Below are 230,686 nucleotides of genomic sequence, written 5' to 3'. Positions count from 1 at the left end.
AATAATGTTATTTGGAAAGATTTGTCTGCAGGTATTGAAGTTTGTTACATTATCATTATAGGCTTGACGCGCAAAAGCAATTTTATTCTCTGTGGAAGCTAACTCCTCACTTAGCTGTATCATCGTAGTATTTGACTTTAAGTCAGGGTAGGCTTCCATTGTCATATTGAAATTCATCAAGGCGTTTTGCAAAGATTTTTCAGCATTATTCAGTGCATTGATAGCATCGGGAGCATTGTTTGCAACATTGTCTAGTGCGCTTTTTGCAGTGTTTCTTGCCTCTATGACTTTCATCAAGGTTTCTTGCTCGTGGCTTAGGTATTTTTTAGCGATTTCAATGAGATTTGGGATTAAATCATATCGCCGCTTGAGTTGCACATCAATTTGCGAAAAAGCATTTTGTGCGCGGTTTTTTAAGGTTACTAGAGAATTATAAGCACCAATAAGCCATATCACTCCAAAAGCAATAATACCAACAATGATAAGAATACTCCCAAATACCATTCTTTGCTCCTTTGTCGCAATTTAAAGCACGGATTATATCTTAAATAAGTTAAAATCCTTTTATGCTGTGAGCATTCTCAAATCCCTAAACCCTCAAGCCATTTTGTGAGTTTCGCCTTGCTTGTGCCAAAGTTAAAGCGTTTGCCCTCTTTAAAAATCGCATTAGGAGCGCACTTTGCCATATCACGCGGGGCATTGCTCAAATCACTCCCACCGCTTGTGCAAAAAGGCACGATGACTTTGCCACTAAAATCGTGGGATTCTAACAAGGTAAAAATAATCTGTGGCGCACTATACCACCAAATGGGGAATCCAATAAAGATTGTATCGTAGCTTGAAATATCTATGTCTTTAGCAATTTTTGGGCGCGAGGCTTTGTCCTTGCACTCTAAAGTGCTGCGGCTCTGCTCATCTCTCCAATCCAAATCCGCTTGAGAATAAGGAATCGCGGGGATTATCTCAAAAACTTCCGCATTTGCGGCTTCTGTTAAAGTTTGCGCAACTTCCTTTGTGATTCCACTTGCGCTAAAAAATACAACTAAGTTTTTCATTTTTACTCCTTTTGATAGAATCTTAAAAAAGATTGCATAAATTATAAATCCCAACACTTTGTCAAGGGGATTTAAACTTTCTCTCTTTTTTTCTCACTTCCCGCCAAATACAGGAAAATATGAATGTGCGCCGTAATCTTTAAAGGTGAGTTTTTTAAGTGCCTCTAAATCTGCGCTTGAAAATGTGAAATCCACCTGCGCATTCTCTGCAATGTATTTGGGAGTTTTGCTCTTTGGCAAAGAAACAAGCCCTAGCTCCAAAGTATAGCGGATACAAATTTGCGCGGGGCTGACATTGTATTTTTTAGCTAACTCTATCACGCGAGGGTCTTTCAAAAGCTCTCCGTGCGCAATAGGCGAATACGCTTCTACGAGGATATTTTGACTTTTGCAGTAATCTAGCAAACTAAAAGGCGTGTTGCCAATATGGCATAGAATCTGATTTGCTGCGGGTTTAACTTTGCAATTTTTGAGGATATTTTCTAAATCTTTTTGTAAAAAGTTGCTCACCCCAATGGAGCGCACCTTACCCGCCTTTTGCGCGTCCTCTAGCGCGTTATAGACTTCTACATTTTCTTTAAAATAATCGCCTTGTCTAAAGCTATTCCAAGGCTGTGGGCTGTGAATGAGCATTAAATCAATGGAATCTAGCTTCATTGTCTTTAAAGAAGTGTCTATGGAATCCCTCGCGCTTTTGTAATCCTTGTATCCTGCGCGGATTTTACTTGTGATGAAAATCTCCTCGCGTGGAATCTTGGAGCTACGCACCGCCTCGCCTACACCTCTTTCATTGCCATAAGCTTGTGCGGTATCAATGTGGCGATAGCCCACCTTAAAAGCCTCTTGCACCGCTGCTTCCACCGCATTATCATCAATGCGCCAAGTCCCAAGCCCAAGCTTTGGAATCTCCTTGCCATCGTTTAGCATAAAATAGTCCTTTAAAATGGATTTTGCCTTTGTTCCTTGCGCACCAAACAATAGGTTGGGCGCGAAAAATGCCATTCCTGCTAGGGCTGCACTTTTGCCTAAAAATTCTCGTCTTGTGTTTTGCATTTTCTCTCCTTATGATGATTATTTGCTTAGCCGCTCAATGAGGGCTTTTTGATAGGATTCTAGTTTTGAATGGCTCACTGCTTCAAAAACAAGAGGTTCTAAATATGTCATACCACAATGCAAAGCACTTGCTTTCATTGGCAAAAACACATCTTTAAGCTCCACGCCGATTCTGCCATTTTTGCCATAGGTGCTAGAGCCTCCTGCTGCGGTAGAAACGATTAGCATTTCTTTGCCCTTCCATAAATCAGGTCCCACACTTCCCCAAGTCTCGTTGAGGTAGGCTTTCATCATCGGCGTGATATTAAACCAATGCGTAGGGAACAAAAACACGATTCTGTCATACTGCCTTGTAATCTCCCGCTCTTTTGCTCCATTGATTGCCCTTGTATCATAGCCATAGAGGCTTTCAAGATTCCGCACCTCCACGCCTTTCACACTTCTTGCAGCTTCCTCTAAGCCCTTAATAAAAGTGGATTTTTCTGGATAAGGGTGTGAGGCAATCAAAAGCGTTTTTACCTGCGCTTGTTCTGCAAACAGATGAGATGTTAAGCTAAACATCAGCATAAAAAATAACAATATTTTTGCCATTACTACTCCTTTAGTGTAAAATAGATTCTGTAATTATAAAGCCTGACACTTAGTGTTTGTCAAGGGGGTATGGAGAATATATTTTATATATTTGCTTTTATGAGGTGGGATTAGTCTTTTTCCTCTAATCGACAGATACTGCCAAATCCAGCCACAGGCACACCAAGAGCGCGGATAAGCCTTGACCAATAATTCACTTGCGCAATAGTTGAGGCAATAATTACAATGCCACGTTCAGAAAAATGCTCCTTGAGACTACAAACAATCTCTTTTGAAATAAAAACAGGTGTGTTTGTCGCCATTTCTGTGTATTGCAGGACAATCCTTTCTTTTTCACTAAAGGTATGATGAGTGTAATTTTTATCGGCTATCGCTTGGATTTCATCAAGGCTCAATCCAAATTTTTCATACTCAAAGGCATTCATATCAATGCAAAATGGACAAGCCACCAGCATAGAAACCTGCACACGAATGATTTTTAGAATCCGCTTATTAATCTCTGCATCATCGTGAGCTACGAGGCTTTCTAAAACTGCAGAACTCACCGCTGCCTTAGGATACCAAGTCAAAAGTTTAGCGATGAGCACTTCTTTCTTGACGCTTTTTTGCGCTAAATAAACGGCTATTTTTAGCAAAAATGGCATTTTTTGGGTGGCTCTATATAGGCACTCTCTTTATCTTTGAAAAAGTTGTTTTCATCATTGATTGTAAAACACATACTTCCTCCTTAACATAAAATATATGTGATATTATAGAATCTTACACTTATTTTTTGTCAAGAGGTAGAGTGAAAGCCACTAGAAATGCTTGCTTATCTTTGTTGTGCTATAATTTGATGATTTTAAGGATATGCAAGGAGGATTTATGACCGCAAGAATAGATAGTGCGCAAAACATTAAGGATTCTAATACGCAATTTATTACATCAAAATTTAGCATTTATAACCAAGATTGCACAGAGGGACTTAAAGCACTTTCTAATAATTCTATTGATTGTATTATTACTGACCCACCTTATTTTATTGATGGTATGGGGAGTGAATGGAATGATACAAATCTTAAAACCAAAGCTTCAAAAAGTGGAGTAATTGGGGGCTTACCTGTGGGTATGAAATTTGATAAAGCTCAAGGGGAGAGATTGCAAGAGTTTATGAATCCTCTAGCAAATGAATTTTATAGAATCTTAAAGCCCGGTGGATTTTGTATTGTGTTCTCTCAAGCGAGGCTTTATCATAGAATGGCAATGAGTTTGGATTTGGCAGGATTTGAAATACGAGATATGTTAGCGTGGAAATATGAGGGACAAGCAAAAGCATTCTCTCAAACACACTTTATCAAAAAGGACAAAAATTTAACACAAGCGCAAAAAGAATCTTTAATCAAAGAATTAGAGGGCTATAAAACACCTCAATTAAAACCTCAAATTGAACCTATGGTAATGGCACAAAAACCAAAAGAGGGAACATTCGTGCAAAATTGGCAAAAGCATAAACTAGGGCTTATCAACACAAAAGAGAGTTTAGATGGGAGGTTTCCTAGCAATGTAATGGAGGTGAGCAAACACACAAGAAAGAATGAGAGCAATATAAAAATAGAGCATTTAACGCCTAAACCTGTATGTCTCATCTCTCATCTTGTTAGACTTTTTACGCAAGAGGAGCAAATCGTGCTAGACCCCTTTATGGGAAGTGGTTCTCACGGCATTGCGGCTTTAAACAATCATCGCTTTTTTATAGGTTATGAGATTGAGAAAAAATATTTTGAAATAGCAAAAAAACGAATAGAGCAAGAAGTTTTAGAAAGCAGGATTTTAAAATGAATGAGCAAGAAGTTTTAGAAACCTTCAAAACCATTGCTAAGTATTACGAAGAATACCTTAAAGATTATGGGGTAAAGCTTGTGAAATTAAAAGATTCCAAAGGGTATTACACTAAAGACGCCTTAGTTCTTGTGTATTTAGCAAGAAATTATCCTCATACACAAGCAGTTTCAAAGGGGGAATTAACAGAATTTATAAGAGCATTTTACCCCAATGTAAGTGATGTGCAACAAGCAAGACACTTAAGTAAGCAGGGCGGATTCTATATTGTTTCAGGCACGAGGGGCGATATAGGGCAAAAGATTCCAGCGGGATATTATCAACTTATTACTTTAGAAAAACCTTATCCCTCATTTAAACCCGATAGACGAAGTGGGATAGAATCCGCAGACTTTGAAAGCTTAAAAAAAGAATATGGTTATAAATGTGCGACTTGTGGAAGCGTGGAGGGAGAGCCTCATAATTTTAGAAAAAATGAAAGAACTATATTACAAGAGGGACACATGAATCCAGCTTTACCTTTAGAGTTTGGGAATGTTATCCCTCAATGCCAAGTGTGTAACCGCCCTGATAGAGATAGGTGGATTTATGACAAAACAGGGAGAGTGATAGAAATAGCGGATTCTGATGATGGCAAAAGAGTGGTTGAAAAATACTTTAAAAGAGTAAGCACACATACAAAGGAATATTTTTTAGAGTTTTTGAAAAAGCTTTTGAATATAAAGTAGGTATTTTAATTCTATAATTGCATAGAAATAATTTTTTAAAAAAGGAGAATGTATGAGCAGTTACGCAACACAAGCAGATTTATTTCTAGAACTTGCCAAACCTGATAAAAATGGTGTTTCAAGGTGGGTATATGTAAGTGAGTTTGTTGGAAAATATGAGCCATTAAGCTCTAATAACGGATACGCATGGGCTAGAGATGGCTCAAGAGGTGGCACTACCAAAACAAAACTGAATGAAACATATATCATAGAGAAAAACCCACCGACTGGAGAAGTAGTTGCAATCAGATTAAATGGCTTCAAACCTAAGACTTAATGAACTACATTGGCTCTAAATTTAAACTTTCTCACTTTTTGCAAACAAGCATAGAATCCACGCTGCAAAAAGCCCACACAAAGCCCCTTAAAGATTCTATCTTTTGCGATATGTTTGCTGGAACTGCAGTAGTTGGAAGGCTTTTTAAAGCGCAAGTCAAGCAGATTATCAGCAACGATAAGGAATATTATAGCTTTGTCTTGGCACAAAATTATATTGGCAATCATCAAAAATTAGCCCGAGCTAATGAGTTACTCCACATTCTTAATGATACGATTCAAACACCACCACAAAAGGGTAAAATCTATACTCACTATGCGCTTGGTTCTGGGAGTGGGAGGCAATATTTTAGTGATGAAAATGCACAAAGGATTGACGCTGTGCGCTCTCAAATTGCGCAATGGAAAGAGGAAAAATTCATCAACAAACAAGAATATTATTTTCTCCTTGCCTCTCTTTTAGAATCTGCTGATAAGGTTGCAAACACCGCTTCTGTGTATGGAGCGTTTCTAAAGCACCTTAAAAAAAGTGCGCACAAAGGTTTTATTCTAAATCCTGCGGAATTTGAATGCAATGAAAACGAACATTTGGTATTTAATGAGGACGCAAATACACTTATTACCAAAATAAAGGGCGATATTCTCTACCTTGACCCGCCTTATAATGCGCGAGAGTATGGCGCAAACTATCATCTTTTAAACACGATTGCCTTGTATGATGACTTTATCCCAAAGGGCAAAACAGGCTTAAGGGAGTATGAAAAGTCGGCTTGGTGCAGACAAGCAAAAGTCGCAGACGCGCTAGAAAACCTCATCAAAAATGCAAATTTTGAGTGGATTTTTCTAAGCTATAATGATGAGGGATTGCTTAGTTTGGAGCAGATTCAAGAGATTTTTGAAAAATATGGCAAATACTCTTTTGTTACCCAAAAGCACCAGCGGTTTAAGGCAGATTCTAAGCGAATCCAAAAGCAAGATTCCACTTTGGAATATCTGCATATTTTAAGAAAGTGATTGTTTTTGTATAATACGCTTATAAAACACCAAAAGGGGCTTTATGAGCAAAGATTCCAAGAATATAAATTCTACAAACACTCCACAAACAAATCCCTTAAACACAAATCCTCTTGCAAAGCATTTTAACATCAAAGACTTGCTTACTTTTGCCTTGCCCTCTGTGCTGGTAATTGTGAGTATGTCTATTTTTGGCATTATTGATGGATTTTTTGTCGCAAACTATGTGGGAACTGCTGCTTTTGCAGCGGTAAATCTAATGATTCCTGTGCTGATTGGCTTTGGTGCGGTGGGTTTTATGCTTGGAGCGGGAGGCAGTGCGATTGTCGCAAAAACTTTGGGAGAGGGCAAGGCGGGATTAGCTAACACTTATTTTTCGCTTATCATCGTGTATTTTACGCTTTTTGGTGTCATTATTTCCGCTCTTGGCTTTCTTTTCACGCCCGAGATTGCTATTGCCTTAGGAAGCGAGGGTGAGCTTTTAGAATCTTGCGTGGTGTATGGGAGGATTCTCTTTGCTATCACTCCGTCTTTTATTTTGCAACAAGCCTTTTTAAGCTTCTTTTCTGTGGTGAATAAACCCAACCTTAGCTTTCAAATTAGCCTTATTGCGGGGCTTTGCAATGTCGTTTTAGATTTTGTCTTGATTGTTGTATGTGAGCTTGGAATCTTAGGTGCAGCAGTGGCTACGGCAGTAGCTTGGTTAATAGCGGGTATGTTTCCACTTGTCTATTTTATGCGTAAAAGTGAGGTAGCCCTTAGATTAGATATTTTGCAAGGATTAAAGGCTATCAAAGCGCATAGCGTGATATTGTTTCGCACTTGTATGAATGGCTCAAGCGAAATGGTCTCCCAACTCTCCCTCTCTCTTGTCAATATTCTTTACAATTACCAACTTATGCGCCTTGTGGGGCAAGATGGGATTGCTGCCTTTGGTGTGGTGATGTATTTAAACATTATCTTTTGTGCATTGTTTCGCGGGTATAGCATTGCAAGTTCTCAAACCATTAGCTTTCAATATGGGGCAGGGGACAAAAGGGAACTTGCAAGTTTGTTGCAAAAAAGTCTTGCGATTATGGCGGTATGTGGCGTGGGCGTTTTTGTCTTTTGTCAAGCTTTTGCAAAGCCTTTAAGCTACATTTTTGTAAGCTATGATGAATCTTTATTGGAGCTTACCGCGTCCGCTTGTAAAATTTATGGAATCGCCTATATTTTTATGGGGCTTAACATTTGGACAAGTGCGTTTTTTACCGCGCTGAACAATGGCGTAGTCTCTGCTATCATCGCCTTTTTGCGCACCTTTGTTTTTCAAGTGCTTTGTGTGCTTATTTTGCCTCTATTTTTAGGCATTAATGGAATCTTTGGCGCGGTGATTGTGGCTGAATTTTTAAGCTTTTTAGTGATTCTTTACTATTTAGCGACACAGCGCACTAAGTATGGCTATGTGTGACATATAAAATTTAATTCAAATCTTGCCAATGTTTAAACTCATATTTTTATCTCCACCTTACATTAGCAACTCTATAAGTCTTAGATTCTATTTTTTAGGTGGATTGTCTGGGTTATCAGGGTCATAGATTTTATGTGTTTTGCTTGGAACAATCACATTTATTTCTCTAGGATCTACATCTTTACCATTGTTGCATAATCTTAAAAGTAACTTTTTAAATTCATAAGTGCTACTTGGCTCATAGAAATTTCCACCTGTGGCAAGAGTTAGTTCTTTTAAGGCATTTAAATTTTTACTCAAAGCTAGGGTGTGGATTGTAACCCAATTTTTCTTAGAGCCGCCGCTATTTTGCACAATATTGCGATTAAGATTCTTTGTAAGATAGAGCATTTTTTCTACACTTCCCATATCATCTGGATTGCCATCGGTGATAAGAAAAATTTCTTTTTTCAATCCATTATCTTTTGTAAAATGGCTCATTGCTTGAATAAGGGCATAATTTACAAATCTTGAGTAAGACTTGAGGGCTTTTAATTTTTTAGTATTCTCGACAAACTCTTTTGTGCTAAACACATCATCATAATCTTTCACATCATAATCGCTAAAACTTACAAGTGTGATTTTGGCATAGCTCTCCTTATCTTCTTCAAGTATATGCTTAGCAATAAGGGGCGCGATGTCTTTAAACTCAAAAATATAATCTTTCATTGAATTTGCGACATTTATCACAATGGCAACCTCTTTAGCCGGTTTTGCACGAAGCTTGAGATTATAGGGTTCTTTTTCTTTATCATAATTGCTTAAAACAAGATGTTGTTTATCACAAATGCTTGTAACCTCTAAATCTGTCCCATTGAGCGTATAGGAAAAATCTCTGCTTGGGCTTGTGTAAGTGCTATTTCCACTTGCAATACCCCCTGATAGAATCCTCCCTGCAAAGCGGAGATAGCGAATTTTGTCTTGTATTTTTTGGATATTGATTTTATCTTTATCTTTTACCCAAAGCACACTAGGGTCAAAATGTGAAATCATCGCCATTTCATCGCATTTCACCCCATAAATAAGGCGAGAAAGCATTATATCAATGAGTTTTTCATCAACTTCTGGAATCTTTGCCGAAGGGTTTGCACCCAATATACTAGAGACAAAAATAGAGCAAAGTAAAGTCTTAACTAAGAGTATTTTTACTACATATTGCATTTGAAGTCCTTATTATTTTTATCCTTATTTTTTAAGGATTCTATCAATCTTTTGCTTAAAGGGATAACTATTTTTGAATGTGCATCACTCAAACTTATTTTCCTCATAATGCTTTGCTAAAATACCTCCGCAGATTCCCCATATAAAAGAAAGCAAAGCCCCGATTAATAATACACACATAATTCCTACACTCGCTAATAAGCCCTCAACTTGTGCAGAGAGTGCGTCTCCTCCACGATATACCACGGTATCTAAAAAGTTTTTTACCTTATATTTAGAATCTGCATCTAGTGGCACAAAGAGCATTTCGCGTCCGGGCTTTACCAAAGAATACTCACCTATGCGTCTTATGCTCATCACTATGGCGAGAGGCAAAAATGCCGGGTGAGTAAAACTTAAGATGATAAAACCTACACACATAAGAAACCCAAGTGTTGAGAGGAGCATTTTTATGCCAAAAAATTGTGTAATTTTAGCTGTGAAAAAGATTTGAATGATTAAAGAAAAGCTTTGCACAATTACATCAATCAATGCAAAAGCAGCAGTTCGTGCTTCACGCGTGGGGAAAACCTCCTTAACAATCCGCATTTGCTCCATATATAAGAATGTTGAGACACTTGTAAGCAACACAATAAAAGCACAAAGCATTAAAAGATATTTTGATTGGACTATGAGTTTAAAGCCGATGAAAGGATTTTTTGCCCCTATGGGTTGATTAAATTTTGTAAGAAAATGCTCCTGGATATGCAAATGCAACCCTGCTTCTTTTATCATCATATTTTTAAGCACTATCGCGCCTATGAATAAAAGAATCGAGCCAAAAATAAGAGAGCTTACCTCTAAATATGAAGCGAGAATCCCTACACTTGCTGCGCCTACTATACTTCCTAAACTCGCTCCTGCGCTAATAATCCCAAAAAGTCTTTTACTCATATCTTTATTCAAAATATCAGCAAGCAAACTCCACGCTGTGCTAAATACGCAGAGATTAAAAATACTTACCCATACATAAAAAATCTTGCAAAGCCACAAAAAAGCAGTTGTATTTGGCTTAAAATGAGTCATTGCGGCATAAAAAAGCAAGAGATTGAATGCAAAAAATATCAAAACCACATCAATATAAAATTTCTTTTTAATCTTTGAAGCAACAAACATTAGAGCTAAGGAGCAAAAAAGTGCGAGGATAAAAGTCGCTAAAAAAAGCCATTTTAGCTCTTCTTGTCCGCCTTCTAAGCCTAAAGCATCTCGCAAGGGGCGTAAAATCGCATAAGAGCTAAAAAGCATAAAGATAAACAAAAATGAATAAAGCAAAAGCTTTAATTCCTCTTGCTTGAGGCTAAAGATTCTATAAAACAAACACATTTTGCACTTTTTATACTATTTCACTAAGCATTTTGTAGGATTGACGCAATCAAGCTGTTCGTAAAATTTATGCTTTTGCTCTAAGATTCTTAGAATCTCTTGGGTTTTCTTTAAGTCCTCTTTGACAAATTCTATTTGATTTTTTACCATTTCCTTGCGCTCTGCAATCGTGCTTTCACCTTGCACATACAAATCCATATAAAGCTTGATAGTCTTTATCTCCATTTTGGTTTGCCTCAAATACTCTACCCAGCGCAAAGCATCTATATCGCTTTCACTAAAATAGCGCACATTGTTCTCATCACTTTGCAAAAAGGGAAATAATCCCTTTTTAATCCAAAATCGTATCTTTGTAGAGGGAATCCCTGTTTTGCGCTCTACCTCGATAATTGTGTAAGCCATCATTTCACCTTGATATTTTTGGTGATATTATAAAGCCTGATACCTAGTATCTGTCAAGAGGTAAATTAAAATTTCTTTGTGCCAATATCAAGCAAAATGCCTTCTGATATATCTTTAATAGAGCGTGAAATATCTGCTGTATTTTTTGGTATAAAATCAGAATTTCTATAATCCTCAAACATAGCATCAAGTTTATTTAAATCTCGAGGAATTTTATTCTCTAAAAGCCCCAAAAGTTTGTTCAAACTTGCTTTTTTCGATAAAATGCAGGGTTTGAAAATTAAAAAATAAAAGAGAAACACAATGCTTTCTAATCCTGCAAAAGGGCATTTGCTCGCTATTTTTACAATCCTCGTTTGGGGTGTTACCTTTAGTTCCACGAAGATTTTATTGCCTGATTTTGCTCCTACGGAGATTCTCTTTATTCGCTTTTTTATCGCCTATGTATTCTTAAGCCTCTTGTGCGTCAAATTACACACACAACGCATTACCTTTGTCAGCTTTTCTAATGAGATTCTCTTTATCCTTGCAGGGCTTAGCGGGGGTTGCTTGTATTTTCTTGCCGAAAATGTTGCTTTGCTCTATACAACTGCCTCAAATGCCTCGCTGCTTGTGGCTATCAATCCCTTTTTCACAGGGCTGCTCTTTGCCTTTGTCTATGGCAAAAAACTAAGTAGATTCTTTATTTTAGGCTTTTTTGTGTCATTTGTAGGGATTTTTTTAGTGATATTTCAGGGTGAATTGAGTTTGCAAATCTATCCTATCGGCGATTTGCTGTGTATCTTAGCAGGTATCATTTGGTCTGTTTATACGCTTGTTTTGGAGATGATTTTTGCGCGTTTTAAGGGGATTTCACACCTTGTGATTCTCAAAAGAATCTTTTTTTATGGGCTGCTTTTCACTCTGCCTTTTACCTTGTATCAATCAGGTATTTTGCAGGGGGATTTTCACACATTGCAGGATTTCACACGCTACACCAAAGTGAGTAATCTTGCTAACTTATTTTTTCTTGGGCTTATCGCCTCTGGATTATGCTATTTATCGTGGAATGCCTCTTTAAAACTGCTTGGCTCTCTTAAGGCAAGTGCGTATATTTATAGTGTGCCTGTCATTGGCGTGATAGCCGCGTGTGTGAGTTTGGGCGAGGTGCTAAGCGTGTATATTATTATCGGTGGAATCCTTACGCTTCTTGGACTATTTTTAAGCCAAAGGGGATAAGAAATAAAAAAGGAGAAAATATGCCTAAAGCGATACAATCCACAATGCGCGCACAAAAAGAAATTTTCGCTTGTATTTTAGATTTTGCTAAACGCACAGATTCTATTCGCGCGGTTACTTTGGAAGGCTCAAGGGCAAATCCCAATATCAAGCAAGATAAATTTTGCGATTATGATATTTCGTTTTTCTTAAGTCTTCAAAATTTAGAATCTTTAAAAAACAATGATGAGTGGCTTAAAAATTTTGGCAATATTTTAATGCTCCAAAAGCCTGAAGCTATGGAACTTTACCCACCTGATTTAAGGGAGGGTTGGTTTAGTTATTTGATGCTTTTTGATGATGGGGTGCGCATAGATTTGAGCCTTATCCCCCTAACAGACATAAAATGGTATAAGGACGATGAAAGACTAATGCGTGTTTTGCTCGATAAGGATAATCTTTTTATGCCCGTAAGTGAGCCAAGCGATAGTGCGTTTTTTGTGAAGCCTCTTACCAAACAAAGCTTTTTAGATTGTTGCAATGAATTATATTGGTTGTATGTTTGCACACACAAGGACATTTTGCGTGGCGAGATTCTGCTTGCAAATGCACATTTAGCGATGATGAGGGAGGGGCTTTTAATCTTACTTTCTTGGCGTGTGGCACTACGCCAAAATAACTTTGCTTTTTCTCTAGGCAAGGAATATAAATTTTTACCCCATTTTTTAAAGCCTAAAGAATGCAAAAAGCTCTATGAATGCTACGCACTTGGGGATTTAAAACAAGCTTCAAAAACGCTTAAAACAATGGAGAAATTCTTTGCCAAAAACGCTAAAGAGCTTATGGATTCATATTTTAAGGGTGAATTTCTTGCCTTGCCTTATCAAAAAGAGGCTTTAAAATACACAAAGATTTTAAATTCTTAAGGTATAATAACGGTGCTTTTTGTAAATTCAAGCTTTAAGGATTCTCTATTATGCCTCGCCCTACAAACAAAGCCGCTCTTTTAGAAACTGCAAAAGAGAATTTTGCTAAGCTTTTTGCGCTCATTGAAAAAATGCCTTTGCACTTGCAGGAAGCGGAACTGCCTTATAATGAGCGTGATAAAACTTTGCGTGATGTGCTGACACATTTGTATGAATGGCAGGAATTGCTGCTTACATTTGTGCAGACAAATCTTAACAAAACAAGTGATTTTGTGCCTTTTCTCCCCGCACCTTATAATTTCAAAACTTATCCCAAATATAATAGAGAGATTTTACAAAAACACCAAAGCACCCCATTACAAAAGGCAAAAGAGATGTTGCAAGAAAGCTTTACAAATTGCATTGCGTTGATAGAATCTCTGCCCCCAAAGACACTTTTTGTAAAAAAGCATTATGCTTGGTGTGGCAATACAAGTCTTGGAAGCTATTGTGTGAGCGCAACTTCAAGTCATTATGATTGGGCGATAAAGTGTGTGAAGAAAGCAATAAAAAACAAATGAGATTCTACAATCTCAAAAAATACATCAACTTAAGGAGAATGAAAATGCGATTTTTTAAAAAATATTCCTGCATCGGAGCGTTGTTTCTTTTATTTTCAAGTGGAGCTTATGCAATGGAACCTGTAAAAAGCCAATATGATTTTTCTACGACATTGACTAAAGTTAAAGATTCTATTCTTAAGCGAAATATTCCTATATTTGCCGAGTTTGATTTTACCTCTGCTGCAAAAAATGCGAAATTAGAACTTGCACCAACTAAAACCATTGTCTTTGGCAATCCTAAAGTGGGAACATTTTTAATGCAAGAGAATCCAAATATAGCTTTGGAATTGCCCCTTAAGATTTTAGTTTATCAGGACGCCTCTTACAATGTTTTTATCAAAACCACAGATATAAAGCAACTTGCAAAAGAGTATCGCATTAAGAATACTAAAGTCGTTGAGACTATTTCAAACCTCCTTGCAGAGATAGTAAAAGAATCTTCGGGTAAAGCCAAATAAACTTTTTGTTGTTTATATCCTTTTCTTTATCTCCCTTTTTACCCTTTGCAAGTCGTTGCAAGTAAGAAGCGGGATAAGGGTTTGAATCTCATCTATGCTTTTCTCCCACCATTGAAACGCAAGTAAAAGCGCAATCAGCTCCCCGTCAAATCGCTTCTTAATTTCTCTTGCGGGATTCCCCACCACAATGCTATAAGGCGCAACATCTCTTCCAACAACAGCATTTGCGCCGATAATTGCACCATCGCCAATATGCACACCGGGTAAAATCGTGGCATTTTGCCCAATCCACACATCATTGCCAATCATCGTATCACCCTTAAGAGGCAGATTTTCAGGCGTTGGAGGCGGTGCATTCCAACCCTCAAAAATATTAAAGGGGAAGGTGCTGACTGCATTCATTTGATGATTTGCGCCATTCATCACAAATTCCACACCCGCAGCGATTTGACAAAATTTACCAATGATAAGTTTATCTCCATTAAATGCGTAATGGTGGCTGATATGCCGCTCAAAATCGCTATCACTAATGTATGTAAAGTCGCCCACGATGACATTTGGATTCTGTATGATGGGCTTGACATAGCAGACATAATCCACGCCCTTGATTGGAAAAGGATTGTTTGGATTGGGAAAGATTCTATGTTTCATATTTGTCTCCTTGTGTCAAATCTTATAAGGCAGATTTATTAGTAAAAGTCTGCTATATAAGGTGTTATTTCAATCTGTGATTTATGGATATAGCCAATTTTTGTATCTTTAATCTTTTGTGCATTGGGTGGGAAATACAATACTTTTATCCATTCTTGTTCAAGCTTTGGTTCATCTTCAAAATCTAGTTTTTGCTTATAGCCAATTTGTCTTTGCCACTCGCTTATTTTATTTATACTCCAAAGCATATTTGAGAGATTGATAAGTTTAATGTTTTCTTTATCTTTTGTAAAAATTTGCGCTAGAATCTTCCCATTTGGCTTATCGCGCAGATTCACATAGTTATCCGAAGTATTAAGGGTTACTTTATAATACTTGTTATCTTCATAATCTTTCTTTTGGCTTGGATTTTCTGAAATCTTTTTAAGAATCTTAATATTCTTAATCTGTATCGAATTTCCGTCATTACAAGAAAATTTCCACGGCATTACGCTTTTAAGTTCTAGCTCTACTTCAAAGTTCACACTCCCACCAAGCCCCTCTTTATACCACTTTGGCAAAAGCGGCGCAAAAAGATTATAATAAGTTTGGTTATGTGTTAAATCAACTTCTCCAAACGCAAAAACAAGATTCTTATTATGTGGTTCAAAGGCAATATAAGGAGAAGAGCCATCATCACAAGACCCTAGTCTTGCAGGTTGCAAGTGGAAATCTTGTATAACTTTTAGCACTCCTCGCAAGACAAGAGGCTTTTTAGGGGCAAACTCACACCCTCCGCTTTCTGCAGTAACATACTGACAACTTTCTTCTCTCTCACCATTATCATCTATTCTTGTTGCTATTTTAAAATGCTTTTTCATAAAAAGGAAGTTCGCATACTCCTCTTTTTGTGAAGGGCTATTTTTGTTTATTGGAAACCAAAATACAATCTCATCGTAAAGAGAATATTCTTTTTTATATTCAAAATTTTCATATCCCATATTCGAGCCCATTCCATATTCTGCAAATAAATGTCCAAACTCTTTTGCCATAAATTTAGTGAAGAAATAAGCTGCATTAGTAACAAATCCCGGTGTTACGCAATCCTCAAAAGGTGACATTTCACACGGTATTAATGCTTCTAATTTTTGATAATCCTCAAAACTCAAATCGCGTTGCTTTGCACGAGATTCCAAGCCTTTTAATAAAGCTTTTGCTTGCGTATAATCCTTATTGTTTAATAATTCTACATTTAACCCTAGTTTGTCAAAATCAAGACCAAAAGTAAAAGTTACCAAACAAATAAAACAAAGAATTTTTTTCATTTTTTCTCCGTTTGTGCGTATGTCTAAAGCGGGATTATATCAAAAAAATCAAGGGATTATTTGGTTTTGTCTGAAGGTTCTTTTCTCTCCTCTCTTTAAAAAGTTTGATAGCCTCTTTTGCCCAATCTTTATTCTTATTTTTGTTGATTTTATCTCTTCATATTGACATACAGAATGTATGTATGTTATAGTATTATAAAATTTAGGGGGCAAAATGAAACACAAAGAGCATTATGATGATGCCTATATCGTGGAGTTATCCCAAAAGATTCTAAGTGTAATGCCAGAATTTGAAGCGCAAAAGTTTTGTGCAATGTTGCAGGGCAATTTAGAGGATAAGGAACTCTTTGCAAGATTGGATTGTATCGTAGATGCAATGGTTAAGACAATGGGAGATTATGACAAAAACATTCAAAGCTTTTTTCATCTACTTGGTGAGGAGCTAGAAAAAGCGGAGGGAATGTTTAGCTTTGGCTATTGGTTATTTCCTATTTCACGCTATGTGGAATGCTATGGCAATACAAATTGGCAGCTTTCTTTAAGCTTCATCAAAGAGCTTACCAAGCGTTTTACAGGTGAATACGCTATCCGCCCGATTCTAAGAGAACACCCAAAGGAAGTAATGGACGAACTCATTTTGTGGAGCAAGGATAGTAATGTGCATATCCGCAGACTTGCAAGCGAGGGTGTGAGAATCCACCTGCCTTGGTCGCCAAAGCTCCTTGTCGCGCTTGATGAGTTTGAAAAGTATGCGATGATTTTGACAAACTTAAAAGATGATTCGCAAAAGTTTGTGCAAAAAAGCGTGGGGAATAATCTCAATGATTTGTATAAAGAAGCACCGCTAAAAGCGCAAGCTCTCATCGCACAATGGCAACAAGGCGGGACAAGCAAGGCGTGTGAGTGGATAATCAAACACGGAGAGAGAAATCAAAATAAAAATCAACAAAAGAGAGGAAAATAAATGGCACAGAGCTTTAAGCAATTATTCTAGCGGTGTATTATGACAAACAAAGAAGCTACACGCAAAACTACCTCCGCCTTATTAAGCGTTGCGCGAGCACATTTTGCAAAATATGGATATTTTGAGGTCGCACTAGAAAAAATCGTAGAAGAAGCAAATGTAACGCGCGGGGCGGTATATCATCATTTCAAAAACAAGCAAGGGCTTTTTGTCGCTGTGCTAGAGAGTGTGCAAGAAGAAGTTGCCACGCAGATACAAAAACAAGCTTTGAAAAGTAATGAGGCGTGGGAACAACTGATATTAGGCTGTGTGGGGTTTATCAAAGCAGCAAATGCAAAGGGAAATAGGCAGATATTATTAGTTGATGCACCCGCTGTGCTTGGTTGGGAAGTGTGGAGAAGCGTTGATGCGAAGCATTCAATGAATGTATTGCAGACACATATTGAGGAACTAAAGGCACAAGGTTATCTGCGCGATAAAGTAGATACGCAGTTGATGACATTTGCGCTCTCTGGTGCGCTTAATGAACTTGCATTGCAATTTTGTGCAAACTCCAAAAAGAAGCAAGAAAAGAAACTTCTAGCTACTCTTACACAATTTGTGAGCGGGTTTAGGAAAGATTGATTTGGGAGATTTATTTTGTAGCTCTTTTGGGGGTTTTGCGTTGTTTGGGTTTTTTAGGCTTTGGAGTGGGCAGAGTGGGAGCAAGGATAAGCACGACTTCTCTTAAAGTCTCCAAAGAATCCACATCAAGGATATAAGATTCCTTTGCGCCTGCATAGGGAAAGCCAAGCGGGGTGGATTCTAAAAGGGGTTTGAGAATCTCAAATTGCTTGACAAAAAGCACCTCATCACAAAGCAAGAAAATAGGCTTAGGCACACTCTCTCCTCTATCAAGCACATAAATGCAGTATTCGCCAAACATCTTTTTAGCACTAAAGCAATAAGCCGTATCCTCTAATGCGCTGTTAAGATTCTCTAACACAAAATCCTTGAAACTCTCACTTGTAGGCATACAAACTCCTAGTTTAGAATGAATTATTGGGTAGTTTAGCATAATTTTTCTTGCGAAAAAATAGTTAATATCTTTTTACTTGGAATATTAGATAAAGAAACGAGCTTATTAACCATAGCAATAGGAATAAAAGATTTTTCATATAAATCACATTTAAGCCGAAACAATACTTCTAAAATATTGTTTAATGAGAGAAAATCTTCAATTTTTGGTTGTTTGATATAATCCTTGTATGTGATGCTTTCATCAAATGGAATCGCTACATCTAAAACAAAGGACAATTCTTTTTCTTTTCTTACGAACATCTTAATCCCAAAATAAGTATTTTCTCCAAAAACCGAAGTATTGTTTCCCGTGATGTATTTTCTCATATAATCTAAATTTGGTAAAAGAATACTTCCCAAAGGAATTTTAGATTCTATACTTTTAAGATGTTCCACAAACATGCCACTTTTGTCCAAGCCTACAAGATTAATATAGCTTATATTTTCATTCAAAGATTTTGCATAAAGAAATTGTATAAACGGACGCACAACCTTAAAAGCAAAATCATCAAGACGACTAAACAAAGCCAATGGACCATCTTTAATAAAAAGAATCTTTGGTAGCCATTGTATAGTGTTTTCTTCAAAAAGGAATCGAAACATTGAGAACATTAAAACAACTTCAAAAGCACTCATAATATAAGATTCTATCAGTGTTGCTCCATTGATTTCATCAATCAAAGTATGCAAGTCAAAACAATCTGTAATGTAGATGATATTTTCACATTTTTTATTTTTGCAACGCATAAAATTATTTTTCTCATCTAAATAATCAGGTGTTTGTTTTTGGAATATTTGTATTTCTCCGCAACAAGGACAAGCAAATTTTATAGAGCCTTTGCCCCTAGAATCTGAATCTAAATATTCTTTAAAAATAAGCCATTTAATTGTATGAATAAATGAACTTTTTTCATTTCCCTCACTCAAATAATTTTTGAGAAAAATTTCTTCATAGAGTGTTTTTCTAAATGTAGTAATAAAATCCTCATTTTTTAAACGAATATTTTGTGTGGGTATCACAAAGTTAAATCGCTCAAGATTCTCTAATTTACCTATATCGCTTGGATTGATTGTTTGTTGCCTTTCAACTGCTTTTAAATCCTCAACGCTAAACATAAGAATGCCTATATTGTAATAGCAAAGTTTTTGTGAGGGGAAATTCTCGCTGATATTTACTTCTTGGTAGCCACCGTCTATAGTTATGACACGCTCAATGCAAGAGGAAAATTTATCCTGCATATTGAGTATCGGAAAAGTAAGAGATTGTGAATCCACTTCCAAAGGTAGATTTTGTCCTATCTTTTCGCATTTTGCAAGATAATCTTTAACCTTTGGATTCTCAATAATATATTGATGATTAATTTTAGAGGCTTTTTCGTTAAAATATGCCATTTTAATCCCTTACTTCAAATTTTTGAATCTGAACAGGTACAATAAAATTATTGGAATAAGTTTTTACTCTAGCAAATCCCACATCACTATTGCGAATAATGTTTTGAGAAAAATCAGCAAAATCATAATACTTTTCTAACGCCTTAATTTCATCTTTATTGTTAAGATGAGAAATGAACCAATTCTGCGTATTTTTTAAAATACTTGGAGCGATAGAACTGACTTCTTGAGTAGAGTAACTAATGCCAATTTTAAGCTTTGCTCCCTCTTTTGCCAAACGATTATAAATATTTTTTAAATCTTTATCATCTTTTGGAAAAATATTATGTGCTTCTTCAAAATACATTTGGATAAATTCGGGTTCTTCATCATTAGTGAATTTTTCCATAGATTTGGCAAATATATGGGAGCAAAGCCTATCAATATATTTTTGCTGTGTTTCGGTTGAAGCAGTAGATAAATCTACTAAAATAATTTTTCCCTCACGCAATGCAGAATCTATATCTTTTTTATAGTCATTACCTCCTTTTAAAGAATGTAGTTTGTTAAAATTAAGTAAAGAATTAAACCCTGCCCCCTGTCTTTTAAAAAGCATATTATATAAAGATTCATAATCGCTATCCCAATATTTTTCTCCACTTGAAGATTGTCCTTTTTTTAAAGATTCTTCAGCTTTTTCAAACCATTCCATAGCTTCTCTAATTGTGAATCCATTTTTTGGTATAGGAAATCCATCAATACCAGAAAAAAATAATTTATAATTTTCAGCAATAGAAAATTTTGCATTAAATAATATACATTTATATAAAGCAATTTTTCTCAATCTGTTTCTTTCTTTAGAACTATATTTGTCTCCAATATCAAACAAAGAAACATTTCTAAAGGCATCAATATATTTTGTCCCTCCCATATTATTTTCCAACTCATCACACAGCAAGTTAAAGGATTCTTCCAAAGTTTCATCATTATAAAAATTATACTGCACCGCTCTAACATCTGGGTGCTGTTGGGATTTTTTAAGCGAAGTACTAAAGCGAATGACTCTTTGTTTGAATCTATCATAGATTGAGCCTTCATCTTGTCTATTGCTAAAAGTATATTCACCATTAACATCAAAAATAATTTGCCCTATTTTTCTCTCTTGTTTTACATTGAGATTCTCAATAGCACTGATAATAATCTTGATTGTATTAGACTTACCTGTTCTTGTCATTCCAAAAAAGGCTGTGCGTCTTGCAACTATATCATTTGTCCTTAAGAAAACATCTGGAGCATAGTTTTTATCTTCATCATAAGATTGGCTAGAAGCATATCTTAGGATTCCTATCTTTTCTTGTGTTTCGTTATTGCTAGATTCTGTATTCTCATTTACAATGATTTGTAGTTGCTGTTTTTGAGGCTTATACACTCTATAATTATGCGCTCCTAAGAAATTTTCTATATCTGTTCCAAAGATTAATTTTTTATCTTTATTTAAAAAGAATGTCCCTAGAACCCTACAAGATAAGCCCGAGAATTGATAAAAATATTTTGTATAAATATCAGGGTCTGTGTTTGCTCTATTTTCTTTTTTTGAAATATAAGAATCTGTCATACTTTGGATAATCTCTTTCTTTTGTGGAATTTCGCAAACTCCAATCACTCTAAGCAAAATAGCCTCTGTTTGGTTTTGTCTTAATTCATTATTATAGATTGCAACCAATAAGCAACCGTGAGGCAAACCTTTAACGGAATTCTTATCAAAATCATTGACTAAGATTTTGGCTTCTTCGTAATCCAAATCATACAAACTCCCAACAAAATTTTCCTCTTTTTTAATCTCCTCAAAAAAATTTATTTTTGCTTCTCTTAACTCTCTTTGAGATTGTTCCGAAAATAAATCTGTAATTCCCATTGCCTACTCCTTTTGCAAAACTAAGATTCTATCAATTTTTGTTGCCTTGCCTTTTTTTGCACCCCAAATTCTTGTTACTTTTTTTTCTTTATCATTGGCAATGACATCTTCGGCAATGTGTTTAAGTCGTAATTTGCACCCACCATTATTTTGTATGTAATCCCAAGTGTCTTTTGCAAGGTTGCGCTTGTCAATATCTCCAATAACAACAAAAGCATAGGATTTTGGCTTCAAAATTTTTTCCCAACTTTTGAAGAGTTCTTGCATATATTTAGCATAATTTTCAAATGCTAAATTATCTTTTAAACCTTTAATTTTTTGCATATTATGATAAATACTTACATTCTTATCTACTTCTTTTACTTCCTTATTGAGCAACCAAAGCCTAATCCAATTATATTTACCATAATTAATGTTTTTTAAGTATGGAGGGGAAGTAATAATGAGTTGGACACTATTTTCTCCATATTTTTTAATGATTTTTTTTGTGCTTTTGATTGCATCTTTATTAAAGCAATCACCTTTTTGATAAGAATCTAAACTTTGAAATTCTTTTGTTTGATTTTGAAATAAATGCTCAATGCGTTGTTGTAAAAGTTCAAAAACATTTTGTTTTATTTTTTTAAGATGATGTTTGGCAATGAAATTACGGATATAATTAGGCGACATACTAAAAGTATTAGGCATATCAATGCTACAATAAATTGAAGTCCCATCTTTTCTATGTTTGCCGTGCATAATTCCTGTTAAAACTGCAAGAATAAAATTATCAATCTTTCTATTTTTATTTAAATTATTTTTTAGATATACAAGTTGTGGCAAGGTTTCGCTTTCTTCATAAAGCATTTTAATATCATTTGGAATATCATTAATTTGCTTATCTGTAATAGGTGCTTCTACAAAGTTTTGCTCTAACGCTTGAAGTCTCTTTAATATATTACACTTCTTTGGAATATCAACTTTACTTTTTGTTAAACATACTGCAAGAGGATTTAAGTCGTTTCCTATACCCTTTCTTCCCATTCTGCAAGCTTCAAATGGTGTCGTCCCTCTCCCAGAAAATGGGTCAAAAATCAAATCTCCTTCTTGAGAATATTTTTTAATAAAATAATAGGGAAGATTAGGTGGAAACATCGCTAAATAGGCTGTTATTTTATGGAATCTTGAGAAATTATTATGGGAGTATTGTTTATACTCATCTGTATTTATTTTGTCTTTTACTAGTGCATAATTCTTACTCACAGATTTTGAACTCCTTGATTTAAGACTACCATACAATAATTATGGCTTATTCTTAAAGATTCTATGATTTCTCCCTCATCTTTTGCGTGGAATGAACCTTGTAAATGCGCACTTAAAAAGGCTTGGGTTGAGCGAATATCAAAAATAGAGAAATAGGACAATCCTTTTTCTTGCAACAAAGAAAGTGATAAACTTTTTAGATGATATTTCTCATTTTTTTGCGCCTCCAAAAAGTGCATTATAGCATTAATTGCCTAAATTACGCATATTCTAGTGGCATTTCACTGCTTGATAGCTTTTGTAGATTCTTTCTAACTTTAGTAACTAAGTTTTGTATTCAAATCTTTCTATATAGCTACATTAGAACATCTTAAGGTTGTGTTTGTTGGGTGCGCAAAAGCTCCTTTTCATATTCACTCGGTGGATAGAGTTTATCCCACTGCTGCATTAATGCTCTCTCTTTAGATTCAAGCACAATGCCATATTTTTCGCTCATATAAAGATACACTCGTGCGATAAAACCTTTTGAATAAACTGCAGGATAGAATCTTTTTGCTTTAAAATCGGTATAGACCTCACACGCACCATATTGCGAAAAGACAATCTCTTCAGGAGCGTCTGCATACTCATAATTGCTCCTATCAGCATTAATCTCACCAATAGCAGGAACGAGATTGCGTAAATCTGATTCCATTTGGGTAAATTTTTTATCTTTTGCACAGGCTTTGCGTCCACCATTTTGCCAACACGGCAAATCTTTTCCAAAACGATGAGCGGGCATAATATGCTCAAATTCAATTCTTTGTGCGCGAATATTGGGTTTGCCTTGCTTTGTAAGTGCATTGCGTGGGGTGTATTTAGGAGAGGGAATAATTTTAAGGGTGGTTGTGTCAAACTCTACGCGACAATAAAATTCTTGCGTGAAATGATATTTTTGATACGCCTTTTTAAGAGCGGATTTACTTTGAATGAAAGTTTTTGGAGCAGGAGTAGATTCTACAAAAGCAGGACTAGGAGTTGAACAGCCATATATAAAGAAAATTAAGCCTATAAAAGCAAGAATCTGCAAAATTTTGCTCATAATAAATCCTTTTTTACTCCTTGCAACCTTTTAAACCACACAAACAAGGCTTGAAGCGAACGTAAGATTTGCTTTGTCCATTAGATAGATTCTATGATTTCAATATTTGAAAGTCTATGTATGTCATTATGGCACAATATATACAATTTTCTAAAGATTCTTAAGGCTTCTTAATCAAATACCTTATCGTGGCTCCTAGCTGCTCTACTCCTAACACTTCATAGCCGTGATTTTTCGCATCAATGGGGATATTATTAATGCTTTGGGGGCAATCGCTTAGCACCTCCAAAATCTCGCCACTTTTAAGCTCGGGCAAAACCTCCAGAGTTCTTACCGCAGGGTAAGGGCAAGGCTCACCCTGCAAGTCCAATCTAAAATTTGGGATAATTTCTTGTTGTTTCATTCTTTCACTCCTTTAAGCGCGTTCAAATCGTTTATTTTTCGCAAAATATTGCCGCTCAATCCATAGCACAAAGGCAAGGAATGTAAAAAGCAGCACATAGCTTACCACCAAGCCACCATAATTGCCAAAGGATTCTAAAAGATTGATTTTAGGGAAGCTTGTCGCAAGTGGCTCTGCATAATAATCCCAAGTCGCCGCTAGAAGCGTAGAACCAATGACATTACCAACACCTACAATCCAATAATGCACCTGCCCCTCAACTGCACGATACATCCAACCACATTCACAACCCCCCGCAATCACGATTCCAAAGCCAAAGAGTAATCCACCAATCACCGCATTGGGTGCAGCCCACATAATTTTAGGCGGAAGTCCTAGCATAATATAGCTAAACACACCAATAGTGGAGACCATCATTCCCACAATCACCGCTCTTGCCATATATCCGCGTCCTGTGATGAATAAATCCCTAAAGGCAGAGGTAAAGCAAATCTGTGCGCGTGAAATAATAAAGCCAAAGCCCACACCAAATAGCATAGCAATCGCCAAAACAGGAATCTTCTTACCCTCTGGAATCTTACCTTGCGTCATTAGATAAGCCACCCAAATGCCCACTCCAAGTAGCACCAAAACACCAAGCGCAAAAAGCATTTTTTCCCGACTTTGATTTTCTTTGCTAGTTCCAATGTCTTTTTGTGAGCTGACTTTCTCTAGCTTTGTATGGGAGCGAAAGAACGGGAGCAAAACGACCTTTGTGCCTAGCCAAACGCCCACAAGCGTCATAATCGTAAAAAACCACGCGTGTAAGCTAAATTGTGGAATCCCTGTAAAGAAACTCGCCAAATTACAACCCATACCAATCCTCGCACCAAATCCTGCGATAATCCCACCGATAAGGGCTTGAGCGATTCTAATATTGCTTTGAGGCAAACGAAACTTGATATTATTTGCCATTGCCGCAGCGGCAAACGCCCCTGCAAACATTCCAATAATCATCACGCCATCTACCCTATCTAGCGGAGTTCCTTGCAAACCTAGAATCTTAAAATAACCCCAAGTGCTTGTATCCACACCCAAAAGATTCATAATGTGTCCGCCCCAACGCGTAAATTCACCTGTAACAGCCCAATAAGTCCCAGTCAAACCAAAATAATAAGCCGCCATTACGCCAAGTGCGATAATCGCAGGCATAGGCGACCAAAATTTGACTAGGAATCTTTGCTTGAAATCCTCAAACATAACATTCCCCAAAATAACAAAATAAAATTAGAGTGCGTAAGAAAAAGAAGTATGATGCGTCTCTAATGTAATGCTTTACACGAAAGCCTTGTTTGAAAAGGAGATTATTGTAAAACAAAGCAACTAAATCAAAGCTTAAATAAACCAATGCCTAACATAAAACCTATAATTATCTTTTTATTTAACTTTTTAGCATTTTAATGTAAAATTACAATGCGTCCTTAGTGTTTAAAAGCTTAAACTCACACACCTTAAGCAGAAAATGGAGAGAAGAAACTATGTCAATACTACAGCAATACTTCCGCACTTTTCATCAATTACCCCCGCCAAGTCAGCAAACCTCTATGATAATCACTCATCAATCTTTAGAATCTCTAAGCATTCTTTTATGCGCTAAAGAACGCAATTTGCCTATTTTTGCCCGTTGTCCTAGTTTTATGAATCTCCTCCCAGAATCTCTACGCGCTCCTATGCTCCAAGAATCCCAACTCCTTGATTCTGTCCTTGATATACAAGCACATATCGTGAGAGAAAATCCATATATTTTTGATGAGCTTCTCCCTTATTTTGCAAAACTCAATCTTGCCTCCGTAATAGATGATGATGAATTTGCACTCCTTAGCTCACTCAAAGCCTATGCACTTAAGCACGATATCTCCCTTACACATTCACAGCCCAAACCTCATATTACAAATTTACAAACTTTGCGTGAGGAACTTTATAAAATTCACTCAAATCTTACGCCTCTTCTTTTAGAATCTACCCAAAACGCACTTATTCGCATAAGACAAAAACTTGAAGATGGTCGCTTATGTATTGGCGTTACCGGTGTGCTAAGCGCAGGGAAATCTACCTTTTTAAATGCACTTTTAGGGCAAGAAATTTTAGGAAGCTCAAATGTGCCTGAAACAGCAAATCTCACTATCTTGCGCTATGGGGAGCAGACAGGAGCAAGAGTGCATTTTTGGAGCAAAGAGCAATGGACAGACTTATGCACTCAAGGCGAATATGATGAGAATCTCAAAATTTTTGTGCAAGAGTGTGAGGCACATTTTGGCAAGGAGCTAGAATCTTTTATCACAGAGCCTCACTCCACAAAAGACATACAAGCAAACGAACTTAGTGCTTATACTTCTGCAAATCATACAAGCAAACTCTGTAACCTTATCCAAAAAGTCGAGCTTTTCACACCTTTAGCATTTCTACAAAATGGTGTAGAAATAGTCGATACTCCCGGACTTGATGACCCTATCACAAAACGCGAGGACATTACGCGTAGCTTTTTAGAGCATTGTGATATGCTAATCCACGTGATGAATGCAAGTTGTGCGGCGACACAAAAAGATATTGATTTTATTTTAGAATCTTTGCTTGAACAAAACATCTCACGATTGCTTGTTGTGCTTACACGCATTGATTTGCTTAGTCAAGAAGAACTAAATTCTTCACTAGAATACACCAAATCAAGCCTTGCTAAGCAACTTAAAGGTGCAGATTATAAAGGTGATATTGCTTCGCTTATTTCACGCATTGATTTTCTCCCTCTTGCAGGATATGCCGCGCTTTTACACCGCACCAAGGGTGATATAAGCCAAACACACCTAAGTCTAGAGCAAAGTGGGATTATCAGTATAGAATCTTATCTACATAAAATGCTTTTAGGAGATGATAGCCTCAAGGCTAAAGATATGCTTTACCTTGCCTATAAGGCGACTTACAAAATCGCTCAAGAGCAAGAGGAAATTTTGCGTTTGCAGACAAGTCTGCTTCACGCGAGCAATGAAGAACTAGAAGCAATTATCACTCAAGAGAGAGCACATAATGACACCCTTTTACGTGAATTAAAATCTTTAGAATCGACACTTTCTGCCCTTCATAATGAACTCAAAGATTTTCTCCACACACTACAAACCCTAAGTGCAAATACCCTCTCAAAAGCTGCTACACTTATTAAAGACAAGATTTTTGATGATATTATATATGACTATAAACGTGGAGCAAAAACAGAATCCCAAAATGTGCATAAAATGATAGAACTTGCTTTAAAAGATTGTTTTGCGGATATTGGGAGGGAATATCGCTATAAGCTTAGCAAAAAAATCACACAACTTAAAGGTGCAATTGCCTCGACAGAGGAGGAAGCAAAGATTCCTGCTATTCATTTTCAACTTAAAAATAGCGATATAGCACCAATTATGCAACCCTTGCTTACCACGCTTCCTTCACTTATTAAATCTGCAAGCAAGGAAGATAACCTAAGAACTTCTCTTGAAGATGCTTTCAGTATGCTTTTTAGCGCATTTGCCACATTGATAGATTCTAAAAATCAAGAGATTAGTGCAATTTTCCTTACACATTTTGATAGTATCACGCAATCTTATAAAGCACATATAGAATCTAAAATTGCACAAAAAGAACAAAGCTTACAAGAAGCTATGCAAAGACGCACACAAAACAGCCAAAGCATACAAAAAGAAGAACTTGATACGCAATATAATGATATTTTAAGCATTATTGATACTTTAAAAGCACATTTACAAAGTCTAGAATAGTAAAGGAAAAGGAATGCAAACAACTTTAAATCATCAACTCACATCGCAAAAAAAAACCCTCTCATCACAAGATACAAAGTCTCAACAATCTTCCACAGATGAAGCAAACATTCTTGAATCTTTCATCACAGAATTTATCCACGCAAAAAATGAGCTTTTACAGGGAAGTAACCCGCTTTATGCATTGATTGATAAAGTCAAATACAGCCTAAGTCAGCTTGCACCCCTAGATTCTAAAACACTTCATACACTAAATGCCCTCACACAAAGCATACAAGAACCAATGAGAGTAGCCATTATCGGGCAATTTAGCAGTGGAAAATCTACCTTTTTAAATGCACTTTTGGGAAAAGAAATCCTCCCTAGCGGCATTACACCAATTACGGCTAAAGTCTGCCATATCACCTATGGCACAGATTATACACTTGAAATTGTCTATAAAAATGGCAATATCGCCACAAAGCCTCTTGCCTACATCAACGAAGTGGGCGAAGCAGAAAATACAAAAATTGCTTTTTACAAGCTTTATGCACCTTTAGCATTGCTTAAAAGCATTAATTTTCTTGATACACCCGGATTCAATTCACTTAATCAAAGTGATACCGATACGACAAATGAAGTGCTTGAAAGTGTTGATGGTATTATTTGGCTCACTCTTATTGATAATGTCGGCAAACAAAGTGAAAAAGATATAATCCTCTCACATATCAAACGTTATGCAAGTAAAAGCCTCTGTGTGCTTAATCAAAAAGATAGGTTGAAAAATCAAGCAGAAATTGACACAAGCCTCTCTTATGCCAAAAAAGCATTTAATGGACTTTTTGAGGAGATTATCGCCATATCAGCAAGAAATGCCCTCCTTGCCCACAATGTGCCAGAGGAGGAAGGACACAGACTTAGAGAAGATTCTCATATAGAATCTGTCATTGCCTTTTTGCAAAATCACATCGCCCCTCAAGCACAAAATGCCAAGCATCACAGCATTTGCACGCAATTACGCACCCTCACACTAAATTATGCACGAGTAAGTCTATATGCTCTGCTCCGCTTTAAGAATCTTGAAAATATCCTCACACACGCACCTTTGCATTTTGTTGAGCAATATCCACAAAGTGCATTTTACACAACTTTTCCTACACTTTTTTATAATGTAGAATCTAAGCTTGATGAGCTCACACAATATATTTATGCTGCGCTTGAGCAAACTCCTAGAGAATTTGTGCGACTTGATAAAAAATTTGGTATCACAACGCAAAGCAAACAAACTAAAAATATTACCACGCTCCCTAGAGAGCGTTTAGGCTTAAGCTTATGTGGGGCAGATTCTACTTTTGCACGTGATTTTATTAAACTTGGATTTGATATAACTGCTATAGGTGAGCGTTTTGATACACTTTTAGAATCCCATATAGCCTATTTACGCGACCTTATCACGCAATGGTATGAATCCTTTCTCCCCTCTTTACAGAACGCACTCTTGCAAAAAAATCTTGATGAAATTATCAATGCTTACGAACATCTCGCACATACGCATAGCGAAAACTTCAAAGCACAACTTATGCTTTTTGCAAAGATTCTTACATTAAATTATCCTCTTTCAATACATTTATGCCTCAATACCATAGCCCTAAAGATTCAAGAAGCACTAGAAAAATACACCAAAGCTCCCGATACTTTGCCACTTTTTAACCCTAGCTTAGAAAATATCCGCGATGAACTCAATCTCGGCTTTCACTTTGGTTTTTTACAAGAACATCTTTTAACGCAACCGCTCCACAAAAAAAGCCTATGGCATTTTGAACACGAAGAAAAAAAATTAGGTGATAAACAAATTGAGAATCTTAGTGCTTACAAAGAGCGATATGAGCAACATTATAAACAACTTAAATCCTTGCTCCACACGCTCAAACATCATAACTTGCAAGATTGATATGTCTTTCATAAAGCCTTTATACTGGAGGTAAAATATAAAGTGGTTGGGCAGGAAGACTAAATGCACTTTTATCAAGAATATGAGGTAAAAAAAATGCCCCTTCTTTCGAATCTTGCGTATTTATTAAATCTTTAACATTTTGTAAGAGTATAATATTATTTTCTGCATCACGATGAAAATAGCTCGTGCCAAAAGCTTTAATATACGCACTATGAGTAAAATAAAAGCTTGAAGTAGCAAAAAGTTTTATGTCATATAAATATTGAAGTGTATGGAGAAAAATATGCGTAAGCTTTAGCGCACTAAAACTCCCTGGACCACTTGCATAATAAATAGCCCTAATTCTTGTATCTTTATAATGAGAATCTTGCTTTTGAGTGGGGAGCAGAGATTCAAAAATATGAGGCAATCCTACTAAAAGTAGTTCATCACTTTGCATAGATTCTACAAGAATATTATCCTCATATATCCCGCAAAGCAGCGGAGAATGCACGCTGACAAGGGCAATGTCAATGTGTTTCATACGCGTATTCTAGACTTTCTTCTTCTACCCTATCTTCAAGACTTACAATTTCGTAGGCTTTTTCATCACTTAAAAGTTGTTTGGTAAGAAGATGGTTAAGCTTATGACTTCCAGCAAAAGACACATAGGTGCCAAGTAATGGCATACCAAGCAATGCCATATCACCAATAGCATCTAAAATTTTATGTCGCACAAATTCTTCTTTATAGCGCAAACCTTCCTTATTAAGAATCCCACTTTCATCAAGCACGATACAATTACTCAAATCGCCACCCTTTGCCAAACCTTTAGAACGCAAATAATTCACTTCGTGCAAGAATCCAAAAGTTCTAGCTCGTGCGATCTCTTCTTTATATGCTTTAGTAGAAAAGATAAATTTATATTGTTGATTGCGGATAGCTGGGTGAGCAAAATCAATGCTAAAATCAAAAATCGTTTTTTCGCTCGGCTCTACGCGCACAAATTTTTTATCCTCTACAATTTCAATAGGTTTTTTAATTGCGATTGCCTTTTTATATGCACTTTGTGCGTGAATTCCTGCCTCTTCAAGAAGCATACAATGCCCTATTGCACTTCCGTCCATTATAGGCACTTCTTCATTATCAAGCAAGATTCTAAGATTATCAATGCCATAGGCGTGGATTGCAGAAAGTAAATGTTCGATTGTAGAAACGCGTGCTTCACCATTAGCAATCACAGTTGCCATAGTCGTATCAATCACATTTTCAGGTTTCAAAGGAATACTCACACCCAAATCACTGCGATAAAACACAATACCACTATGAGGGGCTAATGGCTCAAGCTCCATCTTCACTGGCACACCTTTATGTAGCCCAATGCCTACAATTTCAACTTTATTTTTAATCGTTTTTTGTCTCATGCCAAATCCTTTGTTTCTATATTATCGCCATTTTTAAAAATCATTTTGAATAATGCGTTACTTTGGTTAATCGTGTGTAAAATATCTTGACTAATGATTGTATCTTGAAGCAAAATAGCAGGAGTAAATATTTTATGGCAAATAATAAAATCACCTTGTGCCTCTATGCTCCCGCTACACTCGCCAAAAAGATACAAATTACCCTCTGCCACGATACGCGCACCACTATTCACACGAGATTCTATAACAATATCACCATTATGATGTATCTCCTCCCCACTACGCACAATACGATGTATCCACAATGTGCGCTCAAAGGCATTTTGCTCATATTTAGCCTCATCGCGTGGTGTGTCATTATCTTTTTTAGAATCCTTTACAAGAGCGACAGATTCTTTTTGGAGATAAGATTTCATATCACGCGTAGGCAACTCACCGCTTAAGAGTGCAAAACTTAAATGGTGAGAGTGCAAAAAAGATTCTAATTCCTGTGCTATCTGCCCCCTAAAACCTAGTGTATGGTATTTCAGAAGAGGTAGGTGCTTTGTGATAAAAGCAATACATTCTTGTGTGTCTCTATTTTCTTCAAATTCAAATAAAACAATTTTGCGCTGTCGTGTTTTTATCATACTCCGCCCTATGGTGTAGGTGTGTATTGTGAAAATTCCCGTGCTTTTTGAAGCACATTAATAACATTATTATCAATCCATTTTTGGTCAAGCCATTCACTTAATCTTACAAAATGTCCTTGCACTAAGATTCCAAAATGTAAGTGGTCTCCAAATGCCCAACCTGTTTGCCCTGTATTGCCAAGCTGCTGACCTACGCTTACCTCATCGCCCACATTCAAATTGCTCTCCTGCATATGAGAATAAATCGATGAAACGCCAAAGCCGTGATGAAGGAGCAAGGTATTGCCATAAAGTCCAAGATAACCTCTAAGTAGCACCACTCCTTTATTACTTGCAATAATTGGTGCATTTTTCACACTCGCTACATCAATACCCAAATGTGTTGCCTCGCTTATTTTTTCTTTATTTAAAAAATAAGTGCGATAATCCCCAAATCTCCCTACCAACTTTGAGCCTTTAAGTGGCACAAATGCACGAAAATTCTCATCAATATAGCTTATATTTGAATCTGTGTTACTTGCCTTTAAGATTCTGCTCTCATCTTCATTGCGTATAGTTTCATTAAAAAACACAAAGCGTTCAATATCGCTATCAAACTCTTGTCTATGCTTTTTGTCAATTTGAGCGAGAAGTTCATTTAGCTTACCGCTTAAAAAATCCTCCTTGATTGTAATATTTGACTGATAGTAGGGAATATTAATATTACGTGTAATAGAAATATTATGTTTGGTGGTATTTCCTGCTTTATCTTGAGCAACTACTTGTGCGGTAAAAAATTTATTTTTTAATGGCCAAGCGACTATGCCTACATAAATGTCATCATTGAGATACTTAAAGAGTTTAAAATCATCAGTGCCATTATTAATTGATACTTTATCAAGTGCCATATCCTTAATTTGCACTGCTACGACTGCACTTCCTCCTCGATTAACTTGAAATGATTGTGCGATATTTTTTATCACAGGTGGAACTGTATCTACAATTAAATTTAGCTCGATTTCAGCCGTGTTGCCACTAAAAAAATGTGCGCTACTCCAATCAGTTACTGCAATTTTGTATTGAATCTGTGTGCCATTTTTGAGTGATGTGAAAGCTTGAGGTAAAGGGATTTTTATTGACTTTGGCTTATTTAAAATCACTTCTTTTACATCATTGAGAATCTCGCCATCAAAAATCATTTGCACGCGGTAATCGCGTATGCCACTCTCATCGCTAAATTCTACAAAAATTTCATCTTCAAGATTCCAATGTGTAGGGACACTGCTCATAAGTGTAGGAGCTTTTGTTTCAAAAATAATTGAGCTAAATGTTACAACACATACAACAACAAATATAACTACACCTAGACCCATTGCTACAAGATGCTTATTATTCATACCCCCCCCCCCCGGCAATCTTTTCAAATTTGTTTATTATCATACACTTTTTCCTTCTCAAATAAACCGCGCATTATAGCACAAAGTGTTGATTTTATATGCTTCACCATTTTATCTTTTTCCTGCGGATTCTTGAGCTTTCCTAATTGTATCACTTAATGTCATCTTGCCTTCAAGTGCATCAAGTTCTGCGATTTCTTGAAGCACCTGCACCACCGCACCAAAGAACTCTGGTGGCACACTTTGATTCAAATCAAGCTGTTGATAGAGTGCGCGAGCAAGTGGAGGATTTTCAACAATGCGAATCCCATATTCCCGTGCTATGGCTTTAATACGAATAGCAAGTTCATCAATACCTTTTGCTACAAGGACAGGTGGGATTCTACGCTCCGTCTCTTTCTCGCTATATCGCAATGCTACCGCATAATGTGTAGGATTTGTAATCACAACAGATGCAGAAGGAATTTCTTGCATCATACGACTTTGAGCAAGTTTTTGCTGCATTCTGCGAATTTTCGCTTTAATTTCAGGACTTTGCTCATATTGTTTGTATTCATCTTTGACTTCTTTAATGCTCATTTTGAGGCTTTTTGTGTATTGGTATTTTTTGATGAGATAATCACTCACTGCCATAATGAAAAATACAATAAGAAGCACCCCGATGAGAATGAGTGCCTTTTCCCTAAACCATAGAATCTGCACATAAAGCCCTGACATCGACACGCTTGATAATTCATCAAAAAAACTGACAAATACTGCAAATCCCACAATAAAAGCTATAAACACCTTAAGTGTAATCATAAAACCATCAAGAATTTTCTTAAGCGAAATCACATTTTTGACACCGCTAATGGGATTAATCTTAGAAAGTTTAGGCTTAATCGCCTTTGGAGAGAGCAAAAGCCCAAATTGTGCGATATTAGCAAGAATTCCTGTAAGCACCAACGCGATAAAAAGCGGGGCAAGCATAACAAAGACCTCAAACACAATGCTTAGCATAAGATTCCCTAGCATTTTGCTATCGACTTCAATATTCATTAAATCATTAACATACAAAAAGATTTTTTCACTTCCCTGCACCCAAAAAGGTATAAGGAAAAACATAAGTCCTAGCCCCACAAGTAAAACAAAAAAACCCACAAACTCTGGACTTTTGCTTACATTGCCTTCTTCTCTCGCTTTTTGAATCTTATGCGCACTCGGGGCTTGGGTCTTCTCCTCATCGTCTGCCATTTATTTCGCTCCTAATCTTAAAAGCTCTAGAGCACGCGCATAATCCTCTTGTGTATTGATATTAAAACATTCCTCATTAGAAGCAGACACGCTTGTGTGCTGATGAGATTGTATAATTTGATAAATGGTATAAATTTTAGATTTACGCGCCCAAACAAGCGTATCAAGTAAAGAAATATGCCATTTTGAAATAAGATAATGTGCTTTGTCCTCACTTTGTGCATAAGTAATAGGCGCATCTGAATCTACAAGCTGACGCAAAGTCTCTCCACGCACAAAAGGTGTATCTACGCTAATAAAGAGTATTTCTTGAGTTTTAAGCTTCTCAAAGGCATTTATCATTCCTATAATAGGTGCATAAATGCGACTTCTTTCAACTAAAAATGGGGCATCAAAGGTAAATTTCTTTCTGTCTTTAGTGCTAATATATACCTTTTCACATATTTTGCTTAAGCGCGTAAATACCCACTGACTTAGATTCTCTTCTCCAAAAGCAACCTGCGTTTTATCCTCTCCCAAACGCGAACTTCTACCTCCGGCTAAAATCACGCACGGAATCATTATTTTTTGCATTAAGGCTCACTCCTAATTTCAATGGCAAAATTCTACAACAGATTCTAACAACAATTTGTCTTTTTTGTTTAATTGCTCTTGTATCATTTTCTTCGATATTACCCCCTCAAATCATCTTAACACAACACATTTTCCTCGCGCTCCATTTACCAATACATAAATCCATTACACTCTTTCATTCATATTTAAGAATCCTACTTGCATTACATTTTGGATTTAAAATAATATGTTTTTTAATATATAACAATCTCTATTTTTATCACATATTGTAACTTATTTTTGTATAATCCTGATTTCTTTAAAATTAAATTTACATCTTCAAGATTTTGGAAGGGCAATGCTTATAGATTCTTTTTCTCGCACCATTGATTATATGCGCGTCTCTGTAACTAAATCGTGCAATTTTCGCTGCCAATATTGTATGCCTGATACGCCGGAATCTTTCGTAGATGAGAATGCACTTCCTCTCCCTAAAATGCTTGAGTTTATTAAACTTGCCATTGATAATGGTATCAAAAAAATCCGCATTACAGGTGGTGAGCCACTCTTGAGGGCAGATTTAAGTGAATTTATTGCTCAAATTTATCAATATGCTCCTCATATTGAGCTCACACTTACAAGCAATGCTTTCTTACTTGAAAAGTATGCCAAAGAACTTAAAGATGCGGGACTTTCGCGTATTAATATTTCTTTAGATTCACTCAGAAATGAGCGCATAAAGCTTATTTCTAAACGCGATGCCTTGCCACAAATCCTAAGAGGCATTCACAAGGCAGCGACTCTTGGACTTGGTATTAAACTCAATATGGTGCCAATTCAGGGTATAAATGATGATGAAATTTTAGATATGCTGCATTTTGCTTACAAAAATAGCTTTGGCATTCGATTCATTGAGTTTATGGAAAATATCCACGCAAAAAATGGTTTAAAGGGTTTGAGGAGGGCAGAGATTCTTAGTATTATCAATGCTCAATATCCTACGCGAGAAGAAAAAAAAGAATGCTTTGGTCCTGCCAAACTTTATAGCATTACCCACGCGGACTTTGCCACAGATTTAAACACACAAAAGGCTACTCTTAATGGAAATTCTATAAACCCTAAACCTTTTATATTTGGCATTATCTCTCCACACGAAGATGATTTTTGTGAAAGTTGTAATCGTATCCGCCTAACAAGCGATGGTGTGATTTGTCCTTGCTTGTATTATCAAGAAAGTGTAAATCTTAAAGATGCCATTATGCAAAATGATAAAGAAAATATGCAAAAGCTTTTGGAACTCTCTGTGCGTAATAAGCCTGAAAAAAATCAATGGGAACAGGAAATGACGCAACAAAACCACTCTACACGCGCTTTTTACTACACCGGCGGATAAACTTTATCAACCTATGATTTCTTGACAAGCTAAAAGCAAATCTGATTCTAGCTGCACTCAGGACATACGAGAATAGTATTGCTTAACTCCACCAATAATTTATCTTTTCTTACACAATATGCTTAAAAATATTTTTACTCTTGATTTGATTATAATTTTTCATTATAATAATTTTTAATTACTATACTTAAAAAATATTATAAGGAGAAATGATGAAAGAGAATCGTTCAAAAAAAGATTTTTCAACCACTTCAAAACAAAATGATAAAGATGAAACTTACGACATTTATGAAAATATTGGCTTTCTCGCTACAAAGCTTAGGGAGAGATTATCACAAGAATTTGATAAACGTGTAGTTCCACTAGGGCTCATACACAAAGAAGCAGGAATTTTATGGATATGCTCACAACAAGATTGCTCTCAAGTCGAGCTATGCGAGTTTGCTTTGAGCGATAAAAACTATGTGCGTATGTATATTGATGATTTAGAATCTAAAGGCTTAGTGCAACGCAAACAAAATCCAGCAAATAGGCGTGAGAATCTCATTTCTCTCACTCCTAAAGGCAAAGAATGGGCTAAACAAACATACCAAATAATGAAGGAGGTGCATAATGACTTACTTTTAGAATACATAAGCAAAGAAGAGATGAAAAAGCTTCATAAGATACTTTACAAGGCGGTCATAGGACTTAGAGAGAAAGAACAAATGTTGAAAGGATAGTTTATGTTTAGACAAAATACGCGGCACAAAGGATATATGCAAGGTGGCTTTGAAAAATTGCTTTATAGCCTCATTTTTGGGATATTGCTTATAAGCATATCTACAACACAAGCTTATAGTGCGCCATCTCAAAGCAATGGTGCTTTTACAATCAAGCAAGATTCACATATTGGCTTTAAGGCAACAAAGTTTGGATTCATATCTGTTGATGGAGTTTTTAAAGACTTTAGTGGAGACTTAAAACTTGATAATGATAATATCTTGAGTCTTAGGGGTGAAGTAAAAGCAGCTTCTGTTTTTACTGATAATAAAAAACGAGACACTCATTTATTGGAATCTGATTTCTTAGATGTTAATCTTTATCCAACGAGCCATTTTGTAATGACCCGCTACGAGATGGTTGATAACACCAATAAAGACAGCATTAAAGGCAAAATATATGGGGAACTTAGCTTACACGGAACAACATTGCCAATCGTGCTTAACTCTCTGCTTAATCTCAATACACTTGAACTGACATTAGAAGGAGAAATCAATATTAAAAATTTTGGTATTATAGGCTCAAAGATGAATAGCGACACAATAGAGCTACATATCAAAACCTTGTGGAAATAGGATTCTTGCTCAAAATCTCAAAAATTATAGAATCTTGCCTTTAATAAGGCTTATATATTGGCAAGATTCTATAATGTCTTGCTTTGGTGTTATTTATAAATACTTACGCAAAGCAACCTATTATGTTCAAACTTATAAGTAATTTAAGCCAATTTTTAAGCGCATTAAGTTATAATCCGCATTTCTTTTTGTGGCTCGATAGCTCAGTCGGTAGAGCAGGAGACTGAAAATCTCCGTGTCGGTGGTTCGATTCCGCCTCGAGCCACCACTTTTTATTCTATTTATTCCCACTTTTGATTTACTAAACCCATACAAAGATTACCTATTATTGCACCACAAATCAAACATATAAAAATCAAAGGACATATATGACTTATAAATATCAAGGCTTTACATATGGTATGATTATTCTTAGTGTAATAAGCGCGTTAGCAATGTTTATCTCCGCCACACTCACACCTTTTCTCTCTCCACTCATTGTCGGAATCTTACTTGGTGCAGCATTATCTCCATTTTATCCTCGCCTTGAATCTGCTTATAATATACAAAGTGGTGTTACCTTTGGAGCAAAAAAGCTCTTAAGAGCGGGAATTATCCTCTATGGCTCATATATCACATTTGGTGAGATTGCAAAGCTTGGACTTAATGGTTTTCTCATTTCCCTTATCGTAGTTGTTGTAGTATTTTTGTGTGCTATTGTTATTGGCAAAATGCTCAAACTTGATAATGAGATTAGCCTTCTTGTAGGTATTGGAAGTGCAGTATGTGGTGCAGCAGCAATTCTCGCTTTAGAATCTACTCTTAAAACTCACCCGAGCAAAAGCTCTGTTGCACTCGGCTTCATTGTTATTTTTGGACTTATTGGTATGATACTCTTGCCTGTGGTGTATTATAGTGGTGCATTGCCCTTAAACGACTATCAATGGGGGATATTTATTGGGGCAAGTCTGCACGAAGTGGCAAATGTCGTTGGTGCGGCAGCTGTCTCTCCAGAATCTCAAAATGTCGCAATCATCGTTAAAATGACACGTGTGGTGCTACTTGTGCCACTTTTACTTGTCATATCTTATGTAATGTTTAAAAGCGCACAAAAACAATTAGAACATACAAGCAACCCAGATTCTAAGCAAAATGCGCTGTATATTCCTTATTTTGCCTTTGGTTTTCTTGCTGTGATTGGGCTTAATTCGTGGATTGACTTTCCACCTATTATCATAGAATCTGCACAATTTGCCTCAAAATTACTTCTTGTTTTTGCAATGGTAGCCTTGGGATTGCAAATTGATTGGCAAAAATTTATCTCTTTTGGAGCAAAGACATTTGTCCTTGCGTTAATTTTATTCATTATCCTTATGGTCGGCACTTACGCCTTAGTATATTTTATGTTTTAAGGAGAAACAATGATAGAAAATTTAACAACCACAGAATTTGATGAAAAAATTAAAAATGGCTATGTAGTGGTAGATTTTAGCGCACCTTGGTGTCCTGATTGTAGGCATATTGACCCTATGCTTGAAAATTTGATTGCAGAATTTAAACAAGTGCATTTTTACAAGGTAAGTTTTGACACAGAGATTGGATTAAAAGACAAACTCAATATCCGAAAGATTCCTACATTAATTTTCTATAAAGATGGTAAAGAAATGGGCGAAAGACTAATTGAACCTCGCTCAATAGATGCTATTAGAAATGCAATCAATGCACTCTTATAGTTTTTAATTCCGCATTTTGCAATATCTTAATCTTCATTCTTTTACAAGCACACTTTTTAGGCTTAAAAGGAGTGCTTGTAGCCTAATCACATAGCTTTAAAACAGGTTAAATAACTCAATATATAATAAACACTTTTAACAATCTTTAAGGGACATTGAATGATTACCAAAAATACACGAATCTATTTAAAATTTCTCTTATTTTTATGGCTTACAGCAATTGCTATGCGTATTGGCTTTTTGTTATGGCAATGGGAGAGTTTGGTAGCTTTTTCTTGGGCTGACATAGCAAAAGCTTTCTACATTGGTATTCGTTTTGATGGTCGCATTGCAACATTAATATCTCTCCCCCTACTTATATGCCTTTTCATACCATTTTTTGGAAGATTCTTTGATAGAGTGTGTCCATTTTTAATTGCTTTTTATGCTATTGTGTTTATTGCGTTTATGCTTATTTATATTGCTGATTTTGCCCATTATGCGTATTTACACTCACGACTTAATTTTTCAGCTATTGCATTATTGGAAGATACGAAAGAAGCTTTAGGAATGGTTTGGCAAACATATCCTGTCATAAAGCTTTCAGCTTTACTTATTATCATTGTCGCTCTTTTAATCTTTGGAAGCAAGAAGATTCTCAAAAAATGGCAGCCTACTTCAAGCACAATACCACAAAAGATTGTATCAGGTGCGACTACCTTATGCATAATTGCTCTTTTATTATGGGGGCAATATAGCATTGTTTATTTCCCATTACGCTGGAGTGAAGCATATTTTTCCGGCAAAAATGAAATCACGGCATTAGGACTTAATCCTATACAGAATCTTGCCGATACGCGTCCTAAAGACTCTTTTGTTGATAACACACAACAAGCGCGTGAAGCCTATGCAAATGCTACAAAATATCTTGGCATCAAAAATCCTAACGCACAATCCTTGCGCTATGATCGCTTTTTAGAATCTAGCAACAAAACAAATAAGCCAAATATCGTTATTATCGTTATTGAATCAATGAGCACTCACAAAACTTCATTTTATTTTGATGAGCTAGATTCTACACGCTTTCTCTATAATCTCGCGCAAGAGTCGCTTTACTTTCCAAATTATTATGCCTCAGCGCGCACCACTGCAAGAGGAATGTTTTCTATTATAACAGGAATACCTGATGTAAATGAATATTTTAAAACAAGCTCTCGCGACCCTTATGCAGCAGACCAACATCTTATATGGGATAATTTTGATGATTATACAAAGATTTATATGCTTGGTGGCAACGCAAATTGGGCAAATATCCGCGGCGTGATAAGCAATAATGTCTCTAATGTAAAAATATACGAAGAGGGATATTGGAAATCGCCTAGACTTGATGTGTGGGGGGTTTCAGATAAAGATCTTTTGCAAGAAGCGAACATGCTCCTTGAAGAGCAAAAAGAGCCATTTATAAGCCTTATTCAACTTGCAAGTTTTCACTCTCCTTTCACCGTTCCGGATGATTTACCTGATTTTGATTACACAATCCCTGATGATAAATTTCTAAAAAAATATGGCTTTAGTGAGTTTGATGCTAAAGAATATCTTTCTATGAAGTTTTGCGATTACGCACTAAAAAAATATTTTGAAGTTGCCAAAAAATCGCGCTATTATGAAAATACGATATTTTTTATCACAGGTGATCACGGAATGTCGCAAATATCACCATCTGTTGGGAAAAATTATTCAAGTATGAGCTTACACGAATTTCAAGTGCCACTCATTATTCACTCTCCTAAATACTTTCCTCAAGGCAAAATAATGCCCCAAGCGGGAGGACATACAGATATTTTTCCAACAGCAGCAGCGTTAGCAGGTGTGAGAATCCAAAATACAACAATGGGAAGAGATTTGCTTGACCCATCTTTTGGTGATGACCGCTTTATCTTTATCCGCCGATTGAATAGACCACCATTGCTTGTAAGTAATGAATTTTGCTACTCTAATGAATATGACGAGGCAGGTGGTGGAATGCTTTATAAGCGAGAAATGCGACCTATGGGGGAGAAACTAGGAGATAGCCTCAAGGCGAATAATGTCTTTCTTCAGGCGGAATATTTTACAGATTGGCAACCTGTAAAAGATGAAGATTCAGCATTTTCGTCAAAACTTAAACAACTCAATGAAGATTTATGGCAAACAGCCCTCTATATGCTTCATCACAACACAAAAGCTGCCGCCAAAAAAGCCCTAGATGATTTTGAAAACAAAACAGGGGAGCATTAATCACAGCTTCCCCATAATGTTTATTACCTTTACAAGCACATCTTTTAGGACTAAGGGCAAAATATTATAGAATCTTGCACCTAATGCTAACCACCAAGGAAAGGCATAAAATCTCTTTTGCTTTTTAATTGCTTTGTATATTTTTTCACTTGCTTTTTGCACGCTCATCTGTGGAATAAGCTGATTAAGATGTTGTGTAAGTGGTGTTTTTATAAAACCTGGACAAATTGTAGTGATACGCACATCTTTTTGATTAATACTTAGACTTTCGGCTAAACTCTTTACAAACTGCTTTGAAGCACTATAACTTGGTGCATTTGGCAATGCGAGCAAGGCGGCGATGGAACTTATAAAGACCAAATGTCCTTTTAGTCCCAAAACTTTCTCTTGTTTTTGAAACGATTCTAAAGCATAGAATGTATTATAAGCCACACCCATTGCATTTGTATGGCATATCTCAAAATGCTTTTTTATATTTTCATCTTCACCCACTGCAACACCAGCATTCAAAATCAATACATCAAGATGATGAACAAATATCATCTCGCACCACCGCTTAGATTCTAGCCTATCAGCCACATCAAAGCTGTGAATCTCTACTTTTACATTCGGGTTTAATGCTAAAATTGCTTCTTTTGTTTCTTCTAAACGTATCACATTGCGCCCAGCAATATATATGTGCGTGGATTCTCTAGCAAAACATAAAGCCAACTCCCTGCCTATACCACTACTTGCCCCTGTAATTGCCACACAAAATGTATCCATTTTTATCCCCCTTTAAGAAGCAACATATAACTATTATAGCAAATATGCTACAATCGCATTTACGCTTATACATTTTATTTCAAGGGAAAATATGATAAATATTGCCATTAATGGCTTTGGACGCATTGGAAGAAGCATTATGCGTGTGGCTTTAATGCGTGAGGACATACGAAAACATATGCGTATTGTTGCTATTAATGATATTTGTGATTGGGAGATTTTATGCTATTTGTTAGAGCACGATAGCACACACGGCATTTTGCCATTTGCACCCACTTTTGACAAGAATACTTTAAAGTTTAGTCATCAAGATATACCGCCCATTGCTACCCTCAATCATAAGGATTCGCAGAATCTTGACTTTGCCGCGCTTGGTGTGGATATTGTTTTAGAATCTAGCGGCGTATTTTTAGATTCACAATCACTCACACATCATTGCCAAAAGGGCGTGAAAAAGGTAATTTTATGTGCTTCGCCCACAGATTCTATGCCTATTTTTGCTCAAGGCGTAAATGAAAGTAAATATAATGGCGAGATTATCTTTTCAAATGCCTCTTGCACCGCAAATGCCCTTGCACCACTTTGCAAGATTATTGATAATGAATTTGGTATAGAATCTATGAGCTTTTGCATTACTCATAGCTATACAAATGAGCAATCTCTCCTTGATAGCGTATATCCAAATGACAAAAGACGCTCTCGTGCTGCGGCACAAAATATTATCCCTACAAGCACAGGCGCGACAAATACGCTTATTCGCCTCCTCCCAAAGCTACAAGGCAAAGTTGGCGGACATAGTGTGCGTGTGCCAGTATCAAATGTGCTTTTACTTGATATTACTTTCATACTTTCCTCACAGACAAGTCAAGATACACTCAATAAATGCCTTATTCAAGTAAGCAAAAATGAAATGAAAGGTATCATAGGCATAGATTCTAAACAAGGCGTAAGTAGTGATTTCATAGGCAACCCTCATAGTGTTGTATTTGTGCCAGATTTAAGCTATATCGTTAATGGCAATATGGCTCGCATTATGGCTTGGTGCGATAATGAGTGGGGTTATGCAAATCGTGTGCTTGATATGGCAAAAATGTGTTGCGATGTGTGATGAAAGTATAAACAATCTTAGCAAAACCAACAAGGAGCGTTTAAAAAAACTTAAAATCACATCTTTGCTTCAATTCGTAATTACCCATACGCCTAAATCCTATACAAACACGACACTTTCCACAACTTTAAACCTTCACCAAAATGGTGTCTTTAAAGTTTATATCCACGATACACAAATGCTAGGTTTTGGCAAAAACACGCGTTTTAGGATTGATGCCACAATGAGTGATTTTAATGAGCCACTCCAAATGATTATTTTTCACCCTCAAGTCTTTCATAAAAAGATTTTCACACCACATACACAAATGTATATAATGGGTAAGCTTGAAATGTATAACCACCAATACAGCATAATTCAGCCTAAAATTATTAAACATATCAATACCATAAGCCTAAGCTTTAAAACTACTGCGCTTACAGCCAAATCTATGCAAGAGCTATGCACAGAGTTTGTAAGTATTGAGAATCTAATGCAAGAGGGATTACCGCAGAAAATCGCGCAAAAAATCTATGAGATATTTTCACCAAATCCCACATTTTTCGCTGCTTTTAGTGTGCAAAATGCTCTCCCACAAGAATATCTTAATGCACTTAAATTTGCAGAGATATATAATTATTTGAATCTTCTCTCACGCAAAAAGCGATATTTTCCTGCATTATATCAATGCAATAACGATATAAGCACATTTATTCATTCTCTTCCCTTTACGCTCACGCAAGGACAAAAACAAGCCATAGCTGATATACAAATGGATTTAAGTAAGAATATTGCGGCAAGGCGACTTATTATGGGAGATGTAGGTTGTGGCAAAACACTTGTAATTCTCTGTGCTGTGATGATAGCCTATCCATATAAAAGTATTCTTATGACACCCACCACTATACTTGCTACACAAATTTATGAAGAGGCAAAACGACTCTTGCCAGATTTTGTGCATTGCCACCTTATCACTGCAAAAACTAAAAAATTAAGCGATGAAACAAAGAATGCACATTTTATCATTGGCACACAAGCCTTGCTTTATCGTGAATTTGAGCTAGAAGACCTTGCTCTTGTGATGAGCGATGAGCAACATCGCTTTGGAACAAACCAGCGATATAGCCTAGAAAAAATTGCCTCAAACAAAGAAAATTTGCCAAATCTTTTAGAATCCGCTACAGATTCTAAACATACAAAATCACGCCCACACTCACTACAATTCTCCGCTACACCCATTCCACGCACGCTTGCAATGATAAATACACAATTTATCGATTTGAGTGTCATTAAAGACCTCCCCTTTAAAAAAGATATTAGCACTTCTATTATTGATAAAAGCCACTTTAAGATGATGTTTGCTCATCTAAAAGATGAGGTAGCAAAGGGACATCAGGCAATTATCGTTTATCCCTTAGTAGAGGAGAGTGAGCATTTAGACTATCTCTCTTTGAGTGAAGGCATAGGCTTTTGGCAAAAGCATTTTAACAATGTATATTCTACCTTTGGCAAGGATAAAAATAAAACGCAAGTAATGAGTGATTTTGCAGATAATGGCTCGTTGCTCCTTGCTACCACGCTAATTGAAGTAGGTATTTCTTTGCCAAAGGTTTCTACCATTGTCATTGTCGCACCCGAGCGGTTAGGACTAGCAACTTTGCATCAATTAAGAGGGCGCGTAAGCCGCAATGGGCTAAAAGGTTATTGTTATCTTTACACACATCAACCACAAAATGAGCGATTAAAGGCTTTTTGTGAAACTTTAAGTGGGTTTGATATTGCCGAACTTGACTTAAAGTATCGCAATAGTGGGGATTTACTAAGTGGAGAGCGACAAAGCGGAGATGAGTTTATTTATATTGATATGAGTACAGATTCAAAAATAATAGAAGAAGCCAAAATGCTTTTAAATTCACCTCATCACGTATTTTAATAAGAATCTACACAATAAAAAACATAAAATCTTGCCCTGTATCTTTATTATTTCTCTCTTTATTTGAAAAAATCAAATCCATAAATCCCCAAACTTTTTATCCCATTCTTTTGGATTGAATGTTTCAGTTCCTCCTCCGTGTGTGAAAGTAAGCTCACCCACAACAATGCGTCCATAAATATTATACAAATCAACTCGCATATAGAATCGCCCTGCCAAAGCTTTGGCGATTGCAAACATCATTTCAGCATTGTAAGGTTTATTCGGTATAGATTGAGAAATTGGATATAAAAAACTAAAGGGCATAGGATTCCAATCTTCATCAAATATAACCCTTGTGTGATTTGTGAATCTATCAATATCTATTTGCATATACGCGCAATCTTTGAAACAATGTATTTTATAATCTGTCGGTGCTTTCCATTCTTCGCCCTCTATCTCCCCCAATATCTCCTCCACAAATACTCTAGGTTCTATATCTTTATAATGCCATTCTCTATGAAGTAAATAATAATTTGTATGAAGATGTTGTGTGAGTTTATCCATAGATTCTTGAAAAGTTTTAGAATTTGTTAAGAATATATCCTTATTAGGCACTAAGATTACTCCTCCGCAATCGTGATTTGTTTTTAAAACAAAACTTTTTGGAAGCTTTGAGAAATCTATTTCTTGTGTATTTTTATAGATACCATAAAGTTTTGGTAGATAAGGACAAGCATTTGTATCAAAGAGTGCTTGAGTAAGTGTGTCTATAGGTTGAAATAAAGGAGAATGAGAGTTAAGGATTAAAGATAAATCTAAAGATGTTTTGCTTTTGTCTTTTTGGCTATGAAGCTGCCCCCCCCCCCCAGCGCATATTTACATTATCTAAAGATTGTGTGGCATTATATTTTTCAAGAATAGAGGCTATATAGATTCTAGCTTTTAGCTTATCTGCTAGACTTGTATAAATTGGATTTCTATCAAATAAGATTCTATGAATAATTTTTTCATTAAAGGTTTTTGGATTTCTAAAATCTGGTGTATAACCAAAGATTGTTTTATGTCGTTTAGTGAAGTAGGATTGGTCATCAAGCTTAGCCAAAGCTTTTTCTTTCCATTTTACACGTATTGGACGAATAAAGTTTTGATAGAAAACATTGTTTTTTATAAATTGCTTTAAAGTGGTTTGTGTTGGCATTAAGACTCCTCATAAAGTTTTGTTTTTGACAAACTATTAAGTGTAACACAACACAACTTAAAAACAAATAGCCTTTAATGTAAAAACTAAGGTATAGAATCCCCATACATATAAAGCGATTCTTTCACTCTGCCTTATCATATATAAATACATTGTTTATTGGGAGTATGTATTTTCCATTTGCCTTCGTTTATTATCTTTACAATGTCCTTGATGAATAGAAACGAAATCAGGATTTAAGCATTACATAACCGATTCTAAAATCACATCACCCATTTGCTCACAGCCTACAAGCTGTATTCCCGCACTCATCATATCTCCTGTGCGATAACCTTTATCAAGTGCATTTTGCACCGCTAATTGTATCGCTTCACTCTCTTTTGTCAATCCAAATGAAAGCTCTAACATCATTGCCGCAGATAGAATCGTCCCTATGGGGTTGGCTTTGTCTTGCCCTGCAATATCGGGCGCACTGCCGTGTATCGGCTCATACATACCCAAAGTGCCATTTGAGAGAGAAGCGGAAGGAATAACGCCAATAGTGCCAGTAATGATACTTGCCTCATCACTTAGAATATCACCAAACATATTTTCAGTGAGAATCACATCAAATTGGCTCGGTGCTCGACAAATTTGCATTGCCGCATTATCTACATACATATAACTAAGATTCACATCTTTGTAGTTTTGAGCCACCTTATCTACCACTTCTCGCCACAATCTTGAAGAACTTAATACATTTGCTTTATCCACGCAAACAATTTCTTTTTTGCGATTTCTAGCAATATTAAAAGCAACTTTCGCAATGGATTCTATCTGTGAAGCACTATAAGTCATCGCATCACTTGCCACTTTTTCACCATTGATTTCTTCTAGTTTATGTTCGCCAAAATATACTCCGCCAATGAGTTCGCGCACAATGATAAAATCAATGCCCAAATTTAAAATCTCATCTTTTAAAGGACTTGCTTTGCGAAGCTGTGGTAAAAGTGTTGCGGGACGGATATTAGCAAATAATCCCAACTCTTTTCTTAATGTAAGAAGTGCTTTTTCTGGGCGATTATGGCTAGGTTCATTATCCCATTTGGGACCACCTACTGCGCCCAAAAGCACACTATCGCTTTCTTTACATATTTTAAGGCTTTCTGCAGGGAGACATTCCCCGCACGCATCAATAGCAGCTCCACCTGCTAAAACCTCTTCAAACACAAATGTATGCCCGTATTTTTTTGCTACTACTTTTAGAATCTTCAATGCCTGTGTAATGACTTCTCTGCCGATACCATCACCATAAATGACCGCAATGCGTTTTTGCATATCTCCTCCTTGTGTGTTAAGCATTTGCCTTGTTTTTGCTAATCCAATTTAAATACCCATTTGCGTTAATGATTTCTTGAATAAAAGGCGGAAAAGGCGTAGTGTTGAACTGCTGATTTTTTGTGCAATTTGTAATGACGCCCTTATCAAAATCAATAGCCACCTCATCACCTGCTTCAATCTGTGAAGCGATCTCTTCAGATTCTATAATCGCAAGCCCAATATTAATAGCATTACGATAGAAAATACGGGCAAAGCTCTTAGCGATAATACAAGAAATCCCACTTGCTTTAATGGCAATAGGTGCGTGTTCTCTGCTACTCCCACAGCCAAAATTCCAACCTCCCACCATAATATCGCCCTCTTTAACTTTCTTCACAAAATCCTTATCAATGTCTTCCATACAATGACTTGCAAGCTCTTTATGGTCAGCGGTATTGAGGTAACGCGCTGGGATAATCACATCAGTATCTACATTATCATTATATTTATGGACAAACCCTTGTGCTTTCATTTTTGCTCCTTAAAAGTGTTGTTTTGCGTTTTATGCTGTTTCAATCATTTTATGCTATATCTTGTGGCGCACTTAGAATCCCTCTCACAGCACTTGCCGCTGCTACTTCAGGCGAGGAAAGATAAACTTCACTTGTGATATGCCCCATTCTGCCTACAAAGTTACGATTAGTCGTAGAAACGCACTTTTCATTTGCTGCTAAAATACCCATATGTCCGCCAAGACAAGGACCACAAGTAGGCGTAGAAACAACTGCTCCAGCTTTGATAAAGGTTTCCAAATAGCCACGATTTATACATTCCAAATAAATATTTTGAGTAGCAGGAATAATAATACAGCGCGTATTTTTTGCAATTTTCTTATCTTTTAGAATCTCCGCAGCTACTGCCATATCACTTAGTCTCCCATTTGTGCAAGAACCAATAACAACTTGGTCAATTTTTACCTCACCCCAATCATCTTTTTCTTTTGTGTTTTCAGGCAAATGTGGAAATGCCACTGTGTGATTGATAGAATCTAAGTCAATATCAAAAACTTGCTCATACTCCGCATCTTCATCTGCTTTGTAGATTCTAAATTCCCTGCTCGTGCGCCCTTTAGCATAACTCATCGTAATATCATCAACTTCAAAAATACCATTTTTTGCGCCTGCTTCAATCGCCATATTTGCGATACAAAGCCTATCATCAATAGTAAGATTTTTTAGTCCTTCTCCACCAAATTCCATACTCTTATACAGCGCGCCATCAACGCCGATTTTACCAATGATATGCAAAATCACATCTTTACCACTGACATAAGGGCGCAGTTTGCCTTTGAGGTTAAACCTCATTGCACAAGGCACTTTAAACCACGCTTGTCCTGTTGCCATACCCACAGCCATATCTGTGCTTCCTACACCTGTGCTAAACGCACCTAATGCCCCATAAGTGCAAGTATGAGAATCTGCACCAATAATCAAATCGCCAATAGTTACAATGCCTTGCTCTGGCAAAAGTGCGTGTTCCACACCCATATTACCCACATCATAATAATGCTTTATGTCAAAATCATTTGCAAAGCAGCGGCATTGCGCACTCTGAGTAGCGGCTTTAATGTCTTTGTTTGGTGCGAAGTGGTCCATTACAAGTGAAATTTTATCTTTATCAAAAACTTGCGTAAATTTAGCTTGTTTAAAAGCGTTAATCGCTACTGGTGTGGTGATATCATTGCCAAGCACCATATCAAGCTTTGCCATAATTAAATCATTTGGCTTCACAGATTCTAATCCTGCCCTATCAGCAAGGATTTTTTGAGACATTGTCATACCCATAGTTTTCTCCTTAAAATTTATATAATACGATTAAGCGCACTTACCAACCCAAAAACAGAAGCAGCAATAATATCGCTATCAATACCCACACCAAAACATTTTTTGCCATTACTTTCTATCTGCACAAAAGATACAGCTTTGGAATCTGAACCTTTTTTTAGTCCGTGCTCACTATAATCAAGTATCTCAAAATCCATATTTAAATGCATTCTTAGTGCGTTTGCTATACTATCAAGCCGCCCATTTCCACTACCTTTAATATGCGTTGTTGTGCCATTTTGTTCAACATCAAGCCCTACTTCTATATGAGAATCTGCATTTTGAGGTTGTGTGAAATGAAAATTTTTAATAGCAAAATGTTTCTTAAGATTCACAAAATCATTTTGAAAAATATCACAAATTTCATCAGGACTTAACTCTTTATGTGCTTTATCAGAAATATTTTTCACATAATAAGAAAATTCTTCTCTCAAAAGTGGCGGGAGATTAATCCCATAATGATGGTGTAAAATATAAGCAATGCCACCCTTGCCACTTTGGGAATTTATGCGGATTACATCGCTTTCATACACACGCCCCACATCTTTTGGGTCAATTGGTAAATAAGGGACACTCCAAGTGTTGAGATTATTCTCTTGGTGATATGCCATTCCCTTAGCAATTGCATCTTGATGTGAGCCAGAAAATGCTGCAAAGACAAGTTTGCCAGAGTATGGCTGTCGCTCATATACTTGCATTTTAGTTACTTTCTCATATACATCACAAATACTTGGGATATTGCTAAAATCAAGTTTAGAATCTATCCCGTGTGTGTGCATATTCATAGCAAGCGTGATAATATCTACATTCCCTGTGCGCTCACCATTGCCAAAAAGTGTGCCCTCAATTCTATCACCTCCAGCCAGGAGTCCAAGTTCCGCATCGGCTATGGCACAGCCTCTATCATTATGTGGGTGAAGAGAGATAAGCACATTTTGACGATTGTTGAGATGTTTTGACATATATTCTACTTGAGAAGCATAAATATGCGGAAGGCTCATCTCCACCGTGGCGGGGAGATTCACAATAAACTTATTCTGTGCAGTGGGCTTAAAAATATCAATCACTTCATTACACACTTCAAGTGCATAATCTACTTCCGTGCCACTAAAGCTTTCTGGCGAATATTCAAACTTAAAATTTCCCTTCGTGTTTGCAGCGCATTCTTTTAAATACAGCGCACCCTCACGCGCAATCTTTTTTATCTCATCTTTTGACTTTCTAAAGACTTGTTGTCTTTGTGCATAAGAAGTAGAATTGTAAAAATGCACGATAGCATTCTTGCAACCCTCAAGGCTCTCAAAAGTCTTTTTAATAATATGTTCTCGCGCTTGAGTAAGCACCTGCACACTCACATCATCAGGAATAAGATCTTCTTCAATCAATGTGCGTAAAAAGCGATATTCTGTCTCGCTTGCTGCAGGAAATCCTACCTCAATTTCTTTAAATCCAACTTTTAGCAGCAGTTTAAAAAATGTAATTTTTTCTTCTAGGCTCATAGGCGTAATAAGTGCTTGATTTCCATCACGTAAATCCACACTACACCAAATTGGTGCTTGAGTAATATATTCTTTCTTGCTCCAGTCTAAAGATTCACTAGGAGGCATAAAGTAACCTCTTTGATATTTTGTATGACTCATAAAAACTCCTAAATATAAGAAAAAATTGCTACTAAAAGCTCTATAATTTTAACAATAAAAACTATACAAATAATAAAAATTATCGATAAAATCTTGTAAAACTCTTTTCTTTGGCATATTTTAGCAAATTTATAGAATCTTAGGCTTCATTTTGACTCTTTATACAGCTTTCAAAAATAAATTTATGCTCTTGCGGTAAAGATTCAAAAATTGCCAATGCCAACGCGCGAATCTCCCAAAGCGCAGATTTAGAAGAACGCAAGGAGAGAAAATTCTGCAAGCTCCGCGCATTAATGCTAAAACTTAGCTCTGTGCGATAAGATTCGGGCATAGCAAACTTAGCAATATCATTGCTTACATTACTACACAGAATCTCGCGCAAACGCTCAAGTGCATAAAGCGAAGCGTGATTAACTTGCTCATTGCTTGTAAAAACGACAAATTCCTCTGCACGAGCAAGATTCTCGTCATTCAAAGGAAGAAAACTTGGTAAATTTTTTAGCTCTTTAAGCGTATAGCGCGAAGACTTCACACTATAACTTGCTATACGATGACGCGCCAATTCTTGCAAACACGCACGCGAAATACCTTGAATATAAAAATTATAATACAAATGCTCCAAAGTGCTAGAATGTTTATATTTATTCCCCACCCTATCAATAAGTTCAATATCTTTTTCTCCACCATTATCACTTTTGTCAAAGCTTTGCCAACAAGTGCGTATGGCATTGCTACAAATGTTTAAGGGTGTATAATGCAAAAGTGTAACATTAATTTTTAGTTTTTTGTGTTCTTCCATTGTTTTCCCTTTAGCAAATCTTTACATAAAACTGCTTAGAATCTTACCAAAATTAATATGTCCTAACATTAACGCATCAAGGAAAGTGATGATTTGGCTTGATATTATTGACCCTAAATATGTAATGTTTTTTAAATCCCTTATTCCGCAATTAAAAATGTATGATGAGGTCATTATCACCACGCGTAAAAGTAGTGGCTATGATGAATGTGCGCGACTTTTGGAGCTTTTTAATATACAAGCTTATGAAATCGGTGGCTATGGTGGGGAAAGCAAACTTGGCAAATTTGAATCTCGCCTGCAAAGGCAGCAAGGATTCTTGAATCTTTTTAAAAAACTTGATACTTTGCCTCGCCTTTTTATCACAGGAGCAAGTGTCGATGGAGTGCAGTGTGCTTTTGGTTTAGGCATACCAGTGGTGCATTTTGCAGACACACCTGTGGCAGATTCTGTATTTAGCACACAAAATCTCACTATTCTCTCGCGCCTTACTTTGCCACTCTCACAACTTGTATTCCGCCCATTTATTGTGCCTGAAATATGCTACACAGTCTTAGGATTATCTCCTTCTCAAGTGTTACCCTATGATTTTATCGATGTAGCATTATGGCTTCAAGATGTATCGCAAGCAGAGCACGCGCAAAAAGTCGCATTTATGCGTGAATATGGCTTAGATGAGAATCTTCCCATAATTCTCGTGCGTGAAGAGGAGTATAAGGCACATTATGTAAAAGAAAAACTCCCCATTATTTATGAAAGCACTCATTTATTAAGCCCCATTGCAAATATTTTACTTATGCCTCGCTATGGAAGTGAGGAGTTAGAATCTGCCTTTAAAAACACAAAGCATATTCACATACTCAAGCAAAAATTACCACCAAAGGCATTTTATCCTTTTATAGACTTGCTCATAGGCGGTGGCGGGACTATGAATTTAGAAGCTTGCTATTTGGGCATACCCGTGATTTCTACGCGCTCACTTCTCCTTTTTCACGATGAATTTTTGATTCAATCTCATCTTATGTATCACACACAAAGTGCTGCACAAGTATATGATTTAGCCAAACACTTGCTCTCCACGCCCACAAAGCACATAAGAAGAGATGATATTTTTGCGCCTAATGGAGCGAATTTTGACAAAATCTTGCCCCATATACAAACACTTCTAACACACTAAATGCTTGAAAAAGCTTAGGTTAAAGATTCTAATACATTCCACCCATTGCTGCTGTGCTCATATCCCACATTGGCACAAATATACCCAATGCCAAAAAAAGCAAAAGCACACCCATAATTAAACTAAGCAAAGGCTCAACAAGCGAAATAAGAAAATCGATTTTCTCTTGTGTGCTCTCCTCAAATCGCTCTGCACATATCTCAAGCATTTTTGGGAGCTTGCCACTTTGCTCTCCAGCGGCAATAAGAGCTAAAGAAATCTCATCTATTGCATTAGCCTGTGTCAAGGCAAGAGAAAGACTTTTACCATTTTTGACAGATTCTAAAACTTGAACAAAACGCGCCTTAAGTGTGAGATGAGAAATGGTATTGTTACTCAAAGAAAGAGCCATATCAAGAGGTATGGATGATTTTAGCTGCAAAAAAAGACTAAAGGTGTATTGATAAAACATATTAAGCCTAATAATTTCCCCGATAAAAGGTAAGTGTAAAATCAATGCGTGGCATTTATACCTAAATGCAAAAGAATGTTTATAGAATCTTTGCAAAAGAAAAATACATATCACCAAAAATACACAAAAAATTACTCCAAGCTCCACAAAAAAACTTTGTATATACATTAAAATATGCGTAAAAATAGGCAAATTTGCGTTAATCTCCTCAAACATTACCAAAAATTCGGGCAGCACAAACAATACAAGCCCCACAAATGCACCTATAATACTTATAAAAACAAGAAGAGGATAAAAAAGGGCGCGCTTGAGCTTATTTTTATTTTTATATTCCCTTATCGAATGCTTACTTAGCATTTTAAAAATCTCGCTAAGATCGCCACTTTTTTCTCCTAAGGCTATCATATTCCAAACCATATCACCAAAAATATCTCTATGTTCTTTAAAGCCAATAGAAAGTTTTTGCCCAAGATTAAGCCTATAAGCGATTTCAAGCAAAATGTGTTTAAGTTTAGGTTTTTTGGTATTTTTAGCACAAATTTCAATAATCTCCAATATAGGCAAAGATGCACTTAACATAATCGAGATTTGTAAAAACAACGCACTTATATCTTGTGAAGTGATTCTATCAAGACGCAATATTTGCAAATGCAAAAACTCAAAACCACTCAAAGCCTTAATCTCAATGGGATAAATATTGTATTTGTGCAAACTTTGCTCTTTAGCATTTTCATAAGAAGTTGAAAGTAATGTTATTTGCACATTTTGATTGTCTTTAATACCCTTGATGAGGTATTTTTGTGGGAGTTTTTTCATATATTGCAAATCCTATAAATTTCTTCAAAGCTACTCTGTCCGTTTTTAACTAAACTCATACCTTCTTCAAGTAAGCTTTTAAAGCCTAACTCCTTGAGAGCGGCAAGGGTGGTATTTTTATTATGTGATTTAATATACTCACAAAGCACAGATGAGTTTTGCAAGACCTCAACACACAATAAGCGTCCGCTAAAACCTTGCATATTACAATGCACACAGCCACGAGGAGCAAAAAAGCTTCCACCTTGCAAATCTTCCCACAAATGCACGAGATTAGCCTGTGAAAGTTTATCATACATTGCTTGATGTGAAAGCGGTATTTTGCAAGATTCACATAATTTTCTTACAAGCCTTTGAGAGAGTATAAGGCGCATACTTGAAGCAAGAAGATAGCTCTGTGCGCCCATATCAAGCAAACGCTCAACCACACTAAGAGAATCATTAGCGTGTAAAGTGCTAAACACTAAATGCCCTGTTAAAGAAGCCCTTAATGCAATATCAAGGCTCTCTTTATCGCGTATTTCCCCAATCATCAGCACATCAGGGTCGTGTCGCAAAATCGACCTAAGGGCATTACTAAAGCCAAAATCACACTTGTTATTGATGAGAACCTGCGTTGTTAGCTGTATATGATACTCGATAGGATCTTCAAGAGTAATAATTTTCTTATCCGAAGATTTTATAGATTCTAATATTGCGCAAAGTGTCGTTGATTTACCACTTCCTGTGGGACCTGTAAGAAAAATAATACCTTGAGGAGAACATATATGAGATGAAATAATCGCCAAATGCGAAGTATCTAAACCTAATGACTGGAGAGTTAAGTTTTGTGCGCTTTTGCAAAGAATTCTAACCACGAGCGATTCTCCACCAAAAACTGGAAGAATAGAGAGACGAAAATCATAGGCATTACCATCAAATTCCCTACTAAAACGCCCATCTTGACCTTGTCTCATTTGGGTAATATCAAGCTCACATTCAAGTTTTAGACGCGAACTTAATGCATCAAGCACACAAGATTCTAAACTAAAAATTTCTCTTAACATACCATCTACACGCACCCTTATACGAGCCGCACTCCGCCCATTCTCCACAAAAGATTCAAAATGTATATCACTTGCTTTTTCCTCAATACAAGTGTGCAAAATAAAATCAAGCAATGCTACTGCACTCATAGTGGAATCTGCTTCATTACTTTGGTTTGGACCTGTATGCCTTTGAAGAAGAGTATTTTTTAGCACATTAAAATGTTGAAAAAGATAAATGTGATGAGACTGAATCTTAAAATCCTGCTCAGTAGTAATGAAAAACTGCAATTGTGCCTGTGGATAAAGTTGTAAAATATGAGCTCGGATAAGCCCTAGTGGAGCTTTGTCTGAAGTGAGTGCGATGTGAATCTCCTCTGCGCTCTCACTTATATAAAATACTAAGCATTGGTGTTTGTAGATAAATTTATGCTCTAATACATTGAGGCAAGATTCGCTTAGTGCAATGCTATGCAAACTCGCTGCAGGAAAACTCATTGTGCAGACTCATTTGTAGGCTGATAAGATTGCATAGAATCTTGAATGTTTTGTGGGTTTTTATCATCAATCAAAATATGCGTATGAGAATCCGTGCCTTTGTTTATAATTTCTCTCATCGAATCGCTCATTGAAGCATTTATAGAAGAAACGGATTCTAAATCGATAATATGAGGAGCTATGACGATAACCATTTCTTGTGTTTCTTTAATATTTTTCTTATAACTAAAAAGATATTTTACAAGTGGAATATCTCCTAAAATAGGAATTTTTCTAATAGTCTGTCCCTCTATTTTATCAATCAAGCCCCCGAGTATAATTTGCTCTCCATTTTTTACTTGCACGAGTGATGAAAGCTGCTTTGTAGAAAGATTGGGCGGACTTTCAAGTGCAGTAGTTTGATTTTCAACTGCAATATCTTTAGTTTTGGTAATGGAAGGATTGATTTTTAAAATGATTTTATTCTCTTTAATACTTGGTGTTACATCAAGTAAAATCCCAGCAAACACAGAAGGAAAGGCTTGAGCATTGTTTTGTATTGAAGTGCCTTGTGTGGTCGTCTGATAGGTAGTGTTTTGAGAATATCGTAGCACACTCCCCACACTAATCATTGCAGGTTGATTATTCAGTGTGAGCACTTTTGGATTAGAGATAGATTGCACATCACCATAAGTTCTAAGAAACTCTACGACTCGTTGAATGCTCACACCTTGTGAGAAAACATTAATCGCAAAGCTACTCCCACTAGAATCAAGACGAGCGTTGCTGCTTTGAGAATCTGCGCTTGGCGGAAGAGTGAGGAGATTTCCTAATTTATAAAACTCATTCCAATCCACACCATAGGTTTGGTTATTTGTATGCTGAAGGTTGAAAATATGCACATCAATAAGCACCTGCCTCTGAATCTTCTCGTTAAGATTCTGTATATAAGCCTCAACACGCCGTATTTGCAAAGGCGTAGCAGTAATAGTAAGCAACCCTGCAGCTTTGTTGATAACAATATCTTTGTTTTTATTTCTTAGCTCATTGAATTGAGGTTGATACATATCGCCCGGCGCATAAGCAATACCTGAAATTTCATTATACAATTCACCCCAAAAATCAATTTCATCAATGCTATAAATTTTTGTCCCACTTTTACCGATGTTTGGATTGTTAGCAGTTGCTTTGCCTATCGCCATTTTATGCGCTTGTGAATCAATTTCAAAATTTGAAATGCTAAGGGGTGAGTGTGTTATGCCAGAATACGACATACCATAGAGGTTTTGTGTGTGATTATCCTGTGAAAACACAATATCAGTATTGCTTGAGCCTACACGCGTGGTAGCAATGTAGTGAATCTCAAAAGTTTTTGTTAAAAGCGAGCCGATTTTAAGCACATCGCGCTCAAGAACATAATAAAAATCATTACCGAGTATGAGGCTATTAAGAGTGTGGGTCAAAGGTTTATTTATGATATGAATGGCTGTCTTTTTGCCATCAAGCATAGATTTAGTATTTGCTTGTAAATAAACAACATTAAGGCGACATTGTGCAGCAATTTCTTCAATAATCTTACTTAAAGGAACATTGCTATGAGAGCGAATATTAATAGGTGTATCGCAAGCAAAAAGCCCTAATGGCAAAGAAAAACAAAGCCAAAATGATAAATACCGCCCTTTCACTCCCCCTCCTTATGCTGCGCAAATATCACATACTCAATGTGAATCTTGCTCTTTCTTTAAGTATAACTTATAAAAGTAATAAGCTATTCCCCCACTTTCTCGTTTTTATCCTCATCGATATAGGATTGTGTATCCTTCTCTGTCTCTATGCCCTCTCCTATGATGACACTTTTTTGTATTTTGCCTTTTTGTGCGATGATATATTGGTCTTGTATATCAAGAATTATATAACCCTGTATGCTTTCACCTTTGCTCAACCATTCTCCATTAACAAGGGCTTTTTTATTGATAATTGCATAGAGTTTGAGCGAATCCTGCGTGTGGATTGGGCTATTTTCAAAAGGATTAGGCAAATTCTCTAATGTATCAAGGCTTTGAGTTTTGGAGAAATTTTGCAAAGATGAGAGTAAGTGCTCAACTTGTGCTATATCCATAGCACAAAGAGAAAAGAAACAAAAAGGAAAAAGAAAAAAATGTCTCATTTTGCCTCCCTTATCTGTTCTTGTGTTGGCGGCTCTTGCCTCAATGAACGATGATCCACAATAAGCATATCAAAGGCAATATCTGCATTACCTCGTGGCGCAAGATGAAAAAAATCAATGCTTAAAAATGGGTAAGATTCTATAAATGAGAGCAGGGAAATCATATCATCAAAATGCCCTGTTCCCTCTATATTAAGTGCATTAAGTGCTTGATATGGCGCAAATGAAGTAAGTGTAAGGTTAGAGTTTTTGACAAAATCAATCACCACAGGCATAAAGGCAAAGGGATTAAAAGGTGGCTCTTGTGTGCTGATGTATCTTTGTATAGGTGCAAGGCTAGATTCTAAGTGAGATAGCTCTGTTTGCAAGGATTGCATTTGTTCTAAATGAGCATTTTTGGCACTTAGCATAGAATCTGCAGAAAGTATAAATTCTCTTTGTGTATGCGTATGCAATGTGCTAAGGGCACGATAACGTTCAAATAGTGGCATATAAACAAAATCAAGTATAACAAATACAATACAAAGGCTTATAGCCGTGCAAATGAGATATTTCTCTCGTGTAGTTTTTGTGGAAAGAAAGTTGTATGCAAACTTTTGCGCTTTCATAAACAAAACATAAAACTTAAATTGCATAATGCACCACGATAATAGACGCATAAAAGCGTAAGGATTCTTTGTGTGGCTTTTCTTGCATAGGCTTTAACATAAAAGCCCGTTGGTTGTGAGTGTTAAAAAGAGCAAGAAATTGGGATATGTGAATCTTGCTTTCTGCACTCACCTCAAGTGAAGCAACAAAAATGCGAGGTGTAAAATAAAAGCTTATTTCTTCATAATTTATATGGGCTGTATGCTCCTTAAAAATACTCTGCATAAAGATATATCGCTCATTGTAGCTTTGTTGCCATAAAGAAAAATCTTGCAAATGTGAAATAAAATATTCTTTTTCACGCATAAGTCCTTGAATCGTGCTATATGAACTAGAGGAGGGATTTTGAGATTCCAAGTCGGTAGAAGTAAAAAGATTATCACTTTGAGCATTAATCTCAACAATAGCGCGCTGCAAAGAGTAGTTATACAAAACAAAACTTAAAGGAATGATACATATAAACATCACAAATAAAACAACAAGTGTATAGAATAACTTTTTGTGTAGTAGGGGTTTTGAGGCAAAATTTGGCAATACCTTGCTTTCTACAAGAGTAGCATAATGCAAAGCTAAAGTCGCCTTTAGAGATTGAAAATCTAAGTGATATGTAGATTCGCACAAGTGGCTAAGCGGGGCTATATGAAGCGTTTGATTATGGATAGTATGAGATAAATGTATCTGTAAAGATTCTGTTATCATAGAATCTGCCACAAAATTGGCATTTTTGCTCTCTAATGCAGTGAGATTTTTCTCACTTAGTTCTGTTTGAAGCGCAAGGATAAAGGCATTGACACATTTCTTTTCTCCAAAATAATAAAGCTGCGTAAAATGTTGATTATAGGCTTCTTGTAAATAAGCGATATGTGTGTTTATGAGCGTAAGAAGCGGATTACTAGAAGATTCTGTTTTGTTCTGTGCCTCTTGCTCTTGCAAAGCACAAGGCAATGCTTCTTTTAAAATGCCATTGTCAAAATAACACAAAAAAGATTCTATCCATACCACAAAGGGTGAATGCACACCAAACACACTCAATGCACAAGGCAAAAATATATCACTCGTAACAATATGTGCTTTTGGCAAAGGTGCAAAATCTTGCATACATTGAATTTTATGATAAAAAAAGCATTCACATATACTTTTTTGTTCATCAAAAAGATGGGGACGCTGGGTGAAATAAAGCTCGTAGCTGTAAGGTGGCTCATTTAAGGCAGATTTTTGATAAGCAAGAGCAAAAAGCAGTGATGAAAGATTGGGGTTATGTAGAGATTCTTGCGCAACCTCAAGTAAAAGATGTGTGAAATATGCTAATGGTGGGCAGAGAATATCCACAGACTTTGGCTTTTTTGTATGAAGAGAGAGGTTATTGTCTCTAAGTGTATAGGCAGTATGCGTTTGCAAATCAAAAAAACCTAGTGCAGAGGAAGATGCCATACTAAAAGCTTTATATTCTTGTTATTTTATGTATTAATAGATATTTTAGAATCTAAGCCATTAAGGGCAACTCTTTGGGAATGCGTAATAGCAATAGCAATAGCATCGGTAATATCAAGAGGTTTAATCTCGCCTTTAATCCCTAAAATACGCTTTACCATAAACGCAACTTGTGTTTTGTCTGCCTTACCATTGCCGGTGAGTGCTTTTTTCACTTGCAGGGGAGTATATTCAGCAAAATACCCGATTTCTTGGAGAATCTTCAGGCTTAATGCCCCACGAAATTGCGCAAGCTTTATCACACTTTGAGGATTGTAGGCAAAAAATATATCTTCAATTGCCACCTCATCAATTTGATGTCCTTTCAGCACCAAATCAATACCCTCGACAAATTCTAGAATCTGTGTTTGCAACTCACGCTCTCTAATCTTAATAATACCAGCTTCAACGAGCTTAGGAGAGTGTGTGGGAATAGAATCAATAACAGCATAACCACAATTTCTACTACCGGGATCAATGCCTAAGATATACACATTTAATCCAAATTAAAAGTTTTTTGCATTATGATTACCTTTTTAATTCGAGGCTTTAAGCTGAACAATCTTTTGAATGATGTGCTAGCCACGAAAGCAACTTTTCACATTTTATTCACATTATAAAATTTACAATAATTTTTTATATGAGGTTTAAAAATTGCGTATAAATAATATATTAAAAAAACTTAAAAACAAGCTATCACCCCAAGAATATGATTCTTATATTTCGCTTATGGAATATGATGAAAATGCTTCTAGGACGGACTTAGAGGTTTTTTATGTGCCAAATATTTTTGTGGCAAATTGGATAAAAAGTAATTATCTTGATTCTATTGCCACTGCATTTGAGGAAGAAAATAGCAATGCTATTCGCCCAGAAATTCACATCAAAATAAAAGAAAAAAATAGCAATGTGAAAAGTTTAAAAATCAATAAAAGCGTAACATATCTTCAAACAAATTCTCTTTCTCTCATTCCCCACTATCTTTTTGGAAATTTCATTGTTGGCAAGTCAAACGAGTATGCCTTCACTGTGGCTAAAGTAATAGCCGACAAACAAGCAAGTGCTTATAATCCCGTCCTTTTTTATGGTAATTCTGGGCTTGGCAAAACCCACCTTTTAAATGCCATAGGTAACTATGTCAAAGAACAAAATAAAAATGTAATATATGCTACGGCAGAGGCTTTTTTGAATGAATACACAGAAAAAATTAAACGTGGCACAATGGACGGATTCCGAGACAAATATCGCAAATGCGATTATTTATTGATTGATGATGTGCAATTTTTAGGTGGAAAAGATGGTGTGCAAGAAGAGTTATTAAACACCTTCAATGCGCTTTTTAACGCACAAAAGCAAATCGTGATGACAAGTGATAAGCCACCTAAAGATATTAAAGGACTAGCAGACAGGTTACGTTCGCGTTTTGAGGGAGGTATGATGACAGAAATCACTAATCCCGAACTTGAAACAAAAATTTCTATTATTGAATCTAAATGTGAGCTAAACCGCATAAATCTTGATAAAGAAACAATTAACTACATCGCCTCTAATATCCACGGCAATATTCGCCAAATTGAAGGGATTCTCTCTGCAATCAACCTCAACCTTAATCTCTCACCTGAAAGCAATACTCTTAAGGTCGTAGAAAATGTGCTCAAAAGCTATCAAAATGAACGATTAGAAAGCATTACATTAAATAATATTATTAAGGCAGTAAGCAAGGAGCTTAACATTAAACCTAGCGAAATTGTCTCCAAAGAGCGCAGTCGTAAAGTCGCATTTGCTAGACGTGCGGTCATTTACCTTGCGCGCAACTTGACCATTAACTCTATGCCAATGATTGCCAAAGAGTTGGGTATGAAAGATCATAGCTCGGTAAGCAAAGCACTCAAAGCCATTGAGGCAGAAATCGCGCAAAATAGCTCAACAAAAAGTATCATAGAAAACATTAAAAGCAAGATTCAACAAAGTCTAGATAATGCGTAAGAATAGGTAATATATGCACAATTCACAATCACGAGAATCCACAAAGTCTCCGCAAGAGTTAAGCAAACGCACAGATTCTGCATTGTTTCAAATCGCACTTTTTTCAGCCGCTTCAATGACTGTGCTAGGCGGAACAATCATTGCACCATCAATTCCTCATTTTGAAGAGCATTTTGCCTCTGTGCCTCATATTGATATGCTTTCACGTCTTATTCTTACGCTTCCTGCTTTATTTATTATGATTTTTGCACCTATAAGCGGATTTTTGCTTGAGCGATATGGACGCACGAGATTTTTATATCCTGCGATTTTTTTATGGAGTGTGAGTGGGATAAGTGGCTTTTTCTTAGAAAATAATATCTATTGGATTTTGTTTTCAAGGGCAATTTTTGGCGTGACTACGGCTTTTGTAATGACTGCTGTAAGTGTGCTTATAGGGGATTATTATCAAGGAGCAAAACGTGAGAGAGCATTAGGACTGCAAGGATTCTTTATGGCGGGAGGAGGTGCGGTTTTTCTCGTGCTAGGAGGCATATTAAGTGATGTGGATTGGCGTTATCCTTTTTTGGTGTATGCCTCTGGTTTTGCTATTTTTCTTTTAGCACTTTTTGTGTTATTTGAACCTCAAAGAAATATCCCAAAAACCAACACTACGCAAGAAAAAATACATTTTAATTTTTTTAAATTTTTACCTATTTACGTATTTTCATTTTATGCGATGAGTATGTTTTATGTTGTGCCTACACAGATTCCACACTTTATCACGCACACTCTTAATAAAAGTGGGAATCTTATAGGCATTAGCCTAGCGGTAAGCTCTGTTTGCACCGCGATTCTTTCACTTTTTTACGCAAAGCTTCGTGCAAGATTCAGTATTTTTTTGCTTTATGTTATATCTTTAAGTGCTATTGGTGTGGGATTTTTGCTCATAGGCTTCATACAAAAATATGAAATTTTGCTCTGTGCATTATTGCTCGTGGGTGCTGGACTTGGCATTATTCTTGTAAATAATACATCGTGGCTTTTATCTATGGCAGGAGAAAGTGAGCGTGCAAAGGCAGCAGGATTCTTATCGGCAAGTGTGTTTATGGGGCAATTTTGCTCACCTTTTATCACACAACCACTTGTGCGTATAGGTGGCATACCATTTATGCTTGATATTAATGGTGTGATTTTACTTATAAGTGCAGGGATCTTCTTGTGGTGGCATTTCACAAAGATTCACAAAGCATAAAAATAGTAAAAAATGTTGTTTTTTTATGTATTTTACAAAAGTAAATAAGATTCTAAAACAAAGGAAAATATCGTAATACTAAGCTTTTTAAAGGCTTTTTGATAAAAAGAAAAATTTTAAATGAGAAAAAAAGAAACAAAATTTAAAATGTCCTTCATAGGGTGAGTTTTTAAGGGTTTATTTTTGTGAATCTCAAAAACAAATCTTGCTAAAATGCAAATTCTAATACAGATTCTCGATAAAGCTTAGGGGAAGCATTACTGATGGACGCTCTTTATAGAATCTATGAGGTATATGTAAATGCGGGAGATGTAAGCGCATATTATTAAAACATATCAAATCTATATCAAGTGTGCGTGGAGCGTTTTTAAAGGCTCTCTTGCGCCCTCGCCCAAAATAACGTTCTGTATAAAATATGAATTTATATATTTCTCCTAGCCCCATATCACTCCCACACACCATAACAGCATTATAAAAATCATCTTGTGCAATAAATCCAAAAGGAGGATTACGCCAGATAGGAGAGGTGTTTAGAATCTCAATGCGCTTATGAGCAAAAAGTCGCATAAACATAGATTCTAAAATATCTACACTTGTTTGCCTACCCTTTGACATATTAGAACCAAGTGAAAGTATAAACTCATTGCGCCATAGCTTCAAAGAATGTCGATAATAAGGATAATGCTTAGAATCAATAATGTATGCTTTTCTTTCTCTCATCAACTTCCTTTAGCTACCTCTATGTTTATCAATTCATTATACAATCCCTCGCACAATAGTCTATGTATTAAGCTCATATCAAAAGCTTTATACATTGCTAAACTTTCAAAGAATATAAGGATATATTATGAAAAAATTACTGCTTTTTCTTATGATAACTGCTTTCTCCTGCTTTGGGGCAAGTTTTGAAGACACGCTTAAAGCAACAATCAAAACAAATACCAAACAAAATGTAAAAATCATCAAAGTGCAGAATCTACAATCAACACCTGATGTAAAACTTGTGCTTATATCAGTGGGTGATATGCAAGTGCCTATTTTTGCAAGCAAAGATGGCAAGGTTATCATAGGTGTATCAAATGTATTTTTTGCAGAAAAAAGCGAGGATATGGGAACACTTGGCTCACTCCTTAAACAAGTAGAAAATAATGCTAAGCCCGATAATGCTACGCTTGAAAAATTCTTTAAAAAGATTCCAAAAGATGAATACATTGTCTTCCAATCCCCAAAAAATGTAAAAAAAATCACCTATATTGTCTCTGACCCCAACTGCCCTTCTTGTCAAAAAGAGCTTCAAAACATAGAAAAACATCTTGAAACTTCTAATGTGTATATGCTTGTTGTGGGTTTTATAGGGCAAGATTCACCAGCTAAAGCAAGTATGCTTAGAGAAAGATTGTTTGATGTAAAAGACAACAAACAAAAGTTAAGTTTGCTTAGGGAAGTTTATACATCAAACTACAAAATACCTGCGAAATACCAAAATATTGATATAAAAGATACAATGAAAATTAATCAAAAAGTAATGGAAGTTGGCATTAATAGCGTGCCTTTTATATATGAAAGCAAATAAGTAGCTTCTATTCTAGACTTCACTTATCTTTATAAGTGCTAGATTCTTGTTTGGGAATCTAGCAATGCCTTATTTTCTCTAACTAAAATAAAACTATAAAGTTTTTAAAAGTTCTTCAAAACTTTGTTTAAAGCTTTCTAATCCCTCATCAAGCAGCCTTTTAGCGACATTATCATATACAACACCACATTCTTTGAGATTGTGCCAAAAATCAAGGCGCGTTTTAGAATCTATAAGTGATGTTTGAGCTTTATTTAAGCTTTTTTCATAAGCTCTAATCGCATCAAGCGGGGCTGTATTCACACTATGAGGTAAAATCAAATTTTCAACATAATAGCTCTGTGAATAATTCTTATCTTTCATACCTGTGGAAGCAAATAAAGTGCGGATATTCTTCTCATCATAATTTTCAATCACCTCATAGCAATCCATAGCATTTATAATGCCTGTTTGCAAATGTAGATTCGTAGGCAAAGTAGAATCTAGCATTCTATCAAAACGCGAAACAAACACGCTGATAACGCCTTGTGGATTTTCTTTTGAATCTTTAAAACCACTTTGCAAAGCACTAGCGCATTCTTTAGCCTGATAGGGTGTAAAAATAAGTGTCGCATTCACACTTACACCCTTTTGTGCAAGAACACTCATCACTTCATATCCCGCGTGCGTAGCTGGAACTTTTATCATCACATTTGGCATATTTATATGTCTAAAAAGACGAAGTCCTTCATCTATACTTTTGCTTGCATTATCAGACAAAAATGGGTCAATCTCAATACTCACAAAACCATTAGCATTATTTTTTTCCCACAGAGGCTTTAGAATCTGCGCTGCTCTTTGAATATCTGCAATAGCAAGGCTTTCATAAATATCTTTTTGTTTTGCACCTTTTAAAGCGCGTATAGAATCTGCATAAGCAGGGGTTTTAAGACTTTGAGCAAAAATACTAGGATTGCTTGTTGCTCCCTGTATCAATCCTGAATCTACAAGATCTTTAAATTCATTTTCTAAAAAATCCTTTTGAATAAAATCACACCATAGACTAAATGACATTTTTGCTCCTTTATTATCTTTTTGTGAAAATCAAATGGCAATATTACAATAAAAAGATGAGGAGAATCTTATGAGATACAAATTAATGATGTGCGGGTTTAGTGCAATGTGTGAAAATATGCAAGAAGTGCGTGATAGATTAAAAGTAATCCCCGTGCAAAGAGCAGAGCTTGAAAGTTCATCGTGCTATGTTTTTGACTTACACACAGCACAAACTTATTATATTATTCCCCAAGCACAAGGTTGGGTGATACAAGATGAAAATGGCAGAGCAGTTGATGAAAATTTACCCTAAATTTTTAGATTCTATAATTTCTTTAAAAGTTGCGTAAATACCTCATCACTCGCCTTTACAAAACCTAAAGCAAGTGAAGAATCTGTTAGAGATTCTAAAGAAATGCTTGATTCAAGAGTGCCGCTTTTACTTTGATGATTTTTAAGAGAAAATATTTCATAGAAAATTTGTATTTGTGCTTTATATGTGCCATTAGTCTGCACAATTTGTAAAACAAGAAGTGAGATTTTAAGTGTTTTATCAAGCTTTTGTGTGCCAAATGGTGGAATTGATACTTCAAAACATTGCTCTTGTGCCTTAAGAATCAAAGTGTTTTTAAGCATATTTTTTGGCGAACTTATCCATTTTTTTGTCTCTAGTGTGCTTATTTGGAGATTTTTTGAATCTAAAAGATAAATATTCGTGTTATCATAAGGTGCAATGGCGTGTATATCAAGCAATGCAAGTTTTTTATAAGTCTTACAGGTGGCTTTTGTTTGTATCGTATTTTGTAAATTAAAATACGATACTTTATCCACATCTTGAGCAATTTTAATATCAATACAAGCAGTCAAAATCCACGCGCATACGCATATAATAACCCATTGTATGATTTTCATTTTTTATCCTTTGTGTTTTTAGATTCTTTACCAAAAAAGCTATCATAGGGGTTTTTATCGACTTTATCCAAAAACGCTGAAGCTTTTGTAAAAAAATCACTCATATCTTGCAAACTCCCTTGTAGTTGAAAAAGTGTAGGTGTGAGAATCTCACGCATATTATATTCACCATCTTTCATTTGTGTATGAAGCTGCTCACTTACTTTTTGCAAATATACTATTGTTGTGTGTAAATCTCTTAAAAGTAAATGTATCTCGCCGTTATTTTCATCAAACATACGATTAGTGTTCTTTAAAAGTAAATCTACATTACTTCCTAGCTCACTTGCTTGTTCTATAATTTTGTCAAACCCAGCTTTATCTAAGGCAATTACCCTTTTGCCCTCATCATTCTCTTTTAATATTTCACCACTACCTTGAGTGAGTGAAAGATAATTTGCCCCCGCTAATCCTTGTGAGCTTACCACTACTTTTGCACTTTCACGCACAGGTAGATTAGAATCTAAAAGCATTTGAATCTCAATTATGCCTTCTTTGATATTTTTAAATTTCACATCACGCACACGCCCCACGCTAATACCTTTATAACGAATAGGAGTATTTACGCCAATGCCACTTACCTCATCAGAACTATAAGCATAATAACGCGTATATTTTGTAGAATCTACTTCAAAACGATTAAGCCATAATACAAAAGCAATCATTAAGACTAAAACAACAAAAAAGAGTATGCCAATCCATACATATCGGACATTGCGTTCCATATTTTCTCCTTATAATATATGCTCTTTAAAACTCTGCCAAAATCGCTCTCCACGCCTACCACTAAAAATTTTCGCACTTGTTTGTCCTTGATACATATTTGTATAAAGCTCGGGTAATGTGCCTTCAAATACAATATTTTTGTCTTCGAGTAAAATCAATCTATCAACACTATCTTTAATAGAATCTAAATCGTGTGTAACCATTACAATCGTAATTTTTAGTATTTCTTTGAGTTTAATAATTAATGCATCAAATCTCTCTGAGCTCTGTAAATCAAGCCCACTTGTAGGTTCATCTAAAAATAAAATATCTGGGCTAAGTGCTAAAGCTCTAGCAAGTGCTACTCGTTTTTTCATACCACCAGAGAGTTCATAAGGATACTTAGAAGCCACATCTACACTTAAACCTACCATTTCAAGCCACATTTTTGAAATTCGCTCAATACTTGCACTATCATAATGACTTTTTTGTGTGAGTAAAAAGCCAACATTATCAAGCACATTCATTGATGAAAATAATGCTCCAAATTGAAACATCACGCCACAACGATCAAGAATCCTTCCTCTCTTATCCTCAGACAATGCCCAAATATTCTCTCCAAAAAATTCTATTTTTCCAGAAGTTGGCTTTTCTAAAAAAAGCATATTTTTAAGCAATGTGCTTTTACCACTTCCGCTTCCACCTAAAATACCAAATATTTCACCTTTTTTCACATCAAAACTAATCCCATTGTGAATAACTATATCACCATAATGGGTATAAAGATTCTCTACCTTAATAATACTCATATATCAAGCCTTGTTGTGATAACTGAAAATATTGCATTAATTAAAATTACCCAAAAAATGGCATTTACTACACTTTTTGTTGTCTCTAACCCCACAGATTCTGTATCACCTTTTACATATAAACCACGAAAACAACCTACAAGAGCAACAGCTGCTCCAAAAAATGGTGCTTTTATGATACCTACCCAAAAATGTTGAATCCCCACATACTCATAAAATCTTTCCAAATACTGCACAAAATTAATACCTGTTTGCATTTTTACTGCAAGCATTGCTGCGAATAAACTCACTACATCAGCCATAAAAACAAGCAAAGGCATAACAATTACAAGAGCTAACACGCGAGGCAATACGAGATAATCATACAGGCTAAGATTCATCGTTTTGAGTGCATCATTTTCTTCTGTAAGATTCATTACACCAATTTGCGCACTAAAACTTGATGCGCTTCTTCCTGCAACAACAATAGCAAGGATAAAAGGACCCATTTCACGCAAAGATAGCTTTGCGACAATTTCCACACTCATTAAGGGCACACCCATTTTTTCTAACTGCAACACACCTTGCAAAGCAATCGCATAACTCACGATAAAAGCTGTAAGTAAAGCAACAGGTAAAGCTTTGAATCCAGATTCATTCATATGATAAAATATAGAGCTATATTTAAAACGACTTGGCGAAAGAACAGAGAGGAAGAAATACCATAAGCACATACCACAAAAATGTAAAAAATCAATTAAAGTATGATAAAAATACACAACTTTCTTCCCCAAAAAACCAAAAAAAAGATGCAAGAAAAAAGAAAAATTATATGAAAAACTATGAGTTTTAGAATCTTTATCTTGTGTATATTTTAAAAGCGAATGAAACATTTCATCAATATGCGTATTTGTGCCTACTAGCGTAAAATTTTTGCCCTGCAATACTTCACAAATAAATGCACAAAACACATAGTCAATCGATGAAATATGTGTAAAATCACAAACAATACATTGTTGAGAATCTAAAGAAGAGAAAATTTTCACCAACTTCTTTTGTATTGATTTATCTAACTTCCAATCACACTCCCCATAAAACACAATACACACTTCATCTAAAGTAGAACTTACCTTAAAATGCATCATTCCCTTGCCTCTATCTGCTTAATCTTAAAAACAAAAATTATAACAAAAGCTTGTAATATTATATTTCACCCCAAAGATTCTCAACATTCACCCATTAAAAATACCAAAATCTAAAAATTTTTAGATATAATTAAGTGAATTTATGTGATTTAACCTTAAAAATTATTCACAGATTATTAATAAAGCTGAAAGCAGTTTGAGAGTGTTTTTCACTTTTTCACATTCTCTACTACTTCTACTAAAATTATTTTATAAAGGACATTGCAGATGAAAATCTCACTTCCAAAAAGCTTACTTGAAACCATTCTCACAAATTGCCAAAATTTTCTTGATAAAAGAGATCACTCACAAATCACTTCACATATTTACTTTGAAGCAAAGGAAGATACTTTCATTCTTAAAGCCACTGACTATGAAATCTCTCTTGAATCTCGCATAAATACACCTTCAAGTGCTCAAGGAAATGCGACCGCAAATGGTAAAAAGATTCTTGATATCATTAAAAATCTTAAAGATGATGAAGTAACCATTGAAACTAAACAAGATTCTATTCACATTTCACAAGGTAAAGCACGAACAAAACTTCCTATGTTTAATGCTGATGAATTTCCACAATTCCCAGAATATGACACAGATAAAAGGATTCAAATAGAACCCATAAAATTCTTACAATCTATCAAAAAAATTAATCCCGCAGTTGATACAAATAATCCAAAATATGAACTTAACGGTTCCTTGCTCGATATTAAAGAATATAGTTTTAATTTTGTCGCCACAGATACAAGACGTCTTGCATTGATTGAACACAAAAGTCAATCCATAGATACATTGCCACTTGTAATACCCAAAAAAGCTATCAATGAAATAACAAAGCTTTTCATTGATAATTTTGAAATTTATCATAATACTACGCATTTAATTATCAAAAATGATAAATATACTTTCTATACAAAGCTCATCAATGGAAAATATCCAGATTATGAGAAAATCATTCCTAAAGATTTTAAACATAAAGTTCTTTTACCTAAAGACAAAATTATTCACGCTTTACAATTTGTAAAATCACTTGCAAATAATATCAAAGTTACATTCACACCGAACGAAGTGCTTTTTGAAACTTTAAACGAAGAAAGTGGTGAAGCTTCTATACCAATTGAACTTCAAACAGGTATTGAATATTTAAGTCTTGGCATCAATTCTCGGTATATCCTTGATTTTCTTTCACAAATTGATAGTAATGAATTTACACTCTGTATCAATGAACCAAATACGCCATTTGTTGCTATGAGTGAAAACTTTTCAACTGTCATTATGCCTGTGATTCTTTAAATTAAAAATTTTTTATAATTTTGGAGCATTTTTTAATGGAAAAAAAAGAATATCAAGCAAGTAATATTAAAGTTTTAAAAGGTTTAGAAGCCGTCAGAAAACGACCAGGTATGTATATAGGTGATACAAATATTGGTGGCTTACATCATATGATTTATGAAGTAGTTGATAATTCAATAGATGAAGCTATGGCAGGATATTGCAATAAAATCAATATTACTCTTACTATGGAAGGAAGTGCTATTATTGAAGATAATGGACGAGGGATTCCTGTAGATATTCACCCAACTGAAAATCTTCCTGCTGCCACTTTAGTGCTTACTACACTTCACGCAGGTGGAAAATTTGACCAAGATACTTATAAAGTATCAGGTGGGTTACACGGTGTAGGTGTATCAGTAGTAAATGCTCTATCTGTCCGTCTTATTATGACAATTCATAAAAATGGCAATATCTATCGTCAAGAATTTGCTAAAGGTATTCCTCAAAGTGAGTTAGAAATCATAGGAGAGAGCAAAAAACACGGCACAACAATAGAATTTTTCCCTGATGGAGAAGTGATGGAAGTGCTTGAATTTGATAAAGAGATTCTCATTCGTAGATTCAAAGAAATGGCATATCTTAATCATAATATCACTATTCATTTTAAAGATGAACGCATACAATTTGAAGAAATTTATCACTTTGAAGGTGGATTAAAACAATTTATTCAAGATATAAATAAAAAACCTCTTATCTCCTCAATAATAAGTTTTGAAGCAGCAGAGCAAGAAAGTGAAGTTGAAATTGCTTTAGCCTATAATGAAGGCTATGATGAGAAAGTTTTAAGTTTTGTAAATAATATTCGTACACCCGATGGTGGCACTCACGAAGCAGGATTTAGAGCAGGATTAAGTCGTGCAATTATGAATTATATTGAAGCAAATGCAAATGCACGTGAGAAAGATGCAAAAGTAACAGGTGATGATGTGCGTGAGGGACTTGTAGCAATTATTTCTACAAAGATTATTGATCCTCAATTTGAAGGGCAAACAAAAGGCAAACTTGGAAGTTCCTTTGTCAAACCAATCGTGCAAAAACTTACTTATGAGAAACTTTCTAAATTTTTTGAGGAGAATCCAAATGAAGCAAAAGCCATTATGCAGAAGGCGATTATGGCAGCACGGGGAAGAGAAGCAGCTAAGAAAGCACGAGATTTAACACGTAAAAAAGAAAATTTTTCAGTTGGCACATTACCAGGTAAGTTAGCTGATTGCCAAAGTAAAGATCCGAGTATATCAGAAATTTATCTTGTAGAGGGTGATAGTGCCGGTGGTAGTGCAAAACAAGGGCGTGATAGAGCTTTTCAAGCAATTTTACCATTGCGTGGGAAGATTCTTAATGTTGAAAAATCTCGTCTTGATAAGATTCTTAAATCTGATGAAATTAAAAATATGATTACTGCTTTTGGTTGTGGTATTGGTGAAGAATTTAATTTAGAAAAACTCCGTTATCATAAAATCATCATTATGACAGATGCAGATGTTGATGGAAGCCATATCCAAACGCTTTTAATGACATTTTTCTATCGTTATTTAAAGCCATTGGTGGAAAATGGACATATCTATATTGCTCAACCGCCACTTTATCGTTATAAAAAGGGTAAAAAAGAAATATATCTTAAAGATGAACGTGCTTTAAGCGAATACTTAATTGAAAATGGCATTGAAAATTTTAAGTTTGAAGGTGTTGGTAACCGTGAATTACTTGAGATTCTTAAATTTATTTCACATTATCGCTCAATCCTCAAGGAGCTAGAAAAACGTTATCCGATGATTGAAGTTGTGCGTTATTTGGTTGAAAATGAACAATTTGATAATCTTAGCCTTGAAGCACTTAGTCAAAATATAGAATCTTATCTCATAAGTAAGGAATGTAATATTCTTAATAAAACTGCCACACAAGAACAAATTACGCTTTATGTGCAAACAAAAGTTGGACTTGTAGAGCTTGGTATCAATGATTCACTTTTAATGGATAACTTTTTTCAAGAAGCACGATTTATTTATAAAAAAATTGCTGATAGAGATTTGAATTTTCTTAATGATGAGGATATTCTTAACTTTTTAGAAAGAATTGAAGAAAGTGCTAAAAAAGATGCGTATATTCAGCGATATAAAGGTTTAGGAGAGATGAATCCAGACCAATTATGGGAAACGACAATGATTCCAACTAATCGCACACTCTTGCGTGTAAAAATTGATAATGACATAAATACTGATGAAATTTTTACACTCTTTATGGGTGATGAGGTAGAGCCACGAAGAGCTTATATACAAGAGCATGCTAAAGATGTTAAACATTTAGATGTGTAAGATCTAAAAAACAAGTAGTTCGCGTTTAAGCTTATTGAGTGCGTCAATTTGTGCTTTAAGATTATTGATTTCTACATCAATTTGCGAAAGCAAGTCAAAGCTAAGGTGTTCAGGCATATCTTGTGAGCCACGTTTAATCATAATATAGTCAATAAGCGAGATTTTAGCAATGTTGAGTAAGATATTAATATCATCACGGATATCTTCAATGTTTTTAAAAATTTCATCTATTTTTTCAAACATATGCTCTCCTTAAGTGGTTTTTATTATCTAAGCCCAGCAGCAATTAATGTATGTAAGTGTATAACACCTTGTATATGATTTTGCTTATCTGTAATAATAAGAAGTTGAATCTTATTTTCTTCCATTAATTTTAATGCATCAAATGCCAAAATATTAGGATTATCACAAATTTTAGGTTTGAGTGTAGCATAGTTACTCACAGGGTCATTCAAATTAAAATGCTTTTTCATCATTGCACGGCGTAAATCACCATCACTTAAAATACCCAATACTTTGTTATTTTGGACAATAATAGCACTTCCTAATCGTTTCTCACTCATTATAATGATTGCTTGAGAGAGAGACATATCAGGTGTGATAAGGGGAAGATTCTCTATTTGCATTAAATCTTTAATTTTTACAAAAAGTTGTTTGCCTAATGCACCACCAGGGTGAAATGAAGCAAAGTTATCTGCTTGAAAATCACGTTTTCTCATTAAACACACAGCTAGAGCATCTCCAAGTGCTAGAGTAAGTGTAGTAGAGCTTGTAGGTGCAATATTAAGTGGACAAGCTTCTTTTTGAATACTAATGTCTAAAAAATAATCACCCATACGCGAGAGAGGAGAATCCTTATCTTTACTCATCGTGATGATAGGATTCCCTAATCTCTTGATATGCGGAATGATATTAAGTAACTCTTCACTTTTGCCACTATAGCTAATAGCAAGAATAATGTCATTTTTTTGCAATAAGCCTAAATCGCCGTGCATTGCTTCAGTAGGGTGCATAAATACACTAGGTGTGCCTGTGCTAGAAAGTGTAGCAGAAATTTTTGCACCAATAAGTCCGCTTTTACCTACACCACAGACAACAAGTTTGCTTTGAGAATCTACAATCAAATTAACAATTTTTTCAAGCTCTATGCCATTGAGTTTTTTTGTCGCTTCAAGGAGAGTGGCAGATTCTATTTCAAGAACTTCTTTTGCAATGAGTGCATAATCTAACTTTGCCATCTTTTTCCTTATTTTATAATGTTATACGACATAAATCATTGGCACAATTGTTGGATATTTTTTGACTTTTTTAAAAATATGTCGTTTGAACACATTATACACCTCATTTTCAATATTTTTAGCATTAAATCCTTCAGGTTTAAAGTTTTTTATTACAAATTCAAGTGTTTCATTCATTTCTTTTTCAAAACCTTTATCTTCTTTATCTGCTACAAGTCCATAGCTTGATATTTTGGTTTCCAATATTTTACGCTCTTTGTTTATGCGTGCAGAAATAATTACGATTCCATCTTGAGCTAAAGCTTGGCGGTCAAGCACTACATCATTTTCGATTTGGCGATTGATTTGGTTGTCTATGAAAGTTTTACCATTTTTAACACTTCGCACTTTTTTCATATAATTAGGATTTACTTCAATTTGGTCACCATCTTCCATAAGAAAAATATTTTTTTCCAATACTCCACAAGCAATTGCTGTTTGTTTATGCTTAGCAATATGATTATATTCTCCATGCACAGGAAGAAAGAACTTTGGTTTAATAAGCCGCAGCATAAGTTTTTGCTCTTCTTGAGCAGCGTGTCCGCTCACGTGAATTTCACTAAAATCTTGATAAGCTACTTTTGCACCTGCTTTAAGAAGAAAATTAAGCACAACAGATACAGAGCCTTCATTACCCGGAATTGCCTTGGCAGAAATAATCACCATATCACTTGGTTTAATTTTAATATGTCTATGCTCATCTGTTGCCATACGATAGAGTGCACTCATAGTTTCACCCTGACTTCCTGTAGTAACAATAAGCACTTCTTCATCCGGGTATTTTGCCACTTCGTGGGCTTCAATAAAAATATTTTGGGGCAAGTCAATATAGCCAAGCTCGCGCGCAATTTCAAGATTCTTTTCCATAGAGCGTCCAATTACTGCAACTTTTCTATTAAATTTCATTCCGTAGCTGATTGCTTGATACACACGATGAATATTTGAAGAAAAAGTGCTCATTATTACGCGTCCCTCTGCTTGCTTGAAGAGAGATTCAAAAGTCGGTCCTACACTTGCTTCACTTGGTGTTGTTCCACTACGATGAGAGTTTGTGGAATCGCTAAGTAAAAGCATAACACCTTCTTCTCCATAATGTGCCAAGCGATGTAAATCTGTGGGGAGATTATCAATGGGTGTATGGTCAATTTTAAAATCACCTGTGTGGATAATGACACCGGCTTCAGTGCGTATAGCAAGGGCAGAAGCATCAATAACAGAGTGTGTAATGTTAATCCATTCAACTTCAAATGCTCCAATTTTGATTGGTTTGCGCTTTTCGACAATTTTAAAAAATGAACGAAATTTCTTTAATCCGTGTTCATCAAATTTACTTCCTATCATACCAAGTGGTAGAGGTGTGCCATAAATAGGAAATTGTAAAAGTTTAAAAAGATATGGCACAGCACCAATGTGATCTTCGTGTGCGTGAGTGATGATTACCCCAGCGATTTTGTCTTTGATAGCAAAAAGATAACTAAAATCGGGCACAAGAATATCTACGCCGTGCATATCTTCATTAGGAAAACTCATACCCACATCAATGACTATTGCAGAATCTGGCGTTTCAATCACCGTGATATTTCCACCAATTTCACCTAAACCACCAAGAGGTGTAATGCGCACACTTGCTTTTGTATTGAGATTGAGTTTGTTATGTGGATTAAGGCTTTGTCTTTGGATTCTTGTATTAGCCTCTACTCCTCGTTTAAGGTCTTTGTGTAGCCCTAGATTATCTTTTTCATTGACATCTCTAACTTCTCGAATACCATTTTTGCTTTCATCATCATTTTTAGTTTGATTGTGATGAGGAGATTGTGGATTCTTATTTTGCCATCGTTGTTTGTCAAACGATTTTTGCTCTTGTTCTGTATTATATAAATTTTTATTTTGATTGTTTTGGTTGTGTGATTTTGATTGTTTTGGTTTGTGGTGATTTTCTTTGTATTTATTATTTTTGTCTTTAGCATTTTGTGGGCGAGAGAGAGAAATCATATCATTGGCTTGTTCTTCTGGAGATTTTTTTTTGAAACTATCGCTAAAAGATTGAAAATTGCTATTTTGTTCTGATGTATTCTTGTCTTCCATTGGTGTGTCCTTTTTTGAGAATTTGTAAAATATGGTGAAAACTTTTTGTCTCTACTTCGTGCGGTCGTGCATTCAATGGCACAGATACAGATTCTAAAGCTTCTTGCACTTTTTCTTTATCAAAAGATGTGCTAAGATTTTTTAGAAGTGTTTTGCGTGGCGCACAAAAAGCACATTTTAAAAAAGATTCTAATTCATAAAGAGAAAAACCTTCAAACGAGTGGGAATTATGTTTATTAATCGTAAAGACAGATGAAGTTACTTTTGGCATAGGAGAAAAGGCAGTGTTAGGCACATCAAAAAGTATTTGTGCTTCACCTAAGCTTTGAGTCAAAACGCTTAAAGCACAAAAAGCACTTTTCCCATTTGTAGCACAAAATTTTTGTGCTACTTCCTTTTGTGTCATTACAATCAAGGCACGACAAAAATCATCACGCAAAAGTCGTAAAACAATATGTGTCGCAATGTAATAAGGAAGGTTAGAAACAACCTTATATTCATTTTCATAAAGCCACCGCTGTTCTTGTGAAAGATTTAAAATATCTTCATAGATAATTTTTAACCGCCCACTTTGAATATGACTAGAAAATTTTTTATCAAGTAAAGAACATAAGTCTAAATCGACTTCATAGGCTATCAAGGATTCTATTTTTAATAGCTCTTGTGTCAAATCACCCAAGCCAACCCCAATTTCTATACATTGAACAGGAAATATGGGAATGGATTGGACAATCTTGGTAAGATAGTAAGAATCTTGCAAGAAATTTTGTCCAAAATATTTTTTTGCCCGATATGTTTCCACTACACTACCTTTATTTGAGCGGTATTATAACCTAAAGTATGCAAATATTTTGTTTCTGTAAAGAGTATTTGGTTATGATACGCACCAAATATACATATTTACACAATATTTTAAAGGATAAATTTAAAAATCTTGCATAAAATGTAAAAGTGTAAAAATGTGAGGAGAAACAATGAGTCTTGCAAAGAGAATTATTCCTTGTCTTGATGTGCGTGGCGGACGTGTGGTAAAAGGTGTAAATTTTGTGGGATTGCAAGATGCAGGTGACCCGGTAGAAATCGCCCGAAGATATAACGATGAAGGTGCTGATGAAATCGTGTTACTTGATATTACAGCAAGCCACGAAAAACGTGGCACAATGATAGAGATTGTTAAAAATATAGCAAAAAATGTTTTTATTCCTTTTAGTGTGGGTGGAGGTATAAGTTCTGTAGAAGATATGTCTGCTTTACTTAATGCTGGGTGTGATAAGATTAGCATTAATAGTTCAGCGATAAGGAATCCAAATCTTATTGATGAAGGTGCAAAAAGATTTGGCTCACAATGTATTATTGTAGCGGTTGATGCAAAAATGATAGCACCTCATTCGTGGCATATTTATATTAATGGCGGACGTGTGGATACGGGAAAAAATATGATTGACTGGGTGAGAGAAGCTTGTGATAGAGGAGCAGGAGAGATACTCCTTACGAGTATGGACGCTGATGGCACAAAAAATGGCTATGATAAAGCAATGATAGAATCTTTGGCTTCTTTTGTGCGTGTGCCAATTATAGCAAGTGGTGGTGCGGGTAATATGGACGATTTTGTCAATGTGTTTAAATATGGAGCTGATGCAGCATTAGCAGCAAGTGTATTTCATTATAGAGAAATTGAAATTTGTGCCTTGAAAGCATATTTACAAAAGATGGGTATTTCAGTAAGAATCTAAAATTAAGGTTTATATAAATGGTAGTATGTGCTGGTAATGGTGAAGATTTTACTTTTGCAAAATCTATAGGTGTTGGGTTATGTGAAAGTGCAATGGGATTGACACAAATATGTTTAAGAGAATGTGTAGATTCTATTATATTTGTTGGAAGTGCTGGAGCTTATAGTAAAGATATTTGTATAGGTGATATATATATTTCCAATAGTGCAACACAAATAGAACTTGGATTTTTAGATGGCAAAGCTTATACTCCACTTGATAATCATATCCAAAGCACAGCATTAGTAGATAAGCATTTTGTTTCATGTGAAACATTACAAACATTAAGTCTTGACACCTATAAAAAAACTATTGTAAATAGCTCAAATTATATTACTACTGATGAATCTATGGCTGAACAATTTGCACGTGTGGGAATTACTCTAGAAAATATGGAATTTTTTGCTGTAATGAGAGTGGCGCAATACTTTCACATACCGTGTCTAGGCATTTTTTGTGTGAGTAATCATTGTCATTATAATGCACATAATGAATTTTTATCTCATCGTCAAAGTGTAAAAGAAAAACTAATCGCACAATCTTTGTGGATACAACATCTCTCTTTTGCGCTCGCACAAAAAATATAAAAGAGCAAGAAAATATGAAAAGCCATATACATAATAATTCAAGTTTAAAAGGAATAGCACAAACACAAAATAATTATGAAGATATATATGCTGTAGCGAATGAAGAAAATAAAGATAAACATATTAGCACACAAAAAGATAAGAATCTTGCAGCAAGTCTTTATGGTTATACTTTAGATGAACTCTCTTCTTTATTAACACCTTCTTTTCGTGCAAAGCAAATTTATCACTGGCTTTATCATCGCTATGAGAGGAATATCAATGCTATGGACAATATTTCAAAAGCCACACAGAATTTTTTACAATCACATTTTACTCTTTCCCAAATTGAAATTGTGCGTATAGAAACAAGTCGTGATGGAAGTAAAAAATATCTTTTTCGCACTTATGATGGACATAGCTTTGAATCCGTTTTGATTCAAATGCGTGAAAAGCAGCAAAAAGATGGTATAGAAAAACCTGAAAAATGGACAATGTGTCTTTCAAGCCAAATTGGTTGTAAGGTGGGTTGCACATTTTGTTTTACTGCAAAAGGTGGATTCGTTCGGAATCTTCACACAAGTGAAATAGTCGAGCAAGTTGTCGTGATGAAACGAGATAATCATATTGCTTCTCATAAAAAAGTCAATATTGTTTTTATGGGTATGGGTGAGCCACTCGATAATTTAGAAAATGTATCAAAAGCTATTAAGATTCTAAGCGACCCTCAGGGTTTAAGTATATCTACAAAGCGACAAACAATTTCTACAAGTGGCATAGCTCCTAAGATCAAAGTTTTGGGTGATTTAAATCTTGGTGTGCAGCTTGCTATTTCTCTCCACGCTGTTGATGATGAGTTGCGCTCAAAACTTATGCCAATTAATAAAGCTTACAATATTGCTGAAGTGCTTAAGGAAGTGCGAGCATTTCCTGTGGATACACGCAAAAGAGTGATGTTTGAATATCTTATAATTAAAGATGTGAATGATGATTTAAAAAGTGCTAAAAAACTTCTTTCTCTTCTTAACGGAATTAAAGCAAAAGTGAATCTTATTTTGTTTAATCCACACGAAGGAAGCACATTTGAGCGTCCGCAGATAAGTGATGTTAAAACATTTGCTGATTTTTTGGTAGAAAGAGGATTGCTCTGCACGATTAGAGAATCTAAGGGCATTGATATTAGTGCAGCTTGCGGACAATTACGAGAGAAAGTTGCACAAGAAAATGGAGAAATAGTTGTAAGGTCGCGTAAAAAATATTCACAAAAAAATATACAAGAACATTTCAGTGGAGATTCTACTCACGATTCCTCTCATACAAAAATCATAGAATCTCAAATACCTTTAATAGATCTAACAGAAGAAAATAGAGAATCTTTACAGAATCTTGTGGGTATCTCTGGGCAGATTATTCAAGGGGATATATGCAATGTTAATGTTTCACGAGAAACATTAAAAAATACAAAGAATAAAAAATCATCAAAAAATTGTATTGATAAAACATAGATTCTAAAATCAAACGAAAAGTAAATTTAAGAAAGGAGAAGCATATACAATGAATTTAGATGTTGTGCTGGTTGTTTTTCTAGCAGCGGTAGTATTTATAGGCGTCGTATCATTTTGGTATTTTGCAAACAATAAAGATGAGTAAGTATATACCTCAAAATATGCTCGTGCATATTTGTTGCTCGGTGGATAGTCATTATTTTTTAAGTGAATTACGAAAAGTTTATCCTCAAAGTAAAATGTTAGGATATTTTTATAATCCAAATATTCACCCAAAAGCAGAATATGACTTGCGTTTATTTGATGTGAAACGAAGTTGTAAAATGCTTGGTATTGATTTGATAGAGGGAGAATATGAAATTCAAAAATGGTTTGCTGATGTGAAAGGTTTAGAATGTGAGCCGGAAAAAGGTGAGCGATGTGTGAAATGCTTTGATATGCGATTAGAAAAAAGTGCGCAAGTTGCACACAAAATGTCTTTTGATTCTTTTACTTCTACACTTCTTGCTAGTCCGTTGAAAGAACAAAAGATTCTGTTTGCAGAAGGTGATGAAATAGCTCTTGCTTATGGACTAGAATTTATAAAAATTGATGTACGAAGTAATGGTGGCACACAGGCTCAAAGTGAGCTTGCAAATAAAGATAGATTATATAAACAAACATATTGTGGTTGTCAATTTGCCTTAAGCAGACAAAGAGAAAAACAAAAACAACTTCCCTTAGAGCTTATGAGCAATATTGGTAAGCAAATAGCACCCGGCAGCAATGAATCCCGTAAAGCAGTTTTTGATTTACGTGATGAATGTGAAAGATTGGGGAGAGAATATGTGCTTTATAAGCAAACCAAGATTGTTTGGCGCAATTTACGAAGCATATGTATTGATGAAGGAAAAGTGATAAGTTCATATGTATTAACACATTCTCGCAGTAAAAATATGGTAAAAACTTCAAGTATTGCTTATATTAAACAATCTGTTTATGATAAAGAACACAAGATTCAAACCATTGAGGTAGGCTATGCAAAACGTGATGAAAGTATATTTATAGGTATTGAGGATATGAATGCATTACTTAAAACACATTATACTAATGTGCAAGAAATGGTATATAATGCGCCTTGTTACGAAGATGAAATGGCATTGCGTGTAGAATTATGTGGAGCGGATAGTATGAATCCTATCATTATTTTGGATAGACGTATCACACATTCCCTTAAAATTTTTATTAATGCATATTTTCAAGAAAGTAGTATTTTTGCTATCACTACATATTAAATTTTTGGTAAAATGCCACATTTGCTATATTATATAAGGAGTAAGGTATGGAAGATTCAATGATGAGTATTGAGAAAATTCGTCAAATTTTGCCTCATCGTTATCCTATGTTGCTTGTTGATAGGGTTGTGGAACTAAGACGTAATACAAGTGATAGCGAGCCAAATGGCTATATTAAAGCTTACAAAAATGTAACAATTAATGAAGAGGTGTTTTTGGGACATTTTCCTAGTAAGCCTATTTATCCGGGTGTAATGCAAATTGAAGGTATGGCACAAGCTGGTGGATTGTTGGCTTTTGTAAGTATGTTTGGAGATGATGTTACACAAGCAGAAAGTAAAATTGTATATTTTATGACAATTGATAATGTGAAGTTTCGTATTCCTGTTGTTCCGGGTGATAGGCTTATATATGAACTTAAGGTACTTAAGCATAAAGGGAGTATATGGCAGCTTGGAGCACGAGCATTTGTCGATGAAAATCTTGTAAGTGAGGCTGAACTTAAGGCAATGATTGCTGATGCAAAAGATTCTAAAAATTAGAGGTCGGGAGCTATTATGATAGGAAAAACAAGTATTATAAAGAGCGCACATATAGGTAAAAATGTCCATATTGGAGAATTTTGCATTATTGATGAAAATGTTCGTATCGGTGATGATTGTGTGATAGGAAATTATGTGCATATTAGCGGACATACAACCTTGGGCAGAGGAAATAAGATATTTAATAATGCTGCTGTAGGTGTGCCACCACAAGATTTAAAGTATGCTGGAGAAGATACAGAACTTATCATCGGCGATGAGAATCTTATCCGTGAATTTACTACACTTAATCCAGGCACTGCAGGAGGAAGACAAAAAACAATAATAGGTGATAGAAATTTATTGATGGCATATGTGCATATTGCACACGATTGTATTGTTGGGAGTGATTGTATATTGGCAAACAATGCTACACTTGCAGGACACGTAGAGCTTGGCGATTATGTCAATATTGGTGGTTTAACGCCAATACATCAATTTGTCAAAGTTGGTAGTGGTTGTATGATAGCTGGTGGTTCGACTTTAACGCAAGATATTCCTCCATATTGTCTTGCAGAGGGGAATCGAGCTTATATCAGAGGTTTAAATAAATATCGTATGCGCAAGCTTTTCTCGCGTGAAGATATTGATGAAATTGCTCGCGCATATAAGATTTTATTTTCACGCACTGCACCTATTAGAGAGATTGCTCAAGCTGAACTTAATAAAAATCCAATTGAACCTATTGCTTACATTTGTGAGTTTATCCTCTCGAGCACTCGTGGCATTCCCTTTAAAGGAGTAGAAAATGAGTAATACAACCAACAAAGAATGTAGTTTTTGTAAAGTTAAAGAAAGTTCGTATAACCCTTTTATTGCTGGCAGCACACCTGGTGTGTATATTTGCAAAAATTGTGTTACATATATTCATAAAACGCTAACAGAATATATGATGGAAAGTGAAAAAGAGGGAGAAAAAAATAGCACAGACATTGTAGTGTTATCACCTAAAGAGCTTAAGGCAAAGCTTGATGAGTATGTTGTTGGACAAGATGAAGCAAAACGTGTTTTTTCTGTGGCAGTATATAATCATTACAAACGCATTATCAAGGGGGAAGAGCAGGTAAGTCAAACATTGCGTGATGTGGAGGTTTCTAAATCAAATATTTTACTTATTGGTCCCACAGGAAGCGGTAAAACACTTATGGCACAAACTTTGGCACGTTTTTTAGACATTCCTATTGCTATTTCTGATGCGACAAGCCTTACCGAAGCAGGATATGTAGGTGAAGATGTAGAAAATATCCTCACTCGTCTTCTACAGGCTGCAAATGGTGATGTAAAAAAAGCAGAAAAGGGTATTGTATTCATTGATGAAATTGACAAAATCTCCCGCCTTTCTGAAAATCGCTCCATTACGCGCGATGTATCAGGTGAGGGTGTGCAGCAAGCATTGCTTAAAATTATCGAGGGAAGTGTAGTCAATATTCCCCCAAAAGGTGGAAGAAAGCACCCAAATCAAGAGTTTGTTCAAATCAATACAAATGATATACTTTTTGTGTGTGGAGGGGCATTTGATGGATTAAGCGATATCATTAAAAGACGTTTGGGCGGAAATGTGCTTGGATTCCACGGGGAGAAAAAGGGTAAAAGCGAAGAAAATGCGTTACTTGCCCTCGTAGAACCTGATGATTTAATTTCTTATGGACTTATACCAGAGCTTATAGGTAGGCTTCATATGATTACCACGCTTGCACCTATTAGTAAGGAAGCTATGGTAGATATTCTTACAAAACCAAAAAATGCACTTATAAAACAATACCAAAAAATTTTTGAAATTGATGGGGCACATTTATATTTTGATAAAGGTGCGATTGAGGCTATTGCAGAGCTTGCTATTACAAGAAAAACAGGTGCAAGAGGACTTAGATCTATTATGGAAGAATCTATGATTGACCTTATGTATGAGTTACCTGAGCTTGAAGATTATGAGATTACCATTACACGAGGGTGTATTACCGAGAAAGAAAAGCCATTTCTTGTCAAAAAAAAGAAAAATACACAAAAAAGAGCTTAATTTAATATAAAACAAAGGTTTAGCAAAGGACATAAAATGTATAATTCCAAAATTATTTGTGATTTTGCAATTTTTAAGGAGCTTTTATGCTGATGGATAAAATCATCGGGACTTTTTCTAAAGATATTGCTATTGATTTAGGGACAGCAAATACTTTGGTTTTGGTTAAGGGAGAGGGTATTATCATTAACGAGCCTTCTGTGGTAGCAGTGCAAGCTGATAGATTTGGTGCGGGTAAAATTTTAGCAGTCGGAAAAGAAGCTAAAGAAATGTTAGGAAAAACTCCCGATGGTATCCAAGCGATTCGTCCATTGAAAGATGGTGTAATTGCAGATTTTGATATGACAGAAAAAATGATCCGTTATTTTATCGAAAAGGCTCATCAGCGCAAGTCTCTTATTCGTCCTAGAATTATGGTTTGTGTGCCTTATGGTTTAACAGGTGTTGAAAAAAAGGCAGTGAAAGAATCCGCAATAAGTGCTGGTGCTAGGGAGGTATTTTTGATAGAAGAGCCTATGGCAGCAGCTATCGGAGCAGGGTTACAGATTCAAGAATCTAAGGGAAATTTAGTTATTGATATTGGTGGTGGAACAACGGAAATTGGTGTGATTTCTTTGGGTGGTTTGGTTATTAGCAAATCAATTAAAGTTGCTGGCGATAAGCTTGATATGGCAGTAGTAGATTATGTGAGAAAGAAATTTAATCTCTTAATTGGTGAGCGCACAGGCGAAGAAATCAAGATTGAAATTGGTTCTGCTGCGGCAATGGAAAAACCACTTAAAATGCAAGTAAGGGGTCGTGATCAAGTAGATGGATTGTTAAAAACTACCGAAATAACAAGTGAAGATGTGCGTGAAGCAATGCAAAATCAGCTTAAAGAAATTGGTAATGCCCTTAAATCAGTGCTTGAATCTACACCACCAGATTTGGCAGGAGATATTGTAGAGAATGGTATTGTGCTTACTGGTGGTGGGGCATTGATACGAGGACTTGATAAATATCTTTCTAATCTTGCTCATTTGCCAGTGTATGTAGGTGAAGAACCATTATTATGCGTGGCAAAAGGCACAGGTAAGGCAATGGAAGATTTGAGCTTGCTTAATCAACTTGCTTTTGATTAGGCTTGAGTGAGATATGCGATTTAGAATCCTCGTCTTTGGAATTGTCTTTTTTTCAATTATTCTTATAATAATGGAACTAGATAAATCTGTTCAGGTAAAAATTCTAGGGACAAGTGATTATGTCAAAGTTCTTTTTTTAGATTTTAAAGAAAATATAGAGAATATTTATAATAAGCATTTTGACCAAGCAGAGCAAATAGAGGCACTTAAAACAAAAGTAGCAGATTATGATAAATTATATCTTGAAAATAAATCTCTTAAAAATGATGTAATAAAATTTAATGACTTGATTGGAAAAGGTGGTATTACACGAGCTAGTAACAAGATTCACCCCGCACGCATTATTTCATTTGTAACTTTAGGACAACGTGATAGAGTATGGCTTGATACAGATTTAAGTGAATATCACCAAAATGGTATTGGCAAGATAGAAAATAGAATTTTTGGAATCGTGAAAGACAATGTTGCTCTTGGTGTGGCAGTAGTGCAAAATGGCAGACTTGAAGGCTTTCTCAATGGCAATGAAAACTGCAATTATGATGTTTATATTGGTGAAAATAGGATTATGGGGATAGCATCAGGTTCTCGCAATGGTTTGTTACTTGTTGATTATGTGTCTGATTGGAGTAGTATCCATAAGGGAGATAAGGTTTTTACAAGTGGGCTTGATGGCATATTTTTAGAGAATATCCCAGTGGGTGTGGTTGAAAGCATACGAGAAAATTATGGATATGTCAGTGTTGATGTAAAACCTTATGCAAATATAGATGGTTTATCGTATGTGTGGGTTATTGATAGAGAGGTGTCTTTTGGAGAAATCAAACCTGACACAGAGCAAAGCGAGTAAGTCTCTAGCATTATGAAGCACTCCCAACGACTAGAAGAAATAGAAACTTTCTTTCATATTTTTATTGGTGCATTGCAATCAAGTAATACTCAAATAGCAATTAATACCCTTATGAAAGATTTGCGTACTCTTAGAAGCGATGATATAGTATTAATGCAATCTACCCCACAAAGCACACTTTTACTAAGAGAGTGCATTGCTTTATTGCGTGATAAAATATATCATTTGCTTTGTGCTGGAAATGTTTGTGGTGCGGAGTATTTTTACATTTTACTTTTTGTTTCACGCACTGATACAGCCAAAGTGCAACCCTCTTGTTTAGATTCAGAATCTGCTCCCTTATTACATTTGCCACAGATAGAATCTACACACGCAACTCTTGCACAAGATTCTAAAGATTGTGTAGAAATTGATATGCGTTTTGAGGCTTTTGTGAAGTTAGCCCAAGAAAGCCTTTTTGTGCAGGGAAATAGTGATGTAGAAAATATTCTTTTCATTGAGCTTTATATCATCGCTAAGGCTTTGATGAATATGCGTGATTTTAATCAGTTGATATATGAATATATTACATTGATTATTCTTGTGGATATTAATATTCCTGCGAGCTTGGTTCATACGCAATTTATTGTAGAATCTTTTGAAAATCTTGCCATAGATATGCCACTCCTTTTAAGTGCGCTTAAAACCCAACAAGAAAAGCACACTTACTTTACATATCCACCATTAGTAAGGCGTAGCATTTTAAATTGGCAACTTCATTGTTTTTGGAATGTTTCATATTTTTTTAATCATCACTTATGGCTTGAATTGTATCCATTATGGCGTGAAATATTTTATGCCCTTCTTAAAAAGGAAAGTATAGAGAGCATTGATGAAGCAATGTATCTGCAATTTTTTATGTATCATCTCTGTGGCAATAATTTTCATCATCAAGAACAATGGCGTAGATTCTGCGATGAAGTTGATAAAGTGGGTGCGCAATATTATGAATCTTTTGCCAAAAAACAAGGTATTTATGGGTTTTCCCAAAATGCTGCTCCCTCATCTTTAAATGGTAAAAAATGTATTGCCTTCTTGCGTGATAGAATCGTAGCAAACTCTCCTTATAAGGTTGAGTATAGTCTTTTATGTAATCTCTACAATAATGAGGCATTTAGGCAGGAATATGAAATCAAAATTTACACAATGAAGTTATTAGAAAAGAGTGCCGATGATGAGCGTATTATTCAATCTTACAAAAATATTGGTGTGAGCGTTGTTGATGTGGTATCGCCTTTTAATACAAAGGGATTTTATAATTCGCATCTCCAAAAGGCTCTTGCGCTGAAAGAAGCCTTTAGTCGAGATAATGTCTCAATACTTATAAGTCCTAATAATGGCTATGGTATAAGTGATTTTCTTCTTGCTTCAAGAAGTGCGCCATTACAAATTTATTATTCTCACGGGAATTTTGTATATGATTTGCCCTGTATTGATGCGAGAATGACACATATTTGTCAAAATAAACGGCGTATTATTCACGAGGGATTTGAGTTTTATGGTGTGCCTGTGAAAATGCAGGAGAGATTTTATAACCCACCTCTTACTTTAGAATCTAAACAGCAAATAGATTCTATTCGTTTAAAATTTCCTAAAGATGTGGTAATTTTAGGGAGTATTGGGCGTTTAATGAAGCTACAATCACTCGAGTATTGGCAGTGCGTTGTTGCTATTATGCAAGTTTATCCCAAAAGTATTTACTTAGCTTGTGGGGGAGGCAATAGTTCATTGATTAGTGAATGTATTATGGAATGTTTTACAGACAAGATTCAAGGCGAGAAATTTTTGGAGCGCATACATTTTACAGGTTATATTGATAGCACACTTTATGGGCACATTATTGATATATGGCTTGATAGTTTTCCTCTTGAACAAGGTGAAAGCCGCATTGAATATGTAGCTAAGGGTGGTTTAAGTCTTATGATGAGCAAACAAAGCAAAGAAGAGCGCACGCAGCATTTAGAGAAATGGATAGCACAATGGGCAGCTATACCTCATAGCAATGGAATACCCAAAAGTCAAAGAGAGTGTGAAGAGGCATATACTTGTTTGGTAGAATCTTTTTCGCATTTTGTAGCTTTTTCTAAAGAAGATTATATACAAAAAGGAAGTGCTTTGCTTGAGTTATTTACAAAGGGAGAAGTGCAAAAAATAGCATCTCTTAGGGCTATGGTAGCTTATGGAAGATCTTTAGGTGATGAATTTAAAGAATATGAGGGTATCAATGCTTTTAAAGAGATGATGAGATTATTATAAGGATAAATCATCATAAATGAAATAAAAAAGGAGAGGGAATGAAAAAATGGCTTATACTGCTATGTATGATAAGTGCATTTGTAGGGTGTGGTAATGAAGAAAATGAGATAAAGCAAAACCTGCAAGAGAAAAATCAAGAAGTGCAACAAGAAAATGTGAGCCAAACCAAAGAATCGCAAAATCAATCCAAAGAAACTTTTATCAATGAAGAAAGAAGTTTGCGCTCACAAAGCCCTCAAAAATGGTTAGAAAAATATGATGTCAATGCTAAAGATTCAAATGGAGAGACTTTGCTTATGTTTTTTGCAGCCTATGGGAGTGATGATGAGGTGAAGTATCTTCTCGCACAGGGTGCAGATATAAATGCCACAGATAAGCAAGGACAGAGCGCATTATTTTACGCACTTTTTTGTGGAGCAGAGGGTTGTATATTTGATAAGGTTAAAACTCTTGTAGAAGCTGGGGCTGATATAAATGCGAAAAATGCACAAGGCGATAGTGTATTGCGTGTGGCACTTGGTTCAAGCAAGGAGATAGAGGAATACTTAAAGAGCAAGGGTGCACTAGATTCTAAAAGCTTTGATGAGAGTATAAATAATTTGAGTGAGCAGGAGATAAGCCGTATTGCTAATCCTCGTTTAGTAGAGGTAGTGCGCACATATAATGGCAAAGTGGGTATAAAGTGTATAGCAGAGCTTTTGCAGAGTGATAACATTGATGAAGCTTTAAAAGAGAAACAAGAAGTTTCTAAAGATATATATGCGTATGAAGGACAGAGTGCATTACTCCTTGCTACAAAATTTGGCTATGACGAGTTGGTAGCTGCATTGCTAGAGCTTGGAGCAAATCCAAATATGGTAGGATATTACACTACACCACTCCTTGAGGCAGCTACAAACAATTATTATCATATCTCAAAATTGTTGCTTGAACACGGAGCAGATGTAAATTTACGCGCACAAGATGATGGAACTACGCCAATTATTGCGCTTGTAGAGGGTGAAAGCAAAGGATTTTTATCTATTAAAGATGAAAAAGAGCGCACAAAAGAGGAAGATAAAACTCGCATACCGCTTTTAGAATTGTTTATAAAATCTGGGGGTGATGTGAATGTAAAAGATTTTAAAGGTGATGGTGTAAATGCACTCTATTTGGCATTAGAGCTAGAGAGGGAGAATCTCGCGGTGCTTTTAATACAATCAGGTGCAAATGTCAAAGATGAAAGTTATCCACCTCTAAATGACGCGGTCAAATATGGGCTAGTCAATGCAGTAGAAGCATTACTTAAAGTAGGTGCAAATCCTATGCAAAAAGGTTATTCTCAAACAAGCGCATTAGATATTATTGGTGAGAATAAGCTTGAACGAATAAATGGTGAATATGCAAGAACACTTTTTCATTCCTTAGAATCAGAGAAGCAATCGCGTATCAAAGAGCTTATAAACCAAGCGATAGAGACTATAAATCCCTAAAATATAAGAAGGAAGAGATATTGTGTGAACATAAGGCACGTAAAGCAGAGGCAAAGCCACGCATTTTGATTCTTGCGGCAGCAAATATTTCTACTTGTCCTCGTGCTATGCGAATGGTTGAGATTTTAAAAGATGATTATGATGTGAGTGTGATGGGTATTGATAGTGAAAATGGCACACCAATGCCACCTGTGGCAGTGCAAAATAGAGGGGGGGGGTCGTATAACCTTAAGAGCTTTAGTTATCCCACTTATAAAAAACGCAATGTGTGGCAAGAGCTTGTGCTATGGTGCAATGTAGCTTTAAGGCGGTGGGATAAACTTAGCTTTATTGCCAATCGTCTAGTCATTATAGAGCATTTATGTAAGTATAGCTATGATATAGTGATTTGCCACGATTTATTGCTTTTGCCCGTGCTTTTTATGGGACTAGAAAAAAGTGGGCATAAATGTGGTAAAAAAGGCGATACAAAGGTAGTTTTTGATGCAAGAGAGTTTTATCCTCTGCAAAATACAAGCTCATTGCGTTGGCAATTACTTTTTAAAAGGTTTAATACTTATTTATGTGCTACTTATGCACCTAAGGTAGATTCTATGTTTAGTGTTTCACCTGCTTTTTGCGATATGTATAAAAAGCACTTTGGTTTAAATGCACAGCTTTTGATGTCTCTTCCACCTTTTTATAATCTTTCCCCCACACAAGTAGATGCTAAAAATATTAAGATTCTCTATCACGGAGCATTAAATCGCAATCGTGATATTGATAAAGTAATAGAGATATGTCAATGGCTTGATGAACGATTTTGCATAGATTTTATTTTTACAGGTGGGGAGAGAGCATTTGCACAAAAAATAGAATCTCGTATTAAAGAGTTACAATCCCAAGGCAAAAAAATAAGGCTTTTACCCCCTGTGGATTTAGAGCAAATTGTGCCTTTTGGAAATAGTTATGACATAGGCTTACTTTATATCCCACCGCATAATCATAATCTCCTCCTCACCTTGCCAAATAAGTTTTTTGAATATATCCAATCTCGTCTCGCATTGCTTATCCCGCCACTTACACAGATAATGCCTTTTGTGCAAAAATATGACAATGCCATTATCGCGCGTGATTTTGAGATTCGGTCTTTAGCAGATGTGCTTTGCTCTTTGAATGCTAAAGAAATTATGTGCTATAAGCAAAATTCTATTAAAGCAGCCCAAGAACTTAATCTTTCTGCTAATGTGCCTATTGTGCATAATTGTATAAAAAGTCTGTTGCACGATACATAATTGAAAAAAATTTGATAAAATGCGCGATATTTTTGCGCTAAGGGATATAAATGGATTATAAAGATACCTTAATTTTACCTGATACTTCTTTTCCAATGAGAGGCAATCTCCCGGTTAATGAGCCACAAACTTATGCAAAATGGCGTGATGAGAGACTTTATTCTCGTTTAAAAAATACTCATAACAAAAATGCTAAAACTTTTTGTCTCCACGATGGACCTCCTTATGCGAATGGACATTTACATATAGGACACGCACTTAATAAGATTCTCAAAGATATTATTGTGAAGTATCATTATTTTAAAGGTGAGAATATCCGCTATACGCCTGGCTGGGATTGCCACGGACTGCCTATTGAGCAACAAGTAGAACAAAAAATAGGCAAAGCAAAAAAAGATGCGCTTGATAAAGGTAAGTTGCGCTCACTCTGTCGCGAACACGCTCAAAAGTTTATACAGATTCAATCAAGTGAATTTCAAGCATTAGGGGTTATAGGGGATTTTGAGAATCCTTACAAAACAATGGATTTTGCATTTGAAGCACAAATTTATCGTGCCCTCATTGCACTCGTTAAAGAAGGACTTTTGGCGGAGAGATTTAAGCCCATTTATTGGAGTTGGGCTTGTGAATCTGCTCTCGCTGAAGCCGAAGTAGAATACCAAGACAAGCAATCAGATTCCATATTTGTCGCTTTTAGTTTAGATACAAATGCACTTCAAAAACTTGGTGTCAAAGAGGCAAAGCCTATCATTTGGACAACTACACCTTGGACGCTTCCTGCAAATGTCGCTTTAGCTTTTAATCCTACCGAATCTTATGTGCTTACGAATGATTATTTCATTGTGGCACAAGCTTTGCACCAAAAGCTTGTAGAAAATCTTGGCATAGGTAGAGATGTATTGCGCACTTTGAGTGCTAAGGAGCTAGAGGGTTTAGAGACGATAAACCCACTTAATGGGAGAAAATCACTTATCATTTTAGGTGAGCACGTGGGTGTGAGCGATGGCACAGGGATTGTGCATACTGCGCCCGGACACGGCGAAGATGATTACTATGTGGGGTTAAAATATAATCTTCCTGTGATTATGCCTGTTGATGATAAAGGAAATTTTAGCCCTCTTATAGAATCTATGAATCTTGTGCCAAAGGAGTATGTGAGTGAATTTATAGGAAAAAATATTTTTGATACGCATAAGAGTATTTTTGAGATTCTAGGTCAAGCACTTTTGAAAAAAGATGTGATTACGCATAGCTATCCGCATTGTTGGCGTTCTCATAAGCCTGTGATTTATCGTGCGACTACGCAGTGGTTTATTTTACTTGATAAGCCTTTTTATGAGGGGAAAACTTTACGCGAAGTTGCTCTTAATGCACTTGAAAGTGTGAGATTCTATCCTACAAATGGCAAAAACAGAATCTACTCTATGATTGAAAATCGTCCCGATTGGTGTATATCTCGGCAGAGAGATTGGGGTGTGCCTATCGCATTTTTGCTCGATAAAGAGAGTGGTGTCGCATTACTTGATGAGGAGGTGTTAGAGCATATTTCTAATATTTTTGAAAAAGAGGGTTGCGATGCGTGGTGGAGCTATGAGATAACAGACCTTTTACCACCAAGTCATAAGCATTTAAGCGAAAATCTTGTAAAGAGTAAGCATATTCTTGATGTATGGTTTGATAGTGGAAGCACTTGGAGTGCTGTGCTTGAAAATCCATATAGGCTGAAAGGAAATGATTATGATGCAGGCTCTCACCCTGCAGATATGTATCTTGAGGGAAGCGACCAGCATAGAGGGTGGTTTCAAAGCTCGCTTTTACTCTCTTGTGCGATAGCTAAAAAAGCACCATTTAAGAAGATTCTAACACACGGATTTACCTTTGATAGAAATGGTGAAAAAATGAGTAAATCTAAGGGAAATGTGATAGCTCCAAGTGAGATTATTAAGACTCAAGGAAGTGAGATTTTAAGGCTTTGGGTGGCACTAAGCCATTATCAAAGCGACCAAAATATTAGTGATGAGATTCTTAAACAAGTAGGTGAGCAATATCGCAAAATCCGCAATACAATACGATTCCTTTTGGCTAATGCGCCTACAAATATACAAGATATGGTGGGTAGAGATGAGCTAGGCGAGATTGATAGGTGGATTCTTGGTGAATGCGATAAAGTATTTGATGAAGCATATTCATATTTTGATGAATATGAGTTTGCTAAAGCTTTTCAAGGAGTAATGAATTTTCTCACAAATGAGTTAAGTGGTGTGTATTTGGATTTGTGCAAAGATATTTTATATTGTGATAGTGCCAACTCTCTCCGCCGCCAATCAATTCAAAGTGCAATGGTTATGATTTTAAAAAGGCTTTTGCATTTTATCGCTCCTGTGCTTACCTATACCGCAGATGAAGCATTTAATCACGCAAGTAATGCACTTAGAGGGGATTCTAAAGATATTTTTGACTTATCAAATCTCTCTTGTGTGCAACGATATAATCTTAATGTAAATGAGGATTTTGCACGACTTTTGCGTGTGCGTGAGAAATTTACTGAATCTTTAGATACTCTCAAAAAACAAAAAATTATTAAATCTTCCCTTGAAGTATGTATTCAAACCTCGCAAGACAATGAATTTTCCTTGCTTGATAGATGGCTTATTGTTTCTCAAGTATATGGCAAAGGATATAAAGGCAAAGAAGAGCTAGCGCGATTTGAGCTTGATAATAAAGAGGAATTTGTGCTATATAGGGCAGAAAATGCACGTTGTGAGAGATGTTGGCAATTTGTTGTAGAAAACCAAACAGATTCTAGTGCTTCAGAGGGTTCATTATGTAAGCGATGTAAAGAGGTCATTGCATAAAATATTTTGCTACCTATCTACCAAATAGAGAGATAAAAGTTTAAGGAATATTTATCTATTGTCCTAAACACAATCATTTTTGCTATACTTTAGGCATTTATTTCACATTAAAGGATAGCTTATGAAGATTACTTACACTCTCACAGATGAGTCTCCAGCACTCGCAACTTACTCTTTTTTGCCCATTGCAAAGGCATTTTTGCGCCACGCTAATATTGAAGTAGCAACTTCTGATATTTCACTCTCCGCTCGAATCTTGGCACAATTCCCAGAGCGTTTAAAACAAGGACAACAAGTAGAAGATGCCTTAAGTATTTTGGGTGAGATTGTAAAAACAAAAGAGGCAAATCTCATCAAAACACCTAATATCTCTGCTTCAATTCCTCAACTCAAAGCTGCGATAAAAGAATTACAAGGTAAAGGCTATGATGTGCCTAATTTTCCAGATGAGCCACAAAATGACGCAGAAAAAGCCATTAAGGAAAAATATCAAAAAGTGTTAGGTTCTGCTGTCAATCCTGTGCTTAGACAAGGTAATTCTGATAGACGCTCCACAAAAGCTGTAAAATCTTATGCGCAGAAAAATCCATATCGTGTCGTGCCTTTCAATAAAGATTCTAAAAGCTGTGTAAGCTATATGTGTGAAGGCGATTTCTTTGATAATGAAAAAGCAGTGCTTATTGAATCTCCCACAACTGCCAAGATTATTTTTAAAGATTCTAGTGGTGAAAAGGTGCTAAAAGAAGGCTTAAAACTAGAGCAAAATGAGATTTTAGATGCGACTTTTATGGACGCGGCAAAACTCAGTGCGTTTTATGAAAAACAAATACAAAGATGTAAAGATGAGGGCATACTTTTCTCACTTCATTTAAAAGCAACAATGATGAAGGTAAGCGACCCTGTGCTATTTGGCTATGCAGTGAAAGCCTATTTTAAAGAGATTTTTACAGAATTTGGCGATGAGCTTACAAAGCTTGGTGTTAATGCTAATAATGGCGTGAGCGAATTACTTAGCAAAATAGAATCTTCTCCCAAAAAGGCACAAATCCTTGCAAAATACAATGAGATTTTAGAAAAAAGTGCAAAAATTTCTATGGTAAATTCTGATAAAGGTATTACAAATTTGCATATTCCAAGTGATGTCATTGTCGATGCTTCTATGCCTGCTATGCTTAAAAATGGTGCAAAATTATGGGATAAAAATGGAGATGAATGTGATGCAAATGCCGTGATTCCAGATAAGACTTATGCTACTATTTATGAAGCTGTAATTGAAGATTTGCATAAAAATGGCACACTCAATCCAGCTACGCTTGGTAGTGTAAGCAATGTTGGACTTATGGCAAGAAAGGCTCAAGAATATGGCTCACACGATAAAACTTTTATAGCTCCAAATGATGGTGAATTTGTGATTGTAGATTCTGCAGGAAAAGTGTTGCTTTCTCATAAAGTTCATAAAAATGATATTTATCGTGCAAATCAAGCAAAATTTGATGCAGTGCAAAATTGGATTGATTTAGGGATTGAACGCGCTGATATTACAGGTGATAAGGCGATTTTTTGGCTAGATGCTAAGCGCGCAAGCAATAAAATTATGATTGATTTAGTGCAAAAACGATTAAAAGAAAAAGGCAAAAATATAGAGATTCTCGCACCAAAAGAAGCGTGTTTAGAATCTTTACGTCTTATAAGAGCAGGTAAAAATGCTATTTCTATTACAGGTAATGTATTACGAGATTATCTTACCGATTTATTTCCTATTTTAGAGCTTGGCACAAGTGCAAAAATGCTATCAGTCGTGCCTATGCTTAATGGTGGAGCGATGTTTGAAACAGGTGCTGGTGGAAGTGCGCCCAAACAAGTAGAACAGCTTGTCAATGAAAATCATTTACGTTGGGATAGTTTGGGTGAATTTTTAGCACTCCAAGCGAGTCTTGAATTCTACGCACAAAAGCAAAATAATGCTAAAGCTAAAGTCTTGGCAGATGCACTTGATAGCGCAACTTCACAATGGCTAGATAATAACAAAGCCCCATCTCGCAAGGTTGGCGAAGATGACAATCGCACAAGTCATTTTTACTTGAGCTTGTATTTTGCAAAAGCTTTGGCAAATCAAAATGCAGATTCTAGTATTGCTGCATTTTTTAAACCAATCGCAGATGAGTTAGAATCTAAGCAAGATTCTATTCGGGCAGAGTTTAATGGCGCACAAGGTAAGGCAGTAGATTTGGGTGGATATTATAAGTTTGATGATAATAAAACAGAATCTATTATGCGCCCAAGCAAAAGCTTTAATGCAATAATAGAGCAAATTGCAAGAGGATAATAATCTTGGTTAGACACCAAAAGGGTTAGAATCTGTTACTCTTAGGCTTTGGTTTCAGATTCTAAACTCTTAATATGGGCTTAGTGATGAGAGAAAGGTGAGATAAGGAGAGGTAAGATATCATCAATCTTTTATTTATTTTGCTTCATATTCTTTGAGAGTTTCTAGTATCTTTTCATAATTTGCTATGGATTTGGAATCTCCTTTAGATTTGGCTTCTTGGAATTTTTGATTTGTATAGGTCAGCAAAGTGCATTCTTGCAAAGTATCATCAGTTATTTTTACATTACTATCTATAATGTTATTGCTAAACAAAAACTCCAAAGCCTTGAAGTTGGCTTTATCTATCGCCTCTTTTTCAAATGTTGGCTCACCAATAATGCCATTTAAAAATATTAAATCGTGTTCTTTATCATTTTGTAAAGCTTCGTATATATGCTCTAGCCCTGCTATATCGTTTTCATCAATCATATCTATAATAACATAAGAAGTTTCAAAAGCGTATGCTTTATTAGTTGCTACATTATCACTCCAATTATAATCTCCCCATTGCTTAAACCATTTGTCATATAAAATTGATATATTTGTTCTGCTTGTTTCCAAAGCTTGTATAGAGGTAAGCATTACACACAAAGGTATAAGATAAAGTAGTGTTAATGTTCTCATTCACACTCTCCTAACTCATAAGGTATAGGCAAGAATACCATAATATAATCGTGTCTTTCATCAGTTTCATCAAGGGCAGCAATCAGGTGAATTTATCATTTTGTTGTAATTATAAGATGAAAGATGAGGATAAACTTCTATCCAAATAGCGAAAAAGAACATTCCTATGAATATAGAAATGAAGCATATACCAGCTATATAAGCGTCCGCTAAATATTTCTCTTTTGTTTTGATAAAAATAATCCACAACAAAACACATTGCAAAATAAGTCCGATTAAATGTATTATAAAAGACATTGAATCGTTTGTAATCCCAAATGTATCTTGTAATAAAAAGATAATGGTAAAATTTGCAAATGATATGACAAAAGGCAAGAGTAGTGTTATAAAAATAAGTCCAAATATCTTAAGTTTTCTTTTATACTCATCTTTATTTAATCTCATCTTTATGTCTCTAAGCCTTAATATCAAGCAAATGTGTCGGCTCTGTGGAGCAAGTGGGTGTCTCATCTTCTATAAAAGATTCTATTGCATTTTGAGAATCTTGCTCTTTTTCCTTTTCTTCAAATTCACGCTTCTTGCTCTCATCTTTTTCGGGATCGACAGCCTCAACTTGCGGTGTTGGAGAGACTTCCTGCACAGCCTTAAGTTTATCTACAAATTCTTGCATATTTGCATTAAGGGCAATATCCACCTTTTGCATATTGTTTGCATATTGAATGCTACCAAGCTGGGAGTTTTGATTGATATAGGTAACATTGCCAATAGGACTAAGTGCCATATCTTCCTCCTTATATTATTGCTTAAGATAACATCGTCTTTTTTTGGCTAATGACATAGTTTTTATAAGAAGTAAAGCAAAGTATATACCACATAAGGTTAGGATTTATGGAGGAGGTTTATCGCCTAGACTCTGCACCTAGAGAGGACACAAAATAAAATGTTACATTTTGTGTAGAGTTTTGTAAGAATCTGTGAGGTGATGAAAATCTAAGAATTTATGTAAATTGAGCTAAGAGGGACGAAAATATCGTAATAACCCAAATGTAATGAGTGCGCACAAAAGCACAATAGTAATACCGCTAAATGCCTCGAAATAGCTAAATGGCTGACTTAAATCCCATACGTGCAAACCCATAATCTCAAATCCCATCTTCTCTCCTTAACATCACACTATGGCATTGACTGCGCACATTTTGTATTTGCAGTATTGCCTCCCCAAACATTTTCACTTGTCGTGCAGTAATAAGTCTTCCCCCTGCATTCAGCCACATAACTATATGTTTCATTGACAAATCCATATCTATTCTTTTTAATAGTGATTTCTGAAGGTGCGCAACCTATGGAACTAGAAGCCATATGAGCAAGACTTCCTTTAAACATACAACCTGCATTGCATAAAGTCAAAAAGCCTATAAGAAAAGCAATAGCATATTTCATAACAACACCTTTTCATAAACTTCTAAAATGCGACATTCTAGCAGATTCAAGTTAAATTTTATGTTAAAAGCAAATAGCTTTGTGCTTTTTCTCGCTTTAACGGTGAGAGAGAATGTATTTGTGTGCCAATTTTAACTTGATAAGATTTGTTTGCCTCTGTTTTACCATAGCTTAGAGCTATTTGTCCTGCGAGTATTTTATCCTCTAAAGATGCACTAGATTCTACAATACCTAGCGGTCCTACGCAATCTAATAATGTAATTTGTTCCATTTGTGGATTGTTTTGCGCGAGTTTGGTATTCTCCTCCTCATTGCGAGCAATCACACATCTCGCACCATTTTCTAGCACAAGGTAGCGTCCTACTTTTACCATTTCTATATCTTCAAAGTGCATTTGACGATGTGAAGTTAAATCTTTAATTTTTAACGCTACAGAATCTTGTGTCAGTAGGCAACCTCCACCGGGCTTTTCAAAATATTTGAATCCATACTCTTTAATCATTTCAAGCTGCCTTGTGCGTCCTCGTCCGCTAATGTCTAGCAAAGCATTTCTATCTACCCAACCCATTTTTTCAGGAAAGCTTGGTGCTAGAAGCTTCGCACTCATAGGGCGCAAAAGCAGTTCATCAAGAAATTGTGGTTTATTTGGGTTAGAGGCATCACGTGAGAGCAAAGTATCAAATTTAGAATCTTCTCCAATATGTCGCACAAGCTTTTTCACTTGATCTAACGCTTCTTTACGCTGACTTTTTGGACGTTGCCCTAATACTTCTCCACTTATGACAAAATCAGCTCCAACTTCAAGCAAATAAGCAAAGGCATTAGCAAACATATTGGCGTGGCAATCAATACAGGGGTTAAAATATTTACCATAGCCGTATTTGGGCTTAAAAAGCACATCATTAAAAAATTGTTGTCTAATGTCTAGAATCTTTAGTTCTACACCAATTTGTGCGGTGGCATTTTGAAAATATTCAAGCTTGCTTTTGTTTCCGCCAAATCCTATATCAAAGTGCAAGGCTATCACATCAATACCTTGGTCTTTGAGTAATTTCATAGAAATGAGGCTATCACAGCCTCCACTAAAAAGTGCTAATGCTAACATAGGGTAATAATTCTCCTTTTTTAAGATTTAAAATTTTATGTTTTATTTCTTTAATGAGCGCGTTTTTATCCTGCAGATTCATTGTGTGATTATGCGGAATATCTGTCAAAAGGCGCGTGTAAGCTTGAGTGATGAATAATCGCAAATGTTCTTTAAGTGAAGGTAAATCAGGAAGGGTTTTGACATTTTCATTAAGCATTATTCCTAAGAGCATAGGTGCATCATATTGTTTGTGTGTAAGGAGCATAAAAGATTCTCTATGAGTAATAAAAATCGATGCGTCAATGTATTCGATTGCAAAATCTATAAAATGAGGTTGTTCGAGAAAAGTTTTAATCAAGGTGAGTTCAGCAAGATTTTGTCCCTCTGTAATGAGATTAGGAGGTGTAAGGGATATTTTAGGGCGATGAGTGTGGATAAGATGTGTAGGCAAAGAGAGCAATCGTGCCAAGAGAGGTTTGTATTCTTCTTGCAAAAGTGGGCTTAGTGTATGTAAAAATTGTGTAGATTCAGCAAGAGCTTTTTCTTTTTGTAGAGGATTTTCAAGCGCATAACTTTGTGCGATATGGGTGAGGACAAATTCAATAAAGGGTATAGGGGTAGCAAAAATCTCACTCAGTTCGTTAATTTGTTTATTAGCAACCATATCAGCTGGGTCTGCTCCATCTCTAAAAATCACTACACCACCCTCATAACTTTCTTTAGCGAGCATTTGTGCGGCTTTAAAGGCGGCATTAACCCCGGCTTTATCTCCATCATAGCTTAAAATGATTTTTGGCTCACCTTTACGTAAAAGCGGCAAATGTTCTTTTGTAAGTGCTGTGCCAAGCGTGGCTACTGCATAATCAAATCCTGCTTGGTGAAGCATAATCACATCAAGATAGCCCTCACATACAATGATTTTTTTTTGCTTATAGATTTTATCTTTGGCAATGTAGTAGCCATAGAGGAGTTTTGATTTATTGAATATCTTGCTTTGTGGAGAGTTTATATATTTGGCATTGGCATTGCTCATTGTGCGCCCACCAAAACCTACAACCTTGCCATTAGGAGAATGTATGGGGAAAATGATTCTATCGCTAAATCGTGCATATTCTCGTCCATTGTCTCGCCCGATAATGCCAAATTCAAGAAGTTCTTTTTTATTGAGAGAATTTTGTCTAATAAAATTTAGACTTTCAAAGCTTGGACCACAATAGCCTAAGCGAAATTTTTCAATACTTGCATTTGCTACTTGGCGTAAGGAGAGATATTCAAGTGAGGGATTATGAGAGAGAAGACATTTTTGATAAAAATGCATCATTTCATCAAGCACAATAGAATCTGGTTTTTTTTCACTGACATTTTCATATTCAAGCGTAAAATTTGTTATCGCAGCAATTTTTTCTACACTCTCGGCAAAATTTAATTTTTCATATTCCATAAGAAATTTAATCGCATCGCCACCTACACCGCAACCATAGCAGTGATAGACGCCTTTTGAAGGGCTAATCACAAAGCTAGGAGTTTTTTCGTTATGAAAAGGGCAGCAGGCAAGGTAATTGCTCCCGGATTTTTTGAGTTCTACATACGGGCTTATAATGTCTATGATATTGATATGATGCTTGAGATTCTCAATCGAATGCTTACTTATCATTAAATGCGTAACCTTAAATGCTTAGGATTTTAGAGGGTGATTACAAAAATAAAAAAGATTCTATAAAAAAAAGCTAAACTTCTCTCTTTTTGAGCTTATTTTTAAAGTTTTATAGAATCTAACATATATAAATTTAGTTTATTAGACTAAAGTTTATTTATAAAATAACTATAAAGTATTGACTTGTTTAACAAAAATATATAAAATTCTCGCACTTCAAAAATTAAGTGCTAAATTTATAATTAATTTTTGATATATTTTTATTTTAAGGAGTTCGCAATGAAATTTAGACCTCTTGGTGAAAGAGTTCTCGTAGAACGCATTGAGGAAGATACCAAAACAAGCTCAGGTATTATTATTCCTGATAATGCAAAAGAGAAGCCTCTTGTGGGTATTGTAAAAGCAGTGAGCGCAAAACTCAAAGAAGATAAAGTGCTTAAAGAAAATGACAAGGTTGTGTTTGGTAAATATAAAGGCGCAGAAATTAAGCTAGATTCTAAAGAATATATAGTTTTAGAGCTAGATGATATTTTAGGCGTTATTGAGAAATAAATTATATTGAAGGAGTAGATTATGGCAAGTAAAGAGATTCATTTTTCAGATTCTGCAAGAAACAAGTTATATGAAGGCATTAAGCAATTAAATGATGCAGTAAAGGTAACAATGGGACCAAAAGGGCGCAATGTGCTTATCCAAAAAAGCTATGGCGCACCAGCTATTACAAAAGATGGCGTGTCTGTGGCTAAAGAAGTTGAATTAGCTGACCCTATTGCAAATATGGGCGCACAGCTTGTAAAGGAAGTTGCAAGCAAAACTGCTGATGCAGCAGGAGATGGCACAACAACAGCTACCGTTCTTGCTCATAGCATTTTTAAAGAAGGTTTGCGCAATATCACTGCAGGAGCAAATCCTGTTGAGGTAAAACGTGGTATGGATAAAGCAAGTGATGCAATTATCGCGGAACTTAAAAAAGCAAGCAAGAAAGTTGGTGGTAAGAGTGAAATTGCACAAGTGGCGACTATTTCAGCAAATTCTGATGAAAAAGTAGGCGCACTTATTGCCGAAGCTATGGATAAAGTAGGCAAAGACGGCGTTATCACTGTGGAAGAAGCAAAAGGCATCAATGATGAGCTAAGTGTGGTTGAGGGTATGCAATTTGATAGAGGTTATCTCTCTGCATATTTTGTAACAAACACAGATAAAATGATTGCACAGCTTGAAAATGCTTATGTGCTTTTAACTGATAAGAAAATTTCAAATATGAAAGAGATTTTACCTTTGCTTGAAGCGACTATGCAAAGTGGCAAACCGCTTTTAATTATTGCTGAAGATATTGAGGGTGAAGCACTCACAACTTTAGTTGTTAATAAATTGCGAGGTGTATTGAATGTGTCTGCTGTAAAAGCTCCGGGCTTTGGTGATAGAAGAAAAGCAATGCTTCAAGATATTGCTATCCTCACAGGCGGACAAGTGATTAGTGAAGAACTTGGCAAAACGCTTGAAACAGCAACGCTTACAGATTTAGGAAGTGCAGCTCGTATTGTTATCGATAAAGACAATACAACCATTGTAGATGGCAAGGGTAAGGCTCAAGCAGTAAAAGAGAGAATTGCGCAAATCAAAAATGAAATTGAAAACACTACAAGTGATTATGACAGAGAAAAACTGCAAGAAAGACTAGCTAAACTTAGTGGTGGAGTAGCAGTTATTAAAGTAGGTGCTGCAACTGAAGTAGAGATGAAAGAAAAGAAAGATCGCGTAGATGACGCACTTTCTGCTACAAAGGCAGCAGTTGATGAAGGAATCGTTATTGGCGGTGGTTCCGCACTTATCCGTGCTTCACAAAAAGTGAAACTTAACCTTAGTGGAGATGAAGCAATTGGTTATGATATTATTAAACGCGCAATTAAAGCTCCTCTTGCACAAATTGCGATTAATGCTGGATATGATGGCGGTGTAGTTGTTAATGAAGTAGAAAAAAATTCAAAAGATGGCTTTGGATTCAATGCAAGCACAGGTGAATATGTGGATATGTTTAAAGCAGGTATTATTGACCCGCTTAAGGTTACACGCATTGCATTACAAAATGCAGTTTCAGTTTCAAGTATGCTTTTAACAACTGAAGCGACAATCAATGAAATCAAAGAAGATAAACCAGCTCCAGCAATGCCAGATATGGGTGGAATGGGCGGTATGGGTGGAATGATGTAATTTCCACTTTCCCACTCCCTTTGGGGAGTGTAGCCCCTGTAAAACACTCAAATATTTCTTAAGTAACATATTATTTCTTATCAAATGCACATTACTTCAAGATGCTTTATGTTAAGTTTTGTATTGCATTATTTAAACAAAAGATTTAAAATTTTAGCAAATTCATACAAGAGATAAGGAATCCTAGATGTTTAGATTTGTTAAAACAAAACTCAAACAAGCAAAACTCGCCAAAAAAAGAGAAGCAGACAAACTAAAAGATACCCCACAATATTATCCATTGCAATTATCCCCAAGTGAAGTAGAATATGTGCGTAATACACTTATGAGTGCGGGGGGGGGGTATATATTTAGAATTTGGCTCTGGCGGCTCTACATTTTTGGCACTTTTACACGCACAAGTGCGTATTGTCAGTGTAGAATCGGATAAAAATTGGATAGCATACTTAAAGAGTTGGAAAGTTATAGATGAGGCAACAAAAGTTAAGCGGCTAGAATTTATATGGGTAGATATTGGGCGCACAGGTGAATGGGGTGTGCCACTTGAAATGGAGAAGAAATCACTTTTTCCTCATTATTCTGCACAAGTGTTTGAAAAATACACAGATTTTGATGTAGTATTTATTGATGGGAGATTCCGAGTTGCCTGTTTTTTGCAAACGCTCTTACATTGTCCTAAACACACAAAGATTCTTATTCACGATTTTAATAACCGACCCTTTTATCACAAAATCTTAGAATTTGTAGAATTTGTTGATACGTGCGATACTTTAGCAGAATTTAAAATAAAAGATAATATTGACAAGCAAAGGCTTTTAGCACTTTATGAGGAATATAAATATATTTGGGAGTGAAATGAGATTGAGTATCACAAATAGAAGCCTTGTGAAAAGGTTTGATTTGGATAATCAAAATTTTGTATAATGCGTAACATCTTATTCAATTAAGGACTTTAATGAATATTTTGGAAGCAATTAAAAGAAAAATAAAAGATTTAAAAGAAAAACTTAAAACCAAAATATACAACAATAAGCTTAGAAAAGCGCAGTTAGATTCTCAAATAAAAGTGTTTTTAAACTCTTCATACACTGGCTTAGAATCTACTATTGCCTCAAAATCTTTTAGTGGGGGGGGGGGCTTTACTTGATTGCCTCCCTCACTTCTTATCCTTTAAGGATTCCAACACTTCACTACACGCTCTACTCACTTTTCACACAAGAATACAAGCCCGATGAAGTTATTTTATGGCTAAGTCTTAAAGAATTTCCAAATAAAGAATCCGATTTACCTCAAAGTGTCCTTGCATTTAAAAAGCTAGGGCTTAATATTCAATGGTGCGAAAACAATATTAAATCCTACAAAAAGCTCATTCCTGCTTTGCAAGCCTATCCTGACGCTGTTATTGTAACTGCTGATGATGATGTGGTGTATCCAAAAGATTGGCTTAAAAAACTCTATAATGCTTATGTAAAAAATCCACAATATATACACTGCCATAGGGCGCATAGAATCTCATTTGATGAGAGTGGCAAACTTTTGCCTTATGCACAATGGGAAAATTCTATCTCTCATCTGCAGACTTCACCCTCATTTTTAAATTTCTTTACAGGTGTTGGCGGTGTATTGTATCCGCCGCATTGCTTTTTTGAAGATGTTACACAAGAGGAGAAGTTTTTGTCGCTTGCACCACATCAAGATGATATTTGGTTTTTTGCAATGGCAGTTTTAAATGATGTGAAAATCAATGTGGTGGAGGGAAGCTATACAGATAAAGATTTAGTAAGCTATGTAAATCATACTCAAACAGGTGCATTATGGATAGAGAATGTAAAAAGTGGGCTGAATGATAAAGTGTTAAAAGATATTTTAGAATCTTATCCCGCGTTAAAGACAAAGATAAAGTTTAACTCAAGTGAGTATTGGGAAAATCGCTATAAAAGTTTTAGTGCTTCAAACAATGGCACACTTTCTTGTGGGGATATAAATATAGGTGCTTCAGGAGCAGGAAGTTATAACAATCTTGCACTTTTTAAGGCAGAAATTTTAAATCAGTTTGTGAAAGAAGAGGGGGTGCAAAATATTTTAGAATTTGGTTGTGGCGATGGGAATCAACTCTCCCTTGCTAGGTATCCGCACTATATCGGATTAGATGTGAGCCAAAGCGCAATAAGGCACAATAAAGAAAAGTTTAGAGCCGATGACACAAAGCAGTTTTATTTAGTGAGTGAGTTTTTGCAATCTCATAAAGATTTCAGTGCAGAACTTTGCCTCTCTTTAGATGTAATTTATCATTTGATACAAGATGAGATATTTGAAGAATATATGCGTAATCTTTTTACGCATTCACATCGCTTTGTGGGGGTTTATGCCTCAAATAAAGATGAATTGCACGCCCCTCACGTAAAGCACAGAAAATTTAGCAAGTGGATAGAACAAAATGCAAGAGAATGGGAGCTTTATAGGTTTATCCCTAACAAATATCCCTTTGATGAAAAGAATCCCAATCACACTTCTTTTGCAGATTTTTATTTTTATAAAAAGAGGTAGTTTGTTAAATCCTCATAAATCAATATTTGCTTTCTTGGCTTGGATTCTCTGCAAATGCTTAGGAATGGTATAAGTTTTACCATCTTTATAGAATCTTGCACCTGTTTGGTGAAAATGAAATTTGACACTCGCTTCCATAGCTTGTTGTCTTAATGAGAGTATCCATTCATAATTGCATATACGAGCATTATAGCCACTCTCTCCTCCAACAGAAATGAGTTCTATATTTTTGAGATAAGATTCTATATGAATCTCCTCCAATAGCGGCGCACAGATAATCCATCGATGTTTGATAGGTAGAGCGCATAAAAGAGACACTCTTTGCTCGGCGCGTTTTTGGTTTTCCACACTCACACCAATAATCACATTTTCATATCCTTCCCCCCAATCTTTGGGGAGATTCTCATATAAACGTTCAATTCTTTTAGTGAAAAAGACAAAATGCACATTTTTGCGAATACGCATAATTTCCCACGCTCTTTTCCTCCATTCATCGGCTTGTGGAAGTAAAAAATCGCTACTAAAACAAGTATATACTAATGTATTATCAAGTATATGATACTCACCATTTCTACGCTTTTTGAGAGGGTATTCAAAATTTTTATTAAGACAAATATGTTTTGTATCTCGTTTATGGATAGAATCCATACTATAAATAAAACAATTTTTACAGCCTTCGCTCATGCGAAAACAGCCGTGCCAAGGATTCCAGCTTGTTTCTAATTTGCCAAACATTTTCACCCTGTATTACGAATACCTTGTGCGATACCCACGATTGTAGCGTGGATTTGCTCTAGGAGACGTTCTTGTTCTTTGGGATTTTTGCAGCTTTGATATTTTTTAATGAGTTCAATTTGTGTGAGATTAAGCACACTAAGGTAAGGTTTGCGTAAAAGAATAGATTCTCTAATCGCATTTTCAGAGCTAAGCAATGCACTTTCTCCACGCAAATAGAGCATATTTTCTAATGTAAGTTGATATTGAGTATAGATACATTCCCAAATGCTCTCACGCACTGCTTTATCTAACACAAATTCACCATAAAGCTTGGCAATGTCCAAATCCACCTTAAGCATAGCTTGGGCGATATTGTCAATCGTTGTTTTGAAAAAGAGTGATTGTGTGTAGCATTCTTTCAGTGCATTTTTATCCACACAGGCTAAACCACTTCCTACCCCATACCACGCGGGGATAATCGCACGATTTTGTGTCCAAGCAAAAACCCACGGAATCGCGCGTAAATCTTCTACCTTTTGTGAATCTTTGCGCTTACTTGGACGTGAGCCAAGATTAAGATTTTGTATGAAACTTATGGGTGTTGCCATTTTAAAATAGCTCATAAAGTCTTTATTTTCATACACTAAAGCACGATAGCTTTCAAATGAGCCAATAGATACAGGCTTTAATAATGCCATAATATCCACATCACTTTTACACGCTCCATTCAGGCAATAAGTATCTCTACATTCTTTTTTAAGCAATGCTCCTAGTGTGCTTGAAAAATTCTTTTTTGCAATATGCTTACTCAAATATTTAGCACTTATCATTTCACCTTGCTCTGTTGTTTTAAGTCTGCTATGCACACTTTGGGGTGCAGATGAAAGTAGTGCTTCTTCTAGGCTTCCACCTCCACGACTGACACTTCCGCCTCTTCCGTGAAAAAAGCCAATATGAATACCTAGTTCAGCTTGTAAATGCGTGAGATTACTAATGGCATCGTGGAGATTATAGTTACTTGCAAAGATTCCACCATCTTTGCTTGAATCTGAATATCCTACCATAATTTCTTGCGTATTGTTATTATCATAAAGATATTGTCGATAGTGCGTATTGCTATGAAGTGAGCGTATGATATGCTGCGCTCTTTGCAAATCATCAATAGTTTCAAAAAGTGGTGCGATAGAAATGTGAGATTTGCTCTTTTTAGATTCTTTTTGCTTACCTGTTTTCCATAAACCGCTTTGTTTTGCAAACCATAGCACACAGAGTAAATCACTTGCTTGTGTGCTCATAGAGACGATAAAGCTTTGTAAAATGTGTTGTGAAATATGCTTTTTTGCCCATTGTATTCTTAAAAATGCACCTACAAACCTCTGAGAAGATTCTGAAAGTTGCTCCATAACGGCATTTAAATCATATTTTTTGTTTAAAGCACGATTAAGAATCTCACATTTTTTGTCCTCATTTAAATCTTTAAAGTCGCTATCGCTTAAGCCCAGTAGGCAAAAAATCTCACTTGTAGCCGATAAAATAATATCTCTATGTTCTCTAAAATCAAGCCTAAGTAAATGGAATCCCCCCAAAAGCACTAAATTTCTAAATTCTTTCAATCCTTGTGCAGATAGAGAATCTAGAGATTCTATAAGCATATCAATATCTGTTAAAAGTTCCTCTGAATTATTATAGGTAAAATCCATTCCATCGGGTGTGTTGATGGCGATAAGACGATTTTTGAGTTTTTTTCTTATGAGATAAAGCTTAGCACGGAAAGGTTCTTTTGCATAGAGTGTAGCCTCACTATGTGGAATCTCGTGGAATTGAGTATTGAGCGATTGCATAAGGGTGTGTGAAGGTTTGACAAAATCAATAGAAATGGAAAGTTCGCGTATAAGTTTGTCGCACTTGGCTATATACATATCAATAATCGCTTTATGGGCAATTTTCATTGCCTTTGTCATAATCTCATTGCTTACATAGGGGTTACCATCTCTATCACCTCCTACCCAACTTCCTAGAATGATTGGTGAATATTGCAATGGTTTATCAAGCAAATTTTGCACATATTGAAGCACTTGTGTAGCAGATTCTAAAACTGAACTTTCAATGATATAAAGCAGGTTATCAAGTTCATAGAGAATCTCCATTTTTTCGTTTCTCACCAAATGTGTTTGCCAAAGTAGTTTCAAGCGATAGAGGAGCTGATTTTTTGCATTTTCATCATTATTTTTGAAGATTGCATTAATGTTTTCACTCATTTGATGATGGGCTTCTAGGAATGTGCGGCGGCGAGATTCTGTCGGGTGAGCAGTAAATACAGGATAAAATTGTAAATGTTCTAAAGTCTTAAGTATTTGAGGATTTTCATATCCTTCTTTGATAAGCTGTTGTATGGCTTGTGGAATCTGGTTTGCCTCGATGATATTACTTGCATTAATTTCTTCAATAATATTAAGGAGCATATGATAGAGTGTAAAAGCCTTGATAATGGGAAGAGTCTTGTCTTGCGTATTAAGATGGGTGAGTGTAGATACAAGTGTAGTGTTATCTTGCTTTTCTATGGCGTTTTTAATCGTAATAAAGTCATTTGTTAGCTCATTATCAGTGCTTTGAAGTAGATTGACAATGCTTTGAAAGACAAATTCTATTTGCGAAGATGTAAGCGTAGTGGAGTGAGATTGTAGAGAATCGATGCTAGTGCTTTTGTGTGGCATTTTTTTCCTTTATAGTGTTTGTATGAGATTTGATTCTTAAAATATTGATTATAACCTAAGTTTGTTTTAACTATAATTGAGCCTTTATTTTAATGCAAGAGTGCAACGCTCGAAAGGAATAAATGATGGCATTACAAGTTTATTATGATAAAGATTGCGATTTGGGACTTATCCAAAAGAAAAAAGTAGCAGTGATTGGTTTTGGTTCTCAAGGACACGCTCACGCAGAAAATTTGCGAGATTCTGGTGTTGAGGTAATTATTGGACTCTATCGTGGAGGTTCTAGCTGGGCAAAGGCTGAAGCAAAGAAATTCAAAGTGCTTGAAGTGAGTGAGGCAACAAAAGTAGCTGATGTGATTATGATATTAATCCCTGATGAGTTGCAAGCTGATGTTTTCAAGCGCGACATTGAGCCACATTTGAGTGAGGATAAAATCATTGCTTTTGGGCACGGATTCAATATTCATTTTGGGCAAATCAAAGCTCCAAAGGGTGTAGGTGTGATTATGGTTGCACCTAAAGCTCCAGGACATACAGTGCGAAGCGAATTTATCAAAGGCGGTGGAATCCCTGATTTAATCGCTGTGGAACAAGATACAAGCAGAGGAGATGCGAAAGCAATTGCACTAAGCTATGCGAGTGCGATTGGAGGCGGACGCAGCGGCATTATTGAAACGACTTTTAAAGATGAGACAGAGACAGATTTATTTGGCGAACAAGCAGTGCTTTGTGGCGGCGTTACAAGCCTTGTTAAGGCTGGATTTGAAACATTAGTTGATGCAGGGTATCCTGAAGAAATGGCATATTTTGAGTGTTTGCACGAGCTAAAATTAATTGTGGATTTGATTTATGAGGGAGGCTTGGCAAATATGCGCTACTCTATCTCAAATACCGCAGAATATGGCGATATGGTAAGTGGTCCGCGTGTGATTAATGAAGAATCTAAAAAGGCGATGAAGCAGATTCTAAAAGATATTCAAGAAGGGCGATTTGCAAAAGATTTCATTTTAGAGCGCAAAGCAGGATATGCGAGAATGAATGCAGAGCGAAAGAATCTGGCACAGCATAAAATTGAGAAAGTTGGCAGCAGACTAAGGGCGATGATGCCGTGGATTGGTGCAAATAAATTGGTAGATAAAGAGAGGAACTAATCTATACAGATAATGAGATTCAAATATAAGAATTATCATACTTGGGGTTTGCTTTTAGCTTCCCTTGTATGCCCTTTCTTCCCTTGCTTGTAGTGAGGATTCAAAATGAAAATTACCAAAAAAGCTATCAAATCTTGCCTATAAACACACAAAATTACACTGATGTATTCAAGATTATTGATGGGAAGAATTGCTTTATCTCACTCCAAAACCTATAATTTAGCATCTATCCAAGTTGTGAGACTTTGGCAAGAAAACTACGCACACGCTCATTTTTGGGAGATTCAAAAAAGAGTTTTGCCCTCTCTTGTTCGATAATCTCGCCCTCACTCATAAAAATAATTCTATCTGCTATCGCTTTAGCAAATTTGAGCTCGTGCGTAACAATAAGCATTGTCTTGCCCTTAATGCTTTTAATCACTTCAAGCACTTCAGCAATAAGCTCAACATCAAGTGCAGAAGTAGGCTCATCAAACAGCATAATGCTAGGATTGAGGGCTAAAGCGCGTGCAATTGCTACTCGCTGCTGCTGTCCGCCACTTAGCTCATAGGGATAAGAATGAGCTTTTTGTGCTAAACCTACTGATTTAAGTTGCTCTATGGCAATATCTTTTGCTTGATTTTTAGGGATTTTTTTTACGACAATGAGTGCTTCACTCACATTATCGAGGATATTTTTATTTACAAAAAGGTTAAAGTTTTGAAACACCATTGCAGATTTTTGACGCAATTTAAACATCTGCTCTTTGCTAAAGTTAGCAAAATCTACACTCAAATCATCAATTACAATATGCCCACTATCTGGCGTTTCAAGCAAGTTTATACTTCGTAAAAGTGTGCTTTTACCCGCTCCGCTTGGTCCAATAATTGCCACAATTTCATTATCATTTACACGAAGATTAATATTTTTTAGCACATCTTGCTTATTGAATTTTTTGTTTGCATTTGTAATTTCTATCATTTGGCATATTTCTTTCTAAATTGTGCAAAATATTTTTCGATTCTAAAAAATATTGTCTCAAGCACCACGCACAGCACCCAATACATTAATGCTGCCATAAGATATACTTCCAAAAACTTTGAACTTCTGCCAGATTCTATATCTGCTAAGCCCATAAGTTCAGGCACAGCAATGACTGAAGCTAAGGCAGTATTTTTGACTTGCATAATAAAAAAATTAAGCAAATTAGGCAAGGTAATCATAAGAGCTTGAGGAAGGATAATGCGCTTTAAGGCTTGGGCATTGCTCATTCCTAATGAGTAAGCTGCTTCAATTTGTCCTTTATCCACAGAGAGTAGGGCTGCACGGAATATTTCACACAAATATGCACTTGCATAGAGCGAAAATACAATAAGCGCATAATAGAGGCTATCAAAATTATGAAAATTGATATTTATATCATAAGACTGCAAGAAAATAGGCAAACCATAGTAAAACATAAAGAGCTGCACCAAAAGCGGTGTGCCACGAAAAAATGATATGTAGAGTATCAAAATGCTATTAAGATATTTGACTTCAAAAACTCTTATCAATGCAAAGACAAATCCTAGCACCCCACCACAAAAAAACGAGCCAAGAGCAAGAAAAAATGTGAGCGGCAATGCAGGAAGCAAGGTAAAAAATGTATTTAAAAAATAAGCCCCATCAAACATTATTTGCTTAAATCACTCCCAAAGTATTTGATACTTAGCTTTTGCAATTCTTTAGAATCTATGGCTTTTTTGAGGGCTTTTGACACTCTCTCTTTGAGTTCCACATCTTTTTTATTAAAAACAAAATATACAGGTGTTTTGTCAAGAATAATATCTGTTGCCTTAAGGTTGATATTTTGTGCCTTAGCGATATTGATAGAACTTATAGGTTCTCCTATGATTGCTTGGATTCTATTTGCTCCCAAATCTGCAATAAGTGCTGGTGGATTCTTATAATACTTTATTTCTATGTGTAAATTCGGGTGAGATTTAAGGTAGTTTTCCAAATCTCTTGCATAATTTGAGCCTACGCTCACACCAATTTTTTGCTTATCAAGCTGTGTAAAATCTGTGATATTTTGATTCTCTCTCACAATCACACCGCTTATATCATTGAAATAAGGATAGTTAGAGAAAATATATTTCTCCTCACGCTCTTTTGTTTTGGTGATTTGATACGCCAAAATATCATATTTTGCACTATCAAGTCCAGGAAAAATAGCATTCCATTGCACACCATTAAATTTAAACACAAGACTTTTGTCATATTTGCTTAAGATTTTAAGCACATCAATATCATAACCATCAATTTGATTATTTTCATTCACAAAAGCAAAGGGACGATAAGCATTGCCTGTGCCAACTTCAATGGGATTTTTAATACTTGTAGCGTGGAGTAAGCCCACACTCATCAAAAGTATAAAAAGTAAATTTTTCATCTTATCTCCTTATAAATTATTTTTGAGCATTTGGATATATTCCTCGCCAAAATATTGCAATTGAAGAGCCTGAATCTTACCATCTTTGAGTGCCTTATCCATTGCCTCATCAAGTATTTTTGCGAGTTTCTTGCTTTCTTTGCGATAGAGTAAATATACAGGTACTTTTTCAAAATGGAATTTAGCAACGCTTATTGTGATATTTTGTGCCTTGGCATAATCTTTTGCTGCGATAGGATTATTCACCATAGCACTGATTTTTTTGTTTTTCAAATCAGCTATAAGTGTAGAAGTTGTTTTATAATAGACAAGCTTAATATCTAAATCTTTATGGTTTTTTAAATAATTTTCAAGATTTTTAGCGTGATTTGAGCCGACTGTTACACCGATTTTAGCATTTTTTAGCTCGTTTATATTTTCAATAGGTGTATTTTGCAAACTAATAAGTGTGCTTATGTCATAAAAATATGGTTTTTTTGAAAAAATATATTTCTCCTCACGCTCCTTTGTTTTGGTAATTTGATTTGCTACTATATCAATTTTTCTTGCATCAAGGGCACTAAAAATGGCATTCCAGTTAAGAGGGCTAAATTCTATATGAGAATCCGGAATATATGAAGCAATAACCCTTACCACATCATTGTCAAAACCTGATACTTCCCCATTTTTTTCAATATAAGCAAAAGGTTTATAAGCATTCTCGCTCCCAACTTTGAGCTCTAGCCCGAAGCCTATGCTTAAGGCTAAAAGCAATGCACTAATAATTCTCATTCTATTCTCCTTTTGGTCTTTTTGGTTTTTAATTGTAATGCTATTGTATATAAAATTATTTTACCAATGGCATTAATTCTTTAGCAATGCGTTCAAGCTCTTCTTTCATTGGCGCACATTGCACAATAAGCAGATTAAGCCCAGCTTTTTCGTATTCTTTAATCCTTTGTGCGACTTGTTTAGGTGTCCCAACAAGATTAGAGCGTAATCCTCGATTTGAAACACTATAATCATATTTAGATACTTCTACATCAAGCTGTGAATTGCCTGTGAAATTCTTATAAGAATTTTCATAATCTGCATAATTTTTAATCGTTGTGATTCTTTCTAGTTCTTTTAGGGCTTCTTCTTCTGTGTCTCTAATGATAATGTAAGTAGCCATTCCAAAGCCTTCAAAAGGTGCTAATCCAGCTTTTTGTTTTCTTGCTTTCATATCAGCAATTTTTTCTCTTACCTCCTCAATCGTGCCTCCGTGCATTAAGTATTTATCTGCAAATTGTGTGATAGATTCTCTTCCTCTTTCGCTTTCACCTCCTGCATATACAAGCGGCATTTTTGGGGGTTTTGGTTCGTTAAATGAGTTTTCAAAACTAAAATATTTGCCTTGATGATTCAGGGGACTTTTACTCCAGAATCCTCTTAAAACATTGGTATATTCTTGTGTGAGAGCATATCTATCATCGTGTCCATCAAAGTTTATGCCATATTGCCTCGCTTCCTCTGCCCACCACGCTGAAACCATATTGATACTGAATCTTCCATTACAGATTTGAGAAATAGTAGCAATTTGTTTTGCGGTAAGAGCAACTTGATGATACTGCGGACGCAATGCTGCTAGAATCTCAATTTTTTTTGTAACTGCTGCCAAGCCATTAGCAATCGCCCACGCATCAAGTGCAGGAGCTTTTTCACCTTTAATATCATTAAGGTAAAGCTCTGGAACAAGTGTCAGCACATAGCCTAGCTTCTCTGCGTGCAATGCTAAGTCCTTGATATACTCCCAAGTGCCTTGTGTAGTATCATCATCGACATTTCTTAACCAACTTCCCCAAACAGGTGTCCAATATCCAAACTTCATACGTTCTCCTTTTATTGATGTTGTGTAAGCTCGTATTGTTCTTGTAAAAACCGCACGATTGTATCACTCGCACCACTTTTGCCTTGCGCACGCAGCTTAGATTCTAGAGTGCTGTTGTAATTTGTGTTTGTATTAATATCATATACGACAAATTCTCCGTTCTTGCTCTCTATAAACTCTATTCCGGCAACTTCTATATGGTGCTTTTGTAAAAATGCCTCCAAATCACGCACAAGCGGTGTATTAGCACTTATATCTGCTCTTATGCTAAACTTATCTGCACTTCCCACATCGCAAGCTGCCCCAGCAAGTGCAGGTAAAGATTCTTTAGAATCTTCAATTTCACACGCATCAGCCGGGCAAAGTTTAAACGCACCATTGCTCGTATCCACGCGCACTGCATAGACAAACTTACTTCCGATAAACTCGCATCGAGTAATAAATGGCTCTTTTGAGGGGATATACTCTTGCAAAAGCGTAATACCATCAATTGGTTCTTCATAATCCTTAGAATCCACATACACCTTAAAAGATTCTAAATCATCAAATCTCTGCACTCCTAAACCCTTGCCACCTTGATTGTGCTTAGTAATAAAGGGTGTTTGCAAATTATGAGCAGATGATACCAAATCTTTTTTGCCAAAAACACTTATTGTTTTTGGTGTGCGGAATCCTGCCTTGTTTAAGGCGAGATATTGTCTCGCTTTGCTTACTTCAAGCTCAAGCACTGCACTTCCATTAATCACACGTCTGCCATAGGATTCTAACCACGATAAAATCGTGCGCCCATATTCCTTAGAATATGTGTTATTGCGCGTGTGGCTTGAAGCACTTAATCTACTCCAAAACACTCCATTTGGTGGTGGTAAATTTACATCTATGCTATCTTGTGTGAGTAAGATTTCACTAAACTTAATCCCTGCACGCTTAAATGCCTCTGCAAAAGGTGGAATCCACTCAGGATTCTCGTGGATAATAAAAATGCCTTGTGATAATGAATTATATAACATAATCTTCTCTTCCTCCTGTTTGGAATCTGCCTGTTCCAGCATAATCATTTATGGTGGATTTTGCGCCGCCTACACGATATTGTGAGCCAATATGGTTATATCCCAACCTATCACCTTTGCCAAAGAGTTTGTGTCTTAAGCTGCCGGGTGTATAAGCTTCCTTATACACGCCACGCTTTTGTAACTCTGGCACGATAAATTCTACCACATCTTCAAAAGTACCCGGTGTTGTTGCATAGGCAAGATTGAATCCGTCCGCATCGCTGTATTCAATAAATTCTTGCAAAATATCTGCTACTTTTTGCGGACTTCCAACAAATTTTGGTCCTTGACAGCCTACGCCTGTGAGTTTGATTAAATCTCTTAGTGTCCAAACTCTCCCATCATCTGTGGTAGAGTTACTTAAGGCTTCCACTTGGGCTACTATGGCATTTGATTTGATATTGCTTAATGGGTCATCAAGATTATATCTCTTTAAATCCACACCTAACCAACCTGAATTGATTACAAGCGAACCTTCAACACTTGCATAAGAAAGTAAGTCTTTATATTTTGCTTCTGCAAGAGCATCGGTTGCATCAGTAATAATTGTCGCAAGAATATATACTTTTGCACTATAAGGGTCTCTTCCTGCATTAATAAGTGCATCACGCACTTGTTTGACTGCGATTTTAGCATATTCTTTTGTAGGTGGAGCAATGAAAATAGCCTCTGCGTGTGTTGCTGCAAATTGTCTCCCACGAGCTGAATTTCCTGCTTGAAAGAGCACAGGTGTGCGCTGAATGCTTGGCTCACATATATGAATGCCAGGCACATCAAAGTATTTGCCGTGATGTCCTATGTGATGGATTTTAGCAGGATTTGCAAAATCACCACTTTGTCTATCTAAAATTACCGCATCATCTTCCCAGCTTCCTTCTAAAAGCTTATAAATAACCTCCATATACTCATCAGCAAGTGCATATCTTTCATCGTGAGGTAATTCACTCTCGCCCATATTTTTGTTTGCACTAGGGAGATAACCTGTAACAATATTCCACCCAACGCGCCCCTTTGTGAGATGGTCGAGCGTGCTTAGCCTTCTTGCAAAAGGGAATGGGTGCTCAAAAGGCACACCAGCAGTTACACCAAAGCCTAAATGTTGTGTAACTGCTGCACCGATAACTGCAAGTTGTGTAGGGTCATTCACAGGCACTTGCAAAGCAGTTTTGAGTGCGCCCAAATCATTTCCCCCATAAATATCATATACCCCTATGACATCAGCGATAAAAATGGCATCAAAGAACCCTTTTTCTGCAATCTTTGCTATATTTTGCCAATACTCAATATCTTTGTATTGCAGTGCTTGGTCTTTTGGGTATCGCCATAGCCCCGGACTAAGGTGAGAAATACAATTCATCTCAAAGGCGTTGAAGTGGATAGGTTTTGCCTTTTTCATTGATGCCTCCATTTTTTAGATTTTATTAAGTTTGTTTGAACTTATGAAGTGTATTATACTTACATTTTTTTAAAAATACAATATGTAATCATAAAAATTTGCATATTATTGCTACTTTTTTACTCATAAGGGCGAATCAAATTATGTTGTTAAATAGGCTTCATAACTGACTTGATTTATGGTTTTAGGAAAAATTGAGAAAGTTTTAAATTAGTCTTAAATTAAAGATAAAGAAATGATGAGGAGTTGTTTGTAGAATCTTTAGATTCTACAAACAGGCTATTTAGTATAGCTCTAATTTTGTTTTTGCATTTGTTTTTTTATTGCTTCTTTTTTCTTTTTATCTAGTTCCGATTTTGTTGAAGGTTTCATTTCTTTTTTCTTAGCAGAAGCCACTTCTTTTGTGTTTTTGCCATTTCCATAAGTTTCACCCTTGAAGTCAAAAGCGTTTGCCATAGAGGCACTAAAGATGATACCCATTGCTATAATGAATAATTTTTTCATAATAGTTCCTTTGAATAAAATTTAGTAGGTTAGCCTACAAGGGCGATTCTATAAGGGCAAAGAAAACAAATGGTAACACTAGTTTTTGTTTATATTTGGATATTGTATAGCATAAAAACTTAGAAGCAAAAGAGCTACTTAAAAGAATCTTGTTTTTAGATTCCTTTAAGTGATAAAAGACTATTTTTTAAGAAGTCCTCCTGCAACACTTGCCGCTCCTCCTGTTTTGGCATCGGCTTTATCCATTAACTCTTTTTGTTTTTTTCAGCCTCTGTCTTTACCGCATTTACTGCCTCTTTTTTCTTTGCTTCGGCTACTTCTTTCGCGCTTTTACCATTTGCAACATCAGAAGCCGCATCAACAGCATTTCCTTTAATATCAAAAGCATTTGCCATAGAGGCACTTAAGAGGATTCCCATTGCTATAATGAATAGCTTTTTCATAATTTTCTCCTTGAAGTAAAATAAGGCATATTGCCTAGAGAGTATGTTACAAAAAAAAAAAAAACGATTTGGTAAATATAATCTAAAATTCTTGCAAATATCAAAAAATTAGGCATAGAAAGCAAGACACATAAGATTCTAAGCTTTGAGTGTTTGTTTTATCCAAGCATCATAGGCATTTTGGGCTTTAGCTTCAAAAGCAATGATTTCAGGCACTTCATAGCTATGGTGGGAAAGGATAAGAGATTGTATTGCCTCATAATGCTCGGGCAGCGTTTTAAGAATGAGTAAGTATTCATTTTCTTTGCACACAACTTCTTTTTCATTTTTTTGCCAGATATAAGCACTTTTTATCTTGTGTCGTTGCACACAAGCTACAAGGCGAGATGCTAATAAGAGTTGTGTGAGATGTTTGGCTTCCTTTTTACTTGGGGTTGTTGTGTGAATAATCAACATATACATTCCTTAGGCTATTGAGATGAATTATTATATTCTTATTTTACTAAATGTGTTGCGAGGTTTTGACTTGTTATTGCTCTATGGCTATACTCTCAAATTTTACATTTAAGGAGCTTTTATGTTTATGAAAAATTTAGGTTTGGTTCTTGTGTGCTGTATTTTGAGCAATATTGCTTTTGCAAGTGAGAAAAAAACTTACGATTCACAAGATATCGCAGATATTTTTTATCGCTTAAATGGCAATGTGGTAAAGCCTACTCAAAAAATCAATCACACAAAAGGTTTTTGTGCAATCGGCGAGTTTATCCCACATAAAGGTATCATTTCGGCTATCGATGTGCCTTTGCTCTCTCAAGGTTCTATTTCTATGGAGATTCGCTATTCATTAGGTGGAGCTCAAACAGATGATAGGAGTAAAGTGAGAGGAATGGCATTAAAATTTCAAGGAGATAAAGATACTTGGACAATGGTAATGCTTAATACTGAAATTAATTTTGCCAAAAATCCCCAAGAGTTTGGGCAATATTTTGAAATGAGAATCCCTAAAGAAGATGGGAAACCTGATACAGAAAAAATCAAAAAACTTACGCAAAAAGTGAGATCTTATAGAAATTTTGAAAATTATGTGAAAAATATGGGCATATCAAGTTTGGAACATACAAGTTTTTATAGTATTCATACCTTTTATTTTCAAACACCAGACAAAAAGTTTATACCAGCACGATGGAAATTTGTCCCAAAAGATGGAGTTCAATATTTAAGTGAGCAAGAACTCTCTAAGTTAGATAAAGACTTTTTACTCTATTCCTTTCGCTCTTACACGAAGAAAAAGCCAATAGAATATGATATGTATTTAGTTTATCCTAATAAACAAGATGTTACAAATGATACGACTGCACTTTGGAATGGAACACATAAAGAAGTGCTTGTTGGAACGCTCAAGGTGTCAAAATATAGTGGCACAAAGTGTAATAATGAAGTGTATTTTCCACAAGATTTACCCACAGGTGTACAGCCCCCAAAAGACCCGTTATTTGATACGAGAAACGCTACTTATGCGATTACTTTTAGCAGAAGGCAATAGAGACTATAACCACTTGGGATTTGCAGTAAAGCTTACAGAAAGCCATATTTTGTAGCTTGGAATTTCAAGTGCTTTTTCAATGCGTTCCCGAATAGAATCAAATTCTTTCATAGTTGTGGGTTTAAAATTTTCGTGTGTGAGGATATTGACTTCTACCATATAAAATCGTCCTGATTTTGCCACGTGCGTGTCATAATCACTAAAACCAAATTCTTCGCTTAAAGATTCCATAATATGTGTAATTTTATTGTCAATTTCAGGTGGGGCTACCATAATCAAATCTTTGAAATTTGCAATTGCAATACGGATAGGTGAAATACACAGCAGTAAAGAAAGCACAGCTAGGAGTGCAGGGTCAATATAATAGGCAATAGCACTTGAAGGAGAAAGAAGAGATTCTATAAATGTATTTTTATCTATAATCTCACTCATTATTTCGCCTATATGGGGAAGTATATAAATCACACCAAATGCTAATAATGCACCCAAATATAATACGCAATCGATTTTCCATTCTGTATTATCAACTCTTATCAAATCAGATTCTAATACTTTTGCATAGAGTGAGGTATAAACAAAAAGTGCAGCACAAAACACAAAGGCGCACAAGCTATATACCACTGCCCCACCAAGCTCCACTTCATAGCCGCCATTAATGATACTTTGTAGGGCATTAATAAAAGCATATACGCAGACAAAAATAAGCACAAGTGATTTAAAAAGATTGACCATTGGTTCAAATCTCACATAGCCATATTGAAAAATATCATCATCTTCTTTGTAGATATAACGCGAAGTTACTACGCTAAGTGCGCCTAACCCTACACTAATAAGTGCAACAAAGCCATCAAAAATAACTGCCATAGATTTAACCAAAATTCCAAATGTAATACCAAAAATGGCTAAAGCAAGTGCGCTATACATTGAGGCTTTAAGCACAAATTGTTCTTTTTTTGCAGCTTTGAGAGTATCTTTGAGCGAATCCTTAAGAGATTTGATATGATGTTGGGAATCTATCTTTTTTGCGTGGAGATTATGATGAAGTTTTGGTGTAAATCGTGCTTTATGATTCCGCACACTTGTGCCATAATTGATATGCTGTGATTGTGCATTATGTGGGCTTTGATTCATTAATATGCCTCTAAAATGATATGTTGCAAAGTTGAGAATCTTTAAGTTTCTATAAATGAAAAATAAGTCCAAAACTCTTGAAGTATAGCTTAATTTTATAAATTTCATAAGTTAAGCAAACAAGGAAGTCAAACCACAGGGAGAATATATTGCATATATAGAATCTTTAGTATAAAATAAAGTTTTATTTTAAATTAGGGAGAATGTAGATGGCAGCGATTAAAAAGGTTGTTTTAGCATATAGTGGCGGACTTGATACGAGTGTGATTTTAAAATGGCTTGGAGATAATTATCATTGTGAAGTTGTAACTTTTACAGCTGATATTGGACAAGGTGAAGAGGTTGAACCAGCAAGAGCAAAGGCTTTAAAACTTGGTATAAAAAGTGAAAATATTTTTATTGAAGATTTAAGAGAGGAGTTTATCCGTGATTTTGTTTTTCCTATGTTTCGTGCAAATACTATTTATGAGGGTGAATATCTGCTTGGCACGAGCATCGCACGTCCATTAATTGCAAAGCGACTTATAGAGATTGCTAAGAGTGTGGGTGCAGACGCTATTGCTCACGGCGCGACAGGTAAGGGAAATGACCAAGTGCGTTTTGAACTAGGAGCATACGCGCTTAATCCAGATATTAAGGTTATCGCTCCTTGGCGTGAATGGGATTTAAATAGTCGCGAGAAACTCTTAGCTTATGCGGAATCTGCAGGGATAATGATTGATAAAAAACCTAATAAGTCGCCGTATTCAATGGACGCAAATTTATTGCATATTAGCTATGAGGGGCAGATTCTAGAAGACCCAAATGTAGAGCCAGAGGAGGATATGTGGCGTTGGAGTATTTCTCCTTTAGATGCACCAGATAAGCCAGAATCTATTAGTATTGAGTTTGAAAATGGTGATGGTGTAGGTATTAATGGTGTGAAGTTAAATCCTGCTCGTTTTTGGGAGAAGCTCAATGAGCTGGGTGGAAAGCACGGCATTGGGCGACTTGATTTAGTAGAAAATCGTTATGTGGGTATGAAATCTCGCGGCTGCTATGAAACACCCGGAGGCACGATATATTTAAAAGCTCATCGTGCGATAGAATCTTTGTGTCTTGATAGGGAAGAGGCACATTTAAAAGATTCTATAATGCCAAAGTATGCAGAGCTTATTTATAATGGCTATTGGTTTAGCCCAGAGCGTGAGGCTCTTCAAGCCCTTATCGATAAGACACAGCAAAAAGTAAGCGGAGTAGTGCGCCTTAAACTCTATAAGGGTAATGTTATTGTCATAGGGCGAGAATCTAAAAATTCTTTATTTAATGCGGCATACAGCACTTTTGAGGAAGATAGCGTATATAATCAAAAAGATGCCGCAGGGTTTATAAAGCTTAATGCTTTACGCTTTATCATCGCAGGAAAGGCAAATAGGGACAAATAAGTGATGAGGGGTTTAAGATTTTGTATCTTAGTATTTTTATTTTGCACGCATATTTATGCACAGCAGGGTAAGAATAATCCATTCACACTTACTTTTGATGATATAGCTCAAATCACCTCTTTAGCAGGAGCAGATTTATTAGAATCTTCATTTACAAAAGATTCCAAAACAAAAAAAGTCTTAATGATTTCAGATTTTAATAATTTAAGTGATTTTGATATTGATATTGGGCTTTTGGCACGAGAACTTATATCGGATATGGTGCGCTCTCAAAAATTTGCACTTACAGCAGCTATTTCAGGTAATGCTTTTAATGCTGACCCGAGCCTTGATAAAATTCGTGCAATGCGTAATAATGAGGAGTTTAGTGATATTATCCCTAAAGGCACATTGATTGCTCCTAAATATTCCTTAAGTGCGCGGATTACAAATGATACAACAAAGCAGGGCAGTTTGCATATTGTGTCTTATCATTTTATTTTTAGCATTGTGAATCTAGAGAGCGGTTTAGTAGAGTGGGACTATATTGAGCATATTAAAAAGGCAAGTAAAGAGCCGCTTCCTGCTTTAGAGCGAGAATCCCTTTATGGTAAAAAATGTCTTGCCACCTCTTTAGGGGCAAAAGAGAGAAAAGAAGCTTGTGAGGTTGCAATAAGTGAGATTTGGCTCGGTATTTTTGAGAGCATTCCACAAAACAAAAAGCTGCTCTTGCATTCTTATGCGCTTAAAGCGTGTGAGCTAGATTCTCCTTTTGGTTGCAGGGCATTAGGTGCGAGTTATAAATTTGAAAAAAAAGATTTAAACAATGCAAAAAAATATTATGAAAAAGCCTGTGATAGCAAAGATGGCGGAGGTTGCTATAATCTTTCGATTATGTATGAACACGCGCAAGAGATTCCACAAAATATCCCCCTTGCTAAAAAATACGCCACTTTGTCGTGTGATTATGGATTTAACGCAGGTTGTGAGAATCTTAAAGCCTTAGAGCAATATAGCGAAAATGAGAATCTTGATGAGCGCGGTGTAATGTATAAAAGGGATTGTGAAAATGGCTTAGGTATGGCTTGTGAATATCTCTCATCTTACCACTATCACGGATTTGGCGGGGCAAATAAAAATCACACACAGGCAAGAATCCTTTTAGAAAAAGGCTGTGAGTTAAAAGATGCAAATAGTTGTTATCAATTAGGATTATGGGAAATGCAGGGCTTAGGTGGAACAACTAAAGATGCAAACAAAGCCTTAGAACATACATTATTTGCTTGTGAAAGTGATGTGAAAAGAAATTGCAAAGCTGTGAGTGCTTTGAGCGAAGAAAAGGCAAATATTTACAGGTGCGAGGAGCATACAAAAATCATTATTAACGCAGCGTGTTCGAGTGTGGGTGGCATATATGAACACGGCTTTGGAAGTGTGAGTAGCAATAATGAATTAGCATTGAAATATTATCAAAAGGCGTGTAAAGGTGGATTAGATAATGCTTGTTCAATGTTGAATAGTTTGCAACAAAAACTCAAATAAGCGCATACTAAACTTTAGCATTATATAATGATATTTTAATTGATAAATGGGAGCAGATATGGCACAAGTTATTACGATTACTTCAGGTAAAGGTGGTGTAGGCAAATCTACCGCTACTGCAAATCTTGCTGTGGGTTTAGCTATGGAGGTTGAAAAAGAGAGCAAAAAGGTTGTAGCCGTAGATTTTGATATTGGTTTGCGTAACCTTGATATGTTACTTGGATTAGAAAATCGTATTGTGTATGATGTTATTGATGTAATGGAAGGTAAATGCAACCTTTCACAAGCTCTCATTAATCATAAAAAAACAAAGAATCTTTATTTTCTTCCTGCTTCACAGACAAAGGATAAAACAATCCTCGATAAGGATAAGGTAGGCAAACTCATTGAATCTTTGCGCGAAAATTTTGACTATATTCTTATTGATTCACCAGCAGGGATTGAAAGTGGGTTTGAACACGCAATACTTTATGCTGATAGGGCATTGATAATTGTTACTCCAGAGGTTAGCTCTGTGCGCGATAGTGATAGGGTAATAGGCATAATTGATGCAAAATCAATCAAAGCACAAAATGGTGAAGAAGTGCAAAAGCATATTATCATCAATCGCATTAAGCCAGATTTGGTAAAAAAGGGTGAAATGCTTTCAGCTGATGATGTGTTGGGCATACTTGCTTTACCCCTTATTGGGCTTATCCCAGAAGATAGCAAAATTGTGAGTGCAACAAATACGGGTGAGCCTGTAATTTATACACAAGCCCCTAGTGCAAAGGCATATATGCGTATTGCAAAGCGAATATTGGGAGAGAAAGTCGAGTTTGTATCGTTTGAAAATGAAAGTGGTGTAATGGGAGCATTAAAAAGGATATTTCAATGAGTTTGTTTAGTATGTTTGGCAACTCGCAAAATAGCTCGTCAAAAGCAAAAGAGCGTCTTACAATTGTTTTAGCCCGTGAGCGTAGTGTTAATATTCCTTATTTGGAGGAGATGCAAAAGGAGATTCTCCAAGTTGTGCAAAAATATACAAAATCAAATGAGATTCACTTTAGCACAAATAGTAATCAGCATATGAGTATGCTTGAAGTGCAGATTACTTTAGGGAATACTAAGTGAAACTTTATTTATATCTTTTGTTTTGTTTTTTTGTTATTTGTGCTCAAGCAGATTCTCTTTTAGATTTAAAATCTACAGAAGAATCTAAAAAGATAAACCAACATCCGCTTATCTATGGATTTGGCAAGGTTTTTTCTCATCTGCATAATGACAATTTTATTGACTTAGGAGTAAGCCCTACAAATAATAAAGATACTTATCAGAATCCTTATGCCACAGAACAAGATTCTGTTTCGTCATCAAAGCGCACATATACTTCTAAAACAGACATTTCTAAGGCTTATACGGGAGAGAAGCCAAAAGTGCTTCTTATAATGGACGACCTCTCGTCTTTATCACAGGTAAAAAAGATTGAGAAACTTAAGCTTAATATCACACCATCTATTTTTCCTAAAACTAAGCATAATCCACATACACCAGATATTGCGGCTTATTTAAATAAAAAAGATAAAACCTTTATGGTTCATCTCCCTCTTGAAGCAAAGCAATTTATGCAAAATGAGCTTACACCCATTAAAGTTGGCACACATAAGGAAGCAATAAAAACGCAGTTAGCAGAGATTAAAGCTGATTTTCCTCATCTTGTATATATTAATAATCACACGGGGAGCAAATTCACTCAAAGCTATGATGATATGCGCAATCTCCTTAGTGTGCTTGATGAGCTTGATTTGAAATTTGTTGATAGTATTACGACAAGTAGTCCTGTGAGTGAGCGTATAGCCGCAGAGCAGGGTAAGCTTATAATGGCACGCGATGTATTTTTAGATAATGAAACCAATGTCGCTTATATAAAAGCACAGATTCAATCATTGATGAAAAAAGCACAGAAAAAGGGTTATGCGATTGCAATTTGCCACCCAAATACCAGCACCTTTAAGGCATTATCGCAAATGCGTGATAACTTAATAGATTCGGTAGAGCTTGTATCGCCACAAGAATTAGAATCTTATCTCATTCGTAGTAAAACTACGCACTATGTGCGCGCTCCTTTTAATCAATGAATAGCCTAGATTCTATATGCGAGTTAGAGGCTTTGCCACCAGCTTTGCGTTCCTTGCCTAAGCCTCCTGCAAAACTTTTTTATCGTGGTGAGCGCACAAAGTGCGAAAGCCTTCTGTCCGCCACGCACAAAATTGCCATTGTCGGCACACGAAAGCCTAATTCTTATACTAAATCTTTTGTGGCTACCCTAGCGAGTAAAATTGCCCAAAATAATGGTGTAGTCATAAGCGGAGGAGCTTTGGGAGTAGATATTATCGCTCATACACACGCTTATCCTCGCACGATTATGTTCTCTCCTGCAAGTTTAGAAATACTTTATCCTAAGAGTAATGCGGATATGATTAAAAAAATGATGAGTGAATCCCTTGTATTAAGCGAATATGAGCAGCATTATATGCCACATAAACATAGCTTTTTGGAGCGTAATCGTCTTGTTATTGCTCTAAGTGATTATGTGGTGATTCCTCAAGCGGATTTAAGGAGTGGTTCTATGCAAAGTGCGCGTTTGGCACTTGAATTTGCTAAACCCCTTTTTGTTTTGCCTCATCGCATAGGCGAGAGTGAGGGAACAAATACCCTCCTTGCAAAGGGCAAGGCACAGGCAATTTATAATATAAATACTTTTATAGAATCTATTTTTGGCACAAAGACTTGCGAAGATGATGAGATTCTAGCATTTTGTGCGAATAATCCAAGTTTTGAAGAAGCCTATAAACATTTTGGTGCAAAGCTCTATGAATATGAACTTGAGGGAAAAATTATAAGGGAATCCGGCTCTATTCGTGTTTTGTAAATTACTAAAAAATGCTACAATCCCCACTTTTAATTTATTTCAAAGGAAAACTTATGGCTGATTTAGACTTACAAAAAAAAATTGAAGAAAATGCGAAGAAACTTGATGTTGCATTTGAACAAAATGCTTCGCTGATAGCTTATGTTTTTGCATTTTTTGCCACTTTTGTGCCTTTAGTGGGAACATATATTGTGCGTAAAGATTTTGCAAAACAAAATATCAATAAGGCTTCCGGTGTTGCATTGCTCCAAGCTTTGCTTTTATTTGTTTGTGCATTTATTCCATTTTTGGGTTGGTTTGTGCTTATACCTATTATTGAGGTTATTTTTGCAGTGCTTAATATCCTTGCTGTTATTCAGGCTTATAAAGCTGGTAATTCTAAAAAAAGTAAATAATGACTCATCATATTCTTGCGTGTGATGTGGGGCTTAAACGCATAGGATTAGCTACACTCACGCAAGGCATCATTTTTCCTCTTACTCCAATTATACGCATTAATCGTAATCAAGCTGCAAAAGAACTTAGTGATGTCCTCAAAGAGCGCGATATTAGCATTCTTGTTGTAGGAATGCCAAGCGGCGGGGAAGCAGAGCATAATGACACACAAAAACGCATTGCTCATTTTATCTCTTTGCTTCATTTTGAGGGGCAAGTGTGCTTTGTCAATGAGGATTACACAAGTGTGAATGCTTTAGAATCTACGCTTTATATGAAAAGGCGAAATCGCACCAAAGCTCAAAAAGATGGGCGCATAGATTCTCTAAGTGCGTGCGAAATCCTGCAACGATATATGCAATCGCAAAAATCCTAAGCAAAATCCTTATAAATACAAGCATCTGTATTGATTTTATTTATTTTTTATTTTTCAAAAAGTGCATAAAACCTTTTATTTAAGTAAATTTTAAGCGGGGGGGGGGAGGGTATAATACTGCCTTTTATTGCAAAAAATAAGAGGAGAACATATGCAAGAAGGACAAGAAACACAAGGAAACAATGGAGCACTTCAGGCGTCAATTGTTGGCGAGAATTGGAAAGGTAAAGTTACCAAAGATTCTTTAAGTTCATTGCAAGGTAGATTAGCACAGATTAAAAATGCAAACTCAATAGGTTCGCTTGGATTCCTTCAGCTCAAAAGTCCTGTAGTAGGATTAATTCTAGGGTTGCTTTTTGGTGGATTTGCAGCAGATAGATTCTATAAAGGTGATGTAGGGCTAGGTATTTTGAAGCTTTTGGTAGTGTGGGGGTCATTTTTTATGGCAATGATGGTTGGAGCATTTAGCACAGCTGTAGGGGCTGTTGCTGCTGGAGAAGCTGGAGCTGCCGCAGGTATGGTTGCAGGATTAGGGTTTGGTTTTGTTGGTTTTTTAATTGGGTTTTTTTGGATACTCCTTGATTTGCTTTTAGTGTGGAAAGGCATAAAAAGAGATAATTTTAATAAAATCAATACTCAACTCCTCCTCTGTGGTGTGTGAGAAAATTATTATTTTTAAGTTTATTAGGAATAGGAGAGCAAGTGAATAGGTTTAAAAATGGATTAAGATTCTTAGGATTAGCATTAATATTAATTGTATTTACCGCGTGTGTAGATGAAACTATGCTAGAAAGAGAACTTGAAAGAATAGAAAATGTAAAACACGAAATGGAATCTGCCTTAGCAGAAGTAAGCAAAGAGACAAAGGGGTTATTAAAAAGTAAGCTTAAATCACTAGACGTGCTAGAGAAAAAGCTTAAATTTGAACTAAAACATTTAAAAACTAATTCGCTAGGCACATTGAGTGATAAAGAGAGTCTTAGAATCGTAAAAGATATTAGAATCTTACTTGATAAAGATGAGAAGCTAGATGAAAATATTACTAAGGCTCTTGTAAAAGAAAAAAAGCAAAAGCTAGACATAGCAAAAGAAAAGAGCGCACTCTATGGAGCAGCGTTAAGAGAGGCTATCAGTGCAAGAGAGCACCGTCTAACGACAGAGATAGCACAAAAGAAAACACAAAAAGATGAGCAGACACAAAAAATAAGGGTAGCTTTAGTGCAGTTGCAAACACAAAAGCTTGGTATTGAAAAAGAAAAAGAGTATAAGAAATCTTTGCAGACCGAGCTTGAACGCAACAGGATAGAGAATCTCAAGGCACAAATAGAGTATATGTTGGCACAAAAAGAAGCACAGATAGAAAATATAAAGGGTAGGAGATGAGATTGAAATATGTATTTATGGTTGTTATTATGTTGCTATGTAGTGCGTGTTCTAGTGATAGTAGGGTAAAGATTTTGCAGGAGCAAAAACGCACATTAGAGAGTTTGTATGCACAAGTTAAGGAAATTATAGCAACGCAAGAGGAGATAAATATTTTAGAGCAAAAGAAGCAAGTTTTAAGTGCCGTAGATTCAGTGTCCTTATCTTGCCACGAAAATGATGCAAAAAGCTCAAAGCAGGAGGATATGGAAAGTTTAGAGCAAGAAGAAAATACAGATGAGGCACAGAAGCAAACACCTGAACAGCTATTGCTTAGCCAAATGGAGAAAGATGGTGAGCTCAAACCTCTAAAAGCAACAGAAGAAGATATGTGTGTAGCAGTTGCTCAGGCAGAGAGAATTGAGAGATTGCAAGATATAATGAAAGAGCTAGAAAGCAAGAAAAAGGAGATGAGACGAAAAGAGCAAATCTATAAAAAATAAGAGAAAATGATAAAATTTGTGTTATAATAGCTCTATAAGTAGAAAAGAAATCATTTTTCAAAAGTGCAAAAACCTTTTATTTAAGTAAATTTTAAGTGAAGTATATTACGCTTGAGCTAAATATTTATCTCCACATAATACATAAAAGACTTATACAAAGACAATGCCCAATTATCCTCTTCACAAAGGAGAATTTTGCGTATCCTTACATTTTGCACGATTATTTCAATATGTATGTATCTTAGTGCTTGTAGTGATAAGGCTGCAAGATATGTGAATGATTCTAGTGATTATACATCTTTTGGTATAGACTTGCACGATATTGATAGTGTAATAGCAAATAATACAAAATCTCTACTGCAATCAAGCTATGTAAAGGAAATGAAGTCTAAAAAACTCCTTGCTATTTCAAATATCATCAATCAAACACACGAAGATATAGATATGGAGTTTGTCAGTCGTAAGTTTGTGCGCTCTATTCGTCAAAGTAATAAATTTACCCTTACAAATGCTATTGCAGGAAGTGGCGCAACCACAGAGCAGATGATAGCTCAAAGCAGAGATTTAAGCAATAATCCAATGTATAATCAGCGCACCACACAAGAAAATGGCACATTAGAAGCACCAGAACTTGCACTAAGTGGGAGAATTATCGAGCGCAAAAAAACAATCGACAAGATTCAACGCGTGGATTATATGTTTTTATTTGTATTGACAGACTTAAAAAGCGGTAAGGTGCTATGGGATAATGAGGAGATTATCTCTAAGGTAACATCAAATACAAGTGTGCAGAATGAAAATAAATCAATAACTTGTCAAAATGCCAAAGATTGTCTTAAAAAAGACGAGTATAAAGGAGATTTGCGCACAAAGGGAGATTTGCAGACAGAGGAAAAGCACAATACAAGCAAACTTCCCAAAAAACAAACAAAAAATATGATTTTAATAGGCTTTGATATCGGCTTCGGATCTCTTCAAGGGCAAATGAATGAAGTGATTCCAACCTCATTATCTGGGTATGGTTATATTATAGGTGTTAAAGACGATGGAACATCAACAATTAATATACCTATAAATATTCGTGTGGGGTATTTAAGAAAAATTGCCAATTCTTATGTGGGAGCAAATATCGCATACACAAAACACTTTTCTGAGCGACTGGGCACCACAACAGAAAGAGACCCATACTCTTCTTCTTACAATTATACAGATGATATAGGAGTAAAGAGTGAGAGACTTGGCATTGAATTTATGGGTGTTGTGGGAAAACCCTCCCACCCAGAAACAGGACTCTTCCTTGGTGTGGGATTAAGCAAAGACATTAATTCAAGCCTTACATTTCCTATGATTCCTATGGAAAGTGGAGGAGATATAGTGAAAGATATAAACGGACTTTATATGCCTATAAGGGGTGGATATCTTGGTAGCTTTAAAAAAACAGGGCTTATGTATAGTATAGAAATGACTACGAACATTCCTCTCTTTAGCGATAGCGATTACATAAAAAGCACTTCTTTAAATGTGGGTATTTACTATCCAATCTTGTGGTAGTTTATGTATTTCTTACAATTAAGCTCTCCTTTAATCCTAAAGATTCTATAATCTTTTGCTCTAACGCTCTTTGCTCTCCATTATCTACTTCGTGGTCATAGCCTAAAATATGTAAAAATCCGTGTATAAAAAGTAGGCTTATCTCATCTTGTGTGCTATGCCCTTGCTTTTTGGCGACTTGCTCGGCAAGCTCATAGTTTATCACTACACTTCCTAAACACAGCGGGAGCGCAGATTCACTAGAATCTCTTCCCTTATCTCCCGCTTGTGCCTCTAAATTTTCATTCAAAATCGTATCTGTCAATGTGTGAGATTCGCTAAACATATCACAGCACAAAGGAAAACTTAGCACATCAGTCGTGCTATCTTTTGCCCTGTGAGTATTATTGAGCTCACGCATATCCGCACTATCTAGGGCAATTACCTCAAGCGTAAAGGGTGCAAGATTCGTATTTATGAATCCTAGCGTCCCTATGCGCCCTATAAGTTCATTTAAGAATCCCAAATGTGTGAGACTTTCTTTATCTATATCAAGCTGTGGCATAGTATTTGAATCTTTTTTAGCGTTATGGCACATTTATACTCCATTTGCACAACAAAGCGTTTGTTTTCTATAAGTATAACTATAAAGTGCTATTAAAATGTTATAATTGCACTCTTTTAGCACAGAGCAAGGCAGGATTGTATGGTTGATTATGGCATTAATTTTTGGAGCAATAACGATTTTATTATCGTTGATGGAAAGGTAAAGGTAAATTATAAGCACAAACCAGCACTTATAGATATTGTGCAGGAGGCGCGTGAGAGAGGCTATAAAGGACCTCTGCTATTGCGCTTTCCACATTTAATCAAAAACCAAGTTGATAAGGTGTTTCAAGCCTTTGAAGATGCGATTAAAGAGTATGCGTATAAGGGCAAGTTTAAGGCAGTTTTTCCTCTTAAAGTCAATCAGATGCCAAATTTTGTCCTCCCACTTGTGGAACAAAGTCAAGATAAATGCTATGGACTAGAGGCAGGGAGCAAATCAGAGCTTATTTTGGCTATGGCTTATACGAATAAGAATGCCCCTATAACTGTGAATGGCTTTAAAGATAAGGAGATGATTTCTCTAGGCTTTAGCGCGGCAAATATGGGACACGATATTACACTTACGATTGAGGGTTTAAATGAACTAGAGACAATTATCGAAGTAGCAAAAGAAGTTGGTGAGCCTTATCCAAATATTGGCTTAAGAATCCGCCTACATAGCACGGGTATGGGGATTTGGGCAAAAAGTGGAGGGATTAACTCAAAATTTGGGCTTACAAGCACAGAGCTTTTAGAAGCCATTAATATGCTTGAAAAAGAGCAGCTTTTAGATAAATTTACAATGATTCACTTCCATATTGGCAGCCAAATCAGCGATATTTCACCACTTAAACGAGCCATTAGAGAGGTAGGAAATATTTATGCAGAGCTGCGCAAAAAGGGAGCGAAAAATCTAAAATGTGTCAATATCGGTGGAGGTTTAGCAGTAGAATACACACAGCACGAAGGCACAAATCATCGTAATTATACATTGAGTGAGTTTAGTGGTGATGTTGTGTTTTCTTTGCGTGAGATTGCAAAAAACAAAAAAGAACCTGAACCTGATATTTTTATAGAATCTGGACGCTTTATCGCTGCAAGCCACGCGGTGCTTGTTGCCCCTGTATTAGAGCTTTTTTCACAAGAATATGATGAGAAAGCCCTTAAGCTTAAGGATAAGAATCCTGCGCTTATTGAGGAGCTTTTTGATCTTTATAATAGCGTAGTTGAAAAAAATGCGATTGAATATTTGCACGATAGCCTCGATCATATGGAATCTCTGCTTACACTTTTTGATTTGGGTTATATTGATTTGCAAGACCGCTCAAATACTGAAGTGCTTGTGCATTTAATCATCAAAAAAGTCATCAAGCTTCTTAAACATAAGAATTTTAATGAGATTTTACAGATTCAAGAGCAGGTGCAAGAGCGTTATTTGCTGAATTGTAGCTTTTTCCAAAGTTTGCCTGATTATTGGGGATTGGGACAAAATTTCCCTGTAATGCCTCTTGATAGGCTTAACCGCCGTCCAAATAGAAGTGCGAGTTTATGGGATATTACTTGTGATTCTGATGGTGAGATTGCCTTTAATGCTAAGCAACCGCTTTTTTTGCACGATGTTGATGTAACAAAAGAGGAATATTTTTTAGGATTTTTCCTTGTAGGAGCATATCAGGAAGTGCTAGGTATGCGGCATAATCTCTTTACTCACCCGACAGAATTTAGCGTGGAATTTGATGATGATTTAAACAAAGGCTATGAGCTTACAAATCTCATAGAGGCGCAGACAATTCTTGATGTGCTTGATGATTTAGATTATGATACAAAAGATATTGAACGCCGCTTAAAGCAGCATATTGAAGATAATCAGAATCTTGATGAAGAAGGCAAAAAAGAAATGCTTGGACAACTTTATGTAATGCTGAGTGAGAATGGTTATCTTCGCACGATTACGACCAAAGGAAGAGAATAATGACTTTATGGGGCATCATTAAAGAAGATTTCAATATTATTAAACAAAAAGACCCCGCACTTAATAAAAGTATAGAGCTTTTTTTTAATTATCCGGGCTTGATTGCACTTGTGCATTATCGCATAGCACATCGTTTTCACAAGGCTGGATTCAAAGTTTTGGCACGTATTCTTATGGGGCTTACAGGCTTTATAACTAATGTAGATATTCACCCTGCAGCAACAATAGGCAGACGCGTGTTTATTGACCACGCCACAGGTGTAGTGATAGGCGAAACTGCAGAAGTAGGCAATGATGTGATGATTTATCAAGGTGTTACACTTGGAGGAACAAGTCTTGATAAAGTCAAACGCCACCCTACCATAGAAGATGGTGTAGTTATTGGCGCAGGTGCTAAAATATTAGGCAATATAAGAGTTGGTGCAAATGCAAAAATTGGTGCAAACTCTGTTGTGATTAAAGATGTGCCACCAGATTGCACAGCAGTTGGAATCCCAGCAAGAGTGATAGTCAAGGGGCGCGCACAAGGTATAAATGCGATTAATAAGCTACCTGATATTGATAGAGCATTGTTCGAGTATCTCTTTAAGCGCATACAGATTCTAGAGCTAAACACACAATGCCCCCATACAAAAGAGTTAGAAGAGCTTAATGCTCTTTATGCAAATTTTTTAGAATCTTTAAAATGTTAGTTTAAACTACAAATGTGATAAGTGGTAGAATCTTGTATTTGTTTATGTTTGCCAAACCATTCTAGGAGCATTGTTAAGCGTATAGGTATAAATGCGATAAGCCTTGCATAGAGCAAACCCCGCAATGAGACTTAAAAGCACACAAATGATGCAAAACAAACTCGCAAATACGCTCACTTGCCACAAAAGAGCGCAGCCAAAGCCCACAATAAATAGAATCAAATGCACCTTGATAATGCGCTGCGGAACAATCTCACGCATATTTGGAAGTTCCAAAACTCCAGCATAGCTTAGATGAAACCAAGTCAAAAACGGCACAATCTTATACATCATCGCATACACAATTGCCATTACACCACCGACAAATATGCTAATGCTGACATTTAAAAGCTCTAGTCCTATTGCTCCCCACATTAGCGCACCTGCAATCATAAATGCGCTTAAACCCACACGCCAAAAGGTAATGGAAGCCTCTTTGATTTTGCGTTTGCGTCTGCCTAAGATGAACAATCCCAAAGCACCAAAACACGCGATAAATCCGCCGCCAAATACTAACGCCAACTTCTCCAAGCCAAACCCCAAAGAAAGCACAAAGGCTAGAAGCAAAAGCGGCACGAGTGCAACAAAAAAAGCCTTAGGAAAAGCGGGTGCGACATAAAACATTGGTAGCACCTGCAAACTCACCCCGATAATCAGCAGCCCTATCCAGCCTAAACCTCCCAAACTAAAATGAAAACGCGTGAGCCAAGAGGGCATATCCCACCATTGTGCGTAGCCTCCAAGCAAAGCTACTCCAAATCCAGCGGTGAGTAGGAGTGAGGCAAGTGCTGCGCATATATACACAATCGTAGGTGTGAAGTGTTCTATATTGCGGAGTTTGAGTGCCACACTGCCTACAAAAATTAAAATCCCTAGCACCAAGAAAACCAATGCTACTCCAAACAACGAAAGATTCCACCTAAATGCCGCAATGAATGCCACAAGTCCAAAGTTGAGGCAAAGTAGTGTAAAAAATGCGGTCATTTTAGGGGATTGCAGTCGCACGCCAGCAAGGACAGGCAGCATTTGCGAGATAGCTCCAAACATCGTAAGCAGCAAGAATCCAATGCTAAAGCAATGGATAAAGTAGATTCCTTGTAGGCTAAAGCCCCCTTGCCACACTTCTGCTAGCCCCAAGATTCCAGCCAAGCCTAAATACACTTGCGCATTGAAAAAAAATCCAAACACAACAGCCAAAGGCGGGGCTTGGGTGAGTGAAATACCTTGATACATTAGGATTCCTTTGTATTATTGTTTAAAAAATCTACAAGATATGTCTCTAGTGCGGATTCTTGCGTTGCCCCTTGTATGCTTTGTTCTTGCCCGATGAAGATATAGAATCTCTCCCCAATTTTGTGCGTGTGGTAGTGGAGATTTTGTGCTTTGATAATCTCATAAAGCGGAAATGGCTCTCTGCGGTGAATCATTAGCAAAAGCTCACCCTCTTGCGCTTTTTTAAGTGCGTTTGTCATTATCTCTAAAGGCTCGGGGTGCTCTAGTGAGGAGACATCATAGACTTTACATTGAGCTAAGTTGTGCGACAAGTTCATTGTTACTTGCCCCTAAGTGCATTTGTATCATATTGTAGAGCATTTGCTCCTCTTTCATATTGTGCTGTTGGAGCAATATCATCATCGAATCGCTTAAGCCAAAAAATGCTTCCTCATCACCCTTTTCTAAAGAATCTTGAATCTGCTCTAGCAGTCCGCGCATTTGGTTGTGTTCAAAAGTCATTACCTCCACAGGTCCGCCACTCATTCCTGTTGCCTCTACAAATTTAACAAAGAGTAATTCCTCTTCTTGTGCGAAATGTTTAAGCGTATGCGCCTTGAAAGCGTCAAATGCTGCTTTTGCCTTTTCAAAGTCGCCCGCATTGACGCATTCTTCAATCTTTGCAAACTCCGCATCACACGCGCGGTGTTCTTGTGTCATATAGTCTTTGATTAGCATTGTATCTCCTTGATTTTTGTGCGAAGATTAACATAAGAGGGGTAGAAAAAATATTGATATAAGTTAAGGTTTGAAATAAAATTTAAATAAACCTTTTCAATGATTTGTGGAGGATTATGTTTTAAAGGTGCTTATCATTTCATCAAGTGCATTGCTTTGATTGGCAAGTTCGTGTGAGCTTTTTTGCATATTGTCATTGATTTCTACGATTTGGCTTACGCAAGTGGCAATTTTAACACCATTATCAACAATCATTGATGTATTTTCATTCACCATTCGTGCTCCTTCTAGGCTTTGCAATGATTTTTGCATTGTTTCTTGCACGAGTGTGGCAAGAGATTGTATATTGTTATGCATCACTTCACTTTGTTGTGAAAGGTCATTCATTGATTTGGCACTCGTCTCCATATCACTTGATACTTCATCAATAGACTGCAAGACAGATTGGATAATGCTACTTGTCTCAGTAATAGAATGTTGTGTGCGCTCCGCGAGTTTTCTCACTTCATCTGCAACAACAGCAAATCCTCTTCCGTGTTCTCCAGCTCTTGCCGCTTCAATAGCTGCATTAAGAGCAAGTAAGTTTGTTTGGTCTGCTATGTCGGTAATGACTACAAGCACACTTTGAATATTTTTTGCCTCATTAGCAAGAGAGAGAATCTTTTGCATATTTTCATCTTCTTTTTGTGCATCTTTTATAATTTCTTCGTTGATAGAGCTTATGAGTGCTTGAGTTTGCTGCATTGTATTCAGCACATCTTCTAAAGATTCTTTTGTCGCATTTGAAAGAGTGATATTTTGCTCAATGATATTCACACTCTTTTCGCCTAGCTCGGTATTATCTTGTGAAATTTTAGCAATATCTTTGGTATTGCTATCAAGATGAGATGATGTCTCAACAAGCGTTTTTGTGATGGAGAGATTATTTTTGATAAGTTTCATTACCTCCAAAAATACATCGTGTATATAGCGGATAAAAGCATTTACAGAGCGTGCCATTCTTGAAATTTCATCATTTGCAAGAATCTTTACCTGTTCTGTCAAATCTTTATTTTGTGTGATATAGGCAAGTTTGAGATTGACATTATTAAGACGAGTAAGAATGCTCCTAACCATTGCTACGCTAATAATAATGGTAAAAATAAGCACAAGGCTATATATGGTAAGGAGTAGCTTAAAGCTATTGTGTAAGGCATCAATATGCGCATTGATAGATTTGTTAATATGAGATACGATAAAGTCCTCAATGTCTTTAAGCACATTGATTTTTTGCGTAATGGTATCAAACCATACTTTCGCATCAATCCCAAAATCTCCACTATGACGCTTTTCGTGGAGGATATTACGCATTTTATCAACTTCGGCAAAACTTTGATGTTTGATTGCATTGTGATAAAAATCAAGGCTTTGCTGTGAGGCAAGAGAAAGAAAAATCTTTAAAAATGCTTCTTGCTCGGCAATAAGTGAAACTACTTTGTTGTAACTTACATTGTTTGGGGCGACATTAGCTACAAAGATTCCATTTGTGGTAGCACGCTCTAGTCCCGCACGCTCTTTTGCGTAAAGAAAACTTGTATAAGCAACCATAGATTTGGCAAGCTGTGCGTCATCAATAATTTTTGTAGATTCTAAAACACTATCAAGTAAAAAAGCAATCGTTGTTGTGTAATATCCTACAACTTGCGCTCCTACATTTTCTTGGGTATTCATAGAGGTATCGGCTTTTTGTCTTGTTTGGGAAATTTTTTCTACTAATTCCAACCCTTGCTGTAAAGCGGAAAGAAAGCGTGAATCTACATTATTATTTTCTGTAACCATATCACGCAAAGCCTTATGCTCTTTATCTGTAAGAATGCGTTGCTCTTTAAGCTCATTGGCAAATTTTGTGCCTTTACTCGCGACAAATCCTGCACTTAGTCCTCGCTCTTTTTGCATTTCATGAACAAGTTTTGAGAGTTGCTCGGATATTAAAATTTGTTTTCCTAATATTTGAGATTGAGATATGGAAGTAAAGGTGTGGGAGAGCTGCAGAAAGAGAAAGCAAATAAGGGCAATAAAAGGGATACCCACTGAAATAAGAATTTGTTTTTTAATGCCTAAAGCACGAATAAATGCAAACATAAAACAACCTTTAACATCAGGTATTATAAATAAAATAAATTGAAGACAATTTATTGAAGAAATTATGCTACATCTTCAATTAAAAAATATTTAATCTTTTTCATTTTGCATAAGCAAGAACCTTACCAAAAAGGAAGTTTTGTTTATATTCTGTGATTTGCACACGATAATAACCCTCATTTAAAGGCAGCGTATTTCCCATTGCATCGCACAGCTCACTATCATTAATGAGAATCTCACCATCGATATCTTTGCCCCAGAGTTTCAAACGCGCTTTATAGAAATACTCACTTATCTCACTCACTCCCTCAACTATCACATCGACTTCTTGTCCTACAAGTTTTGTATTGTGTGCTTTGTATTGGGATTTGATAGTGCGATTAAGGGCATTTATGCGCTTATTTGTAATTTTTGCATTTGGGTGAGGCAAGGCAAAGGCGGGGGTATGTTCCTGCGGTGAGTAAGCAAAGAGATTAACCCTATCAAAGGCAAAAGATTCTATAAACTCGTGCAATTCCAAAAAAGCTTTTTCATCTTCATTTGGGTGTCCTATCACAAAGCTTGTGCGCACAAAGCTATGTGGCACTGCCCTCATTGCGTGGAGTAGCTTTAAGTGTGTGGCTTTATCCGCACCGCGCCTCATAGTTTTTAGCATAGAATCCGCTATATGCTGGATTGGCATATCAAAATATGGCAAAAAGCACTTTGAGGTAGCAATAGATTCTATGAGTTGTAAAGAAGTCGTGCTGGGGTAGAGATAAAAAATCCTACAACTTATATCAAGGTTAAGATTATCAATAGCCTGAATGAGCCGTATAAGCCCATCTTTTTGCCCTAAATCACGCATATATGAGCTAGAATCTTGAGCGATAAAACTAAAATCTCTAAATCCTTGATTATAGAGATTTGTCAATTCTTTGAGTGTGGATTGCAATGTGCGTGAATGGAGTTTGCCTTTAAATGACGGGATTGCACAAAAGCTACATTGTTGATTGCAACCCTCGCTAAGTTTAATATAAGCGTGAAAAGATGAGCCGATAATCACGCGCTTATCGTTTTCATCAGCCAAAAAGACTTTATTAGATGTTATAGCGCGTCTTTGGGCTATCATACTATCAATTTTGTCATAATCACTCACGCCTGTGATAATATCAATCTCTGGTATTTCTTCTTTAAGCTCTTTGGCATAACGCTCTGCGAGGCAGCCACTTACCACAAGCAATGCACCCTTTTTGCGATTGCTTGAGGCTTGGAGGATAGTTTGAATGCTTTCTTGCTTGGCAGATTCTATAAACCCGCAAGTATTAATGATAATCACATCGGCACTCTCAAGCTCTTGCGTGAGGGCATAAGATTGCAATCGTCCAAGCATTACTTCAGAATCTACAAGATTCTTTGTGCAGCCAAGCGAGATGAGGTGGAGGCTCTGTTGTGCTTTAAAACGCATTGTTTGTGAATCCTTTATGAAAATAAAAGACGCATTGTAGGCAAATTTGACTTAAAAGTGGTTATGTTACAAAATTACATTATATATAAAAAAATATAGATTAAAATCGTAATCTTAATATTTTTTTATATATAATGCTTTGCATCAAATTATAATCTTATGATTTGAGATAATCTTTAAATGGAGGTGCAGTATGGGCTGGGTTTTTCTTAGCGGATTATTTTTGGGTATGCAACTTTAATGTAAGTGTCAGGGTAGATTCTACCCTGATAATAATGTTTGACACTAGATTTTAATACTAAAATAAAGAGGAGGAGTTTATGTTATGGTTCTTATTCGATTGGCTATCTTATACCTTAAGATTCTAATCAAAAAATGTGATTTTTATATCAAGCTTTGGTTTTCAAATATTAATGAGCTTGTAATTTTGAAAAAGAGGAGTAAAAATGAAAAAGGTTCTTATCTTTCTTCCACTTGCTTTTGCGCTTTGTGCTTTTAGCGCAGATGAACAGAAATATCGTTTTGTTGTAGGTGGGAGTATAGGTTCTCAAACCACTTGGTTTAAAAATGCTGATACAAATGTCAAATGGAGCAATATGGGCGAGACTTTGTATAACAAGAAAGGTGGTTTAAGCGGACGCGGTGCGGTAGGCTTACAGATAAATACAAGCCAAAAACTTTTTACGCGTATCCTCGCTGAAGTCGCAGAATCAAATCTCCTTGATAGCAGCTCAAAACCATCATATAGAAGCTATGGTATCACTTGGGAAGAAGGGTATAGATTCACTCCGCGATTTTATACCTTTGGCGGACCGGGTGTGCATTATGCAGAGCTTAAGCTCAATGATGAGAGCACAAAAGGATTTGGTGTCAATGTGAATCTAGGACTAGGTTTTGTGCTAAGCGATTCTGTTAGTCTTGAAGTAATGGGACGAGGTAGCTTCCCTTTAAGTGATAAGTTTAAGGAATTAGGAGCCAATAATAATGAAGCTCTGCCTATGCAACTTAGCTACCTCGCGAATATTATGATTGCTTTTTAAGAGCGCAAAATATCCCAACGAGGTGTGATTTTGCCATCGACTTGCTCGGTGGCGCACATACCCATAATATTATATCCTGCATCTACATAATGCACCTCTCCTGTAACACCACTTGCAAGAGGGCTTAGCAAATACATTGCAGCATTTCCTACCTGGTCAATACTCACATTTTCACGCAAAGGTGCGTTTGCTTCATTCCATTTGAGCATAATATTAAAATCACTTATTCCACTTGCTGCTAAAGTTTTAATAGGACCTGCGGAGATAGCATTGACACGAATGCCTTGTTTTCCCAAGTCATAGGCAAGATAGCGCACAGAAGATTCTAAGGCAGCCTTTGCTACACCCATAACATTATAGTTTGTTACATATTTCACACTTCCAAGATAAGTAAGAGTAAGAATCGCCGCATCTTTATTGAGGAGAGGCAACATTGCACGAGAAAGCTCAATAAGTGAATATACAGAGATTTCCATAGCGGTATTAAAGGCTTGTTTGCTTGTAGCGATAAAGTCTCCCTCTAAAGCGTCTTTTGGTGCAAAAGCCACAGAATGCACGATAAAATCAAGCCCACCTCTATCTCTTTTAAGTGAGTGAAAGAGTTGCTCAAAATGCTCTTCTTTGCTTACATCAAGCTCATAGACATAATCTTTTGCTTCTAATTCCTCTGCGATAGGACGCACTCTCTTTTCTAAAGCTTCATTTAAAAATGTAAAAGCCAAATCTGCCCCTTGTGCTTTACACGCTTTAGCGATACCATAAGCAATTGAGCGATTATTTGCCACACCTACAATAAGCCCCTTTTTCCCTGCTAAGATTCCAGACATACTTACTCCTTAAATAGTGGATTTTAAAGTGTATTATACTTAGTTTCTTTGAGATAGAGTAAATTTTATTTTAAATACATCAAAATAGTGGTAATATAAACATTGATACTTTGAATTCTTAAACTACAAAAGCATCAATATATTTTAGTAATGTGAAGGATTGGTAATGAAAAAGTTAGGTTTGGTTGTTGTCGCATTTTTATCTATAGGCTGTCTTTCAAATTCGCCTACACCGCAAGCAGAAGTAGAAAAAAATGCCAAAGAAAACATTATGAAAGCAAATGATACGCTTTATAATGAAATTTATGGCAAGGTGCTTAAGATTGAAGATTCACAAAAACTCAATGAATGCGTGGCGGGAATCCTTGTATCAAAACTTACACAAGATGAGAAGTTGTTTTTGGGTGGAAGCACTGCAGAAAAAGCTCAAGTATCAGAATCTGCAAAATCTGTGCTTGATAAAGTTAAACCTACAAGCAGCGAATCTAAAGAAGCGATTAAAACTTGTTCTGTTACTTTAGACGTAGCAAAAGCTATCAGCAAAGTAAAATAATTCCAGAGTAAAGTCTTGTATTCCGCGTTTAGTGTTAAAAACTAGCGCGGATAATCTCCTCAAAGCTTTGCAAGTCTAGGCTTGCCGAGCCTACAAGCACACCATTTACATAAGGTAAGGACAAAATTTCTTTTGCATTTGAAGGCTTGACACTTCCACCATAAAGTAAAGGTGTGCGCACGAGTGTAGAAAGCATAGAGTGAGTAGATTCTATTTGTTCTAAACTCGCACTTACACCTGTTCCAATCGCCCAAATTGGCTCATATGCGACAATAAGTTTAGAATAGCTTGTATCAATACCGCTAAGCTGTGCGCTTAGGTAGTCTTTTAATGCGCTTTCCCCTTTTTCTCGCACCTCTAAAGGTTCCCCGATACAATAATATATATGAAATCCTGCCTCTGCATAGAATCTAAATTTTTTATTGATAAAATCTTGATTTTCACCAAAAAGTGTGCGCCTTTCACTATGTCCAATAATAAGGCGATTGATACCAAATTCTTGAATCTGAAGCAACCCAATCTCACCTGTAAATCCCCCGCTAGGAGCAAAATACGCATTTTGCGCTCCAATATGAAAATGTGTAAAATTATCAGCAAGCAATGCAGTATGTGAGGGAAAAATATCCACTTGAATCTGTGATAAGGGCATTTGTATATCTGTGAGGAAAGAATCTAATCCTTTTGTGAAAGTATCAACTTGAGAGCGTGTGAGGTGTGCTTTGAAATTACCAGCAATGATTTTCATAATGTCCTCTTTTGAAATGTAAAATTTTGTGAAAATATAGGGCAAAATTGTATCTTAAAGTTTTAAAAGTTGCAATTTTGTTTTAAAGCCTGCTCGAAGCAAAAGGTAAAGGTGTGTGAAATTCAAAGAGCTAAAGTTGTATTTGTGAATCTAGTATTTTTCAGTTATTATTTCTATTTACCTTAATTGAATAAAGCGAGTTTATATGAATACTTTAAGTGTTATTGATACTTTCGGGTTTTTTTTTCGCAGTTTTTATGCCTTACCGCCTTTAAAAAATAAGGAGGGATTCCCCACAGGATTACTTGTAGGATTTTGTAATTTATTGCAATCTCTTTATAAAGACCCTTCTTGCACCTATGTGGTATTTGCCCTTGAAGGCAAGGGTGAAAATAAAAGACGACAAATTTATGATGCATATAAGCGCAATCGTCAATCCCCACCACAAGAGTTATTGATGCAGCTTCCCATTGCGATTGAATGGATTGAAAAAATGGGATTTTTAAATATTAGTATTGAGGGTTATGAAGCTGATGATGTGATTGCTTCGATTAATAAAGTTGCTAACGCGCAAAATATTGCTGTGCGTATCATTAGCCACGATAAAGATTTGTATCAACTTATTGATGAGAATACTTATATTTATGACCCCATTGGTAAAAGAGACATTAAAGAGGCTGAATGTTTGCAAAAATATGGTGTGTATCCTAGAAATTTTATCGATTATCAAAGTTTGGTGGGTGATAGTAGTGATAATATTGTAGGTATTAAAGGCATAGGGGCAAAAAGCGCACAGAAACTTATTTCACATTTTGGCACAATAGAATCTCTTTATAAGCGTGAGAGTGAATTAGAAAGCATTGTTACACCACGCATTGCAAATCTTTTACGTGAGGGCAAAGATAATGCTTTTTTGAGCAAAAAGCTTGTAACGCTTTATGATGATTTGCTTGAAAATATTGATTTAAGTAAATGCTTAATGCCAGAATCTAATCCTATGCTTAAAATTTTAGATGAGCTTAAAACTTATGATTTAAAAAACATTATCTCTAAAGTCCAATCACCACACGAACGATACGCACAAAAAAGAAGTGCGCAAAAAGGAGTAGGCTCACTCAATGATATACCTGATAATCTACAATCCCCTTTGTCTTCACAGAATTTTACTTTTAAAGCCCATTTGCTTGATAGTTTTGAATCTTTAGAATTTGTATTAGATTCTATTCCTCATAATGCTAAGATAGGCTTTGATTGCGAAAGTGATAGCCTTAATATACAAGAGGCAAATTTGGTTGGATTTTCATTTTGTTTTGATGGAGAGAATGGCTATTATGTGCCAGTAGGTCATCATTATTTGGGTGTGGGGCGTCAGCTTACACAAGATGAAGCCAAAAAAGCCATAGAGCGTATTTTTACATACCCACTTATTGGACATAATCTTAAGTTTGATTTAAGCCTCATTTTCCATACTTTAGGGATTAGGCATAATCGAGAGATTTATGATAGTATGATTTTAGGTTGGCTTTATGATAGTATAGCTCCTGTAGGACTTGATAAACAAATGCTTAAATGGTTTCATCATACGATGATTAGTTTCGATAGTGTGGTATTAAAGGGTGAAAATTTCTCTCAAGTAAGCATTGCCACAGCGACACAATATGCGGCAGAAGATGCAGTAGCAACCTTTAAACTTTATCATAAGCTAGAAGAATCGCTCTATAAACGAGAATGGGGCGACATACTTGAGCTTGCAAAAAACCTTGAATACCCTTTTATTAAAGTGCTTATGGCAATGGAATCTGAAGGGATTAAAGTCGATATCGCTTTATTAGAATCTCTTAAAGAAAAAGCAAGTGAGCATATCGCAAATCTTAGCACACAAATTTTTGCACTTTGTGGAGAAACTTTTAATCTTAATTCTCCACAACAACTCGCACACATTCTTTTCAATCAGCTTGGCTTGAAAGCAGGGAGAAGCGTAAAAGGTGGGCTAAGCACAGATGAACGCACACTTCTTGATATTGTTGATGCCCACCCTGTGATTGCCCTTATTCTTGATTATCGTGAAGTCAATAAATTAAAAAGCACTTATATTGAGCCTTTACTTCGTTTTGGTGGGGCAAATGATGAGCATAGAATCTATACTTCATTTCTCCAAAGTGGCACAGCTACAGGACGCTTAAGCTCAAAATCTCCTAATCTTCAAAATATTCCTGTGCGGCGAGAAGAAGGGCGTAAAATTCGTGAAGCATTTATCAGTAAAGAGGGATATAGCCTTATTAGTATTGATTATTCGCAAATTGAATTGCGACTTCTGGCACATTTTTGTAAAGATTCCTCACTTATAGAATCTTTTAAACAGGATAAAGATATTCATTTTGAGACAGCTGCACGACTTTTTGGTATAGAATCTGCCACGCAAAAACGTGCCATTGCTAAATCTATCAATTTTGGGCTTATTTATGGTATGGGAAGTAAGAAACTCGCCCAAACTTTGCATATTACACTTAAAGAAGCAAAAAATTATATTGAGAGCTATTTTGCGCTCTTTCCCACAATAAAAACCTTTTTAGATGAGCAAAAGGCTTTTTTGCTTGAAAATGGTTATTCGCAGACATTATTAGGACACAGGCGGTATTTTGATTTCAAAAATGCCACAGATTTTATGAAATCAAACTTTTTGCGAGAAGGGATAAATTCTATTTTTCAAGGCTCAGCAGCAGATTTGATTAAGCTTTCAATGTGTGAAATTCACAAGCGATATGAAAATAGTGATTTAAAAATGCTTTTGCAAGTGCATGATGAACTTATTTTTGAAGCTCCACAGGAGAAAGCACAGGCTTATGCTAAAGAAGCAGCAGAGATTATGAATCATATCTATACGCTTGAAGTGCCACTTAAATGTGGCATCAGTATAGGCAAGAATTGGGCTGAACTTAAATAGATTTTTTATGTCTTAAGAGGTATTTTTATATAAAATGGTATAATGATTGCTAGCTCTTAGGTAAAATATTTTTTTACTTTACTTTTAGGATTCTATAAAGAAGTATGGAATATGATACGCAATTATATGGGGGCAAATAGAAGTATTTGCTTAGAGTTGAAGGCATAAATGGCTCATATAGATAAGAAAATAGAGATTTTGGGAACTTCTTTTATTTGTGATGAATTTTATGAAATTAAGTTAAAACATAATAAGAAACAAGAAGTTGTTTTTAGAGCTGTTCAAATATCTCGTGATAGGTTAGGAAATAAACTTTCTTATGTGCAACCAAGAGCCCTATTTGCAAATGGAAAATCTATATGTTTGCAGATGTTTTTAAATTCCTGTGATTTGGCTACCTTGCAAATATGCGAACGCAAAGAAAAATCATATGATTAAAAGAATTCTCTAATATTAACATTCAGCGATTTAGCGATTTTGTAGCAATGCTCAAGGTTGAAGTGTTTGCCATAGCGGTTATTTTCACAATTTGAATAAAAGGCTATGGACTTTATCCCAATATCAAGAGCTAAGTCAAGCTGGGATACACCTCTTTCTTCGCGCAAGCTTCTAATTTTACGTGATACATTTTTATAAAATTCTAGAATCTCCTCTTGTGTGGCATTGCTTAACTTTTCTTGCATACTCTACTTTATCCTATAGGATTAATTTTGTTTTTAACTTTACAATGATAAACTGCGGTTTTACATATCCTATGGGATAAATTTGTAGAGAGGTTTTGTTATGAAAGTGCAGCAAGATACGATGAATAACTTTTTTTCAATTACAAATACACGCTTTACTATTCCTGTGTATCAAAGAAATTATGCGTGGGAGAAAGAAAATTGTGCAAAAATCTTAGAAGACATTGTCAGTATCGCAAGAGATATAAACAAAACGCATTTTATGGGAACGATTACTTTCATTATTCACTTAGTGCCAGAAGAAAATACTCTAAGAAATACACAAGAGTATATGATTATCGATGGGCAGCAACGCATTACTACGCTTATGCTTTTACTCAAAGCCTTGCAGCAAAAGACAAGAGATGAACAGATACGACAAGAAATTGCACGATTTTTAAGTGATAATAACACTACTACGCGATTACGACTAAAGCCAATTAAACGCGATAGAGAGGCTTATAGTCTTGTTATGGATAATCGTTGGAATGAATGCAATGGTAATTCTAAAATAAAAACAAATTATCATTTTTTTATTAAAGAACTTGATGAATATGTGAAGCAAGGATATGGCATAGAAGAAATTTATGGTGCTTTTTTGCGTCTTAAAATCGTAGGCATTGGGCTAGAAAAAGATGATGATGACCCACAGGTAGTTTTTGAAAGCATTAATGCCACAGGTGTGCGCCTAGAAGGAGTGGATTTAATACGCAATTATCTAATGATGGGCGAAGATTCTCAAAGGCAACAAAATCTTTATGAAACATATTGGATACCCCTTGAAGAATACCTCATAAAAGAATCAGTCATCAGCACATTTATCGAACACTATTTGCGTATTTATTATGGAGTAGATGTGAAACAAGATGAAATCTACAAACTTTTTAAAAAGCATAGTAAAGAGCATTTTGGCAGCAACCTCGAGGGACTTATGCAAGAGATACGCGATTATTCGTCTCTTTATAGAATCTTTGTCGATGATACATTTTCTCTGCAACAACCAAATGCAACAGATGGAGAATTGATAATTTTGCGCAAATATATACAAATTATCGTAGAACTTAAATTTGGCGTATCCTATCCTTTTGTTTTGTGTCTCGCATACGATTTTGTGAATGATAAGTTAGATTATGAAAATTTTAAGGCTATGTTAGAAATTCTTATTAGTTATTATGTGCGCAGAATGATATGTGGAGAAGCTTCAAACGCACTAAATAAGGTAGTCTATGGGCTTTATAATCACCTTAAGGACGCAGATTCTATAAATGTTAAGGGATTAATGCAATTTTTAGGGACAAAAAATGGTAGGGAGATTTTCCCAAGTGATGTGCAGTTAAAAAGATATTTTGAAACAACCAATGCATATTCTTTGAGGGCGTGTAAGCTGATATTTTTAGAAATTGAAAAAACAATGAATGCAGAGCCACCCAGAGAGGAAAAATTAGAAGTTGAGCATTTCTACCCACAAACTCCAGATAGGGAAGGGAGATGGCGCAACCTCGTAGGAGAGGAATATATCGAGCTAGAGGGCAGTTATCTCAATACATTTGGTAATCTCTCACTCACAGGACAAAATAGCAAACTTAGTAATAAGCCATTTGAGGAGAAAATAGAACTTTTGCTTGAAAATGGTTCGTTAAAATTGAATGAATATTTTACAAATATGAATTCTTGGGGAATTGAGCATATCAAGGCAAGAAGTGCGTATTTGGCTGATAAGTTTTGCGCGATTGAAATATTTAGAGATTTGCCACAAGAGTATCGTGTCAAGTCTCTTGCAAGGAATTTAGCCGATGATTTAACTTATTATCACTTTAGATTTATGAGCTGCCCAAATGGCGATATAAAAGAAGTGAGTAATGCTAAAGAAGTAGTCAAAGCAGTTATAGAGTATATGTATGAATACCATAGAGATGCAGTAGAAAATGCTTTAAATGAAAATTTAAAATATATTACCTTTGATGAAAATATAGCAAAGAGCAGAGATGTGGCTGGTTCTTTAAGTATAGAATGTGAAAAAGGAAAGTTTTATTTCACCTCAAGTGCTTCAATGAGGGATGTGGGCAAGAATCTCGCTCATTTTGTAAAATCTGCGGGAATTTCACCTGAAGGGTTTATCTTAGAAAACTAGATTATTTTCTATTTTTAGAATCTTATTGCGAGAAACCCCCTTAATCCTTACTCTAAATGCTCTCTTTTACGATAGATTAAGATTCCAAAGATAAGAAAAAGGCTAAAGGGCAGAATTTCAAGCATTGTTTTGAGCGCACCAAGAAAATCTATCCCATAGTTTGCTACTTGCACATAGAGTTTCAAATAATGGCTAATAGGCAAGATTGTATGCCAAAATGTCGCAAATGCTCCCATAGAATTAACCGGAAAGGTAAGCCCCGCAAAGGCAAAGCTTGGCGCACAATAAATCGCTGCTACACTTAAGGCGCGCGTATGGTCTTTAAAGAGTGCATAGACAAAAACCCCTACCCCCGCATATGCGGTAAATGTAAGTAATGCACCAAGATAAAGCGTGAGATAGTTTCCGCGAAATTCAAAGCCAAGCGCGTGAAAAAATATCATCATCATTATCCACCAAAATGAGAAAATCCCCGCATACGCAAAAACTTTTGTGAGGATATAAACATACGCATTAACTCCATCAGGCATTTGGCTTTTTTTACCTTTGACAAAGCCTACATCGCTTTCATCACGCGCTAAAGAATTAATCACGCACACGATAATAAGCATAATCCACGAGCAAGGTAAAATCCCTGTGAGGAGGAATTGTGCGTAGCTATTATTGATATTATAAAGTGGCGTAATTTGCATTAGAATCGGTGAGCTTTTGGCTAATGCGGCATCAAGATTCTGTGTTTGAATGAGATTCTTGCCAAGCTTTGCCTTGACATTACTTGTGAGAATGAGCTGCTTAAAAGAGCTTTCAATAGATTTTGCGATAAGCACAAGTTGTGCATTATAATAAATTGGAATCTCACTTAATATAGCTTTTTTGCTTCGTGCTTCAAGTCCATAGGGAAAAACAACCACCGCATAAATTTTGACATTACTTATATCAGCTTTTGCTTCCGCGAGACTTGTGTAAGCTTTAGTGATACTCACTGCTGGAATCGCATCAAGATTGCGAGCTAACTCTTTGCTTAAAGGGCTATTATCTAAATCTACAATGCCAATGGGTGCGCCTCGCACGAAACTTTGTGAAAATACACCCCATACAAAAAGTGCAATAAGAAGAGGAGCAAGTGTGCAGAGAAAAAGCGAGAATCTATCTTGTATAAAGCCATTAAATTCACTTACAAAAAAAGGAATGAGATGTTTCACATAATGTATAGATTCTATAAAATTGAAAGAAGGTTTCATTGACTTATATCCTTGCTAAGTTGCGCTTCCCTCTCGCATTTTAAAAGCCATACAAACACTTCTACTACTGCATTATACATCTCTGGTGGAATATGAGAATCTAAAGGGATTTGCAAAAGAGAATCGACAAGCAAAGCATTAGCAAAAAGTGGCACATCAAAAGCTTTTGCTTTAGCAATAATACGCATAGCAAGCTCATTTTGTCCTTTTGCTACGACACGCGGTGCGCTATCCTTACCTGCTTCATAACTAAGTGCTACTGCCTTTTGATTATTCATTATGTCCCCGCAAAATATAACATTAATAAATGAGATTGAGTGCATCAATATCGTTCCAAGAGAGATGAGAAGAATTACCCTTAGATTCCATAAAAGAGTGCAAAGTGCTTACGACACTGCGTGTAATAATATCTGTCTCGATATTTACCCTCCTGCCTACTTTAAATTGTCCAAAAAGTGTATTTTTCAAGGTATGGGGGATAAGTGTGAGTTTAAAGCTATCTTGTGTGCGCTCGACAATAGTTAGACTGATACCATCTACACATACAGAGCCTTTAGGGATAATGCACGAGAGTGTTTGTGGGGAAGATTGTATCCAAAAATCACTTGAATCCGTGTGATGATGTATTTGTGTGATACGTCCTATGCTGTCAATATGTCCTTGCACGATATGTCCATCAAATCTATCGCCCACCTGCAAGGCTGGCTCTAAATGCACAAATGAGCCCTGTGTGTAGTTTTCTAAGGCAATGTGTTGTTGGGTATGCTTACTTAGCTCCATAGCCATACCGCCATTAAAGAATGATATAGCAGTAAGACACGCACCATTAATGGCAATAGAATCTCCTAGGTGAGCTTTATTGTATGAAGTGAGTATTTCAAGTGTATTGCTGGTAAAGCTTTTTACTTGAGCGATTTCACGAACTAATCCACTAAACATACTTTCCTTTCAATTTTGTGTGAAGTAAATTTGAGTAAAGAATAATTATGCTAAAATCTCATCTTTTATTCTAACACAATTCTATATAACAATTACAAGGATTCTGTTTTATGAGTGCAAGAGAACCTATGCGGTTTGATTATATGATAGATACACATTGTCATTTAGATTCTCAAAGCTTTGAGAGTGATTTAGATGAGGTTATTGCGCGCGCATATAAGGCAAATGTGGCTAAAATTATTATTCCGGGTGCAGATATACGCACTTTACCAAAAGCTTTAGGCATCGCACATCAATATGAAAATGTCTATTTTGCAGTGGGTGTGCATCCTAATGATATTGATTTGTTTGATAACAATGTATTGAAAGAGTATGCTCAAGATAATAAATGCGTGGCTATTGGAGAATGTGGGCTAGATTATTATCGTTTAGCTGAAATATCACAGAAAGAAGCCCAAACACAAGAGGCAATTAAAGCACAACAAAAGCAATGCTTTATTGCTCAAATTGAACTTGCTTTGCAACTTCAAAAGCCACTTATTGTGCATATTAGAGAAGCAAGCACTGATGCTTTTGAGATTCTTAATGAGTATAAAAATGCCTATGGAGTCTTACACTGCTATAATGCAGATAGAATCTTGCTTGGATTAAGTGAGCGGTTTTATTATGGCATAGGTGGGGTTTGCACTTTTAAAAACGCAAGGCGACTTATCGAAGTGCTACCACTTATACCAAAGGAACGCATTGTGCTTGAAACTGATGCACCTTATCTCACACCTCACCCACATAGGGGGACACGCAATGAGCCGCATTATATTCCATTGATTATGCAGCAAATTGCTCAAGTGCTTGGTATGAGCGAAGATGAGGTTATGGGTTTAAGCACACAAAATGCAATGAGACTTTTTCAAGATATGAATTAAAGGATACATAATGCCATTAAAGATTCTAAAACATTCTTTATCTGCGGTAATATTGACTTCACTATGCACACTCAATGTATGGAGTAATGATATATGGAGCGATAGCAGTGATTTTTATGCGATTACTCATAATAAAAGCACAAATCAAGTTTTAAACTCATTTGGCGTCCATACTGCATTTATGATAAATGTAGCCGATAGTGCGCGTGCGCAAAAAGTGCAAGAGAAATCACGATACTTTATGCAAAAGTTTGCAAATGGCTATGAATTTATCCCTACACTTAAAAATATGATGGCAAAAGAAGAAATTCCACAAGAATTTTTATTTCTTGCTATGGCTGAATCTGAATTTGCCCCATCTGCTAAAAGCTCCAAAAAAGCCATAGGGATTTGGCAAATTATGCCTGCTACTGGTAAAAGCTTAGGGTTAGAGATAAATTCTTATATTGATGAGCGTAAAGACCCTATAAGAAGCACAGAAGCAGCTATAAAGTATTTGAAATACCTTTATGAAATAACTGGAGAGTGGTATTTAGCTGCTATGGCATATAACTGCGGACCTGGACGTTTGAAACGAGGTATTGAGGAAGCGGGAGGTGATACGCGTATTGAGACATTGCTTGATGATGAGGCGCAATATCTTCCGGCTGAAACGCGCAATTATATTCGCACGATTTTAGCAATGAGCTTGCTTTTTAATGATGTGGATTTTTTAAAGGCACAAAATGCGGATTATCTCCTTAATCGTGGGGCAACTGATAGTATAGCAAGTGTGAGTGTTAAGGGTGGCGTATCTCTTAGCACGATTGCACAAAGCGCAAAGATTCCATTAAGTGAGCTTAAAAAATATAATCGTCATTTTGTCCGCTCTACATTACCACAGGGCAATAAACGTTATAATGTATATCTACCATATGACAAATTGCGCAATTTTAAAAGAAACTTTAATGAGAAACACTATAAACAAAACACATCTCCATATATCACACACATTGTGCAACAAGGTGAGAATCTTGGTATAATCGCTAAAAACTATAAAGTTTCAATACAAGCTATACAAGAGATAAATAACATTAAAGGCACAAATATTTTTGCAAACCAACAACTTACCATTCCTGTTTCTAAAAATAAAGCCACAACGATTGCTGATAGCAGATAGGATAAAGGAGTATTATGAAAAATAATATAAGTATTTTTGTTTGTTTTAGCTTATTATGTGCTATTTTAAGCGGTTGTGTAGAGAAAAATGCAGGTTGGAATGAGAATGCCAAAAGCACAAAGGGCTTTAATGATAGTTTTGACGATTTAGATGCTTTCAATCAAGGGATTACACCAAATATTGGTGGAAATTCTATGAGAGAATCTCCTGCGATTCAAGAAGCGACTATGCGTCCTTATCAAGTTGCAGGTAAATGGTATTATCCTGAAAAGGTAAGTCTTGGGGATAAATTTGATGGATATGCGAGTTGGTATGGTCCAGACTTTCACGCAAAAAAAACTTCAAATGGTGAAACTTATAATATGTATGCACATACCGCAGCGCATAAGACTTTTCCTATGAATACGGTTGTTAAAGTGCTCAATGTAGAAAATGGTAAAAGCACGATTGTGCGGATTAACGATAGAGGTCCATTTGTGGAGGGGCGCATTATTGATTTAAGCTCGGCAGCTGCAAATGATATTGATATGGTAAAAGTTGGCACAGCAAAGGTGCGCTTAGAGGTGATTGGCTTTGGCGGTGTGATTAATAAAGATATGAAAATGCAAAATGTTGAAAGTGATGATGTTTTAAATAATGAATTTAAAGTTGCAAACACTCCAAAGTCAGTGAGTGGAGGAGATTTTGCTATTCAAGTGGGAGCATTTAGGCGATATGAAGGTGCGCAAATCACACAAGAGAGATTCTCGCATAATCCACCATATCAAAGTGTGATTAAGGAATTTGAGCTTAATGGCGCACCTATTTATCGCGTATTTTTACGAGGATTCCAAAGTGAAAAAGAAGCACGAGATTTTTTAAAGAAAAACACGCAAATTCAAGGTGGATTTTTTATCCGTGATTGATGATAAAGGGAAGTGCTATGAAAAATCAAGAGACAAAAGTGATACACAAATCACGCAAGACAAAAGAGACAGACATTAGCTTAAATCTTCTTATTTATGGCAGTGGTAATGCACAGATTCAAAGTGATATAGGCTTTTTCAATCATATGTTAGAATCTCTAGTTAAGCACTCACTTATGGACTTAGAGATTGTATGTAAGGGTGATACTTTTGTTGATGGACATCATAGCATTGAGGATTGTGGTATTCTCTTAGGTCAAGCATTGGCACAAGGTATTTATCCAGCGCAAGGTATTGAGCGATTTGGTAATGCAAGCGTGGTGATGGACGAATCTTGTGTAGAATGTGATATTGATGTGAGTAATCGGGCGTTTTTAGTTTTTGAAACAAATGCGTATAAGTTTCCATTTAAAGGCAAAGTAGGAGAGCTTGATGTAGAGCTAGTAGAGGAGTTTTTCCGTGCAGTGTGTTTTAATGCTAACTTAAGTGTGCATATTGTGTTAAAAAGGGGCAAGAATCTCCACCATATTATTGAGGCAATGTTTAAAGCCTTTGCAGTAGCTTTGCGTCGTGCTTTAAGCCCAAATCCTAGAATCTGCACTCCTTCTACTAAGGGTGTGTTATGATAAAACTTTTAGTATTTGATGTTGATGGCACATTAAGTGATGGCAAGGTATTTTTTTCTCAAAGTGGTGAGGAGATAAAGGGCTTTGATATAAAAGATGGCTTAGCTATTAGCGTATGGAATCGTCAAATGCAACGCGCAAGTGCCATTATCAGCGGCAGGGAATCTAGCATTGTGCAAAAACGCGCAAGCGAGCTAGGTATAGAGCATATTTTTATGGGTGCAAAAGATAAGGGACAGGTTTTAAAGGATTTACTTAAAACATTAAATCTCAAAGAGAAAGAAGTAGCTTGTATTGGCGATGATTTAAATGATTTGCCTCTATTTAGAATCTGCTCATTTGCTTATATGCCAAAAAATGGTGCAAAAGAATTAAAAAAATATGCATATAAGATTCTAAAATCTTGTGGTGGGAATGGCGCGGTGCGTGAGATGATAGAAGATGTATTAAAGCACAATGGGGATAAAAAGCTTGAAAAATATTTCTTATAGAATCTATGCTTTTTTTATTACATTACTCTGTTTTAGTTTAAGTAGTATCATATTTTTTACACAAGATAATGAAATTCACGCAGCCATTGGGAAAGAAGTGCCAAACATTGAGATAACAAATTTTATGCTTTATGTTACAAACTCTCAACATACACAGGCTGTCTCATCTGGGACTAAAGCACTGCGTTATGAATCACACGAAGAAATTTATGATCTTTTTATTAATCAAGTTAATCAAACATTGCACGAGTATATGTATGCACCCTTTGTGCATAGCCAAAATAGAATCTACACATTCTCTCAAGGTGTGAATTATTTGCGTTTAGATGGATTAAATTTTTGGAGCAAATGGGGAAGTTATAATTACAACACACGCATTTTTACAGGCAAGGGCGATTTCACGCTTGATAATGCCTCAACGCACGCAATTGGAAAGAATCTTTACTATAATGCCTTGCAAGATATATTTAAAGCAGATTCTATAAAAGTTATATTAGGTGGCAAATAATGCGTTCTGTCAATTATGTGCTGTGTTGTTTGCTTTTTTTGAATATATGTGTTTTTGGTGCATCAGCGCAACTAGAAGTAAGTGCAAATGCTATACAGAGCGACTTAAAGAAAGGTGAGACAATTCTTACAGGCAATGTGATTGTGATAAAAGATGAGGACAAGCTATGGGCGGATAAGGTGGTGATTGAGATAAATAAAAAAAATCAACCACTAAAATACACTGCCACAGGCAATGTGAGATTTTACGCTAAAATGCCAAATAAAGAAGTCAATGGCAGGGCAAAAAAAGCAATGTATGATGTGCAAAAAGATGAGTATAGGCTTATTGATAATGCAATGATTGAAGAATCTAATAAGCACAACATCATTCGAGGCAATCTTATTGTTTTTAATCCCACTACAGAAGAAGCTTCTATAAAAGGCTCAAATCAAAAGCCAAGTGTGATTACTTTCACAATGGACAATGCTAATGAGTGATATACAGGTTGTAGAATCTCATTTTTTAATTTCTGCGAGTAACGCAAACAATGCCCCAGCACCTAAAGATTCTGAAATTGTGTGTTTAGGGCGAAGCAATGTAGGTAAAAGCACTTTTATCAATACTATTTTAAATAAACCTCTTGCTAAAAGCTCTGCTACACCGGGTAAAACACAACTTATTAATTTTTTTACTTCTCTATGGATTTATGAAAATGAGCGCATTCCACTTACTTTTATTGATTTGCCCGGTTTTGGCTATGCAAAAGTAAGTAAATCACTCAAAGCACAATGGGAGGAGCATTTGTTTCATTTTTTACAAACGCGCCAATCCCTTAAGCTTTTTTTGCATTTGGTGGATTCTCGTCATATCAATACACAAAAAGACCAAATAATGAGCGGTTTGCTTGAAAAAATAAGCCATAATGATCAATATATTTTGAGAATCTATACCAAAGCCGATAAGCTTACCCAAAATGAACTCAATGCGCTTAAAAATAGCATAGATTCTCATAAGGACAAGAATCTGCCCAATACACATTGTTTGATTTTTAGCGCAAATACAAAGAATCATCGAAAAATGACATCTGTGGCGCAAATGCGTGCAAAAATTTTAACTTATACTTTAGGATTGCAAAATGGCATTTGATATAGTAAGACCTACTTTGGCAGATATTCCTGCTATGCGTGAAATTGTAAATATTGAGGTAAAAAATGGTGTGATTTTAGAGAGAAGTGAAGATGAAATGGCAAATGCTATCCGCTCTTATCATCTTGCAAAAGATTCTCAAAGTGGTGAAGTAGCAGGATTTTGCGCACTTTATATTTATTCCAAAGAATTAGCAGAAGTGCGTTCTTTGGTTGTAAAAGATACTTATCGCGCTCAAGGATTAGGAAGTAAGCTTGTATGCGAAGCTGTTGAAGAAGGAAAAAAGCTTGGGTTAAAGGAGATTCTCACACTTACTTATCGGGCACACTTGTTTCAAAGATTAGGTTTTGTTATAATAGAAAAATCGTTTTTACCAAATCACAAAATATGGGCAGATTGTATCAAATGCAAACATTTTCCAATATGCGACGAAATAGCACTTATAAACAAACTCTCTTAAGTTTCTTCCTTTTTTTAGGGTTTTATATTTATGAGAGTATAGCAAGTATGCAGATGTGGCTACCACCGCTTATTGGTGTGTGCTTGGTGCTTTTTATACGATTTGGCAAAGATGATGGTGGATATAGATTTTTAGCTATTATTGGGGGTTTGGCATTTATAGAATCAGAAAACGCTCTTCCCATAGGCTCACTTTTGGTGTTGTTTTTGATTCTATCTTTATTTGTGATTCCACGTATTCAGTATGTATTTAATACAATTCGTGCTACTCGTATAGCTTGCGTGATATTGGCATACGTGAGTTTATATATCGGGACATTATTGCTTGATGTAATTATGGGAAGCTCAATCGCACCAAATATAATGATGATACTTTATTATATTGTTATCGAAATTGTTATAGTGATGTTTTTATAATGAATGCCCGGTATAAGTTTTTTATTCTTTTTATGTTGCTTGTATGGTCTATCATAGGGCTACGTTTAATTGTTATTAATGTTATCAATCACGAGTATTATCAAAAATTTGCTGAAAAAAATGCGCTCAAAACTGATGTTTTGCTTCCTATGCGTGGGCTTATCATAGATAGAAATAATGAGCCTTTAGCTATTAATGAATTAGGTTTTTCTATCGCGCTTCTTCCAAAGATTCGTAATAAGAGTATTATTGAATCTGAAATTGATTACATTGTATCATTCCTCCCTCACCTTGATAAAGAAAAGCTTTTAGAACTCTACAAAAAAAACAATCATGCCTATAATCACGCTCCTGTGGAAATTGTGCGTTTTGTGCCCTATGCAGATATATTGAAAGTCTATGCATATTTGAAACGCTCACCTTATATTATTATCACGACAAATACAAAACGTTTTTATCCAAACGAGAGCACTGCTTCACACGTCATTGGTTATGTGTCAAAAGCAAATGATAAAGATATGCAAAATAACCCTCTCTCTCAATATAGCAAGGTTATTGGTAAAGATGGCATAGAAAAAACCTATAATAATTATTTACAGGGCGAAGTGGGATACAGAAAGGCTCAAATCAATTCTCTTTACAAAGAAACCAAACTTTTGCAAGAAGACAATGTGCTTCATCGTAATGATTTGCGTTTGTCGCTTGATTTAACGCTTCAAGAGAGCATTGATAGAGAGTTTGTTGATAAATATGGTGCAGTAATTGTAATGGATGTGCATAATGGTGAAATACTCGCAGCAGGGAGCTATCCAGAATATAATATTAATTATTTTGTTGATGGTATTAGCCATAAAAATTGGCAAGAACTTACAGATAATATATATAAACCTTTGATTAACAAGCTTGTTTATGGGCGTTATCCTCCCGGCTCAGTCATTAAAATGGGTATGCTTTTATCTTTTTTAGAATTTGCAAATATACACGAAAATACAATAATTAAAACACCACCTTTTATAGAATTTGGTGGGCGTAAATTTCGTGATTGGAAGGCTTCAGGGCACGGGAGTGCAGATGCGATAAAGGCAATTAGAGAATCTGTAGATGTGTATTTTTATATTCTCTCTCAAGCTGCAGGAGTTGAAAATACTGCAAACGTGCTAAAACAAATGGGCATAGGAGAGAAAACAGGTGTAGATATTCCAAATGAAGTGAGTGGTATTTTACCTACGCCCGAGTGGAAATTGCGTCGCTATGGTGAGACTTGGTATATTGGCGATACTTTAACAACTTCCATTGGGCAAGGTTACTTTCTCGCTACACCTATGCAAATAGTGCGTTACACGGCTTTAATTGCATCGGGCAAACTTGTAACACCACATTTTGCAAAAGACTTTAATGGAAGAAGTGCAGATTTTGAAGTCAAAGATGTCCTTAATGATTTGCAAAAATCTAAGCTTGATGTTTTGCGTAAAGGTATGTATCAGGTGTGCTCTGTGCCTGGTGGAACTGCATATTATCGCACACAAGGCACAAAAGTAAGTCTTGCTTGTAAAACAGGAACTGCACAAGTGGTAGGTATTCCACAAGATATACAGCAGCGCACAAAAGAAGCTGATATGGAGTATTTTCATCGTTCTCACGCTTGGATTACAGCATTTTTGCCTTATGAGAATCCTCAATATGCTGTTACAATCCTTATAGAACACGGCGGAAGTGGCGGAAGTGGCGGACCTATACTTGTCAAAATCGCTAATAAACTCAAAGAGTTGGGCTATGTTAAATAATCGTTGGGAGAAGATATATGGGACATTTAGTTGATTCTAAGACTATTCTTATTACAGGTGGCACGGGAAGTTTTGGTAAAAAGTTTGTTGAGCGTGTTTTAAGGCATCATAATCCAAAGAAAATTATTGTTTATAGTCGTGATGAATTAAAGCAATACGAAATGGCACAAGTTTTTACTGATAAAAGAATGCGCTATTTTATTGGTGATGTTCGGGATAAAAATCGCTTAGAGAGCGCACTTGATGGCGTAGATATTTGTATTCACGCTGCTGCACTTAAACACGTGCCTATTGCTGAATACAATCCTATGGAGTGTATAAAAACAAATATTGATGGCGCAAGTAATGTTATTAGTGCGTGTTTAAGCAATAATGTCAAGCATATTATTGCCCTTAGCACAGATAAAGCGGCAAATCCTATTAATCTTTATGGCGCGACAAAACTTTGCTCTGATAAGCTTTTTGTAACAGCAAATAATATCAAGGGGAATAAAGATTCTAAATTTAGTGTGGTGCGCTATGGGAATGTCGTAAGTTCGCGCGGCTCTGTTATCCCATTTTTTCAAAAGCTTATCAATGAAGGTGCAAAAGAGTTGCCTATTACAGATGAGCGTATGAGTAGGTTTTTTATTACTTTAGAATCTGGCGTTGAGTTTGTGCTTGAAAATTTAGAGCGTATGCACGGAGGAGAAATATTTATACCCAAGATTCCAAGTGTGAAAATTACTCAACTAGCACTAGCACTTGCTCCTCATTTGCCGCATAAAATTATTGGCATACGACCGGGTGAAAAACTCCACGAAGTGATGGTGCCAAAAGATGATTCACATTTATGTGTGGAATTTGAACAATTTTTTATTATTATGCCAACCATTAGCTTCCAAATGCCTATTGATTATCATAAAACACTGAAGGGAGAATGTGGAGTGCCTGTGTGTTCAGGTTTCGAGTATAGCAGCGATAGTAATTCTTGGTGGCTTAAAAATGATGAAATTCTCAAAATTATTCAAAAATGATAAAATTTAAGCAATTTATCAGAAAATACATTTTACAATCACGAGTTTTCAAATTCTCATTAAAGGATACAAAATGATTTCAGATAACATTGTAAAAATGCTTAATGAACAGATTGCAAAAGAAATGTATGCAGCAAACCTTTATCTAAGTATGAGCTCTTGGTGTTACGAAAATAGCTTTGATGGTGCAGGATTATTTTTGTTTCAACACGCTGATGAGGAAAGCGGACACGCAAAAAAACTCATTACTTATCTCAACGAAACAGATTCTAAAGTGAATATCGCACAAGTGGCGGCTCCAGAATCTCAATTTAGTAGTTTGCTTGATGTGTTTGAAAAAACTTATGCACACGAGCAAAAAATTACTCAATCTATTAATGATCTTGTAGATTTTACGCTCACAAATAAGGATTATCCAACATTTAATTTCTTACAATGGTATGTAAGTGAGCAACACGAAGAAGAAGCACTTTTCCGCGGCATTGTAGATAAAATTAAACTCATTGGTTCAAGCGGTGATGGTCCTTATCTTGCCGATAGATTTATCAAAGAACTTGCTTCAAAATAACCTCAAAATAAGCTCCCTTATGTTAGATTCTTATAGAATCTAACTTGATTCCTAGGTTTAAAGTTATAGGAAACACAAGAAAAAGGAGAGCATATGCACCATATCTTTACTCACAAAAATATTCTTATTCTTGTAAGTGGTTCTATTGCTGTTTATAAAATGCTTGATTGCATCTCGCAGCTTGCAAAATATGGCGCACATATAAGAGTTGTGATGAGTGAAGAATCTCGCGCATTTATTGCCCCACTAAGCTTTGAAGCTTTAAGTCATAATATTGTTTTACACGATGATAATCAGTTTTGGTATAGCACACAAGAAACAAGTGCAAATCATATCTCTTATGCAAAATGGGCTGATATTGTGCTTGTTGCTCCAGCAACTGCAAATACTATCGCAAAAATTGCTTGTGGCATTGCTGATAATGTTTTGCTTTCTACACTTTTAGCAAGTTGTGTGCCAAAACTTTTAGCCCCTGCAATGAATACTGCTATGCTTAATGCTTCTCAAACTAAACAAAATCTTGCCATATTAGAATCTATGGGCTATGAGATTATCCCTCCGCGTTCAAGTGTCCTTGTATGTGGAGATGAAGGAAATGGAGCACTTGCTCAAGTGGAAGAGATTATTTTTATGCTTGGCAGGAGGCTTATAAAACATACATTTTGGTATAAACGCAATGTTATCATCAGTGGCGGGGGGTCAAAGGAGAATATAGATTCTGTGCGTTATATTTCTAATCGTAGCAGTGGCAAGCAAGCAAGCTATCTTGCTTTGGCTTTGTATATGCTTGGTGCAGAGGTAACACTCATTGCGAGCGCGTTTCCATTCACATTACCTTTAGGTATAAAATGTATGAATGTGGAGAGTGTAAGTGAGTTTAATGAGGCAATTCATAAGGTGCTTGATACATTAGATTCTGTCAATAAACCCATTGTTTTTATGGCAGCAGCACTTGCGGACTACGCGCCAAAACCTCAAAGTGGTAAGCTCAAAAAGGAACATATTGGAGAGAGTTTATCTTTGCAATGTTATAAAACAAACGATGTTTTAGAATCTATTTCATCGCATAAAGCGTATAAAGTAGGTTTTAAGGCAGAAGTTGATGAAACACACGCTTTGCAATATGCTACGAGTATGTTGCAACAAAAAAAATGTGATATGGTATGCCTTAATGTTATAAATGAACAAAATCCATTTGGTAGTGATACAAATGAAATGAAACTTATTAGCACACAAGGTGTAGAAAAAATAAGTGGGAGTAAATTTGAAGTGGCAATGCGTATTGCTGCATCTTTGGAAATCTTACTCACACAACAAGATTCTAAAGATATATAAAAGTTAAAAAGCATAAGAGGTTAGGTTCTATGTTAAGTGGGCTTCAAAAAATTGCCGCTACGCTTAAAAATGCACAAACACCCACGACCTATAATGCTTCTTTGCCTATGCTCATCAAAGTGCTTGCAAAATTAAAAGGTGATATGTATCTCTTGCAGATTGGGGCACAAAAAATTGAAACTAGAAGTCAAAAACAGCTCAATGTGGGAGAGCGATATTGGGGTGAGATGGGACGTAGCTCACTTGGACATATTGCATTAAAGAATCTCATTGCTCAACCTAAAATTATAGAAATGTTTCATAATGCACCTTTAAAATTTTCTCTTCAAAATTTGCAGGAAATGGGGGAACAACAAGATATGTTTGAAGGTTTTAAGGAGTTTTTGACACATAAGCTTGCAGATTCAAGCAGCAGAGAGGAGTTTATATTTTTAGGCAATCTTTTGCTTGGATTAAAGCAAGGTGTGCTTAGCCTTGTGATTAGTGAAAAAGATGAGGTGCTACAAATGAAAAAAAGTGGCACAAACAAAGTTCGCTTTAGTGCTATAATGCCTATTTTAGGGATTGTAGAGGGTGAAATTGGTGTATATAAAGATGGCAATACTTTAGAGCTAAAAGTTTTATATGAAAGCACAAAGTCTTTGTTGGAACGCAATCTTACTTCACTTCGCGGATTCAAAGTAGGAAAAATTGTTATAGATACACATCTTATACCACTTTATGAATATAAGGAAGCTTTACTTGATGTGAGGGGCTAGGCTTTGCTATAATGTATAAAGTTTGTGAGAAAGGATAAGATAATGACAAAAGATACGCAAATGCTTGAGATGCAGGATTCCTATAAAGTGCCAGATTTTGATGGCTTTGTGCGTGAAGCAACTCCTATTTTCAAGGAGAGAATCTATACAGATTATCTGCATCGCTTTGCCTATGGTATTGATGCTTCTTGTTATGCGTATGTGCCACGCGTGGTTGTGAGAGCATTTGATGAAAATGAGATTATCAAGCTTTTTGCTTTGAGTGATAAATATAATGCACCACTTACGTTTAGAGCAGCAGGAACAAGCTTAAGTGGGCAGGCTTGTAGTGAATCTGTGCTTGTTTTGGCAAATGCGAGGTGGCAGGATATACACATAAGTCCTGATGCAGAAAGTATTTTTTGTGAATGTGGTGTGATAGGGAGTGAAGCAAATGATGCCCTAAAGCCATTTGGTAAAAAAATTGGACCAGATCCAGCGACTATTAATAACGCAATGATTGGTGGGATTTTTTCTAATAATTCAAGCGGTATGTGTTGTGGTGTGAAGCAAAATAGCTACAACACAATTAAATCTGTGCGTGTAATACTTCACAACGGCTTTGTGCTTGATACGAGTGAGGGAGCAAAAAAAAGCGAAGATATACATTCTTTTTTGCAATTTCATAAGGATAAAGCAGATGCACTCTTAGCTTTAAGAGAAAAGATTCTAAAAGATAAGAATCTCTGTAAGCTTATTGAGCGTAAGTTTGCTATTAAAAATACTACAGGCTATAGTATCAACGCCTTGCTTGATTTTGGTTCTATAAAAGATATTTTAAATCACATTTTTATAGGAGCAGAAGGGACTTTAGGCTTTATATCAAGGGTAGAGTATGAGTGTGTGCCAGATAATGCCTTTAAGGCGTGCGCTTTACTTTTTTATGCAGAATTAAATTCTGCAGCAAAAGCGGTGCAAATTCTTGCAAAAAATGATGATAAGGTAAGTGCGGCAGAGATTATGGACTATGCGTGTTTAAAATCGGCTAAAGGTTTGGAGGGCGCACCAAAAGAACTTAATAGTATTAAAAAAGGACAATGTGCGCTTTTGGTGCAATTAGATGATAATACAAAAAAGGGATTAGAATCTAAAATCAGTTTTATTAGTAATTTGTTGAGTGAAGCCCCTAGCCTTTTTGGAACACATTTTAGTAGTGATGCGAAAGAAATGGATTCTTGGTGGAAAATCCGCAAAGCTCTTTTGCCTCTTTCTGCAAGTTTGCGCCCAAGCGGGAGTATTGTTATCACTGAAGATATTTGTTTTCCTATAGAATCTTTTGCTAAAGGGATTGAAAAAATTACACGACTTTTTGAAAAATTTAAATATGAGGGTATTATCTTTGGACACGCACTTTCAGGGAATGTGCATTTTATCATAACACCACATTTGGGGCAAAAGAGTGAAGGTGAGCGATTTGGTGCATTTATGGAAGCTATGGTAGAGAGCGTGTTAGCACTTAAAGGAAGCACAAAGGCAGAACACGGCACGGGAAGAATGGTTGCACCATTTGTGGAGAAAGAATGGGGAGCAAAGGCTTATGAGATAAATTGTCATATCAAGCATATTTTTGATCCACAGGGGCTTATCAATCCCGATGTAATTATTTCTAATAATCCTCAAATTCATTTACAGAATCTTAAAGATTCTACACAGGTAGAGGATTTTATCAATCAATGTATGGAATGTGGATTCTGTGAAAAGGTATGCCCGAGCAAGGAGCTTACTCTCACACCGCGACAACGTATCGCCGTGCGTAAAGAAATACAGAGACTTGAAAATATCACAAATAGGAATGCGGAGCAAGAGGAGATACTCAATGAACTTAAACAAGGCTATAAATACTATGGTGTCGAGACTTGCGCGACTTGTTCAATGTGTGCTACACTTTGTCCGCTAGAGATTGATACATCACGCATAGCCTTAGAACTTAAACCTTTGGTTACACATAATGCTGAATCTGGGGCTTTTGGCACATTTATAGCAAATCAAACAAGTAAGCATTTTGCCTCAACGATAGAGATACTTAAAAGTGGCATTAGCTTGAATAATGCGCTTTTTTCTGCCTTTGGTGCGAATGTGATAAGTGATTTGAGTTTAAAGGCACACAGGAATTTGCATACTCCTTATGTGCCAAAAGCATTTCCCCAAGCTAATCATTATGCTTTGAAATCTAAAATGATAAAGCAAGATGAAAAAACAACATTAAAAGTGGAGAAAGTAATTTATTTTAGCACTTGTATCAATCGTGCCTTTGCTCCAAGCAAAAAAGCCCTTGATAAGCGCAGTTTGCAAGAAGTATTTGAATCTGTGTGTAAAAAAGCAAATGTGAGCGTGATATATCCGCGCAATTTACGCAATCTATGCTGTGGCAAGGCGTATAAAGACTATAAGGAAAGTGCGTTACATAAGGCACAGGAGCTTTGCCATACATTTCAAGCTATGCAAAAAGATGGTGAAGTTGCCATAGTATGCGACCATAGTGCGTGTAGCTATGAAATAATGCAGTATGTGCGCACCATTGCAGTAGATTCTAAGCTAAAAATTTATGATATGCCTCAATATGTAGAATCTGTGTTATTAGAGAGGCTTAATATCACACCTAAAGATGAGGATATTGCTTTTTATGCAATGTGCGCGACTAAAAAAGGCAAGTGGAATGGTGTGCTAGAAAATATTGCAAAAGCTTGTGTGAGCGGTGAGGTGATTACACATAGCAAGACACAATGTTGTGGTTTTGCAGGAAATAAGGGTTTTATGTGTCCTGAACTCAATGAGAGCGCATTGAGAGAATTACAGATATTTTATGCAGATAAACATAAAAGCACATTGCAATCTAAGGGTATTAAACGCGGATTTGCAAGCTCAAGCACTTGTGAGATTGGCTTAAATGACAAAACTGATATTGTATGGCAGAATCTGCTGTATTTGGTCGATGAAGTGAGTAGTGCAAAATCTTAGAATCTAGGTATTTTAGATTTTAAGGGGAGTTGGTGGGTATAAATACGACATAACGTTTTGTAACGCGTAAGGTATTGCTACTTGAAGGGTGTAAGATAGAGCCGTGTATATCAAGGAGTATGCTTTGAGTATCAAGTTTGGTGAGGGCAGTGCGGAAATGATAGTTTTGTGGCAAGTAAAATTCTTGATTCTGGCAGCTTCCAAAGTCGCGTTCTCTAAGGCATAGCATAATCATATTTTTGAGAGAGCGTGCGTAGAGTTGGAGTTGAACTTTAGCGTGGAGCGTGTTATGGGTATAGGAGCGTTGATAGGATTGATTGAGGTAGAATCCGCAAGCAAGCCCAATAGAGAGGATAAATAAAATTGCATAAACAAGATAGAATCCACCACGCATTTTAGGGGAGTGTCTCTTGTGCGTTGTAGGTTGCATTATTGCCATACTACAATCTCATCAAGCCATACACCACCATTTTCACAATGATTTTTTATCGGGGCTTTTACACAAAGTTGCATTTCAAGGAAAGTGCCTTGTGTGGAGGAGATTGGCGTAATAATAAAAGAGGATACATCATTTATAAGCGGTGCATTATCAAGCCATAGAATGTTATCGTGTAGCGTAAGTGTGTGGTTCTGTATAGGAAGAATGAGGTGAGGTGAGTGCAAAGGCTTCCTATCAAGATAGATAATATCATCGTGAATACGCGCAATAGAATAGGGTTTAAAGGATTCTCTAGGCTGGGTAATGAGATATGCCTTTTGTGAAGTTTGCCAACCTTTGAGTGGTTTAAAATATAATATTTCATCGTAATGTGAATCTATGACAAGTGATAAAGTGGGCAAAAGTGTATCATTTTGCACTTCTTGAAGACTATTTTTCACTCCACCTCCAAAAAGCAAAGATTCTTGTAGGCTTGAAAAGCTGATATTGGAGCTAGGAGCGTTAAGAGGTGCCCCATTTGATTGTAGGGATTCTATAATGGCGTATTGCAAAATATTTTCAATTTTAAGTAGAGCAATGTATGGACTAGAATCGCTTATGGCTTTTGTATAGGAGATATTTTTGCTGATTTGTAAAAGCATAGAGCTACAAATAATACCAATAACACCTAAAATGATAATGCATACAATCGCTTCAAAAAGTGAAAAGGCATTGTGTGATTGGCGATATGTAGGCATTAGCGTAGAGCATTGGGTGTATAAAATCGTAATGTTTCAAGTGTGGAGGGAATCGTGTAGCTTTGTTCTAAAACTTCATAGACAAGATGAGGTTGAGAATACGGACTAATGCTTGTAAGCGTATGTGTGGGAGCGAGAAAAAGCTGCTTGTAGGTTGCATAAGTTGTTGGTGATTTTGGGGCTGTAAATGTGTAGAGAAAGCTAAAGGCAAGCCCAAAAGCACTTGCACAAATACAAATCCCCATAACTGCATCAAGAAGCATAAAAGCTTGATGTGAATTTTGAGGTTGCTTGATCATTTTGACTCTAAATGTTGTGTGTCTTTAATAAAGACTTGACATTCAAAATATGCTTTTTGTATTGGTGTAACATATTTTTCTATTCTGCTATAAGATATTTCAAGCACAAATTTCCATCGCCCCAAAGGAAGATTGTTAAGAATCTCACTTTCCCAAAGTGCATCATTATGAATTCTATCAAGATTTAAAGGTCTTAGCTCACCTAAATCTTGAATCTTATTTGCTTCGTGCATAGAATCTAAAAAAAGCTGTATTTTATCAATTTTATAATCATCTGGAAGAATCTTGCGCTGAAGGTCTATATGTAGCTTTACCCCATTGGGAGAGATAATGCTTGTTGGTATCTTGGCTTTTATATCAGGACGATTAGCTGGGGTATAATATGGAAAAACAAAGCTGTTATTAGCATATATTCCTTTTTCATCACTTAGCCAAATCTTGTAATCATAAATGCTGTTAAAGAGAGTTTGTTCTTTAATGATTTCATTAATATTCTCATCTACAATACGCTTTTTTGCAAAATAGGTATTTTCATCTTGGATAGGATTTTTCATTGCAATAGTGATAGATACACTTACCATAAATACACCAAAAAGCAGCACACCTATAATAGCGTGGGGCCAATAATTCTTTTCTTTCATTTTTACTCCTTAATGACTATTTCTTGCGTGTGAGATAAATAATGCCAATGATGCCAAACATAATGAGGAGCATAGCATACATACTAAATCGCACAAAATCTCTACCCCCACTTTCATCTACAGACATATTGTTTTCAAGATTCACATTAAAATGTTCGGCAATCATATCGGCTGCTTGTGCATAGCCATTAAGGACAACAGCCGATACAAGTTGGGGCGAGAGTGCCTCATCTTTTTGTTTTGGTAAAAGCGGCACCATATATTCAAAATATACTTTGTCTTCATCAAAATATTTATGAGGTTCGGAGCTGACAATACCCATTTTCTCATCATTTCTCATAAAGAAAATAAGTGTATATGGCGTTTTTAGATGTTGCAAAAGAGAATCTTTGTATTGAGTGCGTCTAAGTTTTGCCAATTCTTTGGGTGGTAATGTTTTATCAGTGATATTTTGTTGAGATTCTGGGGTTTTATCAACAACGGCTACATACAATGAATAACCCGTTTTTGAGAAAAGCTCATTTGAGAGAATCTCCACAAATTCTACACTTTTTGGAACTAAAAGCCAATCACGATTGTCGGAAACATAAGACATTTGGGAATCTAGCTTATCTGCACACAAAAAAGAGATATAAAAAAAGAGGCTAGCTAAAACTAGCCTCTTAAATAAGTGAGGCATTTGTTAAACCAAATGCAAGAAGAAGTTAGGAATAAAAGGAATGATGATTGTTGTAATGATAGTAATGACAATCAACGTTCCAAGTATCTTTTCAATAAGCGTAAGTTTCATACTAACCTCCTAATTTGTGCTTTTGCGATATTCAGCATTATCGGTGCTGATTTGCTTGATTGAATCTACGTGTTCAATTTTGTAGTATGATGTTGCTACACTTTGTTGTGTGAGGATAGCACAAGTGCCTAATCCTGCAACGATGCTAAGCAATAGTACCACTGCTATAATAAAGCCTGTTAAGCCATTTAATCCAAATAAACCATTCATACCATCCTCCTTATTCTGCAGAATCTAAAGAACGAATATATTCGTTAAGTGCTTCTTTTTGACTTGGTGCAAAATTAGCGTATTCAAATGAAGGCATAATACCAATAACGCCTTTTTTACCCTTTTGTAGCACTTCTGCAAGAAAGCTTGTTGCACCGTATTTGCTCAAATCTGGAGCAAAACCATCAAGTCCGCCTCCATTACCTTTGCCTTCGTCTCCGTGACAAGCTGCACAATGTTCTGCAAAGAGCTGCTTGCCTTTATCAACTTCAAGTGGATAGTTTGTGTGTTTTACACTTGAAATATCTTGCATAACATAAGCTGCTATGGCTTTTGCATCACTATCACTCATTTCAATAGGAGCCATTTCACCTGCAATATAGTCTAGTCCCTTGCTACCATTTTTAATTACATCAATGATACCAGCTTCTTTAGCCCATTTTGTGAGATCTTGTGCTTTTCCGTCCATACCCTCTGCTGTAATTCCGTGGCATTGTGAGCATTGCACCAAGAAAATGCTTTGTCCCATATCTTTTAAGCCATTTTGGTCGAGATTCGCCCAAGTAGAAGCATATTTTTCATTGTAATTTTGAACCTCTTGGTTGTATTCGCCAATTTGTGAATATGCATTAAGTGGGTAACCTAAAAAGATATACCAAAAGCCCCAAATGAGCACACCTAGAAAGCAAGCAGCCCAGCCAACAGGAAGGTTATTTGTTTGCTCGCCAATTCCATCCCAGCTTTCGCCACTATCTTCGCCTTCAGCTTTGCCATCTTTAATTTTTTTGAGATATACCCCCATCACAAAGATGGTGAGTACCAAGATAACAAAAGCACCTAGTAACCCTAGTGTTGTTATATTATCTGACCAATTCATCTAGTTCCCCTTTATTGGATTTTTGTTTTCGTGGTTCAATGGGTTCATCATCAAGATTATCATTTAATGCCAAATTGGCATATTTCTCATAATCCCTTTTGCCTTTAGCTTGTGAGGAGTAGAGATGATAAACATAACCATACAAAAATGCTACGAGTAGAAGCGTAACGATGAGATAAATCTCTTTTTGATTGCTGATGATAAAACTCATTAAGAACTCTCCTATCATTGTGCTGCCTGTGATAATTGTGTCGCTGCACGGCGAGATTGTCCAAGACTATTCATATAGGCGATAAGTGCTACAATTTGTTTTACTTCACCTTTTTCAAATGCGTCTTTTACATCTTGGCTTATCATTTCATCAACAACAGCCTTAGCCTCTTGCATAAAGATTTCTTTTGCTTTTGCAAGTGTATCAGGATTGCCTTTTTCATAAGATTGCGCACCAATTTGCACTCCACCTTCTATATCATAAGGCACATTAAATACAACTTTTTGTGTGTAAGCCTCTGCAAATGCAGTCTCAAAATCAGCATTTTTTGTATAGAGATGCTCATAAGCTGGCATAATCGAGCCTGGTACACGAGATTTAGGATCTCTCATATGCCCATCGTGCCAATCAACTGCATTACGGCTATCACCCACTCTGTGTAAATCTGGTCCTGTGCGTTTTGAACCCCACAAGAATGGTCTGTCATAGGCGTATTCACCACTAAGACTATATGAGCCATATCTGTCTGTTTCAGCTTTAAAAGGTCGAATAAGCTGTGAATGGCAATTATAGCAACCTTCAGCTATATAAACTTGTCGTCCTGCTGTTTCAAGTAAAGAATAAGGTCTTAAACCTTCTATAGGTTGAGCTTTTTTTGCAAAGCCGGGTAAAACTTCTACAAGCCCTGCAATAGAAAAAACCAATAAAAACGCAACCGTAAAAAAGAATGGATTTTTTTCTAAAAAACTAAACATTTCTCACTCCTCCTTTATGCTGCCATTGGTGTAGCATTTTGGGGTTCTTTTTCAAGCACCCTGCCTGATGAAATAGTCATAAGAATATTGTAGATAAACATAATAAATCCTATGAGATACATTAAGCCACCAATTGCACGAATAAGATAGTATGGGAATAGTGCAGTAACAGTATGGATAAAGCTATAAACAAGACTTCCATTTGCATCAACATCTCTCCACATCATACCTTGTGTAATACCTGCAATCCACATACTTGAGAAGTAGAGGATAATACCTGTTGTCATAATCCAAAATTGTGCGTCCATAAGCTTTTTAGAGTAGAGTTCTCGCTTAAAGATACGAGGTACCATATGGAAACAAGCTGCGATTACCATAAATCCTACCCAACCAAGTGCAGCATCATGCACGTGTCCTATAATCCAATCTGTAAAGTGAGCTAAACCATTGACTGAACGAATAGATTGAATTGGTCCCTCAAGTGTAGTAAGCATATACCAAGTTGAAGCAAGAATAAGGAATTTTATCATTGGAGATTCCTTGATTTGATGCCATTGTCCGCGCATAGTAAGAAGCATATTGATAGCTGTACCCCAAGAAGGTAAAATCAAAATGACAGAGAATACTGATCCGAGTGTTTGAATCCAATCAGGCGTAGTTGAGTAAATAAGGTGATGCCCGCCTGCCCAGATATAAATAAACATAAGTCCCCAGAATGAGAATAATGTAAGCTTATATGAGAATATAGGCTGTCCAGATTCTTTAGGAAGGAAGTAATAGATTAACCCGATAATACCTGAAGTAAAGACGAATGCAACGGCATTATGCCCCCACCACCATTGCACCATCGCGTCATTTGTTCCTGCATAGAAAGAAATAGAATGTAAAATACTTCCTATACCTGCAACAAAATAAGTTGGAACTGAAAGGTTGTTGAAGATATAAAGCGCAGAAATACCAACAAATGTAGCGATAAAATACCACAATGAGATATAAATTGTCTGTTCGCGTCTTACACCCATACTACCGAATAAGCTCACACCCCACAATACCCATACAACAACAACCATAATATCAAGAGGCCAAATAAGCTCTGAATATTCTTTTGATTGTGTCAAACCAGCAAAAAGTGAAATGACTGCAAGAGCCATAAGCACGATGTAAATCCAAAAATGTGCTAAGCCTACTGCACGCAAGAAACAATGCTCTTTGTAGGTAATCTTAAGCACCCTTTGTCCTAAATAATACCACGAAGCCCAAATTCCACTAAGCGTAAAACCATAGATGATACCATTAGTGTGAAGAGGTCGAAGCCTACCAAAAGTCCCATATTCTGAAGCTAAATAGTTTAAATCCGGAAATGCCATTTGGAATGCAATAACTACCCCAATGAGTAGTCCCACAAAACCAAATGCCATTGCAGAAAAAACAAATAACTTAGCAATTGAGTAATCATACTCGAGCGTGTTTGTCTGCATTGCAGTCTCCTTAATTTTGATTTAAATGCGAGCTGATTCTAATGTGTTTGAAGTTATAGCTACCTTAAAAAGTTAATCAAAAAATAACAAAATTTTTAAGAATTATGAGAGAATGAAAAAATTTTCTATTTTGTGCTGAAAATTAGCATAATCCTGTTGTGACATTTGATTATGTATAAGTAGATTAGAATCTTGATAATGAGGTTTTGTATCTGCATTAAATTCTGCCCACAGCAGTAATCGGAGCTTTTGTGGCACAGCAGAAGAAGAGCATAAAGATTTAAAAGATTTTGCCATAGGTATTGGTGTTACTATTTTATACATAGAAAGCAAATCAAGGGCAATAAATATTGCTTTATCATTTTTTGTAATAAGAAGTTGGTGAATTTTGCAATTAAAATCAGTTTTTTGAATTTCTTCCCTCTGTTTGGCACTCAACACATAACCATACATTTTAGAAACTTTATCACAGGCGAGCAAAAGCATATATGGTTTATTTTTTTGAAAAGAAAATATAGCACATTGTTGAGTATGGTGTATCTTATCTGTGTGGGAATCTTGAGAAAACACAGAATTGCTCAACTTTTGCCTCAACGACTGAAGATATAGAATCCGTGGCGTAAGTAAGGAATGAAGATATTGTTTATCTTGAGAGAGATACTGCATACTTTTAGCAATCCCCTCGCCAAAGCTGCTGATAAGTTCATTGCAAAAATTATACCGAAAATAATTGCGTCTAAAAGTTGTGTCTGCATTACTCATATCTTCAAAATATCGTAAATTGCGCTCATTACAAAATTGATAAAGCTTATCTTTGGGTATAGATTCTAGAGGGCGAATAATGGGATATTTACACCCTTCATCAAATCCTAGTAGATTGCTTATTCCTGCTCCTTGTGTGAGTTGCATCATAAACCACTCAAGGCGGTCATTAAGTTGGTGAGCAAGAATAAGGGAGTGGTATCCATAAATAGAAATAATTTCATCAAAAAATTCAAAGCGAAAATGTCGTGCATTATGCTCGAAATTAGATTTAAATTGTGGAGCGTGTGCAACAAAGCATTGTTTATTGTGAAGCTGTGCTAATTCCTTAGCATACGTAACTTCATCATCAGCTTCTTTACGCGTATGATAATGCACGATGGCTATGTCAAAATCTATTTTAAATTCAAGGAGGAGAAAAAATAATGCCACAGAATCTACTCCGCCAGAGAATCCAAGCAGATTCTTAGAATTTTGCAAAAATGGTAACTTTTCTGCAATTTGAGAGTGAAGTAGTGAATCTACAAGTGGTAAAAAATGGGGCATAACAAACCTTTCATTTAAAAGCCCATATTATAGCATATAACGCAAAATACCTTAGGATTCTAGGTGTCTAGTTAAAGAGAGTAAATCTTGATTGCAATTCTTAGCTATGTTTGTGAGGATTGTGCTGGCTTTTGCCGTGAGGGTTGCCACTGCCACCAAAAACTTGTTTAATCTCACCATTTGGCAAAATATCATATGCTGCACCAAAACCTTTAACAAATCGTCCTAGTCCTAGTTTTAATTCTATAAGATGAAAATCTTGCATTTGTCGGATTGTTTTAATGCCTCCTGCTCCGTCCATAGTGGATTCTAGTTGGTTGAGAGCTTGAGTGAATTCTTCACAATCACGCTCAATAAATCTCGCTTCTGCGCGATATTTTAAACGTTTGCGTAAGATGACAGATTTTGCTTTGCTTTCATCCTCAAGGAAAAATATTTCAATTTTGTCTGGATTTACAGAAATACTCGCAAAATGTTCAGCAACCTCACTGATGTAGATATAAAGTTTATCGTGAATTTGCATTAAGGGTGCATAGGAGACAACTGCATAGCCGTTTTTATCAACACTTGCAATAATAATTGAGCCAAATTCTTTTTTGAATGTAGCAATTTCAGTGCCTATATCTTTACTATCAGCAGTTTTTGCTCCTTGACATAAGGCGATAATAGCATCTTTAAGAGTATTTTCATTTGCTTTTTGTGGAAACTCTACGCGTAAAGAAGCATTATCATTGTAGATAATATCTAAGCCTTCAAAATCTACATTTGTAAGCTCCACATTTTGCACTTCGCCATTTATCAGTGCCTGTGCTTTACCATATTTTTTACAGAGAGCAATAAGCTCATTTTTGTGATGTTCATTCATATGTTGAAGTATAGTTTGTGTATTCATTTTGTTACTCCTAATATTGGGATAGTGTCGCATTCATAGGCTATATTTCAAGACAAAATGATAGCCTATTTAGCGTAATCAAACAACAAATAAGGAAGGAAAAAAGATGCTTCTCGCCCACCCACCCAACCAAATCGTAATAATATTGCTCTAACAATTTTATTTTATGGAAACATCATTTTAAAAACAAGTCTCATTTTAATATAATAAATCTTAAATATAAATTAAGAACCATTATTAACTTACAAGATTCTTAATGCAAGGATTTAAACGCGCAGGATAGGTAGATTCTAAGTTATAAACTAAAGTGGGTCAAAGTGCCTAATACACTATATTTAGTCGCTCTTTAAATCGCACTTCAAAGTTTAAGAAATGCTCTAAATCTATATCCGCAAAACCATCAAGATAAATATATTCATCGCTTGTTTTTGCCAAAGTTTCAAGCACTTTTTTATCACATTCTATGCAAAAATAGGAATCCTCGCATTTGTAGAGTTTGTTTTCTATCACGACTTGCAAGGTTTGACTTAGGGTTTTGCCCGCAGATAAGGCTAGATTGATTGCTTTATCTAATGCACTTAAATTTGCGTTAAATTCAAGTTTGAGTGAGCTTTCGTCGCTTAGTAGTTCGGGTTTAGATTCTAGGGTAAAAACATTCAAGCAAGTGTTAGCATTTATTTTCTTTGCTGCTCGTTTCACCCTCTCTATCGTAATATCGCTAATTGCAGGATTTTTACTCCCTAGCTCCTTTTTGCAAAAATCATAGGCGACTTTGTTTTTCTCTTGATTGATTGGCTCATCAATCTGCACCAAAATACATTCTCTATTGCCTTTATCCTCTGCGTTAAGCTCCATTACTGCTTGTGCGGTTGTCCCACTCCCTGCAAAAAAGTCTAGGATAATGTCGTTTGAATTGGTGGAAGTTGAAATTTGGAGCAAATCTTTAATTAAATAGACAGATTTTGAATAGTTAAAAACATTTTCGTTGTTAAAAATCTCTTTGATTGTGTTAGAACTCACTGAAGTAGAATATTTTGGGGAATAACAAGTGGTTTTTATTTTTTTACTTGGCAAATCACCCAAAACAGGTCTTTGTTTTTTGATAAAATTAAAACTATTTTCTGTTTTTTTAACAATTAATTCGTGCTTATTATTTCTTAAAAACTCTTTACCCCAATTCCAACACATTTCTTTACCATTTGTTAGCGGTAAAACTTCTATGTAAAATTCATTGCTTTTTTCCAAAGATATTTCCATATTATCGTTAAGATAAATAGGATAAAACATACTTGGGCGTTTTTCTCTCGGGGCATTTTCTCCTGTGCCTTTTATGTTTCTACCTTCTTTCCAATATCCTAAATCATCAATATTCCATTTTTGTAGGTTTTCATCATCTTCTTGTATTTTTAATTCATCAATTTTTAAAATTTCTCTATTTTTTGCATATATTAAACAATATTCATTGGTTTGAGATATGCCATCAGTATTATTATTTCCTTTTAAATTATCAACGACACAGAGACAAGCCACAAAATTCTCCTCTCCAAAAATTTCATCACAAAGCAGTTTTAAATTTGCTTGTTCGTTATCATCAATGCTGATAAATATCACGCCATCCTCTCTAAGCAAATCCCTTGCAAGTTTAAGTCTCGGAAGCATAAAACTAAGCCAACCGCTATGGGATTTGCTCCCTGTGATATTGCGAAAGAATTGCAAGGTTTCAGATTCTACCTCATTGCCCTCCTCATCTATTTCAAGTAAGCCCACCTCGCGTAAAATTGCTTGATAATCTGCCCTAAAATCATCGGGGTAGATAAAATCATCATTTCCTGTGTTGTAGGGTGGGTCAATATAAATCATCTTGATTTTTTCACTATAAGCAGATTTTAGAATCTTAAGTGCGTCAAGGTTGTCGCCTATGATAAGGGTGTTTTGGGTGGCATTGCCTAAATTTGAAAAAGCCGAAATCTCTTTATTGTTAGAATTTTCTTTTATGAGAGGGCGGAGGGGCTTGAATTGCGAAGTCGCTCCCTCCTCCCTCTCAAACTCTCCCTCCACCCCGACAACGCTTTTTAAGGTTTGCACTTCATTTGATTGATTTTGAGATTCTTCACCTGCTAAAGAAGGTTCAGAATGACAAAATATTTCTTTATGTTTTAGCACTTTTTGGCAAGGAGTAGTATAAAGTGCGTTTGCTAAGCCTTTGCCTGTGAAAGTGAGTTCATAGCCTTGTAGATTGCTTATATCTTTCCCTAATAATGCGGCAATGGCATTTAAGCTTACTTGCCCCTCTCTTATACTCTGTGGGAAGTGTGTTTTTAGCATTTCTTCAAGTGGATTAGAATCTTTACTATCAAGGATTTTTATACCCTTTTGTGCTACTTGGTCTTTATCTATCATACCTTATCCTTTAATGTGCTTTTTATGGTATCAAGCAAAGATTGCTTATTTATGCGTGTAGTAAAAATCACTTTGGTGTTTTTAAGATTGCTTTGCAAGGATTCAAAAAATCTTTTAGCATAGTCAATTTTATATTGCTCTTCTGCGGGAATATCGCTCTCTTTATCATATCCTTTTGTTTCACAGACAAAAAAGATTTTTTGCCCCTTTTTGTCTTTTAAAAGATAGGCAAAATCTGGTTGATATGCTTTAAAGGGAGTGGGAATGCTAAATTTAGGAAGCTTTGCAAAAACTTCTATGCTTTTATGCTCAATATTTTCCACATTTTCTAATATCACTTCCTCCTCAATTTTAGAATCCCAAATGGCTTTATCATAAAGATACTTATCGCTTGGCTCTTTATCTTTGCTTTCATATCTACCTAACTTATGCTTATAAATCTCCTCTTTTGGCTCACCCTCACGCGTATAAAGTGGGTCGTTCTCGCTAAATGTAAATGCTGTATTTGAAAATACATTTTGACAAAATTCATAACTCACGCAAGAGAGTAAATTTGTGTGCAAGGAATCGGTGATGATATTTTTGAACGTGGCAAAAGCTTTTTTGGGTGAATTATAAAAATTCTCGTGATTGAGTGCGTTATAAATTTCATATATAAGCTTAAGTGGTAAATATGAATCTTTGGCAAAATCAAGCAAAAGTGTCGATAGTTCTTTTTGTAAGGCTTTTTTATAGTTTTTGTCTTTTAGCGTGGCAGAATCTGCAACGATGATTTTATTTTGTGTAGCGTCATAGATTTTGCACTCATAGGTGATAGATTCTTTTTCAATTTTAGTTTGATTAAATGCTTTTGTGATAGAGTTAATAAGGGTTTGTTTATGGATATTGTGGTAGGTCAATTGCACTTTGGCATTTATCGCGTGCCATAATTCTTTAAAGTCTTTGGCTAGTTCTTTGCGGATTTTCACTTTTTCTTGCGGGATATTTGCATTTTCTACCTGTTTGTGTTTATTTTCTGGCTCTTTAAATTGCTCTAGCACCCACGCAAAATCATCACCTAAAATCTCTTTTACTTCTACATTGTCTTTTATCGCTTCATAAATAGGGGAGATAATTTTATAGGTATTGTTTTCCTCGTTGTATTCAATAACTTTTAATCGTCTCCTTAGTAAGTAGATAAAATCATCACTTTTTTCTTTGTGTTTTATCATTTCATTTAAGACATTGCCATCGATAAAATCCCCACCAAAGACAAAGCTAGATTCCATAATTTCATTTTGCAATCCCTCTATAAAGCCTAGCTCCTCGCCACTAATTAGCATATCAAGATAATTTATATCAAAAAAGGCATTATCATTAGAATTTAAATAGCGGTTTGTAATGCGTTTGCCCTCACTATTTACACAGATTCTCAAACCCCGCCCTACTTGCTGGTGGCGGCTTGTATCACTGCTAGAATGTGCTAGTTTTGTAAGCGTGAAAATATTAGGATTATCCCAACCCTCCTGCAACGCCCACACGCTAAAAATAAAACGCAAAGGAGTATCAAAAGAAAGCAACTTTTCTTTCTGCTCTAAAATCATTTTAATATCATTGGCTTCAATGTTTTCTTTGGTGTTCTTTTTCTTTGCAATTCCTTGACTATCGCCGCTAAAATAACCCTGATGAACACGTAAATTCCCGCTTTCATCAAAATCTTTTGCTAGATAATCTTTGTAGTTTTGGGGTAAATGTGGATTAGATAAAATTTCTTTACGTTTTTGCTTATAAAGCCTTTCAAATTCGTTTTTGATAAAAGGTGCGCCCTTGCCCTCTACCTCCCTAAAATCCTCAATATTTGGGATAAAAAAGAGACTTAGGGCTTTGATATTTTGAGCAAATAAAATGGCTTCTTTTTCAAAATGTAAGTCTATAGCTTTTTTAAGTAAGGTGGTAATCTCGGAATCTTGGAGTTTATAAGATTTTAGTTTTTCTAATATCTCTCCATTGCTTAAATAGGCTTTATCTTTAGTAGTTTTGACAATATTTACACCACTTAAACTAGAATCTAGTCTCCCTAAATCCGCTCCTTTATAAAAAGTTTCGCACTTTTCTACCCCCGCTTTTAAAAATGAAAGTTTCGCACTTTTGCTATCGGAGACAAGCAAAAAGGGAGCTTGAGAATCTTTAGAAATCGTATGTACACGGATTTGCTTCACAAGATATTTTCTAAACGCACTAATAGAATCTAGACAATATGCAACATTACTTAACTTAAAATCATTATCTTGTGGAAAAGTTGCACCAAAACGAAAATACAATGTTTTAACCTTGCTAAAATAGGCATTAAATGCCTCGCCTTTAAGCAAATGCGGCTCATCAATAATGGAAATAGGATTCAGTGCGGCAATATTTTCAAAAATGCTTTTTGTATCAAAAAGGCTTTCGTTTGATTTGTTGAGGATATTATCTTTTTTATCCATTGCACTATTAGTGAGGATAAGCACGGATAATTCATCAGTGTTTTTAATATAGTGATTGATAATCGCACTTTGGGATTTGCTCCCCTCGTAAGTGTAGATTTTAAGGTGATGTTTGTATTGGTTGTAAAAATAATCTTTGGTAAGGCGGATATTTTGTCTAACAGATTCTAAAATCGCCTTACGTGGAACAAAGATAATGAATTTATTTTGCTTATAGATTTTATGGAGCTCAAAAATAAGATTAAGATAAGTGAAAGTCTTGCCTGTGCCTGTTTCCATTAAAATATCAATATTCAACTTATTACTTAGGGCTTTTATGGGGATTTGTGTATGAAACTTTGCAAAGCAATCTTTTAGATTCTCTGCACTTTGGTGTTTGAAATTGAAGTTTTCTAAAAGAGTAATAATATTCTCAATACATTCTTGCTGATAATCTTGCTTTTCAAAAATCATTTTACTTTTTGCCTTATAAATTTGTGAGTGGTTATTTTAGCAAATTTATACAAATTTCACAGAATCTGTATTGCTTTCCATAATGTCAATATAATAGAAAACGCATAAATACCAATAAGCGCATAGCGATGATTACTTAGCGTAACTTTGCTTATGAGATAAATGCCACAAGCCACGCCAAACATTGATGAAATACCAATAATTAAACCAGATTCAAAATCAATGAGATTGTGTGAAGCAAGTGATACAGAGCCAGAAACTGAAGCAAATATAATGAAAAAAAGTGAAATAGGCACGACTTTTTTAGAATCAAATCCAAGATAGTATGCCAAAAGTGGTGCAAGGATAAGTCCCCCTCCTACCCCTAAGCTCACTGCAAATATGCCTGTGAGGAATCCTGCGCCTATCATAAAATATTTTTTCTTCATAGGATTTGTAATAGGAGGGTTAGGATTTGCAGTAGTTTTGACATTAAAGACATATTTGTAAAAACTCACACAAGAGAGAAGCAAAAAAAGTAAAAGGAGTATTTGGGAGGAGAGTGTATCCACAATTATTCCGCTAAATGATGCCCCAATAAGCCCGCCAAAACCCACAAAAATGCCGTGATAAATGTCAAGTTTTTTTTGAAAAATATTAATCAGTGAGCCAAAAGTTGATGAAAATACCATTTGCATAATGGATATACCGATAGCATATTCCATTTGCATACCAAGCAAGAGTAAGCAAGGCACGATAATCACACCTCCACCTATACCAAAGAATCCAGCTGCTGCACCACTCACACAGCCAATAAGCACTAGAATTTCAACACTCATTTTTTTATCCTAGAATAAAGGCTTATCCATTTCTTGAGGAATGGGCAATCCCATTATTTTTAGCACACTCGGAGCAATATTGTTTAATCCGCCATCATTGAGTTTTGTTACATTATCAGCAAGACAGAAGCACCACACTTGCCCAATCGTATGATTTGTGAGAATATTTCCTGCTTCATCTCTCATTTCTTCGCAATTTCCGTGGTCGCTTGTGATAAATAAAGCATAATGATGATTCTTGGCAGATTCTATAATACGACCTAATTGTTTATCTACCGCTTCTACCGCACTAATGGCTGCATCAAAATTCCCTGTATGCCCTACCATATCGCCATTTGCAAAATTTACAACTATAAAGTCATAACCCTCCTCTATGCCTTTTAGCACTTCATCACCAACTTTTTCTGCGCTCATTTGGGGGAGTAAATCATAAGTTTTGACATCAGGAGAGGGGATAAGCACGCGTTTTTCACCACTAAATTTCTCCTCACGCCCACCATTAAGAAAAAATGTTATATGAGCATATTTTTCAGTTTCTGCAGTGTGAAGCTGTCTTAAGTTATGTGCAGAAATAATTTCAGCAAGAGTATTTTCTACCTTTTGTTTAGGGAAGAGAATCGGATAGGGAAAGGTAGCGTCATATTCTGTCATCGTGGCGATTTTACATTTTACCACGCGACTGCGTTTGAATCCATCAAAATGTGGATTCCCTAAACAATCAACAATTTCACGTGCCCTATCGGATCGAAAATTAATAAATATAAAAGATTCGTTATCATTTATGCCCTTAAATCCACCAAAACTTGCGGGAATAATAAACTCATCAAAAATACCTTCTTTATAGAGAGAACGCACATATTCTTGTGGAGATAATGTAGTAGGATTTGCCCCTGTTGTCAGCACCTCATAGGCTTTTTGCACCCTATCCCAACGTTTGTCTCTATCCATAGCATAGAATCTTCCAGCAATACTTGCAATAGATATATTTTCATTACAGATTTTTTCCATTTGGGCTATAAAATCATTTGCACTTTGGGGTAAAACATCGCGTCCATCAGTGATAAGGTGCAAATAAACTTTTTTACCCTGTGCATTTAAAATCTGTGCAAGTGCTTTAAAATGTGAGATATGAGAATGCACACCTCCATCACTTAGTAATCCACATAAATGCACGACTTTTGTGTCATTACAGGTTTGTAAAAGTGCAGGATTTTCGCCTAATTCATTCTTTTCTATCGCACGGGAGATTTTCACTAAATCTTGATAGAGTATGCGCCCTGAACCAATGCACATATGCCCTACTTCAGAATTTCCCATTTGCCCTTCAGGTAAGCCTACGCTTAGCCCAAAAGTATCAATCATTGCATAAGGAACATTTTTAAAAAGATAGTCATAAGTTGGTTTTTTTGCGTGAAAAAAAGCATTATATTGTGTTTTTTGGCTATATCCGATGCCATCGGTAATTACAAGAATCGTTTTCATAGGCACTCCTTTAATAAGGGATTTATATTAACTAATTGTAGCTAAAATCCAAAACCTTTCATTAACTCAAACCAAAACTCCCCAGCTTTGCTGAAGGCGGAAGAAGGAATTTGTTATGCTATATTGGCTTTATCAATATTTTGGTATTAATATTTTTTCTTATATCACTTTTCGTGCAGGATTAGCATTTTTTTGTGCTTTTGTATTTAGTATTACACTTATGCCTTATTTTATCAAATGGGCAAAAGCAAAAAAAGCAAATCAGCCTATTTCAACTTATGTTGCAGCACACGAGGGTAAAAAAAATACCCCTACAATGGGCGGTATAGTTTTTATTGTAAGTATGTTGTGTGCTTCTTTGTTTTGTGCGAATCTGTTTAATCCCTATGTTTTGCTCGGATTTTTTTGCATTGTGGGTTTTGGGCTTATTGGTGCAAGAGATGATTATATGAAAATTTCAGCCAAAAATAATGCAGGTATGAGTGCAAAAATGAAATTCTTTTTGCTTTTTATTATGTCATTTCTTATTGCGTCTGCGCTGTTATACATTGGGCATAATACAAATTTTTATTTGCCTTTTATGAAATATCCGCTTTTTGATATGGGTGCTTTTACTATCGCCCATATTCCAATTATCGCACTATGTTTTTGGATTCTCGTATTTTTAGCTACAAGTAATGCTGTAAATATTACTGATGGACTTGATGGATTGGCTACCATTCCTAGTATTTGTGCGCTTTTTTCACTCTCTGTTTTTGTATATGTTGCTGGACACGCTGGATTCTCTGGATATTTGTTGTGGCCTAAAGTTGTAGATAGCGGAGAATTGGTTATCTTATCTGTTGCTCTTATTGGTGCGCTTTTTGGATTTTTGTGGTATAACTGCCACCCTGCGCAAGTTTTTATGGGAGATAGCGGAAGTCTTGCTATTGGAGCGTTTATAGCTTTTATGGCGATTGTGTCAAATAATGAAGTTTTGCTTATTCTTATAGGCATTATTTTTGTTATTGAGGCACTTTCTGTGATTTTACAAGTGGGGAGTTACAAATACCGCAAAAAGCGTATTTTTGCTATGGCACCCATTCATCACCATTTTGAAGTGCGTGGTTGGGCGGAAAATAAAATTATTGTGCGCTTTTGGATTATTGCAATTTTAGCAAATCTTATTGCACTTTTAAGTCTTAAAATTCGTTAAAAGGGCTGTTATGCGTATAAGTATTTTTGGTTATGGCGTTACAACAACGCCTCTTGTAGCTTTTTTGAATGCACAAGGGCATAAACTTTGTATTTATGATGATAAGTTTGAAAATATGAAAACTGATGATTATGGCAATACTTTGCTTCCTTCATCTCATTTTAGTCCTGCTCAAAGTGATATGGAGATTCTAAGTCCGGGTATTCCTCCATTTCACCCTTTAGTGCAAAAAGCACAGAATCTTGTGAGTGAGTATGACTATTTTGCAAATCTTTTGCTAGAAGATTCACAAAAAAATGGCGCGAATGGCACAAATAATAAGATGCAAATGCCTTTTATGATATGGATTAGTGGCACAAATGGTAAAACTACCACCACAGAAATGACTACTCTTTTATTAGAGCCTTTTGGCGCACAAAGTGGTGGCAATATTGGCACACCTCTTGCACAACTTTATAGGCAAAAACCTAAAGTATGGGTGCTTGAGACAAGCTCTTTTACCTTGCATTATACGCATAAGGCATATCCTCAAATTTACGCACTTCTACCTGTGAAAGAAGACCATATTAGTTGGCACGGCAGCTTTGAAAACTACATCGAAGATAAACTTAGTCCGCTTCAATGTATGGATTCTAAAACTTTTGCCATTATTCCAGCTGAACTTGCATATCATTCTTTTGTAAAAGATTTTAATGGCACACTTGTTACTTATGAATCTGCACACGATTTGGCTCAAAAATGTGATATTCACATTCAGAATATCCACTTTAAAGAACCTTTTTTGCTTGATGCTACTTTAGCCCTTAGTATTGCTAAATATGCATTTAGTGCAGATAATATCGCACTTTTAAATACATTTCATATTGGTTCGCACAGAATTGCAGAGTTTTATGATAAACACAATCGCTTATGGGTTGATGACAGCAAAGGCACAAATGTTGATGCCACTATTGCTGCTATTGCACGTTATGCTCATACACATATTATGCTGATTCTTGGGGGTGATGATAAGGGTGCAAACCTTACTCCACTTTTTGATTTTATGCGAGGCAAGGATATTGAGATTTTTAGCATTGGTTCAAATGAGGAGCGTTTAATAAACTTCGCACAAAGTTATGAGATTCCTATAACGGCTTGTGAGAATCTGCATAATGCGATGAATGCAATTCACAATAAACGCGCATTTGATGCAAAAGATGTTGTGCTTCTCTCTCCTGCTGCTGCAAGTTTAGACCAATTTAGCTCATATAAAGAGCGAGGAGAGATTTTTACGCAACTTGCTCTGCGGGAGTAGAATCTAATTCATAATGCCATTAAAATGGCTTATCGTTTTTTAATCTTTATTAATATACCATTTTCTTATGCAGCTTTTCTATGTCTTTTGTTTGATATGAATCGAGCGTTATTTGTTTATCAAATGCCAAATGTTTTAAAACCATTATATTGTTGAAATTACCATAGCGAGTGAGGTGGATAAGGACTTTAAAATGTGGTTTATTTAATATTTTTAAATAATCACTCGCCTCTTTTTTAGATTCAAAAGCAAAATACCCCACAGATTGCGTTGTATTTGTTTTAGATTCAATATAGGGGATAAAGTAGGTTGATAATGGAATGATGATTATATGCTTATCATAAATATCTTGCTTTTTACTTGCATAGCGGGTTTTTCTAGGCGTGTGAATCGTGCGGTATTTATAGGTGTTATCTTGCGTATCACTTAAAAAAGCCTTTTGCGTAAAGTTATGTAAATCGCAGCGATAAGTAAAATTATTTGGTGTTTTTGATATTAATTTTTGAACGAGATTTAATATATTTTGTGAAATATAAAGTGGCAAAAATGGTAAATCTTTTGGGATTGTAATGTTGTGTTGAATATCTTTTAGCAGATAATTATTGATAATTGTTGTTTTATGATTATTCACACCCTTTTGCCATATCATAATACTAAATGAACTTCCAATGCCCTTAAAATATTTTTTCGCATCATTATCAATCACTAAAAAAGAACCAAGACTAAGTAGCTTTTTTAAAGTGGTGTTATTGTTATTATAAGTCATATAATTATTTGGTGTTACAAAGCAGAGATAACCTTTGTCGTTGAGTTTTTCAATGCTGGATTCTATAAATTTATTAGACATTGAGCGATTTTTATTCCCTCCACCAGAATAGGGAGGATTTGCCATTATCAAATCAAAATGACCCAAAATGTGAGATTCTATGCCTAAAAAATCATAATTACTTATATTTGGTGGATTGAGTATATTTTTGCAATTTTGTAGGCGTTTTTTATTGATTTCATTAAAGTATATGTTTTTTATATCTGTTTTGAACATCGCATATGCGCCAAAATTGCCATTGCCACAGCAGGGGTCTAGCACCCTTATGTTTTCTTGTTGCCAAAAGTGCTTTGGAATATAATCAAGCATAGTTTTGACACACTCCATAGGGGTGCAAATATCATCATTACTTAATTTGTGAGAGTTATCTTTGTTTAAATTATCATATATGCTAAAGAGAGATTCTATATCGTGTTGCACGATGATGTTCATTGTGTAACCTTACAAATAGAGTGTGCCCCCAATTCTTAGGCTTTATACTTAGGCACAAAAGTATAATACGATATGCTTTAAGGGCGATTAAATTTGACTTAATGTCTATTCCTGCCCCTTCATACTACTCATATCAATTACATAGCGGAATTTTGCCTTGCCACTTGTAAGATTCTCATAAGCCTCATTGATTTGCTCCACAGAGATAACTTCTGTTTCAGGATAAATTTTGTGCTTGAGCGAAAAATCAAGCATTTCTTGCGTCTCTTTCATTCCGCCAATCAGCGAACCATAGACTTTTTTACCCGCGGCAAAGACAAGGCGCGCTACATTAACGCTAAGATTCTCATTTGCTGGTGGCAAACCTACAATCGCCATTTCTCCGCCAAACTTGAGCAATTCCGCATAAGCATTCACATCATAAGCGGTTGGAATCGTGGAGAGGATAAAATCAAATTTTTCCTTTACGCCATTTGTATCAGTATAAAGTGCCTTTGCTCCTAGCTCTAGTGCTTCTTTTTCTTTGTTTTTATTGCGTGCAAACACGCTCACTTCCGCGCCCATTTTGAGCGCGTATTTTAAAGCCATCACGCCTAGCCCGCCAAATCCAGCTACCGCAACTTTATCTCCCGCCTTGACATTGCTAAATTTAATCGGCGAATAAGTCGTGATTCCAGCACAAAGCAAAGGAGCGACTTTTTCAAGTGGCGCATCTTGTGGGACATTGACTGCAAATTTCTCACTCACCACGATATTATTGGAATACCCGCCATAAGTGGGTTCATTATTGTGAAAACAATCGTGGCAATCATAGGTAAAGACGCATTTGCCATTTTCACAAAATTGCTCTTGACTTCTTTTACACGCCTCACACTCGCCGCAAGAATTTACCATACAGCCTACCCCTGCATAATCGCCCACTTTGAATTTGCTCACCTTGCTCCCTACTGCAACCACGCGTCCAGCAATTTCGTGTCCGGGCACCATTGGAAAAATGCCTTTATGCCATTCCTCCCGCGCACTATGAATATCGCTATGGCAGATTCCAGCAAATAGAATCTCAATCAAAATATCGTTTGCGCCAAGTGCGTGGCGCGAAAAGCTAAAGGGCTTAAAGGTATCGCTTTTGTGCGCTACGGCGTAACCTTTTGCAGTGATTCTCTCTCCTGTGTTTGCTTGTGTCAAATTCTCTTTTAATAGCATCAATTACTCCTTTTAAATACATTTTTGAATCCAAAAGATTCTATGAATGCAATTATAAAACTTGATACCTAGTATCTGTCAAGAGGCAATGCACATAATAATGAAAAATATCAACAAAGTATTGAGGAGGTATTGTGCATTGTTGATTTTATATTTATTGTTTGTGTGAAGTTTTTACCAAAAATGAAAAATTATACAAAAATTTGCTATTCCTCCTTAGTAAATATGCTCATCTTTTCATCAAGCACTTCACTCTTCACACCTAAAAATGTCAAAACACTATGAAAAATATGAAAGTGTGTTGCTTCATTCAAATCTTTAATTCTACTAGCATTAGAACTCCACACAAAAAATGGTATTTCATATTGCTCCTTTGGCGCAAATGCTAATGGTATCCCGTGCATATATACACCATTTTCACCCAAGCTCTCGCCGTGATCACTTACATAAATCATTGTGCTTTCGTATTTATCAAGTTTGCTTAACTGACTAATGATTGAGTGCAATAAAAAATCAGTATAGAGGATTGTATTATCATACGCATTGATAATTTCACTCTGTAAGCATCCCTTTGGTTCGACACTTTTGCACACAGGCGTAAAGATTTCAAATTGAGGAGGGTATTTCTTATAATATGTTGGTCCATGGCTCGTGCTTGTATGAATGACAATAAGCACTTTGGGCGATTTTGCTAACTCAATGTCTTCAGTTAGTCCGGCTACAAGTGCAGACTCGTAGTTATCATTAAGATGGATATATTTCTCTGCAAGTTGCGAATATCGCATAATATCTTCACTGGGTAGGTGAAGCGGAGGCTCACCCCAATTTGTCGAACGCCACATCACATCTACTCCAGTGCGTGCAAGATAGTTTGGCAATATCTCATATAGATTCGTGCTATCCTTGTATGAAAGCATATTTTTCACAGATGCGCTCGTGTATGTCGTGCTTGATTTTGCATAAAAATGTCGAAGTCCTGATACTTCTAAAAGGAGGGGATTGGTATTGCGTGAGTAACCATAGAGCGAGAAGTTTTTTGCACGTGCAGATTCACCAATTACGAGCACGACTACAGATTTTTTGTCATTTGCAATGTGTGCATCAGGGAGTGGAATCTCTTTTTTGTTTTTTGCTAGTTCCCCTTGAAAATACCGCACCGAGTTACCTATATATGACCAAGGCATAATAAGTGCGCCAAGTTGTTTAGAGTATTTATCAAGCCACAATAGATTTTGAAAATTAACTCCAGTAAGCACAATAAGCGTAAAAAATATCAAGCCTAAGCTCTTAGCAAGTGATTTGCGCGTAGGTCTTGCCACCTTTTCAAAGAGCAGAAAGCACGCTGGGAGGAGACCTAGTATAACTATATAGAGTGCCATTTTTAAAGATAGAAATTCTCCTGCTTCTGCTGGGTTTGTATTAAAGAGATTACCCATCATCGTTTTATCCAAAAACACTCCATATACAGAGACGAAATACACCGCTATGGCGTTTGTGATTGAGATAATTGCGAACCATATTTTGGTGAGATTGAAAGAGATGAGTGCTAATAAGAGTGGCATAAGTGTAGTAAGTGCGAACAAAAATAGCACGAGTGAGACAAACAGCACAATTGCATTGAGTGAATCTAAAGCGAGATTTGTCTGCACAAATCCTAAAAAAGGAAAATGGAAAAATGCTACTTGAAGTGCAGAGATGACGAAAATAAAGGCGATAGGATTAGCTCTAGGGGGGGTATATTGTAAATCTAATCTTTGAGTGTTAGTAAAATATTTATGGAGTATCATAAATAAGCAGCCTAATGCACAAATAAGTGCAAGATAAAACACCAAAAGATTATATTTGCTGATATTTTGAATCGCCATCACGACAGCAACTCCACCCAAAGTAGCGAAAACAAGCAAACCAAAACGTGAATCTAGCCAAGCAAAAATACGCGTCTTACCAGCCACAAGCACACCAAAGACTCCGCACACACACCCAAGAGATGCGCCCACAAGGACATCTAGCGGATAGTGTGCTCCCACGCCCACGCGTGAAAGTCCCACGAATACACCTAAGAGAGTGATACCTATGATAAAAGGCAAACGCCATTTGCGCAAGCTTGGCATAAAAGCAAAAAGTAGCACAGAAAGTATTGTGAATATAGTAATCGAATGCCCTGATGGTAGGCTATTTGCGCCTGTGAGTCGCTCACCAATGATATTAAAGTATTGGTCAAAAGCACGTGCTGGACGCGGCATTGCATAGATTGTCTTGAACAATGTAGAAAGCACAAGAGAAAGTAAGGAGCTTGCTATGAGTGCTTCCCAAAGCTTAGGTGCGATGAGTGAAAACCCTAGCAAGAGTGCGAATGCTACACTTGCATCACCGAGTTGGGTAAGATTGTGTGTGAGAGATGGGACATTGGACCAAAGCGAATTGATGGTTAAGAAAATATCCTTTTGAATCTGTGGATATACCTCCGGCTCACTCCAGCCAAAGATTCTTAACATACCCAACAATAAAGCAAAAACGCCTATTGCGACGCCTAAATGCCATAAATTCACTTTGGCAAAATTCATACTGACTTGTTTATTCATAGCTGGGATTATACACAAATTATCAATGAATTTGTGTAGTTTTATTGTCATTTGTCTTTGGTGCAATGTGATTATTAAATTCTATAAGAATCTAAATGCCCTTAATATCAGGATAAGTTCTTAAGTATAGGCAAGTATTCTTTACCCTTGCAAATCTTTTTGCCTTTAGAGGCTCTCCATAGTCTTTGTGTATTTGTCAAGAAGGTGGCGGACAGGGAGGGATTCGAACCCTCGGTAACCTTGCGGCTACGCATCCTTAGCAGGGATGTGGTTTCAGCCAACTCACCCACCTGTCCATTTTAAAAAAGAATGCTATTGTATGGGAAAATTTATAAAATTACACTTAACGCTTCTTTATGAAATTGAAAATATAAAAAATTATTCTAAATTTGCCAGTTTCATATTGAAGTTTTGCTACAATCTCATAATTTGTATTTATACCAAAAGTGCAATGGATTTTGAGGTGCGAGTAATACAGATAAAAGAGAGCAAGCAGAATCTATTTTGGTGCAGATTTTTTAGAGTAAAGGATTCTCAATGAAATACGCCTTTATATTTCCCGGACAAGGCTCACAAAGTGTGGGTATGGGTAAGGAGTTTTATGATAATTTTGCCATTGCAAAAAAGCTTTTTGAAGAAGCAGGAGATGCGTTGCATATAGATATGAAACAACTTCTTTTTGAAGAAAATGATAGATTGAATCTCACCCAATACACTCAACCAGCAATTTTTCTTGTAAGTGCTATTGCTTATCATATTTTACAAAGTGAATATCCGCTTCAACCAAATGTGGCTATGGGACATTCTTTGGGTGAAGTCAGTGCAGTCGTGCTAAGTGAGGGAAGTAGCTTTACAAAAGGTATAGAACTTATACATAAACGCGGTGCGCTTATGGCTGAGGCTTGTGAAGGAAAAAACGCTGGAATGATGGTTGTCGTTGGGCTTGATGATGAGAAGCTAGAGCAGTTTTGCAAACAATCTCGGCAAGCAGGTAAAAGTATTTGGTGTGCGAACTATAATGGCGATGGACAAATTGTTTTGGCTGGCAAGAAAGATGATTTGAGTGCATTAGAGGCTGATATAAAAGCACTTGGGGCTAAACGTGCCTTGCTTTTGCCAATGTCTGTTGCAAGCCATTGCCCTTTGCTAGAATCTGCGAGCGCACCTTTCAAGGAACTTTTGGAGCAAAATTTGAACGCCACATTAAGCACACCGATTCTCTCTAATGCTACACTTGAGCTTTATACTACAAAAGATGAGGCAAAGGAACTTTTAAGCAGCCAACTTACACAACCTGTGCTTTACAAACAATCTATTCTTAAGCTTAATGACGAAGTGAATGCATTTATTGAATTTGGCAATGGCAATGTTTTGCGTGGGTTGAATAAGCGTTTAAGCCAAGTGCCTACTTGGAATGTGAGCAATCTTGCAAGTTTGAAAGAATGTGTTGAGGGATTACAATCTCTTGCAAGTGATGCGTAAGTTTATTGAAAATAAGTGTGCAAAGGAGCAAAAATGACACTTGGCATTATTGGCGCGATGGTAGAAGAAATCACACCCTTACTTGAATGTTTTGAGAATCATATAAAATACGATGTGGGTGGAAATACTTATTATGAGGTTACTTTTGGCAATCATAGGATTTTCATTGCTTATAGTAAAATAGGCAAAGTGCATGCGGCTTTAAGTGCAAGCGTGATGATTCTAAAGTTTGGTTGTGAGCAGATTATTTTTAGTGGTGTGGCAGGAGCGTTGAGTGCGGATTTGAAAGTAGGCGACTTAGTGCTTGGGACAAAGCTTTGTCAATATGATGTAGATATTAGTGCATTTGGACACGCTCTTGGTTTTATACCTGAAAGTAAGCTTTATATGGAATCTAGCCCGATTCTTAACAAAATAGCAAAAGATACAGCCAAAGCACAAGGCATAATGCTTAAAGAGGGTATTATTGCTTCGGGAGACTGCTTTATTGCTAATAGTGAAAAAAAGCAGTGGATTATGGAGCATTTTGATGCCATAGCGGTGGAAATGGAGGGTGCAGCAGTAGCTGTTGTATGCGATTCGTGTAAGATTCCATTTTGTATTTTACGCTCTATTAGCGATAGTGCTGATGGAAGTGCTGATGTGAGTTTTGATGAGTTTTTAGAGAGTTCTGCAAAGAGAAGTGCAGATTTTGTAGTGAATATGTGTAAGCAGATTTTACAATAAGGAGGAGATATGAAAACAATTACACTTTTGCGACACGCAGATACAATAAGTAGAGAAGAATTCCGTTTAAATACAAAAAAAGATAAAAACGATATTTTTCGCCCTTTAAGTAAGCTTGGTAAAGATCAAAGTAAAAATATCGCCTGTTTTGCTAGAGGGCATTTGGATTTTGATATGGTATTTTGCTCACCAGCTAAACGCACACAACAAACACTTAAACCTTTGAAAAAATACATTAAATCTAATCATCTTATGATAAGCGAGGATATTGCTCCTGATTGTGGGCTCGATGGATATATGAAGCTAACACAAACAAAAGAATTTCAAAAAGCTTCAAATGTCCTTATTGTAGGACATCAACCTGATTTAAAAAGCTTTGCTACTTATCTTTGCCCTTCTTTTCGCGCACTTGTGCCTAAAGGTGTGCTTATGAGATTTATTATCCAAACAAATGATTCTCTTGAGGGTGGTGGAATCATTGATTTTATTATCCCACCCTTTATGCTTGAAGATTTTAAAAAATGAGAAAAATGACCAGCAGAGGCTATAAAAAGCGTTTAGCATTTAGTATGCTGGAGCTCGTATTTGTTATTATCATACTTGGCATTTTGGCAGCGATTGCTATTCCTCGATTTTCTCTTACACGTTCAGATGCACAGCTCATTGCGGTTGAAAATGACATTATAAGTGCAATTAATGCTATACAACGCGAAGTCTTTAGTCAAAATATTGAACCAAATAGTATTGATGGACATAGGATTTTAGATTTAAGCGGACTTAGTCAATCACGTTGGGTGGTGCAAGGCAATGGTGTGCGCCTTGCCAAAAATGGCATACTTGATACGCAAAATGATTGTATTACGCTTATGCAAGAGAATGGCAAAATTATCTTTTTTGTGCAGCAAAAGGCAGATTCTACATTGTGTTCTAAACTCCTTGAGCGACATAAAACGCGTAGAGAAGTGCCGCTTAGCACATCAAATGCGATATTCTAAAAGAGCAGGTTTTAGCACATTTGAATTATTATGTGTAGTTATTATTGTTGCAATCATAGGAAGTATAGGGGTGCGTTATCTAGGATATATTACACATAAGCAATGCCTTTTACACCTCAAGGCGCGTCTTGCTCACACTCAAAATGCTTTGAATGCATATTACGCGGATAGCTTTGTGCGGGGAGATTCTATAAATCCTATTTATGCTCAAAATATACTCTCTACTCTTGGTGATAATGCTACGCCACAATGTGTTTTTATTGTGCAAAAAACACAACTTATAGCAATTATTGGCACGCAAAATGTTGTTTTTAGCGTAACTCCACCCACATTAACGCTTAACCCTAAAATATCTTGCAATATTGCTGAATCTTTGTGTAGGGATTTGAGTGATAGAATCTTAGATAAGTGATTCTAACGGATTTTGTTTTGTCCTAAGCGATAGATTGCAAAGTCATAGCGCACAGGGTCGTTTTCACACATAAGTGCGAGAGTATCTGTAGCCTGCAGCGCACTTTGTAAATTAGCGTGTTTTGTATTTAAGATTCTAAATTTTTTACAAAGTCTAAAAGTATGCGTATCAAGAGGTAAAATGAGATATTGAGGAGAGAGGGAATCTTGCCAAATCCCCATATCAATCTCATCTTTACGCACAAGCCACCGCAGTAACATATTCCACCTTTTGAGCGCACTTGCATTACTAGGTGGATTACCCTTAGTTTTTAGAATCTCGCTTAAAGATGTGCCAAGAGTAAAGTTAATGCCTTTACTTTGAGAAATATGATGTTTTGAGATGTATGTATAAAGTATGTCTATGCAATGATATATGCTATAAATCATACGAGCGTGATAGATGTTTTTGCTTTTATTCCATAGAATAAAACTTGCTGGAGGATTCTTGAATGCTTGGAGAAAATGTTTTTTGAGCCCACCATTTTCAAGCAAAGAAGCGATAATGATAAAAAGTGTTTTTATGTCTTTACGCGTTTGGAATCTATAATAAGGAAAAGATTCTTCATCTTCTTGCATAATTGTTCGCATAGATTTTAAGAGGTTAAAATCAAGCCTTTCAAGTTTTCGCAATGTTTGCACAATTGCTTTGACATTCCCATAGGAGAGAAGGGCACATATCAGGGAGATTTCAGCAATCAATGGAGATTGTTTATATGTTTTAGCAATAAGGAGTGGGTCGAGTTTGTTTTCATCAAGTGAATGAGGATTATTATAGTGCATATAACACGCATCAAGTTTTGCCTTAAGTTCTTGCATTGCACTCCTCCTTAATTATTTGCGTTTTTGCGTTACAATCTTGCCATTTCTTTTGTATGAAAGTTTAACATAAAAGGCATATAATGAAAAAGTGGCTCACTCTCATTGCACTACTCTTAAATGTGCTCCAAGCAGAGTATTTAAGTTTAGAATCTGCCTATAAACAAGTTTTAAGCCAAAATGATGGACTAAAAAGCTCACAAAGTGCATTGCAAAAACAAGAAAAATTACGAAGTGCAACAAAAATGCTCTATCTTCCGCAAGTGTCGCTTGATGCAGCTTATATTCATTTTCAAGAGCCAATAAAAACGCAGTTTTTTGATGCATCTGGTTTAAGTGCAGTAGGACCACCTCTTGATGCTTTACTTCCTCATCTTGCAAAACCTGTTACTTTGCAAGATCAAAATATTATTTTTGGCGCATTGAATATTGTATATCCACTTTTTACTGGAGGAAAAAAATATTTTGCCAATAAACTCTCTCAACTTGCACTTGAAGACGCTTCACTTGCGCTTAAACTCAAGGAATTAAGTTTATTTGAGGATTGTGCAAAGCTGTATTATGGAGTAGTGTTAGCAAATCAGATTCTTGAAACACTTGAAGACGCTAATGCAGGGCATTTAGCACATTATCAAAATGCGTTAAAACTTCAAGAAAAGGGGCAAATTGCGCGATTAGAAACGCTGCAAGCGCAGGTAAATTATGATAAATCAAATATTGAAGTTCAAAAAGCAAGAGATAATCTTGATATTGCCTTTATGGCGTTAAATGCGTTGCTTGGGAATGATTCTTCAGCACCTTTAAGTTTAGCTCAAATGATTGATATTAAGCAGGAGAGTTTGCTAGAGAAGGTAGATTATTTTGTGAATAAAACACTTGAAGTCTATCCTGCCTTGCAAATAATGGATAACAAGATCCAAGCAACTCACGAGCTTTCTCGTATTGAATTTGCTTCATTTTTACCAGATGTTGGGCTTTTTGGAAGCTATATTATGAACGAGAATAAAACATTGTTCGAAAAAGCAATGCCTAATTGGTATGTGGGTATTGGGGCGAGATGGTCTCTTCTTACACCAAATGGAAGGATTCAGAAGTATCAAGCGAGTAAAATTGCTTCGCTTGAAGCGCAATTTGCAACCTCTCAAGCAAGAAAAGATTTAAAAACACTTTGTGAAAAAACTTATAATGAAGTGCTTTCTTATAAAACGCAATATTTTAGTTTGCAATCTTCTGTGGAACTTGCAAGTGAGAATCTAAAATTGCGGCAAAGTGCATTTTTACAAGGTATGAGCACAAGCACAGAAGTGAGTGATGCACAAAATGCTCTTTCTCTGGCTATCATAGAGCGACAAAGTGTGGCATACCAATATGTTATTGCTCTTTCAAGGCTTTTTGCTTTAAGTGATGAACTAGAAAGATTCTATGGTTTTTTTAATTAAGATGAAGGAGAAGGTATGAAAATATCCTTAAAACTTGTAGCATTGATTGGAGTAGCATTGTGTTTTTTGCTGTGGCTTATCATTAGTTTTACACGTGCGTATGAACCAAAAGAGGATAGAATCTATGCTCAAGTGCAGGCGCGGGAATATGCTATTAGCTCTAAAGTTGCTGGACGCGTGGAAAATATTTTTGTAAAAAAGGGCGATATGCTTCAAAAGGGAGATTTGGTTTATAGTATTAATTCTCCAGAGCTTCAAGCAAAACTCGAGCAAGCTAGAGCTGGATATGAAGCAGCCAAAGCTTTAAGCACAGAAACAAAACAAGGTGCAAGAGTAGAAACAATACAATCTGCAAAAGATGTGTGGCAGGGTGCAAAAACAATGGCAAATCTTGCTAAAAGCACTTATGAACGTATAGAATCTCTTTACAAAGATGGTGTAATAAGCCAACAAAGACGCGATGAGGCTTATGCAAACTACACCACAGCTAAACATAACGAAAATGTAGCCTATCAACAATATAAACTTGCTCTTGATGGAGCAAGTAGCGAGACTAAAATTGCTGCTCAAGCTAAAGAAGATGCTGCAGCGGGACAAGTAAGTGAGGTAGAAAGCTATGCTAAAGATACACAAGCTATTGCACCTGCAAATGGTGAAATTAGCAATGTTTTGCTTCACGAGGGTGAGCTTGCACCTAGCGGATTCCCAGTAGTGCTTATGATTGATATGAATGATGCGTGGATTAGTTTTCATCTTCCAGAATATCGTCTAAAGGAATTTCCTAAGGATAGCACTTTTAAAGCATATATTCCCTCACTTAATACAGAGGCAGAGTTTAAGGTAGCATTTGTCTCTGTGATGGGTGATTTTGCGACTTGGAGAGCAACAAGTGCGCATAAGGGCTATGATATAAAGACTTTTGAAGTGGAAGCCTATCCTGTTACACATATTGAAGGCTTACGCGTGGGTATGAGCGTGCTTATTAATTGAATTAAGGTAGTTTTGTGCTAAGTTTGATTAGAATCCTCATTCTATTTTATAATAAAGGGTTTTTATGGCAAAGAAATGTTTTTTTACAGGCAAAGGTCCTATGGTAGGTAACAATGTGAGCCACGCAAATAATAAAACAAAAAGACGCTCACTCCCAAATCTTCGAAGTATAGTGCTTAAACTTGAAGATGGCACAAGGGTTCGTGTTAGAGTAGCAGCCTCTACTTTACGCACATTAAAAAAATACTCATAGAGTTATATTTGTATTTTGTTCGCAAAGTTTAAAAAAATTCTTCGTTGGGGCAACAACCCCAAACCGGATATTTCACTTTCAGGTGAGCTGTATGAGCAGCTCAAATACTTTCGACTTCCGCTTATTCTTGTTCAACTTTTTCTTCTTTTTGGCACTTTAGGGTATTTGGTTTTAGAAGATTATGATTTAATGCAAGCATTTTTTCAGGCTTCTTATACCTTTACAAATACTGGCTTTGGTTCATTAGGAGAAGATCGTTTTGGCACAATTACAATTATTTTCACTGTGTTGCTTATGATATGTGGAGCGGGAGTTGTAACTTTTAGTGTGGCATTTATTATGAGTATTGTAAATAATGGCACACTCATTGCATTGATTAAGGAGCAGAAAATGGTGTATAATATTGCGCGTTTGCAAAATCATTATGTAATTTGTTATCATAATGATTTTGCAATACAACTTGCCCAGCAATTTTTAGAATCCCATATACCTTTTGTTGTAGTGGATAACTCTCCAGATTTTGAGAAAGAAGCAAAAAAGCATAAATATCCTTACTATATTATTGATGACCCTCATACCCATATTGCGATGTTAAAATCTCACCTCTCAAGTGCTAAAGGTATTGTTAGCTTTTCTAAGAATCCTGCAGATAATATTACTATGGTGGTGAGTGTGCGGCTTTTTGAAGAGGAGCTCAAGAGAAAACCCTACTATATCATCGCTGCAGCTAATTCTGAAGAAGAATGTAATAAACTCAAAAAACTTGGCTGTGATTCTGTAATTTCTGCTCCTAAGCTTATGGCACAAAGAATCTCTGCAATGGCAGTGCGTCCTGATATGGAAAATTTGCTTGAGCGATTTTTATATCGCCACGATACACCACTTGATTTGGAAGAGATTATTGTGCCACGTTATTCTTGGCTTGTGTTAAAAAAACTCAAGGAAGCACATTTTCGTGATGTTACAAATGTGTCGGTTGTGGGGCTTACACAAAAAGATGGCACTTATATTACTATGCCAAGTGGCAATACGATTGTTTCAAGTGAATGCAAACTCCTTGTCATCGGCTCAAGCGAAAATATTCGCTCTACAAAGCGACTTATTATGAAAAAACAAAAACCACAGGAGGTTGATTATGTTTGATATTATTCCTGTTAAAGGAGGAATAAATGCTCCACAAGGATTCTATGCTGATGGTGTAAGCGCAGGATTAAAGCCTCCACTTGCTGATGGCACTCCTGCGCTTGATGTCGCATTTTTGTATAGTGAAGATGCGCTCAAGCCTTTTACACTTTTTACAAGTAACGCTTTCCAAGCCGCACCTATAATACATTTTAAGCAGTTTGTTCAAGACAAAGAGAGTAATTTTGTGCTTATAAATACCAAGAATGCTAATGCTATGACAGGACAAAAAGGCGTGCAAGATGTATGTGATATTTTATCCGCACTTACACAGAAGTTCCCTTTCATACAAAATCCTATAATGTCAAGCACAGGTGTCATTGGGCAATATCTTCCTAAAGACAAAATTATTGCTTCTTTTAATGCTTTTGAGATTCAAAAACGAGATGAAAATGCTCACGCTCGTGCTGCTGATGCGATACGCACGACAGATGCTTTTAGTAAGGAAATTGCATTAAGGGTGCAGCTTGATAATGGAGAAAGTTTTTGTATCGGAGCTATGGCAAAGGGAGCAGGTATGATACAGCCTGCTCTTGCAACTATGCTTTGTTTTATCACAACCGATGCGCTTGTGCCTCAAAATGAAGGTGATAGAATCTTGCGTGAGTGTGCCAAGACAAGCTTTAATGCCATTAGCGTAGATGGCGATATGAGCACAAATGATTCTGTATTTTTGTTTGCTAATGGGCGAAGTGGGGCATATAATGAAGCGGCTTTCACAGAAGCTTTAAAAATGATTATGCACAAACTTGCTACCGATATGGTAAGAGATGGTGAAGGTGCTACGAAGCTTGTAGCCTTTGAGGTGTGTGGCGCAAGAGATGAGGCACAGGCTGTATGCGCTGCAAAAGCCTTGAGCAATTCACTTCTTGTTAAAACCGCAATTTATGGAGGAGATCCAAATTGGGGGAGAATTGCCTCAACAATTGGTGCAAGTGGCGTGGAATGCAATGAGGAAAGTTTAAAAATAGCCTTTGATTCTGTGGTAGTGTTTGATAAGGGGCAAATTTGCTTTGATGAAGAGAGAGAAGCAAAGGCAGCGGCTATAATGGAGCAAGAAAGCTTTAGGATTACTTGTGATTTAGGCAAAGGTAATGGGCGATTTGTTGCTTATGGCTGTGATTTAGGCTATAACTATGTAAAAATCAATGCTGATTATAGAAGTTAGATTCTATAATCCAATTATTGTAGGGGGATTTTAAAATAAAAAATGCACCATTATTGAAAATATCCTATAATAAAGCATTTATTTTTATTGAAAAGGAGCAGTTATGTTTCACGAATACAGAGATGAGGTTACCGCGCTAAAGACAAGCAATGCACATTTTGCAAAGATTTTTGATGAGCACAATGAGCTTGATGATAGAATCAAAAAGATTGAAGATGGCGAGGAAATTATGAGTGATATGGAGCTTGAAGTGCTTAAAAAGCAAAAATTGCGCTTAAAAGATGAAGCCTATGCAATGATTTTGGAATATCGTAAATCTCATTAATTTTGCATTGATGTAATTTTCTTATTTTGGAGCAAGGTAAAGCACAAGGAAAGAACTGCTAGAAAATGAGGATTGAGGTAATTTCTAAGATGCCCTTAGATAGTGTTTAATCTTTTCGTAGGCTTCTTGGATTCTTCTGAATCTATCGCTGTAGCTTTCTATGATTTCTTCATCTTGCCCAAACACATTATCTGGGTGGTATTCTTTTGCAAGTTTGAGATAATTTTTCTTTACTTGCTCAAAATCATCTTGATAATGACATTCTAAAGTCATATAGCAACTCCGCAATACTCGCTCTTCATCAGTAAGAAAAGAAGATTCAAAACTACCTAGCCCTCCACGATTGGCAAAACTATCATAATCAAAATCCAAAATAACATTATGAATAACTTTAAAGCTAATAAGATTCATAATGCTTTCCCAAAAGTATGGCTTTGTGCTGTCTAAATATATCTCGTCTCTATCACAGCCCACATAATAATCCTCAAAAATATGCGCAATATAACGTCTTGCAACATTGTTTGCTTTATCCATTTTGAGCATTACGCGTTTTGCGTTAAGCAGACGCAAACTAATTTTTACTCTTTCAATGAGAGAATTTTTATTTACAATTTTAATGCGTATAGGCAGATAGGTAAAATCAAGTAAATATTTTAAATCTTGCAGAGGCTCTTCTATAGGTTGAATTAGAGAGGTTTCCTCATTTTTATCATCATTTTGGGGATTTGGATTGTCTAAGTTATCTATGAGATTGTGGATTTTTTGTTGCTTTTCATCTTGTCCAAAGGCGTGATATGCCCAATTTACAAGATAATCTTTTTTGAATCGTTCGCCATCATCAAGAATAAGAATCGTGCGCGATAAGCGATAGCTTTTGGAAAAGTATTTTTCGGCATAGGCTAAGGCTTTGTGGAGAAAATCATTGTCTTCTTCAACCGTGATTTGAATAAAGTTTTGTGTGAGTGTTATATCCATTGCTTCGCTTTATCCTTTGCTATGCTCCATATTGTATTTTATAATCTGTTGCTAAAACTAGACAAGCAAAGGGAGTTCCACTCTATGCCATTGCCCTAAGCTGAATAAGTTTCAAATAAAATGCTTGCAATATGGATTGCTCTCAAGTTATGATGGTTTGAGTGGGATTCTAAAGTGAGGTTTTGCTTGTGTGCTTTTTAAGGCACACAAACTGGTTTTATTTTATAAGGGCAGAAATTGTTTTAAATGAGGCGTGTTTGGCATCGCCCAAGATTCTAAAAAGAATAGATTCTGTAGGGAGTATTACTACCCCTTGTGTATTGAAAAAGTTGAGGGCAAGCTGGTGATTTTGCTCATCACGAGAGCTACACGCATCAGCGGCAAGTATGCATTCATAGCCTAAATTACGCGCTTCTATAATGCTTTGAAGCACACAAATGTGGCTTTCTATCCCAAAAAGCACGAGTGTTTTCGCTTTACTTTGGGCAATAAATGAGGCTATTTTTTCATCACCAAATATACCAAAACTTGTTTTTTCTAAAGTATGCACACCCTGTGGAATTGAAATAGCACTGTGTGTTTTGCCTAGTCCCTTAGGATATTGCTCTGTAATAAGCATAGGAATATGCAATTCTTTGGCAGAATGCAAAAGGATATTCGTATTTTTTATTACCTTATCTTTATGTGCCATCTTTTCCACGAGTTTTTCTTGCACATCTATGCAAACAAAAAGTGTGCGTTTTGTTTTGAGGACGCTCCGCATTATTTTCCCTTTATAGAATTATTTCTCATCTTTAAGTTGGGAAACAATAGCTTTTGTGTCCCGCGCAATAACAAGCTCTTCATTTGTAGGGATAACGCATACTTTCACTTTAGAATCTTTGGTAGAGATAATAGCTTCTTTGCCACAGACATTATTTGCTTCTTCATCGAGTTTTACACCTAAAAATGCAAGATTATTGACTATCATACCGCGGATAAACTTTGCATTCTCGCCTACACCTGCACAAAAGCTTACAGCATCTACACCATTCATTGCTGCACAATATGCTCCAACATATTTCATCACACGATATGCAAAGGCGTGTCGCGCAAGTTTTGCACGTTCATTTCCTCCTAAGTCTGCATCGAGCAAGTCTCTAAAATCACTTGATACACCAGAAATGCCAAGCACACCGGATTTTTTATTTAAAATACTAAGAATGCTTTGAATATCTAAGTCTTCACATTTTGATATGTATTCTAAAATAGCAGGGTCTAAGTCCCCACTACGAGTTCCCATAATTAAGCCTTCAAGTGGCGTAAGTCCCATACTTGTATCCACACATTGCCCATTTTTAATTGCGGAAATTGATGAGCCATTCCCTAAATGGCATACAATAATTTTAGAATTATAATAATCGAGACCTAAAAATTCTGCTGTTTTTTGTGAGACATATTTATGGCTTGTCCCGTGGAATCCATATCGGCGCACCTTATGTTTTTCATACCATTCATAAGGCACACCATAAATATAAGCTTGTGGAGGCATAGTTTGGTGAAATGCTGTGTCAAACACAACAACCATAGGGGTTTTTGGCATTTTTGCTTTGCACGCTTCAATTCCCATTAAATGTGCGGGATTGTGTAATGGAGCAAGATCAGAGCATTCTTTAATGCGCTCAATTACATAGTCATTGATAAGCACAGATTCTTTAAAAAATTCTCCTCCATGCACGACACGATGCCCAATAGCACGAATGTCATTAAGCGAACTAATCGCACCATATTCTTTATTTGTTAAAGATTCTAACACCATTTCTATGGCTTTTGTGTGGTTAGCCATAGGTTCCTTTTGCTCATATTTTTTGCCTTCAGCATTTTTATAGTTAAGCACACTACCATCAATACCGATTCTATCGCAGATTCCTGAAGCGATAACTTTTTCAGAATCCATATTAATAAGTTGAAATTTTAATGATGAACTTCCACAATTAATAACTAAAATATTCATATTTCTTCCTTTACATTTTATTTGGCTTGGAGCGCACTAAGGGCTACCACGCCTACAATATCATCAGCACTACAACCCCTTGAGAGATCATTTATTGGTGCAGCCATACCTTGTGTGATAGGTCCATAAGCTTCTGCCTTAGCAAATCTCTGCACGAGTTTGTAGCCTATATTTCCTGCATCTAAGTCAGGGAATATAAGCACATTTGCCTTTCCTGCAACATTTGAACCTTTTGCTTTTGATGCTCCTACGCTTGGGACGATTGCTGCATCAAGCTGTAATTCGCCATCAATTTTAAATTGAGGGGCAAGTTGTTTTGCAATTTTTGTAGCTTCTACTACTTTGTCAATATCAGGGTGTTTTGCGCTTCCATAAGTAGAATGACTAAGCATAGCTACAAAAGGCTCATTGTGAGTAATAGATTCAAAACTTTTAGCACTTGAGATAGCAATGTGAGCAAGTTCTTCAGCATTTGGATTCTGACACAATCCACAATCAGAAAATACGAGTGTGCCATTTAGCCCATAATCGCAATCAGGCACGACCATTATAAAAAAGCTTGATACAAGCTTAGAATCTAGTGCAGTGCCAACAACTTGCAATCCTGCGCGTAATACATCAGAAGTCGCCCGAGTAGCTCCTGCTACCATACCATCAGCTTTTCCTATTTTTACAAGAGCTGCGCCAAAATAAAGAGAATCATTAAGCAAAAGTTCTTTCGCTTTTGTGCTATCTACACCCTTATGTCCCCGTAGCTTTACAAGAAGAGTGATAAGTTCATCAAGGAGTGCAGTATCTTTAAGCGTGAGAAAAGTTGCTTTTTGTAGTGCTTCTGTTGGGAGATGAGAGAGTTCAGATTTTGCCTTAGCACAAATCTCCTCTTTTTCACCAAGCAGAACAAGATGAGCAAAATCTTCATTCAGTATCTTCACTGCTGCCTCAATTGTGCGCATATCATCAACTTCAGGAAGAACAATTGTCTTTTTACAAGTTTTTGCTTGTGCCTTGATAGAATCAATAAAGCCCATAGTTTTTTCCTCCAAAAAATTAAATATTTAAAAATATTTACTTCAATCATAGAATAAGTGTGTTTAATTTATACACTTTATGAAGCTACTTTATCAGCGATGTGTATAAAATAAACATTTTGAACAGGATTTTAAGTTTTTTTTGAAGTGGATTCTAAATAGAGCAATTTATCTTAAAATATAGAATCGAGTATAGGGAAATAAGATTTTAAGGAATGTTTTTTGCTACAAATTTTTCACAATAGCCTTATTTGCATACAAAGGAGTGGTATTATGGAAAGGAAGTCAAGCAGGGCAAAATGGTATTTTTTAGGTGCTATTATTCTACTTCTAGCGGTGCTTGGGGGTGGATATTATTATATGGTTGCATTTTCTCCTATTATACTTGATGAGGCAACACAAAATATAGAATCTCGCTTTCAAGAAAAAAATATACAACAATCAGCCTTAGATGCAAAAGATCAGCAGATTGAGCTTTTGAAAGCCCAAAGTAAAGCCCTCAAAAAAGAACGTGATAATCTACCAACTAAACTCAAATATTCTATTAAACCAAAAGATAAAATAGTTGCACATTGTAAAAATATGAAAATAGGGCGTTGGGGTATGCCACAAAATTGTTTTAATGAATTGAGTGAGGGTATTATAGAGATGATTCATCAAGATAACAAAATTGTAGCTTTTGAAGTATCTGGCATAGTAGATAATCTCCCCTATGCAGGCTCAAGTCCTGAATTAAAACAAGAGGGTTTAGCGAGTTTTCGCGCAAGAGAAGCTATTTATGTTGTGGGTAAAAAATTACCTAGTGTCGCGGTGTTTGAAGGATTAAGTCAGCAAAAAGCAAGAGAGCGTGGATTTGTTGTGCGTGCATTTTATGTAGAATAGTTAGAGGATTTTTGATAGAATTTAAGCAGAGGTTTTGGAGATATTGTATTTACTTTTAGGATAAAGGAATATATAGAATCTTCATTATAACTTTGTAAGCGACACATATAGAGGCAGATATGAGTAAGTCTAATCCAGTCATTCATAAAATCGGTGTGGTTTTGCGTCCTTCGACTCCTGAGCTTAAAAGTGTATTTTTACAAGTGCGTGAAGAGTTCCATAATGCAGACATTGAAGTAATGCTAGAAAGTATTAGTGGAGGAATGATTGAGCTTTTAGGAGTGGATTTTGCTTCCATTGCTTCACAATGTGATGCGCTTGTAAGCTTAGGTGGTGATGGGACATTGATTGCAATGTTGCGCCGCTCTTTTGAATATAATCTTCCTTGTATGGGGGTTAATACCGGTCGTTTAGGTTTTCTTACCGCACTTATGCCACAGAATCTTCCCTCTTTTATTCCTTGCCTTAAAAATGGTGATTATATATTGCAAGATCATCTTGTGCTTCAAGCGAATGTGTATGATGAAGAACATAAACTTTTACATTCTTTTCTTGCTATTAATGAGTTTCTCATCTCCAAGCACGAATTAAGTGGTATGGTGCGTATTTGTGCAAGTATTGATAACAAACATTTTAATACTTATGTTTGTGATGGACTAATTATTGGCACACCCACAGGTTCGACAGCTTATAATATTAGCGCAGGTGGTTCAGTGATTTATCCTTATTGTCGTAATATCTTGCTTACACCCATTGCGCCACATTCTCTTACACAACGCCCATTGGTGCTTAATGATGAATTTGTGCTAGAATTTTATGCACAACAAAGAGCAAAACTTATTATTGATGGGCAGGAAATGATTGATATCACTCCAACTCACAGGATTCAGATTCAAGCACTTAGTCAGAGTGCAAAACTCATTTATCCACAAACAAGGGATTATTTTAGTGTTTTGAAAGAAAAGTTTAAATGGGGTGATAATGAATATTAAATGTGTAAAATGGCAAAAATGATAGAAAATGTAAAGGTGTGATAAAGAAGGAGCATTAATGATTAAGCGGATTCTTATACATAATTCCCCCGCTTTTAAAGATATAGAATTATATATGCAAGGTGGATTTAATGTATTTAGTGGTGCGAGTGGGAGTGGTAAGTCTGTATTTATGGAATCTTTGCTTGCTATTTTTGGGATTAAGGAGAGTAATGCGGATTTAATTGAAGCAAATATTGCTTTAGATTCTATTGAGTTTGATTGGTTGGCAAATGGGATTCCAAATGACGATGATGAGATTGTTTTGAGTATTTTAAAAAAGGACAAAACGCGTTATTTTCTTAACCATATATCAAGCTCTAAAAAAAAGCTCCACGATATTGTAAGCGGCTTTGCAAAGCATATTAGCACCAAAGGCGCAGATGAGCTTAAAAATAGCAATATTTTAAAAATCCTTGACCTTTTTATAAATACTAAAGATACAAACCATAGTGCATTATTGGCGCAGTATGAAACTGATTTTAAGAATTTAAGTGAAGCAAGAGAAAGGCTCAAAGATATGGAATCTAAAGAGTTAAATCTTGCTACTTTAAAAGAATTTACTGCATTTGAAATAGCAAAGATTGAGAGTCTAAAACCAAAAGAGGGAGAATATGAAGAACTCCTCTCTCTCAAAAAAATGCTCTCAAAGCAAGAAAAAATTAAAGAACAGCTTCATAAAGTGCGTGAAGCTTTAGATTTAACACAGAGTTTTGAAACATTTTTAACGTTGATAGATAAAACTTGTCCGAATCTTATTGATGGTTTAAGTGAATTTGAAGCACTCGTGCAAAATCAAGAAGAGCAAATGGAAAGTCTCAACGAGATGAATGCCGAAGAGGTGCTTGATAGGATTGCTGCCCTTGCTGAATATATCCGCCGTTTTGGGAGCATTACACATACGATTGAATATCTTAATGAACAGAAGCAAAAAATGCAAGAATATGAGAATCTAAGCTTTGATAAACAGTATTTGCAAAAGGAGATTCTCGCTCTTGAAGCTCAATGTGAAGCAAATGCACTTGCCTTGCATAAAAGTCGCCAAAAGTTTTTAGAAGAGCTTAATACTCGTATAAGCGAGCTTTGTGTCCAATTGCGTTTGCACAAAAGTTGCTTACAGCTTACTCAAGTGCCACTTTATCAAAAGGGAGCGAGTGAATGTGTTTTAATGCTTGGGAAAAGTGAAGTAAATGTGCTCTCCTCTGGAGAATATAATCGCTTGCGCCTTGTGATGATGTGTATTGAAATGCAGCTTCAGCCAAAGAGCGGGATTTTAGTGCTTGATGAAATTGATGCGAATCTAAGTGGAGAGGAGAGTGAAGGCGTGGCGCAGATTCTTAAAATACTTTCACGCGATTACCAAATCTTTGCTATTTCTCATCAAACGCATATGCCGTCTTTAGCGGACAATCATTATCTTGTAGAGAAGCAAGATGGGTATAGCACAATTACAAAACTTGATTTTGAAGGTAGAGTGCGCGAAGTAGCGCGTATTATTAGTGGCTCAAATATCACACCTCAAGCTCTTGAATTTGCAAGGGCTCATTTAGCACAAGGTAAAAAATAGTGAATCTTGCCTTGCTAAAAGGCTTTTGTGCCTATATGCAACAAATGCAAACGCTTATTAGCTTTAAACGCAAGGGTGATAATCTTTTTATGCTTGTATGCGAGGATACACAAGGCAAAAGGAGTAGATTTTATTTTGATATGACACGCGCCCATAGCGGTATCTTTATAAGTGATAAGGAGATTGTTGGCACAAAGGAATTTTGCGCACCATTTGATATTAAACTTGCTCAATACACTACTCGTGCGTATATAGAATCTGCACAAGTAGATGGTGATAATAGAATCTTGCAATTTTTTCTCGCACAAAAAGAGCATTATAAAGTGCAATATTCTTGGCTTGTATGTGAATTTACCGGCAAACATACTAATGTAATTTTATGCGATAAAGATATGGTGGTGTGTGAGGCTTTGCGTCATATCCCTAATCATAAGTCTTGGCGAGAAGTGCGTGTAGGCAAGGTTTTATTGCCATTGCCACAACCTGCAAATTCTATAAGTTGTGAAAATATAGAGCCTCAAAAAGTCTGTGCATTGCTTGAATTGACATATAAAGAGATATACTCCAAAGCAAAGCAGAACAAAAAACAGCAGATTCTTAAAAATTTACAAATGAAACAAGATACACTTAAAGAGCATTTAGCTCATCTCCCCAAACAAGGTGAGTTAATAGAATCTGCATTGCTTTATGCACATTATGGGGAGCTTATTTTTAGCTCATTGCATTTATTTTCTACAAAAAAAATTATTTCAGATTCTGTTATATTGCAAGATATAAATGCTCAAAATGTGTGTGTGCCTCTTCCTGCTTGTGCAAGGGATTTGCAAGAAGCAGGAAACTGGTATTTTACACAGAGTAAAAAATATAATAAAAAAGCCCAACATTTAAATAAACAAAGAGAATATTTGCAAGAAAAGATAGATTTTATTGCAAGTCAAATTGCTCTTGTAGAACGTTTTGAAGATTTTGGCGATGTATTTGCCCTATCACATCAAAAGACACAAAAATCAAGCAACATAGGTGCAAGAGAAAATGAGAGTTTTTTTGTGGAAGGATTCAAAATAAGCATAGGGCGCAATGCAAAGGAAAATCAGAAGCTTTTAGAATCTGCAAAGGCTGATGATATATGGTTGCATATACGTGATGTGCCAAGTGCGCATATGATTATTCATTGTGGTAAAAAAATGCCTTCTAGCACCCTATTGCATAAAGTGGCAGGTATTTTAGTGGGGCTTTATGTAGGGCGTAAGGGTGCTGGAGATTTTGTGGTGGATTGGACAAGGAGGCGGTTTGTTAAAAATGCTCCCGGAGCGCAAGTGGTATATGCAAAGCATAAAAGCATAAGTTATCGTGTGCAGAATGATAATGCACTTACACCTTTAGACTAATGCTTTAAGATTTTTAGAATCCTAAAGCATTGAAATATGATACTCTATATTTTAGAGAGATTCTAAAGTCTCACGCATTTTGTGGCTGTAAAATAAAAATATCAAATGGGTAGTTTTTATTAAGTGAGCGTAAATCTAAATACGCATCAATAAATTTGTATTCTCCTTTGCTGTGAGAGCGATGTCTCTCTTTGGCTTTATCTATCATCTCAAGTTCAAAAAGCACATAAAAAAATGCCATTTCAGCTTTTTCATCAAAATCTGCACATTCTTCAAAAAAACATAGCCACTCATCGGGTGTGAGATTACCTTTAGAATTGATGGCATATTGCACATATTCCATTGGGCTTGTGCCTACTTTTTTTAGTGCTTCATAAATATTGCTATTGGCGATGTGTTTGGGATTTTTAAGATAGAGTTTGAAAATTTCTTGTGCAATTGATTTGTCAAGAATCTCATCTGTAAAAAGTGAAGAAAGTTTTTCAAGCTCTTTAAGTTGGGCATTTTTTAAAATTTCAAGCACCGCATAATGTTTGAGTTCATTTGGGTAATTTTTTTCTAAAATTTTAAAACCATTTTTGTAGTCTTTTTGAATCATATTTTTGAGATTCTGCACATTAAATTTATTGTCATTACTTAAATGATAATTTTTTAAATCAACGACTTTGCCACTCATCACATCTTTATAATTTTCAAAAAGTGTGTCAATTTTGTGATTAAAACTTTCTGCAGAATCTAATCGTGGCTTGAGATAGAATCTTTGTAATATTTTGGATAAATCTCCAAAGGCTTTGCGCTTAAAAATGCGGTTTTTAATGTCTTGATTTAGGGCTTGTTCATTAATTTGTGTAAGGAGCTTATCATAATCGTGTTTGCGTTGGTAGTTTTCTAATATGTCTTTTGCCCACGCGGAAGCAAAAAATATCAAAGTAACTACAAAAAACAATGCCAGAATAAGGATAATCCAAATTGCTACGGGTAGAGTGATATTCATTTGACTAAAGGGAATATGGTAAGTGTAGCTAGAAGATTCTAGTTCGTAGGCATATACTCCGATTATCAGCATAAAGATAGCAGAGAAAGTAACATAATATTTGAGTTTCATCGTGTCTCCTTTTTTTGTGTTTTTTCAAAAAGTTCGCGGCAGTTAATGCAGTATTTCGCGTGAGGTTTGACTTTGAGACGCTCCACATCAATCTCATCATCACACATTTCACATATACCAAATACACCATCTTTGATTTTTTGCAATGAATTGCGTATATCATTTATTTCTGTTTGATATAAATCAATCATACCCATTTCTAAATTGCCTTGCAAATTTGCTCTTACAATATCACCCTCATCTTTATGGTGAGTATTTTGAATCTGGGTGATATGTGTATTTTTGTGTTTTACACTTTCACAGAGTTTGCTTAAACGTTCATTGAGAAGCGTTTCAAAAAAACCATAATTAATCATAAAACCTCCTATTTATGATACGGATGAGATGAGAGAATGCTTAATGCACGATAAATTTGCTCGCATAGCACGATTTTAGCGATTTTGTGGCTAAAGGTCATAGCGCTTAAGCTTAGTGCGTGGGTAAGTTTGATAAAGGATTGTTCAAGTCCATACGCCCCACCTATAAAAAATTGCACAAGATTGTAAGATTCTATAAAATGTGCAAACTCTACAGAATCATAACTTTTGCCCTGTGGGTGAAGAGCAATATTGAGTGCTGCGCTATTAAGATAGGGCAGAAAGACTTGTGTATAGGATTGTTGTGCTTTGAGCGATGAGATTTTTTGTGCATTTTTAACAGATTGCGGAAATAAATCAAAATGTGTAATCTGTGCGTTAAATTGCTTACACTGCATACATAATTCCTCTTGTAGAGCCTGATATTTAATGTCTTTTTTAGTTATAGAATAAATGTTGATTTGCATAGTGTGGGTTAAGCATTTTGCTAATGTCGCTTAATGTTTTTTTCAGGTCTTTACGATGCACGACCATATCAATAAGTCCGTGCTCAAGTAGAAATTCTGCCGTTTGGAATCCTTCTGGCAAATCTGCGCCAATGGTTTGTTTAATTACGCGTGGTCCTGCAAATCCAATGATTGCACCCGGCTCTGCAATAATAATATCTCCTAAAAATGCAAATGACGCACTTACCCCGCCGAATGTCGGGTCAAGAAGCACAGAGATAAAAGGTAATCCTGCATCAGAGAGTTTATTGAGGGCTGCGGAAGTTTTTGCCATTTGCATAAGGGAAAAAGTAGATTCTTGCATACGCGCTCCACCACTTGTAGAGAGAATAACAAGTGTTTGTTTTTTAGCAATGGCACGATCAATGGCGCGCACGATTTTTTCGCCTTCCACAGAACCTAGAGAACCTCCCATAAAGGCAAAATCAAAAAGCACAAGCTGCATACCAACTCCACCAATAAGTGTTTCTCCAGCAATGGCTGCACTTGCTCGTCCGGTTTTTTCTTCATTTTCTTGTATGCGTTTTTTGTAACTTTTTTTATCGACAAATTCAAGTGGGTCAATGGGACGTAAATCTTTGTCAAACTCTACAAAACTATCTTTATCACATAACATTTCTAAACGCTCTTTGGTTGAGATTCTAAAGTGGTAATTACATTTAGGACAAATATGAGATTGTGAAAAAACTTCTTTGTAATACATTAATGCGTTACAGCTAGGACACTTAAGCCAATGATTAGGTGGCGTATCAGCCTTTTGTGTGTCGTCTTTTTTATTTTCTTTTTCATCTTTTTTGTTTTTGAAAAAATCACCCAAACCCATTTTATAATCCTTTATCTTTTGCAAAAATGTGTGAGATTGTATCAAAAATATGCTTATCTTTGCTTATAAGTGTGAAATTATCTGTAGAGATATGATGCAAATCTTTGCACAAAAAGAGTCCTGCCTTGCTGTCAAAGTCGCGTATTTTTCCAACAAAAAGTATAAAGTTTGCTTCATACGCCTTTGCCATAGAGAGAGCACTTGCTCCTAAAGAACGGAATTTTAAGTGTTCTTTATACAAAAAGGCAGCAATATGCGGATTACAATAAGCCTTTTCAAAAATACCACATTTGCTTAAAGTTGTGCATTGTAGGGTTTGGGTTGATGCAATACCATTAAGGAGATAAGATTCAATATCAAAGTTAAATGTATTTTCTCCTAAACGAGCCACACCTTCTTTGGTGCAAAAATTAAATATTACAGCTTCTTTAACTTTGCCATCTTTATCACATAAGGCAAGAGATGAACCATAATAGGGAATATGGGAGAGAAAATTATCACTTCCATCAAGTGGGTCTAATACAATAATATCACTTTCCGCACCTTGTATAAAGCCACTTTCTTCGGAATTTATACTCGCTAATGAAAGCAAATGTTCCATATAAATACGCTCACTGATTAAATCTGCCCCAATGCTCCTATCACCTCCTGCACCGACATTATGAAGTGCATAAAGCGAATCATCTTTATTATGCAAAATTCCTATAATTTTTTGTGTAGCAAGAACTGCTTGATGTAAAAATGCACTCAACTCTGCCCCTTATGGCTTAAAAATTAAGCTAGAATTATGCGCTAGAATTTCTTAAATTAGCATTTGAGTATCTAGTGAAATTTTATTTTTAAAAAGGCTGGTCGTGCAGGGGTATATTTTGCATATGCAAAAAACACATAGCGAAGATATGATTGTAAAGATTCTCACACCCGCATACATTAAGACACTCTATCGCTTTTATGGAGCGCGCCATAGTATTATTAATATTGGGAGAAAAATTGATTTTGAAGAAGAATTAAGTATGACTTTTCTTCCCAAACTTAAGCATATTATGCACCTTGGATTTAAATGGGAATCCGATAGTGTGCGCTATTATATATGGCAACATTTTGTTAAGCTTTTTTATAAACATTTGGTCGATGTGTATGAAATTGATGAATTTTATTTTAGGCTTTTAGAAGAGGGTGCGCAAAAATTGCACTTGCAGAATCCTAAACGCGTAGTGCTTGAAATGTATGCAAAATTACTTCAATTTGAAGGAAGGGCGCATAGCAGTGATGATACACTTTGTTTTATATGTGAGAAGGCACTCGGGAATAATATAAGCTTGGCGCAAGGATTTTTGTTTGCTCATCATTCTTGTATCAGTGGCAATGAATTTATAAAAGATGAAATAGAGGAATTTCTCCATTCCCAGAGCAGTATTTTACTTGATGATACAAAAGTTGAAAAATTGTGGGAAATTTTAGGACTTGGATTGTAAAAAATAACTTTAATTTAAGCTTAATTAAGATTATTTAAAGTAATTTGTATTAAAATGCCAATGCGTTTAACGCATAATCTTAAAACCACTTAAGGAGGCACCAATGTCATACGCAAGTAATGTTCTTAACAAACTTAAGGAACAATATCCTTCACAGATACTTTTTCACCAAGCTGTAGAAGAAGTTTTTGAATCTTTAGAGCCTGCACTTCAAAAGGATAAGAAATACGAATCTTACGCTATACTTGAGCGTCTTACGATGCCAGATAGAGAGATTCACTTCCGCGTAAGCTGGGTTGATGATAAAGGCAAGATTCAAACAAATCGTGCTTATCGCATTGAGTTTAACTCTGCGATTGGACCATATAAAGGCGGTTTGCGTTTTCACCCAAGCGTAAATGAAGGTGTAATTAAATTTTTAGGATTTGAGCAAATTTTGAAAAACTCTCTCACGACACTTGCTATGGGTGGCGGTAAAGGTGGAAGTGATTTTGACCCAAAAGGAAAGAGTGAAGGTGAAATAATGCGATTTTGCCAAGCCTTTATGAATGAGCTTTATCGCCATATCGGTGCTACTACTGATGTCCCAGCAGGAGATATTGGAGTAGGCGGTAGAGAAATAGGTTATCTTTTTGGGCAATATCGTAAATTAACAAATTGCTTTGAAGGTGTATTTACGGGTAAGGCGATTCCTTGGGGCGGTAGTCTTGTTCGCACAGAGGCTACAGGCTATGGTTGTGTATATTTTGCTCAAGAAATGCTTAAGGCTAGAGGCGAAACCCTAGAAGGTAAGATTTGTAGTGTGTCAGGAGCTGGAAATGTCGCTATTTATACTATTGAAAAATTACAACAACTTGGTGCAATTCCTGTTACAGCAAGCGATTCTCGAGGTATGATTTATGATAAAGAGGGTATTGATTTAGCTCTCCTCAAAGAAATCAAAGAAGTAAGACGCGAAACACTTGCAGAATATGCAAAAGCAAGACCTCAAGCGGTTTATACAAAAGTGGCTGATTATCCAAAAGATAGTAATCCTGTATGGGCTATCCCTTGCTTTGCAGCATTCCCAAGTGCAACACAAAATGAACTCAATGGGAATGATGCTAAAACACTTCTTGCTAATGGGTGCAAATGTGTGAGTGAAGGTGCAAATATGCCTTCAACCATTGAGGCTGTTCACCAATTTCTTGATGCAAAAATTTGCTATGGACCAGGTAAGGCTGCAAATGCAGGTGGTGTGGCAGTAAGTGGTTTAGAAATGGCACAAAATGCAAGTATGAATCCTTGGACTTTTGAAGTTGTGGATAAACGCTTACATACTATTATGGAAAGCATTTATACAAATGCAAGTGAGACTGCAAAAGAATTTGGTGATCCTACGAATCTTGTACTTGGTGCAAATATTGCGGGATTCCGCAAGGTTGCTGGAGCAATGATTGACCAAGGTGTGATTTAATCCTGCTTACAGATTCTAAATCTTAGGATTTAGAATCTCCCTACCTATCCTATCAAAAACGAGGAGGATAAAGATGGCTTTCGTTGATACAATTAATCCTATTGATACTTCTTTTCTTATGCTTTGCTCACTTTTAGTGCTACTTATGACACCATCTCTTGCGATGTTTTATGCTGGAATGGTAAAGTCTAAAAATACATTAAATACTATTATGAATTGTTTTATAGGCTTTGGTGTAATTTCTTTGCAATGGATTGCAATTGGATATAGCCTTAGTTTTGGCACTGATAGTTGGTTTGGAGTTGTAGGTAATTTAGAACATTTGTTTGTAGCAAATACTGCTGGAGTAAATGAACACGGAATCCCAAATATTTTATTTGTGGTATTTCAAATGATGTTTGCACTTATTGCAGCAGCAATTATTACAGGCTCACTTGTAGGGCGTATCAAACTTGGTGTGCTTGTGGTGTTTTTGCTTCTTTGGAGCACTTTGGTTTATGATGTTTTGGCACATATGATTTGGAGTGAAAATGGCTTTTTACTTACGCGTGGTGGTTTAGATTTTGCCGGAGGTGGTGTAGTGCATATCAGCTCTGGTGTAGCTGGACTTGTAGGTGTGTTGATTGTGGGAGCTAGGAAAGACAATATCCCATATACACAAGGTGGAGCTCATTCCGTGCCTTATGCTTTTTTAGGCGCAATATTACTTTTTATCGGTTGGCTTGGATTTAACTCCGGTAGTGCTGGAAGCGTGGATTCTATTGCTGTAAATGCCTTTGTTGTAAGCATTGTATCTGCTGCGAGCGGGTATCTTACTTGGGTGCTGCTTGAGTGGGTGATTCATAGACGCCCTACGATTTTAGGCTCATTGAGTGGGCTTGTAGCTGGATTAGTGAGTATTACTCCCGGCTGTGGGTTTATAGGTGTTGGCTCAAGTGTGCTTATTGGTGCTATTGGTGCTTGCATTTGTTATTTTGGCTTAAGCTTTATTAAAGATAAACTTAAACTTGATGATTCACTTGATGCCTTTAGTTTGCACGGCATTGGTGGCATTTGGGGTGGAATCGCCACAGGGCTTTTTGCAAGTGGAGCTGTGAATCCTGTTGTAGTAGCAGAAGGTGCGCTTGGTGAGGGGTTATTTATTAGTGGTGAATATGAATTATTGCTTGAGCAGCTCTATGCGATTGTGATTTGTGTTGTGCTTTCCGCGAGCATAAGCTATGCAATATTTAAAACAATAGCACTTTTTACAGATTTACGCGTAGATGAAGAAGTAGAAAGGGAAGGTTTAGATTCTAAGTTACACGGCGAAAATGCTTATAACCCATAGCATAACAAAGCAAGAAAACTTTATAATTTTCTAATGATTCTATTTGCTTTTTTTGGAATCCACAAATTTTAATGCTTTTTTGCAAAGTGATGAAAGTGGTTTAGAATCTAGCTCTTGATATGAGAAAAAATAGAGATTTGTTTGTGGAACAAGGTGTTTAAAAGTGTCTTGATTTATAATATACACATTTGCGGTAATAGCGTATTTTGTATAGTGATGCTTGAAACTTCCGCATTTTTCATAGCTTACAACTTGTTCTTTTTCAAGGTTTGGAAGATTATACAAGCCTTGATACAAGCCACTTTTATCTCCTTGTATAAAAGCGATTTTACCATTTGCATCAATACAAAGAGCTAAATGGAGTTCAAGTGGGTGCAAATGAGATTTTTTAGGTTTTGGGTAAAGGGTAGGATTTGTGTATCCATCACAGAGATTATGCACAGGACACAAAAGACAAGAAGGCGATTTGGGTGTGCAAATTGTCGCACCTATATCAAGTAATGCTTGATTGTAATCAAAGCTGTGTTTTTGGTCTAAAAGTATCGTGCTTAACTCCTCCAAGAGTGGCATCGTTGCGTTTTGAAGTGCAAAGATTCGGCATAGAAGTCGCCTTATGTTGCCATCTACAAAACTCACACTCTGTTTGAATCCAAAACATAAAATAGCTCCCGCACTATATGCACCAATGCCCGGTAAGCTTATAAGTTCTGCATAAGTTTGTGGCAAAGCATTATTAAACTTTTCACAGCAAATTTGAGCAGTTTTTTGCATATTTCTCGCACGCGTGTAATATCCCAATCCTTCCCAATGCTTTAATACATTCTCTTCATCTGCGATAGCAAGAGATTGAAGTGTAGGGAAAGATGTCATAAAAGGTGTATAGTAAGATTCTAATACTCTTTTGACCTGTGTTTGTTGTAGCATAATCTCGCTTACATATACACCATAGGGAGCGTTATCACCATTTAGGTTACGCCAAGGGAGGGTATTTCTGCCATATTGTTGATACCAATTGAGAATCTGCTTATGCCACAAAGGTATAATATCTGTAGTTTTGCGCTGAAGTTTGTTCAAAATAATGTTATCTGTATGTTTCATAACTATGAGTGTAGCCAAAAATACAAAATGAGTAAAAATGATAAAAATAAATTATTTTTTTACTTTTTAATGAAATTATATATATGTCTTTATGGAAAAATAGATACAATATAAAAAATATATCTTTCATTTTTAAAAGGCACAAGTAATGAAACCTAAGATTCTGATTGTTGGCGGTGGATATGGGGGATTACGCGCAGCTATGACGCTTCAAGAAGGGCTTAAGAGTAATGCTGATGTTACGCTTATTAGTAAGCACGACTATCATTACCAAACAACACTTTTGCATAAGGTTGCTATTGGCACATTGAGTGCGAGAAAATCGCGTGTATATTTTCGCAAGATTCTTGACTTGCAAAAAGTGCATTTTATTAAAGATAAGATTTTATCTTTTGAGCCAGAATCTAAACGCATTATTGGTAATGGTGGAGCGTATGAATATGATTATTTGATTATCGCACTTGGCTTTAAACCCGATGATTTTGGCATTAAAGGTGTGGATAAATATGCACATAAACTTTCTTCGCTTAATGCTGCACTTAAACTTGATAAAGTCATTGAATATAAATTTAAAGAATATTGTCATACCAAAAATGCTGATGATTTGAGTATCGTTGTATGCGGCACAGGTTTTACAGGTATTGAATTTGCTGCTGAGCTTGGCTCTAGGCTTGATGAGCTTTGTCTTATTGGGGGGATTCCACGTGATGTGCCTAAAATTACCTGCATAGGCAGAAGTGATAGAATCTTGCCAATGTTTAGTAAAAAAGCAAGTGCATTGGCTCAAAAAAAGCTTGAAGCTTTTGGGGTGGAAGTGATTTGTGGTGGAGAAGTGCAAGAATGCCTAGAAGATGGTGTGATGATTAAGCACAATGGTGAGTTAAAGCATATCAAAGGCAATACAATTTTATGGAGTGCAGGTGTAAAGGGTAATGATAGTGTTGAACGTTCTTGCTTGGAAAATAAAAAAGGACGTATTCAAGTTGATGCATATTTGCGATGTCCGCAATATGAAAATATTTATGTTGTTGGTGATTGTGCGGTTGCTGCTTCACGCGATGCTATTCACGCTCCTACCGCACAGCTTGCAGCGCAAATGGGAGATTATGTAGGAAAAAGTTTGATTAAAATTCTCGACAATAAAGTGCAAACAGAGGTTTTTTCATTTAAGCATCGTGGCACTGTGTGTTCTATTGGACATACTGATGGTGTAGGTATTGTGTATAAGAAAAGTATAAGCGGTGAGGTTGCAGCATTTTTGAAGAATTTTATTGAAAATAAGTGGCTTTTTGGTATTGGCGGAGCAAAACTTGTCTTTAAAAAAGGACAATTCCGTTATAGGACAAGTAATTAAACCTAATGATAGCTAGAATAAAGTAGAATCCAAGTATTTTTATGATATAAGCCCTGCGCATATTTTGTATTTGTGTAAGAGCTATATCAAGTTTTATAAGGATAACTTTTATGATAAGCTATAAAGATTCTGGTGTAGATATAGATGAGGGAAATGCTCTTGTAGAGGGAATAAAACCCCTTGTAAAATCTACATTTGATAAAAATGTAATAGGTGGAATTGGTTCTTTTGCTGGAGCGTATGCGTTACCTAGTGGATATAAAAATCCTGTTATTTTAGGTGCAACTGATGGTGTTGGCACAAAGTTGCGTTTGGCTACTCTTTCTCATAAATTTGATAGTATCGGTATTGATTTAGTGGCAATGTGTGTAAATGATTTGATTTGTAATTTTGCTATGCCTCTATTTTTTCTTGATTATTATGCGACTGGAAAACTTGAAAAACATATTACCCTTGAGGTGATTAGTGGTATTGCGCAAGGTTGTAAATTAGCACAATGTGCTCTTATTGGTGGCGAAAGTGCAGAAATGCCGGGTATGTATGCAAAATCTGATTTTGATTTAGCGGGGTTTGCAGTGGGTATTGCCGAGAGGGAAGATGTGGAGAAACAAGCTGTGGTAGCAGGTGATGTATTGATTGCTCTGCCAAGCAGTGGGTTGCATAGTAATGGCTATTCTTTAGCTAGAAAGGTGCTTTTTGAGCATTTGAAGATGTCTTTTACACAAGAGTTTGAGGGACAAGCACTTATTGATTTGCTTCTTACTCCTACGCACATTTATGTCCCACTTTTTAGAGATATTTATCATTCTGCTTTGTATCCATATCTCCACGGGTTAGCTCATATTACAGGTGGGGGCATCGTAGAGAATCTACCACGTATATTACCTACTGGGCTTGGTGCGAAAATTAATGTAAAATCTATACAAACACCACCTATTTTTACTTTTCTTGGTAGATATGTTGAAAAAAATGAAATGTATCGCACTTTCAATATGGGAGTTGGTATGATTCTTGCTGTTGATAAAAAATATACTGACGAGATATTGAATCTTGCTCAACCTTTCAACGGATATATTGTTGGTGAAGTAAGTGAGCAAAGTGGTGTATATTTTGTCTAATTTGTTATGAGTTATAGGGGTTAATGTGAATCTACGAGCATTTTTGAAAGTTTATTCATTTCCAGTTTTAATTGTGCTTATCGGGCTTATCATATATGGTGGTATGATTATACTTATGGATAAAGAACATCTCATTCTTTCGCGTTCAGAACATTCTTATCACTCTTCTGAAAGTTTAGGGCAAACAGAAACATCTAATGAGGAGAGTAAAAATTCAAGTATGCATATTCCACAAGCGACTTTAGATTCAGAAGATAACCTTACTTTTGCACCTACATCTAACGAAGAAAATCTTACGAATATTGCACAAGCAGATAATGATGAAGCACAAACGTATAATGTGTTAGATTCAAATACAAGCAAAGATTCTCCTTCAATTATATCTGTAGAGCAATTACCTGAAAATAAGGTAGAAAAAACGCAAGTTGATTCAACACATTATTATGTTAAACATCGTGCAAATATCCGTAAATTGCCTTCTTTGGAATCTCCTGTGATTGCAAGTGTATCAGAAAAAGAGGTGTTAGAATTGCTTGAGGCACAAGGCGAGTGGAGTAAGATAAAAACTCATCAGGGCATAAATGGTTACATTGCCTCACGTTTAATAAGTAAAGTAGAAGCAAATTTACAAGATTCACAATTTTTACAGGCTCAAAATGGAGAATCTTATATCGTTTTGGTAGATGCACTTAATGTGCGTTCTGCTCCAGATAAATATTCAAATGTTGTTGGGCGACTTAATCATAATCAGTATGTTTCTGTGCTTGAGATTCAAGGTGAGTGGGCGAAGATTCGGTTATCTCATCAAGAGTATGGTTATGTTGCTTTGCAATTTATAGCCAAACAATAGATTCTAATGTTTCAATTTTTTGCTGTATATGGTAATCCTATCGCACATTCTAAATCCCCACTTTTACATAATTATACCTATGCAAAACTTAATATTAGCGCGTATTATGGACGTATTTTGCTTGATGATAGTGCAAATTTGCGGAAGAATTTTCTCTCGCATAAATTAAGTGGAGCAAATATCACACTTCCTTTTAAAGAAGAAGCTTTTCATCAATGTGATGAGGTATGTGGGGTGGCACAAAGTATTGGTGCGTGCAATACTTGGGTTCTTGATTCTAAAGAGCGTATTATTGGCTATAATACAGATGCGCAAGGTTTTTATGACGCGCTGAAAGGATATAAATTACGCAATGCTCTTATTATTGGTGCAGGTGGTTCAGCTAAGGCAGTGGCAATGATACTCCAACATCATAATATTCCAACAACACTCATTAATCGCTCTGAAAAAAATCTTACATTTTTTGCTGAAAAAGGGTTTAATTGTTTTGTAAGTAGCGAGTTTAAACCTACTTGTAATTATGATATTATTATTAATACCACAAGTGCAGGACTTAATGATAGTTGTTTGCCTTGTGATGAAAAACAGCTCAAAGAGTTATGCTCTTGCGCTCAATATGCTTTTGATCTTATATATGGGAAGGTTACACCTTTTCTTGCTTTAGCTCAATCTTTTCATCTTGTTTGTAATGATGGAAAAATAATGCTTATCAATCAAGCAGCCCTTGCTTTTAAGCTTTTTTGCAAAAAAGCGTGTGAGAATACAGAATCTACATATATTGCTAGCTTAATGAGTGAGATATTGCCATAATTGTGTGTATGTTTAAGCTTTGTAGGAAACTTATAAAAATTTGCTGTATGTTTTAGAGCAGATAAGTTGTCTTTGTGCTTTAAGCAAGATTATGCTATAAGCATATTTATAGAATCTAAAGGAGAAAAGAATGCACATTGATAATGCCCTTTTAAGTAAGTTGGAGAGACTTTCTATGATTCATATTGATGAGAATAAGCGCGAATCTACCAAAGAGCAGTTGAGTGAGATTCTAGGATTTGTAGAAAATATCGCTACCATAGAAGTGCCACAGGATTGCTTTGATGAAGAGTTGAAGACACTTTTACGAGAAGATGTCCCAAAAGATGCAAATATCGCTAAAGATGTGCTTTCTCACGCACCTTCTGTGCAAGATAATTTTTTCATCGTCCCTAAAATTATTGAATGAATATTGCATTAGATAGAATAAAGATTCCAAATGATTGGAAAGAACTCCTTAGAGATGAGTTTCTAAGCCCTTATTTTGCAGATATTAAGGCACATTATGTTGAAGCCTTACAAAAAGGCGAAATTGTGTTCCCAAAACCTAAAGATATTTTCGCTGCCTTTAACCTCACCCCTTTAGATTCCTTAAAAGTTGTTATACTCGGACAAGATCCGTATCACGGCAGCGCAATGGTAAATGGCGAACTTGCACCCCAAGCAATGGGTTTAAGTTTTAGTGTGCCTCGTGGTGTGCCCATTCCACCTTCACTTAAAAATATTTATATAGAGCTTTCTCGAAGCTTGCATATTATACCACCTACACACGGAGATTTAAGTGAATGGGCGAATCAGGGTGTGCTATTGCTTAATGCAATTTTAAGTGTAAGGGCAAATGCACCTGCTTCACATAAGCATTTTGGTTGGGAATCTTTTACTGATGGTGTAATTAGGGCATTATCTTTGCATAAAGAGCATTTAGTTTTTATGTTATGGGGTAATTATGCAAAGAAAAAAGCACCGCTTATTGATGGCACTAAGCATAAAATTATCACTGCACCTCACCCTAGTCCCTTAGCTCAAGGTTTTGTTGGAAGTAATGTGTTTGTAGAAGCAAATAATTATCTTGCAACGCACGGGCAACAACCTATTGCGTGGGAGCAACTTTAAAGAACTTGCATATTAAAATTTGTATCAAATCGTTCCTAAATTCTAATCTTATTCCTCATTTATGGTTAATTGTTCGTTAGCTGCTTGAAGAGCTAAATCACTCAATATTTTTGCAATCTCCCGCCTTTCATGCACCACTCCATACACACCATTTGCTTTCATTTGTGCAGCAAAGTCAGATTTTTTAGTTTTAAGAATAACTTTACACAATGGCGCAAGAGATGTAATTTCCTGATAGATATGTTCCACAGATTCAATAGAATCTATGGCGATAATAACTGCTGCACACCGTTTTATGCCTAACTGCTCTAATATGCTCCTGTGCGTGGCATTTCCATAAACAATATGTTCGCCATCTTTTGCACCTTGTTCTACTCTAGTATAATTTTTATCAACTGCGATGTATTGTGTATTGCAGCCCTTAAAATATTCTAAGATTTTGCGTCCGAGTTCGCCATACCCACAAACGATAATATGTCCTTCAAGATTACTCTTTTCTTCTTTTTTATCTTCTAAAACTTTTTCTTCAGGGTTTTTCTTACCAATATGGAAAAGATTTAAAGGACGCATATAACGTAAGAAAAAGTCGGTTACTTTATCGAGTTTATCAAGCATAAAGGGTGTAGCAATCATAGAAAAAATTACCATTAAGGTAAGAAATTGATAAATTTCTTCAGGTGTGATATGTGCAAAGATTGATTCTCCAAAAATTGCTTTTAAAATACCCCCATCAAGTGTAAGATTTAGAATTTTATGCTGGCTTGCAAGGAGAAAAATAGCAAATGAAAATTCTCCAATTTGTGCAAGTGAGAGCGCAATACGCATACCGATTCTTTGTCCTTGAAAAAAGAGTAAAAAGAGATACATAAGGAGAGTTTTTGCCCCCATCATTAAGGCAACGAGAATTAAAATGATTACAAAGTGCGTAAGCAGGAAGATGACATCAACTTGCATTCCAACGGTAATAAAAAATATACCTAAGAGTATATCGCGAAAATGCACTAAAACAGAAGTTACTTGATATTTGTAAGGTGTGCTCGAGATAATCATACCTGCTAAAAATGCACCAAGTGTGAGTGAGAATCCAAAAGATTTACTGATATATGCTGCGCCTAGAACAACAAGGAATACTGCCCCAACAAAAATTTCATCAGTTTTCATTACAGCAGAAAATTTTAAAAATACCTTTGCTAGAATTTTACCAGGCAAAATAAGCACAACTAAGAGAATAGTGGCAGAAAGGAGTGTAGTAAGGATTAACGCCCACATATTTGAATCTTTATCGCTTAAAAGTTTAATCATCAGTAAAATAGGAATTACAGCAATATCTTGAAAAATGAGAATCCCTACTGAAGCTGTGCCATAAGGTGTTTTAGTTTGATTGCTTTCATTAAGAAATTTAAGCACAATGGCAGTGGAGGAGAGGCTTACTGCACTTGCTATAATGATAGAGGTTGCAAAATTAAAGCCAAGAAAATAAAAACATACCACAAAGAAGAAGGCGACTGAAAGCCCAATTTGCAATCCACCAAAAACAAGCACCTCTTGCTTCATCGCACTAAGGCTCTTAAAGCTAAAATCAAGCCCAATCATAAACATCAAAAATACAATACCAAATTCAGCAATACTATTAAGACTTTCAGAATCTTCTAATCGAAAGCCAAAAATATATGCTGTAAGAACACCAGTAAGAATGTATCCAATGATGGTTGGAATTTTAAGCCGACTAAGTATAATACCTGAAACAACAGCCATAGCCAATACGCACAGAATAATAAAATATGGGTCGATAACGCACCTCGTTTATTAATGGATTATTAAAACTAATTTATGTAAAATATGCAAAAAAGCTTGAATTATATACCAACTTTGCTTAGTATATGATAAGTTATATATGAGAAAATTTTAAAAATTAATAGATATTTGGTGGTTATGTGATGATTTATATTTTTGTGGGAGTTGTTTTTCTTGCATTAAGCGCAATGAAATGTTATGTGTATATGCGCTTTTTACGTCATAATCGTTTCATTCATAAATATATTTCACTTGTTTTTTTGCTTTTTCTTGCAGTGGGAGAGATACTTCTTTTTGTGGTGCGCGATTCACATTTTGCACATTGGCAATATCTTATCGTTGGTTCTTGCGTGGTGCTTGATTATACGCTTTTTATTGCGTGCGTATGTGTGGATATTTTTAGATCTTGTCTCTTTTTTGTGCAACGATACAAAAGCAAAAAAAGAACACATAAAATACCAAAAAATGATACAAATAACCTTAGAGAATCTGAAAATAAACATTTCACATCTTCTCATACCCATACAGATTGTGATATATTCTCCTCAAATCGCCGTGTGTTTTTGCAAATTATGATTGATGGACTTGTAGCTATTTTATTTATTGTATTTAGTGTGAAAAGCTTGAGTAATGCCCTAAGTGTGCCACCTATCAAAAAAGTATCTTTACGTGTGCCAAATATCAAAGGTGCATTGAGTATTGCGATGATTACAGATGTGCATATTGGCAAAACTTTAGGGCGAGAATTTTTAGAGAAAGTTGTTGAGAAAATCAATGCACTTAATGCGGATATTGTTGTTATTGTAGGCGATTTGGTTGATGATAAGATTCATCGCATTACAGATGATTTAGAGCCATTAAGATATCTTAAAAGCACTCAAGGTGTGTATTATGTCGCGGGCAATCACGAATATTATCACGGCATAGAACCAATTCTTAAATATCTATCAACTTTAAATATCCATATTTTACATAATACAAACATAGAGCTTGAAAATGTAAATCTCGCAGGAGTGAGTGATTTGGCAGGATTGCGTTTTAATTATTTAAAGCCTGACTTAGAATCTGCTAAAAAAGGTTTGAATCCACAAAAACCCAGCATACTTTTATCCCATCAACCTAAATTTGTTCGCCTCAATGATGTGAGTGATTTTGATGTGGTGCTTTGTGGGCACACACACGCAGGACAGGTTTTTCCATTATCATTTTTTGTATGGTTAGACCAGCATTATGTGTATGGATTGTATGATTTGCCTCAACGTATAGAAAATAGAAATCATTCACCTAAGAAAACACAACTTTATGTGAGTAGTGGTGTAGGGTTTTGGGGACCTGCTATTCGATTTCTTGCACCAAGTGAGATTGTATATATAGAGCTAGAATCAAGGTAATCTTACTAAAATATAATTTTATCTATTTCTCTACAAGATTGATATAAAAAGATGTTTTATTTGTTAAAAAGTGCTACAAATTCTTTTTTGTTTTCATTGTATATTTTTCAAAGGAGACACAATGGATATGGATTTAGAAAGTCTTAAAGCTGCTTACCCTGAAGCTTTGAATTATCATATCGGTGGCAAAGTTGGTATTATGCCACGCAAACGATTGCGTTCTATTGATGAGTTGAGTTTAGCCTATACACCGGGCGTTGCTGTGCCTTGCAAACAAATAGAATCTAATCCCTTGAGTGCTTATGATTATACCTCTAAAAGCAATCTTGTCGCAGTTATTAGCAATGGCACAGCAGTGTTAGGACTTGGAGATATTGGAGCAATGGCAAGCAAACCTGTTATGGAGGGTAAAGTCATTTTGTTTAAAACTTTTGCCGATGTCGATGCCTTTGATATTGAAGTGAATGAAAAAGATGTGGATAAATTTGTTGCTATTGTAAAAGCGATTGCGCCCACATTTGGAGGTATCAATTTAGAAGATATTAAAGCCCCTGAATGTTTTGAAATAGAAAGACGACTCATTGAAGAGCTTGACATTCCTGTGATGCACGATGATCAGCACGGCACAGCAATTATTTCTACTGCAGGAATTATTAACGCCTTGCACCTTGTCAATAAGAAAGTAGAAGATATTAAAGTAGTCGTATGTGGTGCAGGAGCAGCGGCTATGGCGTGTGCGAAAATGTATAAAGCACTTGGTGTAAAAAATCTTGTAATGTTTGATTCTAAAGGGGCTATTAGTGCGGATAGAACAGATTTGAATGCACTTAAAAAAGAATTTATATGTAAAGAGAGCTATACTTCACTTAAAAGTGCGCTCAATGGTGCAGATGTGTTGCTTGGGCTTTCAAAGGGTAATTTGCTCACAGGTGAGGATTTAATGGGTATGAATGAATCCCCACTCATTTTTGCCCTAAGCAACCCGATTCCAGAAATTATGCCCGATGTTGCTAAGAAAGCTCGACCTGATGCGATAGTCGCTACTGGGCGAAGTGATTTTCCAAATCAAATCAATAATGTAATAGGGTATCCTTATATTTTTAAAGGTGCGCTTAAGGTGCGTGCAAGCAAGATTAATGAAGAAATGAAATTTGCAGCAGCTCGAGCAATAGCTGAACTTGCGCGCGAACCTATTACAGAAAAATTAGAAATGCTTTTATCGCATAAAGTGAGTTTTGGTAAGGAATATCTTTTGCCTTCAGCTTTTGATGAACGATTGATTGATGTTGTTTCTAATGCCGTAGCAGATGCGGCGATAAAAAGTGGTGTGGCTAGAATCTAAAAGATTCTATAAACACAGCTTTTTGTAATAGCATAAGAAAAATACGAGTTTGCTACACGCTTAAATAAATTGCTACAATTGCAACAATGAACTCTAGAAACACTACACAAAGTCAAAAATATAAATTTTGAATCCAATGCGAAAAAACACCATTTTAAACGCTTATTTCATATAGCCTTTTGCGTTCATTGGAGCTTGCAATTTGAAGTTGCTGTCGGTATTTTGTGATTGTGCGCCGCACCATTTTGAGGTCAAATTTTTCTTCTACAATTTTTAAAATCTTTAAATCACTCAAAGGTTTCTTTTTATCCTCATTTTTAACAAGATTGAGAATAAAATCTTTGATTGATGCATTTGATGTATCACCATCGATTGCTGCAGTAAAAAAGCTTTTAATAGGAAAAATACCCCTATCACATTCAAGATATTTATTCGCAATTGCGCGTGAAATAGTGCTAGGGGCATAGCCTAAATCTTGGGCTATGTCTTTAAGCTTCATTGGGCGAATTTCCCCTCCCATAAAAAAGTCATATTGGTTTTCGCGCAAAGCAATAGCAATTTTTAGAATAGTTGCCTTACGCATATCAAGTGCATCAACTAAGTCTTTTGCTTCCTTGAGTTTGGTTTTTAGAAATTCTGCACCTTCCTTGTCTTTTACATCTTTTACTTGCTCTTCAATAAGAATCTTGGGATAAAAGCTATCATTAATCGCGACTTCAAGCTCATACGTGCTATTTTTTAGGCTATCATTTTTGATGCGTTCAAAAATAAAAATATCAGGTATCACCTCACCCTCACGCGCGCCAAAATCAATAGCAGGTGGATTTTTGAAAGTTTTGATTGCTTTCATTACTTCATTGTATGATGGGTGATTTTTGTATTTGCTATGGCGATTTAAATCACGGATAATGCAAGTGGCTAACTCATAGCTTTGTCCCTCTAGTTCGGTATTATCAAGTTGAAAAAGAAAAGATTCTGTAATATCTTTTGCTCCCACGCCATAAGGTTCTAAATAGGCAAATCGTTGTCTTATGCGCTCTACTTCATTTTCTTCAATGCCTAGCTCTAGAGCGATTTCAGCAACAGCTACATCTAAAAAGCCTTCATCATTGAGATTTTCTACAATTTTAAAGGCAATTTTACGTGAAATATCAGTAGGAAAAAGTGTAGAATCTATTTGTTCTTCAAGCACTTCATAGAGACTTTTTTCACTAATATAGGTAGATTCAAAACCATCGTGTGTTACGAGTGTGTTATGGGTTGATTTTTTATGGTTTTTACTAGGGAGGCTATGAAGCATTTGGCTTTGCACATTCGCATAAGGATTCTCTTCTGCTATGGCATTGAGCGTTTCTTCAAGTTCGGTTAATCCGCTTTGTAAAATAGGTAGCCAACTCTTAAGCGTTGTAGAAAGACGTGCTTTAACATTAATATTGCTTTTTAATTTACCACCGATACTCATACTTTAAAATGTTCTCCCAAATAATATTTTTTGACAAGTTCATTCGCATAGATTTCTTCTGCATTTCCACTTGCAAGGAGTGCCCCACTTTTAATCACATAGGTTCGAGAACAAACTGATAATGTCTCACGCACATTGTGGTCTGTGATGAGTACCCCAATATCAAGTTCTGTAAGTTTTAGAATAATATTTTGTATATCATTTACTGCGCGTGGATCAACGCCAGCAAAAGGTTCATCAAGGAGAACAAACTTAGGGTCTTTTATTAATGCTCTTGCAATTTCCACGCGCCGCCTCTCCCCACCGCTAAGACTAATTCCTTTTCTTGCGCGTATAGGCTCGATATTAAATTCTGAAAGCATATTTTCAATTTTAATATGCCTATCTTTGATATTTTTAATGCTAATTTCTGCAGCAAGCATAAGATTTTCTTCCACGCTCAAATCTTTAAAAATACTTGATTCTTGCGGAAGGTAACCTATCCCTAGATTTGAACGTTTATGAAGAGGAAGATGAGTAATGTCTGTATGGTTGAGCATCACTTTTCCATCACTTGGGCGCAGTAAGCCACATATCATATAAAATGTAGTTGTTTTTCCTGCTCCATTTGGTCCTAAAAGTCCTACAACCTCACCACTATTAACTTCAAGTGATATGTCCTCTACAATTTTTGTTTTTTTGATATGTTTGCTTAAATGTTCTGCTTTGAGTTTATTCATAGCTTACCTTATAGATTCTGTGATGAGTGGGAGTTGGAGTAATGTCAATGCTGATGACTTTGAATCCATTTTGTATTAAAAGATGTTTCAGATTTTCCTCCCCCCATTCTATGAAATGCACACCTTGTTGTTCAAGCATATCAAGCAAACCAAGTTCAAGCATATCGTGAATATTTTTACGATACATATCATAATGATGAATGTTTGTGTATTGTGGGTTTTCATAAGAGAGAGCGAGATTGAAAGTAGGGGAACTTACTTGTGCGGTATATCCAAAAGATTCTACAAAGGAGCGCACGAGCGTGGTTTTGCCACTACCTATATTGCCTTGTAAAAGCACAATATTACCATTTTGGAGTGAATCTTTAAGCTCTTGACACAAGAGATTGAGCTCATTTTCTTGCAGTAAAAATTCACTCATTATTACTCCTTTCACGCACCTCCTTAATACCTACACTTTTATTAAGTGCCATAATCAAGTCGTGATTTTGTGCGAGAAAATCTTGTTTTTCTTGTCTGTCATTAGGAGATGATGCAGTGGTGCTGTTTATACTTTCTGTGCTATTTGATGAGATGTGAGATTCTAAAACATTGGGTGTATTGTTTTGTGTTGTAGATTCTATATTGTGTTGTGAATAAGATATATTAGTTTCATTGTGTGAAAGATTTGGCGAAGAATCTTGTTTTGCTTGAATACTATCGTCTGCGCTCACTTGTTCAATATGTGTATTATCGCCAAAAATTGAATAAACAAGTGTGCGGATAATTTTGCCATATTCTTTAAGAAACTCTTTGTCTTTCCCCTGTGCGATACTTTGCCAACGCAAGATTTTATCTTTTTCTACAAATTCTACAAAATGCACATTGCGTTCAAAAATGATACCTAACTCTGCATTGCGATCTTTGATTTTAGTGATGAGATTATCAAAATGTATTTTTGCATTAAATGTCTGTATAGGGGCGTCTTGCTGTGTATGTGAGATAGTTTCTTTATCTCTGTGAGATTGAGATGTATTAGAGATAGGGGTTATATTTTGTTCTATGTGTTGGTTTGTATTGTTTGTTGTGAGGTTAGGTTGTGTAGGTGATGTAAGTGTTGTATTTTGAGATGAAAAAAGTTCATTTTCAAGCTCTTGTATCATAGATTCTATATCTTTTACTTTGAGGGCTTCTTGCATTTTGAGGCTACAGAGAAGCAAGACAAAACTTCCATCGGTATTGAGGCTAAGGAGCGTTTTAGATTCTGTTAGAATCCTTGCAAATCGGTCAAGAAGCAGAGGTGGAAAATCTGCGTCTTTTTGTAGCAATTTTTCTTTCAAGAAAAGCATCATCTCATCAAGTATCATCTCGCATTCATACTCAAAAAGCAATTCTAAAATACTTTGCATTTTTTGTGAATCTTTATGCACAATGCTGTAAAAATAATCTTTTAGCACTTGTGGATCAACCACACCTAGCATATCACTCACTCCGGCGACTTCAATATGATTTTTACAAAAAATAATTGCTTGGTCAAGCAAGGTGAGTGTATCACGCAAACT

General features: G+C 36.0%; 227 protein-coding genes, 2 tRNA genes and 2 pseudogenes (2 of these 231 only partly in view). 114 read left to right on the top strand and 117 right to left on the bottom strand.

Annotated elements, in window-relative coordinates; translation table 11 throughout:
- The 5 genes from LS65_RS03055 to LS65_RS03035 form a co-directional block, all read right to left on the bottom strand.
- On the bottom strand, nucleotides 1-504 hold the 5' portion of the coding sequence (locus LS65_RS03055; RefSeq protein WP_034360645.1) for a LemA family protein. Its footprint begins 96 nt before the window's first position; 504 of the gene's 600 nt are visible here — the first part of the coding sequence; it begins with the start codon at nucleotides 502-504; the stop codon falls past the left edge of the window.
- Nucleotides 505-581: 77 nt separating this feature from the next.
- Complete coding sequence (locus LS65_RS03050; RefSeq protein ID WP_034360647.1) at nucleotides 582-1,055, bottom strand: flavodoxin; 474 nt, start codon at nucleotides 1,053-1,055, stop codon at nucleotides 582-584.
- Nucleotides 1,056-1,148: 93 nt separating this feature from the next.
- Complete coding sequence (locus tag LS65_RS03045; protein ID WP_138129747.1) at nucleotides 1,149-2,108, bottom strand: aldo/keto reductase; 960 nt, start codon at nucleotides 2,106-2,108, stop codon at nucleotides 1,149-1,151.
- An 18-nt stretch (nucleotides 2,109-2,126) separates the two neighbouring features.
- Nucleotides 2,127-2,699: an NAD(P)H-dependent oxidoreductase gene (locus LS65_RS03040; RefSeq protein ID WP_052060979.1), complete on the bottom strand. Its 573-nt coding sequence runs from the start codon at nucleotides 2,697-2,699 to the stop codon at nucleotides 2,127-2,129.
- Between the two features lie 110 nt (nucleotides 2,700-2,809).
- Nucleotides 2,810-3,343: a carboxymuconolactone decarboxylase family protein gene (locus LS65_RS03035; protein ID WP_201274305.1), complete on the bottom strand. Its 534-nt coding sequence runs from the start codon at nucleotides 3,341-3,343 to the stop codon at nucleotides 2,810-2,812.
- A 220-nt stretch (nucleotides 3,344-3,563) separates the two neighbouring features.
- On the opposite strand from LS65_RS03035, the gene LS65_RS03030 reads away from it, so the two are divergent.
- Genes LS65_RS03030 through LS65_RS03010 form a run of 5 tightly spaced genes read left to right on the top strand, consistent with a single transcriptional unit; the run spans nucleotide 3,564 to nucleotide 8,024 of the window.
- Nucleotides 3,564-4,517, top strand: a complete 954-nt coding sequence (locus LS65_RS03030) for a DNA-methyltransferase (protein WP_034363789.1) — start codon at nucleotides 3,564-3,566, stop codon at nucleotides 4,515-4,517.
- Nucleotides 4,514-5,245: a hypothetical protein gene (locus tag LS65_RS03025; RefSeq protein WP_034362604.1), complete on the top strand. Its 732-nt coding sequence runs from the start codon at nucleotides 4,514-4,516 to the stop codon at nucleotides 5,243-5,245. The genes LS65_RS03030 and LS65_RS03025 overlap by 4 nt, the downstream gene beginning before the upstream one ends.
- A gap of 52 nt (nucleotides 5,246-5,297) precedes the next feature.
- Nucleotides 5,298-5,561: a hypothetical protein gene (locus LS65_RS03020; RefSeq protein WP_034362607.1), complete on the top strand. Its 264-nt coding sequence runs from the start codon at nucleotides 5,298-5,300 to the stop codon at nucleotides 5,559-5,561.
- Nucleotides 5,561-6,574 (top strand): DNA adenine methylase, encoded by a 1,014-nt coding sequence (locus LS65_RS03015; RefSeq protein WP_034362609.1) that lies wholly within the window; start codon nucleotides 5,561-5,563, stop codon nucleotides 6,572-6,574. The genes LS65_RS03020 and LS65_RS03015 overlap by 1 nt, the downstream gene beginning before the upstream one ends.
- A 43-nt stretch (nucleotides 6,575-6,617) precedes the next feature.
- Nucleotides 6,618-8,024: an MATE family efflux transporter gene (locus LS65_RS03010; protein ID WP_138129746.1), complete on the top strand. Its 1,407-nt coding sequence runs from the start codon at nucleotides 6,618-6,620 to the stop codon at nucleotides 8,022-8,024.
- Between the two features lie 87 nt (nucleotides 8,025-8,111).
- Here LS65_RS03010 and LS65_RS03005 read toward each other — a convergent pair whose 3' ends face one another.
- From LS65_RS03005 to LS65_RS02990, 4 genes are all read right to left on the bottom strand, one after another.
- Nucleotides 8,112-9,224: a vWA domain-containing protein gene (locus tag LS65_RS03005; RefSeq protein WP_034362612.1), complete on the bottom strand. Its 1,113-nt coding sequence runs from the start codon at nucleotides 9,222-9,224 to the stop codon at nucleotides 8,112-8,114.
- A gap of 84 nt (nucleotides 9,225-9,308) precedes the next feature.
- Nucleotides 9,309-10,586: an NTP/NDP exchange transporter gene (locus LS65_RS03000; RefSeq protein WP_034362614.1), complete on the bottom strand. Its 1,278-nt coding sequence runs from the start codon at nucleotides 10,584-10,586 to the stop codon at nucleotides 9,309-9,311.
- Nucleotides 10,587-10,601: 15 nt separating this feature from the next.
- Nucleotides 10,602-10,988 (bottom strand): MerR family transcriptional regulator, encoded by a 387-nt coding sequence (locus LS65_RS02995; RefSeq protein WP_034362616.1) that lies wholly within the window; start codon nucleotides 10,986-10,988, stop codon nucleotides 10,602-10,604.
- A gap of 65 nt (nucleotides 10,989-11,053) precedes the next feature.
- On the bottom strand, nucleotides 11,054-11,233 hold the full coding sequence (locus tag LS65_RS02990) for a hypothetical protein (protein WP_138129745.1): 180 nt from the start codon (nucleotides 11,231-11,233) through the stop codon (nucleotides 11,054-11,056).
- A 58-nt stretch (nucleotides 11,234-11,291) separates the two neighbouring features.
- Here LS65_RS02990 and LS65_RS02985 point away from each other — a divergent pair, with 58 nt between their 5' ends.
- The 4 genes from LS65_RS02985 to LS65_RS02970 are packed head-to-tail and all read left to right on the top strand — an operon-like array spanning nucleotide 11,292 to nucleotide 14,171.
- Nucleotides 11,292-12,206, top strand: a complete 915-nt coding sequence (locus tag LS65_RS02985) for a DMT family transporter (RefSeq protein WP_034362620.1) — start codon at nucleotides 11,292-11,294, stop codon at nucleotides 12,204-12,206.
- A gap of 20 nt (nucleotides 12,207-12,226) precedes the next feature.
- Nucleotides 12,227-13,111 (top strand): aminoglycoside 6-adenylyltransferase, encoded by an 885-nt coding sequence (locus tag LS65_RS02980; RefSeq protein WP_052061121.1) that lies wholly within the window; start codon nucleotides 12,227-12,229, stop codon nucleotides 13,109-13,111.
- Nucleotides 13,112-13,161: 50 nt separating this feature from the next.
- A complete protein-coding gene (locus LS65_RS02975) occupies nucleotides 13,162-13,671 on the top strand; it encodes a ClbS/DfsB family four-helix bundle protein (RefSeq protein WP_034362623.1) in 510 nt (169 codons plus the stop codon).
- A 44-nt stretch (nucleotides 13,672-13,715) separates the two neighbouring features.
- Complete coding sequence (locus tag LS65_RS02970) at nucleotides 13,716-14,171, top strand: DUF302 domain-containing protein (protein ID WP_236096600.1); 456 nt, start codon at nucleotides 13,716-13,718, stop codon at nucleotides 14,169-14,171.
- 12 nt (nucleotides 14,172-14,183) lie between these two features.
- Here the strand turns inward: LS65_RS02970 and LS65_RS10400 are convergent, their stop codons facing one another.
- On the bottom strand, nucleotides 14,184-14,822 hold the full coding sequence (locus LS65_RS10400) for a CatB-related O-acetyltransferase (protein ID WP_034362625.1): 639 nt from the start codon (nucleotides 14,820-14,822) through the stop codon (nucleotides 14,184-14,186).
- Between the two features lie 38 nt (nucleotides 14,823-14,860).
- Nucleotides 14,861-16,126 (bottom strand): hypothetical protein, encoded by a 1,266-nt coding sequence (locus tag LS65_RS02960; RefSeq protein WP_034362628.1) that lies wholly within the window; start codon nucleotides 16,124-16,126, stop codon nucleotides 14,861-14,863.
- A 214-nt stretch (nucleotides 16,127-16,340) separates the two neighbouring features.
- Here LS65_RS02960 and LS65_RS02955 point away from each other — a divergent pair, with 214 nt between their 5' ends.
- Both LS65_RS02955 and LS65_RS02950 read left to right on the top strand, forming a co-directional pair.
- Entirely contained in the window at nucleotides 16,341-17,090 is a 750-nt protein-coding gene (locus tag LS65_RS02955; protein WP_034362629.1) for a DNA alkylation repair protein, read from the top strand.
- 39 nt (nucleotides 17,091-17,129) lie between these two features.
- Nucleotides 17,130-17,714: a TetR/AcrR family transcriptional regulator gene (locus LS65_RS02950; RefSeq protein WP_034362631.1), complete on the top strand. Its 585-nt coding sequence runs from the start codon at nucleotides 17,130-17,132 to the stop codon at nucleotides 17,712-17,714.
- Nucleotides 17,715-17,724: 10 nt separating this feature from the next.
- Here the strand turns inward: LS65_RS02950 and LS65_RS02945 are convergent, their stop codons facing one another.
- The 8 genes from LS65_RS02945 to yedE all read right to left on the bottom strand — a co-directional run bounded on the left by LS65_RS02945 (nucleotide 17,725) and on the right by yedE (nucleotide 25,400).
- On the bottom strand, nucleotides 17,725-18,105 hold the full coding sequence (locus LS65_RS02945) for a transcriptional regulator (RefSeq protein ID WP_034362632.1): 381 nt from the start codon (nucleotides 18,103-18,105) through the stop codon (nucleotides 17,725-17,727).
- Between the two features lie 35 nt (nucleotides 18,106-18,140).
- Entirely contained in the window at nucleotides 18,141-19,541 is a 1,401-nt protein-coding gene (locus tag LS65_RS02940; protein WP_034362635.1) for a DNA double-strand break repair nuclease NurA, read from the bottom strand.
- 1 nt (nucleotide 19,542) lies between these two features.
- Nucleotides 19,543-21,435, bottom strand: coding sequence for an ATP-binding protein (locus LS65_RS02935; RefSeq protein ID WP_034362637.1), 1,893 nt, complete (start codon nucleotides 21,433-21,435; stop codon nucleotides 19,543-19,545).
- Nucleotides 21,436-21,438: 3 nt separating this feature from the next.
- Nucleotides 21,439-22,677, bottom strand: coding sequence for a DNA methyltransferase (locus LS65_RS02930; RefSeq protein WP_236096599.1), 1,239 nt, complete (start codon nucleotides 22,675-22,677; stop codon nucleotides 21,439-21,441).
- Nucleotides 22,674-22,916 carry a hypothetical protein gene (locus LS65_RS02925; protein WP_034362640.1) on the bottom strand — a complete coding sequence of 81 codons (243 nt, stop codon included), beginning with the start codon at nucleotides 22,914-22,916 and terminating at the stop codon, nucleotides 22,674-22,676. Before LS65_RS02925 ends, LS65_RS02930 begins: the two co-directional genes overlap by 4 nt.
- Before the next feature lie 131 nt (nucleotides 22,917-23,047).
- Complete coding sequence (locus tag LS65_RS02920) at nucleotides 23,048-23,758, bottom strand: endonuclease (RefSeq protein ID WP_084707946.1); 711 nt, start codon at nucleotides 23,756-23,758, stop codon at nucleotides 23,048-23,050.
- A 160-nt stretch (nucleotides 23,759-23,918) separates the two neighbouring features.
- Nucleotides 23,919-24,161 carry a sulfurtransferase-like selenium metabolism protein YedF gene (gene yedF / locus LS65_RS02915; RefSeq protein ID WP_026943604.1) on the bottom strand — a complete coding sequence of 81 codons (243 nt, stop codon included), beginning with the start codon at nucleotides 24,159-24,161 and terminating at the stop codon, nucleotides 23,919-23,921.
- Nucleotides 24,162-24,173: 12 nt separating this feature from the next.
- Nucleotides 24,174-25,400 (bottom strand): selenium metabolism membrane protein YedE/FdhT, encoded by a 1,227-nt coding sequence (gene yedE, locus LS65_RS02910; RefSeq protein ID WP_034362642.1) that lies wholly within the window; start codon nucleotides 25,398-25,400, stop codon nucleotides 24,174-24,176.
- 278 nt (nucleotides 25,401-25,678) lie between these two features.
- On the opposite strand from yedE, the gene LS65_RS02905 reads away from it, so the two are divergent.
- Both LS65_RS02905 and LS65_RS02900 read left to right on the top strand, forming a co-directional pair.
- Entirely contained in the window at nucleotides 25,679-27,952 is a 2,274-nt protein-coding gene (locus LS65_RS02905; protein WP_034362645.1) for a dynamin family protein, read from the top strand.
- Between the two features lie 13 nt (nucleotides 27,953-27,965).
- Nucleotides 27,966-29,882, top strand: coding sequence for a dynamin family protein (locus LS65_RS02900; protein WP_084707979.1), 1,917 nt, complete (start codon nucleotides 27,966-27,968; stop codon nucleotides 29,880-29,882).
- Between the two features lie 19 nt (nucleotides 29,883-29,901).
- Here the strand turns inward: LS65_RS02900 and LS65_RS02895 are convergent, their stop codons facing one another.
- The 6 genes from LS65_RS02895 to mobA all read right to left on the bottom strand — a co-directional run bounded on the left by LS65_RS02895 (nucleotide 29,902) and on the right by mobA (nucleotide 35,102).
- The gene (locus LS65_RS02895) at nucleotides 29,902-30,408 is read right to left on the bottom strand and encodes a hypothetical protein (protein WP_034362646.1); all 507 of its coding nucleotides are present in this window, start codon (nucleotides 30,406-30,408) and stop codon (nucleotides 29,902-29,904) included.
- Nucleotides 30,395-31,288, bottom strand: a complete 894-nt coding sequence (gene lpxC, locus LS65_RS02890; RefSeq protein ID WP_034362648.1) for a UDP-3-O-acyl-N-acetylglucosamine deacetylase — start codon at nucleotides 31,286-31,288, stop codon at nucleotides 30,395-30,397. The genes LS65_RS02895 and lpxC overlap by 14 nt, the downstream gene beginning before the upstream one ends.
- Nucleotides 31,285-31,917, bottom strand: coding sequence for a septum site-determining protein MinC (locus LS65_RS02885; protein WP_034362650.1), 633 nt, complete (start codon nucleotides 31,915-31,917; stop codon nucleotides 31,285-31,287). Before LS65_RS02885 ends, lpxC begins: the two co-directional genes overlap by 4 nt.
- 8 nt (nucleotides 31,918-31,925) lie before the next feature.
- A complete protein-coding gene (locus LS65_RS02880; RefSeq protein WP_034363361.1) occupies nucleotides 31,926-33,296 on the bottom strand; it encodes a M23 family metallopeptidase in 1,371 nt (456 codons plus the stop codon).
- A 111-nt stretch (nucleotides 33,297-33,407) separates the two neighbouring features.
- Nucleotides 33,408-34,529: a flagellar biosynthesis protein FlhB gene (gene flhB, locus LS65_RS02875; protein ID WP_034362652.1), complete on the bottom strand. Its 1,122-nt coding sequence runs from the start codon at nucleotides 34,527-34,529 to the stop codon at nucleotides 33,408-33,410.
- Nucleotides 34,530-35,102, bottom strand: a complete 573-nt coding sequence (gene mobA, locus LS65_RS02870; protein WP_034362654.1) for a molybdenum cofactor guanylyltransferase MobA — start codon at nucleotides 35,100-35,102, stop codon at nucleotides 34,530-34,532. It lies immediately after the preceding gene.
- A 337-nt stretch (nucleotides 35,103-35,439) separates the two neighbouring features.
- On the opposite strand from mobA, the gene moaA reads away from it, so the two are divergent.
- The 7 genes from moaA (at nucleotide 35,440) to LS65_RS02835 (ending at nucleotide 41,779) form a co-directional block, all read left to right on the top strand.
- On the top strand, nucleotides 35,440-36,474 hold the full coding sequence (moaA, locus tag LS65_RS02865) for a GTP 3',8-cyclase MoaA (protein WP_034362655.1): 1,035 nt from the start codon (nucleotides 35,440-35,442) through the stop codon (nucleotides 36,472-36,474).
- 212 nt (nucleotides 36,475-36,686) lie between these two features.
- Entirely contained in the window at nucleotides 36,687-37,196 is a 510-nt protein-coding gene (locus tag LS65_RS02860) for a MarR family winged helix-turn-helix transcriptional regulator (protein WP_034362658.1), read from the top strand.
- 3 nt (nucleotides 37,197-37,199) lie between these two features.
- Nucleotides 37,200-37,811, top strand: coding sequence for a YceI family protein (locus LS65_RS02855; protein ID WP_052061122.1), 612 nt, complete (start codon nucleotides 37,200-37,202; stop codon nucleotides 37,809-37,811).
- 192 nt (nucleotides 37,812-38,003) lie between these two features.
- Nucleotides 38,004-38,079 (top strand) — tRNA-Phe (locus LS65_RS02850).
- Nucleotides 38,080-38,179: 100 nt separating this feature from the next.
- Nucleotides 38,180-39,202, top strand: coding sequence for a YeiH family protein (locus tag LS65_RS02845; protein WP_034362660.1), 1,023 nt, complete (start codon nucleotides 38,180-38,182; stop codon nucleotides 39,200-39,202).
- 9 nt (nucleotides 39,203-39,211) lie between these two features.
- Nucleotides 39,212-39,523, top strand: coding sequence for a thioredoxin family protein (locus LS65_RS02840; RefSeq protein WP_034362662.1), 312 nt, complete (start codon nucleotides 39,212-39,214; stop codon nucleotides 39,521-39,523).
- A 159-nt stretch (nucleotides 39,524-39,682) separates the two neighbouring features.
- Entirely contained in the window at nucleotides 39,683-41,779 is a 2,097-nt protein-coding gene (locus LS65_RS02835) for an LTA synthase family protein (RefSeq protein ID WP_052061123.1), read from the top strand.
- Here the strand turns inward: LS65_RS02835 and LS65_RS02830 are convergent, their stop codons facing one another.
- Entirely contained in the window at nucleotides 41,780-42,544 is a 765-nt protein-coding gene (locus LS65_RS02830; RefSeq protein ID WP_034362663.1) for an SDR family NAD(P)-dependent oxidoreductase, read from the bottom strand.
- A gap of 91 nt (nucleotides 42,545-42,635) precedes the next feature.
- Between LS65_RS02830 and LS65_RS02825 the strand changes: the two genes are divergently transcribed.
- Together LS65_RS02825 and recG are read left to right on the top strand one after the other, a co-directional pair.
- A complete protein-coding gene (locus tag LS65_RS02825; RefSeq protein WP_034362665.1) occupies nucleotides 42,636-43,652 on the top strand; it encodes a type I glyceraldehyde-3-phosphate dehydrogenase in 1,017 nt (338 codons plus the stop codon).
- Nucleotides 43,645-45,564: an ATP-dependent DNA helicase RecG gene (recG, locus tag LS65_RS02820; RefSeq protein WP_034362667.1), complete on the top strand. Its 1,920-nt coding sequence runs from the start codon at nucleotides 43,645-43,647 to the stop codon at nucleotides 45,562-45,564. The genes LS65_RS02825 and recG overlap by 8 nt, the downstream gene beginning before the upstream one ends.
- 72 nt (nucleotides 45,565-45,636) lie before the next feature.
- On the opposite strand, the gene LS65_RS02815 is transcribed toward recG, so the two are convergent.
- The 7 genes from LS65_RS02815 to thyX form a co-directional block, all read right to left on the bottom strand.
- Nucleotides 45,637-46,230 carry an ATP-grasp fold amidoligase family protein gene (locus tag LS65_RS02815; RefSeq protein ID WP_236096604.1) on the bottom strand — a complete coding sequence of 198 codons (594 nt, stop codon included), beginning with the start codon at nucleotides 46,228-46,230 and terminating at the stop codon, nucleotides 45,637-45,639.
- 160 nt (nucleotides 46,231-46,390) lie between these two features.
- Complete coding sequence (locus LS65_RS02810; protein WP_236096598.1) at nucleotides 46,391-46,744, bottom strand: hypothetical protein; 354 nt, start codon at nucleotides 46,742-46,744, stop codon at nucleotides 46,391-46,393.
- 243 nt (nucleotides 46,745-46,987) lie between these two features.
- Nucleotides 46,988-48,061, bottom strand: coding sequence for a 3-isopropylmalate dehydrogenase (gene leuB / locus LS65_RS02805; protein WP_034363370.1), 1,074 nt, complete (start codon nucleotides 48,059-48,061; stop codon nucleotides 46,988-46,990).
- Between the two features lie 16 nt (nucleotides 48,062-48,077).
- Entirely contained in the window at nucleotides 48,078-48,575 is a 498-nt protein-coding gene (gene leuD / locus LS65_RS02800; RefSeq protein ID WP_034362668.1) for a 3-isopropylmalate dehydratase small subunit, read from the bottom strand.
- Between the two features lie 49 nt (nucleotides 48,576-48,624).
- Nucleotides 48,625-49,887 carry a 3-isopropylmalate dehydratase large subunit gene (gene leuC, locus LS65_RS02795; RefSeq protein WP_034362669.1) on the bottom strand — a complete coding sequence of 421 codons (1,263 nt, stop codon included), beginning with the start codon at nucleotides 49,885-49,887 and terminating at the stop codon, nucleotides 48,625-48,627.
- A gap of 17 nt (nucleotides 49,888-49,904) precedes the next feature.
- Nucleotides 49,905-51,566, bottom strand: coding sequence for a 2-isopropylmalate synthase (locus LS65_RS02790; protein WP_034363786.1), 1,662 nt, complete (start codon nucleotides 51,564-51,566; stop codon nucleotides 49,905-49,907).
- A 139-nt stretch (nucleotides 51,567-51,705) separates the two neighbouring features.
- A complete protein-coding gene (gene thyX / locus LS65_RS02785) occupies nucleotides 51,706-52,365 on the bottom strand; it encodes an FAD-dependent thymidylate synthase (protein WP_084707949.1) in 660 nt (219 codons plus the stop codon).
- An 88-nt stretch (nucleotides 52,366-52,453) separates the two neighbouring features.
- Between thyX and LS65_RS02780 the strand changes: the two genes are divergently transcribed.
- Nucleotides 52,454-53,542, top strand: coding sequence for a DUF354 domain-containing protein (locus LS65_RS02780; protein WP_034362674.1), 1,089 nt, complete (start codon nucleotides 52,454-52,456; stop codon nucleotides 53,540-53,542).
- Between the two features lie 28 nt (nucleotides 53,543-53,570).
- On the opposite strand, the gene LS65_RS02775 is transcribed toward LS65_RS02780, so the two are convergent.
- The 7 genes from LS65_RS02775 to ruvC form a co-directional block, all read right to left on the bottom strand.
- The gene (locus tag LS65_RS02775) at nucleotides 53,571-54,809 is read right to left on the bottom strand and encodes a type II secretion system F family protein (RefSeq protein WP_084707950.1); all 1,239 of its coding nucleotides are present in this window, start codon (nucleotides 54,807-54,809) and stop codon (nucleotides 53,571-53,573) included.
- The gene (locus LS65_RS02770; protein WP_034362678.1) at nucleotides 54,806-56,332 is read right to left on the bottom strand and encodes a GspE/PulE family protein; all 1,527 of its coding nucleotides are present in this window, start codon (nucleotides 56,330-56,332) and stop codon (nucleotides 54,806-54,808) included. The genes LS65_RS02775 and LS65_RS02770 overlap by 4 nt, the downstream gene beginning before the upstream one ends.
- Complete coding sequence (gene mshL, locus LS65_RS02765) at nucleotides 56,329-57,996, bottom strand: pilus (MSHA type) biogenesis protein MshL (protein WP_034362681.1); 1,668 nt, start codon at nucleotides 57,994-57,996, stop codon at nucleotides 56,329-56,331. Before mshL ends, LS65_RS02770 begins: the two co-directional genes overlap by 4 nt.
- A gap of 83 nt (nucleotides 57,997-58,079) precedes the next feature.
- The gene (locus tag LS65_RS02760; RefSeq protein WP_034362683.1) at nucleotides 58,080-58,478 is read right to left on the bottom strand and encodes a hypothetical protein; all 399 of its coding nucleotides are present in this window, start codon (nucleotides 58,476-58,478) and stop codon (nucleotides 58,080-58,082) included.
- Nucleotides 58,475-59,113 carry a hypothetical protein gene (locus LS65_RS02755; protein WP_052061124.1) on the bottom strand — a complete coding sequence of 213 codons (639 nt, stop codon included), beginning with the start codon at nucleotides 59,111-59,113 and terminating at the stop codon, nucleotides 58,475-58,477. The genes LS65_RS02760 and LS65_RS02755 overlap by 4 nt, the downstream gene beginning before the upstream one ends.
- Nucleotides 59,103-60,557 (bottom strand): hypothetical protein, encoded by a 1,455-nt coding sequence (locus LS65_RS02750; protein ID WP_034362685.1) that lies wholly within the window; start codon nucleotides 60,555-60,557, stop codon nucleotides 59,103-59,105. Before LS65_RS02750 ends, LS65_RS02755 begins: the two co-directional genes overlap by 11 nt.
- 26 nt (nucleotides 60,558-60,583) lie before the next feature.
- On the bottom strand, nucleotides 60,584-61,090 hold the full coding sequence (gene ruvC, locus LS65_RS02745) for a crossover junction endodeoxyribonuclease RuvC (protein ID WP_034362688.1): 507 nt from the start codon (nucleotides 61,088-61,090) through the stop codon (nucleotides 60,584-60,586).
- 160 nt (nucleotides 61,091-61,250) lie between these two features.
- Between ruvC and dnaA the strand changes: the two genes are divergently transcribed.
- Nucleotides 61,251-62,582, top strand: a complete 1,332-nt coding sequence (gene dnaA, locus LS65_RS02740) for a chromosomal replication initiator protein DnaA (RefSeq protein ID WP_052061125.1) — start codon at nucleotides 61,251-61,253, stop codon at nucleotides 62,580-62,582.
- Nucleotides 62,583-62,595: 13 nt separating this feature from the next.
- Nucleotides 62,596-63,816: an MFS transporter gene (locus tag LS65_RS02735; RefSeq protein ID WP_034362690.1), complete on the top strand. Its 1,221-nt coding sequence runs from the start codon at nucleotides 62,596-62,598 to the stop codon at nucleotides 63,814-63,816.
- A 222-nt stretch (nucleotides 63,817-64,038) separates the two neighbouring features.
- Here the strand turns inward: LS65_RS02735 and folK are convergent, their stop codons facing one another.
- Nucleotides 64,039-64,536 (bottom strand): 2-amino-4-hydroxy-6-hydroxymethyldihydropteridine diphosphokinase, encoded by a 498-nt coding sequence (gene folK, locus LS65_RS02730; protein WP_034362691.1) that lies wholly within the window; start codon nucleotides 64,534-64,536, stop codon nucleotides 64,039-64,041.
- A 127-nt stretch (nucleotides 64,537-64,663) separates the two neighbouring features.
- Between folK and LS65_RS02725 the strand changes: the two genes are divergently transcribed.
- Nucleotides 64,664-65,389, top strand: a complete 726-nt coding sequence (locus LS65_RS02725) for a protein disulfide-isomerase (protein ID WP_034362693.1) — start codon at nucleotides 64,664-64,666, stop codon at nucleotides 65,387-65,389.
- 93 nt (nucleotides 65,390-65,482) lie between these two features.
- On the opposite strand, the gene LS65_RS02720 is transcribed toward LS65_RS02725, so the two are convergent.
- Nucleotides 65,483-66,442: a transaldolase gene (locus tag LS65_RS02720; RefSeq protein WP_034362694.1), complete on the bottom strand. Its 960-nt coding sequence runs from the start codon at nucleotides 66,440-66,442 to the stop codon at nucleotides 65,483-65,485.
- Between the two features lie 70 nt (nucleotides 66,443-66,512).
- Between LS65_RS02720 and LS65_RS02715 the strand changes: the two genes are divergently transcribed.
- On the top strand, nucleotides 66,513-66,737 hold the full coding sequence (locus LS65_RS02715) for a hypothetical protein (protein ID WP_034362695.1): 225 nt from the start codon (nucleotides 66,513-66,515) through the stop codon (nucleotides 66,735-66,737).
- Between the two features lie 11 nt (nucleotides 66,738-66,748).
- Here the strand turns inward: LS65_RS02715 and LS65_RS02710 are convergent, their stop codons facing one another.
- Genes LS65_RS02710 through LS65_RS02695 form a run of 4 tightly spaced genes read right to left on the bottom strand, consistent with a single transcriptional unit; the run spans nucleotide 66,749 to nucleotide 70,013 of the window.
- Nucleotides 66,749-67,336 carry a hypothetical protein gene (locus LS65_RS02710; RefSeq protein WP_034362696.1) on the bottom strand — a complete coding sequence of 196 codons (588 nt, stop codon included), beginning with the start codon at nucleotides 67,334-67,336 and terminating at the stop codon, nucleotides 66,749-66,751.
- Nucleotides 67,333-68,100, bottom strand: coding sequence for an MlaD family protein (locus tag LS65_RS02705; protein WP_034362697.1), 768 nt, complete (start codon nucleotides 68,098-68,100; stop codon nucleotides 67,333-67,335). The genes LS65_RS02710 and LS65_RS02705 overlap by 4 nt, the downstream gene beginning before the upstream one ends.
- A gap of 9 nt (nucleotides 68,101-68,109) precedes the next feature.
- Nucleotides 68,110-68,889, bottom strand: coding sequence for an ABC transporter ATP-binding protein (locus LS65_RS02700; RefSeq protein ID WP_034362698.1), 780 nt, complete (start codon nucleotides 68,887-68,889; stop codon nucleotides 68,110-68,112).
- The gene (locus LS65_RS02695; RefSeq protein ID WP_236096597.1) at nucleotides 68,886-70,013 is read right to left on the bottom strand and encodes an MlaE family ABC transporter permease; all 1,128 of its coding nucleotides are present in this window, start codon (nucleotides 70,011-70,013) and stop codon (nucleotides 68,886-68,888) included. Before LS65_RS02695 ends, LS65_RS02700 begins: the two co-directional genes overlap by 4 nt.
- Nucleotides 70,014-70,280: 267 nt before the next feature.
- Between LS65_RS02695 and dnaN the strand changes: the two genes are divergently transcribed.
- Both dnaN and gyrB read left to right on the top strand, forming a co-directional pair.
- Complete coding sequence (dnaN, locus tag LS65_RS02690) at nucleotides 70,281-71,342, top strand: DNA polymerase III subunit beta (protein ID WP_034362700.1); 1,062 nt, start codon at nucleotides 70,281-70,283, stop codon at nucleotides 71,340-71,342.
- Nucleotides 71,343-71,377: 35 nt separating this feature from the next.
- Nucleotides 71,378-73,696, top strand: coding sequence for a DNA topoisomerase (ATP-hydrolyzing) subunit B (gene gyrB / locus LS65_RS02685; RefSeq protein ID WP_034362701.1), 2,319 nt, complete (start codon nucleotides 71,378-71,380; stop codon nucleotides 73,694-73,696).
- 3 nt (nucleotides 73,697-73,699) lie between these two features.
- On the opposite strand, the gene LS65_RS02680 is transcribed toward gyrB, so the two are convergent.
- Genes LS65_RS02680 through rsmA form a run of 4 tightly spaced genes read right to left on the bottom strand, consistent with a single transcriptional unit; the run spans nucleotide 73,700 to nucleotide 77,860 of the window.
- Nucleotides 73,700-73,939 (bottom strand): DUF2443 family protein, encoded by a 240-nt coding sequence (locus LS65_RS02680; protein WP_034362703.1) that lies wholly within the window; start codon nucleotides 73,937-73,939, stop codon nucleotides 73,700-73,702.
- A gap of 23 nt (nucleotides 73,940-73,962) precedes the next feature.
- Nucleotides 73,963-74,934, bottom strand: coding sequence for a KpsF/GutQ family sugar-phosphate isomerase (locus LS65_RS02675; protein WP_034362705.1), 972 nt, complete (start codon nucleotides 74,932-74,934; stop codon nucleotides 73,963-73,965).
- A gap of 21 nt (nucleotides 74,935-74,955) precedes the next feature.
- A complete protein-coding gene (locus LS65_RS02670) occupies nucleotides 74,956-77,058 on the bottom strand; it encodes a ribonuclease J (protein WP_034362706.1) in 2,103 nt (700 codons plus the stop codon).
- Nucleotides 77,027-77,860: a 16S rRNA (adenine(1518)-N(6)/adenine(1519)-N(6))-dimethyltransferase RsmA gene (gene rsmA, locus LS65_RS02665; RefSeq protein WP_034362708.1), complete on the bottom strand. Its 834-nt coding sequence runs from the start codon at nucleotides 77,858-77,860 to the stop codon at nucleotides 77,027-77,029. Before rsmA ends, LS65_RS02670 begins: the two co-directional genes overlap by 32 nt.
- Nucleotides 77,861-78,032: 172 nt before the next feature.
- Between rsmA and hisF the strand changes: the two genes are divergently transcribed.
- The 14 genes and pseudogenes from hisF (at nucleotide 78,033) to LS65_RS02595 (ending at nucleotide 96,963) form a co-directional block, all read left to right on the top strand.
- Entirely contained in the window at nucleotides 78,033-78,791 is a 759-nt protein-coding gene (gene hisF / locus LS65_RS02660) for an imidazole glycerol phosphate synthase subunit HisF (RefSeq protein ID WP_034362711.1), read from the top strand.
- A gap of 17 nt (nucleotides 78,792-78,808) precedes the next feature.
- Nucleotides 78,809-79,417, top strand: coding sequence for a 5'-methylthioadenosine/S-adenosylhomocysteine nucleosidase family protein (locus LS65_RS02655; protein ID WP_034362713.1), 609 nt, complete (start codon nucleotides 78,809-78,811; stop codon nucleotides 79,415-79,417).
- Nucleotides 79,418-79,539: 122 nt separating this feature from the next.
- Nucleotides 79,540-80,622: pseudogene (gene rlmN, locus LS65_RS02650) on the top strand (dual-specificity RNA methyltransferase RlmN); the annotation flags it as partial.
- Nucleotides 80,623-81,038: 416 nt separating this feature from the next.
- Complete coding sequence (locus LS65_RS02645; RefSeq protein WP_236096596.1) at nucleotides 81,039-82,175, top strand: epoxyqueuosine reductase QueH; 1,137 nt, start codon at nucleotides 81,039-81,041, stop codon at nucleotides 82,173-82,175.
- 47 nt (nucleotides 82,176-82,222) lie between these two features.
- Nucleotides 82,223-82,717: a 3-hydroxyacyl-ACP dehydratase FabZ gene (fabZ, locus tag LS65_RS02640; protein WP_034362715.1), complete on the top strand. Its 495-nt coding sequence runs from the start codon at nucleotides 82,223-82,225 to the stop codon at nucleotides 82,715-82,717.
- A gap of 15 nt (nucleotides 82,718-82,732) precedes the next feature.
- Complete coding sequence (gene lpxA, locus LS65_RS02635) at nucleotides 82,733-83,512, top strand: acyl-ACP--UDP-N-acetylglucosamine O-acyltransferase (RefSeq protein ID WP_034362716.1); 780 nt, start codon at nucleotides 82,733-82,735, stop codon at nucleotides 83,510-83,512.
- Complete coding sequence (clpX, locus tag LS65_RS02630) at nucleotides 83,505-84,773, top strand: ATP-dependent protease ATP-binding subunit ClpX (RefSeq protein WP_034362718.1); 1,269 nt, start codon at nucleotides 83,505-83,507, stop codon at nucleotides 84,771-84,773. Before lpxA ends, clpX begins: the two co-directional genes overlap by 8 nt.
- An 86-nt stretch (nucleotides 84,774-84,859) precedes the next feature.
- On the top strand, nucleotides 84,860-85,894 hold the full coding sequence (locus LS65_RS02625; protein WP_034362721.1) for a rod shape-determining protein: 1,035 nt from the start codon (nucleotides 84,860-84,862) through the stop codon (nucleotides 85,892-85,894).
- 13 nt (nucleotides 85,895-85,907) lie between these two features.
- Nucleotides 85,908-86,741 carry a rod shape-determining protein MreC gene (gene mreC / locus LS65_RS02620; protein ID WP_052061126.1) on the top strand — a complete coding sequence of 278 codons (834 nt, stop codon included), beginning with the start codon at nucleotides 85,908-85,910 and terminating at the stop codon, nucleotides 86,739-86,741.
- Nucleotides 86,742-86,753: 12 nt separating this feature from the next.
- Nucleotides 86,754-89,036 (top strand): hypothetical protein, encoded by a 2,283-nt coding sequence (locus tag LS65_RS02615; protein ID WP_052061127.1) that lies wholly within the window; start codon nucleotides 86,754-86,756, stop codon nucleotides 89,034-89,036.
- 38 nt (nucleotides 89,037-89,074) lie between these two features.
- Nucleotides 89,075-90,508, top strand: coding sequence for an ankyrin repeat domain-containing protein (locus tag LS65_RS02610; protein ID WP_034362723.1), 1,434 nt, complete (start codon nucleotides 89,075-89,077; stop codon nucleotides 90,506-90,508).
- Between the two features lie 20 nt (nucleotides 90,509-90,528).
- Nucleotides 90,529-91,782 (top strand): glycosyltransferase family protein, encoded by a 1,254-nt coding sequence (locus tag LS65_RS02605; protein ID WP_094777076.1) that lies wholly within the window; start codon nucleotides 90,529-90,531, stop codon nucleotides 91,780-91,782.
- A 50-nt stretch (nucleotides 91,783-91,832) separates the two neighbouring features.
- Nucleotides 91,833-94,637 (top strand): isoleucine--tRNA ligase, encoded by a 2,805-nt coding sequence (gene ileS / locus LS65_RS02600; protein ID WP_034362725.1) that lies wholly within the window; start codon nucleotides 91,833-91,835, stop codon nucleotides 94,635-94,637.
- Nucleotides 94,638-94,758: 121 nt separating this feature from the next.
- Nucleotides 94,759-96,963, top strand: coding sequence for an NADP-dependent isocitrate dehydrogenase (locus tag LS65_RS02595; protein WP_034362728.1), 2,205 nt, complete (start codon nucleotides 94,759-94,761; stop codon nucleotides 96,961-96,963).
- 135 nt (nucleotides 96,964-97,098) lie between these two features.
- On the opposite strand, the gene LS65_RS02590 is transcribed toward LS65_RS02595, so the two are convergent.
- The 6 genes from LS65_RS02590 to dnaG form a co-directional block, all read right to left on the bottom strand.
- Nucleotides 97,099-97,629 (bottom strand): hypothetical protein, encoded by a 531-nt coding sequence (locus LS65_RS02590; RefSeq protein ID WP_034362729.1) that lies wholly within the window; start codon nucleotides 97,627-97,629, stop codon nucleotides 97,099-97,101.
- Nucleotides 97,630-98,083: 454 nt separating this feature from the next.
- Complete coding sequence (locus tag LS65_RS02580) at nucleotides 98,084-98,410, bottom strand: hypothetical protein (RefSeq protein ID WP_034363911.1); 327 nt, start codon at nucleotides 98,408-98,410, stop codon at nucleotides 98,084-98,086.
- A 231-nt stretch (nucleotides 98,411-98,641) separates the two neighbouring features.
- Nucleotides 98,642-98,782, bottom strand: coding sequence for a hypothetical protein (locus LS65_RS10005; protein WP_201274304.1), 141 nt, complete (start codon nucleotides 98,780-98,782; stop codon nucleotides 98,642-98,644).
- Between the two features lie 20 nt (nucleotides 98,783-98,802).
- Nucleotides 98,803-99,069, bottom strand: coding sequence for a hypothetical protein (locus LS65_RS02575; RefSeq protein WP_034363909.1), 267 nt, complete (start codon nucleotides 99,067-99,069; stop codon nucleotides 98,803-98,805).
- 58 nt (nucleotides 99,070-99,127) lie between these two features.
- Nucleotides 99,128-100,174, bottom strand: a complete 1,047-nt coding sequence (locus LS65_RS02570) for an argininosuccinate synthase domain-containing protein (protein WP_084707982.1) — start codon at nucleotides 100,172-100,174, stop codon at nucleotides 99,128-99,130.
- Nucleotides 100,152-101,810 (bottom strand): DNA primase, encoded by a 1,659-nt coding sequence (dnaG, locus tag LS65_RS02565; RefSeq protein ID WP_034363906.1) that lies wholly within the window; start codon nucleotides 101,808-101,810, stop codon nucleotides 100,152-100,154. The genes LS65_RS02570 and dnaG overlap by 23 nt, the downstream gene beginning before the upstream one ends.
- A gap of 279 nt (nucleotides 101,811-102,089) precedes the next feature.
- On the opposite strand from dnaG, the pseudogene groES reads away from it, so the two are divergent.
- From groES to LS65_RS02535, 6 genes and pseudogenes are all read left to right on the top strand, one after another.
- Nucleotides 102,090-102,353: pseudogene (groES, locus tag LS65_RS02560) on the top strand (co-chaperone GroES); the annotation flags it as partial.
- Between the two features lie 30 nt (nucleotides 102,354-102,383).
- On the top strand, nucleotides 102,384-104,021 hold the full coding sequence (gene groL, locus LS65_RS02555) for a chaperonin GroEL (protein WP_138129744.1): 1,638 nt from the start codon (nucleotides 102,384-102,386) through the stop codon (nucleotides 104,019-104,021).
- Between the two features lie 187 nt (nucleotides 104,022-104,208).
- Nucleotides 104,209-104,451 (top strand): hypothetical protein, encoded by a 243-nt coding sequence (locus LS65_RS02550; protein WP_052061174.1) that lies wholly within the window; start codon nucleotides 104,209-104,211, stop codon nucleotides 104,449-104,451.
- The gene (locus LS65_RS02545) at nucleotides 104,402-104,875 is read left to right on the top strand and encodes a hypothetical protein (protein WP_084707976.1); all 474 of its coding nucleotides are present in this window, start codon (nucleotides 104,402-104,404) and stop codon (nucleotides 104,873-104,875) included. The genes LS65_RS02550 and LS65_RS02545 overlap by 50 nt, the downstream gene beginning before the upstream one ends.
- Nucleotides 104,876-104,976: 101 nt before the next feature.
- On the top strand, nucleotides 104,977-105,168 hold the full coding sequence (locus LS65_RS02540; protein WP_034363699.1) for a hypothetical protein: 192 nt from the start codon (nucleotides 104,977-104,979) through the stop codon (nucleotides 105,166-105,168).
- The gene (locus LS65_RS02535; RefSeq protein WP_138129743.1) at nucleotides 105,165-106,568 is read left to right on the top strand and encodes a class I SAM-dependent methyltransferase; all 1,404 of its coding nucleotides are present in this window, start codon (nucleotides 105,165-105,167) and stop codon (nucleotides 106,566-106,568) included. Before LS65_RS02540 ends, LS65_RS02535 begins: the two co-directional genes overlap by 4 nt.
- Before the next feature lie 12 nt (nucleotides 106,569-106,580).
- On the opposite strand, the gene LS65_RS02530 is transcribed toward LS65_RS02535, so the two are convergent.
- Both LS65_RS02530 and LS65_RS02525 read right to left on the bottom strand, forming a co-directional pair.
- Complete coding sequence (locus LS65_RS02530; protein ID WP_034363696.1) at nucleotides 106,581-107,303, bottom strand: DUF5131 family protein; 723 nt, start codon at nucleotides 107,301-107,303, stop codon at nucleotides 106,581-106,583.
- A 2-nt stretch (nucleotides 107,304-107,305) separates the two neighbouring features.
- The gene (locus tag LS65_RS02525; protein ID WP_034363692.1) at nucleotides 107,306-109,999 is read right to left on the bottom strand and encodes a phosphoenolpyruvate carboxylase; all 2,694 of its coding nucleotides are present in this window, start codon (nucleotides 109,997-109,999) and stop codon (nucleotides 107,306-107,308) included.
- A 125-nt stretch (nucleotides 110,000-110,124) separates the two neighbouring features.
- On the opposite strand from LS65_RS02525, the gene ilvC reads away from it, so the two are divergent.
- Entirely contained in the window at nucleotides 110,125-111,150 is a 1,026-nt protein-coding gene (ilvC, locus tag LS65_RS02520; protein ID WP_034363690.1) for a ketol-acid reductoisomerase, read from the top strand.
- Between the two features lie 226 nt (nucleotides 111,151-111,376).
- On the opposite strand, the gene LS65_RS02515 is transcribed toward ilvC, so the two are convergent.
- The 10 genes from LS65_RS02515 to cutA all read right to left on the bottom strand — a co-directional run bounded on the left by LS65_RS02515 (nucleotide 111,377) and on the right by cutA (nucleotide 119,261).
- On the bottom strand, nucleotides 111,377-112,111 hold the full coding sequence (locus tag LS65_RS02515; protein ID WP_034363689.1) for an amino acid ABC transporter ATP-binding protein: 735 nt from the start codon (nucleotides 112,109-112,111) through the stop codon (nucleotides 111,377-111,379).
- Nucleotides 112,108-112,803, bottom strand: coding sequence for an amino acid ABC transporter permease (locus LS65_RS02510; RefSeq protein WP_138129742.1), 696 nt, complete (start codon nucleotides 112,801-112,803; stop codon nucleotides 112,108-112,110). Before LS65_RS02510 ends, LS65_RS02515 begins: the two co-directional genes overlap by 4 nt.
- Nucleotides 112,803-113,561, bottom strand: coding sequence for a transporter substrate-binding domain-containing protein (locus tag LS65_RS02505; protein ID WP_034363685.1), 759 nt, complete (start codon nucleotides 113,559-113,561; stop codon nucleotides 112,803-112,805). Before LS65_RS02505 ends, LS65_RS02510 begins: the two co-directional genes overlap by 1 nt.
- Nucleotides 113,562-113,570: 9 nt before the next feature.
- Nucleotides 113,571-114,332, bottom strand: a complete 762-nt coding sequence (locus tag LS65_RS02500) for a substrate-binding periplasmic protein (protein WP_034363682.1) — start codon at nucleotides 114,330-114,332, stop codon at nucleotides 113,571-113,573.
- A gap of 55 nt (nucleotides 114,333-114,387) precedes the next feature.
- On the bottom strand, nucleotides 114,388-115,410 hold the full coding sequence (locus LS65_RS02495; RefSeq protein ID WP_034363680.1) for an LLM class flavin-dependent oxidoreductase: 1,023 nt from the start codon (nucleotides 115,408-115,410) through the stop codon (nucleotides 114,388-114,390).
- A gap of 11 nt (nucleotides 115,411-115,421) precedes the next feature.
- Nucleotides 115,422-116,420, bottom strand: coding sequence for an ATP-grasp domain-containing protein (locus LS65_RS02490; RefSeq protein WP_034363677.1), 999 nt, complete (start codon nucleotides 116,418-116,420; stop codon nucleotides 115,422-115,424).
- Nucleotides 116,410-117,858: an LLM class flavin-dependent oxidoreductase gene (locus LS65_RS02485; protein WP_034363674.1), complete on the bottom strand. Its 1,449-nt coding sequence runs from the start codon at nucleotides 117,856-117,858 to the stop codon at nucleotides 116,410-116,412. Before LS65_RS02485 ends, LS65_RS02490 begins: the two co-directional genes overlap by 11 nt.
- 294 nt (nucleotides 117,859-118,152) lie before the next feature.
- Nucleotides 118,153-118,362 carry a hypothetical protein gene (locus LS65_RS02480; protein WP_034363671.1) on the bottom strand — a complete coding sequence of 70 codons (210 nt, stop codon included), beginning with the start codon at nucleotides 118,360-118,362 and terminating at the stop codon, nucleotides 118,153-118,155.
- A 245-nt stretch (nucleotides 118,363-118,607) separates the two neighbouring features.
- Nucleotides 118,608-118,805, bottom strand: a complete 198-nt coding sequence (locus tag LS65_RS02475) for a hypothetical protein (protein ID WP_034363670.1) — start codon at nucleotides 118,803-118,805, stop codon at nucleotides 118,608-118,610.
- 138 nt (nucleotides 118,806-118,943) lie between these two features.
- Nucleotides 118,944-119,261, bottom strand: a complete 318-nt coding sequence (gene cutA / locus LS65_RS02470; RefSeq protein ID WP_034363667.1) for a divalent-cation tolerance protein CutA — start codon at nucleotides 119,259-119,261, stop codon at nucleotides 118,944-118,946.
- Between the two features lie 127 nt (nucleotides 119,262-119,388).
- Between cutA and LS65_RS02465 the strand changes: the two genes are divergently transcribed.
- Nucleotides 119,389-120,348, top strand: a complete 960-nt coding sequence (locus tag LS65_RS02465; RefSeq protein ID WP_034363762.1) for a catalase family peroxidase — start codon at nucleotides 119,389-119,391, stop codon at nucleotides 120,346-120,348.
- A gap of 3 nt (nucleotides 120,349-120,351) precedes the next feature.
- On the opposite strand, the gene LS65_RS02460 is transcribed toward LS65_RS02465, so the two are convergent.
- Nucleotides 120,352-121,479, bottom strand: a complete 1,128-nt coding sequence (locus tag LS65_RS02460; RefSeq protein WP_034363664.1) for a cation diffusion facilitator family transporter — start codon at nucleotides 121,477-121,479, stop codon at nucleotides 120,352-120,354.
- 209 nt (nucleotides 121,480-121,688) lie between these two features.
- On the opposite strand from LS65_RS02460, the gene LS65_RS02455 reads away from it, so the two are divergent.
- The 12 genes from LS65_RS02455 (at nucleotide 121,689) to LS65_RS02400 (ending at nucleotide 131,562) form a co-directional block, all read left to right on the top strand.
- On the top strand, nucleotides 121,689-122,903 hold the full coding sequence (locus LS65_RS02455) for an argininosuccinate synthase (protein WP_034363662.1): 1,215 nt from the start codon (nucleotides 121,689-121,691) through the stop codon (nucleotides 122,901-122,903).
- 3 nt (nucleotides 122,904-122,906) lie between these two features.
- Nucleotides 122,907-124,424, top strand: a complete 1,518-nt coding sequence (locus LS65_RS02450; RefSeq protein ID WP_236096603.1) for a hypothetical protein — start codon at nucleotides 122,907-122,909, stop codon at nucleotides 124,422-124,424.
- Between the two features lie 58 nt (nucleotides 124,425-124,482).
- Nucleotides 124,483-125,301 (top strand): septum site-determining protein MinD, encoded by an 819-nt coding sequence (gene minD, locus LS65_RS02445; protein ID WP_034363657.1) that lies wholly within the window; start codon nucleotides 124,483-124,485, stop codon nucleotides 125,299-125,301.
- Nucleotides 125,298-125,537 carry a cell division topological specificity factor MinE gene (gene minE / locus LS65_RS02440; protein ID WP_034363654.1) on the top strand — a complete coding sequence of 80 codons (240 nt, stop codon included), beginning with the start codon at nucleotides 125,298-125,300 and terminating at the stop codon, nucleotides 125,535-125,537. Before minD ends, minE begins: the two co-directional genes overlap by 4 nt.
- Nucleotides 125,534-126,541, top strand: coding sequence for a divergent polysaccharide deacetylase family protein (locus tag LS65_RS02435; protein WP_034363651.1), 1,008 nt, complete (start codon nucleotides 125,534-125,536; stop codon nucleotides 126,539-126,541). The genes minE and LS65_RS02435 overlap by 4 nt, the downstream gene beginning before the upstream one ends.
- A complete protein-coding gene (gene dprA / locus LS65_RS02430) occupies nucleotides 126,538-127,335 on the top strand; it encodes a DNA-processing protein DprA (RefSeq protein ID WP_034363647.1) in 798 nt (265 codons plus the stop codon). Before LS65_RS02435 ends, dprA begins: the two co-directional genes overlap by 4 nt.
- Nucleotides 127,336-127,388: 53 nt before the next feature.
- Nucleotides 127,389-127,730, top strand: a complete 342-nt coding sequence (locus LS65_RS02425; protein ID WP_034363645.1) for a hypothetical protein — start codon at nucleotides 127,389-127,391, stop codon at nucleotides 127,728-127,730.
- Nucleotides 127,730-128,146, top strand: coding sequence for a Holliday junction resolvase RuvX (gene ruvX, locus LS65_RS02420; protein ID WP_034363642.1), 417 nt, complete (start codon nucleotides 127,730-127,732; stop codon nucleotides 128,144-128,146). The genes LS65_RS02425 and ruvX overlap by 1 nt, the downstream gene beginning before the upstream one ends.
- A 151-nt stretch (nucleotides 128,147-128,297) precedes the next feature.
- Nucleotides 128,298-128,807, top strand: a complete 510-nt coding sequence (locus LS65_RS02415; RefSeq protein ID WP_052061194.1) for an NINE protein — start codon at nucleotides 128,298-128,300, stop codon at nucleotides 128,805-128,807.
- A gap of 41 nt (nucleotides 128,808-128,848) precedes the next feature.
- Complete coding sequence (locus LS65_RS02410; RefSeq protein ID WP_034363880.1) at nucleotides 128,849-129,529, top strand: hypothetical protein; 681 nt, start codon at nucleotides 128,849-128,851, stop codon at nucleotides 129,527-129,529.
- On the top strand, nucleotides 129,526-130,011 hold the full coding sequence (locus LS65_RS02405) for a hypothetical protein (RefSeq protein WP_034363883.1): 486 nt from the start codon (nucleotides 129,526-129,528) through the stop codon (nucleotides 130,009-130,011). Before LS65_RS02410 ends, LS65_RS02405 begins: the two co-directional genes overlap by 4 nt.
- Before the next feature lie 195 nt (nucleotides 130,012-130,206).
- Complete coding sequence (locus tag LS65_RS02400) at nucleotides 130,207-131,562, top strand: hypothetical protein (RefSeq protein WP_052061195.1); 1,356 nt, start codon at nucleotides 130,207-130,209, stop codon at nucleotides 131,560-131,562.
- A gap of 1 nt (nucleotide 131,563) precedes the next feature.
- Here LS65_RS02400 and ybeY read toward each other — a convergent pair whose 3' ends face one another.
- Nucleotides 131,564-132,139, bottom strand: a complete 576-nt coding sequence (ybeY, locus tag LS65_RS02395) for an rRNA maturation RNase YbeY (protein WP_052061196.1) — start codon at nucleotides 132,137-132,139, stop codon at nucleotides 131,564-131,566.
- Nucleotides 132,140-132,247: 108 nt separating this feature from the next.
- Between ybeY and speA the strand changes: the two genes are divergently transcribed.
- Together speA and cysE are read left to right on the top strand one after the other, a co-directional pair.
- Entirely contained in the window at nucleotides 132,248-134,101 is a 1,854-nt protein-coding gene (gene speA, locus LS65_RS02390; RefSeq protein WP_034363885.1) for a biosynthetic arginine decarboxylase, read from the top strand.
- Nucleotides 134,101-134,793 (top strand): serine O-acetyltransferase, encoded by a 693-nt coding sequence (cysE, locus tag LS65_RS02385; RefSeq protein WP_034363886.1) that lies wholly within the window; start codon nucleotides 134,101-134,103, stop codon nucleotides 134,791-134,793. Before speA ends, cysE begins: the two co-directional genes overlap by 1 nt.
- Nucleotides 134,794-134,835: 42 nt before the next feature.
- On the opposite strand, the gene LS65_RS02380 is transcribed toward cysE, so the two are convergent.
- The 5 genes from LS65_RS02380 to rimO all read right to left on the bottom strand — a co-directional run bounded on the left by LS65_RS02380 (nucleotide 134,836) and on the right by rimO (nucleotide 140,350).
- Nucleotides 134,836-136,065 (bottom strand): hypothetical protein, encoded by a 1,230-nt coding sequence (locus tag LS65_RS02380; protein ID WP_034363888.1) that lies wholly within the window; start codon nucleotides 136,063-136,065, stop codon nucleotides 134,836-134,838.
- On the bottom strand, nucleotides 136,065-136,382 hold the full coding sequence (locus tag LS65_RS02375) for a DUF2249 domain-containing protein (RefSeq protein ID WP_034363890.1): 318 nt from the start codon (nucleotides 136,380-136,382) through the stop codon (nucleotides 136,065-136,067). The genes LS65_RS02380 and LS65_RS02375 overlap by 1 nt, the downstream gene beginning before the upstream one ends.
- On the bottom strand, nucleotides 136,351-136,782 hold the full coding sequence (locus tag LS65_RS02370; protein ID WP_034363892.1) for a hemerythrin domain-containing protein: 432 nt from the start codon (nucleotides 136,780-136,782) through the stop codon (nucleotides 136,351-136,353). The genes LS65_RS02375 and LS65_RS02370 overlap by 32 nt, the downstream gene beginning before the upstream one ends.
- Nucleotides 136,783-136,896: 114 nt before the next feature.
- Nucleotides 136,897-138,903, bottom strand: a complete 2,007-nt coding sequence (locus LS65_RS02365; RefSeq protein WP_138129741.1) for a methyl-accepting chemotaxis protein — start codon at nucleotides 138,901-138,903, stop codon at nucleotides 136,897-136,899.
- Nucleotides 138,904-139,003: 100 nt separating this feature from the next.
- Nucleotides 139,004-140,350 carry a 30S ribosomal protein S12 methylthiotransferase RimO gene (gene rimO, locus LS65_RS02360; RefSeq protein WP_034361296.1) on the bottom strand — a complete coding sequence of 449 codons (1,347 nt, stop codon included), beginning with the start codon at nucleotides 140,348-140,350 and terminating at the stop codon, nucleotides 139,004-139,006.
- A 446-nt stretch (nucleotides 140,351-140,796) separates the two neighbouring features.
- Here rimO and LS65_RS02355 point away from each other — a divergent pair, with 446 nt between their 5' ends.
- A complete protein-coding gene (locus LS65_RS02355; protein WP_034361295.1) occupies nucleotides 140,797-141,390 on the top strand; it encodes an outer membrane beta-barrel protein in 594 nt (197 codons plus the stop codon).
- On the opposite strand, the gene fabI is transcribed toward LS65_RS02355, so the two are convergent.
- A complete protein-coding gene (gene fabI, locus LS65_RS02350) occupies nucleotides 141,387-142,217 on the bottom strand; it encodes an enoyl-ACP reductase FabI (RefSeq protein ID WP_034361293.1) in 831 nt (276 codons plus the stop codon). The genes LS65_RS02355 and fabI overlap by 4 nt on opposite strands.
- 166 nt (nucleotides 142,218-142,383) lie before the next feature.
- Here fabI and LS65_RS02345 point away from each other — a divergent pair, with 166 nt between their 5' ends.
- Nucleotides 142,384-142,770, top strand: coding sequence for a hypothetical protein (locus LS65_RS02345; protein WP_034361291.1), 387 nt, complete (start codon nucleotides 142,384-142,386; stop codon nucleotides 142,768-142,770).
- A 34-nt stretch (nucleotides 142,771-142,804) separates the two neighbouring features.
- Here the strand turns inward: LS65_RS02345 and LS65_RS02340 are convergent, their stop codons facing one another.
- Nucleotides 142,805-143,515: a triose-phosphate isomerase gene (locus LS65_RS02340; RefSeq protein WP_034361289.1), complete on the bottom strand. Its 711-nt coding sequence runs from the start codon at nucleotides 143,513-143,515 to the stop codon at nucleotides 142,805-142,807.
- Nucleotides 143,516-143,720: 205 nt separating this feature from the next.
- On the opposite strand from LS65_RS02340, the gene polA reads away from it, so the two are divergent.
- Together polA and LS65_RS02330 are read left to right on the top strand one after the other, a co-directional pair.
- Nucleotides 143,721-146,459, top strand: a complete 2,739-nt coding sequence (gene polA / locus LS65_RS02335) for a DNA polymerase I (protein ID WP_034361287.1) — start codon at nucleotides 143,721-143,723, stop codon at nucleotides 146,457-146,459.
- 168 nt (nucleotides 146,460-146,627) lie between these two features.
- Nucleotides 146,628-146,897 carry a hypothetical protein gene (locus LS65_RS02330; protein WP_034361286.1) on the top strand — a complete coding sequence of 90 codons (270 nt, stop codon included), beginning with the start codon at nucleotides 146,628-146,630 and terminating at the stop codon, nucleotides 146,895-146,897.
- Here LS65_RS02330 and LS65_RS02325 read toward each other — a convergent pair.
- Nucleotides 146,894-147,142, bottom strand: a complete 249-nt coding sequence (locus LS65_RS02325; protein ID WP_034361284.1) for a helix-turn-helix domain-containing protein — start codon at nucleotides 147,140-147,142, stop codon at nucleotides 146,894-146,896. The two genes, LS65_RS02330 and LS65_RS02325, sit on opposite strands and share 4 nt — an antisense overlap.
- A gap of 100 nt (nucleotides 147,143-147,242) precedes the next feature.
- Here LS65_RS02325 and LS65_RS02320 point away from each other — a divergent pair, with 100 nt between their 5' ends.
- Nucleotides 147,243-149,312 (top strand): DUF262 domain-containing protein, encoded by a 2,070-nt coding sequence (locus LS65_RS02320; RefSeq protein ID WP_034361282.1) that lies wholly within the window; start codon nucleotides 147,243-147,245, stop codon nucleotides 149,310-149,312.
- Nucleotides 149,313-149,359: 47 nt separating this feature from the next.
- Here the strand turns inward: LS65_RS02320 and LS65_RS02315 are convergent, their stop codons facing one another.
- From LS65_RS02315 to ribE, 3 genes are read right to left on the bottom strand one after another with little or no spacing between them, the layout of a single operon-like run.
- On the bottom strand, nucleotides 149,360-150,553 hold the full coding sequence (locus LS65_RS02315) for an ABC transporter permease (RefSeq protein ID WP_052061032.1): 1,194 nt from the start codon (nucleotides 150,551-150,553) through the stop codon (nucleotides 149,360-149,362).
- Nucleotides 150,550-150,831, bottom strand: a complete 282-nt coding sequence (locus LS65_RS02310) for an EscU/YscU/HrcU family type III secretion system export apparatus switch protein (RefSeq protein WP_034361281.1) — start codon at nucleotides 150,829-150,831, stop codon at nucleotides 150,550-150,552. Before LS65_RS02310 ends, LS65_RS02315 begins: the two co-directional genes overlap by 4 nt.
- Nucleotides 150,832-150,853: 22 nt before the next feature.
- Nucleotides 150,854-151,492 carry a riboflavin synthase gene (gene ribE, locus LS65_RS02305; RefSeq protein ID WP_034361279.1) on the bottom strand — a complete coding sequence of 213 codons (639 nt, stop codon included), beginning with the start codon at nucleotides 151,490-151,492 and terminating at the stop codon, nucleotides 150,854-150,856.
- 143 nt (nucleotides 151,493-151,635) lie between these two features.
- Between ribE and LS65_RS02300 the strand changes: the two genes are divergently transcribed.
- From LS65_RS02300 to LS65_RS02225, 16 genes are all read left to right on the top strand, one after another.
- Nucleotides 151,636-152,415, top strand: a complete 780-nt coding sequence (locus tag LS65_RS02300; protein ID WP_034361975.1) for a TatD family hydrolase — start codon at nucleotides 151,636-151,638, stop codon at nucleotides 152,413-152,415.
- Between the two features lie 10 nt (nucleotides 152,416-152,425).
- Nucleotides 152,426-153,574, top strand: coding sequence for a lytic transglycosylase domain-containing protein (locus LS65_RS02295; RefSeq protein WP_084707890.1), 1,149 nt, complete (start codon nucleotides 152,426-152,428; stop codon nucleotides 153,572-153,574).
- A 14-nt stretch (nucleotides 153,575-153,588) separates the two neighbouring features.
- A complete protein-coding gene (locus tag LS65_RS02290) occupies nucleotides 153,589-154,479 on the top strand; it encodes a septal ring lytic transglycosylase RlpA family protein (RefSeq protein WP_034361277.1) in 891 nt (296 codons plus the stop codon).
- A gap of 17 nt (nucleotides 154,480-154,496) precedes the next feature.
- Nucleotides 154,497-155,105: an imidazoleglycerol-phosphate dehydratase HisB gene (gene hisB / locus LS65_RS02285; RefSeq protein ID WP_034361972.1), complete on the top strand. Its 609-nt coding sequence runs from the start codon at nucleotides 154,497-154,499 to the stop codon at nucleotides 155,103-155,105.
- On the top strand, nucleotides 155,102-155,596 hold the full coding sequence (locus LS65_RS02280) for a KdsC family phosphatase (protein WP_034361275.1): 495 nt from the start codon (nucleotides 155,102-155,104) through the stop codon (nucleotides 155,594-155,596). Before hisB ends, LS65_RS02280 begins: the two co-directional genes overlap by 4 nt.
- Nucleotides 155,577-156,104 (top strand): hypothetical protein, encoded by a 528-nt coding sequence (locus tag LS65_RS02275; RefSeq protein WP_034361273.1) that lies wholly within the window; start codon nucleotides 155,577-155,579, stop codon nucleotides 156,102-156,104. The genes LS65_RS02280 and LS65_RS02275 overlap by 20 nt, the downstream gene beginning before the upstream one ends.
- Nucleotides 156,104-156,583 carry a lipopolysaccharide transport periplasmic protein LptA gene (gene lptA, locus LS65_RS02270; RefSeq protein ID WP_034361272.1) on the top strand — a complete coding sequence of 160 codons (480 nt, stop codon included), beginning with the start codon at nucleotides 156,104-156,106 and terminating at the stop codon, nucleotides 156,581-156,583. Before LS65_RS02275 ends, lptA begins: the two co-directional genes overlap by 1 nt.
- Nucleotides 156,576-157,232 (top strand): ribosome biogenesis GTP-binding protein YihA/YsxC, encoded by a 657-nt coding sequence (gene yihA / locus LS65_RS02265; protein WP_034361270.1) that lies wholly within the window; start codon nucleotides 156,576-156,578, stop codon nucleotides 157,230-157,232. The genes lptA and yihA overlap by 8 nt, the downstream gene beginning before the upstream one ends.
- Entirely contained in the window at nucleotides 157,222-157,692 is a 471-nt protein-coding gene (locus LS65_RS02260; RefSeq protein ID WP_034361268.1) for an N-acetyltransferase, read from the top strand. Before yihA ends, LS65_RS02260 begins: the two co-directional genes overlap by 11 nt.
- A 47-nt stretch (nucleotides 157,693-157,739) precedes the next feature.
- A complete protein-coding gene (locus LS65_RS02255; RefSeq protein ID WP_236096595.1) occupies nucleotides 157,740-158,108 on the top strand; it encodes a hypothetical protein in 369 nt (122 codons plus the stop codon).
- Nucleotides 158,105-159,892: a penicillin-binding protein 2 gene (gene mrdA / locus LS65_RS02250; protein ID WP_084707889.1), complete on the top strand. Its 1,788-nt coding sequence runs from the start codon at nucleotides 158,105-158,107 to the stop codon at nucleotides 159,890-159,892. The genes LS65_RS02255 and mrdA overlap by 4 nt, the downstream gene beginning before the upstream one ends.
- Before the next feature lie 17 nt (nucleotides 159,893-159,909).
- The gene (pseB, locus tag LS65_RS02245; protein ID WP_034361265.1) at nucleotides 159,910-160,908 is read left to right on the top strand and encodes a UDP-N-acetylglucosamine 4,6-dehydratase (inverting); all 999 of its coding nucleotides are present in this window, start codon (nucleotides 159,910-159,912) and stop codon (nucleotides 160,906-160,908) included.
- Between the two features lie 73 nt (nucleotides 160,909-160,981).
- On the top strand, nucleotides 160,982-161,476 hold the full coding sequence (gene ftnA, locus LS65_RS02240) for a non-heme ferritin (RefSeq protein ID WP_034361264.1): 495 nt from the start codon (nucleotides 160,982-160,984) through the stop codon (nucleotides 161,474-161,476).
- 93 nt (nucleotides 161,477-161,569) lie between these two features.
- Nucleotides 161,570-162,811 (top strand): bifunctional phosphopantothenoylcysteine decarboxylase/phosphopantothenate--cysteine ligase CoaBC, encoded by a 1,242-nt coding sequence (gene coaBC, locus LS65_RS02235; RefSeq protein ID WP_138129740.1) that lies wholly within the window; start codon nucleotides 161,570-161,572, stop codon nucleotides 162,809-162,811.
- 29 nt (nucleotides 162,812-162,840) lie between these two features.
- Nucleotides 162,841-163,569: a hypothetical protein gene (locus LS65_RS02230; protein ID WP_034361262.1), complete on the top strand. Its 729-nt coding sequence runs from the start codon at nucleotides 162,841-162,843 to the stop codon at nucleotides 163,567-163,569.
- 42 nt (nucleotides 163,570-163,611) lie between these two features.
- Complete coding sequence (locus LS65_RS02225) at nucleotides 163,612-166,566, top strand: FAD-binding and (Fe-S)-binding domain-containing protein (RefSeq protein WP_236096594.1); 2,955 nt, start codon at nucleotides 163,612-163,614, stop codon at nucleotides 166,564-166,566.
- Nucleotides 166,567-166,585: 19 nt separating this feature from the next.
- On the opposite strand, the gene LS65_RS02220 is transcribed toward LS65_RS02225, so the two are convergent.
- The 16 genes from LS65_RS02220 to gpmI all read right to left on the bottom strand — a co-directional run bounded on the left by LS65_RS02220 (nucleotide 166,586) and on the right by gpmI (nucleotide 182,824).
- Entirely contained in the window at nucleotides 166,586-167,005 is a 420-nt protein-coding gene (locus LS65_RS02220) for a hypothetical protein (protein ID WP_236096593.1), read from the bottom strand.
- Nucleotides 166,996-167,742, bottom strand: a complete 747-nt coding sequence (locus tag LS65_RS02215) for a hypothetical protein (protein ID WP_034361261.1) — start codon at nucleotides 167,740-167,742, stop codon at nucleotides 166,996-166,998. The genes LS65_RS02220 and LS65_RS02215 overlap by 10 nt, the downstream gene beginning before the upstream one ends.
- Nucleotides 167,742-168,041: a hypothetical protein gene (locus LS65_RS02210; RefSeq protein WP_034361259.1), complete on the bottom strand. Its 300-nt coding sequence runs from the start codon at nucleotides 168,039-168,041 to the stop codon at nucleotides 167,742-167,744. Before LS65_RS02210 ends, LS65_RS02215 begins: the two co-directional genes overlap by 1 nt.
- Nucleotides 168,038-168,682, bottom strand: coding sequence for a hypothetical protein (locus LS65_RS02205; RefSeq protein ID WP_034361257.1), 645 nt, complete (start codon nucleotides 168,680-168,682; stop codon nucleotides 168,038-168,040). The genes LS65_RS02210 and LS65_RS02205 overlap by 4 nt, the downstream gene beginning before the upstream one ends.
- A 16-nt stretch (nucleotides 168,683-168,698) precedes the next feature.
- On the bottom strand, nucleotides 168,699-169,277 hold the full coding sequence (locus LS65_RS02200; protein ID WP_094777070.1) for a hypothetical protein: 579 nt from the start codon (nucleotides 169,275-169,277) through the stop codon (nucleotides 168,699-168,701).
- 204 nt (nucleotides 169,278-169,481) lie between these two features.
- The gene (locus LS65_RS02195) at nucleotides 169,482-169,682 is read right to left on the bottom strand and encodes a DUF4006 family protein (RefSeq protein WP_034361253.1); all 201 of its coding nucleotides are present in this window, start codon (nucleotides 169,680-169,682) and stop codon (nucleotides 169,482-169,484) included.
- A gap of 10 nt (nucleotides 169,683-169,692) precedes the next feature.
- Nucleotides 169,693-170,559 carry a c-type cytochrome gene (locus tag LS65_RS02190; protein WP_034361251.1) on the bottom strand — a complete coding sequence of 289 codons (867 nt, stop codon included), beginning with the start codon at nucleotides 170,557-170,559 and terminating at the stop codon, nucleotides 169,693-169,695.
- Nucleotides 170,543-170,788 carry a cytochrome c oxidase, cbb3-type, CcoQ subunit gene (locus LS65_RS02185; protein WP_084707888.1) on the bottom strand — a complete coding sequence of 82 codons (246 nt, stop codon included), beginning with the start codon at nucleotides 170,786-170,788 and terminating at the stop codon, nucleotides 170,543-170,545. The genes LS65_RS02190 and LS65_RS02185 overlap by 17 nt, the downstream gene beginning before the upstream one ends.
- Nucleotides 170,785-171,525, bottom strand: coding sequence for a cytochrome-c oxidase, cbb3-type subunit II (gene ccoO, locus LS65_RS02180; protein WP_034361248.1), 741 nt, complete (start codon nucleotides 171,523-171,525; stop codon nucleotides 170,785-170,787). The genes LS65_RS02185 and ccoO overlap by 4 nt, the downstream gene beginning before the upstream one ends.
- 14 nt (nucleotides 171,526-171,539) lie before the next feature.
- Complete coding sequence (gene ccoN / locus LS65_RS02175; RefSeq protein ID WP_034361246.1) at nucleotides 171,540-173,003, bottom strand: cytochrome-c oxidase, cbb3-type subunit I; 1,464 nt, start codon at nucleotides 173,001-173,003, stop codon at nucleotides 171,540-171,542.
- Nucleotides 173,004-173,105: 102 nt separating this feature from the next.
- A complete protein-coding gene (tilS, locus tag LS65_RS02170; RefSeq protein ID WP_034361244.1) occupies nucleotides 173,106-174,311 on the bottom strand; it encodes a tRNA lysidine(34) synthetase TilS in 1,206 nt (401 codons plus the stop codon).
- Between the two features lie 100 nt (nucleotides 174,312-174,411).
- Nucleotides 174,412-175,203 (bottom strand): HugZ family heme oxygenase, encoded by a 792-nt coding sequence (locus LS65_RS02165; protein ID WP_034361242.1) that lies wholly within the window; start codon nucleotides 175,201-175,203, stop codon nucleotides 174,412-174,414.
- A gap of 321 nt (nucleotides 175,204-175,524) precedes the next feature.
- Nucleotides 175,525-177,603, bottom strand: a complete 2,079-nt coding sequence (locus LS65_RS10090; protein ID WP_236096592.1) for a site-specific DNA-methyltransferase — start codon at nucleotides 177,601-177,603, stop codon at nucleotides 175,525-175,527.
- The gene (locus tag LS65_RS02155; protein ID WP_034363875.1) at nucleotides 177,600-180,518 is read right to left on the bottom strand and encodes a restriction endonuclease; all 2,919 of its coding nucleotides are present in this window, start codon (nucleotides 180,516-180,518) and stop codon (nucleotides 177,600-177,602) included. The genes LS65_RS10090 and LS65_RS02155 overlap by 4 nt, the downstream gene beginning before the upstream one ends.
- 56 nt (nucleotides 180,519-180,574) lie before the next feature.
- On the bottom strand, nucleotides 180,575-181,336 hold the full coding sequence (locus tag LS65_RS02150) for a sulfite exporter TauE/SafE family protein (RefSeq protein WP_034363873.1): 762 nt from the start codon (nucleotides 181,334-181,336) through the stop codon (nucleotides 180,575-180,577).
- A gap of 9 nt (nucleotides 181,337-181,345) precedes the next feature.
- A complete protein-coding gene (gpmI, locus tag LS65_RS02145) occupies nucleotides 181,346-182,824 on the bottom strand; it encodes a 2,3-bisphosphoglycerate-independent phosphoglycerate mutase (RefSeq protein ID WP_201274302.1) in 1,479 nt (492 codons plus the stop codon).
- A 109-nt stretch (nucleotides 182,825-182,933) separates the two neighbouring features.
- On the opposite strand from gpmI, the gene mraY reads away from it, so the two are divergent.
- Both mraY and murD read left to right on the top strand, forming a co-directional pair.
- On the top strand, nucleotides 182,934-184,013 hold the full coding sequence (gene mraY / locus LS65_RS02140; protein ID WP_034363868.1) for a phospho-N-acetylmuramoyl-pentapeptide-transferase: 1,080 nt from the start codon (nucleotides 182,934-182,936) through the stop codon (nucleotides 184,011-184,013).
- 10 nt (nucleotides 184,014-184,023) lie between these two features.
- Nucleotides 184,024-185,307, top strand: coding sequence for a UDP-N-acetylmuramoyl-L-alanine--D-glutamate ligase (gene murD / locus LS65_RS02135; protein WP_034363865.1), 1,284 nt, complete (start codon nucleotides 184,024-184,026; stop codon nucleotides 185,305-185,307).
- A gap of 49 nt (nucleotides 185,308-185,356) precedes the next feature.
- Here murD and LS65_RS02130 read toward each other — a convergent pair whose 3' ends face one another.
- From LS65_RS02130 to LS65_RS02115, 4 genes are all read right to left on the bottom strand, one after another.
- Nucleotides 185,357-186,565, bottom strand: coding sequence for a methyltransferase (locus LS65_RS02130; protein WP_034363863.1), 1,209 nt, complete (start codon nucleotides 186,563-186,565; stop codon nucleotides 185,357-185,359).
- 105 nt (nucleotides 186,566-186,670) lie between these two features.
- Entirely contained in the window at nucleotides 186,671-187,768 is a 1,098-nt protein-coding gene (locus tag LS65_RS02125; protein ID WP_138129739.1) for an NAD(P)-dependent alcohol dehydrogenase, read from the bottom strand.
- Between the two features lie 206 nt (nucleotides 187,769-187,974).
- Nucleotides 187,975-190,332 (bottom strand): phosphoethanolamine--lipid A transferase EptA, encoded by a 2,358-nt coding sequence (gene eptA / locus LS65_RS02120; RefSeq protein ID WP_161976253.1) that lies wholly within the window; start codon nucleotides 190,330-190,332, stop codon nucleotides 187,975-187,977.
- A gap of 223 nt (nucleotides 190,333-190,555) precedes the next feature.
- Nucleotides 190,556-190,646: transfer RNA gene (locus tag LS65_RS02115), tRNA-Ser, on the bottom strand.
- A gap of 241 nt (nucleotides 190,647-190,887) precedes the next feature.
- On the opposite strand from LS65_RS02115, the gene fabD reads away from it, so the two are divergent.
- The 5 genes from fabD to LS65_RS02090 are packed head-to-tail and all read left to right on the top strand — an operon-like array spanning nucleotide 190,888 to nucleotide 193,965.
- Nucleotides 190,888-191,832, top strand: a complete 945-nt coding sequence (fabD, locus tag LS65_RS02110; RefSeq protein ID WP_034362865.1) for an ACP S-malonyltransferase — start codon at nucleotides 190,888-190,890, stop codon at nucleotides 191,830-191,832.
- A gap of 33 nt (nucleotides 191,833-191,865) precedes the next feature.
- On the top strand, nucleotides 191,866-192,558 hold the full coding sequence (locus tag LS65_RS02105) for a 5'-methylthioadenosine/adenosylhomocysteine nucleosidase (RefSeq protein ID WP_034362867.1): 693 nt from the start codon (nucleotides 191,866-191,868) through the stop codon (nucleotides 192,556-192,558).
- A gap of 9 nt (nucleotides 192,559-192,567) precedes the next feature.
- Nucleotides 192,568-193,083, top strand: a complete 516-nt coding sequence (locus LS65_RS02100; RefSeq protein ID WP_034362869.1) for a SixA phosphatase family protein — start codon at nucleotides 192,568-192,570, stop codon at nucleotides 193,081-193,083.
- Complete coding sequence (locus LS65_RS02095) at nucleotides 193,080-193,553, top strand: prepilin-type N-terminal cleavage/methylation domain-containing protein (RefSeq protein WP_236096591.1); 474 nt, start codon at nucleotides 193,080-193,082, stop codon at nucleotides 193,551-193,553. The genes LS65_RS02100 and LS65_RS02095 overlap by 4 nt, the downstream gene beginning before the upstream one ends.
- On the top strand, nucleotides 193,540-193,965 hold the full coding sequence (locus LS65_RS02090) for a type II secretion system protein (RefSeq protein WP_034362873.1): 426 nt from the start codon (nucleotides 193,540-193,542) through the stop codon (nucleotides 193,963-193,965). Before LS65_RS02095 ends, LS65_RS02090 begins: the two co-directional genes overlap by 14 nt.
- A gap of 2 nt (nucleotides 193,966-193,967) precedes the next feature.
- On the opposite strand, the gene LS65_RS02085 is transcribed toward LS65_RS02090, so the two are convergent.
- Nucleotides 193,968-194,822: a TIGR02757 family protein gene (locus LS65_RS02085; RefSeq protein WP_034362874.1), complete on the bottom strand. Its 855-nt coding sequence runs from the start codon at nucleotides 194,820-194,822 to the stop codon at nucleotides 193,968-193,970.
- 83 nt (nucleotides 194,823-194,905) lie between these two features.
- Here LS65_RS02085 and LS65_RS02080 point away from each other — a divergent pair, with 83 nt between their 5' ends.
- The 6 genes from LS65_RS02080 (at nucleotide 194,906) to LS65_RS02055 (ending at nucleotide 200,179) form a co-directional block, all read left to right on the top strand.
- Complete coding sequence (locus LS65_RS02080; protein WP_034362876.1) at nucleotides 194,906-196,261, top strand: TolC family protein; 1,356 nt, start codon at nucleotides 194,906-194,908, stop codon at nucleotides 196,259-196,261.
- A 15-nt stretch (nucleotides 196,262-196,276) separates the two neighbouring features.
- Nucleotides 196,277-197,251: an HlyD family secretion protein gene (locus tag LS65_RS02075; protein ID WP_034362877.1), complete on the top strand. Its 975-nt coding sequence runs from the start codon at nucleotides 196,277-196,279 to the stop codon at nucleotides 197,249-197,251.
- A 64-nt stretch (nucleotides 197,252-197,315) separates the two neighbouring features.
- Nucleotides 197,316-197,504: a 50S ribosomal protein L28 gene (gene rpmB / locus LS65_RS02070; protein WP_034362879.1), complete on the top strand. Its 189-nt coding sequence runs from the start codon at nucleotides 197,316-197,318 to the stop codon at nucleotides 197,502-197,504.
- 15 nt (nucleotides 197,505-197,519) lie between these two features.
- Nucleotides 197,520-198,647, top strand: coding sequence for a potassium channel family protein (locus tag LS65_RS02065; protein ID WP_034362880.1), 1,128 nt, complete (start codon nucleotides 197,520-197,522; stop codon nucleotides 198,645-198,647).
- Nucleotides 198,640-199,854, top strand: a complete 1,215-nt coding sequence (gene argJ / locus LS65_RS02060) for a bifunctional glutamate N-acetyltransferase/amino-acid acetyltransferase ArgJ (protein WP_034362881.1) — start codon at nucleotides 198,640-198,642, stop codon at nucleotides 199,852-199,854. The genes LS65_RS02065 and argJ overlap by 8 nt, the downstream gene beginning before the upstream one ends.
- A 103-nt stretch (nucleotides 199,855-199,957) precedes the next feature.
- The gene (locus LS65_RS02055) at nucleotides 199,958-200,179 is read left to right on the top strand and encodes an HP1242/YdcH family protein (protein ID WP_034362883.1); all 222 of its coding nucleotides are present in this window, start codon (nucleotides 199,958-199,960) and stop codon (nucleotides 200,177-200,179) included.
- An 84-nt stretch (nucleotides 200,180-200,263) separates the two neighbouring features.
- On the opposite strand, the gene LS65_RS02050 is transcribed toward LS65_RS02055, so the two are convergent.
- From LS65_RS02050 to pta, 4 genes are all read right to left on the bottom strand, one after another.
- The gene (locus tag LS65_RS02050; protein WP_034362885.1) at nucleotides 200,264-201,154 is read right to left on the bottom strand and encodes a J domain-containing protein; all 891 of its coding nucleotides are present in this window, start codon (nucleotides 201,152-201,154) and stop codon (nucleotides 200,264-200,266) included.
- A 217-nt stretch (nucleotides 201,155-201,371) separates the two neighbouring features.
- On the bottom strand, nucleotides 201,372-201,917 hold the full coding sequence (locus tag LS65_RS02045) for an isochorismatase family protein (protein WP_034362887.1): 546 nt from the start codon (nucleotides 201,915-201,917) through the stop codon (nucleotides 201,372-201,374).
- A gap of 18 nt (nucleotides 201,918-201,935) precedes the next feature.
- Nucleotides 201,936-203,147, bottom strand: coding sequence for an acetate kinase (locus tag LS65_RS02040; protein WP_034362889.1), 1,212 nt, complete (start codon nucleotides 203,145-203,147; stop codon nucleotides 201,936-201,938).
- 17 nt (nucleotides 203,148-203,164) lie between these two features.
- Entirely contained in the window at nucleotides 203,165-204,175 is a 1,011-nt protein-coding gene (gene pta / locus LS65_RS02035; RefSeq protein WP_034362891.1) for a phosphate acetyltransferase, read from the bottom strand.
- Nucleotides 204,176-204,448: 273 nt separating this feature from the next.
- Between pta and LS65_RS02030 the strand changes: the two genes are divergently transcribed.
- The 4 genes from LS65_RS02030 (at nucleotide 204,449) to LS65_RS02015 (ending at nucleotide 209,043) form a co-directional block, all read left to right on the top strand.
- Entirely contained in the window at nucleotides 204,449-205,057 is a 609-nt protein-coding gene (locus LS65_RS02030; protein WP_034362893.1) for a hypothetical protein, read from the top strand.
- 119 nt (nucleotides 205,058-205,176) lie between these two features.
- The gene (locus LS65_RS02025; RefSeq protein ID WP_034362895.1) at nucleotides 205,177-206,049 is read left to right on the top strand and encodes an NAD(+)/NADH kinase; all 873 of its coding nucleotides are present in this window, start codon (nucleotides 205,177-205,179) and stop codon (nucleotides 206,047-206,049) included.
- Between the two features lie 58 nt (nucleotides 206,050-206,107).
- Entirely contained in the window at nucleotides 206,108-207,655 is a 1,548-nt protein-coding gene (locus LS65_RS02020) for an AAA family ATPase (RefSeq protein ID WP_034362897.1), read from the top strand.
- Nucleotides 207,655-209,043: an NFACT family protein gene (locus LS65_RS02015; RefSeq protein ID WP_052061139.1), complete on the top strand. Its 1,389-nt coding sequence runs from the start codon at nucleotides 207,655-207,657 to the stop codon at nucleotides 209,041-209,043. Before LS65_RS02020 ends, LS65_RS02015 begins: the two co-directional genes overlap by 1 nt.
- Before the next feature lie 70 nt (nucleotides 209,044-209,113).
- Here the strand turns inward: LS65_RS02015 and LS65_RS02010 are convergent, their stop codons facing one another.
- Genes LS65_RS02010 through LS65_RS01990 form a run of 5 tightly spaced genes read right to left on the bottom strand, consistent with a single transcriptional unit; the run spans nucleotide 209,114 to nucleotide 212,584 of the window.
- Nucleotides 209,114-210,148 (bottom strand): hypothetical protein, encoded by a 1,035-nt coding sequence (locus LS65_RS02010; protein ID WP_034362899.1) that lies wholly within the window; start codon nucleotides 210,146-210,148, stop codon nucleotides 209,114-209,116.
- On the bottom strand, nucleotides 210,145-210,504 hold the full coding sequence (gene dksA / locus LS65_RS02005) for an RNA polymerase-binding protein DksA (RefSeq protein ID WP_034362902.1): 360 nt from the start codon (nucleotides 210,502-210,504) through the stop codon (nucleotides 210,145-210,147). Before dksA ends, LS65_RS02010 begins: the two co-directional genes overlap by 4 nt.
- Before the next feature lie 8 nt (nucleotides 210,505-210,512).
- Nucleotides 210,513-210,971: a 23S rRNA (pseudouridine(1915)-N(3))-methyltransferase RlmH gene (rlmH, locus tag LS65_RS02000; RefSeq protein WP_034362904.1), complete on the bottom strand. Its 459-nt coding sequence runs from the start codon at nucleotides 210,969-210,971 to the stop codon at nucleotides 210,513-210,515.
- A complete protein-coding gene (accD, locus tag LS65_RS01995; protein WP_034362906.1) occupies nucleotides 210,943-211,833 on the bottom strand; it encodes an acetyl-CoA carboxylase, carboxyltransferase subunit beta in 891 nt (296 codons plus the stop codon). The genes rlmH and accD overlap by 29 nt, the downstream gene beginning before the upstream one ends.
- A gap of 1 nt (nucleotide 211,834) precedes the next feature.
- Entirely contained in the window at nucleotides 211,835-212,584 is a 750-nt protein-coding gene (locus LS65_RS01990; protein WP_034362908.1) for an inositol monophosphatase family protein, read from the bottom strand.
- 103 nt (nucleotides 212,585-212,687) lie between these two features.
- Between LS65_RS01990 and recO the strand changes: the two genes are divergently transcribed.
- The 3 genes from recO to LS65_RS01975 all read left to right on the top strand — a co-directional run bounded on the left by recO (nucleotide 212,688) and on the right by LS65_RS01975 (nucleotide 216,094).
- Nucleotides 212,688-213,308: a recombination protein RecO gene (recO, locus tag LS65_RS01985; RefSeq protein ID WP_034362910.1), complete on the top strand. Its 621-nt coding sequence runs from the start codon at nucleotides 212,688-212,690 to the stop codon at nucleotides 213,306-213,308.
- A gap of 103 nt (nucleotides 213,309-213,411) precedes the next feature.
- Nucleotides 213,412-214,764 carry an NADP-specific glutamate dehydrogenase gene (gene gdhA / locus LS65_RS01980; RefSeq protein WP_034362912.1) on the top strand — a complete coding sequence of 451 codons (1,353 nt, stop codon included), beginning with the start codon at nucleotides 213,412-213,414 and terminating at the stop codon, nucleotides 214,762-214,764.
- A gap of 91 nt (nucleotides 214,765-214,855) precedes the next feature.
- On the top strand, nucleotides 214,856-216,094 hold the full coding sequence (locus LS65_RS01975; RefSeq protein ID WP_201274311.1) for an ammonium transporter: 1,239 nt from the start codon (nucleotides 214,856-214,858) through the stop codon (nucleotides 216,092-216,094).
- A gap of 39 nt (nucleotides 216,095-216,133) precedes the next feature.
- Here LS65_RS01975 and mutY read toward each other — a convergent pair whose 3' ends face one another.
- Nucleotides 216,134-217,192, bottom strand: a complete 1,059-nt coding sequence (gene mutY / locus LS65_RS01970) for an A/G-specific adenine glycosylase (RefSeq protein WP_084707957.1) — start codon at nucleotides 217,190-217,192, stop codon at nucleotides 216,134-216,136.
- A gap of 148 nt (nucleotides 217,193-217,340) precedes the next feature.
- Here mutY and LS65_RS01965 point away from each other — a divergent pair, with 148 nt between their 5' ends.
- The 6 genes from LS65_RS01965 (at nucleotide 217,341) to ung (ending at nucleotide 222,437) form a co-directional block, all read left to right on the top strand.
- Nucleotides 217,341-218,546 carry an NAD(P)/FAD-dependent oxidoreductase gene (locus LS65_RS01965; RefSeq protein ID WP_034362915.1) on the top strand — a complete coding sequence of 402 codons (1,206 nt, stop codon included), beginning with the start codon at nucleotides 217,341-217,343 and terminating at the stop codon, nucleotides 218,544-218,546.
- A gap of 110 nt (nucleotides 218,547-218,656) precedes the next feature.
- Nucleotides 218,657-219,664: a phosphoribosylformylglycinamidine cyclo-ligase gene (purM, locus tag LS65_RS01960; RefSeq protein ID WP_034362917.1), complete on the top strand. Its 1,008-nt coding sequence runs from the start codon at nucleotides 218,657-218,659 to the stop codon at nucleotides 219,662-219,664.
- A gap of 25 nt (nucleotides 219,665-219,689) precedes the next feature.
- Entirely contained in the window at nucleotides 219,690-220,514 is an 825-nt protein-coding gene (locus LS65_RS01955) for an SH3 domain-containing protein (protein WP_034362919.1), read from the top strand.
- A gap of 6 nt (nucleotides 220,515-220,520) precedes the next feature.
- The gene (locus tag LS65_RS01950) at nucleotides 220,521-221,324 is read left to right on the top strand and encodes a shikimate dehydrogenase (protein WP_034362921.1); all 804 of its coding nucleotides are present in this window, start codon (nucleotides 220,521-220,523) and stop codon (nucleotides 221,322-221,324) included.
- Nucleotides 221,325-221,454: 130 nt separating this feature from the next.
- The gene (gene gatC / locus LS65_RS01945; protein WP_034362923.1) at nucleotides 221,455-221,733 is read left to right on the top strand and encodes an Asp-tRNA(Asn)/Glu-tRNA(Gln) amidotransferase subunit GatC; all 279 of its coding nucleotides are present in this window, start codon (nucleotides 221,455-221,457) and stop codon (nucleotides 221,731-221,733) included.
- On the top strand, nucleotides 221,730-222,437 hold the full coding sequence (gene ung / locus LS65_RS01940; RefSeq protein ID WP_034362925.1) for a uracil-DNA glycosylase: 708 nt from the start codon (nucleotides 221,730-221,732) through the stop codon (nucleotides 222,435-222,437). The genes gatC and ung overlap by 4 nt, the downstream gene beginning before the upstream one ends.
- Before the next feature lie 48 nt (nucleotides 222,438-222,485).
- Here the strand turns inward: ung and LS65_RS01935 are convergent, their stop codons facing one another.
- The gene (locus LS65_RS01935; protein WP_034363458.1) at nucleotides 222,486-224,192 is read right to left on the bottom strand and encodes a cation:proton antiporter; all 1,707 of its coding nucleotides are present in this window, start codon (nucleotides 224,190-224,192) and stop codon (nucleotides 222,486-222,488) included.
- Nucleotides 224,193-224,374: 182 nt separating this feature from the next.
- Here LS65_RS01935 and LS65_RS01930 point away from each other — a divergent pair, with 182 nt between their 5' ends.
- Both LS65_RS01930 and LS65_RS01925 read left to right on the top strand, forming a co-directional pair.
- Nucleotides 224,375-225,622, top strand: a complete 1,248-nt coding sequence (locus LS65_RS01930; RefSeq protein WP_034362927.1) for a metallophosphoesterase — start codon at nucleotides 224,375-224,377, stop codon at nucleotides 225,620-225,622.
- 127 nt (nucleotides 225,623-225,749) lie between these two features.
- Nucleotides 225,750-226,964 (top strand): malic enzyme-like NAD(P)-binding protein, encoded by a 1,215-nt coding sequence (locus tag LS65_RS01925; protein ID WP_034363461.1) that lies wholly within the window; start codon nucleotides 225,750-225,752, stop codon nucleotides 226,962-226,964.
- A 154-nt stretch (nucleotides 226,965-227,118) separates the two neighbouring features.
- On the opposite strand, the gene LS65_RS01920 is transcribed toward LS65_RS01925, so the two are convergent.
- The 4 genes in view from LS65_RS01920 to LS65_RS01905 are tightly spaced (each overlapping or abutting the next) and all read right to left on the bottom strand, a layout consistent with a single transcriptional unit that may run on beyond the window.
- The gene (locus tag LS65_RS01920; protein WP_034362929.1) at nucleotides 227,119-228,426 is read right to left on the bottom strand and encodes an RNA polymerase factor sigma-54; all 1,308 of its coding nucleotides are present in this window, start codon (nucleotides 228,424-228,426) and stop codon (nucleotides 227,119-227,121) included.
- Complete coding sequence (gene lptB, locus LS65_RS01915; RefSeq protein ID WP_034362931.1) at nucleotides 228,423-229,145, bottom strand: LPS export ABC transporter ATP-binding protein; 723 nt, start codon at nucleotides 229,143-229,145, stop codon at nucleotides 228,423-228,425. Before lptB ends, LS65_RS01920 begins: the two co-directional genes overlap by 4 nt.
- On the bottom strand, nucleotides 229,138-229,566 hold the full coding sequence (gene tsaE / locus LS65_RS01910) for a tRNA (adenosine(37)-N6)-threonylcarbamoyltransferase complex ATPase subunit type 1 TsaE (RefSeq protein WP_034362933.1): 429 nt from the start codon (nucleotides 229,564-229,566) through the stop codon (nucleotides 229,138-229,140). The genes lptB and tsaE overlap by 8 nt, the downstream gene beginning before the upstream one ends.
- A protein-coding gene (locus LS65_RS01905; RefSeq protein ID WP_034362935.1) for a DNA polymerase III subunit gamma/tau crosses the window boundary here: on the bottom strand, nucleotides 229,559-230,686 show its 3' portion. It continues 636 nt past the right edge of the window; 1,128 of the gene's 1,764 nt are visible here — the last part of the coding sequence; the start codon falls outside the window, past its right edge; its stop codon occupies nucleotides 229,559-229,561. Before LS65_RS01905 ends, tsaE begins: the two co-directional genes overlap by 8 nt.

Origin of the sequence: Helicobacter japonicus, assembly GCF_000762845.2 — a bacterium.
Taxonomy (GTDB): domain Bacteria; phylum Campylobacterota; class Campylobacteria; order Campylobacterales; family Helicobacteraceae; genus Helicobacter_C; species Helicobacter_C japonicus.
The sequence above is the reverse complement of the archived record's forward strand: the minus strand, read 5'-3'. Positions and strand labels throughout refer to the sequence as shown.

What these genes read in the sequence shown, in the direction of transcription:
- LS65_RS03050 (WP_034360647.1), bottom strand. Translation starts at nt 1,055, where the DNA reads ATGAAAAACTTAGTTGTATTTTTTAGCGCAAGTGGAATCACAAAGGAA.
- LS65_RS03045 (WP_138129747.1), bottom strand. Translation starts at nt 2,108, where the DNA reads ATGCAAAACACAAGACGAGAATTTTTAGGCAAAAGTGCAGCCCTAGCA.
- LS65_RS03040 (WP_052060979.1), bottom strand. Translation starts at nt 2,699, where the DNA reads ATGGCAAAAATATTGTTATTTTTTATGCTGATGTTTAGCTTAACATCT.
- LS65_RS03035 (WP_201274305.1), bottom strand. Translation starts at nt 3,343, where the DNA reads ATGCCATTTTTGCTAAAAATAGCCGTTTATTTAGCGCAAAAAAGCGTC.
- LS65_RS03030 (WP_034363789.1), top strand. Translation starts at nt 3,564, where the DNA reads ATGACCGCAAGAATAGATAGTGCGCAAAACATTAAGGATTCTAATACG.
- LS65_RS03025 (WP_034362604.1), top strand. Translation starts at nt 4,514, where the DNA reads ATGAATGAGCAAGAAGTTTTAGAAACCTTCAAAACCATTGCTAAGTAT.
- LS65_RS03020 (WP_034362607.1), top strand. Translation starts at nt 5,298, where the DNA reads ATGAGCAGTTACGCAACACAAGCAGATTTATTTCTAGAACTTGCCAAA.
- LS65_RS03015 (WP_034362609.1), top strand. Translation starts at nt 5,561, where the DNA reads ATGAACTACATTGGCTCTAAATTTAAACTTTCTCACTTTTTGCAAACA.
- LS65_RS03010 (WP_138129746.1), top strand. Translation starts at nt 6,618, where the DNA reads ATGAGCAAAGATTCCAAGAATATAAATTCTACAAACACTCCACAAACA.
- LS65_RS03005 (WP_034362612.1), bottom strand. Translation starts at nt 9,224, where the DNA reads ATGCAATATGTAGTAAAAATACTCTTAGTTAAGACTTTACTTTGCTCT.
- LS65_RS03000 (WP_034362614.1), bottom strand. Translation starts at nt 10,586, where the DNA reads ATGTGTTTGTTTTATAGAATCTTTAGCCTCAAGCAAGAGGAATTAAAG.
- LS65_RS02995 (WP_034362616.1), bottom strand. Translation starts at nt 10,988, where the DNA reads ATGGCTTACACAATTATCGAGGTAGAGCGCAAAACAGGGATTCCCTCT.
- LS65_RS02985 (WP_034362620.1), top strand. Translation starts at nt 11,292, where the DNA reads ATGCTTTCTAATCCTGCAAAAGGGCATTTGCTCGCTATTTTTACAATC.
- LS65_RS02980 (WP_052061121.1), top strand. Translation starts at nt 12,227, where the DNA reads ATGCCTAAAGCGATACAATCCACAATGCGCGCACAAAAAGAAATTTTC.
- LS65_RS02975 (WP_034362623.1), top strand. Translation starts at nt 13,162, where the DNA reads ATGCCTCGCCCTACAAACAAAGCCGCTCTTTTAGAAACTGCAAAAGAG.
- LS65_RS02970 (WP_236096600.1), top strand. Translation starts at nt 13,716, where the DNA reads ATGCGATTTTTTAAAAAATATTCCTGCATCGGAGCGTTGTTTCTTTTA.
- LS65_RS10400 (WP_034362625.1), bottom strand. Translation starts at nt 14,822, where the DNA reads ATGAAACATAGAATCTTTCCCAATCCAAACAATCCTTTTCCAATCAAG.
- LS65_RS02960 (WP_034362628.1), bottom strand. Translation starts at nt 16,126, where the DNA reads ATGAAAAAAATTCTTTGTTTTATTTGTTTGGTAACTTTTACTTTTGGT.
- LS65_RS02955 (WP_034362629.1), top strand. Translation starts at nt 16,341, where the DNA reads ATGAAACACAAAGAGCATTATGATGATGCCTATATCGTGGAGTTATCC.
- LS65_RS02950 (WP_034362631.1), top strand. Translation starts at nt 17,130, where the DNA reads ATGACAAACAAAGAAGCTACACGCAAAACTACCTCCGCCTTATTAAGC.
- LS65_RS02945 (WP_034362632.1), bottom strand. Translation starts at nt 18,105, where the DNA reads ATGCCTACAAGTGAGAGTTTCAAGGATTTTGTGTTAGAGAATCTTAAC.
- LS65_RS02940 (WP_034362635.1), bottom strand. Translation starts at nt 19,541, where the DNA reads ATGGCATATTTTAACGAAAAAGCCTCTAAAATTAATCATCAATATATT.
- LS65_RS02935 (WP_034362637.1), bottom strand. Translation starts at nt 21,435, where the DNA reads ATGGGAATTACAGATTTATTTTCGGAACAATCTCAAAGAGAGTTAAGA.
- LS65_RS02925 (WP_034362640.1), bottom strand. Translation starts at nt 22,916, where the DNA reads ATGCACTTTTTGGAGGCGCAAAAAAATGAGAAATATCATCTAAAAAGT.
- LS65_RS02920 (WP_084707946.1), bottom strand. Translation starts at nt 23,758, where the DNA reads ATGAGCAAAATTTTGCAGATTCTTGCTTTTATAGGCTTAATTTTCTTT.
- yedF (WP_026943604.1), bottom strand. Translation starts at nt 24,161, where the DNA reads ATGAAACAACAAGAAATTATCCCAAATTTTAGATTGGACTTGCAGGGT.
- yedE (WP_034362642.1), bottom strand. Translation starts at nt 25,400, where the DNA reads ATGTTTGAGGATTTCAAGCAAAGATTCCTAGTCAAATTTTGGTCGCCT.
- LS65_RS02905 (WP_034362645.1), top strand. Translation starts at nt 25,679, where the DNA reads ATGTCAATACTACAGCAATACTTCCGCACTTTTCATCAATTACCCCCG.
- LS65_RS02900 (WP_084707979.1), top strand. Translation starts at nt 27,966, where the DNA reads ATGCAAACAACTTTAAATCATCAACTCACATCGCAAAAAAAAACCCTC.
- LS65_RS02895 (WP_034362646.1), bottom strand. Translation starts at nt 30,408, where the DNA reads ATGAAACACATTGACATTGCCCTTGTCAGCGTGCATTCTCCGCTGCTT.
- lpxC (WP_034362648.1), bottom strand. Translation starts at nt 31,288, where the DNA reads ATGAGACAAAAAACGATTAAAAATAAAGTTGAAATTGTAGGCATTGGG.
- LS65_RS02885 (WP_034362650.1), bottom strand. Translation starts at nt 31,917, where the DNA reads ATGATAAAAACACGACAGCGCAAAATTGTTTTATTTGAATTTGAAGAA.
- LS65_RS02880 (WP_034363361.1), bottom strand. Translation starts at nt 33,296, where the DNA reads ATGAATAATAAGCATCTTGTAGCAATGGGTCTAGGTGTAGTTATATTT.
- flhB (WP_034362652.1), bottom strand. Translation starts at nt 34,529, where the DNA reads ATGGCAGACGATGAGGAGAAGACCCAAGCCCCGAGTGCGCATAAGATT.
- mobA (WP_034362654.1), bottom strand. Translation starts at nt 35,102, where the DNA reads ATGCAAAAAATAATGATTCCGTGCGTGATTTTAGCCGGAGGTAGAAGT.
- moaA (WP_034362655.1), top strand. Translation starts at nt 35,440, where the DNA reads ATGCTTATAGATTCTTTTTCTCGCACCATTGATTATATGCGCGTCTCT.
- LS65_RS02860 (WP_034362658.1), top strand. Translation starts at nt 36,687, where the DNA reads ATGAAAGAGAATCGTTCAAAAAAAGATTTTTCAACCACTTCAAAACAA.
- LS65_RS02855 (WP_052061122.1), top strand. Translation starts at nt 37,200, where the DNA reads ATGTTTAGACAAAATACGCGGCACAAAGGATATATGCAAGGTGGCTTT.
- LS65_RS02845 (WP_034362660.1), top strand. Translation starts at nt 38,180, where the DNA reads ATGACTTATAAATATCAAGGCTTTACATATGGTATGATTATTCTTAGT.
- LS65_RS02840 (WP_034362662.1), top strand. Translation starts at nt 39,212, where the DNA reads ATGATAGAAAATTTAACAACCACAGAATTTGATGAAAAAATTAAAAAT.
- LS65_RS02835 (WP_052061123.1), top strand. Translation starts at nt 39,683, where the DNA reads ATGATTACCAAAAATACACGAATCTATTTAAAATTTCTCTTATTTTTA.
- LS65_RS02830 (WP_034362663.1), bottom strand. Translation starts at nt 42,544, where the DNA reads ATGGATACATTTTGTGTGGCAATTACAGGGGCAAGTAGTGGTATAGGC.
- LS65_RS02825 (WP_034362665.1), top strand. Translation starts at nt 42,636, where the DNA reads ATGATAAATATTGCCATTAATGGCTTTGGACGCATTGGAAGAAGCATT.
- recG (WP_034362667.1), top strand. Translation starts at nt 43,645, where the DNA reads ATGTGTGATGAAAGTATAAACAATCTTAGCAAAACCAACAAGGAGCGT.
- LS65_RS02810 (WP_236096598.1), bottom strand. Translation starts at nt 46,744, where the DNA reads ATGCCAACACAAACCACTTTAAAGCAATTTATAAAAAACAATGTTTTC.
- leuB (WP_034363370.1), bottom strand. Translation starts at nt 48,061, where the DNA reads ATGCAAAAACGCATTGCGGTCATTTATGGTGATGGTATCGGCAGAGAA.
- leuD (WP_034362668.1), bottom strand. Translation starts at nt 48,575, where the DNA reads ATGAAAGCACAAGGGTTTGTCCATAAATATAATGATAATGTAGATACT.
- leuC (WP_034362669.1), bottom strand. Translation starts at nt 49,887, where the DNA reads ATGGGTATGACAATGTCTCAAAAAATCCTTGCTGATAGGGCAGGATTA.
- LS65_RS02790 (WP_034363786.1), bottom strand. Translation starts at nt 51,566, where the DNA reads ATGAGTCATACAAAATATCAAAGAGGTTACTTTATGCCTCCTAGTGAA.
- thyX (WP_084707949.1), bottom strand. Translation starts at nt 52,365, where the DNA reads ATGGAAGAACACAAAAAACTAAAAATTAATGTTACACTTTTGCATTAT.
- LS65_RS02780 (WP_034362674.1), top strand. Translation starts at nt 52,454, where the DNA reads ATGATTTGGCTTGATATTATTGACCCTAAATATGTAATGTTTTTTAAA.
- LS65_RS02775 (WP_084707950.1), bottom strand. Translation starts at nt 54,809, where the DNA reads ATGAAAAAACTCCCACAAAAATACCTCATCAAGGGTATTAAAGACAAT.
- LS65_RS02770 (WP_034362678.1), bottom strand. Translation starts at nt 56,332, where the DNA reads ATGAGTTTTCCTGCAGCGAGTTTGCATAGCATTGCACTAAGCGAATCT.
- LS65_RS02760 (WP_034362683.1), bottom strand. Translation starts at nt 58,478, where the DNA reads ATGAGACATTTTTTTCTTTTTCCTTTTTGTTTCTTTTCTCTTTGTGCT.
- LS65_RS02755 (WP_052061124.1), bottom strand. Translation starts at nt 59,113, where the DNA reads ATGCAATTTAAGTTTTATGTTTTGTTTATGAAAGCGCAAAAGTTTGCA.
- LS65_RS02750 (WP_034362685.1), bottom strand. Translation starts at nt 60,557, where the DNA reads ATGGCATCTTCCTCTGCACTAGGTTTTTTTGATTTGCAAACGCATACT.
- LS65_RS02735 (WP_034362690.1), top strand. Translation starts at nt 62,596, where the DNA reads ATGCACAATTCACAATCACGAGAATCCACAAAGTCTCCGCAAGAGTTA.
- folK (WP_034362691.1), bottom strand. Translation starts at nt 64,536, where the DNA reads ATGAGAGAAAGAAAAGCATACATTATTGATTCTAAGCATTATCCTTAT.
- LS65_RS02725 (WP_034362693.1), top strand. Translation starts at nt 64,664, where the DNA reads ATGAAAAAATTACTGCTTTTTCTTATGATAACTGCTTTCTCCTGCTTT.
- LS65_RS02720 (WP_034362694.1), bottom strand. Translation starts at nt 66,442, where the DNA reads ATGTCATTTAGTCTATGGTGTGATTTTATTCAAAAGGATTTTTTAGAA.
- LS65_RS02715 (WP_034362695.1), top strand. Translation starts at nt 66,513, where the DNA reads ATGAGATACAAATTAATGATGTGCGGGTTTAGTGCAATGTGTGAAAAT.
- LS65_RS02710 (WP_034362696.1), bottom strand. Translation starts at nt 67,336, where the DNA reads ATGAAAATCATACAATGGGTTATTATATGCGTATGCGCGTGGATTTTG.
- LS65_RS02705 (WP_034362697.1), bottom strand. Translation starts at nt 68,100, where the DNA reads ATGGAACGCAATGTCCGATATGTATGGATTGGCATACTCTTTTTTGTT.
- LS65_RS02700 (WP_034362698.1), bottom strand. Translation starts at nt 68,889, where the DNA reads ATGAGTATTATTAAGGTAGAGAATCTTTATACCCATTATGGTGATATA.
- LS65_RS02695 (WP_236096597.1), bottom strand. Translation starts at nt 70,013, where the DNA reads ATGATGCATTTTAAGGTAAGTTCTACTTTAGATGAAGTGTGTATTGTG.
- dnaN (WP_034362700.1), top strand. Translation starts at nt 70,281, where the DNA reads ATGAAAATCTCACTTCCAAAAAGCTTACTTGAAACCATTCTCACAAAT.
- gyrB (WP_034362701.1), top strand. Translation starts at nt 71,378, where the DNA reads ATGGAAAAAAAAGAATATCAAGCAAGTAATATTAAAGTTTTAAAAGGT.
- LS65_RS02680 (WP_034362703.1), bottom strand. Translation starts at nt 73,939, where the DNA reads ATGTTTGAAAAAATAGATGAAATTTTTAAAAACATTGAAGATATCCGT.
- LS65_RS02675 (WP_034362705.1), bottom strand. Translation starts at nt 74,934, where the DNA reads ATGGCAAAGTTAGATTATGCACTCATTGCAAAAGAAGTTCTTGAAATA.
- LS65_RS02670 (WP_034362706.1), bottom strand. Translation starts at nt 77,058, where the DNA reads ATGGAAGACAAGAATACATCAGAACAAAATAGCAATTTTCAATCTTTT.
- hisF (WP_034362711.1), top strand. Translation starts at nt 78,033, where the DNA reads ATGAGTCTTGCAAAGAGAATTATTCCTTGTCTTGATGTGCGTGGCGGA.
- LS65_RS02655 (WP_034362713.1), top strand. Translation starts at nt 78,809, where the DNA reads ATGGTAGTATGTGCTGGTAATGGTGAAGATTTTACTTTTGCAAAATCT.
- LS65_RS02645 (WP_236096596.1), top strand. Translation starts at nt 81,039, where the DNA reads ATGAGTAAGTATATACCTCAAAATATGCTCGTGCATATTTGTTGCTCG.
- fabZ (WP_034362715.1), top strand. Translation starts at nt 82,223, where the DNA reads ATGGAAGATTCAATGATGAGTATTGAGAAAATTCGTCAAATTTTGCCT.
- lpxA (WP_034362716.1), top strand. Translation starts at nt 82,733, where the DNA reads ATGATAGGAAAAACAAGTATTATAAAGAGCGCACATATAGGTAAAAAT.
- clpX (WP_034362718.1), top strand. Translation starts at nt 83,505, where the DNA reads ATGAGTAATACAACCAACAAAGAATGTAGTTTTTGTAAAGTTAAAGAA.
- LS65_RS02625 (WP_034362721.1), top strand. Translation starts at nt 84,860, where the DNA reads ATGCTGATGGATAAAATCATCGGGACTTTTTCTAAAGATATTGCTATT.
- mreC (WP_052061126.1), top strand. Translation starts at nt 85,908, where the DNA reads ATGCGATTTAGAATCCTCGTCTTTGGAATTGTCTTTTTTTCAATTATT.
- LS65_RS02615 (WP_052061127.1), top strand. Translation starts at nt 86,754, where the DNA reads ATGAAGCACTCCCAACGACTAGAAGAAATAGAAACTTTCTTTCATATT.
- LS65_RS02610 (WP_034362723.1), top strand. Translation starts at nt 89,075, where the DNA reads ATGAAAAAATGGCTTATACTGCTATGTATGATAAGTGCATTTGTAGGG.
- ileS (WP_034362725.1), top strand. Translation starts at nt 91,833, where the DNA reads ATGGATTATAAAGATACCTTAATTTTACCTGATACTTCTTTTCCAATG.
- LS65_RS02595 (WP_034362728.1), top strand. Translation starts at nt 94,759, where the DNA reads ATGAAGATTACTTACACTCTCACAGATGAGTCTCCAGCACTCGCAACT.
- LS65_RS02590 (WP_034362729.1), bottom strand. Translation starts at nt 97,629, where the DNA reads ATGAGAACATTAACACTACTTTATCTTATACCTTTGTGTGTAATGCTT.
- LS65_RS02580 (WP_034363911.1), bottom strand. Translation starts at nt 98,410, where the DNA reads ATGGCACTTAGTCCTATTGGCAATGTTACCTATATCAATCAAAACTCC.
- LS65_RS10005 (WP_201274304.1), bottom strand. Translation starts at nt 98,782, where the DNA reads ATGGGATTTGAGATTATGGGTTTGCACGTATGGGATTTAAGTCAGCCA.
- LS65_RS02575 (WP_034363909.1), bottom strand. Translation starts at nt 99,069, where the DNA reads ATGAAATATGCTATTGCTTTTCTTATAGGCTTTTTGACTTTATGCAAT.
- LS65_RS02570 (WP_084707982.1), bottom strand. Translation starts at nt 100,174, where the DNA reads ATGTTAGCATTAGCACTTTTTAGTGGAGGCTGTGATAGCCTCATTTCT.
- dnaG (WP_034363906.1), bottom strand. Translation starts at nt 101,810, where the DNA reads ATGATAAGTAAGCATTCGATTGAGAATCTCAAGCATCATATCAATATC.
- groL (WP_138129744.1), top strand. Translation starts at nt 102,384, where the DNA reads ATGGCAAGTAAAGAGATTCATTTTTCAGATTCTGCAAGAAACAAGTTA.
- LS65_RS02550 (WP_052061174.1), top strand. Translation starts at nt 104,209, where the DNA reads ATGTTTAGATTTGTTAAAACAAAACTCAAACAAGCAAAACTCGCCAAA.
- LS65_RS02540 (WP_034363699.1), top strand. Translation starts at nt 104,977, where the DNA reads ATGAATATTTTGGAAGCAATTAAAAGAAAAATAAAAGATTTAAAAGAA.
- LS65_RS02530 (WP_034363696.1), bottom strand. Translation starts at nt 107,303, where the DNA reads ATGTTTGGCAAATTAGAAACAAGCTGGAATCCTTGGCACGGCTGTTTT.
- LS65_RS02525 (WP_034363692.1), bottom strand. Translation starts at nt 109,999, where the DNA reads ATGCCACACAAAAGCACTAGCATCGATTCTCTACAATCTCACTCCACT.
- ilvC (WP_034363690.1), top strand. Translation starts at nt 110,125, where the DNA reads ATGGCATTACAAGTTTATTATGATAAAGATTGCGATTTGGGACTTATC.
- LS65_RS02515 (WP_034363689.1), bottom strand. Translation starts at nt 112,111, where the DNA reads ATGATAGAAATTACAAATGCAAACAAAAAATTCAATAAGCAAGATGTG.
- LS65_RS02510 (WP_138129742.1), bottom strand. Translation starts at nt 112,803, where the DNA reads ATGTTTGATGGGGCTTATTTTTTAAATACATTTTTTACCTTGCTTCCT.
- LS65_RS02505 (WP_034363685.1), bottom strand. Translation starts at nt 113,561, where the DNA reads ATGAAAAATTTACTTTTTATACTTTTGATGAGTGTGGGCTTACTCCAC.
- LS65_RS02500 (WP_034363682.1), bottom strand. Translation starts at nt 114,332, where the DNA reads ATGAGAATTATTAGTGCATTGCTTTTAGCCTTAAGCATAGGCTTCGGG.
- LS65_RS02495 (WP_034363680.1), bottom strand. Translation starts at nt 115,410, where the DNA reads ATGAAGTTTGGATATTGGACACCTGTTTGGGGAAGTTGGTTAAGAAAT.
- LS65_RS02490 (WP_034363677.1), bottom strand. Translation starts at nt 116,420, where the DNA reads ATGTTATATAATTCATTATCACAAGGCATTTTTATTATCCACGAGAAT.
- LS65_RS02485 (WP_034363674.1), bottom strand. Translation starts at nt 117,858, where the DNA reads ATGAAAAAGGCAAAACCTATCCACTTCAACGCCTTTGAGATGAATTGT.
- LS65_RS02480 (WP_034363671.1), bottom strand. Translation starts at nt 118,362, where the DNA reads ATGAAAAAATTATTCATTATAGCAATGGGTATCATCTTTAGTGCCTCT.
- LS65_RS02475 (WP_034363670.1), bottom strand. Translation starts at nt 118,805, where the DNA reads ATGAAAAAGCTATTCATTATAGCAATGGGAATCCTCTTAAGTGCCTCT.
- cutA (WP_034363667.1), bottom strand. Translation starts at nt 119,261, where the DNA reads ATGTTGATTATTCACACAACAACCCCAAGTAAAAAGGAAGCCAAACAT.
- LS65_RS02465 (WP_034363762.1), top strand. Translation starts at nt 119,389, where the DNA reads ATGAAAAATTTAGGTTTGGTTCTTGTGTGCTGTATTTTGAGCAATATT.
- LS65_RS02460 (WP_034363664.1), bottom strand. Translation starts at nt 121,479, where the DNA reads ATGAATCAAAGCCCACATAATGCACAATCACAGCATATCAATTATGGC.
- LS65_RS02455 (WP_034363662.1), top strand. Translation starts at nt 121,689, where the DNA reads ATGGCAGCGATTAAAAAGGTTGTTTTAGCATATAGTGGCGGACTTGAT.
- LS65_RS02450 (WP_236096603.1), top strand. Translation starts at nt 122,907, where the DNA reads ATGAGGGGTTTAAGATTTTGTATCTTAGTATTTTTATTTTGCACGCAT.
- minD (WP_034363657.1), top strand. Translation starts at nt 124,483, where the DNA reads ATGGCACAAGTTATTACGATTACTTCAGGTAAAGGTGGTGTAGGCAAA.
- minE (WP_034363654.1), top strand. Translation starts at nt 125,298, where the DNA reads ATGAGTTTGTTTAGTATGTTTGGCAACTCGCAAAATAGCTCGTCAAAA.
- dprA (WP_034363647.1), top strand. Translation starts at nt 126,538, where the DNA reads ATGAATAGCCTAGATTCTATATGCGAGTTAGAGGCTTTGCCACCAGCT.
- LS65_RS02425 (WP_034363645.1), top strand. Translation starts at nt 127,389, where the DNA reads ATGGCTGATTTAGACTTACAAAAAAAAATTGAAGAAAATGCGAAGAAA.
- ruvX (WP_034363642.1), top strand. Translation starts at nt 127,730, where the DNA reads ATGACTCATCATATTCTTGCGTGTGATGTGGGGCTTAAACGCATAGGA.
- LS65_RS02415 (WP_052061194.1), top strand. Translation starts at nt 128,298, where the DNA reads ATGCAAGAAGGACAAGAAACACAAGGAAACAATGGAGCACTTCAGGCG.
- LS65_RS02405 (WP_034363883.1), top strand. Translation starts at nt 129,526, where the DNA reads ATGAGATTGAAATATGTATTTATGGTTGTTATTATGTTGCTATGTAGT.
- ybeY (WP_052061196.1), bottom strand. Translation starts at nt 132,139, where the DNA reads ATGTGCCATAACGCTAAAAAAGATTCAAATACTATGCCACAGCTTGAT.
- speA (WP_034363885.1), top strand. Translation starts at nt 132,248, where the DNA reads ATGGTTGATTATGGCATTAATTTTTGGAGCAATAACGATTTTATTATC.
- cysE (WP_034363886.1), top strand. Translation starts at nt 134,101, where the DNA reads ATGACTTTATGGGGCATCATTAAAGAAGATTTCAATATTATTAAACAA.
- LS65_RS02380 (WP_034363888.1), bottom strand. Translation starts at nt 136,065, where the DNA reads ATGTATCAAGGTATTTCACTCACCCAAGCCCCGCCTTTGGCTGTTGTG.
- LS65_RS02375 (WP_034363890.1), bottom strand. Translation starts at nt 136,382, where the DNA reads ATGAACTTGTCGCACAACTTAGCTCAATGTAAAGTCTATGATGTCTCC.
- LS65_RS02370 (WP_034363892.1), bottom strand. Translation starts at nt 136,782, where the DNA reads ATGCTAATCAAAGACTATATGACACAAGAACACCGCGCGTGTGATGCG.
- LS65_RS02365 (WP_138129741.1), bottom strand. Translation starts at nt 138,903, where the DNA reads ATGTTTGCATTTATTCGTGCTTTAGGCATTAAAAAACAAATTCTTATT.
- rimO (WP_034361296.1), bottom strand. Translation starts at nt 140,350, where the DNA reads ATGCGTTTTAAAGCACAACAGAGCCTCCACCTCATCTCGCTTGGCTGC.
- LS65_RS02355 (WP_034361295.1), top strand. Translation starts at nt 140,797, where the DNA reads ATGAAAAAGGTTCTTATCTTTCTTCCACTTGCTTTTGCGCTTTGTGCT.
- fabI (WP_034361293.1), bottom strand. Translation starts at nt 142,217, where the DNA reads ATGTCTGGAATCTTAGCAGGGAAAAAGGGGCTTATTGTAGGTGTGGCA.
- LS65_RS02345 (WP_034361291.1), top strand. Translation starts at nt 142,384, where the DNA reads ATGAAAAAGTTAGGTTTGGTTGTTGTCGCATTTTTATCTATAGGCTGT.
- LS65_RS02340 (WP_034361289.1), bottom strand. Translation starts at nt 143,515, where the DNA reads ATGAAAATCATTGCTGGTAATTTCAAAGCACACCTCACACGCTCTCAA.
- polA (WP_034361287.1), top strand. Translation starts at nt 143,721, where the DNA reads ATGAATACTTTAAGTGTTATTGATACTTTCGGGTTTTTTTTTCGCAGT.
- LS65_RS02330 (WP_034361286.1), top strand. Translation starts at nt 146,628, where the DNA reads ATGGCTCATATAGATAAGAAAATAGAGATTTTGGGAACTTCTTTTATT.
- LS65_RS02325 (WP_034361284.1), bottom strand. Translation starts at nt 147,142, where the DNA reads ATGCAAGAAAAGTTAAGCAATGCCACACAAGAGGAGATTCTAGAATTT.
- LS65_RS02320 (WP_034361282.1), top strand. Translation starts at nt 147,243, where the DNA reads ATGAAAGTGCAGCAAGATACGATGAATAACTTTTTTTCAATTACAAAT.
- LS65_RS02315 (WP_052061032.1), bottom strand. Translation starts at nt 150,553, where the DNA reads ATGAAACCTTCTTTCAATTTTATAGAATCTATACATTATGTGAAACAT.
- LS65_RS02310 (WP_034361281.1), bottom strand. Translation starts at nt 150,831, where the DNA reads ATGAATAATCAAAAGGCAGTAGCACTTAGTTATGAAGCAGGTAAGGAT.
- ribE (WP_034361279.1), bottom strand. Translation starts at nt 151,492, where the DNA reads ATGTTTAGTGGATTAGTTCGTGAAATCGCTCAAGTAAAAAGCTTTACC.
- LS65_RS02300 (WP_034361975.1), top strand. Translation starts at nt 151,636, where the DNA reads ATGATAGATACACATTGTCATTTAGATTCTCAAAGCTTTGAGAGTGAT.
- LS65_RS02295 (WP_084707890.1), top strand. Translation starts at nt 152,426, where the DNA reads ATGCCATTAAAGATTCTAAAACATTCTTTATCTGCGGTAATATTGACT.
- LS65_RS02290 (WP_034361277.1), top strand. Translation starts at nt 153,589, where the DNA reads ATGAAAAATAATATAAGTATTTTTGTTTGTTTTAGCTTATTATGTGCT.
- hisB (WP_034361972.1), top strand. Translation starts at nt 154,497, where the DNA reads ATGAAAAATCAAGAGACAAAAGTGATACACAAATCACGCAAGACAAAA.
- LS65_RS02280 (WP_034361275.1), top strand. Translation starts at nt 155,102, where the DNA reads ATGATAAAACTTTTAGTATTTGATGTTGATGGCACATTAAGTGATGGC.
- lptA (WP_034361272.1), top strand. Translation starts at nt 156,104, where the DNA reads ATGCGTTCTGTCAATTATGTGCTGTGTTGTTTGCTTTTTTTGAATATA.
- yihA (WP_034361270.1), top strand. Translation starts at nt 156,576, where the DNA reads ATGAGTGATATACAGGTTGTAGAATCTCATTTTTTAATTTCTGCGAGT.
- LS65_RS02260 (WP_034361268.1), top strand. Translation starts at nt 157,222, where the DNA reads ATGGCATTTGATATAGTAAGACCTACTTTGGCAGATATTCCTGCTATG.
- LS65_RS02255 (WP_236096595.1), top strand. Translation starts at nt 157,740, where the DNA reads ATGCAGATGTGGCTACCACCGCTTATTGGTGTGTGCTTGGTGCTTTTT.
- pseB (WP_034361265.1), top strand. Translation starts at nt 159,910, where the DNA reads ATGGGACATTTAGTTGATTCTAAGACTATTCTTATTACAGGTGGCACG.
- ftnA (WP_034361264.1), top strand. Translation starts at nt 160,982, where the DNA reads ATGATTTCAGATAACATTGTAAAAATGCTTAATGAACAGATTGCAAAA.
- coaBC (WP_138129740.1), top strand. Translation starts at nt 161,570, where the DNA reads ATGCACCATATCTTTACTCACAAAAATATTCTTATTCTTGTAAGTGGT.
- LS65_RS02230 (WP_034361262.1), top strand. Translation starts at nt 162,841, where the DNA reads ATGTTAAGTGGGCTTCAAAAAATTGCCGCTACGCTTAAAAATGCACAA.
- LS65_RS02225 (WP_236096594.1), top strand. Translation starts at nt 163,612, where the DNA reads ATGACAAAAGATACGCAAATGCTTGAGATGCAGGATTCCTATAAAGTG.
- LS65_RS02220 (WP_236096593.1), bottom strand. Translation starts at nt 167,005, where the DNA reads ATGGCAATAATGCAACCTACAACGCACAAGAGACACTCCCCTAAAATG.
- LS65_RS02215 (WP_034361261.1), bottom strand. Translation starts at nt 167,742, where the DNA reads ATGCCTACATATCGCCAATCACACAATGCCTTTTCACTTTTTGAAGCG.
- LS65_RS02210 (WP_034361259.1), bottom strand. Translation starts at nt 168,041, where the DNA reads ATGATCAAGCAACCTCAAAATTCACATCAAGCTTTTATGCTTCTTGAT.
- LS65_RS02205 (WP_034361257.1), bottom strand. Translation starts at nt 168,682, where the DNA reads ATGAAAGAAAAGAATTATTGGCCCCACGCTATTATAGGTGTGCTGCTT.
- LS65_RS02200 (WP_094777070.1), bottom strand. Translation starts at nt 169,277, where the DNA reads ATGTCTTATGTTTCCGACAATCGTGATTGGCTTTTAGTTCCAAAAAGT.
- LS65_RS02195 (WP_034361253.1), bottom strand. Translation starts at nt 169,682, where the DNA reads ATGAATGGTTTATTTGGATTAAATGGCTTAACAGGCTTTATTATAGCA.
- LS65_RS02190 (WP_034361251.1), bottom strand. Translation starts at nt 170,559, where the DNA reads ATGAATTGGTCAGATAATATAACAACACTAGGGTTACTAGGTGCTTTT.
- LS65_RS02185 (WP_084707888.1), bottom strand. Translation starts at nt 170,788, where the DNA reads ATGATAGGAGAGTTCTTAATGAGTTTTATCATCAGCAATCAAAAAGAG.
- ccoO (WP_034361248.1), bottom strand. Translation starts at nt 171,525, where the DNA reads ATGTTTAGTTTTTTAGAAAAAAATCCATTCTTTTTTACGGTTGCGTTT.
- ccoN (WP_034361246.1), bottom strand. Translation starts at nt 173,003, where the DNA reads ATGCAGACAAACACGCTCGAGTATGATTACTCAATTGCTAAGTTATTT.
- tilS (WP_034361244.1), bottom strand. Translation starts at nt 174,311, where the DNA reads ATGCCCCATTTTTTACCACTTGTAGATTCACTACTTCACTCTCAAATT.
- LS65_RS02165 (WP_034361242.1), bottom strand. Translation starts at nt 175,203, where the DNA reads ATGAATACACAAACTATACTTCAACATATGAATGAACATCACAAAAAT.
- LS65_RS10090 (WP_236096592.1), bottom strand. Translation starts at nt 177,603, where the DNA reads ATGATAGATAAAGACCAAGTAGCACAAAAGGGTATAAAAATCCTTGAT.
- LS65_RS02155 (WP_034363875.1), bottom strand. Translation starts at nt 180,518, where the DNA reads ATGATTTTTGAAAAGCAAGATTATCAGCAAGAATGTATTGAGAATATT.
- LS65_RS02150 (WP_034363873.1), bottom strand. Translation starts at nt 181,336, where the DNA reads ATGAGTGTTGAAATTCTAGTGCTTATTGGCTGTGTGAGTGGTGCAGCA.
- mraY (WP_034363868.1), top strand. Translation starts at nt 182,934, where the DNA reads ATGCTATATTGGCTTTATCAATATTTTGGTATTAATATTTTTTCTTAT.
- murD (WP_034363865.1), top strand. Translation starts at nt 184,024, where the DNA reads ATGCGTATAAGTATTTTTGGTTATGGCGTTACAACAACGCCTCTTGTA.
- LS65_RS02130 (WP_034363863.1), bottom strand. Translation starts at nt 186,565, where the DNA reads ATGAACATCATCGTGCAACACGATATAGAATCTCTCTTTAGCATATAT.
- LS65_RS02125 (WP_138129739.1), bottom strand. Translation starts at nt 187,768, where the DNA reads ATGCTATTAAAAGAGAATTTGACACAAGCAAACACAGGAGAGAGAATC.
- eptA (WP_161976253.1), bottom strand. Translation starts at nt 190,332, where the DNA reads ATGAATTTTGCCAAAGTGAATTTATGGCATTTAGGCGTCGCAATAGGC.
- fabD (WP_034362865.1), top strand. Translation starts at nt 190,888, where the DNA reads ATGAAATACGCCTTTATATTTCCCGGACAAGGCTCACAAAGTGTGGGT.
- LS65_RS02105 (WP_034362867.1), top strand. Translation starts at nt 191,866, where the DNA reads ATGACACTTGGCATTATTGGCGCGATGGTAGAAGAAATCACACCCTTA.
- LS65_RS02100 (WP_034362869.1), top strand. Translation starts at nt 192,568, where the DNA reads ATGAAAACAATTACACTTTTGCGACACGCAGATACAATAAGTAGAGAA.
- LS65_RS02095 (WP_236096591.1), top strand. Translation starts at nt 193,080, where the DNA reads ATGAGAAAAATGACCAGCAGAGGCTATAAAAAGCGTTTAGCATTTAGT.
- LS65_RS02090 (WP_034362873.1), top strand. Translation starts at nt 193,540, where the DNA reads ATGCGATATTCTAAAAGAGCAGGTTTTAGCACATTTGAATTATTATGT.
- LS65_RS02085 (WP_034362874.1), bottom strand. Translation starts at nt 194,822, where the DNA reads ATGCAAGAACTTAAGGCAAAACTTGATGCGTGTTATATGCACTATAAT.
- LS65_RS02080 (WP_034362876.1), top strand. Translation starts at nt 194,906, where the DNA reads ATGAAAAAGTGGCTCACTCTCATTGCACTACTCTTAAATGTGCTCCAA.
- LS65_RS02075 (WP_034362877.1), top strand. Translation starts at nt 196,277, where the DNA reads ATGAAAATATCCTTAAAACTTGTAGCATTGATTGGAGTAGCATTGTGT.
- rpmB (WP_034362879.1), top strand. Translation starts at nt 197,316, where the DNA reads ATGGCAAAGAAATGTTTTTTTACAGGCAAAGGTCCTATGGTAGGTAAC.
- argJ (WP_034362881.1), top strand. Translation starts at nt 198,640, where the DNA reads ATGTTTGATATTATTCCTGTTAAAGGAGGAATAAATGCTCCACAAGGA.
- LS65_RS02055 (WP_034362883.1), top strand. Translation starts at nt 199,958, where the DNA reads ATGTTTCACGAATACAGAGATGAGGTTACCGCGCTAAAGACAAGCAAT.
- LS65_RS02050 (WP_034362885.1), bottom strand. Translation starts at nt 201,154, where the DNA reads ATGGATATAACACTCACACAAAACTTTATTCAAATCACGGTTGAAGAA.
- LS65_RS02045 (WP_034362887.1), bottom strand. Translation starts at nt 201,917, where the DNA reads ATGCGGAGCGTCCTCAAAACAAAACGCACACTTTTTGTTTGCATAGAT.
- LS65_RS02040 (WP_034362889.1), bottom strand. Translation starts at nt 203,147, where the DNA reads ATGAATATTTTAGTTATTAATTGTGGAAGTTCATCATTAAAATTTCAA.
- pta (WP_034362891.1), bottom strand. Translation starts at nt 204,175, where the DNA reads ATGGGCTTTATTGATTCTATCAAGGCACAAGCAAAAACTTGTAAAAAG.
- LS65_RS02030 (WP_034362893.1), top strand. Translation starts at nt 204,449, where the DNA reads ATGGAAAGGAAGTCAAGCAGGGCAAAATGGTATTTTTTAGGTGCTATT.
- LS65_RS02025 (WP_034362895.1), top strand. Translation starts at nt 205,177, where the DNA reads ATGAGTAAGTCTAATCCAGTCATTCATAAAATCGGTGTGGTTTTGCGT.
- LS65_RS02020 (WP_034362897.1), top strand. Translation starts at nt 206,108, where the DNA reads ATGATTAAGCGGATTCTTATACATAATTCCCCCGCTTTTAAAGATATA.
- LS65_RS02010 (WP_034362899.1), bottom strand. Translation starts at nt 210,148, where the DNA reads ATGAAACTCAAATATTATGTTACTTTCTCTGCTATCTTTATGCTGATA.
- dksA (WP_034362902.1), bottom strand. Translation starts at nt 210,504, where the DNA reads ATGATTAATTATGGTTTTTTTGAAACGCTTCTCAATGAACGTTTAAGC.
- rlmH (WP_034362904.1), bottom strand. Translation starts at nt 210,971, where the DNA reads ATGCAAATCAACATTTATTCTATAACTAAAAAAGACATTAAATATCAG.
- accD (WP_034362906.1), bottom strand. Translation starts at nt 211,833, where the DNA reads ATGGGTTTGGGTGATTTTTTCAAAAACAAAAAAGATGAAAAAGAAAAT.
- gdhA (WP_034362912.1), top strand. Translation starts at nt 213,412, where the DNA reads ATGTCATACGCAAGTAATGTTCTTAACAAACTTAAGGAACAATATCCT.
- mutY (WP_084707957.1), bottom strand. Translation starts at nt 217,192, where the DNA reads ATGAAACATACAGATAACATTATTTTGAACAAACTTCAGCGCAAAACT.
- LS65_RS01965 (WP_034362915.1), top strand. Translation starts at nt 217,341, where the DNA reads ATGAAACCTAAGATTCTGATTGTTGGCGGTGGATATGGGGGATTACGC.
- purM (WP_034362917.1), top strand. Translation starts at nt 218,657, where the DNA reads ATGATAAGCTATAAAGATTCTGGTGTAGATATAGATGAGGGAAATGCT.
- LS65_RS01950 (WP_034362921.1), top strand. Translation starts at nt 220,521, where the DNA reads ATGTTTCAATTTTTTGCTGTATATGGTAATCCTATCGCACATTCTAAA.
- gatC (WP_034362923.1), top strand. Translation starts at nt 221,455, where the DNA reads ATGCACATTGATAATGCCCTTTTAAGTAAGTTGGAGAGACTTTCTATG.
- ung (WP_034362925.1), top strand. Translation starts at nt 221,730, where the DNA reads ATGAATATTGCATTAGATAGAATAAAGATTCCAAATGATTGGAAAGAA.
- LS65_RS01935 (WP_034363458.1), bottom strand. Translation starts at nt 224,192, where the DNA reads ATGGCTGTTGTTTCAGGTATTATACTTAGTCGGCTTAAAATTCCAACC.
- LS65_RS01930 (WP_034362927.1), top strand. Translation starts at nt 224,375, where the DNA reads ATGATTTATATTTTTGTGGGAGTTGTTTTTCTTGCATTAAGCGCAATG.
- LS65_RS01925 (WP_034363461.1), top strand. Translation starts at nt 225,750, where the DNA reads ATGGATTTAGAAAGTCTTAAAGCTGCTTACCCTGAAGCTTTGAATTAT.
- LS65_RS01920 (WP_034362929.1), bottom strand. Translation starts at nt 228,426, where the DNA reads ATGAGTATCGGTGGTAAATTAAAAAGCAATATTAATGTTAAAGCACGT.
- lptB (WP_034362931.1), bottom strand. Translation starts at nt 229,145, where the DNA reads ATGAATAAACTCAAAGCAGAACATTTAAGCAAACATATCAAAAAAACA.
- tsaE (WP_034362933.1), bottom strand. Translation starts at nt 229,566, where the DNA reads ATGAGTGAATTTTTACTGCAAGAAAATGAGCTCAATCTCTTGTGTCAA.